Annotated in this window: 186 protein-coding genes, 1 tRNA gene, 2 pseudogenes and 1 riboswitch (1 of these 190 cut by a window edge); of the genes and pseudogenes, 82 read left to right on the forward strand and 107 right to left on the reverse strand. The window is 73.6% G+C overall.

From position 1 onward, the window contains the following. Window positions 1-168, forward strand: the 3' portion of a protein-coding gene (locus D7318_RS09650; RefSeq protein WP_120696483.1) for a DUF397 domain-containing protein. Its footprint begins 42 nt before the window's first position; only the last 168 of its 210 coding nucleotides appear in the window; its start codon lies beyond the left edge, outside the window; the stop codon is at window positions 166-168. A 57-nt stretch (window positions 169-225) separates the two neighbouring features. Here the strand turns inward: D7318_RS09650 and D7318_RS09655 are convergent, their stop codons facing one another. Next, complete coding sequence (locus D7318_RS09655; protein ID WP_120696484.1) at window positions 226-1,809, reverse strand: MDR family MFS transporter; 1,584 nt, start codon at window positions 1,807-1,809, stop codon at window positions 226-228. 114 nt (window positions 1,810-1,923) lie between these two features. Continuing rightward, window positions 1,924-2,577, reverse strand: a complete 654-nt coding sequence (locus D7318_RS09660; RefSeq protein WP_230423582.1) for a TetR/AcrR family transcriptional regulator — start codon at window positions 2,575-2,577, stop codon at window positions 1,924-1,926. Between the two features lie 133 nt (window positions 2,578-2,710). Here D7318_RS09660 and D7318_RS09665 point away from each other — a divergent pair, with 133 nt between their 5' ends. Both D7318_RS09665 and D7318_RS09670 read left to right on the forward strand, forming a co-directional pair. Next, window positions 2,711-4,069 (forward strand): Gfo/Idh/MocA family protein, encoded by a 1,359-nt coding sequence (locus D7318_RS09665; RefSeq protein ID WP_220729587.1) that lies wholly within the window; start codon window positions 2,711-2,713, stop codon window positions 4,067-4,069. A 2-nt stretch (window positions 4,070-4,071) separates the two neighbouring features. Next, window positions 4,072-5,088, forward strand: a complete 1,017-nt coding sequence (locus tag D7318_RS09670; protein ID WP_120696486.1) for a peptidyl-alpha-hydroxyglycine alpha-amidating lyase family protein — start codon at window positions 4,072-4,074, stop codon at window positions 5,086-5,088. Window positions 5,089-5,113: 25 nt separating this feature from the next. On the opposite strand, the gene D7318_RS09675 is transcribed toward D7318_RS09670, so the two are convergent. After that, on the reverse strand, window positions 5,114-5,575 hold the full coding sequence (locus tag D7318_RS09675; RefSeq protein WP_120696487.1) for a VOC family protein: 462 nt from the start codon (window positions 5,573-5,575) through the stop codon (window positions 5,114-5,116). Window positions 5,576-5,722: 147 nt separating this feature from the next. Between D7318_RS09675 and D7318_RS09680 the strand changes: the two genes are divergently transcribed. Further along, entirely contained in the window at window positions 5,723-6,697 is a 975-nt protein-coding gene (locus D7318_RS09680) for a helix-turn-helix transcriptional regulator (protein ID WP_120696488.1), read from the forward strand. On the opposite strand, the gene D7318_RS09685 is transcribed toward D7318_RS09680, so the two are convergent. Together D7318_RS09685 and D7318_RS09690 are read right to left on the reverse strand one after the other, a co-directional pair. Beyond that, window positions 6,588-7,292 (reverse strand): TetR/AcrR family transcriptional regulator, encoded by a 705-nt coding sequence (locus D7318_RS09685; protein WP_120696489.1) that lies wholly within the window; start codon window positions 7,290-7,292, stop codon window positions 6,588-6,590. The two genes, D7318_RS09680 and D7318_RS09685, sit on opposite strands and share 110 nt — an antisense overlap. Window positions 7,293-7,775: 483 nt before the next feature. Then, entirely contained in the window at window positions 7,776-8,462 is a 687-nt protein-coding gene (locus D7318_RS09690) for a sensor domain-containing protein (protein ID WP_183091339.1), read from the reverse strand. A 316-nt stretch (window positions 8,463-8,778) separates the two neighbouring features. On the opposite strand from D7318_RS09690, the gene D7318_RS32755 reads away from it, so the two are divergent. From D7318_RS32755 to rhaS, 8 genes are all read left to right on the forward strand, one after another. Beyond that, a complete protein-coding gene (locus D7318_RS32755) occupies window positions 8,779-8,925 on the forward strand; it encodes a lasso RiPP family leader peptide-containing protein (protein WP_183091340.1) in 147 nt (48 codons plus the stop codon). A 26-nt stretch (window positions 8,926-8,951) separates the two neighbouring features. Continuing rightward, entirely contained in the window at window positions 8,952-10,859 is a 1,908-nt protein-coding gene (locus D7318_RS09700; RefSeq protein ID WP_120696492.1) for an asparagine synthase-related protein, read from the forward strand. Continuing rightward, window positions 10,819-11,097 (forward strand): lasso peptide biosynthesis PqqD family chaperone, encoded by a 279-nt coding sequence (locus tag D7318_RS09705; protein WP_230423584.1) that lies wholly within the window; start codon window positions 10,819-10,821, stop codon window positions 11,095-11,097. The genes D7318_RS09700 and D7318_RS09705 overlap by 41 nt, the downstream gene beginning before the upstream one ends. Beyond that, window positions 11,094-11,507 carry a lasso peptide biosynthesis B2 protein gene (locus D7318_RS09710; protein WP_120696493.1) on the forward strand — a complete coding sequence of 138 codons (414 nt, stop codon included), beginning with the start codon at window positions 11,094-11,096 and terminating at the stop codon, window positions 11,505-11,507. The genes D7318_RS09705 and D7318_RS09710 overlap by 4 nt, the downstream gene beginning before the upstream one ends. Before the next feature lie 225 nt (window positions 11,508-11,732). After that, on the forward strand, window positions 11,733-13,235 hold the full coding sequence (locus tag D7318_RS09715) for a sugar ABC transporter ATP-binding protein (protein WP_408055465.1): 1,503 nt from the start codon (window positions 11,733-11,735) through the stop codon (window positions 13,233-13,235). Beyond that, window positions 13,232-14,266: an ABC transporter permease gene (locus tag D7318_RS09720; RefSeq protein ID WP_120696495.1), complete on the forward strand. Its 1,035-nt coding sequence runs from the start codon at window positions 13,232-13,234 to the stop codon at window positions 14,264-14,266. The genes D7318_RS09715 and D7318_RS09720 overlap by 4 nt, the downstream gene beginning before the upstream one ends. Then, window positions 14,256-15,314, forward strand: a complete 1,059-nt coding sequence (locus tag D7318_RS09725; RefSeq protein ID WP_120696496.1) for an ABC transporter permease — start codon at window positions 14,256-14,258, stop codon at window positions 15,312-15,314. Before D7318_RS09720 ends, D7318_RS09725 begins: the two co-directional genes overlap by 11 nt. Further along, on the forward strand, window positions 15,311-16,414 hold the full coding sequence (gene rhaS / locus D7318_RS09730) for a rhamnose ABC transporter substrate-binding protein (protein WP_220729589.1): 1,104 nt from the start codon (window positions 15,311-15,313) through the stop codon (window positions 16,412-16,414). Before D7318_RS09725 ends, rhaS begins: the two co-directional genes overlap by 4 nt. A gap of 46 nt (window positions 16,415-16,460) precedes the next feature. Here the strand turns inward: rhaS and D7318_RS09735 are convergent, their stop codons facing one another. Next, window positions 16,461-17,525, reverse strand: coding sequence for a glucose 1-dehydrogenase (locus D7318_RS09735; protein WP_120696497.1), 1,065 nt, complete (start codon window positions 17,523-17,525; stop codon window positions 16,461-16,463). A gap of 127 nt (window positions 17,526-17,652) precedes the next feature. Between D7318_RS09735 and D7318_RS09740 the strand changes: the two genes are divergently transcribed. Beyond that, entirely contained in the window at window positions 17,653-19,047 is a 1,395-nt protein-coding gene (locus tag D7318_RS09740; protein ID WP_120696498.1) for a GntP family permease, read from the forward strand. Here the strand turns inward: D7318_RS09740 and D7318_RS09745 are convergent. The 3 genes from D7318_RS09745 to D7318_RS09755 are packed head-to-tail and all read right to left on the reverse strand — an operon-like array spanning window position 19,032 to window position 22,822. After that, the gene (locus D7318_RS09745) at window positions 19,032-19,832 is read right to left on the reverse strand and encodes an AAA family ATPase (RefSeq protein ID WP_408055466.1); all 801 of its coding nucleotides are present in this window, start codon (window positions 19,830-19,832) and stop codon (window positions 19,032-19,034) included. The genes D7318_RS09740 and D7318_RS09745 overlap by 16 nt on opposite strands. A gap of 5 nt (window positions 19,833-19,837) precedes the next feature. Beyond that, window positions 19,838-21,820, reverse strand: coding sequence for a GMC family oxidoreductase (locus tag D7318_RS09750; RefSeq protein ID WP_120696500.1), 1,983 nt, complete (start codon window positions 21,818-21,820; stop codon window positions 19,838-19,840). Window positions 21,821-21,868: 48 nt separating this feature from the next. Further along, window positions 21,869-22,822 carry a Rieske 2Fe-2S domain-containing protein gene (locus D7318_RS09755; RefSeq protein ID WP_120696501.1) on the reverse strand — a complete coding sequence of 318 codons (954 nt, stop codon included), beginning with the start codon at window positions 22,820-22,822 and terminating at the stop codon, window positions 21,869-21,871. Window positions 22,823-22,893: 71 nt separating this feature from the next. Between D7318_RS09755 and D7318_RS09760 the strand changes: the two genes are divergently transcribed. Beyond that, window positions 22,894-23,877 (forward strand): aldo/keto reductase, encoded by a 984-nt coding sequence (locus D7318_RS09760; RefSeq protein WP_183091341.1) that lies wholly within the window; start codon window positions 22,894-22,896, stop codon window positions 23,875-23,877. Between the two features lie 30 nt (window positions 23,878-23,907). On the opposite strand, the gene D7318_RS09765 is transcribed toward D7318_RS09760, so the two are convergent. The 5 genes from D7318_RS09765 to D7318_RS09785 form a co-directional block, all read right to left on the reverse strand. Next, the gene (locus D7318_RS09765) at window positions 23,908-24,702 is read right to left on the reverse strand and encodes an Fpg/Nei family DNA glycosylase (RefSeq protein WP_120696503.1); all 795 of its coding nucleotides are present in this window, start codon (window positions 24,700-24,702) and stop codon (window positions 23,908-23,910) included. A 4-nt stretch (window positions 24,703-24,706) separates the two neighbouring features. After that, window positions 24,707-25,939, reverse strand: coding sequence for a DUF4032 domain-containing protein (locus tag D7318_RS09770; RefSeq protein ID WP_120696504.1), 1,233 nt, complete (start codon window positions 25,937-25,939; stop codon window positions 24,707-24,709). Between the two features lie 124 nt (window positions 25,940-26,063). Continuing rightward, window positions 26,064-26,519, reverse strand: coding sequence for a DUF3618 domain-containing protein (locus D7318_RS09775; protein WP_120696505.1), 456 nt, complete (start codon window positions 26,517-26,519; stop codon window positions 26,064-26,066). Beyond that, the gene (locus D7318_RS09780) at window positions 26,510-26,953 is read right to left on the reverse strand and encodes a phage holin family protein (protein WP_120696506.1); all 444 of its coding nucleotides are present in this window, start codon (window positions 26,951-26,953) and stop codon (window positions 26,510-26,512) included. Before D7318_RS09780 ends, D7318_RS09775 begins: the two co-directional genes overlap by 10 nt. A gap of 1 nt (window position 26,954) precedes the next feature. After that, window positions 26,955-27,422: a hypothetical protein gene (locus tag D7318_RS09785; RefSeq protein ID WP_120696507.1), complete on the reverse strand. Its 468-nt coding sequence runs from the start codon at window positions 27,420-27,422 to the stop codon at window positions 26,955-26,957. Between the two features lie 183 nt (window positions 27,423-27,605). On the opposite strand from D7318_RS09785, the gene gndA reads away from it, so the two are divergent. Continuing rightward, complete coding sequence (gndA, locus tag D7318_RS09790; protein ID WP_120696508.1) at window positions 27,606-29,042, forward strand: NADP-dependent phosphogluconate dehydrogenase; 1,437 nt, start codon at window positions 27,606-27,608, stop codon at window positions 29,040-29,042. A 44-nt stretch (window positions 29,043-29,086) separates the two neighbouring features. Here gndA and D7318_RS09795 read toward each other — a convergent pair whose 3' ends face one another. After that, window positions 29,087-29,698 (reverse strand): Rv1733c family protein, encoded by a 612-nt coding sequence (locus D7318_RS09795; protein WP_120696509.1) that lies wholly within the window; start codon window positions 29,696-29,698, stop codon window positions 29,087-29,089. A gap of 175 nt (window positions 29,699-29,873) precedes the next feature. Continuing rightward, window positions 29,874-30,230 (reverse strand): TraR/DksA family transcriptional regulator, encoded by a 357-nt coding sequence (locus tag D7318_RS09800; protein WP_120696510.1) that lies wholly within the window; start codon window positions 30,228-30,230, stop codon window positions 29,874-29,876. A 305-nt stretch (window positions 30,231-30,535) separates the two neighbouring features. Between D7318_RS09800 and D7318_RS09805 the strand changes: the two genes are divergently transcribed. Both D7318_RS09805 and D7318_RS09810 read left to right on the forward strand, forming a co-directional pair. After that, window positions 30,536-31,519, forward strand: a complete 984-nt coding sequence (locus tag D7318_RS09805) for a HAMP domain-containing sensor histidine kinase (RefSeq protein WP_120696511.1) — start codon at window positions 30,536-30,538, stop codon at window positions 31,517-31,519. Window positions 31,520-31,522: 3 nt separating this feature from the next. After that, on the forward strand, window positions 31,523-32,188 hold the full coding sequence (locus tag D7318_RS09810; RefSeq protein WP_120696512.1) for a response regulator: 666 nt from the start codon (window positions 31,523-31,525) through the stop codon (window positions 32,186-32,188). A 66-nt stretch (window positions 32,189-32,254) separates the two neighbouring features. Here the strand turns inward: D7318_RS09810 and D7318_RS09815 are convergent, their stop codons facing one another. The 8 genes from D7318_RS09815 to ligD (D7318_RS09850) form a co-directional block, all read right to left on the reverse strand. Then, on the reverse strand, window positions 32,255-33,661 hold the full coding sequence (locus D7318_RS09815; protein WP_120696513.1) for a GH1 family beta-glucosidase: 1,407 nt from the start codon (window positions 33,659-33,661) through the stop codon (window positions 32,255-32,257). A 17-nt stretch (window positions 33,662-33,678) separates the two neighbouring features. After that, entirely contained in the window at window positions 33,679-34,683 is a 1,005-nt protein-coding gene (locus D7318_RS09820) for an ABC transporter ATP-binding protein (protein WP_408055467.1), read from the reverse strand. Then, the gene (locus D7318_RS09825; protein ID WP_120696515.1) at window positions 34,680-35,717 is read right to left on the reverse strand and encodes an ABC transporter permease; all 1,038 of its coding nucleotides are present in this window, start codon (window positions 35,715-35,717) and stop codon (window positions 34,680-34,682) included. The genes D7318_RS09820 and D7318_RS09825 overlap by 4 nt, the downstream gene beginning before the upstream one ends. A gap of 4 nt (window positions 35,718-35,721) precedes the next feature. Further along, window positions 35,722-36,702, reverse strand: coding sequence for an ABC transporter permease (locus D7318_RS09830; RefSeq protein WP_120696516.1), 981 nt, complete (start codon window positions 36,700-36,702; stop codon window positions 35,722-35,724). After that, window positions 36,699-37,859 carry an ABC transporter ATP-binding protein gene (locus D7318_RS09835; RefSeq protein ID WP_120696517.1) on the reverse strand — a complete coding sequence of 387 codons (1,161 nt, stop codon included), beginning with the start codon at window positions 37,857-37,859 and terminating at the stop codon, window positions 36,699-36,701. Before D7318_RS09835 ends, D7318_RS09830 begins: the two co-directional genes overlap by 4 nt. Before the next feature lie 119 nt (window positions 37,860-37,978). Beyond that, a complete protein-coding gene (locus D7318_RS09840; RefSeq protein WP_120696518.1) occupies window positions 37,979-39,667 on the reverse strand; it encodes an ABC transporter substrate-binding protein in 1,689 nt (562 codons plus the stop codon). A gap of 64 nt (window positions 39,668-39,731) precedes the next feature. Further along, window positions 39,732-40,733 carry a LacI family DNA-binding transcriptional regulator gene (locus tag D7318_RS09845; protein WP_120696519.1) on the reverse strand — a complete coding sequence of 334 codons (1,002 nt, stop codon included), beginning with the start codon at window positions 40,731-40,733 and terminating at the stop codon, window positions 39,732-39,734. Window positions 40,734-41,523: 790 nt separating this feature from the next. Continuing rightward, window positions 41,524-42,441 carry a non-homologous end-joining DNA ligase gene (gene ligD / locus D7318_RS09850; RefSeq protein WP_120696520.1) on the reverse strand — a complete coding sequence of 306 codons (918 nt, stop codon included), beginning with the start codon at window positions 42,439-42,441 and terminating at the stop codon, window positions 41,524-41,526. A gap of 138 nt (window positions 42,442-42,579) precedes the next feature. Here ligD (D7318_RS09850) and D7318_RS09855 point away from each other — a divergent pair, with 138 nt between their 5' ends. From D7318_RS09855 to D7318_RS09865, 3 genes are all read left to right on the forward strand, one after another. Next, window positions 42,580-43,122: a type 1 glutamine amidotransferase domain-containing protein gene (locus D7318_RS09855; protein WP_120696521.1), complete on the forward strand. Its 543-nt coding sequence runs from the start codon at window positions 42,580-42,582 to the stop codon at window positions 43,120-43,122. 2 nt (window positions 43,123-43,124) lie between these two features. Beyond that, on the forward strand, window positions 43,125-44,294 hold the full coding sequence (locus tag D7318_RS09860; protein WP_120696522.1) for a baeRF2 domain-containing protein: 1,170 nt from the start codon (window positions 43,125-43,127) through the stop codon (window positions 44,292-44,294). Between the two features lie 136 nt (window positions 44,295-44,430). Next, window positions 44,431-46,284 carry a transketolase gene (locus D7318_RS09865; RefSeq protein ID WP_120696523.1) on the forward strand — a complete coding sequence of 618 codons (1,854 nt, stop codon included), beginning with the start codon at window positions 44,431-44,433 and terminating at the stop codon, window positions 46,282-46,284. A 58-nt stretch (window positions 46,285-46,342) separates the two neighbouring features. Here D7318_RS09865 and D7318_RS09870 read toward each other — a convergent pair whose 3' ends face one another. Then, window positions 46,343-46,705, reverse strand: coding sequence for a tetratricopeptide repeat protein (locus D7318_RS09870; RefSeq protein ID WP_120696524.1), 363 nt, complete (start codon window positions 46,703-46,705; stop codon window positions 46,343-46,345). A 180-nt stretch (window positions 46,706-46,885) separates the two neighbouring features. Here D7318_RS09870 and D7318_RS09875 point away from each other — a divergent pair, with 180 nt between their 5' ends. Then, a complete protein-coding gene (locus D7318_RS09875) occupies window positions 46,886-48,310 on the forward strand; it encodes an MFS transporter (protein ID WP_120696525.1) in 1,425 nt (474 codons plus the stop codon). On the opposite strand, the gene D7318_RS09880 is transcribed toward D7318_RS09875, so the two are convergent. The 6 genes from D7318_RS09880 to D7318_RS09905 form a co-directional block, all read right to left on the reverse strand. Further along, a complete protein-coding gene (locus D7318_RS09880; RefSeq protein WP_120696526.1) occupies window positions 48,299-49,159 on the reverse strand; it encodes a LacI family DNA-binding transcriptional regulator in 861 nt (286 codons plus the stop codon). The genes D7318_RS09875 and D7318_RS09880 overlap by 12 nt on opposite strands. A gap of 11 nt (window positions 49,160-49,170) precedes the next feature. Further along, a complete protein-coding gene (locus tag D7318_RS09885) occupies window positions 49,171-51,660 on the reverse strand; it encodes a glycoside hydrolase family 2 protein (RefSeq protein WP_120696527.1) in 2,490 nt (829 codons plus the stop codon). A gap of 151 nt (window positions 51,661-51,811) precedes the next feature. Next, window positions 51,812-52,741, reverse strand: a complete 930-nt coding sequence (locus D7318_RS09890) for an ABC transporter ATP-binding protein (RefSeq protein ID WP_120696528.1) — start codon at window positions 52,739-52,741, stop codon at window positions 51,812-51,814. Then, window positions 52,738-54,633, reverse strand: coding sequence for a dipeptide/oligopeptide/nickel ABC transporter permease/ATP-binding protein (locus D7318_RS09895; RefSeq protein WP_120696529.1), 1,896 nt, complete (start codon window positions 54,631-54,633; stop codon window positions 52,738-52,740). Before D7318_RS09895 ends, D7318_RS09890 begins: the two co-directional genes overlap by 4 nt. 19 nt (window positions 54,634-54,652) lie before the next feature. Further along, window positions 54,653-55,642 (reverse strand): ABC transporter permease, encoded by a 990-nt coding sequence (locus D7318_RS09900; protein ID WP_120696530.1) that lies wholly within the window; start codon window positions 55,640-55,642, stop codon window positions 54,653-54,655. Window positions 55,643-55,651: 9 nt separating this feature from the next. Beyond that, entirely contained in the window at window positions 55,652-57,289 is a 1,638-nt protein-coding gene (locus tag D7318_RS09905; RefSeq protein ID WP_230423586.1) for an ABC transporter substrate-binding protein, read from the reverse strand. Window positions 57,290-57,651: 362 nt separating this feature from the next. On the opposite strand from D7318_RS09905, the gene D7318_RS09910 reads away from it, so the two are divergent. From D7318_RS09910 to D7318_RS09920, 3 genes are all read left to right on the forward strand, one after another. Continuing rightward, entirely contained in the window at window positions 57,652-58,926 is a 1,275-nt protein-coding gene (locus D7318_RS09910; RefSeq protein ID WP_230423588.1) for an ROK family transcriptional regulator, read from the forward strand. 247 nt (window positions 58,927-59,173) lie between these two features. Beyond that, window positions 59,174-60,379, forward strand: coding sequence for a cytochrome P450 (locus tag D7318_RS09915; protein ID WP_230423590.1), 1,206 nt, complete (start codon window positions 59,174-59,176; stop codon window positions 60,377-60,379). 77 nt (window positions 60,380-60,456) lie between these two features. Continuing rightward, a complete protein-coding gene (locus tag D7318_RS09920; RefSeq protein ID WP_120696534.1) occupies window positions 60,457-61,551 on the forward strand; it encodes a type III polyketide synthase in 1,095 nt (364 codons plus the stop codon). Here the strand turns inward: D7318_RS09920 and D7318_RS09925 are convergent. Together D7318_RS09925 and D7318_RS09930 are read right to left on the reverse strand one after the other, a co-directional pair. After that, window positions 61,548-62,060: an NUDIX domain-containing protein gene (locus D7318_RS09925; protein ID WP_120696535.1), complete on the reverse strand. Its 513-nt coding sequence runs from the start codon at window positions 62,058-62,060 to the stop codon at window positions 61,548-61,550. The two genes, D7318_RS09920 and D7318_RS09925, sit on opposite strands and share 4 nt — an antisense overlap. 33 nt (window positions 62,061-62,093) lie before the next feature. After that, the gene (locus tag D7318_RS09930; protein ID WP_120696536.1) at window positions 62,094-63,197 is read right to left on the reverse strand and encodes an FAD-dependent oxidoreductase; all 1,104 of its coding nucleotides are present in this window, start codon (window positions 63,195-63,197) and stop codon (window positions 62,094-62,096) included. Window positions 63,198-63,284: 87 nt separating this feature from the next. Between D7318_RS09930 and D7318_RS09935 the strand changes: the two genes are divergently transcribed. Then, on the forward strand, window positions 63,285-63,713 hold the full coding sequence (locus D7318_RS09935) for an HIT family protein (protein ID WP_220729590.1): 429 nt from the start codon (window positions 63,285-63,287) through the stop codon (window positions 63,711-63,713). Here D7318_RS09935 and D7318_RS09940 read toward each other — a convergent pair. Beyond that, on the reverse strand, window positions 63,688-64,764 hold the full coding sequence (locus tag D7318_RS09940) for an ATP-dependent DNA ligase (RefSeq protein ID WP_120696538.1): 1,077 nt from the start codon (window positions 64,762-64,764) through the stop codon (window positions 63,688-63,690). The genes D7318_RS09935 and D7318_RS09940 overlap by 26 nt on opposite strands. Before the next feature lie 77 nt (window positions 64,765-64,841). Between D7318_RS09940 and ligD (D7318_RS09945) the strand changes: the two genes are divergently transcribed. Next, window positions 64,842-65,879 carry a non-homologous end-joining DNA ligase gene (gene ligD, locus D7318_RS09945; RefSeq protein ID WP_120696539.1) on the forward strand — a complete coding sequence of 346 codons (1,038 nt, stop codon included), beginning with the start codon at window positions 64,842-64,844 and terminating at the stop codon, window positions 65,877-65,879. On the opposite strand, the gene rho is transcribed toward ligD (D7318_RS09945), so the two are convergent. The 3 genes from rho to D7318_RS09960 form a co-directional block, all read right to left on the reverse strand. Further along, window positions 65,854-67,053, reverse strand: a complete 1,200-nt coding sequence (gene rho / locus D7318_RS09950; RefSeq protein ID WP_120696540.1) for a transcription termination factor Rho — start codon at window positions 67,051-67,053, stop codon at window positions 65,854-65,856. The two genes, ligD (D7318_RS09945) and rho, sit on opposite strands and share 26 nt — an antisense overlap. A 270-nt stretch (window positions 67,054-67,323) precedes the next feature. Further along, on the reverse strand, window positions 67,324-68,139 hold the full coding sequence (locus D7318_RS09955) for an SAM-dependent methyltransferase (protein ID WP_120696541.1): 816 nt from the start codon (window positions 68,137-68,139) through the stop codon (window positions 67,324-67,326). Window positions 68,140-68,245: 106 nt separating this feature from the next. Further along, window positions 68,246-69,385, reverse strand: a complete 1,140-nt coding sequence (locus D7318_RS09960) for an 8-amino-7-oxononanoate synthase (RefSeq protein WP_230423592.1) — start codon at window positions 69,383-69,385, stop codon at window positions 68,246-68,248. A gap of 170 nt (window positions 69,386-69,555) precedes the next feature. On the opposite strand from D7318_RS09960, the gene bioB reads away from it, so the two are divergent. From bioB to yicI, 9 genes are all read left to right on the forward strand, one after another. Further along, window positions 69,556-70,620 (forward strand): biotin synthase BioB, encoded by a 1,065-nt coding sequence (gene bioB / locus D7318_RS09965; RefSeq protein ID WP_120696543.1) that lies wholly within the window; start codon window positions 69,556-69,558, stop codon window positions 70,618-70,620. Next, window positions 70,613-71,941, forward strand: a complete 1,329-nt coding sequence (locus D7318_RS09970; protein ID WP_120696544.1) for an adenosylmethionine--8-amino-7-oxononanoate transaminase — start codon at window positions 70,613-70,615, stop codon at window positions 71,939-71,941. The genes bioB and D7318_RS09970 overlap by 8 nt, the downstream gene beginning before the upstream one ends. An 11-nt stretch (window positions 71,942-71,952) precedes the next feature. After that, on the forward strand, window positions 71,953-72,711 hold the full coding sequence (gene bioD / locus D7318_RS09975) for a dethiobiotin synthase (RefSeq protein ID WP_120696678.1): 759 nt from the start codon (window positions 71,953-71,955) through the stop codon (window positions 72,709-72,711). 292 nt (window positions 72,712-73,003) lie between these two features. Beyond that, window positions 73,004-74,011 (forward strand): LacI family DNA-binding transcriptional regulator, encoded by a 1,008-nt coding sequence (locus D7318_RS09980; RefSeq protein WP_120696545.1) that lies wholly within the window; start codon window positions 73,004-73,006, stop codon window positions 74,009-74,011. A 20-nt stretch (window positions 74,012-74,031) separates the two neighbouring features. After that, the gene (locus D7318_RS09985; RefSeq protein ID WP_120696546.1) at window positions 74,032-75,270 is read left to right on the forward strand and encodes a sugar ABC transporter substrate-binding protein; all 1,239 of its coding nucleotides are present in this window, start codon (window positions 74,032-74,034) and stop codon (window positions 75,268-75,270) included. Window positions 75,271-75,278: 8 nt separating this feature from the next. Next, entirely contained in the window at window positions 75,279-76,166 is an 888-nt protein-coding gene (locus tag D7318_RS09990) for a carbohydrate ABC transporter permease (RefSeq protein WP_120696547.1), read from the forward strand. Between the two features lie 119 nt (window positions 76,167-76,285). Further along, window positions 76,286-77,038, forward strand: coding sequence for a carbohydrate ABC transporter permease (locus D7318_RS09995; RefSeq protein ID WP_230423623.1), 753 nt, complete (start codon window positions 76,286-76,288; stop codon window positions 77,036-77,038). Window positions 77,039-77,052: 14 nt separating this feature from the next. After that, entirely contained in the window at window positions 77,053-78,492 is a 1,440-nt protein-coding gene (locus D7318_RS10000) for a GH1 family beta-glucosidase (protein WP_120696548.1), read from the forward strand. Further along, a complete protein-coding gene (yicI, locus tag D7318_RS10005) occupies window positions 78,489-80,795 on the forward strand; it encodes an alpha-xylosidase (protein WP_120696549.1) in 2,307 nt (768 codons plus the stop codon). The genes D7318_RS10000 and yicI overlap by 4 nt, the downstream gene beginning before the upstream one ends. Here yicI and D7318_RS10010 read toward each other — a convergent pair. After that, a complete protein-coding gene (locus D7318_RS10010) occupies window positions 80,714-81,304 on the reverse strand; it encodes an SET domain-containing protein (RefSeq protein ID WP_120696550.1) in 591 nt (196 codons plus the stop codon). The genes yicI and D7318_RS10010 overlap by 82 nt on opposite strands. Before the next feature lie 65 nt (window positions 81,305-81,369). Here D7318_RS10010 and D7318_RS10015 point away from each other — a divergent pair, with 65 nt between their 5' ends. Both D7318_RS10015 and D7318_RS10020 read left to right on the forward strand, forming a co-directional pair. Next, window positions 81,370-81,597, forward strand: coding sequence for a hypothetical protein (locus tag D7318_RS10015; protein ID WP_120696551.1), 228 nt, complete (start codon window positions 81,370-81,372; stop codon window positions 81,595-81,597). Between the two features lie 37 nt (window positions 81,598-81,634). Beyond that, the gene (locus D7318_RS10020) at window positions 81,635-82,294 is read left to right on the forward strand and encodes an HhH-GDP family DNA glycosylase (RefSeq protein WP_120696680.1); all 660 of its coding nucleotides are present in this window, start codon (window positions 81,635-81,637) and stop codon (window positions 82,292-82,294) included. Here the strand turns inward: D7318_RS10020 and D7318_RS10025 are convergent. The 3 genes from D7318_RS10025 to D7318_RS10035 form a co-directional block, all read right to left on the reverse strand. After that, window positions 82,270-83,148, reverse strand: a complete 879-nt coding sequence (locus D7318_RS10025; RefSeq protein ID WP_408055468.1) for an amidohydrolase family protein — start codon at window positions 83,146-83,148, stop codon at window positions 82,270-82,272. The genes D7318_RS10020 and D7318_RS10025 overlap by 25 nt on opposite strands. 109 nt (window positions 83,149-83,257) lie before the next feature. After that, complete coding sequence (locus D7318_RS10030) at window positions 83,258-84,598, reverse strand: enolase C-terminal domain-like protein (RefSeq protein ID WP_120696553.1); 1,341 nt, start codon at window positions 84,596-84,598, stop codon at window positions 83,258-83,260. A 128-nt stretch (window positions 84,599-84,726) separates the two neighbouring features. Beyond that, window positions 84,727-85,914, reverse strand: a complete 1,188-nt coding sequence (locus D7318_RS10035) for an MBL fold metallo-hydrolase (protein ID WP_408055469.1) — start codon at window positions 85,912-85,914, stop codon at window positions 84,727-84,729. Window positions 85,915-86,103: 189 nt separating this feature from the next. Here D7318_RS10035 and D7318_RS10040 point away from each other — a divergent pair, with 189 nt between their 5' ends. The 5 genes from D7318_RS10040 to D7318_RS10060 all read left to right on the forward strand — a co-directional run bounded on the left by D7318_RS10040 (window position 86,104) and on the right by D7318_RS10060 (window position 89,428). Then, complete coding sequence (locus D7318_RS10040) at window positions 86,104-86,862, forward strand: DUF7134 domain-containing protein (RefSeq protein ID WP_120696554.1); 759 nt, start codon at window positions 86,104-86,106, stop codon at window positions 86,860-86,862. A gap of 55 nt (window positions 86,863-86,917) precedes the next feature. Then, window positions 86,918-87,424 carry a gluconokinase gene (locus D7318_RS10045; RefSeq protein WP_120696555.1) on the forward strand — a complete coding sequence of 169 codons (507 nt, stop codon included), beginning with the start codon at window positions 86,918-86,920 and terminating at the stop codon, window positions 87,422-87,424. A 97-nt stretch (window positions 87,425-87,521) separates the two neighbouring features. Beyond that, complete coding sequence (locus D7318_RS10050; protein WP_120696556.1) at window positions 87,522-87,755, forward strand: hypothetical protein; 234 nt, start codon at window positions 87,522-87,524, stop codon at window positions 87,753-87,755. Continuing rightward, window positions 87,752-88,156: a hypothetical protein gene (locus tag D7318_RS10055; protein ID WP_120696557.1), complete on the forward strand. Its 405-nt coding sequence runs from the start codon at window positions 87,752-87,754 to the stop codon at window positions 88,154-88,156. The genes D7318_RS10050 and D7318_RS10055 overlap by 4 nt, the downstream gene beginning before the upstream one ends. A 294-nt stretch (window positions 88,157-88,450) precedes the next feature. Then, window positions 88,451-89,428, forward strand: a complete 978-nt coding sequence (locus D7318_RS10060) for a phosphotransferase enzyme family protein (protein ID WP_147437653.1) — start codon at window positions 88,451-88,453, stop codon at window positions 89,426-89,428. Here D7318_RS10060 and D7318_RS10065 read toward each other — a convergent pair. From D7318_RS10065 to D7318_RS10090, 6 genes are all read right to left on the reverse strand, one after another. Beyond that, window positions 89,377-90,381 carry a sugar phosphate isomerase/epimerase family protein gene (locus D7318_RS10065; protein ID WP_120696559.1) on the reverse strand — a complete coding sequence of 335 codons (1,005 nt, stop codon included), beginning with the start codon at window positions 90,379-90,381 and terminating at the stop codon, window positions 89,377-89,379. The two genes, D7318_RS10060 and D7318_RS10065, sit on opposite strands and share 52 nt — an antisense overlap. A gap of 22 nt (window positions 90,382-90,403) precedes the next feature. Further along, window positions 90,404-91,579 carry a Gfo/Idh/MocA family protein gene (locus D7318_RS10070; RefSeq protein WP_120696560.1) on the reverse strand — a complete coding sequence of 392 codons (1,176 nt, stop codon included), beginning with the start codon at window positions 91,577-91,579 and terminating at the stop codon, window positions 90,404-90,406. Between the two features lie 40 nt (window positions 91,580-91,619). Beyond that, a complete protein-coding gene (locus D7318_RS10075) occupies window positions 91,620-92,684 on the reverse strand; it encodes a substrate-binding domain-containing protein (protein WP_120696561.1) in 1,065 nt (354 codons plus the stop codon). A 30-nt stretch (window positions 92,685-92,714) separates the two neighbouring features. Continuing rightward, window positions 92,715-93,767, reverse strand: a complete 1,053-nt coding sequence (locus tag D7318_RS10080) for an ABC transporter permease (protein ID WP_120696562.1) — start codon at window positions 93,765-93,767, stop codon at window positions 92,715-92,717. Further along, entirely contained in the window at window positions 93,764-95,287 is a 1,524-nt protein-coding gene (locus tag D7318_RS10085; RefSeq protein ID WP_120696563.1) for a sugar ABC transporter ATP-binding protein, read from the reverse strand. The genes D7318_RS10080 and D7318_RS10085 overlap by 4 nt, the downstream gene beginning before the upstream one ends. A gap of 190 nt (window positions 95,288-95,477) precedes the next feature. Further along, on the reverse strand, window positions 95,478-96,665 hold the full coding sequence (locus tag D7318_RS10090; protein ID WP_120696564.1) for an ROK family transcriptional regulator: 1,188 nt from the start codon (window positions 96,663-96,665) through the stop codon (window positions 95,478-95,480). A 455-nt stretch (window positions 96,666-97,120) separates the two neighbouring features. Between D7318_RS10090 and D7318_RS33835 the strand changes: the two genes are divergently transcribed. Then, entirely contained in the window at window positions 97,121-98,008 is an 888-nt protein-coding gene (locus tag D7318_RS33835; RefSeq protein WP_408055470.1) for a phosphatase PAP2 family protein, read from the forward strand. 55 nt (window positions 98,009-98,063) lie between these two features. Here D7318_RS33835 and D7318_RS10100 read toward each other — a convergent pair. From D7318_RS10100 to D7318_RS10110, 3 genes and pseudogenes are all read right to left on the reverse strand, one after another. Further along, window positions 98,064-100,499 (reverse strand): annotated as a pseudogene (locus D7318_RS10100) (class III lanthionine synthetase LanKC N-terminal domain-containing protein); the annotation flags it as partial. A gap of 55 nt (window positions 100,500-100,554) precedes the next feature. Continuing rightward, complete coding sequence (locus tag D7318_RS10105; protein WP_120696567.1) at window positions 100,555-100,734, reverse strand: hypothetical protein; 180 nt, start codon at window positions 100,732-100,734, stop codon at window positions 100,555-100,557. 121 nt (window positions 100,735-100,855) lie between these two features. Then, window positions 100,856-102,049: an RtcB family protein gene (locus tag D7318_RS10110; RefSeq protein ID WP_120696568.1), complete on the reverse strand. Its 1,194-nt coding sequence runs from the start codon at window positions 102,047-102,049 to the stop codon at window positions 100,856-100,858. A 260-nt stretch (window positions 102,050-102,309) separates the two neighbouring features. Between D7318_RS10110 and D7318_RS10115 the strand changes: the two genes are divergently transcribed. The 3 genes from D7318_RS10115 (at window position 102,310) to D7318_RS10125 (ending at window position 106,761) form a co-directional block, all read left to right on the forward strand. Beyond that, complete coding sequence (locus tag D7318_RS10115) at window positions 102,310-103,575, forward strand: transglycosylase family protein (protein WP_120696569.1); 1,266 nt, start codon at window positions 102,310-102,312, stop codon at window positions 103,573-103,575. Between the two features lie 211 nt (window positions 103,576-103,786). Next, window positions 103,787-104,599: an SAM-dependent methyltransferase gene (locus D7318_RS10120; RefSeq protein ID WP_120696570.1), complete on the forward strand. Its 813-nt coding sequence runs from the start codon at window positions 103,787-103,789 to the stop codon at window positions 104,597-104,599. Then, window positions 104,596-106,761 carry a putative bifunctional diguanylate cyclase/phosphodiesterase gene (locus tag D7318_RS10125; RefSeq protein ID WP_120696571.1) on the forward strand — a complete coding sequence of 722 codons (2,166 nt, stop codon included), beginning with the start codon at window positions 104,596-104,598 and terminating at the stop codon, window positions 106,759-106,761. Before D7318_RS10120 ends, D7318_RS10125 begins: the two co-directional genes overlap by 4 nt. Here D7318_RS10125 and D7318_RS10130 read toward each other — a convergent pair. Further along, window positions 106,716-107,978 carry an anhydro-N-acetylmuramic acid kinase gene (locus D7318_RS10130; protein ID WP_220729609.1) on the reverse strand — a complete coding sequence of 421 codons (1,263 nt, stop codon included), beginning with the start codon at window positions 107,976-107,978 and terminating at the stop codon, window positions 106,716-106,718. The genes D7318_RS10125 and D7318_RS10130 overlap by 46 nt on opposite strands. 352 nt (window positions 107,979-108,330) lie before the next feature. Here D7318_RS10130 and D7318_RS10135 point away from each other — a divergent pair, with 352 nt between their 5' ends. Then, window positions 108,331-109,290: an extracellular catalytic domain type 1 short-chain-length polyhydroxyalkanoate depolymerase gene (locus tag D7318_RS10135; RefSeq protein WP_120696572.1), complete on the forward strand. Its 960-nt coding sequence runs from the start codon at window positions 108,331-108,333 to the stop codon at window positions 109,288-109,290. A 22-nt stretch (window positions 109,291-109,312) separates the two neighbouring features. Here D7318_RS10135 and D7318_RS10140 read toward each other — a convergent pair whose 3' ends face one another. The 3 genes from D7318_RS10140 to D7318_RS10150 all read right to left on the reverse strand — a co-directional run bounded on the left by D7318_RS10140 (window position 109,313) and on the right by D7318_RS10150 (window position 113,254). Then, window positions 109,313-110,494: a sensor histidine kinase gene (locus D7318_RS10140; protein WP_120696573.1), complete on the reverse strand. Its 1,182-nt coding sequence runs from the start codon at window positions 110,492-110,494 to the stop codon at window positions 109,313-109,315. Between the two features lie 108 nt (window positions 110,495-110,602). Next, window positions 110,603-111,307, reverse strand: coding sequence for an alpha-ketoglutarate-dependent dioxygenase AlkB family protein (locus D7318_RS10145; RefSeq protein WP_120696574.1), 705 nt, complete (start codon window positions 111,305-111,307; stop codon window positions 110,603-110,605). Window positions 111,308-111,415: 108 nt separating this feature from the next. Further along, window positions 111,416-113,254, reverse strand: coding sequence for a sigma-54-dependent Fis family transcriptional regulator (locus D7318_RS10150; protein WP_230423596.1), 1,839 nt, complete (start codon window positions 113,252-113,254; stop codon window positions 111,416-111,418). Window positions 113,255-113,488: 234 nt separating this feature from the next. Here D7318_RS10150 and D7318_RS10155 point away from each other — a divergent pair, with 234 nt between their 5' ends. The 5 genes from D7318_RS10155 (at window position 113,489) to D7318_RS10175 (ending at window position 120,842) form a co-directional block, all read left to right on the forward strand. Then, the gene (locus tag D7318_RS10155) at window positions 113,489-114,283 is read left to right on the forward strand and encodes an acetoin reductase (RefSeq protein WP_120696576.1); all 795 of its coding nucleotides are present in this window, start codon (window positions 113,489-113,491) and stop codon (window positions 114,281-114,283) included. 48 nt (window positions 114,284-114,331) lie between these two features. Continuing rightward, window positions 114,332-115,333 (forward strand): amidohydrolase family protein, encoded by a 1,002-nt coding sequence (locus D7318_RS10160; protein ID WP_120696577.1) that lies wholly within the window; start codon window positions 114,332-114,334, stop codon window positions 115,331-115,333. Between the two features lies 1 nt (window position 115,334). Next, window positions 115,335-116,162 (forward strand): iron-sulfur cluster assembly protein, encoded by an 828-nt coding sequence (locus D7318_RS10165; protein ID WP_120696578.1) that lies wholly within the window; start codon window positions 115,335-115,337, stop codon window positions 116,160-116,162. Further along, complete coding sequence (locus tag D7318_RS10170; RefSeq protein WP_120696579.1) at window positions 116,159-117,184, forward strand: NAD(P)-dependent alcohol dehydrogenase; 1,026 nt, start codon at window positions 116,159-116,161, stop codon at window positions 117,182-117,184. The genes D7318_RS10165 and D7318_RS10170 overlap by 4 nt, the downstream gene beginning before the upstream one ends. Window positions 117,185-117,353: 169 nt before the next feature. After that, a complete protein-coding gene (locus D7318_RS10175) occupies window positions 117,354-120,842 on the forward strand; it encodes an ABC transporter substrate-binding protein (protein WP_120696580.1) in 3,489 nt (1,162 codons plus the stop codon). A gap of 20 nt (window positions 120,843-120,862) precedes the next feature. On the opposite strand, the gene D7318_RS10180 is transcribed toward D7318_RS10175, so the two are convergent. The 5 genes from D7318_RS10180 to D7318_RS10200 all read right to left on the reverse strand — a co-directional run bounded on the left by D7318_RS10180 (window position 120,863) and on the right by D7318_RS10200 (window position 123,672). Then, the gene (locus D7318_RS10180; RefSeq protein WP_120696581.1) at window positions 120,863-121,276 is read right to left on the reverse strand and encodes an arsenate reductase ArsC; all 414 of its coding nucleotides are present in this window, start codon (window positions 121,274-121,276) and stop codon (window positions 120,863-120,865) included. Between the two features lie 27 nt (window positions 121,277-121,303). After that, complete coding sequence (locus tag D7318_RS10185) at window positions 121,304-122,059, reverse strand: aquaporin (RefSeq protein ID WP_120696582.1); 756 nt, start codon at window positions 122,057-122,059, stop codon at window positions 121,304-121,306. After that, window positions 122,056-122,430, reverse strand: coding sequence for an ArsR/SmtB family transcription factor (locus tag D7318_RS10190; protein WP_120696583.1), 375 nt, complete (start codon window positions 122,428-122,430; stop codon window positions 122,056-122,058). Before D7318_RS10190 ends, D7318_RS10185 begins: the two co-directional genes overlap by 4 nt. An 84-nt stretch (window positions 122,431-122,514) precedes the next feature. After that, window positions 122,515-123,285, reverse strand: coding sequence for an APH(3'') family aminoglycoside O-phosphotransferase (locus D7318_RS10195; RefSeq protein ID WP_120696584.1), 771 nt, complete (start codon window positions 123,283-123,285; stop codon window positions 122,515-122,517). Between the two features lie 12 nt (window positions 123,286-123,297). Continuing rightward, window positions 123,298-123,672, reverse strand: a complete 375-nt coding sequence (locus D7318_RS10200; RefSeq protein ID WP_120696585.1) for a VOC family protein — start codon at window positions 123,670-123,672, stop codon at window positions 123,298-123,300. A gap of 276 nt (window positions 123,673-123,948) precedes the next feature. Between D7318_RS10200 and D7318_RS10205 the strand changes: the two genes are divergently transcribed. Continuing rightward, complete coding sequence (locus D7318_RS10205; RefSeq protein ID WP_120696586.1) at window positions 123,949-125,430, forward strand: MFS transporter; 1,482 nt, start codon at window positions 123,949-123,951, stop codon at window positions 125,428-125,430. Between the two features lie 61 nt (window positions 125,431-125,491). On the opposite strand, the gene D7318_RS10210 is transcribed toward D7318_RS10205, so the two are convergent. Together D7318_RS10210 and D7318_RS10215 are read right to left on the reverse strand one after the other, a co-directional pair. Continuing rightward, a complete protein-coding gene (locus tag D7318_RS10210; RefSeq protein WP_120696587.1) occupies window positions 125,492-126,145 on the reverse strand; it encodes a hypothetical protein in 654 nt (217 codons plus the stop codon). Window positions 126,146-126,177: 32 nt separating this feature from the next. Further along, a complete protein-coding gene (locus tag D7318_RS10215) occupies window positions 126,178-127,263 on the reverse strand; it encodes a DNA polymerase III subunit beta family protein (RefSeq protein ID WP_120696588.1) in 1,086 nt (361 codons plus the stop codon). Between the two features lie 168 nt (window positions 127,264-127,431). Here D7318_RS10215 and D7318_RS10220 point away from each other — a divergent pair, with 168 nt between their 5' ends. From D7318_RS10220 to D7318_RS10230, 4 genes are read left to right on the forward strand one after another with little or no spacing between them, the layout of a single operon-like run. Then, the gene (locus D7318_RS10220; protein WP_120696589.1) at window positions 127,432-129,069 is read left to right on the forward strand and encodes a TIGR02677 family protein; all 1,638 of its coding nucleotides are present in this window, start codon (window positions 127,432-127,434) and stop codon (window positions 129,067-129,069) included. Next, window positions 129,066-130,094 (forward strand): SbcC/MukB-like Walker B domain-containing protein, encoded by a 1,029-nt coding sequence (locus tag D7318_RS33840; protein WP_230423598.1) that lies wholly within the window; start codon window positions 129,066-129,068, stop codon window positions 130,092-130,094. The genes D7318_RS10220 and D7318_RS33840 overlap by 4 nt, the downstream gene beginning before the upstream one ends. After that, the gene (locus D7318_RS33845) at window positions 130,091-131,377 is read left to right on the forward strand and encodes a TIGR02679 family protein (protein WP_230423601.1); all 1,287 of its coding nucleotides are present in this window, start codon (window positions 130,091-130,093) and stop codon (window positions 131,375-131,377) included. Before D7318_RS33840 ends, D7318_RS33845 begins: the two co-directional genes overlap by 4 nt. Further along, window positions 131,370-131,576 (forward strand): hypothetical protein, encoded by a 207-nt coding sequence (locus D7318_RS10230; protein WP_147437654.1) that lies wholly within the window; start codon window positions 131,370-131,372, stop codon window positions 131,574-131,576. Before D7318_RS33845 ends, D7318_RS10230 begins: the two co-directional genes overlap by 8 nt. Before the next feature lie 3 nt (window positions 131,577-131,579). Here the strand turns inward: D7318_RS10230 and D7318_RS10235 are convergent, their stop codons facing one another. Continuing rightward, window positions 131,580-132,110 carry a flavoprotein gene (locus D7318_RS10235; RefSeq protein WP_120696591.1) on the reverse strand — a complete coding sequence of 177 codons (531 nt, stop codon included), beginning with the start codon at window positions 132,108-132,110 and terminating at the stop codon, window positions 131,580-131,582. 110 nt (window positions 132,111-132,220) lie between these two features. Continuing rightward, window positions 132,221-132,874, reverse strand: a complete 654-nt coding sequence (locus tag D7318_RS10240) for a transglycosylase SLT domain-containing protein (protein WP_183091343.1) — start codon at window positions 132,872-132,874, stop codon at window positions 132,221-132,223. A 359-nt stretch (window positions 132,875-133,233) separates the two neighbouring features. Here D7318_RS10240 and D7318_RS10245 point away from each other — a divergent pair, with 359 nt between their 5' ends. Further along, window positions 133,234-134,043, forward strand: coding sequence for a tyrosine-protein phosphatase (locus D7318_RS10245; protein ID WP_120696593.1), 810 nt, complete (start codon window positions 133,234-133,236; stop codon window positions 134,041-134,043). Window positions 134,044-134,098: 55 nt separating this feature from the next. Here the strand turns inward: D7318_RS10245 and D7318_RS10250 are convergent, their stop codons facing one another. From D7318_RS10250 to D7318_RS10300, 11 genes are all read right to left on the reverse strand, one after another. Next, window positions 134,099-135,163, reverse strand: a complete 1,065-nt coding sequence (locus D7318_RS10250) for a polyprenyl synthetase family protein (RefSeq protein ID WP_230423603.1) — start codon at window positions 135,161-135,163, stop codon at window positions 134,099-134,101. Further along, entirely contained in the window at window positions 135,160-136,617 is a 1,458-nt protein-coding gene (gene hpnE / locus D7318_RS10255; RefSeq protein WP_183091344.1) for a hydroxysqualene dehydroxylase HpnE, read from the reverse strand. The genes D7318_RS10250 and hpnE overlap by 4 nt, the downstream gene beginning before the upstream one ends. Next, the gene (gene hpnD / locus D7318_RS10260; RefSeq protein ID WP_230423606.1) at window positions 136,614-137,546 is read right to left on the reverse strand and encodes a presqualene diphosphate synthase HpnD; all 933 of its coding nucleotides are present in this window, start codon (window positions 137,544-137,546) and stop codon (window positions 136,614-136,616) included. Before hpnD ends, hpnE begins: the two co-directional genes overlap by 4 nt. A gap of 11 nt (window positions 137,547-137,557) precedes the next feature. Next, window positions 137,558-138,472, reverse strand: a complete 915-nt coding sequence (gene hpnC, locus D7318_RS10265; protein WP_120696595.1) for a squalene synthase HpnC — start codon at window positions 138,470-138,472, stop codon at window positions 137,558-137,560. Window positions 138,473-138,594: 122 nt separating this feature from the next. Further along, window positions 138,595-139,389: an ABC transporter ATP-binding protein gene (locus D7318_RS10270; protein WP_183091345.1), complete on the reverse strand. Its 795-nt coding sequence runs from the start codon at window positions 139,387-139,389 to the stop codon at window positions 138,595-138,597. Beyond that, complete coding sequence (locus tag D7318_RS10275) at window positions 139,382-140,296, reverse strand: ABC transporter permease (protein ID WP_120696596.1); 915 nt, start codon at window positions 140,294-140,296, stop codon at window positions 139,382-139,384. Before D7318_RS10275 ends, D7318_RS10270 begins: the two co-directional genes overlap by 8 nt. A gap of 81 nt (window positions 140,297-140,377) precedes the next feature. After that, entirely contained in the window at window positions 140,378-141,223 is an 846-nt protein-coding gene (locus tag D7318_RS10280) for a glycosyltransferase family 2 protein (RefSeq protein WP_120696687.1), read from the reverse strand. A 47-nt stretch (window positions 141,224-141,270) separates the two neighbouring features. Further along, window positions 141,271-142,056: a CDP-alcohol phosphatidyltransferase family protein gene (locus tag D7318_RS10285; protein WP_120696597.1), complete on the reverse strand. Its 786-nt coding sequence runs from the start codon at window positions 142,054-142,056 to the stop codon at window positions 141,271-141,273. Then, window positions 142,034-143,095 (reverse strand): iron-containing alcohol dehydrogenase family protein, encoded by a 1,062-nt coding sequence (locus D7318_RS10290; RefSeq protein WP_120696598.1) that lies wholly within the window; start codon window positions 143,093-143,095, stop codon window positions 142,034-142,036. The genes D7318_RS10285 and D7318_RS10290 overlap by 23 nt, the downstream gene beginning before the upstream one ends. Next, entirely contained in the window at window positions 143,083-143,847 is a 765-nt protein-coding gene (locus D7318_RS10295) for a phosphocholine cytidylyltransferase family protein (protein ID WP_120696599.1), read from the reverse strand. The genes D7318_RS10290 and D7318_RS10295 overlap by 13 nt, the downstream gene beginning before the upstream one ends. Further along, window positions 143,844-145,715, reverse strand: a complete 1,872-nt coding sequence (locus D7318_RS10300; RefSeq protein ID WP_230423627.1) for a DUF5941 domain-containing protein — start codon at window positions 145,713-145,715, stop codon at window positions 143,844-143,846. Before D7318_RS10300 ends, D7318_RS10295 begins: the two co-directional genes overlap by 4 nt. A gap of 206 nt (window positions 145,716-145,921) precedes the next feature. On the opposite strand from D7318_RS10300, the gene galE reads away from it, so the two are divergent. Beyond that, entirely contained in the window at window positions 145,922-146,917 is a 996-nt protein-coding gene (gene galE / locus D7318_RS10305) for a UDP-glucose 4-epimerase GalE (RefSeq protein WP_120696601.1), read from the forward strand. An 89-nt stretch (window positions 146,918-147,006) separates the two neighbouring features. Further along, window positions 147,007-147,576 carry an isopentenyl-diphosphate Delta-isomerase gene (gene idi / locus D7318_RS10310; protein ID WP_230423608.1) on the forward strand — a complete coding sequence of 190 codons (570 nt, stop codon included), beginning with the start codon at window positions 147,007-147,009 and terminating at the stop codon, window positions 147,574-147,576. 36 nt (window positions 147,577-147,612) lie between these two features. Here the strand turns inward: idi and D7318_RS10315 are convergent, their stop codons facing one another. Beyond that, window positions 147,613-148,089 (reverse strand): ATP-binding protein, encoded by a 477-nt coding sequence (locus tag D7318_RS10315; protein ID WP_120696602.1) that lies wholly within the window; start codon window positions 148,087-148,089, stop codon window positions 147,613-147,615. Window positions 148,090-148,632: 543 nt separating this feature from the next. On the opposite strand from D7318_RS10315, the gene D7318_RS10320 reads away from it, so the two are divergent. Further along, complete coding sequence (locus D7318_RS10320; protein WP_120696603.1) at window positions 148,633-150,402, forward strand: ABC transporter ATP-binding protein; 1,770 nt, start codon at window positions 148,633-148,635, stop codon at window positions 150,400-150,402. A gap of 99 nt (window positions 150,403-150,501) precedes the next feature. On the opposite strand, the gene D7318_RS10325 is transcribed toward D7318_RS10320, so the two are convergent. The 4 genes from D7318_RS10325 to D7318_RS10340 all read right to left on the reverse strand — a co-directional run bounded on the left by D7318_RS10325 (window position 150,502) and on the right by D7318_RS10340 (window position 159,822). After that, on the reverse strand, window positions 150,502-152,109 hold the full coding sequence (locus tag D7318_RS10325; RefSeq protein ID WP_120696604.1) for an ABC-F family ATP-binding cassette domain-containing protein: 1,608 nt from the start codon (window positions 152,107-152,109) through the stop codon (window positions 150,502-150,504). A gap of 365 nt (window positions 152,110-152,474) precedes the next feature. After that, on the reverse strand, window positions 152,475-153,455 hold the full coding sequence (locus tag D7318_RS10330) for an acyl-ACP desaturase (RefSeq protein ID WP_120696605.1): 981 nt from the start codon (window positions 153,453-153,455) through the stop codon (window positions 152,475-152,477). A 384-nt stretch (window positions 153,456-153,839) separates the two neighbouring features. After that, entirely contained in the window at window positions 153,840-156,263 is a 2,424-nt protein-coding gene (locus tag D7318_RS10335; RefSeq protein WP_230423611.1) for a Tex family protein, read from the reverse strand. A 154-nt stretch (window positions 156,264-156,417) separates the two neighbouring features. Next, complete coding sequence (locus D7318_RS10340) at window positions 156,418-159,822, reverse strand: hypothetical protein (protein WP_120696607.1); 3,405 nt, start codon at window positions 159,820-159,822, stop codon at window positions 156,418-156,420. Between the two features lie 82 nt (window positions 159,823-159,904). Between D7318_RS10340 and D7318_RS10345 the strand changes: the two genes are divergently transcribed. Together D7318_RS10345 and D7318_RS10350 are read left to right on the forward strand one after the other, a co-directional pair. Next, on the forward strand, window positions 159,905-160,525 hold the full coding sequence (locus D7318_RS10345) for a TetR/AcrR family transcriptional regulator (protein WP_183091346.1): 621 nt from the start codon (window positions 159,905-159,907) through the stop codon (window positions 160,523-160,525). 176 nt (window positions 160,526-160,701) lie between these two features. Beyond that, on the forward strand, window positions 160,702-161,124 hold the full coding sequence (locus D7318_RS10350; protein WP_120696609.1) for an ATP-binding protein: 423 nt from the start codon (window positions 160,702-160,704) through the stop codon (window positions 161,122-161,124). A gap of 51 nt (window positions 161,125-161,175) precedes the next feature. On the opposite strand, the gene D7318_RS10355 is transcribed toward D7318_RS10350, so the two are convergent. The 8 genes from D7318_RS10355 to D7318_RS10390 form a co-directional block, all read right to left on the reverse strand. Beyond that, window positions 161,176-163,356, reverse strand: coding sequence for a 3-hydroxyacyl-CoA dehydrogenase NAD-binding domain-containing protein (locus D7318_RS10355; RefSeq protein ID WP_120696610.1), 2,181 nt, complete (start codon window positions 163,354-163,356; stop codon window positions 161,176-161,178). Window positions 163,357-163,448: 92 nt separating this feature from the next. Continuing rightward, entirely contained in the window at window positions 163,449-164,663 is a 1,215-nt protein-coding gene (locus D7318_RS10360; protein ID WP_120696611.1) for an acetyl-CoA C-acetyltransferase, read from the reverse strand. Then, entirely contained in the window at window positions 164,660-165,832 is a 1,173-nt protein-coding gene (locus tag D7318_RS10365; protein ID WP_120696612.1) for an acyl-CoA dehydrogenase family protein, read from the reverse strand. The genes D7318_RS10360 and D7318_RS10365 overlap by 4 nt, the downstream gene beginning before the upstream one ends. After that, window positions 165,829-167,013 carry a CaiB/BaiF CoA transferase family protein gene (locus tag D7318_RS10370; RefSeq protein WP_120696689.1) on the reverse strand — a complete coding sequence of 395 codons (1,185 nt, stop codon included), beginning with the start codon at window positions 167,011-167,013 and terminating at the stop codon, window positions 165,829-165,831. Before D7318_RS10370 ends, D7318_RS10365 begins: the two co-directional genes overlap by 4 nt. Before the next feature lie 158 nt (window positions 167,014-167,171). Continuing rightward, the gene (locus tag D7318_RS10375) at window positions 167,172-168,449 is read right to left on the reverse strand and encodes an ROK family transcriptional regulator (RefSeq protein WP_120696613.1); all 1,278 of its coding nucleotides are present in this window, start codon (window positions 168,447-168,449) and stop codon (window positions 167,172-167,174) included. Window positions 168,450-168,512: 63 nt separating this feature from the next. Continuing rightward, on the reverse strand, window positions 168,513-168,758 hold the full coding sequence (locus tag D7318_RS10380; RefSeq protein ID WP_120696614.1) for a hypothetical protein: 246 nt from the start codon (window positions 168,756-168,758) through the stop codon (window positions 168,513-168,515). After that, complete coding sequence (locus tag D7318_RS10385) at window positions 168,759-169,118, reverse strand: hypothetical protein (protein ID WP_120696615.1); 360 nt, start codon at window positions 169,116-169,118, stop codon at window positions 168,759-168,761. Between the two features lie 73 nt (window positions 169,119-169,191). Next, window positions 169,192-171,303, reverse strand: coding sequence for a bifunctional serine/threonine-protein kinase/ABC transporter substrate-binding protein (locus D7318_RS10390; protein ID WP_120696616.1), 2,112 nt, complete (start codon window positions 171,301-171,303; stop codon window positions 169,192-169,194). Window positions 171,304-171,529: 226 nt separating this feature from the next. Here D7318_RS10390 and D7318_RS10395 point away from each other — a divergent pair, with 226 nt between their 5' ends. Beyond that, window positions 171,530-172,606: an aminotransferase class V-fold PLP-dependent enzyme gene (locus D7318_RS10395; RefSeq protein WP_230423616.1), complete on the forward strand. Its 1,077-nt coding sequence runs from the start codon at window positions 171,530-171,532 to the stop codon at window positions 172,604-172,606. Here the strand turns inward: D7318_RS10395 and D7318_RS10400 are convergent. Further along, on the reverse strand, window positions 172,555-172,740 hold the full coding sequence (locus D7318_RS10400) for a hypothetical protein (protein ID WP_120696617.1): 186 nt from the start codon (window positions 172,738-172,740) through the stop codon (window positions 172,555-172,557). The two genes, D7318_RS10395 and D7318_RS10400, sit on opposite strands and share 52 nt — an antisense overlap. Before the next feature lie 65 nt (window positions 172,741-172,805). Beyond that, window positions 172,806-174,254, reverse strand: a complete 1,449-nt coding sequence (locus D7318_RS10405; protein ID WP_120696618.1) for a glycine hydroxymethyltransferase — start codon at window positions 174,252-174,254, stop codon at window positions 172,806-172,808. A 24-nt stretch (window positions 174,255-174,278) separates the two neighbouring features. After that, window positions 174,279-174,371: riboswitch (ZMP/ZTP riboswitch) on the reverse strand. Between the two features lie 88 nt (window positions 174,372-174,459). On the opposite strand from D7318_RS10405, the gene D7318_RS10410 reads away from it, so the two are divergent. After that, entirely contained in the window at window positions 174,460-174,696 is a 237-nt protein-coding gene (locus D7318_RS10410) for a dodecin (protein ID WP_120696619.1), read from the forward strand. A 15-nt stretch (window positions 174,697-174,711) separates the two neighbouring features. Here D7318_RS10410 and D7318_RS10415 read toward each other — a convergent pair whose 3' ends face one another. The 9 genes from D7318_RS10415 to D7318_RS32760 form a co-directional block, all read right to left on the reverse strand. Beyond that, window positions 174,712-182,079 carry a type I polyketide synthase gene (locus D7318_RS10415; RefSeq protein WP_120696620.1) on the reverse strand — a complete coding sequence of 2,456 codons (7,368 nt, stop codon included), beginning with the start codon at window positions 182,077-182,079 and terminating at the stop codon, window positions 174,712-174,714. Then, complete coding sequence (locus D7318_RS10420; RefSeq protein WP_329604565.1) at window positions 182,079-194,747, reverse strand: type I polyketide synthase; 12,669 nt, start codon at window positions 194,745-194,747, stop codon at window positions 182,079-182,081. The genes D7318_RS10415 and D7318_RS10420 overlap by 1 nt, the downstream gene beginning before the upstream one ends. Before the next feature lie 657 nt (window positions 194,748-195,404). After that, window positions 195,405-196,787 carry a cytochrome P450 gene (locus D7318_RS10425; protein WP_120696621.1) on the reverse strand — a complete coding sequence of 461 codons (1,383 nt, stop codon included), beginning with the start codon at window positions 196,785-196,787 and terminating at the stop codon, window positions 195,405-195,407. 2 nt (window positions 196,788-196,789) lie between these two features. Beyond that, the gene (locus D7318_RS10430; protein WP_120696622.1) at window positions 196,790-197,386 is read right to left on the reverse strand and encodes a GTP-binding protein; all 597 of its coding nucleotides are present in this window, start codon (window positions 197,384-197,386) and stop codon (window positions 196,790-196,792) included. Beyond that, window positions 197,361-197,762 carry a DUF742 domain-containing protein gene (locus tag D7318_RS10435; protein WP_120696623.1) on the reverse strand — a complete coding sequence of 134 codons (402 nt, stop codon included), beginning with the start codon at window positions 197,760-197,762 and terminating at the stop codon, window positions 197,361-197,363. The genes D7318_RS10430 and D7318_RS10435 overlap by 26 nt, the downstream gene beginning before the upstream one ends. After that, window positions 197,759-198,160, reverse strand: a complete 402-nt coding sequence (locus D7318_RS10440) for a roadblock/LC7 domain-containing protein (protein WP_120696624.1) — start codon at window positions 198,158-198,160, stop codon at window positions 197,759-197,761. Before D7318_RS10440 ends, D7318_RS10435 begins: the two co-directional genes overlap by 4 nt. Beyond that, window positions 198,157-199,284 carry an ATP-binding protein gene (locus D7318_RS10445; protein WP_120696625.1) on the reverse strand — a complete coding sequence of 376 codons (1,128 nt, stop codon included), beginning with the start codon at window positions 199,282-199,284 and terminating at the stop codon, window positions 198,157-198,159. Before D7318_RS10445 ends, D7318_RS10440 begins: the two co-directional genes overlap by 4 nt. Before the next feature lie 418 nt (window positions 199,285-199,702). Beyond that, window positions 199,703-200,599: a carbohydrate kinase family protein gene (locus D7318_RS10450; RefSeq protein WP_230423617.1), complete on the reverse strand. Its 897-nt coding sequence runs from the start codon at window positions 200,597-200,599 to the stop codon at window positions 199,703-199,705. A 223-nt stretch (window positions 200,600-200,822) separates the two neighbouring features. Beyond that, the gene (locus tag D7318_RS32760) at window positions 200,823-200,999 is read right to left on the reverse strand and encodes a hypothetical protein (protein ID WP_183091348.1); all 177 of its coding nucleotides are present in this window, start codon (window positions 200,997-200,999) and stop codon (window positions 200,823-200,825) included. A 5-nt stretch (window positions 201,000-201,004) separates the two neighbouring features. Here D7318_RS32760 and D7318_RS32765 point away from each other — a divergent pair, with 5 nt between their 5' ends. After that, window positions 201,005-201,148, forward strand: a complete 144-nt coding sequence (locus D7318_RS32765; RefSeq protein ID WP_183091349.1) for a hypothetical protein — start codon at window positions 201,005-201,007, stop codon at window positions 201,146-201,148. 56 nt (window positions 201,149-201,204) lie between these two features. Then, entirely contained in the window at window positions 201,205-203,064 is a 1,860-nt protein-coding gene (locus tag D7318_RS10460; protein ID WP_147437655.1) for a hypothetical protein, read from the forward strand. On the opposite strand, the gene D7318_RS10465 is transcribed toward D7318_RS10460, so the two are convergent. Next, entirely contained in the window at window positions 203,027-205,273 is a 2,247-nt protein-coding gene (locus tag D7318_RS10465; RefSeq protein WP_120696629.1) for an AAA family ATPase, read from the reverse strand. The two genes, D7318_RS10460 and D7318_RS10465, sit on opposite strands and share 38 nt — an antisense overlap. A gap of 128 nt (window positions 205,274-205,401) precedes the next feature. On the opposite strand from D7318_RS10465, the gene D7318_RS10470 reads away from it, so the two are divergent. From D7318_RS10470 to D7318_RS10480, 3 genes are all read left to right on the forward strand, one after another. Beyond that, window positions 205,402-206,178 carry a hypothetical protein gene (locus tag D7318_RS10470; RefSeq protein WP_120696630.1) on the forward strand — a complete coding sequence of 259 codons (777 nt, stop codon included), beginning with the start codon at window positions 205,402-205,404 and terminating at the stop codon, window positions 206,176-206,178. Window positions 206,179-206,245: 67 nt separating this feature from the next. Beyond that, on the forward strand, window positions 206,246-207,190 hold the full coding sequence (locus D7318_RS10475; RefSeq protein WP_120696631.1) for an alpha/beta fold hydrolase: 945 nt from the start codon (window positions 206,246-206,248) through the stop codon (window positions 207,188-207,190). A 103-nt stretch (window positions 207,191-207,293) separates the two neighbouring features. Continuing rightward, complete coding sequence (locus tag D7318_RS10480; RefSeq protein ID WP_120696632.1) at window positions 207,294-208,109, forward strand: SAM-dependent methyltransferase; 816 nt, start codon at window positions 207,294-207,296, stop codon at window positions 208,107-208,109. Between the two features lie 157 nt (window positions 208,110-208,266). Here the strand turns inward: D7318_RS10480 and D7318_RS10485 are convergent, their stop codons facing one another. Together D7318_RS10485 and D7318_RS10490 are read right to left on the reverse strand one after the other, a co-directional pair. Beyond that, complete coding sequence (locus D7318_RS10485) at window positions 208,267-209,187, reverse strand: helix-turn-helix domain-containing protein (RefSeq protein ID WP_120696633.1); 921 nt, start codon at window positions 209,185-209,187, stop codon at window positions 208,267-208,269. Between the two features lie 90 nt (window positions 209,188-209,277). Next, window positions 209,278-209,520 carry a DUF397 domain-containing protein gene (locus tag D7318_RS10490; protein ID WP_120696634.1) on the reverse strand — a complete coding sequence of 81 codons (243 nt, stop codon included), beginning with the start codon at window positions 209,518-209,520 and terminating at the stop codon, window positions 209,278-209,280. Between the two features lie 222 nt (window positions 209,521-209,742). Here D7318_RS10490 and D7318_RS10495 point away from each other — a divergent pair, with 222 nt between their 5' ends. Beyond that, window positions 209,743-210,360 (forward strand): ATP-binding protein, encoded by a 618-nt coding sequence (locus D7318_RS10495; RefSeq protein ID WP_147437656.1) that lies wholly within the window; start codon window positions 209,743-209,745, stop codon window positions 210,358-210,360. A 21-nt stretch (window positions 210,361-210,381) separates the two neighbouring features. Here D7318_RS10495 and D7318_RS10500 read toward each other — a convergent pair whose 3' ends face one another. Beyond that, window positions 210,382-211,137: a thioesterase II family protein gene (locus D7318_RS10500; RefSeq protein WP_120696636.1), complete on the reverse strand. Its 756-nt coding sequence runs from the start codon at window positions 211,135-211,137 to the stop codon at window positions 210,382-210,384. 148 nt (window positions 211,138-211,285) lie between these two features. On the opposite strand from D7318_RS10500, the gene D7318_RS10505 reads away from it, so the two are divergent. Then, window positions 211,286-211,370: transfer RNA gene (locus D7318_RS10505), tRNA-Leu, on the forward strand. Window positions 211,371-211,426: 56 nt separating this feature from the next. Here D7318_RS10505 and D7318_RS10515 read toward each other — a convergent pair. Next, the gene (locus D7318_RS10515; RefSeq protein WP_220729595.1) at window positions 211,427-212,548 is read right to left on the reverse strand and encodes a glycosyltransferase family 2 protein; all 1,122 of its coding nucleotides are present in this window, start codon (window positions 212,546-212,548) and stop codon (window positions 211,427-211,429) included. A gap of 61 nt (window positions 212,549-212,609) precedes the next feature. Between D7318_RS10515 and D7318_RS10520 the strand changes: the two genes are divergently transcribed. Next, window positions 212,610-213,860 carry a hypothetical protein gene (locus tag D7318_RS10520; protein WP_183091350.1) on the forward strand — a complete coding sequence of 417 codons (1,251 nt, stop codon included), beginning with the start codon at window positions 212,610-212,612 and terminating at the stop codon, window positions 213,858-213,860. A 48-nt stretch (window positions 213,861-213,908) separates the two neighbouring features. On the opposite strand, the gene D7318_RS10525 is transcribed toward D7318_RS10520, so the two are convergent. Next, window positions 213,909-215,687 carry a discoidin domain-containing protein gene (locus tag D7318_RS10525; protein WP_183091351.1) on the reverse strand — a complete coding sequence of 593 codons (1,779 nt, stop codon included), beginning with the start codon at window positions 215,685-215,687 and terminating at the stop codon, window positions 213,909-213,911. A 334-nt stretch (window positions 215,688-216,021) separates the two neighbouring features. Here D7318_RS10525 and D7318_RS32770 point away from each other — a divergent pair, with 334 nt between their 5' ends. Then, window positions 216,022-216,195, forward strand: a complete 174-nt coding sequence (locus D7318_RS32770) for a hypothetical protein (protein ID WP_183091352.1) — start codon at window positions 216,022-216,024, stop codon at window positions 216,193-216,195. Window positions 216,196-216,234: 39 nt separating this feature from the next. Here D7318_RS32770 and D7318_RS10530 read toward each other — a convergent pair whose 3' ends face one another. The 3 genes and pseudogenes from D7318_RS10530 to D7318_RS10540 form a co-directional block, all read right to left on the reverse strand. Continuing rightward, entirely contained in the window at window positions 216,235-216,804 is a 570-nt protein-coding gene (locus D7318_RS10530; protein WP_120696639.1) for a TetR/AcrR family transcriptional regulator, read from the reverse strand. A gap of 56 nt (window positions 216,805-216,860) precedes the next feature. Beyond that, window positions 216,861-217,172, reverse strand: a pseudogene (locus D7318_RS10535) (metallophosphoesterase); the annotation flags it as partial. A 373-nt stretch (window positions 217,173-217,545) separates the two neighbouring features. Next, window positions 217,546-218,724, reverse strand: coding sequence for an AraC family transcriptional regulator (locus D7318_RS10540; protein WP_120696641.1), 1,179 nt, complete (start codon window positions 218,722-218,724; stop codon window positions 217,546-217,548). Between the two features lie 105 nt (window positions 218,725-218,829). Between D7318_RS10540 and D7318_RS10545 the strand changes: the two genes are divergently transcribed. The 8 genes from D7318_RS10545 (at window position 218,830) to D7318_RS10580 (ending at window position 230,597) form a co-directional block, all read left to right on the forward strand. After that, window positions 218,830-219,924 carry a Gfo/Idh/MocA family protein gene (locus D7318_RS10545; protein ID WP_220729597.1) on the forward strand — a complete coding sequence of 365 codons (1,095 nt, stop codon included), beginning with the start codon at window positions 218,830-218,832 and terminating at the stop codon, window positions 219,922-219,924. 219 nt (window positions 219,925-220,143) lie between these two features. Beyond that, the gene (locus D7318_RS10550; RefSeq protein WP_183091353.1) at window positions 220,144-221,217 is read left to right on the forward strand and encodes a branched-chain amino acid ABC transporter permease; all 1,074 of its coding nucleotides are present in this window, start codon (window positions 220,144-220,146) and stop codon (window positions 221,215-221,217) included. Then, a complete protein-coding gene (locus D7318_RS10555) occupies window positions 221,214-222,296 on the forward strand; it encodes a branched-chain amino acid ABC transporter permease (protein ID WP_120696644.1) in 1,083 nt (360 codons plus the stop codon). Before D7318_RS10550 ends, D7318_RS10555 begins: the two co-directional genes overlap by 4 nt. Further along, the gene (locus D7318_RS10560) at window positions 222,293-223,756 is read left to right on the forward strand and encodes an ABC transporter substrate-binding protein (protein WP_120696645.1); all 1,464 of its coding nucleotides are present in this window, start codon (window positions 222,293-222,295) and stop codon (window positions 223,754-223,756) included. The genes D7318_RS10555 and D7318_RS10560 overlap by 4 nt, the downstream gene beginning before the upstream one ends. A 29-nt stretch (window positions 223,757-223,785) precedes the next feature. After that, a complete protein-coding gene (locus D7318_RS10565) occupies window positions 223,786-224,574 on the forward strand; it encodes an ABC transporter ATP-binding protein (protein WP_120696646.1) in 789 nt (262 codons plus the stop codon). After that, entirely contained in the window at window positions 224,571-225,302 is a 732-nt protein-coding gene (locus tag D7318_RS10570) for an ABC transporter ATP-binding protein (protein WP_120696647.1), read from the forward strand. Before D7318_RS10565 ends, D7318_RS10570 begins: the two co-directional genes overlap by 4 nt. Before the next feature lie 41 nt (window positions 225,303-225,343). Continuing rightward, complete coding sequence (locus D7318_RS10575) at window positions 225,344-226,237, forward strand: sugar phosphate isomerase/epimerase family protein (protein ID WP_120696648.1); 894 nt, start codon at window positions 225,344-225,346, stop codon at window positions 226,235-226,237. Between the two features lie 271 nt (window positions 226,238-226,508). Further along, the gene (locus tag D7318_RS10580; RefSeq protein ID WP_120696649.1) at window positions 226,509-230,597 is read left to right on the forward strand and encodes a ThuA domain-containing protein; all 4,089 of its coding nucleotides are present in this window, start codon (window positions 226,509-226,511) and stop codon (window positions 230,595-230,597) included. Window positions 230,598-230,686 lie beyond the last annotated feature (89 nt).

Below are 230,686 nucleotides of genomic sequence, written 5' to 3' on the forward strand. Positions count from 1 at the left end.
TACAGCGGCTCCGAGAACGCCAACTGCGTCGAGGTGGCAGACGGCATTCCGCACGTCGTCCCCGTCCGCGACTCAAAAGCCAAAAACGCGGCGGAGCTTTCGTTCCCCACCGCGTCCTGGAACCACTTCATCACCGCCGTGACGACGGATACCCTGCCCACCGCATAGGCGTCAACCCGCCTGTCAACTGCCCGGCCCACCGCGACGGTGGGCCGGGCTGTCGCGTCACGGCGCCTTGGTGATCGCCGGGGCGGCGTCCTTCGGCTCCTCGTCGGCCGCGGCGGCTGCCGCCGCCTCCTCCGCGAGGCGCTGGTCGCCGCTCGTCGTCTTGAGCGGCTTCTCCTTGATGAACAGGACCACCAGGAACGCCACCGCCGCGCAGGGCGTGGCGATGAGGAACAGCTCGGCGGTCGCGGTGGCGTAGGCGTTCTCGACGACCTCGCGGATCGGCTCGGGCAGGATCGAGATGTCGGGGACCGCGCCATGGCCCGCGGGGGCGTCGCCGCCCTCGCCCCCGGCGCCCGGGAGGTTGGCCTCCATCTCGCTGGCCACCCGGTTGGCGAGGACCGCGCCGAGCACGCTGGTGCCGATCGTTCCGCCCATGCTGCGGAAGAACGACAGCACCGAGGTGGCCGCGCCCAGGTCGGCGGCGGGCACGTCGTTCTGCGCGGCCAGGACGAGGTTCTGCATCAACAGGCCGACGCCGACGCCGAGGACGGCCATGTAGAGGCTGAGCAGGAAGAAGCTGGTGTCGGCGTCGATCGTGGCCAGCGCGGCCAGGCCGATCGTCATCGTGGCGCCGCCGATGACCAGATACCGCTTCCAGTAGCCGGTCCTGGTGATGATCTGGCCCGCGACGGTGGAGGACACCAGGAGGCCCAGGATCATCGGGAGGCTCATCAGGCCCGCCACGGTGGGCGACTTACCCAGCGAGATCTGGAAGAACTGCGACAGGAAGATCGTGCCGCCGAACATCGCGACGCCGACGAGGAGGCTGGCGACGGTGGTCAGCGAGACGGTGGCGTTGCGGAAGATGCCGAGCGGGATGACGGGCTCGGGGACGCGGGCCTCCACGATCACGGCCAGGACCAGCAGCAGCGCGCCGCCGCCCGCGAGGGCGGCCGTCTGCCACGAGAGCCAGTCGAACTCGTTCCCGGCGAAGGAGATCCAGATCAGGACCGTCGAGACGCCCGCGACGATGAGGAACGCGCCCAGGTAGTCGATCTTCACGTCGCGGCGCATCGTCGGCAGCGACAGGGTGCGTTGGAGCAGCACGATCGCGGCGAGCGCGAACGGCACGCCGATGAAGAAGCACCAGCGCCAGCCGAGCCACGAGGTGTCGACCATGACGCCGCCGACAAGCGGGCCCGCGACCGTTCCGACGGCGAAGACGGCGCCGAAGATGCCCGCGTACTTGCCGAGTTGGCGGGGCGGGATGACGGCGGCCATGACGACCTGGACGAGGGCGGTCAGGCCGCCCGCGCCGATGCCCTGGACGACGCGGCTGAAGATCAGCAGCTCGACGCCCTGCGAGAAGCCCGCGAGCAGCGAGCCCACGACGAACATGCCGAGGGAGAGCTGGAGGAGCAGCTTCTTGTTGTAGAGGTCGGCCAGCTTGCCCCAGAGCGGGACGGTGGCGGTCATGGCCAGCAGCTCGGAGGTGACGACCCAGGTGTAGGAGGACTGGCTCGCGCCGAGGTCGGTGATGATGCGGGGCAGCGCGTTGGCCACCACGGTGCCCGCGAGGATGGCGACGAACATGCCCGCCATCAGGCCGGACATCGCCTGGAGTATCTGACGTTCGGTCATGGCGGGAGGCGCGGCGTCGCGTACGTCCGCAGCCTCGGATGCCTCGGGTGTGGTCACAGCGTCCTTCTCGTGTGTTCCGTGGTGGGAGCGGTGGTGAACGGGCGGCCTGGTGGATCAGGCGCCGGTCGGTGGGTCGGGCAGGCCCGCCGCGAGATGGGCGCAGGCTCCGCGGAAGACGGCCGGGAGCGGCTCCTCACCGGCGTGGCGGCTCCAGTGCTCGACGGAGACGCGGACGGCCGTCCCGGCCGCGGCGGCGAGCAGGTGGGGGTAGAGGTCGGGGCTCGCGCCATCCCGGGCCGCGCCATCCCGGGCCGCGCCGTCCCGCCGCGCGCCGACGCGGCGGGCGATCGCGGCGGCCAGCTCGAGCTCGTCGGCCATGTGCGCGCCCATCGTGCGGGCCAGCAGGTCGGGGGAACGCCTGAGGACTTCGGCGTGCAGGGCCCACACGTCCTGCCGCGCGCCCAGCTGGGCCAGCTCGTCGGCGAGCGCGCCGGTGACGGCGTCGAGCGCGGAGACGGCGGGGGGCGCGGCCATGACGGCGTCCCGCACGCGTTGGGCGCTCTCGGCGTCGATCATCGTGAAGGCGTCGTCGCGGCTGTCGAAGTAGTTGAAGAAGGTCCGGGGCGAGACGCCGACCGCGTCGCTGATCGCCTCGACCGTGACGTGCTCGGCCCCGTGCTCGGCGGCGAGCCTGAGGGCCGCCTCGGAGAGGGCGGCTCGGGTGGCCCGCTTCTTGCGCTCGCGCAGGCTCAGGGGGGCGTCGGTCACGCGTTGCAGTGTATGAAAATCTGGAGAGAACTCAAATTCCTTTTCGAACAGAACTGCGCAATAAGCTTCACCACCGCACGATTCGCTCCGTAGAGTGGTCACAGACTGTGCGCACAAGGAGAGGAAACCTCCGTTGACCACACCGGAGAAGAACGGGGACGGCCGCACGCGCTACGCGGTCGTCGGCACCGGGAGCAGGGCGCAGAGCTATGTCAGGGCGCTGTGCGGCGAACACCGCGACGTGGCCGACCTGGTCGCGCTGCTCGACCCGAACCCAGGGCGCCTCGCCTACCACCGGGAGCTGATCAGGGGGCTCGGCACCGGAGCCCGCACCCCGGCCGCGTACGACGGCGGCGAGCTGGAGCGGATGATCGAGGAGCGGGGCGTCCAGCGGGTCGTGGTGACCTCCCCCGACCACACCCACGCCGACGTCATCGCGCGCTCGCTGCGGGCGGGCGCCGACGTGATCACGGAGAAGCCGCTGACCACGGACGCGGAGGGGGTGGCCCAGATCACCAAGGCCCTCGACGAGACGGGCCGCGACCTGGTCGTCACGTTCAACTACCGCTACTCCCCCAGGAACAGCGCGCTGCGCGAGCTGATCACCTCGGGCGCCGTCGGGCGGGTGACCGGCGTCCAGTTCGAGTGGGTCCTCGACACCCAGCACGGCGCCGACTACTTCCGCCGTTGGCACCGCGACAAGCCGAACTCGGGCGGGCTGCTGGTGCACAAGGCGTCCCACCACTTCGACCTCGTCAACTGGTGGATCGATGACGCTCCGCGACGGGTGTACGCCTCCGGCGGGCTGAAGTTCTACGGGGCGCGCAACGCCGCCGAGCGCGGGTTGACCGAGCGCCCGGCGCGCGGAACGACCGATCGCGCCGGGAAGGACCCGTTCCTGCTCGACCTGCGCCTCCACGAGGAGCTGCGCGGGCTCTACCTGGACAACGAGCACCACGACGGGTACCTGCGCGACCTGGACGTCTTCGGCGAGGGCATCACGATCGAGGACAACCTCGCCCTCGTGGTGGACTACGCGGGCGGCCCGACGTTGAGCTACGGCCTCAACGCCCACAGCCCGTGGGAGGGTTACCGGGTCGCGGTCAACGGCACGGAAGGGCGCGCGGAGCTCGACGTCGTGGAGCGCGCCGCGGTGATCACGGACGGGGGCCGCGCGGCGGCCGTCGACCCGTCGATGGCCAGGGACGCGGCGGCGGAAGGGGCTCGCCACGACGGCGAGCGGCTCGTGCTCCAGCGGCACTGGGAGCCCGCGCGGGAGATACCGATCCCGGAGGCCGAGGGCGGCCACGGGGGCGGGGACGCGGTGTTGTTCCGCGCGCTGTTCCGGGGCGGCGAGGCGGACCCGCTGGGCCGCGCGGCCGGGGTGGTGGACGGTATCAGGGCCGTGTCGGTCGGCATCGCGGGCAACGAGTCCCTGGCAACGGGCCGCGCGGTGGACATCGTGGACATCGTGGACGCCGGGGAGGAGTGAGGATGGCCGTCGGGCCCGCGACCGCCGAGACCAGGTACGAGCCGGTGCCCTACTGGGCGAAGATCCCGCACGGGATCTGGCTCAAGGAGGCCACGTCCGTCGCCGTCGACTCCCAGGACCGCGTCTATGTCTTCAACCGGGGCAACATGCCCGTGCTGGTCTTCGACCGGGACGGGAACGTCGTGGACATGTGGGGCAACGAGACGCCGTTCGCCGGGACCGAGCTGTTCGAGGACCCGTACGGCAACCTGATGCCGCGCTGGAAGGGCTGCCGCTTCGCGCGCGCCCACGCGATCACCGTGGACCACGAGGACCGGCTGTGGCTGGTCGACGACCTGGGCAACCGGATCACCAAGACCGACCGGCACGGCACCGCGCTGCTGACCCTTGGCAGCGGGGAGCCGAGCGGCTTCCAGAGCGGCGAGCCGTTCAACAGGCCGACGGATGTGGCGATTTCGCCGGTGACCGGGGATGTCTTCGTCACCGACGGCTACCGCAACTCGCGCGTCCACCGCTTCGACGCGGAGGGCCGCCATGTGGCGTCGTGGGGCGAACCCGGCACGGATCCCGGGCAGTTCAGCCTGCCGCACAACGTCGCCATGTTCGGCGACGACGCGGTGATCGTGTGCGACAGGGAGAACCACCGCGTGCAGGTCTTCTCCCTCGACGGGGAGTTCGTCGCCGCCTGGCACGCCCACAAGGCGGTCGCCGTCTGCGCGGGCCGGGGCGAGGACACCAACGTCTATGTCGCCGAGCAGGGCCCGCCGCCCGTGCAGCACGGCGTCCCCAACCTGGGCCACCGGATCCGGGTCATGGACCGCGAGGGCCGCAGGGTCGCCTCCCTCGGCGCGGACCTGCCAGGCGAGGAGCCTGACCGCTTCAACTGGCCGCACAGCGTGGCCGTCGACTCCGAGGGCAGCGTCTACGCCGCCGAGGTCTCCTATGTGGAGGTCGGCAGCAAGGAGACGCCGCCGCGCGAGATGGTCAGCCTGCGGAAGTGGCGCCGCGCGCGGGGATGACCCCCGGTGGGGGCCGCGCGCGGCGTCAGTCCAGGCAGAACTCATTGCCCTCGGGGTCGGTCATCACGATGAAGCCGTGCTCCATGGGGGGTTCGGGGTCCGTGCGGTGCACTCGCGTGGCGCCCAGCGCGACGAGGCGTTCGCACTCGACCTCAAGCGCGGCCATCCGCTCGTCGCCCTCGAGCCCGGGGGCGGCGCGGACGTCGAGGTGGACGCGGTTCTTGGCGACCTTGCCCTCCGGCACCCGCTGGAAGAACAGCCGGGGGCCCTGCCCGTCCGGGTCCTCGATCGCCGACCTCGCGTCGCGCTCCTCCTCGGGAACCCCGACCCGTTCGAGGAATTCGTCCCACGCGGCGAGCGGATCGGCGCCCTCGGGCAGCTCGACGCCCGGCGGGGCGGGATGGACATAGCCGAGCGCGTCGCGCCAGAAGGAGGAAAGCGCCCCCGGGTCGTGGGCGTCGAAGGTGACCTGGATGTGGCGGCTCATCGGAGTGCTCCGTTCGTCGTGGGGTGGGTGTGGGTGTAGAGGTCGCGCAGCAGGCACACCTCGGAGCGATCGTTCATGCGGCCACCCTGGCAGGCAAGGCGGACAGGAGCGGTCCGCTTTCCACGCTTCTCTGGCAGGGTGAACGGCATGGACGGGGCGGCGCGTGGTGACGATCTCGGGACGACGGAGCGGGTGCTCACCCTGCTCGGGCTGCTGCAACGGCGCCGGGTCTGGACCGGGCCCGAGCTGGCCGAACGCCTCGGGGTCACGCCGCGCACCGTGCGGCGCGACGTCGAGCGGCTGCGCGCGCTCGGCTACCCGGTGCACGCCGCCCTGGGCGTCGGCGGCGGCTACCAGCTCGGCCCGGGGCGTGACCTGCCGCCGCTGCTCCTCGACGACGAGGAGGCGATCGCCACCGCGGTCTCGCTGCTGGCCGGGGCGGGGGGCGCGGTCGCGGGGGCGGGCGAGGCGGCGCTGCGCGCGTTGACCAAGCTCGACCAGGTGCTGCCCACCCGGCTGCGGCACCAGGTGCGCGCGCTCTCCCACGCGGTGGACTTCTTCGAGGGGGGCCGCGCGCCGGTCGACCCCGAGGTGGTCATGGCGCTGGCCAGGGCCTGCCGCGACGAGGTGGAGGTGGGGTTCGCCTACGCGTCCCCGGGGAGCGAGCCGCGACAGCGGCGGGTCGAGCCCTACCGCGTGGTCGCGTCGGCCCGGCGCTGGTACCTCTTCGCGCACGACCTCGACCGCGACGACTGGCGCAGCTTCCGGGTGGACCGGATGAGCGAGGTGGCCGCCCGCACCTGGCACTTCCACCCGCGCCCCGCGCCCGACGCGGCGGCGTATGTGCAGGAGGGGGTGGCGAGCCGGGTCTACGCGCACCAGGCGCGTTTCCTGGTGCGCGCGTCGGCCGAGACGGTGCGGCGGCAGATCCCGGCGACCGCGGCGGTCGTGCGGGCGCGCGGGGACGGCCTGTGCGAGCTGGTCAGCGGCTCCGACAGCCTGGACTTCGTCCTCATGCATGTGGTCCTGCTGGGGCACGACTTCGAGGTGCTCGACCCTCCTGAGCTGCGGGAGCGCTGTCGCGCGCTGGCGGAACGGCTGCTGGCGGCCGGGGGCTCGTGAGGCCCGCCATGACCAGGGCGACCAGGCGGTCGGCCCGCGCCCGCGCGTCCGTCGTGTGGTCGGTGTGGTCCGTGTGGTCCGTGTGGTCGGTAGGGCCCGTGTGCTCGGTGAGCCAGGCGATCGCGCTGGTGAGGGCCAGGATGTCGGGTGGCGGCACGTCGGTGCGGATCGCGGCGGCGTGGCGGGCGCGTTCGATCAGGGCCAGACCGGTTTCGGTCACCGCGTGGCAGGGCGCGTGCAGCGGCGATCGTTCGTCCCGGGTCGCGGCCAGCAGCGTCGCGGGCAGGCCAGGGTAGACCGTCGTCCTGCGGGTGAGCGACCGCAGCCAGGCGGCCAGGGCCTCGTGGGGCGACTCCGAGCGGAGCAGGCTCTCGCCGCGCGCGACGAGCGCGTCGATCCGGTCGCGCAGCAGGGCCGCCAACAGGGCGTCGCGCGTGGGGAAATGGCGGTACAGCGTCCCGGCGCTCACGCCCGCGCGGCGGGCGATCTCCCCCAACGAGGCCCCGGTGCCGCGTTCGCCGAAGACGGCGTGGGCGTTGGTCAGCAGCAGGTCGCGATTGCGGCGCGCATCGGAGCGCTGGGGTGGGCTCGACACGCCTCAGGGTATCCCTGGCGGGGGTTTGGCGGGGGCCCTGCGGGCGGCTGTGGGGGCGGCTACGGGCTGGACGTCCTCCCGTTCGCCGTCCGCCGAGTGTCGGGTGTGGGGCGGTGCGGGTTACGGAGGGCACCTACGGGGGAGGGGGCGTCGGGTGACCGGCCGTCCCGGTAAACGGTCGGCCTCGTCGCTGGATTGGACCGTTCGCCGAACGGGCGCGGCCGCGTCCCTCGTTGGCGGCCGTTTTCCCGGTGGTCGGCTGAGGTGGCGCGCACCCTTCGGGCCTGCCCTGGCCGCCGCTCTCGTCGTTCACCGCGCGCACGTTGAGCTTATGGAGCGGGCCGGTCCGGGGCGGGGGCGCGCGTCGTTCAGCAGGCTCGCTGGGGCTTATGCCCCGCTTACGCGGGGACGGGGTCTCTCCTGAAACGGGGCACACTTTGTTCAACACAGAGTGTGTCGCGTGTCAGGAGCCCGTGGCCGTCCTCACTCCTCCGCCGCGAGCCGCGAGGCCGCGTGGGGGTTCGTCAGCAGGCCGCGCGCCATCGACGCGTTCAGCAGGAAGAGACCGCGCGTGACCAGCGGAGCGGTCAGCAGCGCGACCAGTCCGAGGCCCGTCGTGAAGGCGATGTTCGCGCTCTCCGACGAGATGTCGTACGTCAGGTCGAGCAGCCCGGTCTCCTCGTCCTCGGGGAGCGCCCACGACCACGTCACATAGAGCAGCATCCCGAGGCCGCCGAGGACCCAGGTCACCGTGAGGCAGAAGTTCACGATCCGCACCGGGAACGAGACGATCGCGTGCGCCAGATCCCGCCACGCCTGCGGCTCGGCCAGCGCGGCGATCATCCCCTTGACGCTCCTGTCGCCCCGCTCCCGGTAGACGTGCGGCGGAAGCGGGCGCCCGGTGACGGACTCCACGCGGCGGCGCTCGCCGCGCGCCAGGCCGCGCGCCGCCAGGAGCGTGCCGAGCAGGATCGGCACCCCGAGGTAGACGATCACGGTCGCGACGCCCGCCGCGAGGCCGAGGAAGCCGACCGTGAAGGACACGACGCCGATCGGCAGCGAGCTCACGAGATAGCCCAGCTCGCGGCCGAACCGGACGGCGGCGGACGGGGGTCGGGCCGCCGCCGGAGCGGGGGCGGCGGCGCGGGGGAAGGTGTCGGGGGAAGTCATCGGCGTCATGGTTCCACCCTGTCGCGCCCGCCCACGCTCCCCCAGCCGCCTAGACCGCCGAGGGCGGGTGGAGTTAGCACCACCAGACGCCGGGAGATCGCCCGTTGATGAGACATTCGCCCGAAGAGAGCGCCCAGGGCGCGCCGTTGACCGCGCGCCGCGGCGCACGCGCCGCGCACCCCCCGGGCCCCACCCACCACTGCCCTCTTCCCGCGCAACAGTTGGCGCATTGGCGCGCTTGTGTGGCCTCCGCCCCCCGCTTAACGTGACGGTGCGCGATCGATCATCTCCGTGTCGCAATCAGGAGGTTGTTGCCGTGAACGAGTCACAGGACGTCGAACAGGCGGAGCCCACCGAGGTGTACGAGACCCCGCTGATGGTGGAGGTCGGGGAGTTCAGCGCCGACACCCAGGCCCTCTACCAGTACACACGTCCCGAGGGCAACGGGCTGCGGTGGTACTGAGCGAGCCCTGCGGCGGGTGCTGGTTCGTGGTCCTCCCTGACCACGGGGCGGCGCCCGCCGCGCTCCGGGCGTTGCGCGGGCGCCACTGCCGGACCGTCCCCCACGCGTCGGGGCGGCCGTGGCTGGTCGGCTGCTGGAGCGACGAGCAGCTCGTCCTCGCCACCGCGGGCGAGACGCGCCTGGCCGTCACGGGCCCGTGCTCGCTCGGCCCTGAGGCGTTGAACGCCAGGGCCGCGGCGGTCCGTTCGGCATCCGACGCGGAGGGCGCGGTCCGGGGCGCGGTGGGCCGTTTCCATGTGCTCGCCTCGCACGCGGGCGAGGTCTACGCGCGGGGCAGCGCCTCGGGCGCGCGGCGCCTGTACCGGGCGACCCTGGACGGGATGACCGTCGCGGCCGACCGGGCGCGCACGCTGGCCTGGCTCATCGGCGCCGAGCCCGACCCCGCCCACCTGGCCGCGCGGCTCGCGGGCCCCAGCCTGCCCCACCCGCTCGACAGCGCGACCCCCTGGCGCGGCGTGCGCGAGGTGCCCGCGGGGGACGCCCTGACGATCGACCGGCGGGGCGGGGCGGCCACCACCGCGTGGTGGAGCCCGCCACCGGGCGAACTCCCCCTCGCCGAGGGCGCGTCGGCCGTCCACGACGCGCTGCGCGCCGCGGTGGCGCTGCGCGTCGATCCGGGCCGGACCCTGGCCGCCGACCTCTCCGGCGGCCTCGACTCCACCTCGCTGTGCTTCCTCGCCGCCGCCGAGGGCGCCGAGCTTGCCACGGCCACGCTGCACTGGTCCGACCCGGCCAACGAGGACCCCCGCTACGCCGAACGCGCCGCCGCCGCGCTGGCCAGGCGCACCCGGATCGCGCGGCTGGTGTTCGAGCCGCGCGACCTGCCGCCGCTGTTCGCCGGGGCCGACGAGCCCGACGACCCGGACGACGAGCCGTCGACGGCGCTGCGGGACCGCGTTCAACAGCGGCTCATCGGCGAGGCGTTGCGCGCCAAGGGCGCCACGCTGCGGCTCACGGGCCTCGGCGGCGACCATGCCGCGACGCCGCCCGCCTCGTACCTGCACGCGCTGCTGCGCCGCCGCCCCGTCGCCGCGCTGCGCCGGACCGCGGCCCACCGGGCGCGCCAGCGCTGGTCGTTGGCGGACAGCGCGCGCATGCTGCTCGCCCGAGGCTCCTACGCCCGGTGGCTCGCGGGCGCGTCGCGCGTGCTGCGCGCGGGCGAGCCCGCCCCCGCGCCCCTGACCGAGCCCCCGGGCTGGGGCATGCGCCCCCGGCTCCCGGCCTGGGCGAACGACCGCGCCACCACGTTGTTCTGCGACCTGATGGACGCCGCGGCCGAGAACGCCGAGCCGCTGGCCGCCGAACGCCACCTGCACGGCTGGATCCGCCAGCTGCGGCAGGGCGGCCGCACCGCCGCGCGGCTCGCCCACCGAACCGCCGCATGGGGCCTGCCCCTCGACGCCCCGTTCTGCGACGACGCCGTGCTCGACGCCTGCCTCGCCCTGCGCCCCGACGAGGTCTGCACCCCCTGGTCCTACAAGCCGCTGCTGACCGAGGCGATGCGCGGCGTGCTGCCCGACGCGATCCGGGCGCGGACGACGAAGGACCACTGCGAGCCGGAGTGGTTCGCGGGACTGCGGGCCGGGCGGGCGGTGTTCGCCGGGTGGGCCGAGGACTCGCGCCTGGCCGCCGCCGGGCTCGTGGACCAACGGGCCCTGCACCGCGCGGTGTCGAGCCCCGATCTGCTCTCGGCGGGGGCGGCGGAGCTGGAGGAGACCCTCGGGGTCGAGTCCTGGCTGCGCGACATCGAGGCGCACCCCGTACCCGCCCACCTTCGACACCACGTTCGACACCACGTTCGACGAGGCGTTCGACACGACGAGGAGAAGGACGTTGCCGGACAAGCCCCCCAGACCCCTGAAGCTGCGCGCTGACGTCACCGCCGCCGACACCGAGGGGGCGACGGTCCTGCTCGACGGGCGCAGCGGGCGCTACTACCAGCTCAACGCCACCGGCGCGCTCGTCCTGCGCGACCTCCTCGCGGGCGCCGCGCCCGGGGAGATCGCGGGGCGCCTGGCCGCCACCCGCCCGGTCACGACCGAACGCGCCCGCGCCGACGTGGCCGCGCTCCTCGACCACCTCACCCGCGCCGGGCTCGTGGTGCCCGCGTGAGCCAGGTGCTGCCCTCGTCCGCCGCAAGGCCGCCGCTGCGCCGCCGCGTCGCCGCGCACGCGGCGGTGGCCGTCGCGCGGCTGCTCGCGCATCTCTCCCCCGCGCGCCTGACGTCGCTGCTGCGCGTGGCGCGCCGGGGCGCCGCGCCCGCGAGCCATGAGCAGGCGCTGGCCGCGCGCCGGGACGTCACCGGCACCAGTACGTTCTGCTCGGGCCGTTACTGCCTGCAACGCTCCCTCGCGACCGCCCTGCTCTGCCGCTTGCGCGGCACGTGGCCGACGTGGTGCACGGGTGTGCGCACGCCGCCGTTCGCGGCGCACGCGTGGGTCGAGGCGGAGGGCCGCCCGGTGGGCGAACCCCCGGAGATCACGGCGTTCACGCGCTTGCTGACCGTGCCTCCGGCGCGATGAGCGGAACCCTCCGGGGAGCCGGGGTGCCGTGGTGCGGTCCGGCCTCCGGCCGGGAGGCCGTTTCCCCACCCACCCACCCTTTTCCGCCTCCGGCGGGGGAACCAACACCCGTGGGTGCGAGGGATCTTGACACCTGTCGGGGTCGCCCCTATGTTCCTCCGCACACCCTTTGAATCGTTTCACGAAACGTTTCACGTCAGGTCACGGAACACCAAGGAGAGCCCCTTGTCCCTCCTCCGACTCCGCGACGTCAGCAAGTCCTTCGGTGCCGTCGCCGCCGTGCGCGGCGTCTCGTTCGGGCTCGATCCCGGGGTCGTGCACGGCCTCGTCGGGGAGAACGGCGCCGGGAAGTCCACCGTCGTCAAGATGCTGGCCGGGGTGCACAGGCCCGACGCGGGTGGCGTCGAGATCGAAGGGCGCCCCGTCGAGCTGCACCGCCCCGCCGATGCCAAGGCCGCCGGGATCGCCGTCATCCACCAGGAGCCGACCCTCTTCCCCGATCTCTCCGTCGCCGAGAACATCTTCATGGGCCGTCAGCCCACCGCCCGCCTCGGCCGCATCGATCGCGCGGCGATGCGGCGGGCCGCGGAGGAGCTGTTCGCGCGGCTCGGGGTCGCGGTCGACCCCGAGCGGCAGGCGCGTGGCCTGTCGATCGCCGACCAGCAGGTCGTCGAGATCGCCAAGGCGCTCTCCCTCGACGCCCGGGTCTTCGTCATGGACGAGCCCACCGCCGCGCTCACCGGCGTGGAGGTGCGGCGGCTCTTCGCCGTGGTGCGCGGGCTGTGCGAGCGGGGCGCTGCCGTGCTGTTCATCTCGCACCGCTTCGACGAGGTGTTCACGCTGTGCCGGGACCTCACCGTGATGCGCGACGGGGCGTGGGTGTCCACCGACCCGGTCGCGGACCTGACCGTGGAGACGGTGGTGCGGCGGATGGTCGGCCGCGAGGTGTCCGCGCTCTACCCCAGGGAGCCCGGGGCGAACGAGCCGGGCGAGGTCGTGCTCGACGTCAAGGGCCTGTCGCGCGCGGGCGCGTTCTCCGACATCGGGTTCGAGGTCAGGGCGGGCGAGATCGTCGCGTTGGCCGGGCTCGTGGGCGCGGGGCGCAGCGAGGTGGTGCGGGCGGTGTTCGGCGTGGACCGCTATGACCGGGGCGAGGTGCGGGTGGGCGGGCGGCGGCTGCCGCCCGGCTCGCCCGCCGCCGCGATGGCGGCGGGGGTCGCGCTGGTGCCGGAGGACCGCAGACAGCAGGGGCTCGTCATGGAGCTCTCGGTGGAGCGCAACGCCACGCTCACGCGGCTGCGTCCGCTCGCGAGGTTCGGGCTGCTGTCGGGGCGCGGCGAACGGCGGGCCGCGGCCGAGTGGGCCGAGCGGCTGCGGGTCAAGCACGGGCGGCCGACCGACGCGGTGGGCACGCTCTCGGGCGGGAACCAGCAGAAGCTCGTGCTCGCCAAGTGGCTCGCCACCTCGCCGAAGGTGCTGATCGTGGACGAGCCGACCCGCGGCATCGACGTGGGCACCAAGGCGGAGGTGCACCGGCTCATGTCGGGGCTCGCCGACGAGGGAATGGCGGTGGTGATGGTGTCGTCCGAGCTTCCCGAGGTGCTCGGGATGGCCGACCGGGTGCTGGTGATGCGCGAGGGGCAGCTGACGGCGGAGCTGCCGGGGCGGCGGGCCACCGAGGAGTCGGTGATGTTCGCGGCCACCGGGCAGCGGGAGGGTGGCGCATGACGGCGCTGCGGGCCCGCCGTGAGCTGGGCGTGCTGCTCGCGCTCGCGCTGCTCGTGGCGTTCACGGCCGCCGACAACTCCCGTTTCCTGTCGTCCCAGTCGATCCGCGACGTGCTGCTGAGCGCCTCGATCCTGGTGGTGCTCGCGGTCGGCCAGACGGTCGTGGTCGTCACCCGGAACATCGACCTTTCGGTGGGCTCCGTGCTCGGCCTGACGGCGTTCGCGACGGGCAAGCTGTTCGTCGCCGCGCCAGGGACGCCGCTGGTCGTGGCGGTGCTCGCGGGCGTGGGCCTGGGCGCGCTGTGCGGGGCGCTCAACGGCGCGCTCATCGCCGCGGCGCGCGTTCCGGCGCTGGTGATCACGCTGGGGACGCTGTACGTGCTGCGCGGCGTGGACCACTCGTGGGCGTCGGGCGAGCAGATCAACGCGGCCGATCTGCCGCGTTCCTTCCTGGACTTCGGGACCGCGACGGTCCTCGGGGTGCCGGTGCTCGCGCTCGTGGCCGCCGCGGTGCTGCTCGTGGTGGCGACGTGGCTCGGCTCGTACCGGGTGGGGCGCGAGCTGTACGCGATCGGCTCCGAGCCCGCGGCGGCGCGGCTCTCGGGGATCCCGGTGGGCGCGCGGGTGTTCCTGGCGTTCGTGGTGAGCGGGGCGCTCGCGGGCCTGGCGGGGGTACTGCACGCGGCCCGTTACGGAACGGTCGACGCGACGGTGGGCAGCGGCATGGAGCTCCAGGTGGTGGCCGCCGTGGTGGTGGGTGGCGTGGCGATCTTCGGGGGCAGCGGAACGGCCTACGGGGCGGCGATCGGCGCGCTGCTGCTCACCACGATCGGCAGCTCGCTCGCGGTGCTGCGCGTGGATCCGTTCTGGCAGCAGGCCGCGGTGGGCGGGCTGATCCTGGCCGCGATCGGTCTTGACCGGGCGCTGGCGGCGCGGACGGCGAGACGCGCGGCGGCCCGTTCGGCGGCCGACGCGGCGGCAGGTCAGGACGCCGGTCGGCGCGGGGAGAGGGAGGCGACCCATGGCTCATGACTCGCTCTACGCGAGCCCGCAGCGGCGGCCGGGCGCGGGGCGCGGGAGGCGGCGCACGGCGTGGGTGCCGCGCCGCTGGGACGCGGCCCTGGTGAGCGCGCTGCTGCTGGTGGTGCTCGGCTCGGCGCTGCTGGTGGACGGCTTCGCGACGGGCCGCAACGCGCAGTTCCTGCTGCTCGACGCGGTGGCGATCGGCCTGGTGGCGCTGCCGATGACGCTCGTGGTGATCACGGGCGAGATCGATCTCTCGGTGGCGAGCACGCTCGGCCTGTGCAGCGCGGTGATGGGGCAGCTGTGGCTGTCGGGGTGGCCGCTCGAGCTGGTCGTGGTGGCGGCGGTGGCGCTCGGCGCGGTCCTGGGCGCGGTGAACGGGGTGTTCGTGACCGCGTTCGGGCTGCCGTCGCTCGCGGTGACGATCGGCACGCTCGCGGCGTACCGGGGGCTGGCGTTCGTGGTGCTCGGCGACCAGGCGGTGGCGGACTTCCCCGGCGACTGGACGTCGGCGGCGGTGGAGACGGCGCCGGGCGGGGCGCTGCCGTGGGCGATGGTGGGCACGGCGCTGCTCGCGGTGGCGTTCGGGGTGGTGCTGCACGCGACGCCGTTCGGGCGTGAGCTGTACGCGATCGGGAGCAACGCGGAGGCCGCGCGCTTCTCGGGGATCCCGGTGGCGCGGCGGAAGTTCTGGCTCTTCGTGGTGTGCGGGGCGGTGTCGGGCCTGGCGGGCGTGTACTGGACGCTGCGCTACGCGAGCGCGCGGGCCGACAACGGCGAGGGCCTCGAACTGGCCGTGGTGGCCGCGGTGTTGCTGGGCGGGGTGTCGATCTTCGGGGGCCGGGGGACGCTGGCCGGGGTGTGCGCCGGGGTGCTGCTGCTCGGCGTGCTGCGGAACGCGTTGCAGCTGGCCGACGTGGCCGCGGACACGCTCGACATCGTGACGGGCTCGCTGCTGATCGTCTCGGTGGTGGTGCCGAACGCCGTGGCGATGGCCAGGGCGCGGCTCGCGCGGAAGGACCGGCACGAGGGAACTCACGAGAGGAAGTTCGGATGATGCTGCGCAGTGATCGCCGCGGTCGCCGCCGGGGCGGCGCGTCCCGGGTGGGCGTGGCCGCGGTCGCGTGGACGGCCCTGCTCGCCACGGCGGCGTGCGGGGGGACGACCAGGGACGAGAACGCCGAGCCCGAGGACCGTGGCGGCCCGACGGGCGAGGCGGACCCGGACGCGCCGCTGCGGGACGACCTGGTGGTGGCGTTCCTGCCCAAGCAGGTCAACAACCCCTACTTCACGGTCGCCGACGGCGGCGGCGAGACGGCGGTGGGCGAGTTCGGCGGCGAGTACAAGGAGTCGGGCCCGACGGAGGCGAGCGCCTCGTCCCAGGTGAGCCACGTCAACACGCTGTCGCAGCAGGGCACGGATGTGATCGCCCTGGCGGCCAACGACCCCAACGCGGTGTGCGGGGCCCTGGACAGCGCGCGGGACGCGGGGGCGCGGGTGGTGACGTTCGACTCGGACACGAACCCCGGGTGCCGTGACCTGTTTGTCAACCAGGCGACGGCCGAGGACATCGCGCGCACCCAGGTCGAGCTGATCGCCGAACAGATCGGCGGCGAGGGCGAGGTGGCCATCCTGTCGGCGACGCCGAACGCCACCAACCAGAACGCCTGGATCGCGCTCATGGAGGAGGAGCTGGCCGCGCCCGAGTACGCGGACATCGAGCTGGTCACGGTCGCCTACGGCAACGACGAGGACGAGAAGTCGTTCCAGGAGACCCAGGGTCTGCTGCGCTCGTACCCGGATCTGGCGGGGATCATCTCGCCGACCACGGTGGGCCTGGCCGCGGCGGCCCGTTATCTGTCGGGCTCGGAGTTCCAGGGGGAGGTGGCGCTCACGGGCCTGGGGACGCCCAACCAGATGCGGGAGTACGTGCACGACGGGACGGTGGAGTCGTTCGCGCTGTGGGACCCGGCCGAGCTCGGCTATCTGGCGGCCTACGCGGGCGCTGCGCTGGCGTCGGGTCAGATCACGGGCGCGGAAGGGGAGACGTTCACCGCGGGCGAGTTGGGCGACTACACGATCGGCGCCGACGGGGTGGTGGTGCTCGGGCCGCCGACGGTGTTCGAGGAGGGGAACGTCGACGACTACGACTTCTGACGCTTCGGCTTCTGACGCTTCGACTTCTGAACGGGGGCTCGTGGCCTCAGCTCTGGCCCGCGCCGTCGAGGGTGACGACCACCTTGATGTCGCCGGGGCGCGACTCGTACGCCTCCTGGCAGCGCTCCAGCGGGACGCGGCGCGTGATGAGGCGGTCGAGCCAGTCGAGGTCGGCGTGGGCGAGGGCCTGGGCGGCCTGCTGGTAGTGGCGTGGGTTGGCGTTGACCGAGCCGACGACGGCGTCGTTCTCCAGGACCAGCTCCCGGTTGAGCGAGGCCGCGTCAACGGCGAGCGGGCGGCCGGCGGATGAGACGCCGGTGAGGCAGACGACGCCGTAGCCGCCGGTGCCGGTCAGCACGTCGAGCACGACGGGCCCCGCGCCCGTGGCCTCGATGACGATGTCGGGGCGCACCTTGTCGGCGACCTCGGCGGCGTCCTCGGTGTGGTAGGTGGCGCCCAGGTCGGCGACGAGTCCCGGCTTGGGCCCCTCGGAGACGCGGTCGAGGACGTGCACGTCGAGGCCGCGTTTCACGCCGAGCAGGGCGGCGAGCAGGCCGACCGGGCCCGCGCCCGTGACCAGCACGCGCCGGGGGTCGAACCACGCGCGGGCGCCGACCCGTTCGACCTGCTCCCACGCCTTGGCGACCACGGAGGTGGGCTCCATGAGCACGCCGACGCGTTCGAGGCGGGCGTCGAGCGGGATCGCGTAGTCCGGCTCGATCGTCCAGCTCTCGCTGGCGTAGCCGTCGCGCTCCTTGATGCCGCGCTCGGTGAAGCGGCCGTTGCGGCACATGTCGAACTCGCCGCGTCGGCACGCCCCGCACGGCTCGGGGTCGGGGCGGCGGACCACGCCCATCACCAGGTCGCCCGGGGTGAAGCCGCTGCCGGGTGGCGCGGCGCGGACGCGGCCGAGGGACTCGTGGCCGATGACCAGGCGGTCGTGCCCCAGGGGCGCGGCGCCGTAGTCGCCCGCGACGATCTCGTGGTCCGTGCCGCACACGCCGATGGCGAGCGCGTCGACGAGCAGCTCGCCGTCGGCGGGGGCGGGCTCGGGGACCTCGTCCACCCGCAGCGAGCCGGATTGTCTGGGTTGCACCGTAATCGCACGCATCATCCCCCACGGTCGCACGGCGGCGCCGGGTCGGCCACCCGAGGCGCCAGGCGACCCCTTTCGCCACCCAGGGCGCGGCTGATAGTTTCCGCCGGCGAATCGATCAGCCGAACGAGGGAGTTCCGGCATGTCGGACGAGGATGCCTGGGTACAGACGATGTCCACGGGGCCGCTGCTGGCCATCGCGGGCGCGGCGATCGCGGTCCTGCTGTTCTCGATCATCAAGCTCCATCTGCACGCGTTCCTCGCCCTGGTCGGGGTCAGCCTGCTCACGGCGTTCGCGACCGGGATCCCTTCGGAGCAGGTGGTGCCGACGCTCACCGGCGGCTTCGGTGACACGCTGGGCAACGTCGCGCTGCTGGTCGGGCTCGGCGCGATCCTCGGGCGGCTGATCGAGGTCAGCGGCGGCGCGCGGTCGCTCACGGACGCGCTGATACGCCGGTTCGGCGAGGAACGGGCCCCGCTGGCGCTCGGCGTCGCCTCGTTGATCTTCGGCTTTCCGATCTTCTTCGATGCTGGCCTGGTCGTGATGCTGCCGATCGTCTTCGCGGTCGCGCGGCGGCTCGGCGGCGGCATCCTGCGGTACGGGCTGCCGGTCGCCGGGGCGTTCTCCGTGATGCATGTCTTCCTGCCGCCGCACCCTGGCCCGGTCGCGGCGACCGAGCTGCTGGGCGCGGACATCGGCCTGGTCGTCGTGTTCGGCCTGGTCATCGCCCTGCCCACGTGGTACCTGACCAGCTACCTGTACGGCCTGTGGGTGGGCAAGCGCCTGGTGCTGCCCGTGCCCGACATCCTGGCCGGGGGCCCGCGCGCGGACGGCGAGATGGACGAGAACCCGCCCCGGCCCACCACGGTCGTCCTGCTGCTGCTCCTGCCGCTGGTGCTGATCTTCGTCAACACCGGGCTCGACGCGGCCCGCGCCGCGGGCTGGCTCAGCGGTGAGCAGGGCTGGTTCAACCTGGCTCGCGCGGTGGGCTCGGCGCCCGTGGCGCTGCTGATCGCCGTGCTGGTGGCGGGCTATGTGCTGGGCCCTCGCCGCGGCTACGGCGCCGACCTGGTCGAGAAGCTGACGGAGTCCGCGCTCGGCCCGGTCTGCTCGATCATCCTGATCACGGGCGCGGGCGGGATGTTCGGGGCGGTGCTGCGGGCCAGCGGCATCGGGGAGGCGCTCTCGGAGAGCCTGTCGGACATCGGACTGCCGGTCGTGGTCGCGGCGTTCATCATCGCCGGTGCCCTGCGGGTGGCCCAGGGCTCGGCCACGGTGGCGCTCACGACGGCCGCGGGGCTCGTCCAACCGCTGGTCGACGGCGGCGAGTTCAGCTCGGTGGCGCTGGCCGCGCTGGTGCTCGCCCTGGCGGCGGGCTCGGTGATCGCCAGCCATGTGAACGACTCGGGGTTCTGGCTCGTCGGCCGGTTCATGGACATGGACGTCAAGACGACGCTCAAGACGTGGACGGTGATGCAGAGCACGATCGCCCTGATGGGCTTCGCCCTCGCCGCCCTGCTCTACGCGGTGGCGTGATCGCCGGGGGGCGGTGGCGAGATCGGGGTCGTGGCGGTCTCCCGGTCGAGCAGCGTCGCCGAGGCGCAGCCGCGCGGCAGGCGCCCGGCCTCCAGCTGCGCCACCAGGCGCGCCACCGCGCGCCGATGGCGGGCGAACGCGCGCCGTGACACGCTCCGGCCGCGTTCGCGCTGCCCGGCCAGGGCCGTCTCGGGCGCGACGTCGAGCACCACCAGGTGGAAGCCCGTGCCGCGGCGCCCGGCGTCGCGGCCGAGCCAGTGGCGGACCCAGGCCGTGCGCCCGCAGTCGTGCACCAGGACGCCACGGCCCGAGCGCAGCGCGCGATAAAGCCTGACGTAGTGCGCGAGGCGCGCGGCGGGGCGGTAGACGGCGTAGGGCAGCCAGCGCGGCAGGCGGCCCTCCCAACGCTCCCTGACCTCCTGAGCGTCGATCAGCAGCACCGAGCGGTGCGCCTCGGCGGTGCGGCGCATCAGCGTGGACTTGCCGCTGCCCGGCAGCCCCGAGATGACGACCCGTTGGCCCTCGGGCCAGCGCGGCGGATCGTCCGTCAGCGGAAGGGCGGCCGAACCACCGGGCCTTGACGTGGGACTTCGAAGGTCTCGCACGCGGTGCGCCATGGCCGACGTCCCCTTCCGGACCGGTGCAGCGCGCCCTCGCGCGGGCGCCGGGGCGGCGCGCGACGGCGAGACCTGACCGCGGACTTGGTGAAACCGTAACCTTTGCGTCCGCCGCCGCGCAACGCCACCTCCACCCCGCCCACCTCGCCGAACTCCCGTCCGAGCCAAGGGAGTCAGGCGCGGGCGACCGCCTCGGCGACGCGGTGGGCGAGCGCCAGGATCGTGAGAACGGGGTTGACGCCGCCGTTGGTGACATGGAGGGAGGCGTCGGCGACCCACACGTTGCGCATGCTCCAGACCCTCCCCCAAGGGTCGGTGACGGATGTGGCCGGGTCCTCGCCCATCCGGCAGGTGCCCGCCTGGTGCTGGCCGCCGCTCGGCACCCCGATCGGCGGCGCGCCATGGGGGAAGACGGCCCGCGCGCCGCTCGCGGCGAGCCACTCGGCGGCCCTGTCCGCGAGGAACGCCGCCGTGCGCGCGTCCTCGGGGTGCGTCGTGCCGCCGAGCCTGGCCACCGGGATGCCGAAGCGGTCGCGGGTGGCCCGGTCGACGGTGACGCGGGCGGCGGGGTTCGGTATCTCCTGGATCGGCCCGGTGACCAGCGCGAGGCGCCGGTAGAGGTCGCGCATCCCGTCCCGCGCGCCCGCCCCCGTCGCGGGGATGACGCCGAGCCGCGCCAGGGTGGCATAGGTCTGGAGGGGCGTCGGCACGAAGTCGTTGGCCAGGAGGCCGCCCCCGACGATGCCGTCGTTGTGGTGGCGGTGGTCGTTGGTGGCGATGCTGGGGCCAGGGCCGACGCAGTCCTGCACGTCCTCGTCGAACAGGCCGAACGCGCCCGCGTAGACGTGGCCTTGGAGGTGGCGCCCGAGCTGGTCGTGCCCGTTGCCGATCCCGGCGCCCTCGCCCTCGGCCCGGCTGTTGAACAACAGCCGCGGCGTCTCGACCGCCCCGGCGGCCAGGACGAAGCGGGAGGCGGACACCGAGCGCGTGACGACCTCGCCGCCGCGCTCGGCGAACAGGGTCACGCCGGTGATCCGCGGGAAGCGGGGGTCGGCGTTCAGATACCCGGCCTGGACGCCGGTCATCAGGTCGCAGCGGCCCGTGGCCAGGGCGCGCCGGATGACGGTGTTGCGGGTGTCGTTCTTGAAGTCGCCCCGGCAGCCGAAGCCCACACAGGTCGCGCAGCCCACGCAGGCGCCACGGCCGTCGCGCGGCACGGAGTTGATCAGCAGCGGCACGGGCGAGGTGCGCAGGCCGAGCCTGCGGGCGCCCTCGGCGAGCGGGCGCGCGGTGCCGTTGGGGGCGAGCGGCGGCATGGGGTAGCCGCGGGTGCGCGGGCCCGCGTGGACGTTGCCATCGGGGTCCCCCGAGACGCCGATCTCCCACTCGGCGCGGTCGTAGTGGGGCGCGAGGTCGTCGTAGGTGAGCGGCCAGTCGGCCAGGGAGCTGCCGTCGGGAACGCCGTAGGTGCGGGCCATGGCGAAGTCCTCGGGGCAGAAACGCCACGCCTGCGCGCCGTAGACGCGGGTGCCGCCGCCGACGGTCATGGCGTTGTTGGACCAGCGTGAGTCGCCAGGGGTGACGGTCACATCGCCGCCGGGGCCCGCGGAGACGCGGGGGTTGCCCTCGGCAGGGGGACCCGCGGGGGGGTCGTAGCGGTCGGTGTAGCCGGGGATGACGCGCTGGTTGCGCAGATGGTCGGGGGCCAGGTCGTGCGCGGTGAGCCAGGGGCCGCGTTCCACCAGGAGCACGCGCTGCCCCGCCTCGGCGAGCACGCAGGCCACGACGCCGCCGCCGGCGCCGGCGCCGATGACCACGGCGTCGTAGGGGCCCGTGGCGTCCTCGACGGCGAGGGTGGGCGGGGTGTCGTCGGGGGCGAACGGCGCGTCGCCCTCGGGCGCGGCGCGGTAGCCGATGGCCTCCCAGGCCTGGCCAGGGCGGCCCCAGTAGCCCTGGGCGCACAGCCGCACCAGGTCCGCGAGGCCCGGGTCATCGGCCAGCAGCCGGTCCTCCTCCTCGGCGGTGTGGCGCCCGTCGAGCAGGGTCAGCGGGGCGAGGTCGGCGCCCGAGGCGGCGATGAAGTCGCCCACCCCCGCGGCCCAACCGCCCGGCACCACCCGTTCCACGAACGCCCTGAGCGTGTCCTCCCGCGCCATGGCCCCTCCTCGCGCACCGGCTTCCGGCCGGGGCCCACGGTACGGCGGTCAGAGCTCCTTCGTCTCCCCGGGGAGGCGGGCCATGACCCGGCCCGTGGTGACGCGCGTCTCGAAGACGGGCTGCGGGGCGGTCGCCGGGCCCCTGATGTTCCAGCCGTCGCTCAGCCGGAAGACGCTGCCGTGCCACGGGCAGGTCACACAGCCGTCGGCGATCTCGCCCTCGGAGAGCGGCCCCGCCATGTGGCTGCACCGGTCGGCGATCACCCTGACCACGTCGTCGGGCTCGCGCAGCACCATGACGGGAACGCCGCTGACGACCCGCACCACGGGCGTTCCCACCGGGAACTCGCTCAGCGAGCCCAGCAGGTGCCAGCCTGGCTCGACCACGGCGGCGACCTGCTCGGCGTGGTTCGCGCCCGCGGCCTGCCGGTAGGCGAGGTGGCCGCCGAGCGCGCCTCCGACGGTCGCGGAGGTGAGCCCGGCGAAGCCCAGGGCGCGGCCGCGCAGGCGGCGGCCCCTGAGGCGGGCGACGAGCGAGGCGGCGTAGCACGCGATGGCCGCCGAGTTGGCCGCGGCGTGCACCAGGCCGACCCTGGCCTGCGGCTTGCGCAGGTCCGCCCAGTCGGCCAGGCCCGCGACGGCGGCGGGGGCGGCCGAGACCAGGCCCACGGCGATGAGCGCGCCCGCGCCCCTGCCCTTGCCGGGGATGAGGTCGAGCAGGGCGGCCGATGTCCAGGTGCCCAACGGCACCTGCACGAGCGCGGGGTGCACGGGGTGGCCGAGCCATCTGCCGTGGAGGACGTCGCGGGTGGGCGGGGGCAGCCTGCGGACCACGCCGCGCAGCGGCTTGATCAACGGGTCGGCCCACCGGGCGCCCTCGATCCGGTCCACGGCGGCCAGCACCCGGCCCGGGCCCTCGGGGTCGGGCAGGAGTGACGTGGCCGCGGTGGTGGCGGCGTCGGCGGCGTCGGTCGCGCGGGGAACTCTCTCGAAGAAGGCCATGCCGTCCAGTTCCCCTCCCGCCCCTGGGCAAACAGCGCATACGGCGCGTCGCCGCTGGCAGAATGCCCCCCATGGAGCAACGGACATTCCACAGGACGGGCCGCTCGGCCTCCGTCGTCGGCCTCGGCACGTGGCAGCTCGGCGCCGACTGGGGCGAGGTCGGCGAGCCCGAGGCGCTGGCCGTCCTGACGAGGGCCGTCGAGGCGGGGGTGACGTTCCTCGACACCGCGGACGTCTACGGGGACGGCCGCAGCGAGCGGCTGATCGGCGCGTTCCTGCGCGAGCGCCCCGACGCGGGGCTGACGGTGGCCACCAAGATGGGCCGCCGCGTCGAGCAGGCCCCGGAGAACTACACGCTGGACAACTTCAGGGCGTGGACCGACCGTTCCCGCGAGAACCTGGGCGTGGACCGGCTCGACCTGGTCCAGCTGCACTGCCCGCCGACCCCGGTGTTCGCGTCCGACGAGGTGTTCGACGGCCTCGACACGCTGGTCGCCGAGGGCCGGATCGCGGCCTACGGCGTCAGCGTGGAGACGTGCGAGCAGGCGCTGACGGCCATCGCCCGCCCCGGCACGGCCAGCGTGCAGATCATCCTGAACCCCTTCCGCGTCAAGCCGCTCGAGCGCGTGCTGCCCGCGGCCCTCGAGGCGGGCGTGGCGATCATCGCCCGGGTGCCGCTCGCGTCCGGGCTGCTGTCGGGCCGTTACACCGAGGACACGGTCTTCGGCGCGGACGACCACCGCACGTACAACCGCAAGGGTGAGGCGTTCGACCAGGGCGAGACGTTCTCCGGCGTGGACTTCGCGACCGGCGTCGAGGCCGCGGCGGCCTTCGGCGAGCTGGCCCCCGAGGGCGCGACGCCCTCGGCGACGGCGCTGCGCTGGATCATCCAGCAGCCGGGCGTGACGACGGTCATCCCGGGGGCGCGCACCCCGGAGCAGGCGCTGGCGAACGCGCGGGCCGCGGAGCTTCCTCCGCTGTCGGAGGCGACGCTCTCGGCGATCGCGGCGCTGTACGACGAGCGGATCAGGCCGCAGGTGCACGACCGCTGGTGAACGGCCGCGGGTGAACGCCGCGGGCTCCGGTCAACGAGCGGGGTCGCGCTGGCAGTCGGGGCACCACGCGGTGGTGCGGCCCGAGACGCGGTCGCGCCGCATGGGCCCGCAGCCCTTGGGGCAGGCGGCGTCGGGGTCGTCGCGGTGCCCGGTCAGCCAGGAGGGGCGGGCCGGGACGCGCCCCTCCTTGACCGAGGCGCGCAGGACGGAGCGCATGGCCGTGGCGAGCGCCCGCCGCTCGCCGCGGTCGAGGTCGTTCGCGGGGCGCGCGGGGCGGATCCCGGCGCGCCACAGGATCTCGTCGGCCAGCAGGTTGCCGAGGCCCGCGATGACGGTCTGGTCGGTGAGCACGCTCTTGATCCGGCCGCGCCGCCCGTCGAGCAGCTCGTCGAGCCGGGCGGGGGTGACGTCGAGGGCGTCGGGGCCCTGGTCGCCGATGAGGCGTTCGACGTCGGACTCGCTCTCGGCCAGCCAGATGCCCTTGAGCTTGCGCTGGTCGCGGTAGCGCAGCTGGTGGGCGCCGCCGTCGAGCACGAACGTGACGCGGTCGTGGCGCGCGGGCGGGTCGGTGGCCTCCTGGCAGACCAGGCGGCCCGTCATGCCGAAGTGCAGCAGCGCGGTGGGCCCGTCGGTGCGGGCGACCAGCCACTTGCCGTGGCGTTCGGGGGCGGCGACGCGGCGGCCCTCGAGCGCGTCGCGCAGTCGGGGCGCGGTCGTTTCGCGCAGCACCCCGGCGTCGGCGACGTCGACGCGGGTGATGCGGCGGCCGCGGCCGCAGGAGTCCAGAATGCGGCGATAGTCCTCTACATCCGGCAATTCGGGCATGACCTCACGGTACGTCGTGGGGGGCCGCCTCCGCGCGCGGGCGGAGGATCGTGAGGATGTAGTCCTCGGCCGTGGCCGCCATGCCGACGTCGCGCTGGGCGCGCTCGGACAGGTACCAGCGGTGTTCGAGCAGCTCGTGGTAGATCTGCGCGGTGTCGATGCCGTCGCGCAGCTCGCGCGGGACGGCGCGGACGGCGGGGCGGAAGACGTCGCGGACCCAGCGGTGGGCCAGCACCTCGGGGCGGGCGCCGAGCGGGTCGCCCGGGGCGTAGTCCTCCTGGGTGGCCATCCAGGTCTCCAGGTCGTTGAGCAGGCTGCGCGCCTGGTTCTCCTCGGCGTCGAGCCCGGTGAGGCGCAGCAGCTGCCGCTGGTGGTGGCCCGCGTCCACGACCTTGGGCAGGAACGTCACGGCGTCGCCGTCGGGCGAGCGCTGGATCTGCATCTCGGCGACGTCGAAGCCCAGCTCGTTGAGGCGCCTGATGCGGTGGTCGATGTAGTGGCGCTTGTCGCGGGGGTAGATGGACGTCCTGGTCAGCTCGTGCCACAGGTCGCCGTAGCGTTCGACGATCTCCTGGCCGAACGGGACCGGGTCGACCGAGGGGTGCAGCGAGCCGCCCGCCTCCAGGTCCATGAGCTCGCCCACGATGTTGACCTGGGCGACCTCCAGGTCGTAGTCGCGCTGGCCCCTGGAGAGCGTGGGCTGTATCTGGCCGGTCTCGGCGTCCACCAGGTAGGCGGCGTAGGCGCCCGCGTCGCGGCGGAAGAGGGTGTTGGAGAGCGAGCAGTCGCCCCACGCGAAGCCGCTGAGGTGCAGGCGCACCAGCAGCACGGCCAACGCGTCGAGGAGCCGCTTGATCGTGGTGGGGCGCATCGTCGTCTCGAACATGGAGCGGTAGGGCAGCGAGCCCTTGAGCTGCCGGGTGATGAGCACCGGCTCGAGCGGCTCGCCCTCGGGGTCGACGCGCCCCGTGACCACGGCGACGGGGTCGACCGCGGGCACGGCGAGCCGGTCGAGGTCGCGCAGCAGGGCGTACTCGCGGACGGCCGCCCACTCGCCGACCTCCTTGACCGCGAAGACCTCGCTGCCCGCCCGCGCGAAGCGCACGACGTGCCGGGAGATGCCGCGGGGCAGGGCGACCAGGTGCTTCTCCGGCCACTCGGCCAGCGGGACGTCCCACGGCAGGTCGAGCAGCGTCGCGGGGTGTGCGGGGTCGGTGGCGGTGATCTGAAGCTCCATGGGACCAGTCTGCGCCAGGATTCCCGCCGGGGGACCCGGGTCACCCGGCGGGGCGCTCGACCGGTGTCGATTGCGGAGGCCGCCGTGGCGGCCCTTGGCTCGGTCTCGTCGCGCGCGGGCGCGGTCAGCCGTCGGGGCCCCGGGGCCCTTCCCCGGCGTCGCGGACGTGGCGGGCGGCCCGCCGCGCCGTGTCGCCGGTGTCCCTGCCCAGGCGCTGGGCCGCGTCCATGGCGGCCTCGCGCACCGGCTCGGCAGCGGCGCGTTCCTCCGGTCGGGTGCCGGGGACGAGCGCGGCGGCCAGCAGGCCCGCGCCGAACGCGATGGCGCCCGCCGCCAGTTGGTTGCCCGGGCCGCGGTCCCGCGAGCCGCGGTCCCCTGGCCCGGGGGCGCGCGGGGCGCGGCCCTCGCGGGCGTGGCTCATCCGCTCCCTGAGGTGGGACGCGGACTCGCGCAGCTGCTCGCCGCCGCGGCGGGCCACCTCGCGCGGTGACGCGTGCGCCGCCAGCTCGTCGAGGTCGGCGGCCAGCTCGGCGCGGGTGGTCTCGATGTCGGCCCTGATGCGGTCGGGGGTCAGGCCCATGGCGCTTCCTCCTCGCCGGTCTTCCCGCTCGTCTTCCCGCTCGTCTTCCCGGTCTGTGTGCGTTCGGGCCGCGCGGAGAGCGCGCGGGCCCTGGCCCGGCCCATGCCGAACAACGCGGCGCCGACGACCAGCCACGCGCCCGCGACGACGAGCGCCGCGAAGGCGCCGTCCATCACCCGGGCAAGCCCTGACGCGCCCGCGAGCGAGCCGAAGACGGCCACCATGCACGCGGCGAACCCGGCGCCGCCGAACAGGCCAGCGGCCAGGGCCGACGACGCGGCCTCCTGGCGCGCCTCGGCCTTGGCCAGCTCGATCTCCTGCCGGAAGAGGCGTTGGGTGTCGGCCGTGACCCCGGCGAGCGCGCCCCTGAGGGAGCCGTCGCGCGGCGTCGGCCGCTCGATGTCCCTCGGCGTGTCCTTCGGCGTGGTCGCCATGTCACACCTCCGGGCGCTCGACGCCCTCGGGCTCCGCGCCGTCGTCCCGCCCCGCGGCGCCAGGCGCGTCGGCCGACGCGGCCCGGCCCGCCCTGACCAGGCGGCCCACGGCGAAGCCCGCGAGGGCCGCGCCGCCGATGAACGCGGCGGGGCGGCGGCGGGCGAAGTCCCGCAGCTCGTCCATCAGCCCGTCGACGCCGCGCTGGTCGAGCTGGTCGGCGGCGCGGTGCCCGGTGTCGGCGGCCTGCGCGGCCAGGCCGCGGGCCGGCGAGTCGCCCGGCGCGTTCTCCGCGAGCCCCGCGATGTCGTCGGCCCACCGGCGCACGGCGCCCGCCACGCCCCTGGCCTGGGCGTCCGCCTCGGCGGCGAAGCGCCCCCGCAGCTCGGTGGCCGCGGCGCGCGCCTGGCCCCTGGCCTCGTCCGCGGTCCTGCGGGCACGCTCGGTGCCCGACCGCGCAGCCTGCGTCATGGTCTCTCCCTCTCGGAAGCGGTGCCGTGCGGTCCCGGGTTACCCCGGCGAATTGGCCCAAACCACTACGAAAGCGCCGTTCGAGGAGTCGCGGCGGCGGCTCGGCGGGTACCCGGACGTGCACGAGGAGTTCTGAGGGGCACCCGGGGGGTCGAACGAGCGGACAGGAAAGGGGCCGACGACATGGCGGAAGAGGCGCACATCGGGGTGACCGGGCTCGGGGTGATGGGCCGCAACCTCGCCCGGAACTTCGCCCGCCACGGGCACACCGTCGCCGTGCACAACCGGACGGTGTCGCGCATGCAGCGGATGATCGAGGATTTCGGCGGCGAGGGCGCCTTCGTGCCCGCCGAGTCGCCCCGCGACCTGGTCGCCGCGCTGCGACGCCCGAGGCGCCTGGTCACCATGGTCAACGCGGGCCACGCCACCGACGCGGTGATCGACGAGTTCGCGCCGCTCCTCGAGCCCGGCGACATGATCATGGACGGCGGGAACGCCCACTTCCAGGACACCCGGCGCAGGGAGGCCGCGCTCAAGGAGCGCGGCCTGCACTTCGTCGGCTGCGGCATCTCGGGCGGCGAGGAGGGCGCGCTGCACGGGCCGAGCATCATGCCGGGCGGCTCCCCCGAGTCCTACGAGGCGCTCGGCCCGCTGCTCGAGAGCATCGCCGCCCGGGTGAACGGCGAGCCGTGCTGCACCCACATCGGCCCCGACGGCGCGGGCCACTTCGTCAAGATGGTGCACAACGGCATCGAGTACGCCGACATGCAGCTCATCGCCGAGTCCTACGACCTGCTCCGCGAGGTCGCCGGGTACGCCCCCGCCCGGATCGCGGACGTCTTCCGCGGCTGGAACGAAGGGCGGCTCGACTCGTATCTCATCCAGATCACCGCCGAGGTGCTGGCCCACACCGACGCCGCCACGGGAGGGCCGTTCATCGACGTGGTGGCCGACCGGGCCGAGCAGAAGGGCACCGGGCGCTGGACCGTGGGGACCGCGCTCGACCTGGGGGTGCCCGTCTCTGGCATCGCCGAGGCCGTCTTCGCCCGCTCGCTCTCGGGCCACGCCGAGCCGCGCGAGGCGGCGGCCGGGCTGCCGGGCCCGGCGCGGCCCGAGCTGCACCCCGACGACGCGCGGCGGTTCACGGACAACGTGGAACAGGCGCTGTACGCCTCGAAGATCGTCGCCTACGCCCAGGGCTGGCACCTGATCCAGACCGGCAGCCAGCAGTACGGCTGGGACATCGACCGGGGCGCGGTCGCCGCGATCTGGCGCGGCGGCTGCATCATCAGGGCGCGCTTCCTCGACGAGATCCGCGCCGCCTACGGCGGGGGCCGGGCCCCCGTGACGCTGCTGACGGACCCGACGTTCCGGCGGGCGCTGGACGAGGCGCAGAACGCGTGGCGCCATGTGGTCGCGCAGGCAACGGAGTTGGGCGTGCCCGCGCCCGGCGTCTCCGCGGCGCTCGCGTACTACGACGCGCTGCGCGCGGGGCGGCTGCCCGCCGCGCTGGTGCAGGGCCTGCGGGACTACTTCGGCGCGCACACCTATGAACGGACCGACCGGGAGGGCTCGTTCCACACCCTCTGGGGCGGCGACCGCTCGGAGGAGAGCGCCTGACCGGCGGATCACCGGAGGCGGCGGATCACCGGAAGAGCCCGGCCTCAGGACGGCAGGGTCCAGCGGGTGGCCGTGCGGCGCCACGCCTCGTCCCAGGCGGCGATGCGGCGGCGTTCGATGGCGCGGACGACGACGGCGTGGACGACCTTCCCTGCGACGAGGACGACGCTGCCCGCCAGGGCGCCCCAGCCGATCGACCGGTAGCGGATCTCCTCGGGGTCCATCGGTGGCTCGGCGATCGCCCCGTCGCGGCCGGTCCACACCGTCACCCGGTCCCCCGCCGTGAGCCCGGGGGCCACCTCGGCGGTGCCGGTGCGCGCGGTGCCCTCGCCCACGGCGTACCGCACCTCGGCCGGATACGTCGTCGTCCCGGCCTCGAAGGCTCCGGGCTCGGGGACGTCCTCGAGCAGCTCGGCCGTGGCGTGCCGCCCGGCGTCGGCCTCCCGTTCGGCGCGCGTGGTCAGGATGTCATGGGCGGCCGCGCCCGCCGCGAGCCCGGCCAGCGGGGTGGCGGTGCCGACCGCGACGGCGAACAGCACCCCGAGCCACGCCTGGAGCACGTCGCCGCGGCGACGCAGCGGGTTGCGCCGCCACCGCCACCACGGGTCGGTGCGGACGGGAGGCGGCGGCGCGGCGCGGGGTATCGGGTCCGACACGGTCCTCTCCTTCCTGTGGGGCGACGGGGCTTCAGGGGACGGGGCTTCAGGCGACGGGGCTTCAGGCGACGCGATCGGGCCAGGGCTCTGGCGGCGTGAGCGCGGGGTGGCGCCTGGCCGAGCGCAGGGCCTCGACGGCGCCGCGCAAGGGCGCGGCGCGGAACGTCGCCCGTGGTCATCGGCCGACCTCCCGCGTCCGGTGGCAGGGCGCGCAGTAACGGGCCTGTGGAACGATCACGAGCCGGGGCAGCGCGATGGCGTGCCCGCAGCGTCGGCAGACGCCGTAGGAGCCGTTGTCCATGCGTTCGATGGCGGCCTCGACGTCGGCGAGGACCATGCGGGCGGAGGCGCGCAGGGCGACCTGGACCTCGCGCCGTGAGGCGGCGCCCGAGGGGGCCGCCTCCCCGGGTCCGGCGAGCTGCGCGAGCTGGGCCAGCCTGAAGTCCCGCTGCTCGACGAGGCTTTCGCGCAGCGCGGCCAGCTCGGCCCCGGGCAGGCCCGCGTTGTCCGCGCCGATGAGCCGGTGGTCCATGGCTGCACCCCTTCGTCGATGGCGCCCGCGGAGGGGCGGATACACAGGAGCCCCGGCGGTTCGCCGGAGCGGGGAGGGTCCGGGCGGGTGACCCGGCGCACGGCGCACGTGTCCCACGTCTGCCACTGTGGCCGGGCGCGGCGGCGTGGGCCATCGGTCGCCGACCCCATTTCGGGTGGGTCGCGCGATGCAGACGCGCGCGGCGCCGCGCCCGTGCGGCCGCCGCGGATGGGCCGGGCCCCCCATCGACCCGCGCGCCCGCGACCAGGCAGTCTTGGGGGTGTGGGCGACGAGGTGGGAAGAGAATGACAACGGTGAAGGAGGCGTGGCGTCCGGTGTCCCTGTTCTGGCGGATCTTCGGATTGAACGCCGTGGTGCTCGGCACGGCCACCGCGCTGCTGCTGTGGGCGCCCGTGACCGTGTCGGTGCCGGTGCTCGCGGCCGAGGCGCTCATCCTGCTGACCGGCCTCGCCGTGCTGCTGGTCGCCAACGCCGCCCTGCTGCGGATCGGCCTCGCGCCACTCGACCGGCTCACCCGGCTGATGTCCACCGTGGACCTCCTGCGGCCCGGGCAGCGCCTGCCGGTGGAGGACCATGGCGTGATGGCCGAGTTGATCCGCGGGTTCAACGCCATGCTGGAGCGGCTCGAGGCCGAGCGGGCCACCGCGAGCGCCCGGGTGCTCTCCGCGCAGGAGGCCGAGCGGCGCCGCATCGCCGCCGAGCTGCACGACGAGGTGGGCCAGAGCCTGACCGCGGTCCTGCTCGGCCTCAAGCGCGCCGCCGACCAGGCGCCCGAGCCGCTGCGCGGCGAGCTGCTGCTCGCGCAGGAGACCACGCGCGACAGCCTGGACGAGGTGCGCCGCGTCGCCCGCCGCCTGCGCCCCGGGGTGCTCGAGGACCTGGGGCTCACGGCGGCGTTGGCGTCCCTGGCCGCGGACTTCACGACCCACGCGGGGGCCAAGGTCTCACGGAGCGTCGAGGCGGGGCTGCCGCCGCTGGACCGCGAGGTGGAGCTGGTGATCTACCGCGTCGCGCAGGAGGGGCTGACCAACGTCGCCCGCCACGCGGGGGCCGACCACGTCGCGCTCGCCCTGCACCGCGTCGGCCCCGCCGTCGTCCTGCGGATCGACGACAACGGCCGCGGCGTCGGCCCGGCCCCCGAGGGCGCCGGGATCCGGGGCATGCGCGAACGCGCCCTGCTCGTGGGCGCCACCCTCGACATCGCGCCAGGGCCCGAAGGCGGCACCCGGGTGCTGCTGACCGTTCCCGACCCGGGAAGGAGTGTGTGACCCATGACCGACGCGACCGCGGCCCCGACGCGGGTCCTCCTGGCCGACGACCACGCGCTGGTGCGCAGGGGCGTGCGGCTCATCCTCGAGGGAGAGCCCGACTTCACCGTCGTGGCCGAGGCGGGCGACGGCGCCGAGGCCGTCGAGGCCGCCCGCGCCCACCACCCCGACCTGGCCGTCCTCGACGTCGCCATGCCGCGCATGACCGGGCTCCAGGCCGCCCGCGAGCTCGCCCAGTCGCGACCGGATCTGCGCATCCTGATGCTGAGCATGTACGACAACGAGCAGTACTTCTTCCAGGCCCTCAAGGTCGGCGCCTGCGGCTATGTCCTCAAGTCGGTCGCCGACCGCGACCTGGTCGCCGCCTGCCGCGCGGTGATGCGGGGCGAGCCGTTCCTCTACCCCGGTGCGGTCACGGCCCTGATCCGCAACTACCTCGACCGCGCCCGCGCGGGCGAGGAGGTCCCCGACAGCGTCCTGACGCCCCGCGAGGAGGAGGTGCTCAAGCTCGTCGCCGAGGGGCACTCGTCGCAGGACATCGCCGACACCCTCGTCATCAGCGTCAAGACCGTGCAGCGGCACCGCGCGAACCTCCTGCACAAGCTGGGCATGCGCGACCGCCTCGAGCTGACGCGTTACGCGATCCGCGCCGGGCTGATCGAGCCCTGAGACTCCCGGGGGAAGGGGGGCGCGGGCACAAGGCCCGCGCCCCCCTTCCCTTCAGGGGAGAAGCGGTCAGCGGCCGCGCGTCAGGCGGACCGTGTCGCGGTACCAGGCGCCGCTGTCCTTCACGGTGCGGCGCTGGGTGTCGTAGTCGACGCGGACGATGCCGAACCGCTTGTCGTAGCCGTAGGCCCACTCGAAGTTGTCGAACAGCGACCAGGCGAAGTAGCCGCGCACATCGGCGCCCGCCTCGCGGGCCGCGCCGACCGCCCGCAGGTGCTCGGCGAAGTACGCGGTGCGGTCGGCGTCGTGCACGGTGCCGTCCGCCTCGGCGACGTCGTCGAACGCGGCACCGTTCTCCGTGACGACGAGCGGCAGCCCGTACTCCTCGTGCAGCCTGACCAGCAGCGCGGTCAGGCCCTCGGGCACGATCTCCCAGTCCATCGCGGTGACGGGCCTGCCGAACGGCACGGCGCGCACGACCGGTTGGCCGTCCGCGTCGGTGGTGGAGCCGTCCTCGGCCGTGCCCGCGAACCGGTGGCTCGAGTAGTAGTTGACGCCCAGCACGTCCAACGGCGTGGAGATGGCCGCCAGGTCGCCGTCCTGGACCGGCAGGGTGACGCCGCGCGACGCCAGGTGCTCGACGACGTCCTCGGGGTAGTGGCCGCGCACCAGCGGGTCGAGGTAGACGCGGGCGGCCAGGCCGTCGGCGCGGCGGGTGGCCGCCAGGTCGGCCTCGGAGTCGCTCGCGGGGACGGCGTGGCCCATGTTGAGGGTGATGCCGAGGTCCAGGTCGACGCCGCCCTTGGCGCGCAGCCGCCGGGCCGCGAGGCCATGGCCGAGCAGCAGGTGGTGCACGGCGTGCATCGCGGCGCCGAAGTCCTTGCGCCCCGGGGCGTGCAGGCCCTGGTCGTAGCCCAGCATCGCCGAGCACCAGGGCTCGTTCAACGTCGTCCAGTGCACGACCCGGTCGCCCAGGGCGTCATGGGCGAGATCGGCGTAGTCGGCGAAGCGCAGCGCGGTGTCCCGCGCGGGCCAGCCGCCCGCGTCCTCCAACTCCTGGGGCAGATCCCAGTGGTACAGCGTCACCCAGGGGGTGATGCCGCGGTCGAGCAGGGTGTCGACGAGGCGGTCGTAGAACGCGATGCCACGCGCGTTGACCGGGCCGCTGCCGCCCGGCTGGATGCGGGGCCAGGCCAGCGAGAAGCGGTAGGCGTCCACGCCGAGCCCGGCGATGAGGTCGACGTCCTCGGTGTACCGGTGGTAGTGGTCGCACGCGACGTCGCCGTTCTCGCCGTTGACGACGGCGCCCGGGACGCGGCAGAAGGTGTCCCAGATGGAGGGGCTGCGGCCGTCCTCGGCGACCGCGCCCTCTATCTGGTACGAGGACGTGGCGACGCCCCAGCGGAAGTCGCGGGGCAGCCCGGGGATGGCCTGGGGCTCGGCCGCGACGGCGGACGGCCTGGTGGTGGCGGTCATGACGATGACGCTCCTGGTCAGTGATCGGCGTGCAGCCAGCACGCGACGGTGCGGCCGCTGCCGGGCTCGACGGGTTGCAGCACGGGAACGCGCTGGTCACAGGGCTCGAACGCCTTGGGGCAGCGCGGGTGGAACGCGCACCCCGCGGGCATCGCCGTGAGGTCGGGGGGCGATCCGGGGATGCCGGACAGCTCGCGGCGCGGGCCGTGCAGCGCGGGGAAGGAGTGCAGCAGACCGTCGCTGTAGGGGTGGTGGGCGGTCTCGTAGATCTCCTTGGACCTCGCCTGCTCGACGATCCGGCCGCCGTACATGATGGCGATCCGGTCGGAGAACTCGATGAGCAGCGAGATGTCGTGGGTGATGAAGACGACCGCGAAGTCCAGCTCCTCGCGGAGCCTGGCGAGCTGCCGCAGGATCTGGCGCTGCATCACCACGTCGAGCGCGGTGGTGGGCTCGTCGAGGATGACGATCTCGGGGTCGAGCGCGAGCGCCATGGCGATCATCACGCGCTGGCGCATGCCGCCGGAGAGCTGGTGGGGGTAGCTGGAGAGCCGGTCGGCGGAGATCCCGACCAGGGCCAGCAACTCCTCGGCGCGCGCGATGCGTTCGGCCCTGCTCATCCCCGGGCGGTGCGCCTTGAGGACGTCGGTGAGCTGCGAGAGCACGGTGTGGACGGGGTTCAGGGAGTTCATCGCGCCCTGGAAGACCAGGGAGATCTCCTGCCAGCGGAACGCGCGCAGCTGATCGGGCGAGAGCGACAGGATGTCGGTGGAGCCGCCGTCGCGCGGGTGGTAGCGCACCTCGCCGCCGGTGACGACGCCGGGCGGGGAGAGCAGCCGGGTCACGCCGTAGGCGAGGGTGGACTTGCCGCTGCCCGACTCCCCCGCCAGGCCGAGGACCTCGCCGCGGTGCAGGGTCAGGCTGACGTCGCGCACCGCGCGCACGGCGGAGTCCCCGAGGCCGTAGTCGACGCACAGGCCGTTGATGTCAAGAACGGCTGGGTTGGTCACCGAGGCTGTCACGGCCGGTCGTCCTTCCGGATGGTGGTCCCTGGCGCGGTGGCGGCGGGCGGGCGCGGGGCCGCCTCGGCCTCGGCGTCGCCGTGGCCCGGGCGGACGACGGGCGTGAAGCCGACGCGCATCCTGACCCTGCGGTCGGCGCGCCCGTCGGAACGCAGCCGGGGGTTGATGAACTCGTCGATGCCGAAGTTGATGAGGGCGAGGGCGGTGCCGAGCAGCGCGATGCACAGGCCCGCGGGCACGAACCACCACCAGGCGTCCTGGGCGAGCGCCTGGTTGGACTGGGCCCAGAACAGCACGGTGCCCCAGTTCCAGTGGGAGATGTCGGCGACGCCTATGAACGCCAGGGTGATCTCCGAGAGCACGGCGAAGATCACGGTGCCGATGAAGCCCGACGCGATGACCGGGGTCAGGTTGGGCAGCAGCTCGAAGACGATGATGCGCCACGTGGACTCGCCGGTGGCGCGCGCCGCTTGGACGTAGTCGCGGCCGCGCAGCGACAGCGTCTGCGCGCGCAGCACGCGCGCGCCCCAGGCCCATGACGTGAGGCCGATGACCAGCGCGATGGTGAAGTCGTTGGTCTCGGGGAGCTGGCTGGTGACGATGATGATCAGCGGCAGCCCTGGGATGACGAGGAACACATTGCTGAGCGACGAGAGCACCTCGTCGCCCACGCCGCCGAGATACCCGGCGGTGACCCCGATCAGGACGCCGAGGACGGTGGCGATCACGGCGGCGAGCAGGCCGACGACCAGCACGCCCCTGGTGCCCACGAGGATCTGGGAGAAGATGTCCTGGCCGGTCTGCGTGGTGCCGAACGGGTGGTCCCAGGACGGCGGTTGGAGCAGCTCCTCGCTGCGCGCCGACGGGTCGTAGGGCGCCAGCCATGAGCCGGCGATCGCGAGCAGGACGAAGACGCCGAGGATGGCCACGCCGACGAGCGTCTTGCCGTTGCGCAGGAAGCGCAGCCGGTCGCGGCGCGGTCCCCCGGCGCTCTCGCCCGCGGCGACGGCGGTGTCTGTGGCTTGGAGTGCCATGGCGCTACGCCTCCCGTCGGGTGCGTGGGTCGAGGAGCAGGTACACGAGGTCGGCCACCAGGTTGGCGGCGAGCACCGCGAGGGTGACGAAGAGGAAGACGCCCTGCATCAGCGGGTAGTCCTTGGCGCTGACGCCCTGGAAGAGGACATAGCCGATGCCCGGGTAGGAGAAGACCATCTCGACCAGCAGCGTTCCGCCGACGATGAAGCCGAGGGAGAGCGCGAAGTTGGAGATGTTGGGGAGGATGGCGTTGCGGGCGGCGTAGGAGAACATCACGCGGCGCTCGGGCAGGCCCTTGGCGTGCGCCACCAGGACGTAGTCCTCGGCGGAGACGGACACCATCATGTTGCGCATGCCGAGGATCCAGCCGGCGATGGCGCTGATGACGATGGTGACGCCGGGCAGCGTTCCGTGGTAGATCGCGCTGGAGATGAACTCCCAGTCCCAGCCGGGCAGCAGGCCGTTGTCATAGGCGCCCGACGCCGGGAAGATCGGCCACTGCACGGCGAAGAGGGCGATGGCGATCAGGCCGAGCCAGAAGTACGGGATGGCCGAGATGAACGTCGTGACCGGCAGCATGCTGTCGAGCCACGAGCCGCGCCGCCAGCCCGCGTAGACGCCGATGCCGGTGCCGAGCAGGAAGCTGAGGACGGTGGTGATGCCCATGAGGGTCAGCGTCCACGGCATGGACTGGCTGATGATGTCGGAGACGCCGGTGGGGAAGTAGGTGAACGAGGTCCCCAGGTCGCCGCTGAACAGGTTGCCCCAGTAGTCGAGGTACTGGCTCCACAGCGACGCCTCCTGGTCGAGGCCGAAGAGGGTGCGCAGCGAGTCGATGGCCTGGGTGCTGAGCTGGCCCTGGTAGCGGGTGATCAGCGCCTGCACCGGGTCGCCCGGCATCATGCGGGGGATGAAGAAGTTGATGGTGATGGCCGCCCAGGCGCTGAAGAGGTAGAAGCCGAGGCGTTGCAGCAGATACCTCACGCCGTCGCCTCCTGGGGGGCGGGCGCGCTCCGCTCCGTGCCGTCGTAGAGCCAGCAGGCGGCCCACTGGCCCTCGGGCAGGTCGAAGCGCGGGGGCACGTCGGTGCGGCAGCGCTCCATCGCCATCGGGCAGCGCGGGTGGAAGCGGCAGCCCGGGGGCGGGGAGATCAGGCTGGGCGGCTCGCCCGCGGTCTCCTGGCCCTCGCTGGCGTCGGCGCCCTCCGCCGCGCCGCTGCCGCCGCCCGTGCCGTCGCCGTTGCCGGTGGCCGAGATCCGGTCGGGGTCGGGCGCGGAGCCGATCAGCAGCTGGGTATAGGGGTGGGCGGGGCGCTGGGTGACGGTCTCGCTGTCCCCGCCCTCGACCATGCGGCCCGCGTACATCACCAGCGTCTCGTCGGCGAAGTAGCGGGCCGACGCGATGTCGTGGGTGATGTAGAGGATCGCCAGGTTGAGGCGCTCCTTGAGGTCCCTCAGCAGGTTGAGGATGCCGAGGCGGATGGAGACGTCGAGCATCGACACCGGCTCGTCGGCCAGCAGCACCTTGGGGTCGGCGGCCATGGCGCGGGCGATGGCGACGCGCTGGCGCTGGCCGCCCGACAGCTCGTGGGGGAAGGAGTTCAGGTAGCGCTCGGGCGGCGTCAGGTGCACGCGGGAGAGCAGCTCGGCGAGCGCCTGCTCGAGATCGGCTGACGTGCGCCCCGCCCTGCCGTGGATGCGTAGCGCCCGTGTGAGGTGGTAGCGCACGGTGTGCGTGGGGTTCAGGGAGCCGAACGGGTCCTGGAAGATCAGCTGCACCTGGCGGCAGTAGGCGCGGAAGGCGCGGCCCTTGGGGGCGCGCACGGGCTCGCCGAGCAGGCGCAGCTCCCCCGAGGTGGCGGGGTAGAGCTGGGCGAGCAGCCGGGCGATCGTGGACTTGCCCGATCCCGACTCACCCACCACGGCCGTGACGGTGCCGCGGCGCAGCCGGAGCGACACGTCGTCGACGGCGTGCACCACGGGCCGGTCGCGATCGGCGAAGGTGCGCAGGGTGCGTCGGACGCGGAAGTGTTTGGTGAGGTCCCGGGCTTCCAGCACGACGTCGTTGCCGGGTGGAGCGGCGGGTGGGGTGTCGGGTGGGGTGGAGTCGTCGCGCGGTGGCGCGTCGGGTCCTTCGGGCATGACGGGAGTCCTGTCGTACATCGGCCGTTGATCGGCGAAGGGGCGCCCGCCCCCGCCGCGGCAGGCGCGGGGATGAGGTGCGGCGGGGGCGGGCGGGCGGGGAACCGGCTGCGCCGGCGTCAGTCGGCCGCGTTGGCCGGCTCGAGGTTCAGCACGACGTCGAGCGCGCCGCGCTGGGTGGGCTGCGGAGCCGCGTACGGGTCCTCCTCGGTCGGCCAGCCGACCCAGTTCTTCTCGCTGTACTCGGCGCCGATCGGACCCGCGACGGTCGGGATCATCGGCACCTCGTCGACGAGGATGCGCTGGAGGGTGTACAGGGCCTCGGTGCGGGTCTCCTCGTCCGTGGCCTCGGCGTAGTCGCGAAGGGCCTGGTCGGCCTCCTCGCTCTGGAAGCGGCCGAAGTTGCCCGCGGGGGACGCCTCGCCGATCGGCTTGTAGTTCGCCCCGTCCATGATGTGCTGGTACATGTCGTACGGGGTGGCGCCGGTGTTGGTCCAGTGCAGCGTGGCGTCGAAGCCACCGGCGTTGACGGCGTTGGTCCAGGCGTCGACGGTCTGCGTCTCGACGGTCGCCTCGATGCCGATCTCGGCCAGGTTGTCGGAGATGATCGACAGGGCGGTCAGGTAGTCGGACCAGCCGGCGGGGTCGATCAGGGTCAGGGAAACGGCCTCGCCCTCGGGGGTGTTGAGGGTGTTCCCGTCGAACTGGTACCCGGCCTCCTCGAGCAGCGCGCGGGCCCCGTCCACGTCGCGCTCCTGGGTCGCGTCCTGGAACTCGGGCGCCAGGAACGACTCACCGGCGGGCAGCGGCAGGCCCGTGGGGTTCTCCAGGGCGGGGTAGAGGCCCGCGTGCGCCTGCTCGTGGATGGCCTGGCGGTCGATCACCATGCCCATGGCGCGCCGCAGCTCGGGGTCGTCGAACGGCTCGCGCTCGTTGTTGATCCAGAGGCCGTGGATGCCGAGGCCCGTGGGGAACCACAGCTTGTGGTTGTCCGGGTCCCGGTTGATGAAGACGTTCTCATAGTCCGGCATGAAGACGAACGACCACTCGCTGTCGCCGTTGGCCAGGGCGGTGGTCTGCGCGTTGTTGTCGTTGTACGACGTGTAGCGCAGCTCCTCGACGGCCGGGAGGTCCTGCCAGTAGGCGTCGCGGCGGGTCAGCGTCACCGTCTGCGGGGTGAAGCTCTCCAGCACGTACGGGCCCGTGCCGACCGGCTCCTGGTTCTCGAACGTCTCCGGCACGCCGACCTCGGACCATATGTGCTGGGGCACGATGTACGTGTCCAGGATCCGGTTCTGGTTGACGAACTGCGACGCGCCGAACGAGATGGTGACGGTGTCGCCCTCGAGGACGACCTCCTCGTAGGGGATCCCGGCCGTGTTGAGCGCGTCATTGTTCATCAGGAGATCGAACGTGAACTCCACGTCCTCGGCGCTGAACTCCTCGTCGTCCGACCAGGTCGGGCCGTCCTGGATGGTGAACGAGACCTGCCGGTAGTCCTCCGACCACTCCCACGCCGAGGCCAGCCACGGCTTGGGCTCCGAGTCGGGCACGACGACGTTCGTCATGGCCAGCGGCTCGTAGATCATGGCCCGGTAGCCGAGCGAGGCCCCGGCCGAGGTGTCGAGGAAGGGGTTGCTGTTGTTGGCCTGGGGGCCGTTGGGCATGCCGACGTTCAGCACACCGGTGCCGCCGCTCCCCGGCCCCTCGGGCCCTGACGAGCCGGAGCAGCCGGCCAGGACCGCGAGGCTGAGCAGGGCACTCCCTGCGGTCAACAACGTGCGGCGCGATCGCGCGCGGACTCTCATGGGGTAACTCCAGAAGGTCTGTTCTCGTGGACAACGGTGTGGTCGAACTCGGCGGGGGGACCCGTCATCCGGGGGCGGAGAGGCGGATGACGAACTCGGTGGGCAGAACGGTCGGACCCGCCTCGAGCGGAACGACTCCGCCGAGGTGGTCGAGCATCCTTCGGGCGGCCGCGACCCCCATGGCCCGCATCGGCTGACGGACCGTGGTGAGAGGCGGCTCGGTGTAGGCGGCGATCGGTATGTCGTCGAACCCGATCACGGCGACGTCGTCGGGCACCCTGCGCCCGGCCGAGCGCAGGGCGTGGAGCGCGCCGGTGGCGCTCAGGTCGTTGTGCGCGAAGACCGAGTCGAACGCGACGCCCTCGGAGAGCGCGCGCTCGATGACGGTCTGGCCGCAGCGGACGGTGAAGTCGCCCTCCGCCACGCGCGACACGGGCTGGGTGACCCCGTGTTCGCGCAGCACCCCGACGAAGCCGGTGAGCCGGTCCTGGACACAGCCGAAGTGCCGGGGCCCGGTGATGACGAGCGGGGCCCGGCGCCCGGTGGTGAGCAGGTGGGACGCCGCGGCGGCGGCACCCTCGGCGTTGGTGGTGGAGACCGAGGGGAAGTCGGGGCGCTGGCCGCGGTCGTCGACCAGGACCATGGGCAGGCCCTGGCGGTGCAGGGCCGCGATGGAACGCAGCGTGTTCTCCGGCTCGATGACCAGCACGCCGTCGAAGGCGCGCGCGGACACCTGACTGGTGAACTGGGCCATCGACACCTCACCGCGGTTGCAGGTGAAGAGGAGCAGCCCGTACCCGGCCGCCTCGACGGTGTCGGCGACGCCCTGGAGCACCTCGCCGACCCAGGGCCAGGTCAGCGAGGGGACGAGCATGGCGAGGGTGCGGCTGTGGCCGCGGGCCAGGCCGACGGCGCGTGAGCTCGGCACATAGCCGAGCTCGGCTATGACGGCGCGGACCCGGTCCGCGGTCTCGGAGTCCACCTCACCCTTGCCGTTGAGCACGCGCGAGACGGTGGTCTTGCTGACCGCCGCGTTACGGGCGACATCGGCGATGGTGACTCGCATGGCGGCCTCCCCGGCACGCTGACCTGGCTGCCTCGCGACATACGGCGGCAGCGCCGACACCGGTTCCGGAACCGGTTCCGGCGGTGGTGCGTGGGAGTTAACCGCTCAGCACCTGAGGCGTCAATAGATCACACCAGATTCTTTTGAGAGCGCTCTACTCGGGGATTTGGCTTCAAGTAGTGAAGTGATAAATCCTTTTACTTGGTCTGACCAGGGGGAAACGTGCCCTGCGGGCGGCTTGGCGACGGCGGCCACCGGCTGGACGCCCTCCCGCTCGCCGTCGGCCGGTTGGCCTGTTTCGTGGTGGGTGCGGGTCAGTGATGGCACCTACGTCGTTCACCGCGCGCACGGTGAGCTTATGGAGCGGGCCCGCCGAGCTTTATGCCCCGCTTACGCGAGGCCGGGGTCTCTCTTGAAACGGCGCACACTTCGTGTTGAACAGAACGTGCCCCGTTTGAAAAGAGCATCCGCCCCGGTATAAGCCGCGGATAAGCACCGGCCCGCTACCTGAGCTCAACGTGCGCCAGGCTTGAAAACGCTTCGGGCGGCCAGGGCAGGCCCGAAGGGTGCGCGCTACCTCAGCCGACCACCGGCCAGGCGGCCGCCAACTACGGACGCGGCCGCGCCCGTTCGGCGAACGGTCCCAGCCCACAACGAAATCGACCGGTGACCGGGACGGCCGGTCACCCGACGCCCCCTCCCCCGTAGGTGCCAAGCTCTGACCCGCACCCACCGCGAAAGCAGAGGTCGGCCGACGGCGAACGGGAGGACGTCCAGCCCGTAGCCGCCGTCAAACCCTCTTCCTCAACTCCCGCTCCGCCCGCCGAGCGGAACGCCGCATCCGATGGAGCGACGGCCACGGATCCCCGCGCGACTCCAGGCGGGAAGGCAGCGTCGTGAGCGTGAAGTCGCGAGGCCCTACGCCGTCGTCGAGCTCGTCCCACGCCAGCGGCGTGGCCACCGGCGCGTGGGGGCGGGCCCTGACCGCGTAGGGGGCGACGGACGTCTGGGCGAACGCGTTGCGCTGGACATCCAGGTAGAGGCGGTCGCCGCGGCGGTTCTTGCGGACCTCCGTCGTCAGGCGGTCCGGGTGGCGCCCCGCCATCACCTCCGCGACCTCGCGCGCGAACGCGCGCACCGTGTCGAAGTCCGCCGAGCCGTCCAACGGCACCAGCACGTGCACGCCGCGCGAGCCGGTCGTCATCACCAGTGGTTTGAGGCCGATTTCGGCCAGCAGCTCGCGCAACTCCCCCGCCGTCTCGCGCACCAGCGCGAAGTCCTCGTCCGGCGGGTCGAGATCGAAGATCATCCGGTCGGGGCGGTCCAGGTGGTCCGCGCGGCTGAGCCACAGGTGCGGGGTCAGGCACGCCTGGTTGGCGAGATAGGCCAGCGTGGCCGTGTCGTCGCACACCGTCATGTCGAGGCTGCCGCCCTCCTTGGGCACCCGCTCGCGGTGGATCCAGTCGGGGAAGTACGGCGGCACCTTCTTGTGGAAGAACGACTTGCCGCGGTACCCGTCGGGGTAGCGCTCCATCGCCAGCGGCCGCCCCCTGAGGTGCTTGAGCATCGGGCCCGCCACCGACCGGTAGTAGTCGACCAGGTCGCCCTTGGTGATGCCGTCCTCGGGGAACAGCTCCTTGCCGGGGCGGGTCACGTCGACGCGCCTGCCGTCGACCGTGATCTCTCGGTGTCCACCTCGTGCGCTCATGACCGCCCACGGGTTCCCGCCGGGGTCCGACGGGAAACGCCGCGCCGTCGGGTTTCCGCCCGCGCCCCGCCGGTTACCCGGGGCCTGAGCCGAGAGTTTCCCGGCACACGAAGTTTCCTGACACACGAGGTGAAGCGCATGCGTATCGCATTCCTGATGGCACCCGAGGGCGTGGAGCAGATCGAGCTCACCGAGCCCTGGGAGGCGGTCTCGGAGACCGGCGAGACCCCGCAGCTCATCTCCACCGAGCCGGGCGAGATCCAGGCGTTCGACCACCTGACGCCCGCCAAGACGTTCCCGGTGGACGCCACCGTGGACCAGGTGTCGGTGGACGACTTCGAGGCCCTCGTGCTGCCGGGCGGCGTCGCCAACCCCGACGCGCTGCGCATCGACCCGCGGGCCGTCGCGTTCGTGCGCGGCTTCTTCGACGCGGGCAAGCCGGTCGCGGCGATCTGTCACGCGCCCTGGACGCTGATCGAGGCCGACGTCGTGGACGGCAGGACGCTGACCTCGTGGCCCAGCCTGGAGACGGACCTCGCCAACGCGGGCGCCCACTGGGTCGACGAGCAGGTGCACATCGACAAGGACGGCCTCAACACCCTGGTCACCAGCCGGAAGCCGGCCGACCTGCGGTACTTCAACGAGGCGATGCTGAGCGAGTTCGGGAAGGTCAACGCCTGATCATGGAACTGGGATTCCTCAACCCGCTGCTGCACCGGCCAGGGCCATGGGCCTCGGCCTACATGGACACATCGGCCGTCGCGGAGGACGCCGTGGCGGTGCGGGAGCTCCAGGCGCGCGACGCATGCGAGCGACTGGCGGAGACGGGGGCCGACGAGGCGACCTGCCGGGCGGTGTTCGACACGCTCAGCGGTGTCACGCGCGAGGACGCGGGGCAGGCCGTGTTCGCCACGGACGGCGAGACGGTGCTCCGGGTGCCGCTCTCGGTGCCGCCGCCCTCACCGGCGCTGACCAGCTGGGGCGCGCTGCCGCGCATCGCCCCGCTGCTCGACTACGGCGAGCGGGAGCCGACGTGCCTCGTCGCGTTCGTCGACCGCAGGGGCGCCGACCTCCAGCTGCGCGGCACCCACGGCAGGCCGCGGCCCGCCGGGCACGTGGAAGGCGACCGGCAGTGGCCCATCCACCGCACCGGCAGGGCGGACTGGTCCGAGCGCCACTTCCAGTTCGCCGTGGAGAACACCTGGGAGCAGAACGCCGCCCGCATCGCCGAGACCCTGGCCGCGGACGCCGAGGCGTCCCACGCCGAGCTGCTCGTGCTCGCCGGTGACCCGCGCGAGCGGCGTTCGGTGCACGAGCGACTGCCCGAGCCGCTGCGGGAGATCACCGTCGAGTCCGAGCACGGCGGGCGCGCGGCCGGGACCAAGGACAACCGGCTCGACGCGGACGTGGAACGCGCCCGCAGCGAGCAGGCCAGGTCCCGCGCCGAGGAGACGCTCGACCGCTTCCGCGCCGGGCGTTCGATCGCGGGCGACGGCATCGACGCGGCCGAGGGGCTGCCCGCGCTGGTGGACGCCGCGCGCGAGCACCGGATCTCCTCGCTCCTGATGCGGCCCGACGGGCCCGACCTGCACCGCGACGTGTGGGTCGGCGACGAGCCCGACCAGGTGTCGGTGCGGAAGTCCGACGCGCAGTACCTGGGCGCCACCATGCCCGCCGCGGCCCGCGCCGACGACGCCCTGCTGCGCTCGGCCGCCGCCAACGGCGCCGACGTCGTCGCCCTGCCCCCGGCGGACGGCGACCCGCGCGAGGTGCCGGTGGGCGGGCTCGGCGCCCTGCTGCGCTGGCCGTTCGGCGAGGGCAACCCGGGCGGTGGCATCCGCCCAGGGCGTTAGGCCGCCCCGGGCGAACGCCGCCCGCCTGGCCTCCCCCGCGCCACCGCGGGGGGAGGCCCTTCCGGCCGTTAGGCGGCGGGCGGCCTGGGTACCCGCGCACCGAGATCCGCCCCGGAGGCCGACGCAGGAGGCAGGAATGACCACAGACCAGTACCTGGCCGAACTCGGGCAGCAGCTCCGCGTGGACGCCGTCCGGATGACGGGGCACGCCGGGTCGGGGCACGCGACGTCGTCGATGTCGGCCGCCGATCTCATGGCCGTGCTGATGGCCCGTCACCTGCGGTACGACTTCGACTGGCCCAACCACCCGGGCAACGACCACCTGATCCTCTCCAAGGGGCACGCCTCGCCGCTGCTCTACGCCGCGTACAAGGCGGCAGGGGTGCTCAGCGACGAGGAGTTGATGACCTACCGCACCCTGGGCAGCAGGCTCGAGGGCCACCCCACGCCCAGGCTGCCGTGGGTCGACGTGGCGACCGGCTCGCTCGGGCAGGGCCTGCCGATCGGCGTCGGCATCGCGCTCGCGGGCAAGCGCCTCGACGAGATGCCCTACCGGGTGTGGGTCATGTGCGGCGACAGCGAGCTGGCCGAGGGCTCGATGTGGGAGGCGTTCGAGCACGCGGGCTACGAGCGCCTCGACAACCTGACCCTCATCGCCGACATCAACCGCCTCGGCCAGCGCGGGCCCACCCGGCACGGGTGGGACCTGGACGCCTACGCCCGCCGCGCGGACGCGTTCGGCTGGCACGTCGTCCAGGTCGACGGGCACGACCCCGCGGCCGTCGACGCCGCCTACCGGGAGGCCCTCGGCGTCACCGACCGGCCCACGGTCGTCCTGGCCCGCACCGTCAAGGGCAGGGGCGTGGCCGCGGTGGCCGACAAGGAGGGCAAGCACGGGAAGCCCGTGCCCGACCCCGAAGCGGCGGTCGAGGAGCTCGGCGGGGCGCGCTCGCTGCGCGTCGAGGTCGAGCGCCCGGCCGCGACGACCGCGCCCCGGCAGGCGCACGGCGTCCACACGGACCTGCCGCGTTACGAGGTCGGCGACACGGTGGCCACCAGGAACGCCTATGGCGAGGCGCTGGCCGCGGTGGGCCGCGACCGGGACGACGTGGTGGCGCTCGACGGCGAGGTGAGCGACTCGACGCGGTCGCAGTTCTTCGCCGATGAGCACCCGGGGCGCTTCTTCGAGTGCTACATCGCCGAGCAGGAGATGGTCGCGTCGGCCGTCGGGATGCAGGTGCGCGGGTGGACGCCGTTCGTCTCGACGTTCGCCGCGTTCCTCAGCAGGGCACACGACTTCCTGCGCATGGCCGCGATCGGCCGGGCCTCGCTGAGCCTCGCGGGCTCGCACGCGGGCGTGGCCATCGGCGAGGACGGCCCGTCGCAGATGGGACTCGAGGACCTGGCGATGTTCAGGGCGCTGCACGGCAGCACGGTGCTCGCGCCGTGCGACGCCAACCAGACGGCCAGGCTGACGGCCGCGATGGCGGACGGCGGCGGGATCCGCTACCTGCGCACCGGGCGCGGCGGGAGCCGGGTGATCTACGGGCCCGACGAGGAGTTCACGGTGGGCGGCAGCAAGGTGCTGCGGCGCTCCTCGCGGGACCGGCTGACGATCGTGGCGGCCGGGGTGACGGTGCACGAGGCGCTGCGCGCGGCGGACGAGCTGGCCGAGGGCGGCACGGCGGTGCGGGTCATCGACCTGTACTCGGTCAAGCCGGTGGACGCGCACACGCTGCTCGAGGCCGCGGAGGAGACCGGCTGCCTGCTGACCGTGGAGGACCACAGGCCGGAGGGCGGCCTGGGCGACGCGGTGCTCGACGCGTTCACCGACGGCAGGCCCGCGCCGCGGCTGATACGGCTCGCGGTGGACGCGATGCCGGGCTCGGCGACCGAGGCCGAGCAGCTGGAGGAGGCGGGGATCAACGCCTCCGCCATCGTGACGGCCGTGCGCCGTCAGGTGTCGGACGTGTCGGCGACGGCAGCCTGAACGATCCCGCCCGCGGCGCGCCCGGCGGCGGCGCGGGCCGTGGCGAGGCGGACGCCGGTCAGGGCTCGAAGCGGGCGGCGGCCCGGTACTCGGGGCGGGGGTCGAGCGCGGCGGCAAGCCGGAAGTGGCGCATGGCCTCGCCCTCGCGGCCCGCCCGCTCCAGGGTGCGGGCCAGCGCGAAGTGGGCGAACGAGTTGTCCGGCTCGCGCTCGAGGACCAGCTGGAACTCGAGCTCGGCCGAGCGCAGCTGGGCGGCGAGGAAGAACGCACGGGCGCGCAGCAGCCGGGCCGAGGTGTTCTCGGGGTGGGCGGTGATCAGCGGGTCGAGCAGCTTGAGGGCACCCCGCGGGTCGCGGGCGTTGAGCAGCTGCTCGGCCGCGCGATAGGCGATGACATGGGTCTCGGGTGTGGAGTCGGGCACGGAACCTCCTCGTGGCACAGGGGTGGCGGTCGGCACGTCTCCCAGGGTGGCCCCAACGCTCGCGGCGCGGGCCCCTATTCCCCCGGGTATTTTCCTCCGGTGTTCCCTGTGGGATGCCCGTGGTCCGCCCGGGCTACCCGCGGAGCGCCCCCCTGACCTCGCCGCTAGGCTTCGGCGGAGATGCCGGACATCGATGCCCTCAGCCGCCCGCGCCGCCTTCTGGTGCTGTCGATCTGCTGCATGAGCCTGCTGATCGTCAGCCTGGACGTGACCGCGCTCAATGTGGCGCTGCCCTCGCTCCAAAGGGAGTTGGGCGCGGATGTCTCGGGACTCCAGTGGACCGTGGACATCTACACGGTGGTGCTGGCGTCGTTCCTGCTGCTGTCGGGCTCGACCGCGGACCGGGTGGGGCGGCGGCGGGTGTTCAAGACCGGGCTCGTCCTCTTCGTCGCCGGGTCGCTGCTGTGCGCGCTCGCGCCGAGCCTCGGCTGGCTGATCGCCTTCCGCGCGTTCCAGGCGATCGGCGGCTCGATGCTCAACCCCGTGGCGATGTCGATCATCACCAACACGTTCAGGGACCCCAAGGAGCTGGCCCGCGCGATCGGCGTGTGGGGCGGGGTGGTCGGCATCTCGATGGCGCTCGGCCCGATCCTGGGCGGCGCGCTCGTGGCGTCGTTCGGCTGGCGGGCGATCTTCTGGCTCAACCTCCCGATCGGCCTCGCCGCCCTCCTCCTCACCGCCCGCTATGTCCCCGAGTCGTGCGCGGCCCACCCGCGGCGCCTCGACGTCGTGGGGCAGCTGCTGGTGATCGTGCTGCTCGGCTCGCTGACGTTCGGCATCATCGAGGGCGGCCACGACGGGTGGGGTTCGCCGCTGCTGCTGATCTGCTTCGGCATCGCGATCGCGGCGCTCGCCTGCCTGCTGTGGTACGAGCCGAGGCGCCGGGAGCCGCTGCTCGAGCTGCGCTTCTTCCGCAGCGCGCCGTTCAGCGGGGCGTTCGCCATAGCGCTCGCGGCGTTCGCCGGCCTGGGGGGCTTCCTCTTCCTCAACACGCTCTACCTCCAGAACGAGCGCGGGCTCGGCGCGTTCGACGCGGGGCTGCACCTGCTGCCGATGGCGGCGATGACGCTGGTCTTCGCGCCGCTGTCCGGCTATCTGGTGAGCCATGTCGGGCCGCGCCTGCCGGTGCTGCTCTCCGGGGTGGCGATCACGGCGGGTGGCGTGCTGCTGACGGGCCTGACCGAGGACACGTCGCTGGCGTATCTGTTCACCGCCTATGTGACCTTCGGCATCGGGTTCGGCCTGGTGAACGCGCCCATCACCAACACGGCCGTGACCGGGATGCCGCGCAGCCGGTCCGGGGTGGCCGCGGGCATCGCGTCGACCGGGCGGCAGGTCGGCTCCGCGCTGGGCGTGGCGGTGGTGGGCACCGTGCTCGCCACGGGCTCGCGGGACACGGGGTGGTGGGTGCTCGCGGGCTGCGGTGTACTCGTGCTGGTCTTCGGCGCGCTCACCACGGGGCGCTGGGCGCGGCGCACGGCCGAGTCGGCCATGGCGCGGATCGCCGAGGAGGACGCGGCCGAGCCCGCGCGCTCAGCCGGGTGACGGCGGCCCTTCGGGGGCCCGCGCGGTGGTGCCGCGCGGGGTGAACCTGGCGGGCGGGGAGCGGCGGGCCGTGACCGGGCCGCCGTCGATCAGCTCGAGCACGGTCTCGGCGACCATGACGCCGAACCGGTGGACGTCCACGCTCATGGTGGAGAGCGGGGGCGAGGCCAGGCGGCACATCGTGGAGTCGTCCCAGGCCAGCAGGGACAGCTGGTCCGGCACGGCGATGCCCAGGTCCTTGGCGACGCCGAGCCCGGCGACGGCCATCACGTCGTTGTCGTAGAGGATCGCCGTCGGGCGCCCGGGGCGGCGCAGCAGCTGGGCGGTGAGTCTGGTGCCCGCCTCGGCGGAGTAGTCGCCCTCGACGAGCACGGGCTCGATGCCGACCGCCGCGCAGCCCGCGGCCAGCGCCTCGGTCCTGGCCATGGTGTGCACGAGGTCGGCGGGCCCTGTGACGCGGGCGATGCGGCGGTGGCCGAGGGCGAGCAGCTCGCCGAGCGCCTCGCGGACCGGGGCGGCGTTGTCGGTGGCGACCACGGGCAGGTCGGGGCCGCCGTCCCAGGCGCCCACGAACACGGCGGGCAGGCCGAGCCCGGCGAGCACGCCGGGGCGGCGGTCGTCGAGGGTCAGGTTGACCACGACGACCGCGTCCACCAGGCCGCGCTCGGCCCACCGCCGGTGGGTGGCGATCTCCTCGTCGTGCGTGGCGACGACGTGGAGCAGCACGGAGAGGCGGCGCTCGGCGAGCCGTTCCTCGATCCCGGCGATGAACTCCATGAAGAACGGCTCGACCCCGAGCAGCCTGGCGGGCCGGGCGAGGACGAGCCCGATGGCCTCCGTTCCGCTCACCGAGGCTCCGCTCACCGAGTCGCTCTCCGGGGCGCGTGGAGGGCGTTGGCGCTGCGCAGCACGAGCGGCGCGGTGAACGACGCGGGGTCGACGCGCGCGTCGGTGTGGACGGTGAACGTGTGGGTCTCGCCCGGCAGCAGCGGCACCAGCATGTCGTCCACCCGCGCGTCGGGCGCCACCCGGTCGGCCAGGATCGCGACGTCGTGGGCGAACGACGTGGCGGTGACGTCGATCCGGTATCCGCCGGGCACGGCGACCGCCTCGGCGGTCAGCGCGTCCGGGTCGTACGCCAGGTCGCGGTCCTCGGCGAACAGCTGGACCGCCCTGGCCCCGTCCGTGGTGGCCACCAGCACCTCCCGTGCCGCGTCCGCGGGCTTGACCAGCGAATCGGACAGATCGAGCTCGGCGACGGAGCGCGCCGAGACGTCGAGGGAGATCGTAGCGCTGTCCAGCACCTCTCCGCCGAACGACCGGCGGCGCAGCAGGAGTTGGCCGTGCCAGGGGTCGTCGGTGTCGTTGACCGCGAGCAGCGCGGTGCGGCCCTCCCTCGGCTGGAACGTCAGCAGGCGGGGGGCGAAGGCGTGGCGCAGCCCGTACCACAGGGGCTTGGGCCGCTCGTCGCCGTCCACCGCGGCCCACGAGGTGACGGGCCAGCAGTCGTTCAGCTGCCAGACCAGGGCGCCCGCGGTGCGGGGCCACCAGGAGCGGAAGTGCTCGATGCCGAAGGCGACGGCGCGGGCCTGGTTGAGCTGGGTGGCCCAGTGCCACTCCTCGAAGTCGCGGGGCTCCGGCAGGTGGGGGGCGAGCCCTCGGTCGAGCTTGCCGTTGCCGTCCTCGGCCTTCTGGTGGAGCAGGAACGCGGGCGATGTGGGGCTCAGCGGCTCGTCGTGGATCCACGCGGACAGGGTGGCGCGGGTGGGCGGGCCCTGGAAGCCGAACTCCGAGCAGAACCGCGGGATGTGGTCGCGGTAGGTGGTGAAGTCGAGGCGGTTCCAGACGCCCCACTCGTGGCGGGTGCCGTGGTCCTGGTCGTTGGGGTGCTTGTCCTCGGGGGCGAAGCGCGGGCTGTAGGGGCTGCCGTCGGCGTAGGCGCGGGTGGGGTCGAGCTCGGCGACGACGCGCGGGAACAGCTCGGTGTAGTAGCCGAGTCCCCAGGTGCGCCCGTCGAGCCGCTCCTGCCAGCCCCAGTCCATCCAGCCCCAGAGGTTCTCGTTGCCGCCGTTCCACAGGGCGAGGGAGGGGTGGGGGGTCAGCCGGGCGACGTTCTCCCTGGCCTCGGCCTCGAACTCGTCCCAGAACGGGGCCTCTTCGGGGTAGGCGGCGCAGGCGAGGAGGAAGTCCTGCCAGACGAGGACGCCGCGCTCGTCGCAGATGTCGTAGAAGTCGTCGGACTCGTAGATGCCGCCGCCCCAGACGCGCAGCATGTTCATGTGGGCGCCGAGCGCCTGGTCGACGCGGCGCTCGAGGCGCTCGCGCGTGACGCGGGTGAGGAAGTGGTCGTCGGGGATCCAGTTGGCGCCCTTGGCGAAGATCGGCTTGCCGTTGACGACGAAGGTGAACGGGGTGCCGATGGCGTCGGGGGTGGTGTCCACGGTGACGGTGCGGAAGCCGATGCGGCGGGCGTAGGTGTCGAGCGGCTCGGGGTCCTTTGCGCCCAGGGTCACCGCGAGGTCGTAGAGCGGCTGGTCGCCGTGGCCCACGGGCCACCACAGGCGGGCGTCGGGGACCTCGACGGTGACGGTGGCGGTGGTGGCGCCCGCCGGGACGGTGACCTCGGCCCGGCGGCCCGCGACCTCGGCGGTCAGGGTCAGCTCGGTGTCATCGCCGAGCCCGGAGCGTTCGAGCACGGCGTGCACCTCGGCGCGCCCCGTGCCGTCGTCGGCCACGGTGACCAGGGGCCGCACCTCGGCGAGCCGCGCGCTGCGCCAGCGTTCGAGGCGCACGGGCTTCCAGATGCCTGCGGTCTGGAGGTCGGGGCCCCAGTCCCAGCCGAAGCTGCACGCCATCTTGCGGACCATGTTCATGGGGTGGTCGTACGCGCGGGGGCGGGCGCCGAGGCGCTCCTGCATCTCCTCGGCGTACTCGATGGCGGGGCGGAAGGCGACGGCCAGGTCGGCGGGGGCGCCGTCGAGCAGGGCGCGGACGTCGAAGCGGTGGGAGCGGTGCATGTTGGCCGTGGTGCCGAGCGCGTGGCCGCCCCACTCGACGGTGGCGACGGTGTCGAGCCCTTCGAAGACGAGGTCGACGCGCTCGTCGTCGGCGGGCGCGGCGGCGAGGTCGGCGGGCACGGTGGTGGCGTAGCGCCAGTGGGTGCGGTGCGCCCAGACCAGCTCCTCCTCGACCCGGTCGAGGTAGGGGTCGGGGATGAGGCCCGCGGCCAGCAGGTCGAGGTGGGCGCTGCCGGGGACCTGGGCGGGGACCGTGCGGCCCGCGATGTCCTCGGGGACCGGCCCGGCAGTCGCCGTCAGGTGCCAACCGTCGTGCACGGCGTGACGGATCATGGTGGAACACTCCCTGGGATCGTCTGCTCGGACCGGGGTGGATTGTTATGCAACCGAATAAAGTAAGTAAGGACGCCTCTCGACCGGGACTCGGGCGCACACGCACGCGGCGTGTGCGCCCGTTTCTCACGATCCGCGGGAGGGCCCTCGGTCAGCCGCGGCGGGTCCCCGCGGGGTCGGCCAGGGCCTTGGCGATGGGCGCCGCCTTGCCGAACGGGCGCCACTCGCCCGCGTAGTGGTCATACGTCCTGGTCAGGTCCTCCTGGCTGATCGCGCCCGGCGACTCGGCCAGCGAGCGGCCCCGCTCGTCGGGGTTGGGCGCGGCGGCGGCCAGCAGCTTCGTGTAGGAGTGCCGGGGGTGGAGGATCACGTCGTCGGCCGGTCCGCGTTCCACGACATGCCCCCGGTACATCACCAGGATGTCGTCGGAGAAGTGCCGCGCGGTGGCGAGGTCGTGGGTGATGTAGAGGACGGCGAGGTCGTCCTCGCGCTGGAGCCTGGCCAGCAGGTTGAGCACGCCGAGCCTGATGGAGACGTCGAGCATCGAGACGGGCTCGTCGGCCACGACCACCTGCGCGCCCGGCGCGAGCGCCCGCGCGATCGCCACGCGCTGGCGCTGCCCGCCCGACAGCTCGTGCGGGCGGCGCGGCGCCATGGTGTCGGCGGGCGTGAGGTTGACGCGTTCGAGGAGCTGCTCGACCTGCCGCCTGGTGTCGTCCGCGCCCTTCGCCCTGCCGTGCAGGCGCAGCGGGCGGGCCAGGTGGTGCTCGATGGTGTGGAAGGGGTTGAGCGAGGCGAACGGGTCCTGGAAGACCATCTGCACATGATCGCGGTACTCGCGGTCGGAGACCGGCGTCCCGTCGTCCTTGAGCGCCACGATCTCGCCGCCGGTGGGGCGTTCGAGCCGGGCGATCATCTTGGCCACGGTGGACTTGCCCGAGCCCGACTCCCCCACGAGCGCCACGGTGCGGCCAGGGGTGAGGGTGAACGACACATGGTCGACGGCGCGCAGCGTGGAGCGCCGCAGGCCCGAGCGGATCGGGTAGTCCTTGACGAGGTCGCGGACCTCGAGTGCGGTCATCGCGGGGTCCTCTCGCCGGTGCGGATGAACGCGCCCCGCTCGCCGGTCAGGCTCGGGAACGATTCGAGGAGCTGCCGGGTGTAGGGGTGCGTGGGGTTGTCGTAGATCTGGTCCGCCTCGGCGTACTCGACGATCTCGCCCGCGCGCATCACCGCGATGCGGTCGCTCAGCTCGAGCAGCATCGGCAGGTCGTGGGTGATGAAGACGACGGCGAAGCCCAGCTCGTCGCGGAGCCTGATGATCTCGCGGAGGATGCCGCGCTGCACCACCACGTCGAGCGCGGTGGTGGGTTCGTCCATGATCATGACCTGGGGGTCGAGCAGCATCGCCATGGCGATCATGACGCGCTGCCGCATGCCGCCCGACAGCTCGTGCGGGAAGGAGCCGAGGCGCGCGGGGTCGACGCCGACGAGGTGGAGCACCTCCTCGCAGCGGGCGCGGCGTTCGGCCCTCGGCATGTCGGGGCGGTGGGTGGTGAGGACGTCGTCGAGCTGCTCGTTGATGGTGATCACGGGGTTGAGCGAGTTCATCGCGCCCTGGAAGACCATCGAGAGCTTGGCCCAGCGGAAGCGCCGCAGCTCCTCGTCGCCCAGCGTCAGCAGGTCGAGGTCGCCGCCGTCCCTGTCGTGGAACGTCACGCTGCCTGAGGCCACTTCGGCGGGCGGCCGGTGCAGGCGGTTGATCGCGTAGGCCAGCGTCGTCTTGCCGGAGCCCGACTCCCCCGCGAGGCCCAGGATCTCGCCGCGGCCCAGGGTGATCGAGACGTCCTTGACCGCGTGCACCGGCTGGGCGGTGCGGTAGACCACGTTGAGGTCCTTGACGGTCAGGACGGCGTCGCGGCGCTTCTCGACGCGCACGACGCCCGGCGCCGCGGGAGCCTCGGCGGCCGCGCCCTCGATGGGCACGGGCGCGACGGCGACCTCGATGGCCTCGGCGGCGTCGCCCTTGGGCGGCTTCGGGACGCGGAGCTTGGGGTTGATGATCTCGTCGATGCTGAAGTTGATCAGCGCGAGGCCGCAGCCGAAGAGGGCGATCACGGCGCCCGGCGGCACGAACCACCACCACGCCTCGTTCTGGAGGGCGAAGCCGTTCTGGGCGAAGTAGAGCATCGTGCCCAGGGTCTGGGAGCCCGAGGCGCCGAGGCCGAGGAACGACAGGCCCGCCTCGGCGAGGATGCCCGCGATGATCGCGAAGACGAACTGCGAGGCCAGCAGCGGCAGAAGGTTCGGCAGGATCTCCACCGAGACGACGCGCCAGCGCTTCTCGCCCGCGACGCGCGCCGCGGCGACATAGTCGCGGTTGCGCAGCGAGAGGGTCTGGGCGCGCAGCACGCGGGCGGAGGCGGCCCAGCTGGTGATCGCGAGCACCAGGCCGATGGTCCACCAGCCGCGGTCCTGCACGGGCACGAACCCCGCGATGACGATCACCAGCGGCAGGCCAGGGATGACCAGCATGACGTTGGAGAAGAGGGAGAAGCCCTCGTCGATCGCGCCGCCCACATAGCCGCCGATGATGCCGAAGACGGCCGAGAGCAGGGTGGCGAGGACGCCGACCAGCAGGCCGATCTGGAGCGATCCCCGGGTGGCGTGGGCGAGTTGGGCGAAGACGTCCTGGCCGGTCTGGGTGGTGCCGAGCCAGAAGTCGCCGCTCGGCGAGGTCATGCCCATGCTGTCGATGGCGTTGGGGTCGCCCACGAGCATCGGCCCGAAGAGGCCGAACAGGCCGATGCCGAGGACCAGGACAAGCCCTGTGGCGAGCTTGGGCGACCACGTGGGCACCAGGGCGCGCATGCCGCTGGCGCGTGGGCGCCGCCCTGGCGACGGGTCGGGGTCGGGCCCCGCGAGCGGAGCGCCCTCGTCGGCGCTGCCGGTGAGCGGGCTGAGATTGGTCACGGTGCCTGCTCCTTCCTGGTCAGTTCTCGACCCGGGTGCGGGGATCGATGAGGCCGTACAGCAGGTCGACGATCAGGTTGGCGCCGAGCACCGCGATCGTGATCACCAGGAAGATCCCCTGCATCAGGGCGTAGTCGCTGTTCTCCACGGCCTGGAGGAGCTTGGAGCCGATGCCGGGGTAGGAGAAGACCTGTTCGGTGACGATGGATCCGGAGACCACGAAGCCCAGGGAGATGGCGAACCCCGCGACCGAGGGCAGCACGGCGTTGCGCGCGGCGTAACGGGTCATGATCCGCCGGTTGCGCAGGCCCTTCGCCTGGGCGGTGAGGATGTAGTCCTCGGACATGGTCGAGACCATCATGTTGCGCATGCCGAGCAGCCAGCCGCCGACGGAGGAGACCACGATGGTCAGCGCCGGCAGGAAGCCGTGGTACACGGCGGAGTTGATGAACTCGTAGTTCCAGCCGGTCGCCAGGGCGACGTCGTACCCGCCGCTGCGCGGGAACCAGCCGAGCGACGACGAGAACACGAGCGCGAAGATCAGCGCGAGCCAGAAGTACGGCACGGCCGAGAGCACGGTGGTGGCCGGGACCAGGGAGTCGAGCCAGGAGCCCCGCTTCCAGCCCACCACCGTGCCGAGCACTACGCCCACCAGGAACGACAGCAGGGTGGCGATGCCGACCAGCACGATCGTCCAGGACAGGGACTGCGAGATGACCTCGGTGACCGGGGCGGGGAAGGCGCTGACGGACACGCCGAGCTCGCCCCTGAACATGTTGCCGAGGTACTCGGCGTACTGCTGGAACAGCGGATCACCGGTGTCGGCGCCGAGCAGCAGCTCGTAGGACCTGCGGACGTCGGGCCCGACCGAGCCGCCACGCTGCTGGAGCTTGATCAGCAGCGTGTCGACCGGGTTGCCCGGCATCATTCGTGGAATGAGGAAGTTCAGGGTCAGCGCCGCCCAGAGGGCGACGAGATAGAACCCGAGCTTCCGGGCGTAGTACCTCATCGGACTGTGTCACTCACCGGCCGGCTTGAGGTTGAGGTAGATCTGCGACTGGTCGGGCCTCTGCCAGACGGCCGGGTACGCGTACAGGTTCACATCCGTGGGCCAGCCGGTGAACTTCTCGGCGTTGAACTGGCTGGTGGTACCGCCGGTCAGCACCGGGATGTAGGGCATGTCCCGCTCGAGCGCGGCCTGGATGGTGTCGTAGTACGGCTGCCGCGCGTCGGCGTCGTCGGGGTCGATCTGCGCGAGCTGGGAGATGGCCTCGTCCACGTCGGCGTTCTCGTACCGCGCGAAGTTGGGGTTGGCGGTCTCGCCGACCGGGGCGGTGTTGGCGCTGTTGAAGAAGTTGTTGTACACGAAGTACGGGTCGGGCAGCGGGCCCGGGTAGAGCGAGTCGATCATCAGCTGGAAGTCGCCGCGGCCTCGGGAGTCCGACATCTCGTTGAACGAGACCTGGTTGACGGTCAGCTCGATCCCGGCCTCGCGCACCTGCTCGGCCAGGGTGTTGACGGCCGTGATGTGGTCGGTCCAGCCGGCGACCGCCGTGATGGTCAGGGAGACCTTCTGGCCGTCCCTGGCGTAGATGCCGTCGTCGCCCTGGCGGTAGCCCGCGTTCTCCAGGACCTCCTGGGCGCGGTCCACGTCGGCCGTCATCAGCGCGGTCTGGTTCTCCAGGTCGGCCGAGACGTAGCCGGCGTCGCGCTCGGGGAGGGCGAATCCGGGCGAGATCTCGCTCGCGGTGTTCTGGAACGCCAGCGAGTTGAGCTGCTCACGGTCCATCGCCCAGTAGATCGCCTGCCGCACGGCCGGGTCGGTCTGCGGGCCCTCGCAGCCGAGGTCGGCGCTCGAGCACGTGTTGAGCGCGATCTGGAAGGCGTAGGCCGTGATGCTCTTGTACCCGGGGTAGTCGGACTCGGTGTTCGCGATGTCCGGCACGGGCCCGGTGTTCCAGTCGATGTCGCCGCCCGACAGGGCGTCGGCGGCGGCCTGGTTGCCCGAGAGCGCCGTGTAGCGGACGTTCTTGAGCGTCGGCTCGCCGCCCCAGTAGTCGGCGTTGGCGGTCAGCGTGAACGCCTGCGGCCTGAAGTCGGAGAGTGTGAACGGGCCGGTGCCGACGGGCTCGGCGTTCGTGTTCGTCGCCGGGTCGTCCATCTCCCCCCAGATGTGCTCGGGCACGATCCAGGTCTTGCCCAACAGGTCGGCCACCCTCATGTAGGCGGGCTCGGGGAAGGTGACAAGCACCTCGGCGGGGCTGACGACCTCGACATCGCCGTTGAAGCCCTGGGTGTTGAGGGCGTCGTGCTCCTTGAGCATGTTGAAGGTGAACGCGACGTCGTCGGCGCTGAACTCCTCGCCGTCCGACCAGGTGACCCCCTCGCGGACGGTGATCGACAGCTCGGTGCCGTCGTCGTTCCACGCGTACTCGGTGCCGAGGCGCGGCTGCGGGTCGTCCTGCCGGGCGATGTTGAAGAAGAACAGCGGCTCGAAGATGGTGCCGTCGCCCTCGTTCCTCCCCGGCAGATACGGGTTGAAGTTCCGCTGATAGTCCGTGGCCTGCCCGGTGTAGACGATCAGGGTGTCGCTGTCCGTGCTCGAACCGCCTCCGCCCGAACCTCCGCAGCCGGCGGCGACCAGCCCTATGGACACCGCTCCTATCGCCGCATTTCTTACGCGCCGCCACCTTGCGTGCAAGGACATGTACGTTCCTCTCTTGGCCTGCCCCACCGTTGGGGCATGGGCGGAGTCACCCAGGGGTATGTGATTGTTAAGCCGCCGAATTAACAAAGTCAACCCCCTAAAGACACGAACGGACAACGACGGGCATGAATCGTGACCGACACGGTGCGCCTTCACAGGAGCACCGTGCGCCACGAGAAACCCTTCGCCGCCCTCCCCGGGGAAAGACCTGGCAGACTCGTTCGTCAGGCAAATAAACTAAGCATCGCTCAGCGTGACACCGACGCTGCGCAGTGATGTCGCGGACTCCCGTGAACGATGCGGAGGACTCAGTGAGCGGACCAGCGGGCGCCACCCCCCATGCCAGCAGCAGGGCGGCCGTCCTCGATGTGATCCGTGCCGCCGGCACCATCAGCCGGGTCGGGATCGTCAAGGCGACCGGCTTCACCGGCGCCACCATCTCGACCGTGGTCAGGCGTCTCATCGACGACGGCCTCGTGGTGGAGACGGGGCGGGCGGAATCCACCGGCGGCAAGCGCCGGGTGCTGCTCCAGCTCAACCAGTCCTCCCGTTTCGCGGTCGGCGTGCATCTGGACCACGCGGGGCTCACCTACGTCCTCACCAACCTGGGAGGGTCGGTGGTCGCCCGGATGTCCCGCGCGGGTGTCGGCACCGACGATCCACCGGCCGTCGTGGACAGGATCACCACGGAGGTCGACGCGCTGATCGACGGAGCCGGTATCGACCGAAGCAGGATACTGGGCCTCGGACTTGTGGCTCCGGGGCCCTTGAACCAGACCGGCGGCATGCCGCTCTACCCGCCCGCGATGCGGCATTGGAAACACTTTCCCCTCCACAGCGAGCTGGCCGCGACCACGGGACTGCCCGTCGTCCTGGAGAACGACGCGACCGCCGCCGCGCTCGGCGAGCACTGGTCGGGCGACGTCGGCGGCACCGCCACGTTCGCCGCCGTCTACATGGGCACCGGCATCGGCGCGGGCCTGATGGTCAACGGGGTCACCTATCGCGGCTTCGGCGGGAACGCCGGGGAGATCGGCCACATCTGCCTCGACCTCGAGGGCCCCGACTGCTGGTGCGGGGCGCGCGGTTGCACCGAGCAGCTCGCGGGGCCTGGCGCGGTGGTGGCCGCGGCGCTCGCCGACCCCGAGCTGACGCGCTCGGCCGGGCTCTCCAGCGGGGGCGAGGCGCCGCGCAGGGTCGCGGACTTCGCGGCCGTCACGCGCGCCGCGCTGCGCGGCGACGCGGCGGCGCGCGCGCTGCTCGAGCGCTCCGCGCGCTGTCTCGCGGTGGCCGCGCGGACGCTGGCCAATGTGATGGACCTGGAGCAGCTGGTGCTCACGGGGCCCAGCCTCGCCATCGCGGGCTCGATCTATCTGCCGGTGGTGCAGGACGAGTTGGACCGGGCGTTCTTCTCGCGGGCCACCCACTCCGTCACCGTCAGGCTCTCCCGCTCGGCCGCCACCGCCCCGGCGATCGGCGCCGCGGCGCTCGTCCTCCAGTCGGAGCTCGTTCCGCTGCGCGAGGGGCTCCGCCTCCCCGGGAACCTGGCGGACGCCGAGCCGTTGGGCCACCCCGCGGCGGGCTGACCCGGGGCCGACGGCGGGGCGGCGCGCGGCGGGGCGGGCGAGCCAGGCGCCGCCCCTTCCACGCTGGCCAGGGCTGGGCCCGCGCTCCTACGCGGCGTCATAATCACCACCCCAACCTTCCCCGAAAGGGTTAATTCGCCCGGCCCCGCACATGATCGGCCGGGCCCGGGGGGACACACCGGTCGTCCAGGCGAATGGACCGTTGCACCGTTGCGGTGCGGCGGCCCACGACGATGGGAGCCTCGGGGTGGAACCCTCAGAGACCGTGTTCACCTGCCCGTTCGACTTCGCCGACGGGCTCGAGTTCGACCCGTTGCTCAGGCAACTGATGACGGAAGCGCCCATCGCCAGGATCCGGATGTCCTACGGCCAGGGCGAGGCGTGGCTGGTGACCCGCTTCGAGGACGTCAGGGTCGTGACCAGCGACCGCAGATTCAGCCGGGCCGCGGTGGCGGGGCGCGACTTCCCGCGGATGACCCCGGCGCCGATCGTGCAGGACGAATCGATCAACCTGCTCGACCCGCCCGAGAGTTCGCGGCTTCGCCGACTGGTGTCCCAGGCGTTCACCGCGCCGAAGGTCGACGCCATGCGCCCCGCGACCCAGCGCATCGTGGACGAGCTGATCGACGGGATGGCCGAGCAGGGCCCGCCCGCCGACCTCGTCAAGCACCTGTCGAGCCAGCTGCCGCTGACCACCATCTGCGAGGTGCTCGAGATCCCCGACGCGGACCGCCCCGAGCTGCGCGCGCGTGCCGTGGCGATGATGAACGTCGGCGCCACCACGCGCGAGGCGGCCGTGCGGGCCAAGGCCGAGCTGCGGGCGTACTTCGCCGACCTGACCGCGCGCCGCCGCGCGGAGCCCGGCGACGACCTGATCAGCTCCCTGGCGACCGCGCGGGACGGCGACGAGGTGCTCGGCACCGACGAGTTGACCGTGATGGCCATGGTGCTCCTGATGACGGGGCACGACACCAGCACGTACCAGCTGAGCAACATCACCTACACCCTGCTCACGCACCCCGAGCAGCGCGAGAAGCTGCGCGCCACGCCCGAGTTGCTGCCCAGGGCGCTCGAGGAGCTGCTGCGGTACATCCCGTTCCGCAAGGGAGTGGGCATCCCGCGCATCGCGACCGAGGACGTGGAGCTCGGCGGGGTCACGATCAGGAAGAACGACACGGTCCACGTGTCCTACCTGGCCGCCAACCGCGACCCGGCCCGCTTCGAGCACCCCGACGAGCTGGACCTCGACCGGCCCACGGCGCCGCACATGACGTTCGGCTGGGGGGCCCACCACTGCATCGGCGCGCCGCTCGCGCTGATGGAGCTGGAGCTGGCGATCGGCACGCTGCTGCGCCGCTTTCCCGGGCTCGCCCTCGCGGTCCCGGCCTCCGAGGTGCGCTGGAACGACGAGTCGATCTGGCGTTACCCGTATGAGCTCCCGGTCACGTGGTGACCGGGCCGTCCGACGACACAGCCATCGGTGCCACGGCGTCGTCGCCCTGACGACGCACGTGGCAAGGGGAGGGGATCATGGCCATTCTCTGTAGACCGTCGATCGCGGTTCCCGAGTACGTGCTCACCATGGAGCACACTCTGGAGCTCGCACGCACGCTGCACGCCGACCATCCGCAGCTCGGCCTCGCGCTGCGGCTGATCGAGAACACGGGGGTGAAGACCCGGCACATCGTCCAGCCCATCGAGGAGACGCTGCGCCACCCGGGCTTCGAGGCCCGCAACACCGTGTACGAGGAGGAGGCCAAGCGGCGCGTCCCGCCCGTGGTCTTCAGGGCGCTCGACAACGCCGGGCTCGGCGTGAACGACATCGACCTGATCGTCTATGTGTCGTGCACGGGCTTCATGATGCCGTCGATGACGGCCTGGCTCATCAACACCCTGGGCTTTCGGACCGACACCAGGCAGCTGCCCATCGCCCAGCTCGGCTGCGCGGCCGGTGGCGCGGCGATCAACCGGGCCCACGACTTCTGCCTGGCCTACCCCGACTCCAACGCCCTCATCGTCGCGTGCGAGTTCTGCTCGCTGTGCTACCAGCCCACCGACATCGGCGTGGGCTCGCTGCTGTCCAACGGCCTCTTCGGGGACGGCGTGGCGGCGGCCGTGGTGCGGGGCCGGGGCGGCAGCGGCGTGCTGCTCGAGCGCAACGGCTCGCACCTGGTGCCCGACACCGAGGACTGGATCAGCTACGCGGTGCGCGGCACCGGATTCCACTTCCTGCTCGACAAGCGGGTGCCGACGACGATGAAGATGCTGGCGCCCGCGCTGTGGACGCTTGCCACCGCGCACGAGTGGGAGATCTCCGATCTTGACTTCCACATCGTGCACGCGGGCGGCCCCCGCATCCTGGACGACCTGTGCCACTTCCTCGAGGTGGACCCCGAGATGTTCCGCTTCAGCAGGGCCACCCTCACCGAGCGCGGGAACATCGCGAGTTGCGTCGTCTTCGACGCCCTGGACCGCCTCTTCGAGGAGGGGGGTGTCGAGAACGCCGCCCGGGGGCAGATCGCGGGCTTCGGGCCCGGCATCACCGCGGAGATCGCGCTGGGCCGATGGGTCGCCGCTGAGCGGGGCACCATCCCACCCCAGGCGCTGCGCGCGGCGGTCGTCTAGGACGCGGCGGCGAACCAGGCGGTCACGGCCGCGGTGTGCGTGGGGAACGCCAGCTCGTCCGGCTCGGTGAGGACAAGCCACTCGGTGGCCTCGTCGGTGGCGGCGGACGGCGGCAGGTCGGCGGGGTGCCGGGGCGGCAGCACGGCGAACACGTTGAGCGTCCGGTCGCCGTTCCGCACGTCGAACAGCGTGGCCCCTGCCGGGTCGGCGATCAGCCCCGTCTCCTCGCGCAGCTCCCGCACCACGGCCTGCTCCCAGGTCTCGCCCAGCTCCATGTAGCCGCCGGGCAGCGCCAGCTCGCCGCGGCAGGGCTCGATGTCGCGGCGCACCACGACCAGGCCCCTGACCCCGTCGCCCTCGACCGGGAGCAACGCGACGGCGACGGGCAGGGGGTTGGCCCAGTGGGTCTCCCCGCACCCCGGGCAGTCCCTCGGCCAGCCGACGCCGACGGCGTAGCCGGTCCCGCAGTAGGGGCAGTGGGTGACGGCACGGCCGTATGTGTAGACCATTCGTGCATCCTAGGGCTCTCACCTGTGCTGTCGTTACATCGACAAAGGAACGCGGGTGGGGGCGGTGGCCTCGGCGTCGAGCAGGGCGATGATCTCGTTGACGGCGGCGCGGCCCGCCCGGTTGGCGCCGACGGTGCTCGCCGAAGGTCCGTAACCGACCAGGTGGACGCGGGGGTCCCGCACCGCACGCGTTCCCTCGACGCGGATGCCGCCACCCGGCTCGCGGAGCCTCAGCGGGGCCAGGTGGTCGATCGCGGCGCGGAAGCCCGTGGCCCACAGGACGGTGTCCAGGGCGACGGTGGTGCCGTCCGGCCACGCGGCGCCGCCGGGGGTGAGGCGCTCGATCATGGGCCGCCGGCGCAGCACGCCGCTCGCCAGGCCCGCGCGGACGGCCTCGGACATCGGCAGCCCGGTCACCGAGACGACGCTCCGCGGCGGCAGCCCCTGGGTGACCCTGGCCTCGACCAGGGCGACGGCCTCGCGGCCCGCGTTCTCCCCGAAGGTCTCCCTGAAGACGGGCGGGCGGCGGGTCACCCAGGTCGTCTCCGCGGCGACGCCGTCGAGCTCGAGCACGTGCGAGACGGCCGATGTGCCGCCGCCGACGACCAGCACGCGCTCCCCGGCGAACGCGTCGGGGCCCGGGTAGCCCGCGGTGTGCAGCTGCCGCCCGCCGAAGGTGGCCCGGCCCTGGACATGCGGCCAGAACGGGCGGTCCCAGGTGCCGGTGGCGTTGATCAGCGCCCGCGCGGTCCACTCCCCCACCGACGAGACGACGGTGAGCCGCCCGTCGCCCGCCTCGCGCACCGCGGTGACGTCCACGGGGCGGAGCACGGACAGCTCGAACGCGCGCTCGTAGTCGGCGAAGTACGCGCCGATCACCTCGGACGAGGGGCGCGCGGGGTCGGCCCCTGTCAGCTCCATGCCGGGCAGGGCGTGCATGCCGTGGACGCGGCCGTAGGTCAGGGTCGGCCAGCGGAACTGCCAGGCGCCGCCGGGGTCTGGGGCGTGGTCAAGGACCACGAAGTCGCGCCCCGGGGCCAGCCCACGGCGGCGCAGATGGTAGGCGGCCGACAGGCCCGCCTGCCCGCCGCCGACGACCACGACCTCGACCTCGGTCCCGACCTCCGCTGCGTTCATACAAGCGTCAACCATCGAGCGGCCGCCGCGCTTCCCGGCGCCGCTTCCCCGCTCCGCTTTTCGGCCGCCGGGTGTTCACTGGAGCGCGTGGACTGCCTCTTCTGTTCGATCATCGACGGCGAGACGCCCGCGCACCGGGTCTTCGACGACGGCGCGGTGGTGGCGTTCCTCGACATACGGCCGCTCTTCCCCGGCCATCTGCTCGCGGTGCCACGGCGGCACGTGGAGACGCTGACCGACCTGCCCGAGCCCGACGTCGGCCCGTACTACACGCGGGTGCGGCTGCTGACCGCGGCGGTGGAGCGCGCGATGGGCGCGGACGGCTCGTTCGTCGCCGCGAACAACCGGGTGAGCCAGTCCGTCCCGCACTTCCACACGCACATCGTGCCGCGCCGCAGGAAGGACGGGCTGCGCGGCTTCTTCTGGCCGCGCACGAAGTACGCCGACGACGCGGAGGCCGCGGCGGTGGCCGAGCGCGTGCGGGCGGCGGTCAGCGCGGAGGGCGGCGGGCGCTGAGCACCTCGGCCAGGTCGAACGAGACGGGCTCGTCGAGCTGCGCATAGGTGCAGCTGCCCGGCTCGCGGTCCGGGCGCCAGCGGCGGAAGCGCGCGGTGTGCCTGAAGCGGTCGCCCTGCATGTGGTCATAGGCGACCTCGCACACCCGCTCGGGCCGCAGCGGCACCCAGGAGAGGTTCTTGCCGCCGCTCCACCGGCTGGGCGCGCCCGGCATGCGGCTCTCCTCGTGGGCCCGCTCGTCGCCCCACGCGGCCCACGGGTGGCCCTCGGCGGACTCCATGCGCAGCGGCGCGAGCTCGGCCATCAGCTCCTCGCGGCGGCGCATGGTGAACGACGCGGAGACGCCGACGTGTTGAAGGCGCCCGCCGTCGTCGTAGAGGCCGAGCAGCAGCGAGCCGACGACGGGCCCCGAGGTGTGCTCGCGCAGCCCCGCGACGACGCAGTCGGCCGTGCGCTCGTGCTTGACCTTGACCATGGCCCGCTCGCCCGGGCGGTAGGTGAGGTCGGGCGGCTTGCCGATCACGCCGTCGAGCCCGGCGCCCTCGTACTGCTCGTACCAGCGCCTCGCCAGGTCGGGGTCGCGCGTGGCGGGGGTGACGAAGACGGGCGCGCGGGTGTCGCGCAGGGCGGCGGCCAGGGCGGTGCGGCGCTCGTGGAGCGGGGCGTCGAGCAGCGCGTCGTCGCCGAGGGCGAGCACGTCGAACGCGACGAACGTGGCGGGTGAGCGCTCGGCCAGCATCCGCACCCGGGACTCGGCGGGGTGGACGCGTTCGAGCAGGGCGTCGAAGTCGAGCCGGTCGCCGGTGACGATCACGATCTCGCCGTCCATGACGCAGCGCGGCGGCAGCAGCGCGCGGAAGGCGTCGACCAGCTCGGGGAAGTACCGGGTGAGGGGCTTGGTGGTGCGGCTGTGGACCTCGATCTCGTCGCCGTCGCGGAAGACGATCGCGCGGAAGCCGTCCCACTTGGCCTCGTAGTGCAGCCCGTCGGGGATGCGGGCGACGGGCTTGGCCAGCATGGGCTTGACGGGCGGCATCACCGGGAGGTCCATGACGGGGATTCTGCTGGCCGCCCCCGGGTGCCGCCCGCCGACGGGCGCGTTCGAGTGCCCCGGCCTACGGTGGCGACATGGCGAACGCCCTCGAGCTGACCGTCGGTGAGCACACGGTCAGGCTGAGCAATCCCGACCGGGTGTACTTCCCCGAGCGCGGCTTCACCAAGCTCGACCTCGCGCGGTACTACATCGCGGTCGGGGACGGCATCGTGCGGGCCCTGAAGGACCGGCCGACCACGTTGGAGCGCTACCCGGAGGGCGTCGGGGGCGAGTCGTTCTTCCAGAAGCGCGCGCCCAAGCACCTGCCCGACTGGATCCCGACCGGGCGGATCTCGTTCCCGAGCGGTCGCCACGCGGACGAGATCTGTCCGAACGAGACGGCCGCGGTCGTCTGGGCGGCCAACCTCGGCTGTCTGACGTTCCACCCCTGGCCGGTGCGGCGCGCGGACACCGAGCACCCCGACGAGCTGCGGATCGACCTCGACCCGCAGCCTGGCACCGGGTACGCGGACGCGGTGCGGGCGGCGGGCGAGCTGCGGCCGCTGCTCGATGAGCTGGGCCTTGTGGGCTGGCCGAAGACCTCGGGCGGGCGCGGGCTGCACGTCTTCGTGCCGATCGTGCCGGAGTGGACGTTCCCGCAGGTGCGGCGCGCGGCCATCGCCATCGCGCGGGAGCTCGAGCGGCGCGCGCCCGAGCGGATCACCACCGCGTGGTGGAAGGAGGAGCGCGGCGAGCGGATCTTCGTCGACTACAACCAGACCGCCCGCGACCGGACGATCGCGAGCGCCTACTCCGTGCGCCCCCGCCCGCTGGCCCCGGTGTCGGCGCCGCTGCGGTGGGACGAGGTGCCCGAGGCGGTGCCCGAGGACTTCGACCTGGCGTCGATGCCCGCGCGGTTCACGGCGGTGGGCGACGTGCACGCCGCGATGGCCGAGCGCCCTTGCCGCCTCGACGCCGCGCTCGAGCTGGCCGACCGCGACGAGCGGGAGCACGGCCTGGGCGATCTGCCCTACCCGCCCGACCACCCGAAGGTCGAGGGCGAGCCCCCGCGCGTGCAGCCGAGCCGCGCCAAGGGCGCGGGCCGGGTCAGACGGGGAGGGTCGTCAGGCTGACGCGGCGCAGGAACTCCGCGTTGCTGCCCGTCTCCCGCAGCCGGTCGAGCAGGATCTCGACGGCCTGGCGCGGGTCGCGGTCCCCCAGCGCCCTGCGCAGCCCGTGCACGGCGGCCAGCTCGGCGGGCGGGGTGAGGATCTCCTCGCGGCGGGTGCCCGAGGGGTCGAGGTCCACGGCGGGGAAGACGCGGCGCCCCGCCAGCACGCGGTCGAGGCGCAGCTCCATGTTGCCGGTGCTCTTGAGCTCCTCGAAGAAGAAGTCGTCGGCGCGGGAGCCGGTGTCCACCAGGGCGGTGGCCAGGATGGTCAACGAGCCGCCGCCCTCGATCGCGCGGGCCGCGCCGAACAGGCGCTTGGGCGGGTGCAGCGCGGAGGCGTCGACGCCGCCGCTGAGCACGCGCCCGGTGGAGCGCGCGGCCATGTTGTGGGCGCGGCACAGGCGGGTGAGGGAGTCGAGCAGGATCACCACGTCCTCGCCGCGCTCGACGCGGCGCTTGGCGCGTTCGACCGCGAGCGCGGCGACGGCCGTGTGGTCGCGCGGGGGCCGGTCGAACGGCGACGCGATGACCTCGGCGGGCACCGAGCGGCGCATGTCGGTGACCTCCTCGGGGCGCTCGTCGAGCAGGACGGCCATGACGTGGCACTCGGGGTGGTTGTGGGCCAGGGCTCCGGCGACGGCCTTGAGGATCATGGTCTTGCCGGTCTTGGGCGGCGCCACGATCAGCCCGCGCTGGCCCTTGCCGATGGGCGTCAGCAGGTCGATGACGCGGGTGGCGAGCTGGCCCCTGGTGGTCTCGAGGGTGAGGCGGCGATTCGGGTGGACGGGGGTGAGGGAGGCGAACTCCGGGCGGTCGGCGAGGCGTTCGGGCCGCTGCCCTTCGACCAGGTCGAGGCGCGCGAGGCGGCGCGAGGCGTTCCGCCCCGCGCCCCGCCGGGTCACGGTGCCCTCGACGTGGTCGCCGGGGCGCAGCCCGTGGCGGCGGGCCTGGTCGGGGTGGAGCGGGATGTCGCCAGGGCCCGGCAGATAGCCGTCGGCGCGGATGACGAGGTGGCCCTCGCGGCCTTCGCGGCCTTCGGCCGGGGCGAGGAGCCCGGCGACCCGCTCGTCGGTGGCGGCGGTCGGCGCGCGGTCGGGCGCGCGGTCGAGTGCGGGTGCGGGTGCGGTGATGGTCATACGGGGGATCTCCAGGGGTGGTGCGGACAGGGCCGGGTGAGGGGTGGACGCCGTGAGCACGGCGGGGCGAACGGCCTCGGGCGGCGCCGGTGAGCGGCGCGCGGGACCCTGGGGCCGGTGCCGGGAAACGCGCCCCACGGAGTGCGGGAGCCGCGCGAGAAGCGGCGACAAGGCCGCGGAGTGAAGGGCACGGACGCCGGAAAGGGGCGTACGGACGTGCCACGTTCAGGGTACACCCGGCCACGCGGGGCCGGTAGGGGAGGCGACGGATCAGGGCTTGCGGCCGACGCCGCCCGCCTGGCCGAGGTCCTGCGGCTCGCCGATCGCGGCCAGCTCGGGCCGCCAGCGGGTGACGGGGACGACACCGGGCTCGACCAGCTCGAGGCCGTCGAAGTACCCGGCGATCTCGTCCATCGTGCGCAGCCGGTAGGGGATGGCGCCCGACTCGTTGTACTCCCGCTGGGCGCTGACGTAGACGTCGTCGGTGTCGGTGCCCTCGTTGAGCGAGAGATGGCTGCCGGGGGGCAGCCCGCCCATGAGCCCGCGGACGATGTCGCGCGCGCCCTCGTAGGTGGGCACATGGCCGAGGATGCCGCTGAGGATCAGCCCGACGGGGCGCGACAGGTCCAACGTCCCCGCCGCGCGGCGCAGGATCTCCTCGGGGTCGCGCAGGTCAGCCTCGATGTACTCGGTCGCGCCCTCGGGCGTCGACGTCAGCAGGGCGTGCGCGTGCATCAGCACCAGCGGGTCGTTGTCCACGTAGACGACGCGGGAGTCGGGGGCGACGCGCTGGGCGATCTGGTGGGTGTTGTCGGCGGTGGGCAGGCCCGTTCCGACGTCGAGGAACTGGCGGAGGCCCGCATCGCGCGCCAGGAAGCGCACCGAGCGGGCCAGGAACTGCCGCGAGGCGCGGGCGATGTCCACGATGCCGGGGAACGCCCTGCGGTAGGCGTCGCCCGCCGCGCGGTCCACCTCGTAGTTGTCCTTGCCGCCGAGCCAGTAGTTCCAGATCCTGGCCGAGTGCGGCACGGACGTGTCGATCTTCGAGACCGGGTCGGAGCGGGGGGTGGACGCGTCGTCTGTCACCGGAGGTCTCCTGCCGTGGGGCTGCTGGTCCCTGCCGCCCTCAACGTAACCGCGCCACCGCGGGCACGCGCACCCGTGACACGCCCGGGCGGCTTCAGGGGCGGCGTCATGGGCGCGGGGCCGTGGTGAGGATGGTCGCCAACGCGCGGTTGAGCGCGCCCCTGGTCAGGTCGGCGCGGGCGGTCAGGCGCAGCCGCGAGACGCCGTCGGGGACGGACGGCGGGCGGAAGCAGCCCACCGCGACGCCCGCGGCGCGGCACTCCGCCGCCCAGCCGACCGCGGCCTCGGGCGAGGGCGCGCGGACCGACACCACCGCGGCGTCGGGGCGCGCGGCGCTCAGCCCGCCCGCGGTCAGCCGCCGGTGCAGGGTGGCCGCGTGGGACCTGGCGCGCTCGGCGCGTCCGGGCTCGCGGCGCAGCAGCCGCAGGGCGCCGAGCGCGGCGCCCGCGGCGGCCGGGGCGAGGCCGGTGTCGAAGATGAACGTGCGGGCGGCGTTGACCAGGTGGTCGATCACGCGGCGCGGGCCGAGGACCGCGCCGCCCTGGCTGCCGAGCGACTTGGAGAGGGTGACCGTCGCGACCACGTCGGGGGCGCCCGCGAGCCCGGCGGCGGCGACCGCGCCCCGGCCGCCCTCGCCCAGCACGCCGAGGCCGTGGGCGTCGTCGACGATCAACGCGGCGCCGCGCTCCCTGCACACCGCGGCGAGCGCGGGCAGCGGGGCGGCGTCGCCGTCGACCGAGAACACCGAGTCGGTGACGGCCAGCGCGCGCCCCTGGTGGCGGTCGAGGGCCTTGTCGAACGCGGCGGGGTCGGCGTGCGGCACCACCGCGACCTCGGCGTGGGCCAGGCGGCAGCCGTCGATGAGCGAGGCGTGGTTGCCCGCGTCGGAGGCGATCAGCGTTCCGCGGCCGCCCAGTGCGGTGAGGGCGGCGAGATTGGCGGCATAGCCGGAGGCCAGCACGAGCGCGGCCTCGAAGCCGCAGAAGTCCGCGAGCTCCGCCTCGAGTTCGGCGTGCAGCGCGGTGCTCCCCGTGACCAGGCGCGAGCCGGTGGCGCCCGCGCCCCAGCGCTCGGCCGCCTCGACGGCGGCGGCGATCACCTCGGGGTGGCGGGCCAGGCCGAGGTAGTCGTTGCCCGCCAGGTCGAGCGGTGCCGCGTCGGCGGCGCGGGGGCGCAACTCGCGGTGCAGCCCGGCTCGGTGGCGGCGCGCGGCCTCGTCGTCGAGCCAGCCGAGGGCGTCGTGCACCGGCCGCGGCCCTCCCGTTGTCCCGTGGTCCCACCGTCCCCTTGTGGGCTGCCCATAAAGGTAACGGGCGGCCATGCCGGGCGTCAGTGGCGATGTGCACATTCGGCGCCCTGGCCTGTTGTACGTTCCCTCCTTGGCCGGGCCGCCGCGCGTGGGCGAGGATCGAGCGCATGGACCTGCTGAACACCCTGGTGGACAAGGGACTTCGCCGCGAGGCGCCCACCCGCGACGAGGCGCTGGCCGTGCTGGCGACCACCGACGACCAGCTGCTCGACGTGGTCGCCGCGGCCGGGAAGGTGCGCCGCCAGTGGTTCGGGCGGCGGGTGAAGCTCAACTACCTGGTCAACCTCAAGTCGGGCCTGTGCCCCGAGGACTGCTCCTACTGCTCCCAGCGCCTCGGCTCCAAGGCCGGGATCCTGAAATACACCTGGCTCAAGCCCGGCGAGGCCGCGGACGCCGCGAGCGCCGGGGTCGCGGGCGGCGCCAAGCGCGTGTGCCTGGTGGCCAGCGGCCGCGGCCCTACCGACCGCGACGTGGACCGGGTCTCCGAGACGATCGCGGCGATCCGCGAGCGGCACGCGGACGTCGAGGTGTGCGCGTGCCTTGGGCTGCTGGGCGAGGGCCAGGCCGAGCGGCTGCGCGAGGCGGGCACCGACGCGTACAACCACAACCTCAACACCTCCGAGGCCACCTACCGCGACATCTGCACGACCCACGAGTTCGGCGACCGCGTCTCGACGGTCGAACGGGCGAAGGCGGCCGGGATGTCGGCGTGCTCGGGGATCATCGCGGGGATGGGCGAGAGCGACGAGGACCTGGTGGACGTGGTGTTCGCGCTGCGCGCCCTCGACCCCGACTCGGTGCCGGTCAACTTCCTGATCCCGTTCGAAGGAACGCCCCTGGCGGGAACGTGGGAGCTGACGCCGCGACGGGCGCTGCGGATCCTGGCGATGGTGCGGTTCGTCTGCCCCGACGCCGAGGTGCGGCTCTCGGGCGGCCGCGAGCTGCACCTGCGGTCGTTGCAGCCGCTCGCGCTGCACATCGTCAACTCGATCTTCCTGGGCGACTATCTGACCAGCGAGGGCCAGGCGGGGCAGGCCGACCTCGACATGATCGCCGACGCGGGCTTCGAGGTCGAGGGCGCGGAGACCACGACGCTGCCCGAGCACCGGGCGCGCGACCTGGTGGCGGTGCGCCGCAGGGGCGCGGGCACGGAGCTGCCGCCCAATGCGTGAGCCTGTGCCCGCGCCGTCGCCCGCGCTGGAGCCCGACGAGCTGCTCGCCCTCGACCGCGAGCACGTGTGGCACCCCTATGGCCCGATGCCGGGACGGCATGAGCCGCTGGTCGTCGAGTCGGCCTCGGGGGTGCGGCTGCGGCTGGCCCGACCGGCGTGGGGGCAGCGGGAGTTGGTGGACGGCATGGCGTCGTGGTGGTCGGCGTTGCACGGCTACGACCACCCGGTGCTCAACGCCGCGGCGACCGAGCAGCTGGGCCGCATGAGCCATGTGATGTTCGGCGGGCTCACCCATGAGCCCGGGGTGCGGCTCGCCAAGCGCCTCGTGGACATCACGCCCGCCCCGCTGCGCCATGTCTTCCTGTCCGACTCGGGCTCGGTCTCGGTCGAGGTGGCCATCAAGATGTGCCTCCAGTACTGGCGTTCGCTGGGGCGCGGCGGCAAGCGGCGGCTGCTGACGTGGCGCGGCGGGTACCACGGCGACACGTGGCACCCGATGTCGGTGTGCGACCCCGAGGGCGGAATGCACGACATCTGGTCGGGGGCGCTGCCCCGGCAGATCTTCGCCGACGTGCCGCCCGCCGGATACGACGCCGAGCCCGACCCGGCGTACGCCCGCGCGCTGCGCGAGCTGATCGCGCGGCACGCGGCCGAGGTGGCGGCGGTGATCGTGGAGCCGGTGGTGCAGAACGCCGGCGGCATGCGGTTCCACTCCCCCGGCTATCTGCGGGTGCTGCGGGAGGCGTGCTCGGAGCACGACGTGCTGCTGGTGTTCGACGAGATCGCCACGGGGTTCGGCCGGACGGGCACGCTGTTCGCCGCGGACCACGCGGGGGTGGCGCCCGATGTGATGTGCGTGGGCAAGGCGTTGACCGGCGGCTATCTGTCGATGGCGGCGACGCTGTGCACGTCGCGCGTGGCGGAGGGGATCTCGCGCGGCGAGGTGCCGGTGCTCGCGCACGGGCCGACGTTCATGGGCAACCCGCTGGCCTCGGCCGTCGCGGACGCCTCGATCGGGCTGCTGCTCTCGGGGGACTGGGCGGCCGAGGTGGCCAGGGTCGAGGCGGGCCTGCGGGCCGGGCTCGCCGCGGCCGAGGCGCTGCCTGGGGTGCGCGAGGTGCGGACGCTCGGCGCGATCGGCGTGATCGAGCTCGACCGCGAGGTGGACGTCGCCGCGGCGACGCGCGCGGCGGTGGGCCTCGGCGTGTGGCTGCGCCCCTTCCGCAACCTGGTCTACACGATGCCGCCCTATGTGACCGACGACGCGGATCTGGCGCTGATCTGCGACGCGGCGTGCGCGGCGGCACGGGCGGCGGCGTGAACGGGCGTGGCATGAACGGGCGTGGCGTGAACGGCGGTCCGCCGGGGCGTGTGCTCGTCGTGACCGGGACGGGCACCGGGGTCGGCAAGACGGTGGTGACGGCGGCGCTCGCGGTGGCCGCGCGGGCGGCGGGGCGTTCGGTCGCGGTGCTCAAGCCCGCGCAGACCGGGGTCGGGGGCGGCGAGGACGGCGACCTGGCCGAAGTGGCGCGGCTCGCCGGTCCGTCGACCGGCCCGTCGACCGCCCCCTTGACCACCAGGGAGCTGGCGCGTTACCCCGAGCCGCTGGCGCCCGCGACGGCCGCGCGGCGGGCGGGGCTGCCGCCGGTGGCGCCCGCGGACGCGGCCAAGGCGGCCGATGAGCTGGCCGAGGCGCACGACCTGGTGCTGGTCGAGGGCGCCGGTGGGCTGCTGGTGCGGTTCGACGACGCGGGCGGGACCCTCGCGGACGCGGCCGTGCTGCTCGGCGCCCCCGTGCTGATCGTCGCCGAGGCGGGCCTCGGCACGCTCAACGCCACCGCGCTCACGGCGGAGGCGCTGCGGGCCCGGGGGCTGGCCCCGGCGGGCGTGGTGGTGGGCAGCTGGCCCACCGCGCCCGACCTGGCCGCGCGCTGCAACCTGACCGACCTGCCCGAGGTGGCGGGCGCCCCGCTCCTGGGCGCGCTCCCCGCGGGCGCGGGCGCACTCCCCACGGCCGACTTCCGCACCCGGGCCCCGAGTTGGCTCGCCCCACCCCTCGGCGGCACATGGCGCCTCGCACGGCGCCCCTGAAGGACACCGCCCGGTGGCCGGGCCCGCGGTACCCACTCCGGCCGCACCAGGACCGTGGCGCGGGTGCGGCTGGCTTCTCTGCCGCGCCTGGCGGCCGGTGCCGCAAGCCCCAGCCACACCTTCCGGCCACGCCCGGACATCCACCGGAACCACCGACGGCGGCCGGGCCCCGGTGCCTCCCCGGAGGGGAACCCCTTGTCGAAACCGCACGAACGTGCGTAGCATCCCGTTGCCGTCGATCGAATCGATTCGATGAACGAGTGGGCGAACACCTCACCCCAAAGGGACCGGGATGGCAACGATCAAGGACGTCGCCGAGCGCGCGGGGGTCGCGCCCAGCACGGTGTCGTACGTCCTCAGCGGCTCGCGGAAGATCTCCGATGAGACCGCGACGGCGGTGCGCGCCGCCATCGCCGAGCTGGGCTACCACCCGCGCGCCAGCGCGCGGACGCTGCGCCGCGCGCGGAGCGAGGTGCTGGTGCTCGCCGTGCCGAGGGAGCGCGGGAAGTACCGGGCCATGGACGGGCGGTTCGCCGTGGAGATCAGCGACGCGGCGCGCGACCACGGCTACGACCTGCTGATGATGACGGACCCCGACGGCGTGGGCGGGCTGCGCCGCGTCGCGCGCAGCGGCCTCGCCGACGCCGCGATCCTCATGGCGGTCGCCGAGGCCGACCCCAGGATCGCGGCCCTGCGCGACCTCGGCTTCCCGACCGCCCTGTTGGGCCACGGGAACGAGCGCGACGAGGCCGAGCTGTCCTGGGTGGACCTCGACTGGGCCGCGGCCGTCGCCCTTGCCGTGCGGGAGACGGTGGCCGCGGGGCACCGGCGGATCGTGTTCTGGGCCTCGGCCGACCACGAGATCGCCGCCCGCAGGGGCTACGCGATGCACGGCCTGTCGGGCGCCGAGGCCGCCGCCCTCGAGACCGGCGCCGATGTGCGGGTCTGCCCGTCGAGCGCCGACCCCGACGAGCTGCGGGCCAGGCTGCGGCGCGCGCTTCGCGTGAGCCCCGCGCCGACCGCGTTGATCGTGCAGCACCTCATCCCGCTCGACACGCTGCTCGACGAGCTGGCCGCGCTCGGGCGCGGGTCACCCGACGAGCTCGCCGTCGTGCTGGTCGGCAGCCTGCCCGACGAGGCGGGCCCCGGGCGGCTGCCGCGCATCGACCTGCCCGTGGGGCGGATGTCGGCCGCCGTCGCCGGGCTCGCCGTCGCGGCGATCGACGCGGGGCCGCCCCGCCACGAGCTGATCCCGCCCCGCCTCGCCGGGGGTCCCCCCATACCTCCGCCGCACCCCTGACCGAAGGAGCCGTCGAACCGATGCGATCGAGATCCGGGCGCAGAGCCGCGCCCGCCGTGGCCCTGGCCCTGGCCGGTGCCGTGACCGCCGCCGGGCTCTCCGGCTGCGCCGCCGAGCCCGACCCCGGCACCGTCACGGTGCTCAACTCGGCGACCGACACCGCCGAGCACGAGGCCAACCAGGACTTCTTCGACCGCTGCGCCGAGCCGCTCGGCCTGCGGGTCGAGCAGGTGAGCGTGCCCGCCGACCAGGTCGCGTCGAAGGCGCTGCGCATGGCCTCGTCCGACTCGCTGACCGACATCCTCGAGCTCGACGGCTCCGAGCTGCCGCAGTTCGCGGAGACGGACGGGCTGCGGCCGATCGACGAGGTCGGCGTGGACACCTCGGGGCTCTCCGACAGCGCGAACGCGCTCGGCTCCCACGACGGGGTCCAGTACGGCGTGGCCCGCTCCGTCAACTCGCTCGCGCTGGTCTACAACACGGCGCTGCTGGCCGAGGCGGGCCTCGAACCTCCGGCCACCTGGGAGGAGTTGGAGACCACCGCGGCCGCGCTGACCCAGGGCGACACCTATGGCATGGCGTTCAGCGCCAGCCCGAACGCGGACGGCGTCTACCAGTTCCTGCCGTTCTTCTGGTCGGCGGGCGGCGACGAGGCGCGGCTGGACGACGGCGCGGGCGCGCCCGCGCTCCAGCTGTGGAAGGACCTGGTGGACGACGGGTCCGCCTCGCGCTCCGTCGTCAACTGGAACCAGCAGGACGTCAACGACCAGTTCATATCGGGGCGGGCCGCGATGATGATCAACGGCCCGTGGCAGGTGCCCGTGCTGAGCGCGCAGGACGACGTGGACTGGGCGGTGGCCAGCATCCCGGTGCCCGAGGCGGGCGGCGACCCGGTCCCGCCGATCGGCGGCACGGTGATGGCGGTGCCGAGGAACGACGGGGACCGCGAGCGCGAGGAGAACGCGGGCCGCGTCCTGACGTGCCTCAACTCCGAGGAGAACCAGCTGGCCTGGGGCGAGCGCGTGAACAACGTGCCCACCCGCGCCTCGGCCGCGGCGGCCTACCGCGAGCAGAACCCCGAGCTCGCGCCGTTCGCCGACCTGGTGCTGACCGCGCGGTCGCGCACCGGCGAGGTGGGCACCCGCTGGCCGGTCGTGGAGACGGCGCTCGCGGGCGCGTTCCAGTCCGTGCTGACCGGCAGGCAGTCGCCCGACGACGCGCTCGGCACCGCCCAGCGCCAGGCCACGGCCGGGGAGTGAGGACGACGATGCGCTCCCGACGGCTCACGCGGTGGCTCTTCGTGGCCCCCGCCCTGGCCTATCTGCTGGCCTTCTTCGGCTATCCCCTGGTCCGCAACGTGGTGATGAGCTTCCAGGAGTTCACGCCGCGCACGTACTTCACCGGCGAGGCACCGTTCAACGGGCTCGACAACTGGCGGCGGGTCTTCGACAACGACCTGTTCGGCGACGCGCTGTGGCAGACGATCCTGTTCACCGTGGGGTCGCTCGCGGGCCAGTTCACCCTCGGCCTCGCCCTCGCGGTCTTCTTCTCGCGGCGCTTCCGCCTCTCGGGCTTCGTCCGGGCGATCCTGCTGCTGCCCTGGCTGGTGCCCATGGTGGTCTCCGCGGTGGTCTGGCGGCGGATCATGGACGAGGACCATGGCGTGCTCAACAGCTTCCTCGGCACCGTCGGCCTCTCGTCCGACGGCGTGCCCTGGCTGAGCAGCCCCAGCGTGGCGCTGCTCTCGGCGATCCTGGTGAACATCTGGATCGGCATCCCGTTCAACATGGTGATCCTCTACGGCGGGCTCCAGGAGATCCCGCGCGAGCTGTACGAGGCGGCCGCGCTCGACGGGGCGAGCCCGTGGCGGACGTTCCGCAGCGTGACGCTTCCGCTGCTGCGGCCCGTGGTGACCGTGGTGCTTGTCCTCGGGTTCATGTCCACGATCAAGATCCTCGACCTGATCCTGGCGCTGACCGGCGGCGGGCCCGCCGACTCCACCCAGACCTTGGGCACGCTCACCTACCAACTGTCGTTCCTCCAGCTCGACTTCGGCCAGGGCGCGGTGGTCGGAAATGTCCTCATCCTCATCAGCGCCGTCTTCGCGGTGCTGTACCTGCGCGTCAACCGCGCCGATCTCAGGGCAGGGAAGTGAGTGCCATGTCAGGGACCGTGACCTCGGGGCACCGTGAACGCGGCCGTGAACGCGGCCGTGAACGCGGCCGGGCCCGGCGCGCCTGGAACACCGCGGCCGCGCTGCTGATCCTCGCGGTGATGCTCTTCCCCGTGTACTGGATGATCAGCACCGCGCTCCAGCCGCACACCAGCATCGCGTCGGCCGATCTGATCCCGACCTCGGCGAGCTTCGAGAACTTCTCCCACGCCCTGGACACCCAGGGCGGCTCGCTGGTGACCAGCCTGGTGGTGTCGCTGGGCGCGGTCGCGGTGTGCCTCGCGCTCGCCGCGCCCGCCGCGTACGGGCTCGCGCACTTCGGGCTCAGGGGCGGGGGCGCCATCGTCTTCTCCACGCTGATCACGCAGATGGTGCCGGGCATCGTGGTGGCCAACGCCCTCTACAGCGCGTATGCCGAGCTGGGGCTGGTCAACTCCTATCTGGGCCTGATCCTGGCCGACGCGTCGCTCGGGCTGCCGTTCGCGATCGTGCTGCTGCGGGCGTTCATGGTGTCCATCCCCACCGAGGTGGTGGAGGCGGCGATGGTGGACGGGGCCAACCGGTTCACCGCGTTCGTCAGGATCGTCCTGCCGATGAGCAGGAACGCGCTGATCACCTCGGGGCTTTTCGCGTTCCTCTTCGCGTGGGCCGACTTCATCTTCGCGCTCACGCTCAACACGACCGACGACGTCAGGCCCGTGACGCTCGGCATCTACCAGTTCATCGGCGCGCATGTGAGCGACTGGGGAGCGGTGATGGCCACGGCCGTTTTGTCGGCGATACCGGCGGCGATACTCCTCGTCGTTGCCCAGAAGTACATCGCCGCCGGGATCGCCGGCGGTTCACTCAAGTGAGGCCGGCCACCGCCATGACTGTCACCGACCGAACCACCGACCGAACCACCGATCCGACCACCGTGCGCGAGGGCGCCGGGTTCCCCCGGTTCCCGCGCGGATTCTTCTTCGGCGCCGCGACCGCCAGCTACCAGATCGAGGGCGCCCACGACGTGGGCGGGCGCGGCCCTTCCATCTGGGACACCTACTGCCGCGAGCCCGGCCGCGTGGCCGAAGGGGCCACCGGCGACATCGCGTGCGACCACTACCACCGCTACCGCGAGGACGTCGCGCTGCTGCGTGAACTCGGCGTGGACAGCTACCGGTTCTCCGTCGCCTGGCCGCGCGTCCAGCCGACGGGCGCCGGGCCCGCCAACGCGGAGGGGCTCGACTTCTACGACCGGCTCGTCGACGAGCTGCTCGCCGCCGGGATCGCCCCGGCCGCCACGCTCTACCACTGGGACCTGCCGCAGGCCCTGGAGGACCGGGGCGGCTGGCGCGTGCGGGAGACTGCGGAGCGTTTCGCCGAGTACACGCGGCTGGTCGTCGACCGGCTCGGCGACCGCGTGGACCGCTGGATCACGCTCAACGAGCCGTTCTGCTCGGCGTTCGTCGGCTACGCCATCGGGCGGCACGCGCCGGGGGCGCGCGAGGGCCGGGGCGCGCTGGCCGCGGCGCACCACCTGCTGGTGGGGCACGGGCTCGCGGTGCGGGCGCTGCGCGAGGCGGGCGCGCGGGAGGTCGGCATCACGCTCAACCCCGACCGGCTGCTGCCCGCGACCGAGTCGCCCGCCGACCTGGCCGCGGTGCGCCGCGCCGAGACGCTGCACAACGCGGTGTGGCTCGACCCGCTGTTCGCCGGGCGCTACCCCGAGCACGAGCGGGAGACCTGGGGCGATCTCGCCGACGGCTCCTACCGGCGGGAGGGCGACCTGATCACGATCGCCGCCCCGTTGGACTTCGTCGGCGTCAACTACTACCGGCCGATCACCATCGCCGACGCGCCGCACCGCGCGGCCGACCCCGCGGCCCGCACGGCCGTGGACATCGGCGTCGAGGAGTCCTGGCGGCAGGACGTGCGGCGCACGACGATGGGCTGGCCCGTCGTCCCGCACACGTTCACCGATCTGCTGGTCGACCTCGGCCGGCGCTACCCGGAGCTGCCGCCGGTGATCATCACCGAGAACGGTTCGGCCGAGGACGACTCCGTCGCCGACGACGGGCAGGTCCACGATGCCGACCGGGTCGCCTACCTCCGCGACCATCTGCACGCCCTGGCCGCGGCCGTGGACGCGGGCGTCGATGTGCGCGGGTACTACGTCTGGTCGCTCATGGACAACTTCGAGTGGGCCTTCGGCTACGCGAAGCGCTTCGGCATCGTCCGCGTCGACTACGACACCCTCGAACGACTCCCGAAGGACAGCTATCGCTGGTACCGGGAGCTGATAGCCCACCACAAGCAGGAGTGGCAGTGAAGTTCACCGACGGCTACTGGCTCATCCGCGACGGCGTCTCGGCGGCGTTCGCCAAGCAGGTCGCCGACACGACGGTCCTGGACGACCGCCTCGTCCTCCACGCGGCCGTGCGCCCCGTCGAGGTGCGCGGGCACACCCTCAACTCCCCGCTGCTCACGGTCGAGTGCCACGCCCCGGCCGATGGCGTCATCGCGGTCAGGTCGACGCACCACGCGGGAACGGCGGAGCGCGGGCCGCGCTTCCCGCTCGCCGGGGATCCGGGGCACCGGGCGAAGACGGCCGTGGACGGCTCGGTCGTCGAGCTGTCGAGCGGCTCGCTCACGCTGCGCGTGGACACCGCGGCGCCCTGGCGCCTCGACTTCGTCGCCGAGGGGCGCGTGCTCACCTCGGCCGGGAAGCGCGGCACGGGCTTCGTCACGACGGAGGATGGGCGGCAGCACGCGCTCGGCCAGCTCTCGCTCGGCGTGGGCGAGCTGGTGTACGGGCTCGGCGAGCGGTTCACGCCGTTCACGCGCAACGGCCAGTCCGTCGACATCTGGCAGGCGGACGGCGGCACGGCCAGCGAACAGGCCTACAAGAACGTGCCGTTCTACCTCACCAACCGCGGCTACGGCGTCTTCGTCAACCACCCGGGCCAGGTCTCCTACGAGATCGGCTCCGAGGCGGTCGGGCAGGCGCAGTTCAGCGTCGAGGGCCAGTCGATCGAGTACCTGGTCATCCACGGGCCGACGCCCAAGGAGATCCTGGACCGCTACACGGCGCTGACCGGCCGCCCCGCGCTCCCGCCCGCGTGGTCGTTCGGGCTCTGGCTTTCCACGTCGTTCACGACCGACTACGACGAGGCGACCGTCAGCCGCTTCGTCCAGGGCATGGCCGAGCGCGACATCCCGCTGAGCGTCTTCCACTTCGACTGCTTCTGGATGCGCGAGTACCAGTGGTGCGACTTCACCTGGGACCCCGCGGTCTTCCCCGACCCCGAGGGCATGCTCGCCCGGCTCAAGGAGCGCGGGCTGCGCGTCTCGGTCTGGATCAACCCCTACATCGGGCAGAAGTCCCCGCTGTTCGCCGAGGCGGCGCGGCACGGCTTCCTGCTGCGCAGGCCCAACGGCGACGTGTGGCAGTGGGACATGTGGCAGGCCGGGATGGCGCTGGTGGACTTCACCAACCCCGAGGCCAGGCGCTGGTACGCGGACAAGCTGCGGGCCCTGGCCCGGCAGGGCGTGGACTGCTTCAAGACGGACTTCGGCGAGCGGGTCCCCACGGACGTCGTCTGGTACGACGGCTCGGACCCCGAGCGGATGCACAACTACTACACGCAGCTCTACAACGAGACGGTGTTCGGCGTGCTCACCGAGCGGCGCGGGGAGGGCGAGGCGGTCCTGTTCGCGCGCTCGGCGACGGCGGGCGGGCAGAAGTTCCCGGTGCACTGGGGCGGCGACTGCGAGTCCACGTTCGAGGCGATGGCCGAGTCGCTGCGGGGCGGCCTGTCGCTGGGCCTGTCCGGGTTCGGCTTCTGGAGCCATGACATCGGCGGCTTCGAGGGCACCCCGACGCCCGCGCTGTTCAAGCGGTGGGTGCAGTTCGGGCTGCTGTCGTCGCACAGCAGGCTGCACGGCAGCAACTCCTACCGGGTCCCGTGGGACTACGACGAGGAGGCGGTGGCCGTCACCCGGGACTTCACTCGCCTCAAGCACCGGCTGATGCCCTATCTGGCGGGCGCGGCGCGCGAGGCGGCCGAGCGGGGCGCGCCGGTGATGCGCGCGATGCTGCTCGAGTTCCCCGACGACCCCGGCTGCCACACGCTGGACCGCCAGTACATGCTGGGGTCCGACCTGCTGGTGGCGCCGGTGTTCAGCGAGGACGGCGCCGTCGACTACTACGTGCCCGAGGGGACGTGGACGCACGTGCTCACCGGCGAGCCGGTGCGCGGCGGCGGCTGGCGGCGCGGGCGGTTCGGCTTCGACAGCCTGCCGCTGCTGGCCCGCCCCGGGTCGGTGATCCCGTTCGGCGCGGCCGACGACGCGCCCGTGTACGCGTGGGCGGACGGCGTGACGCTGCGGGTGCACGCGCCCGACGAGGGCGGCGAGACCGTCACCACGGTGCCATCGCCCGACGGCGGCGAGCCGACGACGTTCACCACCCGGCGCGAGGGCGACGCGGTGACCGTGCGCGCGGCGAACGCCCCCGGGCCGTGGCGCGTCATGCTCGCGGGTCCCGAGGGCTACGGCGAGCCGGTGGCCGTGTCGGAAGGCGGCACGTCGCTCACGGTCCCGCTGGCCGGGTCCGCGGGGTCCGCGGGGTAACGCCCCTGGCCGTCGCTGTCGATCTTGGCCAGGAGGGCGGGGGTCCAGCGGCGGCCGTAGGCGGCCCTGAGGGACGCCAGGCGCCAGTCGGCGCCCGTGACCCTGCCCCGGCACAGGGCGCTCCCGCAGCGGCACTCCATCGACCACGCCTCCACGCCGGTCATGGTGGCGTAGTCCGAGGTCAGCTCCTCGCCCTCGGCGATGGCGCGGCGGGCCTCGAGGGTCACGGCGTCCCGGTGCCACAGGTTGGGGTCGCACGCGTGGTTGCCCAGGCTCGCGGGGTGCTCGGGGTCGGTGACCATGTGCAGCCCCGGGGCCACGGTGAAGCTGCTCGGCGGGGAGGTCGCGGCCAGCTCGGCGTCGTCGATCAGCGGCCCGCCCAGCCGCGCCACGACCTCGCCCTCCGCGATGGGGGCGGTGGCGAACAGGCCACGGCCCTGGATCGGTGAGCCGCGCACCTCGGCGCGCGGGGTCAGCCAGCACTCGGTCGGCGGATCGACGGCGTCCACGCGGTGACGCTACCCGCGTTTCACCGGCCGACGCCCGGGCACTCGGCGCCGCGAGGTGGTGCAGCATGCCTGAACCGGGCAGCAAGAAGTACGACATTCACCGCGCCCATGGGCGCAAGGCCGCCGAGGACCAGGGCGTTCCCGACCGGCACGCCAACGCGGAGGCCAAGAAGTCCCTGGAAGAGGACCCCAAGTGGCGCCCGAGCGGGCCCCGCACCGAGCGCGGGCGCGGGCCGCTGTCCGAGCGCGCCGAGCGGGAGGCGTTCAGGGACCTCAGGCCGGAGACGGACTGAGCCGCCGGGCCTGACGGACTCCCTGGAGGTGATCGGCATGAGCGAGCGGACGGAGAGGACGGCGCGGGCCCTGCTCGAACGCTGTGGGGAGACCTACGCCGAGCAGGCGGGCATCCGCCTGCGGAACACACCCGCGCCGCTGTACCAGGCGCTCGTCCTGGCGCATCTGCTCTCGGCGCGCATCCGCGCCGATGTGGCGGTGGCCGCGGCGCGCGCGCTGTTCGACGCGGGGATGACGACCCCGCGGCACATGGCGGACGCCACGTGGCAGCAGCGGGTGGACGCGCTGGGCGTGGGCGGCTACCGCCGCTACGACGAGCGCACCGCGCGCCAGCTGGGGGACGGCGCCGAGCTGGCGCTGCGCGAGTACGGGGGCGACGTGCGCGGGCTGCGGGGCGACGACGTGGCCGAGCGGCTGCGGGCGTTCCCCGGGATCGGCCCGATGGGCGTGGACATCTTCCTGCGGGAGGCCCAGGCCGTGTGGCCCGAGCACGTCCCCTACATCGACGGCAAGGCGCAGGACGGCGCCGAGCGCGTGGGCCTGCCGCGCTCCCCAGGGGCGCTGGGCGGGCTGGTCGAGGATCGCGAGGTGCCGAGGCTGACCGCGGGCCTGGTGCGCGTCGCGCTCGACAAGGACCTCGCCCATGAGGTCAGGGAGCGGGCCGCGGGACGTCAGCCGGGGAAGCCGAGGCCGTAGACGCGCGAGGCCGTCCGGCCGAAGACGGCGGCGCGCTCGTTGGCGTTCAGCTGGGACGTGAGCGCGCGGGCCAGCGTCAGCACCTCGTCGTAGCGCGCGGCGAGGGTGCACACCGGCCAGTCCGAGCCGAACATCAGCCGGTCGGGGCCGAACGCGCCGATCACCGTGTCCGCGTAGGGGCGCAGCCCCTCGGTGGTCCAGGACGCCCAGTCGGCCTCGGTGACCATGCCGGAGAGCTTGCAGAACGTGTTGGGCAGCGCGGCGAGGCGGGCGATGTCCCCGGCCCATGACCCGATCTCGCCCGAGGCGATCGGCGGCTTGGCCAGGTGGTCGAGGACAAAGGTCACCTCGGGCAGCAGGGCGGCGACCTCGACGGCCGCGGGCAGCTGGTGGGGCAGGACAAGCAGGTCGTAGACGAGCCCGGCGGCGCCCACGGCGAGCAGCCCGCGCCGCACGTCGTCGCGCAGCAGCCAGCGGGGGTCGGGCTCGCCCTGGACCTGGTGGCGGATGCCGGTCAGCAGCCCGCCGCCGGGCGCGTCGACGAGGGCAGCCAGCGCGTCGGCCACGCCGGGGTCGGTCAGGTCGGTCCAGCCCACGACCCCGGCGATCAGGTCGGACGAGGCGGCGACGGCGAGCAGCTCGGGCGTCTCGTCCGGCACCGTCACCGTCTGCACGACGACGGTGGCCGTCACGCCCGCGGCGCGCGCCTCGGCGTCGAGGTCGGCCACGGTGAAGTCCCGGCGGATGGGCGCCATGGCCTCCCCGGTGATCCAGTCCTGGTCGCGGACGGCGAGGTCCCACAGGTGGTGGTGGGCGTCGATGACGGGGGCGGTCATAGCTCCTCCGGAACTCATTTCTCCTCCGGGACTCATATCGCCTCAGGAACGGGGACGTCGGCGGGCACCGGACGTGCGGCGCGGGGCTCGTCCCCGGGGCCGCCGCCGCGGGCGTGACCCGGGTCGTTCACGTGCCCGGCACCTCCCGCGGCGCCAGCTCGGCGGCCCAGAACTCGCCGTCGGGATAGGCATATTCGGCGAGGGTCGTGGGGCGCATCGCGGCGGAGAAGCCGGGGGTGCTCGGCGCCTGGTACCGGCCGCTGACGACCCGGGCGGGGTCGAGGAAGTGCTCGTGCAGGTGGTCGACATACTCGAGGACGCGGCCCTCGGTGGTGCCGCTGAGGGCGACCTGGTCGAACATCGCCAGGTGCTGCACCAGCTCGCACAGACCGACGCCCCCGGCGTGCGGGCAGACGGGCACGCCGTGCTTGGCGGCGAGCAGGAGGATGGCGAGGTTGTCGTTGACCCCGGCGACGCGTGCGGCGTCGAGCTGCACGATGTCGATCGCGCGGGCCTGGAGGAGCTGCTTGACGATCACTCGGTTCGGCGCGTGCTCGCCCGTGGCCACCTTGACGGGGGCGACGGCCTCGCGGATCGCGGCGTGCCCGAGGACGTCGTCGGGGCTCGTGGGCTCCTCGATCCAGTAGGGGTCGAACTCGCGCAGGGCGTTGACCCAGGCGATGGCGTCGTCGACGTCCCAGCGCTGATTGGCGTCGATGGCGATGCGCACGTCGGGGCCCACGGCGGCGCGGGCCACGCGCAGCCTGCGGATGTCGTCGTCGATGTCGGCGCCGACCTTGAGCTTGATCTGCGGAAACCCCTCGGCGACGGCCCGCTCGGCCAGCCGGGTGAGCTTGGCGTCGGAGTATCCGAGCCAGCCGGGCGACGCGGAGTACGCGGGGTAGCCGTGGGCGCGCAGCTCGGCGGCGCGCTCGGCGGAGCCCTCCTTGCCGCGGCGCAGCAGGTCGAGCGCCTCGGCGGGGGTGAGGGCGTCGGTCAGGTAGCGGAAGTCGACCTGGGAGAGCAGCCACTCGGGGTCGGCGTCGGCGAGCAGCCGCCACAGCGGCTTGCCGGCGCGCCGGGCGGCCAGGTCCCACGCGGCGTTCACCACGGCGCCGATGGCCATGTGCATCACGCCCTTCTCGGGGCCGAGCCAGCGCAGCTGGCTGTCCCCGGTCAGGTCGCGGTAGAGCGTGCCGGGGTCGGCGGCGAGCTCGTCGGCGTCCCGGCCGACCACATAGGGGGCGAGCGCGCGGATGGCGGCCACCTGCACGTCGTTCCCGCGCCCGATGGTGAACGCGAGGCCATGGCCGTCCGGCTCGCCGTCCGCCGAGGTGTGGAGGGTGACATAGGCCGCGGAGTGGTCGGGGTCGGGGCTCATCGCGTCGGAGCCGTCCAGCTCCCGCGAGGTGGGGAACCGGATGTCATGCGTCTCGATGGCGGTGATCCGCGCGGAGCGTGGCGGCATGAACGGACCTTCCAGGGGGGACGGCGCTCTGCGGGCACCCTAAAGCCGCACGTGACCCCCCACAAGTAAACAGACGGCCCCGGTGGGGCATGGCCCCCGCCGCCAGACCGACCCGCCGGGGCGACCGCTCAGCCGTCCGCCGGGCGGGCGTTGAGCGAGGGGTCGGGGGTGCGGGCGCCGGGCGCGGGGCGGACGGCGACCGACTCCCACCACGAGCTGACCGGCAGCCCGGCCGCGGGCTCGAACGACTCCCCTGGCCTGGGCACCGCCACCGTGACATCGACCGCCTTGGCCTCGGCCACCGTGCGCTCGGCGGGCTCGTCCCACGGGTGCATCGCGAGGTTGAACGTGCCCCAGTGGATCGGCAGCAGCACGCCGTGCGGGGCGCCGCCCGAGACATCGAGGTGCGCGCGCACGCCCTCCTCAGGCGTCATGTGGATGTCCGGCCAGTACGCGCTGCTGTAGGCGCCTATCTGGACCATGGTGGCGTCGAACGGGCCATGCTCGGCGCCTATCTCGGCGAAGCCGGGGAAGTACCCGGTGTCGCCCGAGTGGTAGACACGGTGCTCGGGCCCGGCCACCACCCAGGACGCCCACAGCGTCTGCCAGCGGTCCCGCAGGCCGCGGCCGCAGAAGTGCTGCCCGGGGGTGGCGGTCAGGGTGAGCCCGCCGACGGTCGCCGACTCGTGCCAGTCCAGCTCGACGACGCGCGCCTCGGGGACGCCCCAGCGCTCCAGGTGCGCCCCGACGCCGAGCGGCACGGCGAACACGGCGTCGCCCGCGATCAGCTCCCTGATGGTGGACATGTCGAGGTGGTCGTAGTGGTCGTGGGAGATGACCACCACGTCGAGGCGCCCGAGCTCGGCGAGCGCGACCGGCACGGGGTGCAGCCGCTTGGGCCCGGCGAAGGAGAACGGGGAGCAGCGCTTGCCGAAGACCGGGTCGAACAGCACCCGGTGGCCGTCGATCTCGGCGAGCACGCTGGCGTGCCCGAGCCAGGTCAGCCGCAGGCCCGAGGCCGGGACGTCGGTCGGGGCGGCGGGGCGGGCCAGGGGCACGGGACGGGCCGGGGTCCTGCGCAGCCGCTCGCCGCGCCGGGCGAAGTCCCGCACCATGGACAGCGCGTCCCCGAACCCGGCCATGCGCACCGGCCTTTCGTTGCGGAAGGCGCCGTCGCGGTACTGCGGGGAGCGGCGGACGCGCTCGAGGCGCTCGCCCGTGGGCCTGGCCCCGAACGACGCGGGCCCCAGCCTGGCGAGCACGGAGGGGCGGGACGACTTCTCGGAGACGGGCACTCGGGACGGCGAATCGGACACGGGGACCTCCAAGAACGCGGCTGCCGCAACTCTAATCGACCGGGGTGACAACCGGTCACCCTGCGCGAGGAGGAGAGGCGAACGGGGGTTTCCCCGGGGGTTTCTCCACCCGTGAGTGGAGGAGCACCCGCCGCGGAATCGCCCGCAGGGCCGACCCGTTCACGCCGTCGCGGCCTTACCCTGGCCGCCATGGAGCGTCCATTCGATGGTGTGCGACGGCACTCGGCGACGGTGGACCTCTTCCTCGCCGCACTCGTGCTCGCCCTGTGCGCGGTGAACATCGTCGTCGACCCCTCGCTGCGCGGCCACGACGGCGCGCTCGCGGTCCTGTTGACGCTCTCCCTCACGCTGGGCGTCGTCCTGCGGCAGCGGGTCCCCGAGGGCACCCTGCTCCTCGCGCTGTTCGCGTGCCTGGCCCAGATCGTGTGGGAGAACGAGTCGTTGTGGGCGCCGAGCCTGGCCGTCTACGTCATCATCTGCGCGGTGGCCGACCGGGGCGCCACGTGGGCGGCGCGGCTCGCGCTGTTCGGCGGGATCGGCGCCGCGGTGCTCGCGGCGGTGCGGGAGTCGCGCGGCGCGGAGGGCACGGCCGAGCTGGTGATCGGCTGGTCGGTGCCGTTGACGCTGGCCTGGGCGATCGGCTACCGGGCGCGCTGCCGCCGCTGCCTGGGCAGGCAGCTGGCCGAACGCGCCGAGACCGCCGCGCTGATGCGCTCCGCGCGGCGCGAGGCGGCGCTCGCGACCCAGCGGATCGAGATCGTGCGCGAGATGTACGACATCACGGGGCAGCGGGTGGCGGGCATGGTGGTGCAGGCCGAGGCGGCCGACCGCGTGCTCGACGCGGCGCCCGGGCAGGCGCGGCAGGCGCTCGGCGCGATCGTGAGCAACGGCCGCGAGTCGGAGACGGATCTGCGCCGGACGTGGGGGCTGCTGTCGCCACGGGACTGACGCCGGGGGGCGCGGGCGTTTGGTCAACGCGCGTGCGGCGCCGGATAGTGGGCGCATGGCATCTTCCACGATCATCGTGATGGGCGTCTCGGGCTCGGGAAAGACGACCGTCGCCGAGGGGTTGGCGCGGCGGCTCGACGTCCCGTTGGCCGAGGCCGACGACTTCCACCCGCCGGCCAACGTGGCCAAGATGTCGGCGGGCACCCCGCTGACCGACGAGGACAGGGCGCCCTGGCTCGACGCGCTCGGCGCGTGGCTTGCCGAGCGGGACCTGGCGGGCGGCGGTGGCGTGATGACGTGCTCGGCGCTCAAGCGGCGCTACCGCGACCGGCTGCGCGCGGCGTCGCCCGACGTCTTCTTCGTCCATCTCACCGGCGACTTCGACCTCATCGAACGCCGGATGCGGGAGCGGAAGGGCCACTTCATGAAGGCGGGCCTGCTGCGGTCGCAGTTCGCCGACCTGGAGCCGCTCCAGCCGGACGAGCACGGCGTGGCCATCGACATCGGCCCGGCGCCCGACGAGCTGGTGGAGCGGGCGGCGGAGGCCGTTCAACGCGCGTGAGCCCGCGGGGCGTTGGGCGGGCGGCACGTCTGGAAGGATGGCCGTGGGACCGCCGCGCCACTGGGGAGGCACCGTGACGATCCACAGATTGCCGACCATGAGGAACGACGAGCCGGAGCCGTTCCGTGAGATGTGGGTCACCTCGCTCGACGAGGCCGTGAGCGCGCTGAGGGCCGCCCAGGAGCTCGGCCTCGGCGTCGAGGTGCGGAACGTGATGCACCCCGACCCCGAGGACGAGGACGCCTCGTCGGAGTGGTGGGAGATCCGCCTGTTCGGCGAGGTCCCCGAGGAGGACCCCGACGAGGACGAGGGAGAGGCGGACGACGAGTGAGGGCCGCGACGCCCGCGCCCCTCGACCAGCCCTTCGAGATCCGCATCGGCGTCTACGCGACCGCCGAGGACGCGGCCCGGGTCGCCACGGGGTGCCGTCGGCTGCTCGACGCGGGCCCGTCGCGGTTCTCGCTTGCGCTCGCTGAACGGCCGCGGGGGGACGACCTCTACGAGGAGCTGCCCGAGCAGTGGCGGGCCGAGTACCCGGGCGCGGATCCCGGCGCACGGGCGGTCCATGAGGTCACGGTCGACGTGGTGACGACGCGGGAGCGCGCGAACGCCCTGTGCACGGCCCTGACCCACACGATCTGCCCCGACCCCGACCACGCCTCCCCCTGCCCGATCCCCTGGTCCTCGGCCTGCCTGCGGGGCCGCCCGAGCGACGGTATGAGCGGCAGATGAGCAGCGGCCCGGCCCGCCGAAGACGGTTGTCCACCGGGGCGACCCGGTGGTGCGGGTGACCGACACCGTCGGCGGGCGCCCACGCCGCGGGCACGGCGCTCGTGGAGTACGGCCTCCCGGGTCGGCGTCGCCGAGGGCGACGGCCATCACGACATCCGAGACCGCCTCGCCGCCGCAGAGACGCCGTAGCATGGTCCGCGTGAGGTGAGTCCTGGCGGGTGTTCGAGCCCGCGCCCGAGGTCAGTGCCCTTGCCGCGGTCGGCGGGGGCTTCTCGTCGATCCCGGAGACTCACCGTGTCACCCACTTCCCCGCACCCGCGGGCCATCTCCCTTGCCCTGGCGGCCCATTGGGGCCTCGCCGACGCCGAAGTCACCGTTCTGGACGGTGGCGGGATGAACTCGCGCACGTTCACCGTCAGGGAGGGCGGCGCCCGTTGGGTCGCCAAGGCCGTGCCCCTGGACGCGCCCCACCTGGCCGCCTTCCGTGTGGGGCTGCCGCTCGCCGTCCGCGTCGCGGCGGCCGGGATCCCGACCGGGGCGCCCGTCGCGGCGTTCGGCGGTGACCTCTCGGTCGACGTCGACGGCCACGCCGTCGCGCTGCTGCGCTGGCTTGGCGGCGAGGAGTTGACCGGGGAGGGCGAGCGCGACCTGGTGGACATGGGCGCCACCCTCGGGCGGGTCCACGCCGTGCTGCGCGGCGCCGCCGTGGCCCCGGCGCCGCTGGGCCACCCGGCCGACTCGGAGGACGTGCTCGCGCTGCGGCCCTGGATCCGCCCGGCGCTCGACGGCGTCATGAAGCGGCTCGCGGCGCTCGACCCCGCGACGCTCACATGGGGCCCGGTGCACGGCGATCCCGCGCCCGAGGCCTTCCGCCGCGACCAGGCCACGGGCGTGTGCGGGCTCATCGACTGGGGCGCGGCGGGGTGCTGGCCGTTGATGTACGACGTGGCGTCGGCCGTGCTCTACGGCGGCGGGCCCGAGCGGGCCGAGCCGCTGCTGCGCGCGTATCTGCGGGAGGGGGTGCTCGCCGCGGAAGAGGTGGAGCGGGCGCTGATGCCCCTGCTCGACTTCCGGTATGCCATCCACGCCGCCTACTACGCGGGGCGGATCCTGCGGGGTGACCGGACGGGGAGCGTTGATCCTGGGAAGAACGAGGCCGAGCTCGAGGAAGCCCGCCGGTGGTTGGAGGGGCCCGCGCCGGGGAGGCGCGGGCCCGCGGCTCAGGAGTCGCCGCCGAAGGCCGAGTCGAACGAGGCCGTGGGCGGAGGGTAGTCGAACGCCTTCAGGCGGGCCAGGGCCTCGGGGGCGCCCGCGAGGCGGTCCATGCCCGCGTCCTCCCACTCGACCGAGATGGGCCCGTCGTAGCCGATGGCCGTCAGCATCCGGAAGACGTCCTCCCACGCCACGTCGCCGTGGCCCGCGGAGACGAAGTCCCAGCCGCGCCTGGGGTCGCCCCACGGGAGGTGGGAGCCGAGGCGGCCGTTGCGGCCGTCGAGGCGGCGGCGGGCCTCCTTGCAGTCCACGTGGTAGATGCGGTCCTGGAAGTCGTACAGGAAGTTGACCGGGTCGAGGTCCTGCCAGACGAAGTGACTCGGGTCGAAGTTCAGCCCGAACGCCGGGCGGTGGTCGACCGCTTCGAGGGCGCGCTTGGTCGTCCAGTAGTCATAGGCGATCTCGCTCGGGTGTACTTCATGCGCGAAACGGACGCCCTCGGCGTCGAAGACGTCGAGGATCGGGTTGAACCGCTCCGCGAAGTCCTCGTAGCCCCGGTCGATCATGCCGGGCGGCACCGGCGGGAACATGGCGACCAGGTGCCAGATCGACGAGCCGGTGAAGCCGATGACGGTCTCGACGCCGAACGCCGCGGCGGCCCTGGCCGTGTCGGCCAGCTCCTTCGCGGCCCGCCGGCGCACGCCCTCGGGCTCGCCGTCGCCCCAGATGCGGGGCGCCAGGATGCCCTTGTGGCGCTCGTCGATGGGGTTGTCGCAGACCGCCTGGCCCAGCAGGTGGTTGGAGATGGCCCAGCACTTCAGGCCGTACTTCTCGAGCAGCGCGTGGCGGCCCGCGAGGTAGTCGGGCTCGGCGAGCGCGCGGTCCACCTCGAAGTGGTCGCCCCAGCAGGCGAGTTCGAGGCCGTCGTAGCCGAAGTCCTTGGCCAGGCGACAGACCTCCTCCAGGGGCAGGTCGGCCCACTGGCCGGTGAACAGGGTGAAGTTCCGTGGCATGGTGCGTCTTCCCTTCAGGTCCTCACTCGGGGGCCGGGACGGGGATGGGCGTGTGGACGGCGTTCTTCTCGGCGCTCTCCTCGACCGCCGCGAGCACCCGCTGCACCTGGAGACCGTCCGCGAAGGTCGGCTCGGGTTGGGCGTTCTCCGCGATGGCGTGCACGAGGTCGCGCGCCTGGTGCGTGAACGTGTGCTCGTAGCCGAGACCGTGCCCCGGGGGCCACCAGCCCTCGAGGTAGGGGTGGTCGGCCTCGGTCACCAGGATGCGACGGAAGCCGCCCTCGGCGTCCGGCAGTGTGTTGTCGTGGAACTCCAGCTCGTTGAGGCGCTCCAGGTCGAACGCCAGCGAGCCGTCGGAGCCGTTGACCTCGACGCGCAGCTGGTTCTTGCGGCCCGCGGCGAACCTGCTGACCTCGAACGAGGCCAGCGCGCCCGAGGCGAGCCGCCCGCTGAAGACGGCGGCGTCGTCCACGGTGACCGCGCCGACCTGCCCGGCCTCTCCCTCGGGCAGGGGGCGCTCCTTGACGAACGTCTCGGTCTGCGCGGAGACGCCGACCAGCAGCTCCCCCGAGAGGTGCTGGGCGATGTCGACGATGTGCGCGCCCAGGTCGCCGAGCGCGCCCGAGCCCGCCTTCTCCTTGCGCAGCCGCCAGGCCAGCGGCATCGCCGGGTCGGCGGCCCAGTCCTGGAGGTAGCTGGCCCTGACGTGGCGCAGGGTGCCGAGTCGGCCCTCGGCGATGAGCTGGCGCGCGAGCGCGAGGGCCGGAACGCGGCGGTAGTTGAAGCCGACCATGGCGAGCTGGCCGCGCCTGCGGGCCGCTATGGCCGCCGCGGTCATCGCCTCGGCCTCCTCGACCGTGTTGGCCAGCGGCTTCTCGCACAGCACGTGCTTGCCCGCCTCCAGGGCGGCGATGGCGATCTCGGCGTGGCTGTCCCCTGGGGTGCAGATGTCCACGAGCGACACGTCGTCGCGGGCGATGAGGGCACGCCAGTCGGTCTCGGCCGCCGCCCAGCCGAGACGGTCGGCGGCGGCCTCGACCCTGGACCGGTCGCGGCCGCACACGGCGGCCATCACGGGCGTGAGCGGCAGGTCGTAGGCGCGCCCAACGGTGCGCCAGCCCTGGGAGTGCGCGGCGCCCATGAAGGCGTAGCCGACCATGCCGACGCCGAGGGGAGGTGCGGGGGTGGAGTACGGCATCTGGTTCCCTGTCGGTTGGGGGTCGGTGGGGGTCTGCTGATCAGTTGAAGCCGGTCGGCAGGTACTGCTCGACGTTGTCGCGGCTGACGACGGCCGAGAAGAGCGTCAGCGAGGACGGGATCTCGAACTCGGCGAGGCCGTTGAGCCCTCTGGCCTGGCCAAGGGCCCTGGCCAGGTCGATGGCGGAGGCCGCCATCGTCGGCGGGTAGAGCACGGTGGCCTTCAGGACCGAGTCGTCGGCCTGGATGTGGTCCATCGCGGCCCGCGATCCCGCGCCGCCGACCATGAGGAACTCGTCGCGGCCCGCCTGGGCGATGGCCTGGAGCGCGCCGGCGCCCTGGTCGTCGTCGTGGTTCCACAGGGCCTCGAACTCGGACTCCGCCTGGAGCAGGTTCGCCATGACCTCCTGGCCCGACTCCGTGGTGAACTCGGCGGCCTGGCGGGCCACCTTGGTGATGTTCGGGTAGTTGGCCAGGGCGTCGTCGAAGCCCTGTGTGCGCTGCTGGGTCAGCTCGAGGTTGTCGGGGCCCGACAGCTCGACCACGCGGGCGTTCTCGACGTCGCGCAGCTGCTCACCGATGAAGTGACCCGCGTTGAGTCCCATGCCGTAATTGTCGCCGCCGATCCAGCAGCGGTATGCCTGGGGGTTGTCGAAGATGCGGTCCAGGTTGATCACGGGCGTCCCGGCGCGCATGATCTCGAGGGCCGTGTCGGTCATGGCCACGCCGTCGGCGGGCAGGATGACCAGCACGTCGACGCCGCCGTTGACCAGGGCCTCCACCTGCCCGATCTGGGTGGCGGTGTCGTTGGAGCCCTCGGCGATCTCGAGGGTGACCTCTTCGTAGATCTCGGCGCGGGCGCGGGCCTGCTCGTTGATCGCGTTGAGCCAGCCGTGGTCGGCCTGCGGGCCCGCGAAGCCGATGGTGACGGGCGCGCCCGCCTCCTCGCTCGCGGCCGGGGCCTGCTGCTCGGTGCCGCCCTCGTCATCGTCGGACTCGTTGCTCGTACATCCGGCGATGAAGAGTCCTGAGGCGGCGGCCGCCCCGCCGAACAGGACGTTTCTGCGGCTGGCGAGCTGGCTCTTGCGTGAGCGTGAGGAGTTCATCGTGATCGACCCTTCGTGGAATACGGGGAGTTATGTGGTGGTGGCGGAGCGGCGCTGGAGCAGGACGGCGGCGACGATGATCGCGCCCTGGGCGATCTGCTGGGCCGCGCTGTCGAGCCCGTTGAGGATGAACAGGTTGGTGATCGTCTGGAAGACCAGGACGCCGAGCACCGAGCCGAGGATGGTGCCGCGGCCGCCGCTGAGCAGGGTCCCGCCGATGATGGCGGCGGCGATGGCGTTCAGCTCGTAGAGGTTGCCGTTGGTGTTCTGGCCCGAGCCGGTGAGGATGACCAGCATGAAGGCGGCGATGCCGCAGCACAGGCCCGACAGGGCGTAGAGCATCAGCCGCTGGCGGCGGACGGCGATGCCCGCGAGGCGGGCGGCCTCGGGGTTGCCGCCGATGGCCACGGTGCGGCGGCCGAAGGTGGTGCGGGTCAGCAGCAGCCAGCCGAGGACGGCCACCACGCCGAAGATGATCACCAGGGGCGGGACGCCGAGGATGAACGAGTCGCGGCGGCTCAGCTCGAGCACGGAGTCCACCGTGACGTTCTGGGTGGTGCCGCCGGTGATCTGGAGCGCCAGGCCGCGGGCCGAGGCCAGCATGGCGAGCGTCGCGACGAACGGCACCATCGGGCCGAACGCGATGAGCGTGCCGTTGACCAGGCCGCAGCCGAGGCCGACGACGACCGCCGTGAACGCCATGCCCCAGAAGCCGAACTCCTGGGTGGCCACCGTGGTGCACCACACGGATGCCAGCGCGACGATCGCGCCGACGGACAGGTCGATGCCGCCGCCGATGATGACGAACGTCACGCCGACGGTGACCACGCCGATGATCGACGCCTGGGTCAGGACCAGTTGGAGGTTGGTCGTGGAGAGGAACGAGTCCGGCTCCGTGATGCCGCCGATCAGGATGAGGATCGCCAGCACGCCGAGGAGCGAGATGGTGTGGATGTCCGTCAGCTTCCCGAGGACGAGGCGGGGGCCCGACCGCCCCCCGGCCTCGGGCGGGGAGGCGCCCGGCGGCTCGCTCTTGGCGAGGGTGGACGACGATGCGGGTTCGGAGGTGGCGCCGTGGGTCACGCCGGGCTCCCTTCCATGACGAGGTCGAGCACCCGGTGCTCGTCGAGCTCCGGGGCGGGGGCGGTGTGGACGACCTGTCCCTCGCGCACCACGAGGATCCGGTCGGCCAGGCCGAGGACCTCGGGGATCTCGCTCGAGACGAGGAGAACGCCCACCCCCTGGTCGGCGAGGCGCCGGATCAGGGCGTACAGCTCGGCCCTCGCGCCGACGTCGACGCCGCGGGTGGGCTCGTCGAGCAGCAGGACCTTGCAGTCGCGCAGCAGCCAGCGGGCCAGGACGGCCTTCTGCTGGTTGCCGCCCGAGAGCGTGCGGATGGCGACGTCGGGGTTGTCGGGGCGCAGCGACAGCTCGCGCGTGTGCTCCCTCGCCGCCTTGCGCTCCCCGCGGCGGTCGAGCCAGCCGCCGGTGGAGAAGCGGGGCAGCGAGGAGATGGAGACGTTGCTCGTGATGGACTCGAGCAGGAACAGCGCCTGCGCCTTGCGCTCCTCGGGGGCCAGGCCGACCCCGGCGCGGACGGCGTCGATCACGTTGCCTGGCCGCAGCTTGCGGCCGTCGACGTGGACGCTGCCCGCGGTGGGGCGGCGGGCGCCGTAGATGGTCTCCAGGATCTCCGAGCGGCCCGAGCCGACGAGGCCGGCGAGGCCGACGATCTCGCCGGGCGCGACGTCGAGGTCGAGGGCGGCGAACTCCCCGTCCCTGGCGAGCCCTTGGACGCTGAGCGCGGGCGTCGCCGAGGTGTCGGCGGTGGGTGGCTCGGGGCGTTCGGGGAAGGGGTGCTCGATGTCGCGGCCGGTCATCAGGGCGACGATGTCGCGCGTGGCGGTGGTGCTCGCGGGCAGGCCGCGGGCGACGGCGCGGCCGTCCTTGAGCACGGTGACCCGGTCGCCGATGCGGCGTATCTCCTCGAGGCGGTGGGAGATGTAGACGATGGCGACGCCCGCCTGGGTGAGGCTGTCGACGATGCGGAAGAGGTTGTTGACCTCGTCGGGGTCGAGCACGGCCGACGGCTCGTCCATGATGATCAGCTGGGCGTCGTGGGAGAGCGCGCGGGCCATGCTGACGATCTGCCGCCCGGCCGCGGAGAGGGTGCTGACGATGCGGTCGGGGCTGATCTCGGGGTGGCCGAGCCTGGCGAGCAGCTCGGCGGTGGCCGTCCTCGCGCTGCCGCGGCGGACGAACCCGGCCTTGGAACGCTCGTTGCCGAGGAAGACGTTCTCGGTGACGGAGACGTGCTCGATGAGGTCGAGCTCCTGGTAGATGGTGGCGATGCCGAGCCGCATCGCCGCGCTGGGCGAGCGGATGACGGTCTGTTCGTTTCGCCAGGTGATCTCGCCACTGTCGGGCTGGTGGGCCCCGGAGACGACCTTGATCAGGGTGGACTTGCCGGCGCCGTTCTGCCCGAGGAGGCAGTGGACCTCGCCTGGGACGACGTCGAGGTCGACGCCCTGAAGGGCGCGGACGCCGGGGAAGGACTTGCTGATGCCGGTCAGCGTGAGTATCGGCGGTGGCGCGCTTGCCATGGCTGGCCTCCTCGGCGATGCCGGTGCGCGGGCGTGCGTGGGCAGGGTCGGGCGTGGGAAGTGCTGCGGCTGCTTCGAGATGGGTCGAACGGTGCGGACAGGTGTGGTGCGGCTTCGTGGTGGCCCGTTGGGGGCGGTCCGTCCGGTGGTCGTGCTGTGGTGCGTCGCGGCGGGGCGGGCCCCGCCTCGGTCAGGTCGGGGTGTAGCTGAACAGGTGATCGCTGATCAGGCGGGCCGCGCCGGTGACCCCGGCGGCGGGCCCGAGTTCGCCCAGGACGATGGGCAGGTTGCCGGTGGCCAGCGGGAGGGACTGCCGGTACACCTGCGTGCGGATGGCGGCGAGCAGCGTGTGGCCGAGCCCGGTGACGCCGCCGCCGATCACCACGAGGGCGGGGTTGAAGAAGCTCACGAGGCCCGCGATGACCTGGCCGGTGCGGTTCCCGCCGTGCCTGATGAGGTCGAGGGCGGCGACGTCGCCCGCCGATGCGGCGGCGGACACGTCGGCGGCCGTGAGGGTGCCCATGGTCTCGAGCCTGCTCGCCAGCTCGGCCGACCGCCCGTCCCTGGCGGCCTCCTCGGCGTCGCGGGCGAGGGCGGCGCCGCCGAAGTACGCCTCGAGGCACCCCCGGTTGCCGCAGGGGCACTGGCGCCCTTCGGCCTCGACCTGGATGTGGCCGATGTCGCCCGCGCTGCCCGTGGCGCCGCGGTGCACCTTGCCGTCGGCCACGATGCCGCAGCCGATGCCGGTGCCGATCTTGACGCAGATGAAGTCCTGCACGGAGTGGGCGACTCCGGCGTGCTGCTCGCCCAGCGCCATGAGGTTCACGTCGTTGTCCACCATGACCGGGCAGCCGAGCTCCTGGCCGAGCGCCTCGCGCACGGGGAAGCCGTCCCAGCCCGGCATGATGGGCGGCGCCACCGGGATCCCGTCGGGGAAGCGTACGGGCCCGGGGACGCCTATCCCGGCGCCGTCGAAGTGCTCGGCGAGGCCGTCGTCCTTGAGCTTGGCCGTCATGGTCAGCACCTGCTCGAAGACGGCGACCGGCCCCTCGCGGACATCCATCGGCGCGGTCAGGTGGCCGAGGATCTCCAACTCGGGTCCGGTCACGGCCACGTCGATCGAGGTGGCGCCGATGTCCACGCCGAGGAAGCGGAGCTGTGGCGCGAGCCTGACGTTGTGCGAACGGCGCCCGCCGCGCGACGCGGCGAAGCCGTCGCCGACCACGAGGCCCGTCTCGAGCAGCCGGTCGATCTCGACGGCGAGCTTGGAACGCGACAGGTCGATCCGGTCGCCGAGCTGAGCCCGCGAGCTCGGGCCGCCGTCGCGCAGCAGGCGCAGCAGGCGCGCCTGATGCACGTTCCCGGGCCGAGCCGTCATCCGCCTCACGCTGTCCCTCCCGCCACCGTCGGCATCGGGCCCCGACGCGAGGTCCGCGCCGGGCTTCGGGTGGGGAATGTAGCAGTGGGCTGGCGGGGTGGGAAGAAGTTCTGCACAAATCGTTAAGACTTTTCCCTCACCGAGGACAAAGCCTCGTCCGGCCCGCCGTGACCTGCCCGAAGGTCCGGACCGGATCAACGGCCGCCGGGCGACCGGCCCGACGGCGCACACGGCGGCGCACGCGCGGCCCCGTGCGACCCTCGTGCGACCCCTGCGGGACGGCGCACAACCGGGGCCCGGGAAATCGTGTGGCGTGCCCGAACGGGGGCAGGAGCAACGTAAACTCACCGCGGGGAACAGAAGATCGAAGCGTGACCTCACCGTGTCCACGCGGCGACGAGTCCGCGCACCGCCAACGCTGCCATTCGGGAATATCGACTATGCCAAGCGCACCTGTGCTGAAGCGTCCTCACCTCACAGGGAAGCGGGAGCGGCCCGCGGCCTCCCCAAGACCCGCGCTGATCCGCGAGCTTCCGCTGGTCATCGCGCTGTACATGGCCTACAAGTTCGGCAGACGCGCGGCCAACGGCCAGTTCGACGACGCCTATGAGAACGCCACGCGCGTATGGGATCTCGAACGCGCCCTGCGGCTGCCGAGCGAGGCGTGGGTGCAGGATCTGGCCATGAACAGCGAGACATTGATCCGCGCGATCAATGTCTACTACGCGACCGTGCACTTTCCGGCCATGGTCGTCTTTCTCGTGTGGATGTACTGGCGCCGTCCCGGCCATTACCTGTGGGTCCGCTGGGTGCTCACCTGGCTCACCGGCGCCGCGCTCGTGCTGCACCTGCTGGTGCCGCTCGCGCCCCCGCGCCTGTTCGCGGGCGCGGGGATGGTGGACACCGGCGTGCTCTACGGGCCCGCGGTCTACGACAAGCCCGAGCCCGACTCGATGGCCAACCAGTTCGCGGCGATGCCCTCGCTGCACGTCGGCTGGGCCGTGTTCATCGCCGTGGCACTCGTCGTGTCGTGCCGCTCGCGGCTGCGCTGGCTGTGGCTGATCCACCCGGCCATCACCCTGGTCGCCGTGGTCGCCACCGCGCACCACTACTGGCTGGACGGCCTGGTGGCCTGCGCCATCCTCGCCGCCGTCCTCGCCGTGCTCAGGCCCCCGTTGAAGGCCCCGGCGCCCGATCGGGCGCCGGATCCGGAGGAGGAGCGGGCCGGGGACCCGGCCGGGGAGCGGGCAGCGGCGCCCGAGCCCACCGGTGGCTCGGCCCCCGCCACGGCCCCCGAGCCACTGACGCCGAGAGCGGCGCACCTGGCGCGCCGGAAGACATGAGCCCGCGCAGAAACGTCAGCACCCCCGCGTAGCCCATCCCGAACGACAGCGGCGCGTCCTGGCTCCCCGGGGCGATCAGCTCGGGCGCGTGGTCGGGCCCGAAGCTGCGCGCCACCAGGTGGCGCGCGGCGCGCTCGGCCGCCGCCCGGTACCGCTCGGCCCCGCCGAGGTGGGCGAGGTCGAGCAGCGCGCTGCCCACCCCGGCGACGCCGCAGCACTGCGACAGGTTCTCCATGCGGGGCACCCACGCGGCGCAGACGTCCCCGGCCAGCTCCGCGGCCCGGCCCAACTCCGGCTCGTCGAGCACCGCGTGGGCGTGCGCGAGGGCGCTGGCCGCCCCGGCCATGCCCTGGCACCACGACGCCGCCACGGGCACGGCCGAAGGGCCGGCGGCCAGCGCCGCCAGCTCCGCCGTCCGCCGGGCCAGCCGCCAGGAGCGCACCGCCGCCGCCCACCCCACCTCCGGGTCGCCGGTGCGCGCGGCGAGACCGGTCAGGAAGTCGACGATCCCGGCCAGGCCGTGGGCGTGCCCGAACGTCGGGTCGAGGCCCGCGCCCGGCGCGAAGCCCGTCTCCCGGTCCACGCCGAGCAGCGGCTCGTCCCTGGCCATCAGCGCCTCCGCGGCCTCGCGGGCGGCGGCGAGGTGCGCGGGGTCGCCCGTGGCGTCGGCGAGCAGCAGCGCGCCGAGCCCGCGCCCCGCCGCGCCCCCGAACACGTCGTCGTGCGGCGCGCCGGGCGCGCCGGGCGCCGCCTCCCGCGCCTCGAACCCGGCGGCCTCGGCGCGCGCCAGGAACAGGGCGATGCCGGTCGTGCCCGCGAACAGGCCATCGGCGAGCGGCACTCGGCGCGTGGCGGCCGAGGCGTGCGTGACCAGGGCGCGCAGCGCCTCGGGCACGCCGGGGCGCTCGGTGTGGTGGAGGAGCTCGAGGCCGAGGCCCGCGCTCCCGCTGTAGACGCTGCCGTCCACCGCGCCGACGTCGTGCGCCCCGCCGCCCTCGCCATACGTCCCGACGCCGGCGAGCAGCAGCTCGAGCACGCGCTCGGCCAGCACCGCGGCCGGGTCACGGGGCAGCGGCGGAACGGCGGGCAGCGGGCGCGGACCAGGCCCGTTCCGCCCGGTGGGCCAGCGCCCCGCGGCCAGGGTGGCGAGCGCCGCGGTGGCGCGTTCCTCGTCCGCGTCGAGCAACGCGCCCACCGCGCCGACCACATGGCCAGGCGCGGCGCCGTGCGGCGGGGCCAGCGTCTGGAGCGCGCGCTGCCGCGCCAGCTCGCGCGTGACGGGCGCGGCGACGGGCGTGAGCCCCGTGGCCGCGAAGGCCAGGGTCATGCCGAGCGCGAAGCAGTCGTCCCCCGGCGTCGGCGGCTCGCCGCGCAGCTGCGCGGGAGGCGAGAACCCCGGTGTGCCGCCCGGCAGATGGACGCCGTCGAGCGCGGCGAGGCCGAAGTCGACGAGGAACGCCCGGCGCCCGCCGAGCACCACGTTGCGCGGGGTGATGTCCCGCATGAGGACGCCCCTCCGGTGCAACGCGGCGACCGTGGCGGCCAGTTGGAAGGCGAGCCGGGTGAACGCCTCGGGCGGCGGCGTGCCTCGGGTGCGGACGTGGTCGAGCAGGTTGACGGCGCCGACGTCGGGCGTCACCAGGAACTCGTCGGGCCCGTGCGCGAAGTGGTCGAGGAAGTCGGGGACCCCGTCGAGCCCTTGGCACGCCGTGAGCGCCCGGCGCTCGTTGCGCAGCCGGGTGCGCGCGTCGCCCGCGCGCCCCTCCCCCACATGCGCGCGCGCCTGTTTGACGATGACGCGGCGGCCCGAGCGGGTGTCCCTGGCCCTGAACACGTTGCCGTGCGCGGCGCGGTAGATGCCCCTGAGCAGCCGGAACCGGCCCCCCAGCGTCTCCCCCGCCCCTTCGGCGCCGTCGGGTCCTTGGGCGTCATCGGGCTTGTCAGGCTTCGCGTCGCCCCCGAACGGGTCGGTCACCCACGGCGGTTGGCGGTACTCCAGCGTCGCCACCGCGTCGAACGTCTCCCCGTCGGGCCCCGGGATCCTGATGCCGAGGTCGCCCCTCGGGCCCGCGGACCAGCGCGTGGCGAAGGGGCCGTAGCGGTAGTACACCGGCGCGTCGTCGGCAACCCGCCGGTCGCTGAGCACGCGCGGCCCCTCGTGGCCGCGCAGCAGCCCGGCCAGCGCGAGCCCGAGATCCCGCACCCGGCGCGGCTCCGGATACACGGTGACGGCCTTGCCGACGGCCGCGGGCGACTCCCGGCCGCCGTTGATCCGGGTCAGCGCGGTGTCGGAGCGCGCCAGCTTGAAGTGGCAGCGCTCGGCGAGCAGCACGGGGAGCAGCGCCTCGGCCAGCGCGGGGAACGTCAGGGGTCGCGCCGAGACATGCAGCTTCCAGCCGTGTTCGCCCAGTGGGACGCCGTCGGGCGCGACGGTGAGCCAGGAGCCGCGGACGCGCAGGGTGTGCCCCGCCTCGCCGAGGCCCCCGGCCATGGCCCGCCGGACCAGCTCATCGGCGCTCCAGGTCAGCCCGGGGTGCACGCCGGGCTCAGCGGGCGTAACTGTTGCCGGTGGCCTGGCAGTTCCCGCCGGTGCCGGTGATGCAGACGCAGCTCACCGGGCACCGGTCGGCCGCGTGCGCGGCGCTCTCCACCAGGTCGAAGTCGACCCGCGGCTCGACGACACGGTCGCCGGCCCGGCGCGGAACGAGGTCTGACAAGGCTTGCATGGACCCTCCCGACGTCTCCCCCATATGCGGATATGGCCGTGCGGGCTTCGAAGGTAACACCGGGGAGCCGCGCTGCCCATGGCGCCTCATCAGGCCATGGGCGGCGCGGCGTTCACCCCTCTCACCCCTTGACGCACACCACCTGGGTGAGCTTGGCGACCACCTCGACCAGGTCGCGCTGGCGCTCGATGACCTGCTCGATCGGCTTGTACGCGCCGGGGATCTCGTCCACGACGCCCGCGTCCTTGCGGCACTCCACGCCCCGGGTCTGCTCGGCCAGATCCCGCACGGTGAAGCGCTTCTTGGCGGCGTTCCTGCTCATCCTGCGGCCCGCGCCGTGGGACGCCGAGCGGAACGAGGCGGCGTTGCCGAGCCCCTTCACGATGTACGAGCCGGTGCCCATCGAGCCGGGGATGATCCCCAACTCACCACTTCCCGCCCGGATCGCGCCCTTGCGGGTGACGAGGAGGTCCACACCGTCGTAACGCTCCTCCGCCACATAGTTGTGGTGGCACGAGGTCACATCGCCGAAGGCCGGCCTGGCCTTCCTGAACTCCTTGCGCACCACGTCCTGGAGCAGCGCCATCATCAGCGCCCTGTTGCGCCGCGCGTAGTCCTGCGCCCAGAACAGGTCGTGCCGGTAGGCCGCCATCTGCGGGGTGTCGGCGACGAAGACCGCCAGGTCCCGGTCCACCAGGCCGTGGTTGTGCGGGAGGCGCTGGGCCTCGCCGATGTGGTGCTCGGCCAGCTCCTTGCCGATGTTCCGCGAGCCGGAGTGCAGCATGAGCCAGACCGCGCCCTCGGTGTCGGTGCACACCTCGATGAAGTGGTTCCCGCCGCCGAGCGAGCCCAGCTGCCGACCGGCGCGCTCCCTGCGGTACTTGACGGCGTCGGCGACCCGGTCGAAGCCCGCCCAGAACGCGTCCCAGTCCGCCGTCGGCACCCCGTGCAGGCGCCGCGGGTCCACGCTCTCGCCGTGCATCGCGTGGCCGACGGGGATGGCCTCCTCGATGCGCGAGCGCAGCCGGGAGAGGTCGCCGGGCAGGTCGTCGGCGGTGAGCGACGTGCGCACCGCCGACATGCCGCAGCCGATGTCCACGCCGACGGCCGCGGGGCAGACCGCGCCCGCCATGGCGATCACGGAGCCGACGGTGGCGCCCTTCCCGTAGTGCACGTCGGGCATCACGGCCAGGCCGCGGATCCACGGCAGCGTCGCGACGTTCTCCAACTGCCGCATCGCGCCGTCCTCGACCGTCGCCGGGTCAGCCCACATGCGGATCGGCACACGCGCGCCGGGCAACTCGGTGTAACCCATGGTGAATCCCCCCGTGGAACGAATAAATGGAATCGCGGGCTCCGCCGCGTTCACCCCATTGTGTGATGGGGCCCCGGGGGCGCGGCAACCGCTTTTGTGGCGCGTGGGGTCGGAGGGGTCCCGAGCCGTTCTTGCCGTGGGGATTCCGCGCCCATATCGTTGATCCGCCGTACAACTCCCTTGATCGGGTCATAATCTGACGGAACACAGGGCTCACGGCGCGTGCCAGGCAGGCAGTCGGCTCGGGGAGGGACCCGCCCATGACCACACGTGGACGCCACCGCAAGTACCGGCCGAGCGCCGTTTCCCGCGCCTCGCTCACGGTGACCGCGAGCGGTGCGGGCCTCGCCATTCCGCTGATAGGCGCGAGCGCGTCGAGCGCCGCTTCGGTGGACACCTGGGACGAGGTCGCCGAGTGCGAGAGCAGCAATCGCTGGGACATCAACACCGGTAATGGCTTCTTCGGCGGATTGCAGTTCCTCCAGAGCACATGGGAGGCGTTCGGCGGCACGGAGTACGCGCCGCGCGCGGACCTGGCCACCAAGGAGCAGCAGATCGCGATCGCCGAGCGCGTGCTGGCCGAGCAGGGCCCCGGCGCGTGGCCGACCTGCTCGGCCGAGGCGGGGCTGACGCGGGACGGCGTGACGCCGGACATCGGCCAGGAGCGGGAGGCCGAGCCCGAGTCGGAGCCGCGGGCCGAGCCCGAGGCGCGCCAGGAGGCGCCGACGGAGACGCAGCAGGCGTCGGGGCCCGGGGCCGAGCCGCGTGAGCGCTCGGCCGACCTGTACGAGGTGATCAGCGGCGACACGCTCTCCGGCATCGCCAGGTCGCAGGAGGTGCGCGGCGGCTGGCAGTCGCTCTACGAGCTCAACCGCGAGACGGTGGGCGGCAATCCGCATCTGATCTTCCCCGGGCAGCGCCTGGCCGTCGACGGCGAGCGCCCGCGCGCACAGGAAGAGGAGGCGCCCGCCGACGAGGCGGAGCGCGAGGAATCCCAGGAGCGGCAGGAGCCCGAGGAGCGCCAGGAAGAGCCGGAGCCCGAGCGCGAGGAGCCCGCCGAGGAGCCGCAGGGCGAGCAGGAGGAGCGGGCGGAGCGCGAGGAGCCCCCCGCCGAGCAGGCCGCGACCTACACCGCGCCCGTCGGCGCGGGCACCGGCACGGCGTACCACGCGTCGGGCGGCTCCTGGTCCCTCGGATACCACACGGGCGTGGACTTCCCCGTCGCGACCGGCACGTCCGTGAAGTCCATCACGGGCGGCGAGGTCGTCTCGGCGGGCTGGGCCGGGTCGTTCGGGTACGAGGTGATCGTCCGGCATCCGGACGGGAAGTTCAGCCAGTACGCGCATCTTTCGGCCATCTCCGTCTCGGAGGGTCAGTCGGTGCGCGGCGGGCAGCAGGTGGGCCGTTCGGGCTCCACCGGGAACTCCTCGGGTCCGCACCTGCACTTCGAGGTCAGGACGGGTCAGGGGTTCGGCACGGACATCGACCCGCTCGACTACCTCAGGGACCGGGGGGTGTCGCTCTGAGCGGCGCCAGGCCGGTCCCGCGCCGTCATATCGGCCAGGTGTTTGGCCGGATGACGCCCTCGGGGCCGTCCCCCAATCCGGGACAGAAGGACAGGTAACGCCGCCGCGGGCGGATGTTGATCCTCCGTTTCCTTCCCTGATCTGGCGCCGGGTCAGTAGTCTCGACCGCCTGGACCAAATCGCGCATATGCTGGGGACATTGGAGACGTCGATGGAACGACCCGCCTGGGCGCCGCACGGCATCGATCTGTCCGTGCCGAGTGTCTCGCGGATGTACGACTACTACCTCGGTGGCTCGCACAACTTCGAAGCGGATCGCGTCGCGGCGCGCAAGGTCATCGAGGCGTTTCCCGGGCTGCCCAAGATCGTGCAGGCGAATCGTGCCTTCATGCGGCGCGCGGTGCGCCACGCGGTGGCCGAGGGCGTCACGCAGTTCCTCGACATCGGCTCGGGAATCCCCACGTTCGGCAATGTCCACGAGGTCGCCAGGGAGGCCAGCCCCGAGGCGCGTGTGGTCTACGTCGACAACGACCCGGTGGCCGTCGCCCACAGCAAGGCCGTGGTGGCGGGGGACGACCGGGTGGGCGTCGTGGCGGGGGACTTCCGCGAGCCGGCCGCCATCCTGGCCAGCAGGCAGGTCGAGGACCTCATCGACCTGAACCGCCCGGTGGCCCTGCTGCTCGTCTCACTGCTGCACTTCATGGACGAGGACGACAAGCCGTACGAGCGGGTGGCGGAGTTCCGCGACGCGCTCGCGCCGGGCAGCGTCCTGGTCCTCTCCCACGCCTCCGTCGAGCGGGGCCCCGCGACGACCGCGCAGGGCGACGACGTCAGCGACATATACCGCAGGGGCGGCTCCACGTTCGTGATGCGCACGAGCGCGGAGATCGCGCGCTTCTTCGACGGCTTCGAGCTCGCGGAGCCCGGCGTGGTCACGCTGCCCGACTGGCGCCCCGAGGGGCCCGTCGACGTCGATGACCCCATCGTGTACAGCGGTTTCGCGGGAGTAGGGCGCACAGCGTGAGAGCCAAGTCTTCGGGTGCCGCGGACCGGCCCGACGCGCGCGGTGGCGGGGAGCCCCCCGACGGGGTGCGCCGCTTCGCGACGATCTGGTGCCGCGCGGTCTACCCCGCCACGGCGACATCCATGACGAAGGACGAGTTCGAGGGCCTGCTGCTGCGGCAGGCCAGGGTGCTGACCGACGCGCTGCGCGCCCCGCGGTTCGACCCCGCGCCGGGCCGGGCGGTCGGGGAGGCGCTGGTCGCGGCGCACTGCACGGCGCCCGACGCGCTGCCCGCCGTCCTCGGCGTGGTCGACTCGTATCTGCTGCTGTACTGCCTCGACCCGGCCGAGCTGTCGGCCGACGAGGCCCGCGCCCGCTGCGCCCGGCTCCAGCACGCCATCTCGGCGGGGTTCGCGCGGGCCCTCCAGGAGCGCACGCGCAGCGAGCAGGAGGCGGTCTCGCTGGCCGCGTTGACCGCGCAGCAGGAGATGGCGGACGCGCTGCACGTGAGCGAGACGCGCTTCCGCGCGGTCTTCAAGGACGCGGCGCTCGGCATCAGCATCGCGGACATGGACGGCAGGGTCCTCGACGTCAACGACGCGCTCGCGCGCATGCTCGGCCGCTCCGAGCCGCACATCCGCAGCCGCAACATCCTGGAGTGGACACACCCCGAGGACACGCCCGAGGTGTGGCGGCTCCAGCGGGAGCTGATGCGCGGTGAGCGCGAGCACTACCACATGGAGAAGCCGTACAGCCGCACGGACGGCACGGTCCTGTGGACCAATCTCACGGTCTCGCTGCTGCGCGACGCCGAGGGCGAGCCGCGCTACATGCTGGCGATGATCGAGGACGTCTCGGAGCGCCGCCTGCTCAACCTGCGGCTGCGCTACCAGGCCACGCACGACGCGCTGACCGACCTGCCCAACCGCTCGCTGTTCTTCGAACGCCTCGAGCAGGCCCTCTCGTCCAACTCGGCGCCCACCAGGGTCGGGCTGTGCTACCTGGACCTCGACGGCTTCAAGGCGGTCAACGACAGCCTCGGCCACGCCGTCGGCGACCAGCTGCTGATCGGGGTCGCGGAGCGGCTCGGCACGATCGCCTCGGGCCCTGGGCAGATGCTGGCCCGCATCGGCGGCGACGAGTTCGTGGCGCTCATGCTCGACCCGCCGACGCCCGACGCGGTGACGGACCTGGCGGAGCGGGCCCTCGAGGCGCTGTCGACGCCGATCGAGGTGGGCGGCAGGGAGCTGCTGGTACGAGCGAGCATCGGCATCGTCGAGGGCCCGACCGCGCACCTGACGTCGGCCGAGGTGCTGCGCAGCGCGGACATCACGATGTACCGGGCGAAGGCCGAGGGCGGCAACCGTTACGCGGTCGCCGACCCCGACTCCGACGCGCGGGCCATCTCGCGGCACCATCTGACGCACCATCTGCCCGCGGCGTTGAAGGGTGCTGAGTTCTTCATCGAGTACCAGCCGCTGGTCAAGATGGAGGACGGCAGCCTGGAGGGCGCCGAGGCGCTGGTGCGCTGGAGCCACCCCAGGCACGGGGTGCTCGGGCCCGACCGTTTCATCCCGCTGGCCGAGCACACGGGCCTGATCGTGCCGCTGGGCCGCTGGGTGCTCCAGGAGGCCGTGCGGCAGGCGTGCCAGTGGCAGGTGCGCGGGATAGGGGGTCCGAGGCCCCTCAAGGTGAACGTCAACCTCTCGCCGCGTCAGCTGCACCACCCCGAGCTGGTGGAGGACACGGTCGCGGTGCTCGAGGAGGCGGGACTGCCGCCGAGCTCGCTGTGCCTCAAGGTCACCGAGACGGCGATGATCAGCGCCGACGAGAACGAGCTGCGGCCGCTGCGCGAGCTGGCCGACCTGGGCGTGGGCATCGCGCTCGACGACTTCGGCACCGGCTACTCCAACCTCGCGAACCTGCGCAGGCTGCCCGCGAGCACCCTCAAGCTGGACCGTTCCTTCACCCAGGGGCTCCAGCGCGACCCGGCCGATCCGATCGACCTCAAGATCGTGGAGGGCATCGTCTCGCTGGCCCACACGCTCCAGCTCTCGGTGACGGTCGAGGGCGTGGAGACCTCGGCCCAGGCCGAGCAGCTGCGCGACCTGGGGTGCGACTCGGCGCAGGGCTGGTTCTACGCGCGGCCAGGGCCGCCGGAGCGGCTGCCCGAGGCGGTCTGAGCCACGGGCTCGACCACCAGGCGGCGGGGAGCGGCGCCCGCTCGCGGCTCGGGCAGCCGCAGCGGGCCCGCGCCGGGGGTGAGCGAGCCGAGCACCGCGGGGCCCGAGGCGCCGGTGGCCGAAGGGACGTTGCCAGCAAGGCCGTTGACGGTGAGGAAGCCGAGCAGCGCGAACAGGTACGCCTCCTTGGCCTGCGCGGGCAGCCCGTACTCCTCGGCGCCCGTGACGCGCGTGGGCGCGGCGCGGGCGCGGATCCTGGCCATGAGCGCGGGGTTGCTCACGCCCCCGCCCGAGACGACCAGCTCGCTGAGCCCGTGTGCGCGGCAGGCGCCCGCCACGAGCTCGGCGGTGAGCTCGGTGAGGGTGGCGACCAGGTCGTCCGCGGTCGGCGCATGCCCGCGGCCCTCGACGCGTTCGCGCAGGTAGGCGGCGTGGAACAGCTCCTTGCCCGTGGACTTGGGCGGCGGAAGCCGGTAGTAGGGCTCGGCGAGCAGGTCGGCCAGCAGGGCGCGGTCCACCCGGCCGCGCGCCGCGCGCGCCCCTCCGGCGTCCATGCGCTCCGCGCCCCCGGTGGCCGCGGTGACGGCGGCGTCGATGAGGGCGTTGGCCGGGCCGAGGTCGTATGCCAGCACGTCGCCGCGGGCGCCGCGGGCGGTGATGTTGGCGATGCCGCCGAGGTTGAGCGCGCCGCGCGCGGGGCGTTCCGGGTCGGCTTCGGGGTGCGGGTCGGCGTCCGGGTGCGGGCCCAGCACGAGCAGGGCGTCGAGCAGGGCGGCCAGGGGCGCGCCGTGGCCGCCGCGCGCGATGTCGCGGGTGCGCAGGTCGGAGACCACGGGCAGCCCGGTGGCCTCGGCGATCCAGGCGGCGGCGCCGAGTTGGAGCGTTCCCCTGGCGCGGGCGCCGGTCACCCAGTGGTAGACGGTCTGGCCGTGGGAGACCACGAGGTCGGCGCGCCCCTCGGCGAGGGCGGCGTTCGCGCGGGCGGCGACCGCGCCGAAGAACCGGCCGAGCTCGGTGTCCAGACGGCACACCGCCTCCAGGGTGGTGGCCGCGGGCGGCAGGCACGCGGCCAGCGCGTCGCGCAGCGGCGCGGGGTAGGGCTCGGTGTGCAGGCCCCGCGGGCGCAGCACGACGGCGTCGCCGTCGATGGCCAGCTCGGCGACGGCGGCGTCGACCGCGTCGTACGAGGTGCCGCTGAGCATGCCGATCACCCGCAGGGGCCGCCGTCGTTCTCCGTTCAAGGGGCCGACGTTCTCGGGGCCAACGTTCATGGGGCCCATCCGAGCACGGTCCGCGGGGGGCGCGGAAGGGGCGCGCGGCGCGGCGCCGGTGTGACGCGGACCCCCCTGGCGGGGGCCGTGGCGCCCGGGTGACAATGGGGGTCGACGCCCGTGCTGATCCTTGTCAACGGGCCCGGTGCGCGCGGGCGTTCCCCGGGACGCCGCTGCCGCTCCGGCTGCTCCGCCCTCCCCTTCTCCACCGTTCTCCCGCCGAGCCGGGCGCCGTCGCCCCTCGGCCCGTTCCACGCGCCCCGGGGCCCGCCCGCCCACGGGCGGAAAGTGACGCCCCATGACCCTCAGCCCCCGACGGCGCGCGCGAACGCTGCTCGCCACGGTGTTCTGCGGCATCCTCCCGCTGCTCGCGGGCGTGTTCGTGACCGCTCCCCCGGCGTCGGCCGCGGCGCTGGTGGAGGTGAAGGCCTTCGGCGCGAACCCCAGCGGACTGCGCATGTACCTGTATGTGCCCGAGCGGCTGCCCGAGCGGCCCGCGGTGCTGGTGGCCGCGCACTACTGCGGCGGCTCGGGGCCCGCGTTCCACCTGGGCAGCGAGTTCGCCTCGCTGGCCGACCTGCACGGCTTCCTCGTGGTCTACCCCTCCGTCACGCGCGAGAGCCGCTGCTTCGACGTGTCGTCGCCGCAGGCGCTGCGGCGCGGCGGGGGCAGCGACCCGGCCGGGGTGCGGGCGATGGTGGCGTATGTCGAGCGGGTCCATGGGGCCGATCCGGGGCGGGTGTTCGTCACGGGCCTCTCGTCGGGCGCCATGCTGACCAATGTGCTGCTCGGCGTCTACCCGGATGTGTTCAGGGCGGGGGCGGCGTTCGCCGGTGTGCCGTTCGGCTGCTTCGCGACGACGGACGGCTCGGGGTGGAACGCCGACTGCGCGCAGGGCCGGGTCGAGGCGACGGCGCCCGCGTGGGGCGAGCGGGTGCGGGAGGCGTTCCCCGGGTACGAGGGCGAACGGCCGCGGATGCAGCTGTGGCACGGCACGGACGACGAGGTGCTGCGGTACCCCAACTTCGTGCAGGAGATCAGGCAGTGGACCGATGTGCTGGGCGTGAGCCGGATACCGGAGCGGACGGACCGGCCGCGGGACGACTGGGAACGCTACCGGTACGGCGGCTCGGGCGAGCGGGCGCCGGTGGAGGCGATCGCCATGAGGGGCACGGACCACGGGCTGCTCTCGCCGGGGATGGCGGGCATGGCGATCGCGTTCTTCGGCCTCGACGAGGCGCCCGTCGGCGCCGACTGATCACTCAGGGCCAACCGATCGCTCAGGCCCGGCCGATCGGGGTGGTGACGGGGCACGTGGGGGCGTGTGACTCCGCGGGCGCGCCCTCGTCGAGCACCGTGTGCGGGAGCAGCGCGACGGCCTGGACGCCGCCGTAGACGTTGCCGCCGAGGCGGACGCCGATGCCGTGGCGCGCGGCGAGCGTGGAGACGACGAACAGGCCGACGTGGCCTTCGTCGAGGAGCTCGGTGGCATCGCCCCTGTCGGCCCCGGCGAGCACGGCGTTCATCCGCTTCTGCTCGGCGGCCGTCATGCCGAGGCCCCGGTCATCGACCTCGACGGCGACGCCCGCGGGCACGCGCCTGGCGCGCAGCGCGACCTGGGTCGCGGGGGCGGAGAACTGGGTGGCGTTCTCGATGAGTTCGGCGAGCAGGTGGACGACGTCGGCGGCGGAGTCGCCGCGCACCGCGCCGTCGAAGGGCGTCGCGAGCTGGACGCGCGCGTCGTGTTCGACCTCGGCGGCGGCGCGGCGCAGCACCTCGGCGACGCTCACCTGGCGGCCGTCCCTGCGGCGGGGGACGGCGCCGCCGAGCACGGCGAGGTTCTCGGCGTGGCGGCGCAGCCGGGTCGCGAGGCGGTCGACCCGGGAGAGCCCCGTGGCCACGTCGGGGTCGTCGAGCGCGCCCCTCGCCTCGCCCCTCACCTCGCCCTTCACCTCGTCTCTCAGCTCGTCGAGGTACTCGATCTGGCGGTGGACCGACGTCTGCATGCGGCGGGCGAGGTGGACGAAGACCTCGACGCGCGCGTCGCCGCCCGCGCCGCCCGCCGCGGCGGCCCGGGAGACGGCGGACTCGGCGGCGTACCTGGTGGCGTCGATCTCGTGGCGCAGCCGGTCGAGCGGGTCGTCGGTGGGCTCCGCGGGCGGTGGGCCGTCGGGCGGCCCGACGCGTTCGCCGCGCTCCACCTTGCCGAGCAGCGCCTGGAGTTCGACGCGGCCCCTGGCGGCCCTGCGGCGCAGCAGGGCCAGCCGGGCGGCTCCCCGCCTGGCCTGGGCGCCCGCCGCGGCGACGGCCCCGGCGAGCACGGCCGCGGTCAGCAGTCCCGCCCCGACGGGCGGGGCCTCGCCGTCCCGCAGAAGGGCGGTCGCGGCGGCGATGGCGGCCACCAGCGCGGCGGGCAGCACGGCGAGGGTCACCGGTCCGATGAGGCGGGGGCGGTGCGACATGGGGGTCTCGGGGCTCCTTCGCGCGGGGGTGGGGGTGTGCCACCACGCTAGGGCCGGGCCCTCGGCCGAACGGGCCAGGTCCGGGCAATCGCCACCCTTCGCCAGCTCCTATGGAGTGAATCCGCCGGGGCCCAGACCTGACGCGCGGACGGTGACGTTGACCCGCCCGGTCAGCCCGAGCGCCGGGGGCGCGGTGCCGGGGCGGGTGCGCGGGACGCCGTGGTGGGCGAGGCGGGCGGGGCCGCCGAAGACGAACGCGTCGCCGCTGCGCAGCTCGACATCGGTCCACGGCCGCCCGCGCCCCTCGGCCGTGCCGAACCGGAAGACGCAGGTGTCGCCGAGGCTGAACGAGACGACGGGCGCGGGGGAACGCTCGTCGCTGTCGCGGTGCATGCCCATGCGGGCGGTGGCGTCGTAGAAGTTGACGAGCGCGATGTCGAACGGGTCATCGCCGCCCTCGTCCGCCGCCCCGGCCGCCGCCCCGGCCGTCGGCTCGTGCGGGAGCCCGGCGTCGGCGGCGGCCCGCCGGGCCCACTCCCCCAGCCACGCGGGGAACGGCTTGACCGGCTCCCCGCCCCCGTCCACCACGGTCCTGGCGTAGCCGTAGGGGTACCAGTGCCAGCCGAGGGAGAGCTGCCGCACGGACATGACGCCGTTGCGCGTCCGCACGGTCCGCAGCCCGGCGGGCGGCCTGGCCCACTCCCGGCACGCGTCGAGCAACTCCCGCTGCCGCGCGCCCGAGAGCCACCCCGGCAGGTGCACCGCCCCCTCCACGACCACGCCCCGCTCCCGCGGGAACAGCTCACCGTTCATGGGTTCCTGGCCGAAAACGGCCCGCTTCCGGCGACATACAGAAAATGCCTCGATCCTGAACGGGGGCTCAACGGGGCGGCTCTGCACGGTGGTTGAGCGGCGGCCGACTCAGCGGGGCGTGGGCAGCGTGATGCCGTAGGCCCGCATCTTGCGGTAGATCGTCGTCCGGGAGATGCCGAGCCGCTGCGCCGCGAGCAGCTTGTTGCCGCCCGCGTCAAGCAGGGCTTCGACCAGGGTGTCGCGCTCCGCGGTCTCCCACGCGCTCAGGGAGCGGTGTCCGACGGTGTGCAGCGAAGGAGGCAGGTCGCGGGGCTCGACGCGGTATGTGCGGCGGCCCGCGGCGGCCTTGCGCAGCACGGACTCCAACTGGCCGACGTTGCCCGGCCAGTTCTGGCGGCGCAGCAGGGGCAGCACGTCGGGGGAGCACTCCACGCCCGCTCCGGTACGCCGGAGCAGACACTCGGCCAGTGCGGGCAGGTCGGCGAGGCGGTGCCGCAGGGGCGGCACCGTGACCGCCTCGACGAAGCGGCGCAGCAGGGAGTCAGGGACCTCGGGAGCCGGGCCGAGTGTCCCCACGATCCAGGTCCCGCGCGCCGCCGCGGCGGTCAGTGCCTCGGCGACGGCCGACGCCTGCGCGGGGGCCACGGCGTCGAGGTGCCGCAGCACCAGAGCCCGCCCGGGGCCCGCGGGCGCGGCGCGCAGGGCGTCCGGCAGGGCGTCGGGCCCCGAGTCGCCGCCGGAGCCCAGGGCCTCGGCGCGGTACCGCGGGTCCGCGGCGTCGAGGACCGCGGGAGCCGATGCCGCGCCGGTGAACGCGTGGGCGGCGCGGGCCAGCGCGGACTTGCCCGTCCCCGCCTCGCCGTAGATCAGCAGCGGCACCCGCTCGCGGGCGCAGCGCACCGCGGTCCGTGAGGCGGTGTTCCACGCGGGATCGGCCCCGGCCAGGCCCGGCAGCGCGCGGGGCCCGGCGTCGGCGGCGGCACCGGGTCCGCCGGAGGAGCGCGTACCGGCCGCCCCGGTGGACGCCTCCGCCGGTGGCCCGTCGTCGAAGACCAGGTCGAGCAGGTATCCGGCCACGCCCGCCCGGCTGTCCACCCGACGGCAGCGCACCAGCGCGGACGTGCCGCCGGTCAGCCGCACCCTCCTGCGGGTGCGCGGCGCGTGGCCGAGCTCGGCGGAGGCCTCGCGCAGCAGCCGGTGGTCGTCGCCGGTGAGCCGCTCCGCGGCGGCGGCGTTGGCGAGCAGCAGGTCATCGCCGATGCAGAGCACGGGCCGGTCGCCGTAGTGCGTCGCCTGCCGGAAGGCCTCGAGCAGGGCGCGCTCGTACGACGTGCTGATCTCGTACATCACCCGCTCGATGTCGTCGGCCGACTCCTGCGCCAAGGCGGCCATCAAGGAGCTCGCCGGGCCGTTCCAGCAGGTCAGGTTCATCGTGCCGGCCACCCGCCCGCTGATCGGATCGCGGATGGGTGAGGCGGCGCACGAGACCTTCTGCAAGCGCTCGTTGAAGTGCTCGGCGCCCAGCACCACGGAGGACCTGCGCTCCTCGAGGGCGACCCCGATGCCGTTGGTGCCGACGAACTGCTCGGCGTAGCTGAAGCCCGGCGCCAGATGGACACGGTCCAGGTGGGCCATCAGCCGCGCCTCCCCCACGCGGCGATCACGCACCCAGCCTTTCCGGTCGGTCACGATCACGCAGACATCCGAACCCGCCAACGTCTGCTCAAGCCGGTCGAGAACGGGCGCCGCCGCGCGCATCAGGTGACTCTCCCGGTCGTAGTCGGGCCGGTAGGGCACGACCACTTCGTCGATGCCGATTCCCAGGAGCTTGGAGCGCTTCCATGAGTCGCGGACGCTCTCGGGCACGACCGGCGTCGGTGGCTCCGAGCCCTCGAGGAACTTCAGGCGCGCCCGCGCGATGGTGCGCCCTTGCGCTTCGCTCTCCATCGGCATGACGCCTCCCGGGGACGGTTTCCGTCATATTACGAACGTTGTGCGTGAGCGCAAGATCTCCGGCAACGGCAACGAAAATCGGCGGCCCGCCGAAGCGGTGGCCACGCGTGTCCGTGTTCCACATTGAAAAAGTCGCCGCCGCCCCACCGCCCCACACTGAGGGGCACGGCAGGCCGCCCTCGCGGGACGGCCGCTGCGACGGAGCAGAACCGAGCCGAGGAGCGCCCCATGAATTCCGCCAGCAACGCAGCCCGTACCGCCATCGTCACCGGAGCGGCCCGCGGCATCGGCCGCGGCATCGCGGAGCGGTTGGCGCGGGACGGCCTCGATGTCGCCGTCGCCGACCTGCCGGGGATGCGTCAGGAGTTGGACGAGGTGGCGGCCGCCATCGAGAAGACGGGGCGCCGGGCTCTCGCCGTGGACACCGACGTGACCAGCAAGGAACAGACCGACGCCCTCGTGCGGGAGGTGGCCGAGCACTTCGGCCATGTGGACGTCTTCGTGGCGAACGCCGGAATAGCCAGGGTCACCGCGCTGCTCGACACCGGGCTCGAGGAGTTCGAGCAGGTCATGGCCGTGAACCTGCGCGGCGTCTTCCTCTCCTACCAGGCCGCGGCGCGGCAGATGATCGCCCAGGGAACCGGCGGCAAGATCATCGGCGCCGCCTCGATCGTCGCGTACCGGCCCTTCGCGCTGCTCGGCCCGTACTCCGCGTCCAAGTGGGGCGTTCGCGGCCTGACGCAGGCCGCGGCCCTGGAGTGGGCGCGGCACGGCATCACCGTCAACGCGTACTGCCCGGGAATCGTCGGCACCGCCATGTGGGAGCTGATCGACGAGAAGCTGGCGGAGGCCGAAGGGCTCGACAAGGGCAAGGCCATCAAGAAGTACGCGGAGTCGATCGCCCTCGGCCGGGTCGAAGAGCCCGCGGACGTGGCTTCCTTCGTCTCCTATCTGGCGTCGCCCGACTCCGATTACATGACGGGCCAGTCGGTCATGATCGACGGCGGCATCCAGTTCTCCTGAGGCGGGGAATCGACGCGGCGAATCGACGCGGGGAATCGAGGAATACGCATGTATACGAAGGACGGCGAAGACTACTTCATCGTGGACGCGCACATCGCGCTCTGGGACGCCCGCCCCGAGAACCAGCTCAACATCCATGGCAGGCAGTTCATCGACTGCTTCTACGACTACCACCGCAACCTGAGCCCGGAGTCGGAGCTGTGGCCCTACGAGGACTACCTCTACTACGGCGGTGAGCGTCTGCTGAAGGACCTCTTCGTCGATGGACACGTCGATCACGCCATTTTCCAGCCCGCCAGGCTCGGGGCGTTCTACCGCCGCGGCTTCGGGCAGACCGAGGAGGCGTTCGGCCTCGCTCAGCGGCATCCCGACAAGCTGACCTACAACCACCACTGGGACCCCCGCTTCGAGCGGGAAGGGCTCGACCAACTCCGGCGTGACGCGGAGCGCTTCCAGCTCAAGGGCGTGAAGCTGTACACCGCCGAGTGGCAGGGCGCCTCCCGTGGATACAAGCTGGACGACCCGTGGGCCTACCGCTATCTCGAGGCCTGCCAGGAGCTCGGGATCACGAACATCCACGTCCACAAGGGGCCGACGATCCGGCCGCTCGACCGGGACGCGTTCGACGTCTCGGACGTCGACAAGGCGGCGACGGACTTCACCGGCCTGAACTTCGTCGTCGAGCACTGCGGCCTGCCCCGGCTCGAGGACTTCTGCTGGATCGCGACGCAGGAGCCCAACGTGCACGCGGGGCTCGCCGTCGCCATGCCGTTCATCCACACCAGGCCGCGGTACTTCGCGCAGATCATCGGCGAGCTGCTGTACTGGCTCGACGAGGACCGGATCCAATTCTCCAGTGACTACGCGCTGTGGACGCCGAAGTGGCTGATCGAGCGATTCGTCGACTTCCAGATCCCCGAGGACATGCGGGACGAGTACCCGCCGATCACCGTGGCGCAGAAGAAGAAGATCCTCGGGCTGAACGCCGCGGCCATGTACGACATCGACGTGCCGGCCGGTCTCGGCGTCCCCGAGCCCGCGGGGGCCTGACATGCCCGCCGACCCCCCGCCCGAGCAAGCGGCGCGCGCGGCGCGGGAACGCGCGGCGCTCGCGGCGCTCGACGACGTCCTCGACCCGGAGCTCGACGAGCCGATCACCGACCTCGGCTTCGTCCGCTCCGTCGCCGTGGCCACCGACGGCGTGCTGACCGTGCACCTCAGGCTCCCGACGTCGTTCTGCGCACCGAACTTCGCGTATCTGATGGCGTCCGACGCCAAGGACGCGCTGGCGGCGCTGCCAGGCGCCCGCGGCGTCGTGGTGCTGCTCGACGACCACCACGACTCCGAGCTGATCAACCGCGGCCTGGCCGCGGACGCGGGCTATCGCGGGACGTTCGGCGAGGAGGCGGACGAGGATCTCGACGCGCTGCGCCTGACCTTCCGCCGCAAGGCGCACGCCGCGGCGATGGAACGCGCGCTGACCGCCCTGCTCAGGGCGAGACCGGACCTGACCGAGGCGGGACTCCACGGCGTCACCCTGGCCGATCTCCCCGAGACACCGGCGACGCGGGCGCTTCGGCGGCGACGTGAGTCCCTCGGGCTGAGCGTCGCCCCGGCGGCCGAGGTGCTCGTGGACGACCAAGGGCATCCGTATCCAGGCCAGGAGATCCCCCTCCGCCTGCGCTTCGCCCGTTCGGTCCGGATCTCGATCGACGGCAACGCGCACTTCTGCCGCGGCCTGCTGCGCACCCGCTATCCCGGGTCCGCCGCGGACCAGTCGCCCCGCCCCCACGGCACCGACCGCACCGGATCCACCGACCCCACCGGCCCCACCGGCTCTTCGAAGCTCCGCACGACAGCAGAGGTGAAACCCGCATGAAGGCAGTCCAGGTCGTCGGCTACGGCGAGCCGCTCCGGATGACGGACGTGCCCGCCCCGAAGGTCACAGCCCCGTACGACGTGATCGTCAGGATCGGTGGGGCGGGCGTGTGCCGTACCGACATCCACATTCTCGAGGGCCAGTGGGCCGAGAAGTCGGGGGTGACGCTGCCCTACACGATCGGGCACGAGAACGCGGGCTGGGTGCACGCCGTCGGCGACGCCGTCACCCATGTCGCCGAGGGCGACAAGGTGATCGTGCATCCGCTGATCACCTGCGGCCTCTGCCGGGCCTGCCGGTTCGGCGACGATGTGCACTGCGAGCAGTCCCTCTTCCCCGGCATCGACACCGCGGGCGGTTACGCGGAGTACCTCAGGACGTCCGCCCGCAGCGTGGTCAGGATCGACGACTCCCTCGAACCCGCCGACGTGGCCGCGCTCGCCGACGCGGGCCTGACCGCGTATCACGCCGCGGCGAAGGCGGCCAGGAGCCTCAGGCCCGGCGACCGCTGCGTCGTGATCGGCGCGGGCGGGCTCGGGCACATCGGCGTGCAGGTGCTGAAGGCGATCACGGCGGCCGAGCTCGTCGTGGTCGACCGCAACCCCGACGCGGTGAAGCTCGCCGTCTCGATCGGGGCCGACCACGGTGTCGTCGCCGACGGCGGCCAGGTCGACGCGGTGCGCGAGCTGACCGGTGGTCAGGGGGCCGAGACGGTCATCGACTTCGTCGGCGAGGGCGGCGCGACCAGGGACGGTGTCGGCATGCTGCGCCGCGCGGGCGAGTACCACGTCGTCGGCTACGGGGAGAACATCGACGTCCCGACCATCGACATCATCTCGAGCGAGATCTCGTTCATCGGCAGCCTCGTCGGCTCCTACAACGACCTGTGCGAGCTGATGGTCCTGGCCGCGCGGGGACGCGTGCGCCTGCACACCACCACCTACCCGCTCGAACGCTTCCAGGACGCCCTGGACGACCTCGCCGCGGGCCGCATCCGCGGGCGCGCGATCCTCACCCCGTGAGACGGAGCCCGGCGCGCCGGGACCGACCCCCAACGGGCCCGCGCCGATGTCGAGTTGACATGTCACGATCCTGCGACAGAAGTGGTCGCGCGTCCGTGGGCGGGCAGGTGTCCCACCACAGTGAGGGGAACACCGTTCGGGGCGTGCCTTCGGGCAGCGGGGGGATCACATGGCGGGAGCGACGGAACGGGTCTTCGAACGGCTGGTGGCCATCCAGGGGATACACACGCTGGTGGGGCCGTCGTATCCGCTGCCGCCGGGACAGCGCCGCCCCCTGGCGTTCTTCGAGGGCAGGCACGGCAGCGGCAAGACGCAGCTCCTCGAGGACCTCGCCGCCCTTTGCGACCAGCATGTGCCGTATGGGCGCGTCGACTTCGCGGAGGCGCGCCACGACGACATCCCGCACACGCTCACCGCGCTGGCCGGACAGCTCGAGCAGTACAGGCCGCGATACGGGCGGCTCCGCTTCCACCGGCTGCTCATCGGGCTGCTCGTGATGGAGCAGCCTCTCGGCCCGCTCCACTTCGAGCAGGCCCGCGAGGCGGTGGAACGGCTGCTGAGGCAGCGACGCGGAGGACGTTGGCCCCAGGGGTTCCTGAGCGACCACGGGGGGCAGCCGCCGCAGCTCCAGCTGACGTTCTTCCCCGCCACGCTGCTGCTGTCGCTCAACGCGCTCAGCGTCCTGACGGGCTTCAGGTTCACCAGGCGCTCGCGACGGTGGTTCGGGCACCGCGACCGGGGGTTGACCGGCGCGGCGGTGGACACCCTGGTCGAGCTGAACACCTGGGCATGGGAGGCGCGGCAGAATCCGACGGGATCGCGCGGAGCGGAGGCGAGGGGCCGGGTGGCCGATCTGCTCTGCGAGGCGTTCCTGGCCGATCTGCGGGACTGCCCGCGGCGGGTGCGCGGGCTCAACACGCCGTTACTCCTGCTGGACAACGTCGACACCCCGGCGGGCCGGGCCTTTCTGCGCCGCCTGCTCGGGGCCCGCCCGCCGCTCGGCCCCGCCGACCGCGCCGAGCCGTTGACCGTGGTCACCACGGGGCGTGGGCCCCTCCCTGAGATGTCCGAAGGGACGGTGGCGGAGTTCGAGGAGGCGCTCGGCGGCTCCCGCCCGCGGGACGCCGCGCATCCGGCGTGGCTCCGCTACCCGCTGCCGGATCTGACGAGGGCCGACATCCAGCGGCTGATGGACGACGTGTCGAGTCGCGGTCGCGTGGACCGGCGGCTGGCGCGGCTCGTGCACGAGTTCACCGCCGGGCATCCGGAGGCGGCCGGTGTGCTGGCCAAGGTGGCGGCGCGCCCGCCCCATCCGGCCGACGGCGTGGGGCAGTTGCTCGCGCGGACCGCGCCCGCCGACGAGGGGGCCGCCCCCGCGGCAGCCCGGACCGCCGGGGAGTGGCTGCTCTCCCGGCTGCTGCCGGGCCCGGGGTCCATGACCGCCGCCTTCGCCACCTGCGCCGCCGCGCGGGACGAGACCGGCGGGCTGTGGCTCAGCCACCAGTCGGACCTGGTGGACGCGGCGTGGGGCGACGAGGTGAGGCGCGCGGCCCCCTGGGCGACCGAGGGCGAGGCCGGGGCCGCCGTGCTGCGGCGGCTGCTGCTGCACCGGCTGGCCGCGCCGGGGCCCGGCCGCCCGGCGGACTGGGCGACCGTGCACGAGCGGCTGCGCGGCTTCTGCGTCGAACGCGACGACAAGGCCGGGGAGTTGTACCACCGGCTGGCCATGGACGACCTGGCCGGGGTGGCGTCCGAGCTGGCCGCGCTGCTGCCGACGATGACGGGACAGGAGTGGCTCGACCTGGTGCACAGCACGGCACAGGCGCCCCTCGGCCCCGCGGAGCGGCAGCTCATGGACCCCTACGCCCTGTTCCACGCCTGCGTGGACGAGGCGCGGACCGCCTCGCTCGACGCCACGGCGACGCATGTGGTGGACCTCCTCGCGGCCCTGCGGATCGTCGGCGACCCGCTGTGCGGCGTCTCACGGGAGTACCTCTACTCCCGGATCACCACCACGTTGAACCTCCTGGACCTCCGGTCGTCCGACGGCCTGGTGGCCGTGCAGCGGACCGTCACCGTTTACGACGAGGAGAAGCAGTGGTGGACATCGGACATCGATGTCCGGGGACAGGGCCCTGCCTCTTCCACCGCGGCCGTGGTCCCCGGCTTCAAGAACCCGCCGCGCCACGGGACCGGACAGCGCCTGGTGGCCGCGGGAACGGTCGGCGCGCTGCTCGTCGCGGTGGTGGCGCTCTGGCTGCCGGACCGGCTCGACTGCGACCGGTCCGATCTGACCGAGCGCGGCGGCGAGTGCCTGGGGGTCACCGACGGCTCTTTTGCCTTCGTGCCCTCCGGGGAGGCGGACCTGGCGGAGGAGTTCAGGGAGGTCCAGCGGCTGATCAAGGAGGAGAACGACCGGGTCGTCGAGCAGGGGGACGCCTCGGTGAAGGTGGGCCTGCTCGCCACCCTGACCCCGGATGACACGGGGCCGCAGGCGCCGCGGCGCGTGCTGCACGCGTTGGAGGGCGCGTACACCGCCCAGATGCGCGCCAACCAGACCCGTCAACTCGGCGATCCCGCCCCGCAGATCCAGCTGCACCTGGCCAACGCGGGCAGCCGCCACGAGCAGTGGGGCCCGGCCGTGGACGGGCTGGTGTCGATGGCCGACGACAGCGCGCCCCTCGTCGCGGTGGTCGGCCTGTCGATCAGCACCGAGGACAGCAGGGCCGCCGCCCAGCGGCTGGCGGACCACGGCATCCCGGTCATCTCCTCGTCGGCCAGCGCGGACGGGCTCAACTCCGAGACCGTCCCCGGGCTGGTCCGCGTCACCGCGAGCAACACCGACTTCGTCACGGCCCTGCGCCAGTACGTGCGCGGCCGCGAGGGCCTGGACGAGGCCATCCTCGTCTACGACCGGAACGCGCCCGACCTGCATGTGGCCACCCTGACCGAGGCGTTCCGCGAGCTGATGGCCGACGAGCTCGGCGCCAACCCGGACCAGCCGTTCCAGGGCACCACGGTGGCACCGGACACCCCGGCCGCGCTGTTCGACGCGGCGGTGCTCAACGTCTGCCACACGGAGGCCGACATGGTGCTCTTCGCGGGGCGCACCGGTGACCTCCACGCGTTCACCGAGTCCCTGCACAATCGCGCGTGCCGGGACGAGCCGATCGCGGTGCTGTTCGTGGAGACCGGGCCCGTCGTCGACGCGGGGCAGGAGCAGCGCCTGGCCGAGAACAACATCACCGTCGTGCAGGCGTCCGCGATGGACCCCGAGTGGGCGCGGAACGTCGACGCCGCGGGCGCGCCCCCCGGCTTCCGCGGCTTCTTCGAGCAGTACGACACCCATGTCCCGTACGCCGACGACGTGCCCGCCGCGCTCGAGGACGGCTATGCCGTGGCCAACCACGACGCGCTGGCGACGGCCGTCCGCGCCATCAGGGTCAGCCACGCGCAGGACCCCGAGGCGCCGATGACCAGCGGGCGCGTGGGCGACGCGCTGTTCCTGCTGAACCTGGGCAACGCGGTGGAGGCCGCGAGCGGCACCCTGCACTTCACGACGGACCGCCACGGCGACCCGGGCGGCAAGCCGGTCCCGGTCCTGGAGACCCCGCCCTCCCCGTCCCCGCCCGAGCTCCATGTGACGCCCGTCCCGTAAGGCGGGGCGCGCGCGGGCGTTCACGTGGTGAGCAGCTCGTCGAGCAGGTCGCGGACGCGGCGTTCGATCGCGTCGCGGATCGGGCGCACGGCCTCGACGCCCTGCCCCGCCGGGTCGTCGAGCGGCCAGTCGAGGTAGCGCTTGCCGGGGAAGACGGGGCAGGCGTCGCCGCAGCCCATGGTGATCACCACGTCGGACGCCCGCACCGCCTCGGTGGTCAGCACCTTGGGGGTCTCGGCGGAGATGTCGACGCCGACCTCGGCCATGGCCGCCACGACGGCGGGGTTGACGGCGTCGGCGGGGGCGGATCCGGCCGAGCGGACCTCGACGCGGTCCCTGCCGAGATGGGTGAGGAAGGCGGCGGCCATCTGCGAGCGCCCGGCGTTGTGGACGCACACGAACAGCACGGACGGGGGCGAGGAGGCGGTGGTCATGGGAAGTCCCTTGCTGGCCCTGGGAGTTCAGGGGACGGAAACGGGCGAGGTGGCGGGCTCGGCCGCGCCACGAGGGGCGGCGGCGTCGGTGTGCGCGGGAGCGGGGCGGCCGAAGAGCGCCGCGACCAGGGCGAGGCCGACCGCCGCGCCGACGAGCTGGGCGGCGACGAACGGGGCGACGGAGGCCGGGGCGATCCCGGCGAACGTGTCGGTGAAGGCCCGCCCCACGGTCACCGCCGGGTTGGCGAACGACGTGGAGGAGGTGAACCAGTACGCGGCCCCGATGAACGCGGCCACCACGGCCGGTGCCAGGCTCGCGCGCCCGACCCGGGCCAGGCCGATGACCAGCGTGACGAGCCCGGCCGTCGCGACGACCTCGCCGAGCCACAGCTGCCAGGCGAACCGGTCCTGGGTCGACCACGCGACGGGCGGCAGGTCGAACATGGCGTTGGCCAGGACCGCCCCGCCGACGGCCCCGGCGATCTGAGCCGGGACATACGCGGCCACCTGCCGCCTGCCGGGCCCCCGGCCGCCGACGCGGCCCTCCGCCCACGTCGCCAGGGTGATCACGGGGTTGATGTGCGCCCCCGACACGGGGCCGAGCAGCGCGATCAGCGCGCCCAGCCCGAGGACGGTCGCGAGGGAGTTGGCCAGCAGCCGCACACCGTTGTCCCCCGACAGCTCGGCCGCCTGGACGCCGGAGCCGACGACCACGGCGACCAGGGCGGCCGTCCCGAAGGCCTCGGCCGCCACACGCCGCGGCAGCGGCGCCGGGACGCTCATGCCTCCGCCTCGGCGGCCCGGGGGCGCAGCACGGCGGCCAGCCCCTCCAACGCCTCGGGCAGCACCCGGTAGTAGACCCACGTCCCGCGCCGCTCGCCGTCGATCAGACCGGCCTGCCGCAGCAGCTTCAGATGGTGGGAGATCGTCGGCTGGGACACCTCGAACGCGGGCGTCAACTCGCACACGCAGACCTCGCCGCCCTGCCGCGAGGCGATCAACGACAGCAGCCGCAGCCGCACCGGGTCGCCCAGCGCCTTGAACACCCTCGCCAACTCCCCGGCCCTGTCCTCGCCGAGCGGCGCGGCGGACAACCCGGGGCGGCAGAAGTCGTCCGCGTCCTGCCCGAGCACCACGAGCTCCTGTTTCGACATGGCTCTATATTGACGACTTTCGATTCAACCCGCAAGCGCGTCCCGGCCGCGTCGATCGCGTCGGCGCCCCGCGGGCGGCGGGTCTCAGCCCCAGGTGAGCGGGTCGAGGTGCAGGTAGAAGCGCCGCCGCTCGGGGTCGACGGCGGTGCCGTGGCGGCGGGCGAACGTCTCGTCCGCCGCCCTCGCCCGGTCCTCGTCGGGCCATGTCTCGCGCGCGTTGGCGAGCAGGAGCGCGATGTCCGCGTGCGGGTCGGCCCGGCCGAGGCGGCCCAGGTCGACAAAGCCCGCCACCCGAAGGGTCTCGGGGTCGAGGACGATGTTCGGCAGGCACAGGTCCCCGTGGCACACGACGGCCTCGGCGGCCTCCTGGGCCAGGCGGCGTTCGAGCTGGGGGGCGAGGCGGGCGAGCAACTCGTCGGGGGGCGTGTGCCGCTGCTCCTCGGGCAGGAAGTCGGGGTCGACCGCGCCCCGCGCGACCACGTCGCGCGCCAGGGCGAACATCCCGGCGAGGTCGCGGCCGAACGGGCAGCGCCGCACGGGCAGCTCGTGCAGGTGGCGCACCGCGTCCGCGATCGGCTCCCACGCCGCCCACAGCTCGGGCGCGGTGACGCGGTCGGCGGGGACGCCATCGACCGCGCTGGTCACCAGGCGGGCGCCCGCTCCGTCGGCGTGCCAGTCGAGGACGCGCGGCGCGGGGACACCCTGGGCGCCGAGCCAGCCGACGCGGTCCCGCTCCGCCTCGAGCGCGGGCGTTCCCTCGGCGGGAACGCACTTGGCGTAGCGCGAGCCGTCGGGCGAGCGGAGGACGCGGGCCCCCGACTCCCCCGCCGTGACCGGCTCCCACCCGGAGCGCATCGCGGCCGACCCTCAGCTCAGGCGGGCCCGCAGGAGGCAGAACTCATTGCCCTCGGGGTCGGCCAGGCAGTGCCAGGACTCCTCGCCGGTCTGGCCGACGTCGGCCGGGCGCGCCCCGAGCCGGAGGAGGCGTTCGAGCTCGGCGTCCTGATCGCGGTCGGTGGCGTTGACGTCGATGTGCAGCGGCAGCTTGCCCCTCCTGGGCTCGGTCGTCGGGCTGAAGATCAGCGTCGGCTGCAATCCGCCGAACCCCTCCCTCGGCCCGATCTCCACCGCGCCGTCGTCCTCGGTGTCGAGCACGACGAAGTCCAGCACCTCGCACCAGAACGCCGCAAGCCGCTGCGGATCCCGGCACTCGATCACCAACTCGGAAATGCGGCACGCCATGATCGGCACCCTAAGGGGCGGCGACCGCGCGCGGCCAACCGTTAAACGCCAACCGCTGACGCCGGACGATCAACGGCCCGGCGATCAACGGCCGTACGAGCCCGCGTATCCGCCGGTGAACCGGCTGCTCGACGGCACGGTCCACGACCGGTGAGGCGGGGCCGCCCCCGTTTGACACGGCCACGACCTCCAAATAGCTTTGCTTCCAAAGCAAAGCCTCCTTTGCTGTGGACTCGTCAGCGCTGCTGTGCGCAGACCTACCCGAAGGGCCACCTCATGACGGCCGGACAGAGAGCCGAAGGAACAGACCTGGCGGAGTACAGCCCCCGCCGTTGGGTGACGCTCGCGGTGACGCTCTTCGCGGTGTTGATGGACATGGTCGACAACACCGTGCTCAACGTGGCCCTCCCCGCGGTGCAGGAGGACCTCGACGCCTCATCGGCCCAACTGGAGTGGTCGGTGGCCGGATACACGCTCGCGTTCGCCGCGGCCATGATCACCGGCGCGCGGCTCGGCGACCAGTTCGGCCGACGGCGGATCTACCTCATCGGCCTCGGCGGCTTCGTCGTGACCTCCGCGCTGGCCGGGGCCAGCGCCGACGCGGAGACGCTGATCGCCTCCCGCGTCCTCCAGGGCATCGCGGCGGCGCTCATGGTGCCCCAGGTGCTGGCGATGCTCCAGGTCGACTTCCCCCGCTCGGAACGCCCGAAGGCCATGTCCCTGTACGGGATGTCCCTGGCCGTCGGCGGCATCGGCGGCCCGCTGCTCGGCGGCGTGCTGCTCGAGGCCGACCTGTTCGGCCTGGGCTGGCGGCCGATCTTCTTCGTCAACATCCCGATCGGCATCGCGGCCCTGATCGCCGCCGCGATCCTGACCCGCGAGTCGCGCGCCGAGCGGCGGGAGACGTTCGATGTGACCGGGACGCTGATCGCGACCGCGGGCCTGCTGGCCCTGCTCTTCCCGCTGGTCCAGGGGCGGGAGCTCGACTGGCCGTGGTGGACGTTCGCCCTCATGGCCGCGTGCCCCGCGATCCTGTGGGCGTTCCACCGTCACGAGAGGCGCGTGGCCGCCGCGGGCCGCTCCCCCCTCATCGACCCGGCGCTGCTGCGCCACCGCGGGGCGGTCGGCGGGCTGCTCGTGGCCGTCCTCTTCTTCTGCGGCATGGCCTACCAGGTCGTCCTGACCGTGCACCTCCAGGTGGGCGAGGGCTACTCGCCGCTGCGCACGGCGCTGGCGCTCGCGACGTTCACCGTGGGCGTCGGCATCGGCTCAGGCTTCGCGCCGCGGCTCATGCCGCTCGGCCGACGGGTGGTGCTCATGGGTTCCGCCGTCATCGCGACCGGCATGGCCGTGACCACGTTCACCGTCGACCGGTACGCGGGCTCGCTCGAGTGGTGGCACCTCGTCCCCGGCATGGTGATCTCCGGCGTCGGGCTCGCGATGGTCGCGGGCACCCTGCTGAACATCGTGCTCGCCACCATGCCCAAGTCGGCGTCGGGCGCGGCCTCCTCGCTGGTCAACACCGCCATCCAGGTCGGCGTCGCCACGGGCGTCGCGGTGGTGGCCACCGTCTACTTCTCGCTGCTCGAGGGCGGCGAGACCCCGTCGGACTCCGCCGTGGGCGGCCTGCTCACCGTGGTCGGGCTCCAAGTCCTGGCCGGTGCCTGCGCGCTGGTGCTCCCGCCGGGGCGCGTGAGCCTCACGGACGACGCACCGGCCGACGCACCGGCCAGGCCCCAGGAGCCCGCCGCGCGGTAGCGGGCGCGTCGGGGCGTCGGCTGCTCGGGGAGCGCGAGGGGACGTCCGGGCGCCCGCCGGGTCAGGAGGCGCCGGTCAGCGCGGCCACGATCGCGCCGAGGGCGCGCTGTTCGCCCTCGGGCAGCCACCGTGCGGCATGGACCAGGTGGAGGGCGGCGGCCAGCCGCACGCGATCGTCCTCGGTCCCGAGGTCGGCGAGGCGCGCGGGCAGCACCAGGCCGAGGGCCTTGAGGTCGCCACGCGCGCACCACGCGGCCAGCAGCTCGTTCAACGGGCCGTCGACGGCCCGCCGTTCGACCGCCCCGGTGGAACGCAGCCCCTCCGCGATCGCCATCCGCGTCCCGTCGCGGTAAGGGCCTGGCGGCACGTCGTCGACGCGGGCGGCGGCCCGCTCGAAGTGCTCGCGCGCGGCGTCGCGTTCGCCGAGATCGCCGTGCGCGGCGGCCATGGCGAGGTGCAGGGAGGCATAGAAGCCCCTGACCCGGTCGTCGCCGACGCGGTCGGCGCGCTCGAGGCACTCCAGGTTCCAGCGCAACGTCAGCCGCGGGGTGGGCTGGTGGCGCGCGAGGTAGTGGGCGGCGACGCACGCCTCGTAGTCGTCGGCGGCCGTCTCCCACGCCCGTCGGAAGAGGTCGCGGGCGTCGTCGTCGCGGCCTTCGGCCTCGGCGCGCATGCCCTCGGAACACAGCCTGACCACGGGGTTGTCGGTGTCCATCGTCTCGCCTTCTCGGGTGGTCGGGGTGGGGGTCATGGGCGTCGCGGCGGGCCGGGGTCGTCATGGACCGGCATGACGAGGGTGGTGAAGCTGCCCTGGTCGGCGGAGCGGACGACGACGGGCCCGGTGGGCGACGAGATCTCGAGCAGGACGTCGGGGCCCACGCCCGCGTCGAGCGCCGGGAGCAGCACGCCGGGGTCGAACGCGACGCGCACGGGCGGGCCCGTGGTGATGGCGGGGAGCGCGGGCGGCGCGGCGTCGGGTCCGATGGCGAGGCGCCGCCCTTCGGCGCGCAGCAGCAGGGGCCCGTCGTGTCCGGCGTCGGCGACCGCGGCGCGCAGCGCGCTCCGGTCCACGATGATCCGGTGCCGCGCGGTCGGCAGGGCGTCAAGGACCGCCCGGTAGTCCGGGAACGCCCCGTCCACCGGCGCGAGGGCGCGTTCGGCGGAGCCACCGCGCAGCCGCGCGCCCCGTTGATCCACCTCGACGGCGACCTCGGGCATGCGCATGGCCCAGGAGGCGAGGTCCCTCAGCTCGGCCGCGTCGACCAGGACGCGCCCCGGGTCGCCCTCCGACGCGACGGGCCGCAGCGCGCGAACGGCCAGGCGGTAGCGGTCCGTTGCCACCAGGCGCACCTCCTGGCGTGCCAGCTCGACCAGGACATGGCCGAGCACGGGGAACTCCTGCGCCACCGCGGCCCGCGCCGCCGCGGGCGCGACCTGGCGCACGGCGCTCGCCAGCTCCGCGCCGCCGAGCCGCGCGACGGTCGGGCGCGGGCCCCCAGGGAGGGCGCGCAGGATCTCGTCGATCGCCGCCGCGGCGGACGCGGCGGTCTCCCGCGCCCGCGTGGCATGCGCCTCCAGCACGGCGCGCGCCTCCTCGCGCGCGCCGTCGAGCACCACAGAGGCGTCGGCGAGCGGCATCCCGGCCTCGCGCAGCCGCCGCACGAGGACGGCGCGGGGCTCCTGGTCGGGGGCGTAGCCGCGGTACCCGGTCGCCGGGTCCACGCGCGCGGGCCGCAGCACGCCGCAGTCGTCGTAGAACCGCAGGGCGCTCGGCGCGAGCCCCACCCGCCGCGCGAAGGCGCCGATGCTCATCAACGGATCGGTGTCGTCCATGCGGACGATGGTGGACGTTCAAGCAGCACGAAGGTCAACCCACGGCGCCGCGCTCCTCGTCGACGCGACCGACGCGGCACCTCGTTACCCTGGGCCCTGGGCAGGATCGAGCACGAGCCAGGGGGTGGCGATGGCGGAGTGGGGCAGGCACCGAGGGTTCCGGCCGACATGTTCCGGTTCACGACGGGCGAGCGGGCGCCGCTCTACAGCGCCGTCCTGCACGCCTTCGGGGAGGCGCACGAACGCCTGGTGACCGCGCTCTCCCTTGACGAGGTGCGGGAACGGCTGCGCGGCGTGGGGTGGTTCGACGCGCTGGAGGACGACGACCTGGTGGCGGCGTTGCGGCAGCTGCGGGAGTGGCGCCTGGTGGACGCCATGCAGAATCACGCGGGGAACTACCGCACGGCGGAGGAGTACGAGCGGCGGAATCTCCAGTACTCCCTCACCCGGCACGGCGAGGCGGCCTTCGCCGGGGTGCAGCACGCGCTGACCGTGCTCGCGTCATCGGGTGCCCTTCAGACGGCGGTGCTCGACGCGATCGCCGACCGGCTCCACGCCCTCGACGCGCTCCTCGCGGACCCGGCTTCCGCGAACCGCCGGGTGTTCGCGACCCTTCAGGAGCTGGAAGGGCACCTGGACGCGTTGCGCTCCAACACCAAGCAGTTCAACGGTGAGTTGCAACGCCTCCTGCACGCCGACGGCGCCGAGCTGCCGCCGCTGGCGGGTGGCGATCCCGGGCCCGCCTGGTCGCAGACGCGGCGGGCCCGCTGGGAGGGGCTGCGCGCGTGGTTCCTGCCCGAAGACGGCGCGCCCGCCCGGGTGGAGCAGCTGCACCATGTGGCGCGCCGGGCGATCGTGACGCTCCTCCAGTTCCTCGACCGGATCACGCAGACGCGGCGCAGGTCCTCGAGCGCGGCGGAGGACTTCCGCGAGTTGGCGCGCTGGTTCGCCGCCGCGCCGTCCGAGGCCGACGCGCACCGGCTCTGGGCCACCGCGTTCGGCCTCGGCCCGGCCCGGCACGCCCACCTCGTGCACGCCGATCCCGAGACGATGCCCGCGTCGGCGCGTTGGAGCGAGGCACCGCCCGTCGAGGTGTCGGCGCTGCCGCGCTCGAGCGGGCGAACGGAGCGGTTCACCCGGACGGGCCGGGTGCGGGACGTGGCGGCGGTGCGGGCCGACCGCGCCGAACGGGCCAGGGCGGAACGGGCCGATCTCGAGGCGGCGTGGAGCCTGCTGCGCACGCGGGGACCCGTCCGCCTCTCGCACGTCGCGGAGCTGGACGACCCGGCGTTCGAGCGGCTTCTCGACCTGCTCGGCCGGGCGTTGGCGGTGCGCCCCGACGCGGCGGGGCTCAGGCGCGCGGTCACGGGGGACGGCCGGCTCGCGGTGGACCGTGCCGAGGCGGACGTCGCCGCCCGCGAGGACTCCGTGCGCGCCGCCGCGTCGCACCTCGCCGGTCGGGAGGGCGACGTGACGCGCGCGGCGCGCGCCCTCGACTCCCTCGCCGCCGAGTACGGCCTGCCCGCCGACGAGCGGGCCCTCGACCGGCTCGCCGAGCACGCGGAGGCGCTGCGGGAGAGCTCGGGACGTTGGCTGGTGGCCTCCGGTCCGGCTCGCCGCCCTGGCGCGCGCCGCGGAGGAGGCGGGCAGCCGCGCGGCCCGCGCGCGGCGCGGCGATCACGGCGCGGGACACGGCGGTCACCCACCGCGACGCGGCCGTCGACCGGCTGCGCCGATGCCTCACCCTCGGCCTCGCCGACGACGCGGGGGCGGCCGACATCCGCCCCGCGCCCGAGGCGAAGGTGACGGCCGCCCTGGAGTCGGCGCGCGCGGTCTCGGCCCGCTGGCCCTCGGTGCCGCACTCGGCCAAGAACATCGCGGACGCCTTGGAGCGCCTTGCCGAGACCCGCTACGCCACGGCGCGGACGCTCAGCGACCGCGCCGACATCCATCTGGAGGCGGAGGAGGATCTCCACGTCCTCAGCGCCTCCATCGACGGCACATCGCTGGGCACCGCGGGCCTCCTCGCCGTGCTGACCGAGGAGCGCGACCGCGGCAGGGACGACATCACCGCCGGCGAACGCACCCTGTTCGACCGGATCCTGACCGGAGACACCCGCCGCCACCTCGCCTCGCGCATCCGGCAGGCGAACGAGCTGGTCGACACCATGAACGCCCGGCTCGAGCGGGTCCGCACCGCGTCCCGCGTCGCCGTGCAGCTGGTGTGGCAGGTCGACCCCGCCCTGCCGCCCGGCACCGTGGCCGCCCGCAACCTCCTGCTGAAGGACCCCCTGAGGCTCACCGACGCGGACCACGAGGCACTGCACCGGTTCTTCAGGGAACGCATCGAGGAGGCCAGGACCGGCCAGCGGGCGGGCAGTTGGGAGGAGCAGCTGGCGCAGGTCCTGGACTACACGGCGTGGCACCGGTTCGTGGTCAGGCTCGACCGGGCGAACGGGCAGGGCTGGCAGCTGCTGACGAAGAGGCTGCACGGCGCCCTGTCGGGCGGCGAGAAGGCCATCGCGCTGCACCTGCCGCTCTTCGCGGCGGTCGCGGGGCACTGCCACACGGTGCCGGAAGCCCCTCGGCTGATCCTGCTCGACGAGGTGTTCGTCGGCGTAGACGCGACCAACCGCGGACAGGTCTTCGCCCTGCTGTGCTCCCTCGACCTCGATCTGCTGCTCACCTCGGACCACGAGTGGTGCACCTACCGCGAGCTGGACGGCATCGCCATCCACCAGCTGATCACCGACGGGGACGACGACGCGGTGACCACGGCCCGTTTCGTCTGGACCGGCACCGGGCTGTCGTCCGACGAGGCGGCCACGTGAGCCGACGGACCCGGCACGCCCTCGACCGCCCCGAGCTGGCCCTGCTGTGGCGGGCGGTCCACGCCCGGCTGTCCTCGGGGCGGCCGGTCAGCCGGGTCACCGTCGGCCCGCTCGACGTCGATGCCCGGCAGGCGCTCGCCGACCTGCTCGGCCTCGACCGGCTGCCGCGGCCCCGTGCGACGGTGACGTTGGCGCGCCTTGACGAGGCCCTGCGCGACAGCGTCGGCGCCGACGCGCGCGCGGTCGTCGAGGCGATCCTTGGCCCGCTCGGCGACCGCGCGGCGGACCGCGAAGCCGACCGGGCCGACCGGGCCGCGCTGTGGGGCTGGCTCGATGCCCACCCCGTGGTCACCGCCCAGCCCGCGCTCGGCGCCTGGACGGCGCACATGCGCCGTTCGGGGCTGGTCCAGGGCTCGGTCGAGGCCACCCGGCGGCTCCTGGAGCGCGCGCTGACCGTCATGGCGGCCCTCCCCGCGCGGGGCGAGCCGCTGCCGGTCTTCGCCACCGCCCACCTCGGCGACGCCCATGCCCTCGACGACGGCACGCGCCTCGCGGGCGTGGTGCTGCGCGCCCTGGCCGCCCTGCACGACACCGAGCCGCCCGCGTCCGCCGGTGACCGCCGCGCCCTGTGGGGGCTGGCCGGTATCGCCGACGACGCCCTGTCCACCACCGTCCTGGTCGCGGGTCTGCGCCCCATGGGCGCCGGGCCCGTCGCCCGCGCGCTCACCGCCTACGCGGACGCGGGGCACGCCGCGCACGTGTCCCTGGCCCAGCTCCGCGACCCCGGGGAGACGGTGCTTCCTGCGACCGAGGTGCGCGTCGTGGAGAACCCCAGCGTCCTGGCCCTCGCCCTACGGCGCTTCGGCCCGCGCTGCCCGCCCCTGGTGTGCACCTCCGGCTGGCCGAACAGCGCCGCCGTGTCGCTGCTGCGCCACCTCGCCTCCGCCGGTGCCACCCTGCGCTACCACGGCGACCTCGACGGTGAGGGGCTGCGCATCGCCGCCCATGTGCTCGCGGCCACGGGCGCGCGGGCGTGGCGCATGTCGGCCGCCGACTACCGTGCGGCGCAGGCCCGTTCGCCCACGGGCCCGCCACCGGGGCGGGTGACGGAGGCCCCCTGGGACCGCGAGCTGGCCGCCGCTCTGCGGGAACGCGGCACCGCCGTGCTCGAGGAGCACATGGCCGAGACGCTCCTCGCGGATCTCGCCGATCTCGCCGCCCTCACGGATCCCGCTCACCGGGCGCGCGACGCCCGCGGTGTGGTACCTGTCGGAGATGAGTGACGCAGTGGAGGCCGAGTGCCGGGGGCCGCATCGGCAGTGTCAGGCGTGCGGGGGCCAGACGATCGAGTTCCGCGAGACGCTGTATGTCCCGAGAGCCGGGCGCCCCGTGGGCCTCGCGGCGCCGCACGCCTGCTGGCACTGCCAGGGGCGCGGCCACGTGTGCGAGGCCGCCCGCCGCTGCACGCCGCCGCGCGACTGACGCTCACACCCCGGCGGCGCGCAGCGCCAGGTGCCATGGGTAGGTCTCGGGGCGCGCCTGGCCAGGGGGCAGCGGGACGAAGCCGTCGGGTGGGCCGAGGAGCACGCGCACGCCCGCGTCGCGCAGCGTGGCGACCGAGCGGCCGAACTGCGGATGCGTCGCGTAGGCGGCGTTCACGCAGGGCATCACCAGCAGCGGCCAGCGCTTCCCGATCGCCTCGCACGCGTAGGCCGCGACCCACGAGGGGGTGAGGCCGAGCGCGATGGTGTTGACGGTGTTCAGGGTCGCGGGCACCACGGCGGCCACGGTCGCGGGCGGCCAGTCGTCGGTCGCGCCCGGCGTGCGGTGGCCGACCCTGACGGGGCGCCCGGTCAGCTCCGCGAGATCGGGCAGCCGGTCCCCGAACCACGAGGCGGCCGTGGGCGTCAGCCCGACGCACACCTCCCAGCCCCGCTCCCGGGCGGCCCGCACCGCGCGGTCGACGTCGAGCACGGGAGGGGCCGCGCTGCCGAGGAGGTAGAGCACCTGCGCCATGCCGCCATCCCACCACACGCGGCGACCCTGCTCGCCGCACAGCAACGCGCCCCGGGCGTGGGCCCGGGGCGCGAGGGTGGCATCCGGTGGGGACGGGCGGATCGGGCCGATCAGTACGCGCTGTCGACGTTGTCCATCGAGCCGTAGCGGTCGGCGGCGTAGTTGCAGGCCGCGACGATGTTGGCGACCGGGTCGTACAGGTCCTTCTCCGTGCCCTTGACGTGGTAGGCGTCGAAGGTCGGGTCGATGACCTGGAGCAGGCCCTTGGACGGGATGCCGTTCTTGGCGTTGATGTCCCACGTGTTGATCGCGTTCGGGTCACCGCTCGACTCGCGCATCACGTTCCGGTGGATGCCGTCGTAGCTGCCGGGGATGTCGTGCTTGTCCATGACGGACAGGGCCTCGCGGATCCAGCCGTCGAGGTTGTCCTCGTACGTCGTGCCCTTCGCGGGCTCGCCACCGCTGTCGGCCTTGCCGCCGTCACCCTTGGCACCGCCGTCGGCGGCGGCCGCGGGCTTGTCGGGCGCGCCCTGATCCGGTGCGCCCTGATCCGGCGCCCTGGCCGTGCCGGTCGGGCTGTCGGCGCTGAACGCGGCGGGTGCGGCCGTGGCGGAGGCCACGCGCTCGGGCGTCGCGGGCGCGGCGGAGGCGTCGCTCGGGACGAGCGAGACGGCCACGGCGGCGGCACCCACGGTGGCCATACCGGCGAGCGAGAGCCTGCGGGCGTTGATCGGACCGGGGACGCGGAAACGATTCGCTGACATGGGTGCATACCTCATTCGAAAGGGGGCTTATTACCACAATGTGCTGACATCCGCCATGGTGAGCGGTGGCGCACGGGGACACAAGGACGCGTTCTACGGCCCCGCGCCGTAGGCCACGCCCCGGGGCGCGACCACTCGGGACGGGCCCTGGGGAGGACGCGGACGCCTCTCCTATCGCGCCTCGTATGTGGCGCGCGTCACGTGCCGGGCGTCACACACGGGCGAGGGGGCGGTCGCGGGGATCGCGCCAACTGCCTCCGGAGCGTCACCGGTTGCCACCGGTGGAACGACCGGTCATGTCATAGGGTCGGCCTCGGGCCGGTGCGAGGACGTCCGGCGCCCCTACGGAAGGAGAGCCCGTGACGGAGCGGTGGACCGAGGAGCCCTCACTGACCGGAGTCCGGAACTTCCGCGACATGGGCGGGCTGCCCACCGCGGACGGGCGCAGGGTGCGGCGCGGGCTGCTGTTCCGCAGCGGCCATCTGGCGCACGCCACGGCGGAGGACCGCGCGTTCCTCGAAGGGCTCGGGCTGCGCACCGTCTTCGACTTCAGGAACGCCGCCGACCAGGCCATCGAGGGCCCCGACGTCGCCGTCGCGGGGGCGCGGAACATCAGCCTGCCGCTCACCGAGCCCGACGACGGCGCGGCGTTCTGGGCGCTGGTGCGCGAGGGCAGCGTCGTGGAGCTGCGGGCGGAGCTGACCGACGGGCGGGGCGAGGCCCGGATGGTCGCGATGTACCGGACGATGATCCTGGCCAGGACCGCCGAGCACGGGCGGGTGCTGAAGATCCTCAGCCGCGAGGGGCTGCCCGCGCTGCTGCACTGCTCGGCGGGCAAGGACAGGGCCGGGCTGACCATCGCCGTGGTGCTGCTCGCGCTCGGCGTGTCACGTGAGGTGATCCTCGCCGACTACCTGGAGTCCAACGCGCCCCACCGCCGCTACCCCGTGCGGCGCGGCCCGGGCGCCGAGGGCTGGGAGGCGGGGGTGGCCGAGGAGATCACCCGGCTGCTCGCGCCGATGTTCGACGCGCGGGCCGAGTACCTCACGGCGGCGTTCGACCACATCGACGAGGACTGGGGCGGCACGGAGGCGTATCTCTCGGACGCCCTCGGCCTGACCCCCGAGGACCGCGAGCGGCTCGACGACCGGCTCGTCGAGGACGCCTGAGCCGCCGCGCCGGTCAGGTGGCCGCCCGAAGTGGCTCCGGGCGGCCCCGCGCCGCCTACCTCTGGCGGATCACCACGAAGTCGGCGAGTGCCGTCAGGCGCTCGCGGACCTCGTTCGGCATGGGGACGCGGCCAAGGGCGGCGACCGCGACGTCGTACTGGCGCCTGGCCTCGGCCTCGGTCCACGCCCGGCCGCCCGCCTCCTCGACCAGCGCGGCCCTGACGGCGAACTCCGCCTCGTCGAAGTCCTCGAACTCCTGTTGCGACTTCTTCGTGTCGGCCGTCATCAGGGCCGTCAGCCGCTCGGCCGCGCTCCCCTCGGCGCCCAGCGCGGCCACCACGGGCAGCGACTTCTTGCGCTGCCGCAGATCGCTCCACGCCAGCTTGCCCGTCGAACGCGGGTCGCCCCAGATGCCGAGCAGGTCGTCCACCGCCTGGAACGCGAGGCCCAGGTGCTGGCCATAGGTCTCGAGGGCGTCGGCGAGCGCGTCGTCCGCGTCGCCGAGGACCGCGCCGATGGAGGCGGCGCACGCGAGCAGCGCGCCCGTCTTGTTGCCCTCCATCTCCAGGCACTCCTCGACGGTGACCCGCTCCCTGTGCTCGAACGCGATGTCCTGCGCCTGCCCGTCCACGAGCCTGCGGCTGGCCACCGCGAGCCGGCGCGCGGCGTCCCCCGCCCGCCGCGAACCGGCCTGGAGGAGCAGCTCGTTGGCCAGGGCGAACAGCGCGTCGCCGACCAGGATCGCCTGGGCGGGCCCGTGCACCTTCCACACGGTGTCGCGGTGCCTGCGCTGCTCGTCGCCGTCCATCAGGTCGTCGTGGAGCAGGGAGAAGTTGTGCACCAGCTCGACGGCGACCGCCCCCGGCACCCCCGTCTCCGCGGGAACGCCCGCCGCCTCGGCCGAGAGCAGCGCGAGCGCGGGTCTGATCGCCTTGCCGCTGCCGCTGTCCGAGGGGCGCCCCTCGGCGTCGATCCAGCCGAAGTGGTACGCCGCCACCGTGTTCATCGGCGGGGCGAGCAGCCCGACGGCGTCCCTGAGCGCCGGGGCGGTCAGCGCCCGGCAGCGATCGAGCAGCGCGGGAACGCCACCGTCGGGGGGATGATTGTCTGCCTGGTTCACACGCTCTCTCCTCCATCCGTTCCGTGGGACCTGGCCGTTGCGTGGGCCCCGGCCCCTCTGTGGGACCCGGCCGCCACGCCCGCGACCGCCCGAGCCGCGGCGAGGCCGCTGCGCACCGCGCCCTCCATCGTGGCGGGCCACCCGGTCGCGGTCCACGCGCCGGCCAGGTACACGCCGGGGAGGCGGGTGCGGGTTCCGGGGCGCAACCGCCCGACGCCGGGCACGGGCGCGAACGTCGCCGTGCGCTCCCGGGTGACGAAGAAGTCGCGCACCCGCGCGCCCGCCGCCCCGGGCAGCAGCCTGGCCAGCTCGGGCAGGTACCGCTCGCGCAGCGCGCCCGCGGGCCGGTCGATCTCGTCATCGGCCGCCGACTGGGACAGTGCCAGATACTGCCCGGGAGGGCTCCCGGGCGCGCCGACGAGCCCGGCGGGGCCCGTGCGGTCGAAGATCCACTGCACGGGGCTGCCGAGCGCCGCGAGGAACGGCGCGCGCATCACCCTGCGGTCGTAGACCACATGGACGTTGAGGATGGGCGCGGTGCCGATGCCGAGCAGCCGGTCCTGTTCGTCGAGCGCCCCGGCGGGCAGCAGCCCGTGCGCCGCGTCGTGCGGCACGGCGAACACCACCGAGTCGGCGGCCAGCGCGCGCCGTTCGCCCCGCGCCGCGACGTCGACGAGCCACCCGCCGCCCTCGGCCCGGCGCAGCGCGCGGGCCTTGGTGGCGAGCAGGGTGGTGACCCCCGAGCGGTCGAGGGCGGCGCGGGCGTGGGTGTGGTGCAGCTCGCCCAGCGGAACGCGTGGGATGCCGAGGTCGGCGGCGCCAGGGGCGGTCAGCAGGCCCGTGCGGAACACCATGGCGGCCAGCGCGAGCGAGACGCCGCCCGCCCTGGCGTTGAGCGTCGCGACGCCGATGAGGTCCCACAGCGCGGCGATGGCGCGTTCGCTCTGGCCCCTGGCGCGCAGCCAGCCCGCGAAGTCCTGGCCGTCGAGCGCGGGATCGGCGGGGTCGAGGTGGCGCAGCGCGAGCGTGGCGCGGGCCGCGGCGGCGCGCTCGCCGGGCGACAGATGGGGGTAACGGGCCAGGCTGGCGGCCAGGTGCAGCGGCGCGGGCAGCCCGTTGCGGCGGATCCTGCCGACCCGGCCGCGCCCCGCGTCGAGCACGGGAACGTCGAGGCGGCGTTGCAGCGGGGCCAGTGTCGTGGCGCCGACCCGGCGCAGAAAGCCCCGGTAGGCGGTGCAGCAGCGCAGATACACGTGCTGGCCGTTGTCCACGGTCAGCTGGCCCGCCGGGGAGTCGCGGCGGAACGAGAACGCCAGGCCGCCGAGCCTGGGCCTGGCCTCGACCAGGGTGACGCGGGCGCCCAGGTCGGCGAGCGCGAGGGCGGCGGTCGTCCCGGCGAGGCCGCCCCCCACGACCACCGTGCGGGCCCCGTCGCCCTCGGCGCTCGCGCTCAAGGGCCCGGCCGCCTGGCGGCGGCCCTGCGGGCCTCGATGCCGGTCAGGCCGCGGACGGCGACCAGCGCCTTCTGGGTGCCCGGCAGGCTCACCCGCCCGCGTAGCACGGCCACGGGGTCGGCCGCGATGCGGTCGAGCAGGCGGTGGTAGATGCCCGCCATCGCGGACACGCACGCGCCGGAGCGGCGGTCGAGCAGCGGCAGCAGCCGCAGCCCCTCGTCGAACAGCTCGCGCGCCCGCCGCTCCTCGAAGCGCACCAGGCCATCGAAGTCGGCCAGCGCGCCGGGCGTGACGATGCCGGTGTTCTCGGGGCAGCCGAACTTCCGCAGATCCTCGGCTGGCAGATAGACCCGGCCGCCCTCGGCGTCCTCGCGGATGTCGCGGAGGATGTTGGTCAACTGGAGCGCGAGACCGAGCGTGTTGGCGAACGAGGGGGCGCGGTCGGCGTCGGGCGCGCCGGGGCGGACGCCGAAGACGCCGAGCGTGAGCCGCCCGATGGCGCCCGCGACGCAGCGGCAGTAGTCCCGCAGCTCGTCCCATGTCTCGTACGTCCGGCCCGCCACGTCCATCAGGACGCCGTCGATCAGCTCGTCGAGCCCTTCGAGCGGGATGGGGTAGCGGTGGACGGCGTCGGCCAGGGCGACGGCGACCGGGTCGGTGTCGTCCTCGTCGACCGCGCCGTCGCGCACCCGTTCCACCAGCGCCCTGGCCTCGGTCAGCCTGGCCTTCTTGACCTCGGGCGGCAGCCCGCCGTCGCCGATGTCGTCCACGCGCCTGGCGAACGCGTACAGCGCGGACAGCGCCCGCCGCTTGGCCGGGGGGACCAGCCGCGCGCCGTAGCTGAAGTTCTTGGCGTGCTGATCGGCGACGACCACGCAGTAGTGGTAGGCGGCGACCACGGAAGGGGACGGGGCTGTGCTGGTGCTCACGGGCTGGAAGCTCACGATCCTCTGCGCAGTGTGGTGGCCATCGCGCGGAGCAGTCCGCTCCGTGACGCGGTGGGCGGCCCCGCCAGCACGTCGTACCGGGCGTCGGCGATGGCCTGGGCCGCCGCCCTGCCGCCGCCGATGAACCCGGCGAGCAGCAGCCGCAGCCGCCCGGACACGCCGGACATCAGGGGCGCGCCCTCGTCGAGCAGCCTACGTGCCCGATCGTTGAGGCAGGCCACCAGGGTGCGCACGGAGGCGTTGGCGGTCGGCGCGGCCAGGTCGTCCTCGGTGACGCGGAAGCGGTCCATCGCGTCGGCGGGCAGGTAGATCCGGTCCCTGCGCAGGTCCTCGGCGACGTCCTGGAGGTGCTCGATGAGCTGGAGCGCGGTGCACACGGCGTCGGAGCGGCGCACGCGCTCGGGGCTCGCGGTGCCGGTGACGGCGAGGACGAGCCGCCCCACGGGGTTGGCGGAGAGCTCGCAGTAGCCGAGCAGCTCGTCGTAGGTGGCGTAGCGGCGCTTGCGCTGGTCGAGGCGGTTGGCCTCGATGAGGTCCTGGAATGGGCCTGGCGTGAGGCCGCCCCGGCGCACCGCGGGGATGAGCTCGCGCATCAGGGGGTGGCTCGGCGGCGTGGAACCGCGGGCGGAGGCGAACACGCGGTGGAGGTCGGCCTCCAGGGCGTCGAGCAGGACCAGCCGGTCCTCGGCGCTCGGATCGCCCGGGGGGATGCCGAGCAGGGTGGCGTGGGCGCCGCCGGGGGCGAGGTCGCCGTCGCCGATGTCGTCGACGAGGCGGGCGAAGCCGTAGAGGGCCATCAGGTCGTCCCGCCAGGCGCGGGGCAGGAAGCGGGGGGCCACGGGGAAGTTCTCGTGGGCGGCCTTGGCGAGCACGGCCTCCGTGGGGGGCGGGGCCGCGTCGGTCAGCACGGGCGGCCCGCGGTGGTGTTTGCCGTCATGGTCACCCTGCCACCCTATAGTCGGACAACTCCCGCCCCGGATCGGCCGCCTCGCGGCCGACCGCGTCCCGGGGCGGGCACATCCGCCGCGGCCTACTTGCCGGTCTCCTCCTCGTAGGCCTTGAGGACCTGCTCGGTGGGCCCGTCCATGATCAACTCGCCCTTCTCGAGCCACAGCACGCGGTCGCAGGTGTCCCTGATCGACTTGTTGTTGTGGGAGACGAGGAAGACGGTGCCGGCCTCGGAGCGCAGCTCGCGGATCCTGGCCTCGGAGCGCTTCTGGAACTTCTTGTCGCCCGTGGCCAGCGCCTCGTCGATCATCAGGACGTCGTGGTCCTTGGCGACGGCGATCGAGAACCTGAGCCTGGCGCCCATGCCCGACGAGTAGGTGCGCATCGGGAGGCTTATGAAGTCGCCCTTCTCGTTGATGCCGGAGAAGTCGACGATGCTCTGGTAACGCTGCTTGATCTGCTCGCGGGTCATGCCCATGGCCAGGCCGCCGAGTATGACGTTGCGCTCGCCCGTGAGGTCGTTCATCAGGGCGGCGTTGACGCCGAGGAGCGAGGGCTGGCCGTCGGTGTAGACCCGGCCGCGCTCGGCGGGCAGCAGCCCGGCGATGGCGCGCAGCAGCGTGGACTTGCCGGAGCCGTTGGTGCCGATGAGGCCGATCGCCTCGCCGTGGTAGGCGACGAAGCTGACGCCGCGCACGGCGTGCACCTCGCGGACCCGGCCGCTGGGCTGGCGGCGGATCATGCGGCGCAGGGCCGCGGTGGCGGTGCCGCGCCCGCCGCCGCCGTGCACGCGGTAGACGATGTGGAGGTCGTCGGCGATGACCGTAGGGGTGCGTCCGTCGTCCACCACGACGGCGGGAGTGTTCGGTTCAGCCACGGCCGTATCGCTCCTCCGCCTTCCAGAAGTACAGGAACCCGCCGATCCCCACGACCAGGGCCCAGCCCAGAGCGTACAGCCCCGTGGCGGCCGGGATCGTGTCGCGGTAGTCGCCGTCGATCAACGCGTAACGCACCAGGTCCATGTAGACCGCGGCGGGGTTGGCGGAGAGCACGTCGGCGACCCAGCTCGGCCAGTTCGCCCGCGTCTCGACCATGTGACGCAGCGGGAACATCACGCCGGACGCGTACATCCACGTGCGCAGGATGAACGGCATCAGCTGCGCCAGGTCGGGCGTGCTGCTGCCCCAGCGGGCCATGACCATGGCAAGGCCCGCGTTGAAGACGAACTGGAGCGCGAGCACGGGCACCACGAGGAGCCACGCGAACGACGGCATGTGCCCGAAGGACACCACGATGACCACCAGGATGGCCATCGAGAACAGCAGCTGCTGGAGCTGCTGGAGGGAGAACGAGATCGGCAGCGACGCCCGGGGGAAGTGCAGCGCCCGCACCAGCCCGAGGTTGCCCGAGATCGACTTCACGCCCGCGAGGACGGACGCCTGGGTGAAGGTGAAGACAAAGACCCCGGTGACCAGGAACGGGATGTACTCGCTGTTGTCCATGCCGCCGCGTCCGCCGAGCAGGACGCCGAAGATCAGGAAGTAGACCAGCGCGTTCAGCAGGGGGGTGAACACCTGCCACAGCTGGCCGAGTTTGGCCTGGCTGTACTGCGCGGTCAGCTTCGCCTGGGAGAAGGCGACTATGAAGTGCCTGCGCCCCCACAACTGCCGCACGTACTGCGGCAGGGAAGGTCGGGCACCACTGACGGACAGACCGTGACGGGCCGCGAGCTCGGCCAGCGGAACATCACGGGGGGGCGCACTGTCGTGCGTGGTCTCACTCACCTTGAACTCTCGTCCTCACAGGGCACAAGCGGGAAGTTGCCGCTACGCGGCGGCATCTGGATCGTCTCAGACCCGAGCTTGTCAGATGACAGGAGGTCGCCCCAGCCGGGTCAGGCGCCATACCGTACGCCACCGCATGGGCCTGCGGGGACCGCACGGCGTCCGCCAGCCTTCCACGAAGCCCCCGAACCACGCGCGCAGCGCCGCGCGCGACGGCCTGCGCAGCACGGTCAGCAGGAGCCAGTCCAGCAGATAGACGGGGATGAGGGGCAACGGCAGGTTGCGGCGGGCCAGCCACACCCGGTTCCTCGCCACCATGCGGTGGTAGACGGCGTGCCGGGACGGCGCGGTGGCCGGGTGGTGCAGCACGAGGTCGGCGCGGTAGTCGATGCTCCAGCCCGCGTCCAGGGCGCGCCAGGCGAGATCGGTCTCCTCGTGGGCGTAGAAGAAGTTGTCCGGAAGTCCCCCCACCTGCTTGAAGACCTGGGTGCGCACGGCGTTGGCGCCGCCGAGGAACGTCGTCACGCGCGAGGAGCGCAACGGGTCAGAGGCGCGCAGCCTGGGGACGTGACGGCGCTGTGTGGAGCCGTCCTGGGGGTCGCTGATGCGGAAGCTGACGATGCCGAGCTGGGGGTCGGCGTCGAAGGCGGCGCGGACCAGCTCGGCCGTGCCGGTGTCGGGAAGCAGCCCGTCGTCGTCGAGGAACAGCAGGACGTCGACGTCGCAGCCCGAGGGCCCGAACGCCTCGATGCCGACGTTCCGGCCGCCGGGGATGCCGAGGTTGTGCGGCAGCTCGAGGCTGCGGACGCCGGGCGGGAGATCGGGCAGTGAGGCGCCGTTGCCCACGACGACGACCTCGATCGGCGCGCCTTCCTGCTCGGCCACGGAGCGCAGCAGCGCCCGTAGTTCGTCGGGGCGGTCACCCATGGTCAGGATGACCGCTCCCACTCGCAGCTGCGCCGTACCCACCACGGTCACCTCAGCCTGCTGGACGCCAGTACGGACACCAGGTGCAGAAGGGTCTGCACCAGCGCCACGGCGGCCAGGACGGCCACGCCGAGGCGGGTGAAGAACAGCTCGCCCTGGATCAGGTCGAGGACGGCCACGAAGAGGATCAGCAGGGACGCCTCGACGCCGCCGACCAGCCGGTGGAACTTGAGCGCCGCGGCCGCCCTGCGGGCCACCGCGAGCCCGGAGGAGCGCGGGGTGGCCGACTCCTCCCTGGCCGCGGGCAGGCCACCGCGCGAGCGTGCGACGTCGACCAGGTCCGTCTCGGCCTTGATCAGGATCGCGCCGAGCGCGGCGAGCGTCCCGAGGAACGCCCACAGCCAGTTGGGCGCGGGCTCGTCGACCGCGAAGACATCGGCCGCGCGCAGGCCGAAGCCGGTCAGCAGCGCGGCCTCGGCCAGGTAGTGGCCGACCCGGTCGAGGTAGACGCCGGTGATCGAGGTCTGGCCACGCCACCTGGCCACCTCGCCGTCCACGCAGTCGAGGAGCAGGTAGAGCTGGATGAGCAGCGCGCCCACGAGCGCCCCGGCGAGCCCGGGGATCAGCAGCGCCGCCCCTGCGGCGACGCCGGTGAGAACCATCAGATAGGTGAGCTGGTTGGGGGTGATCCTGGTGGTCACCAGGTGCCTGGTCCAGCGCAGCGAGATCTCCCGCATGTACAGGCGCCCGGCCCAGTGCTCACCGCTGCGCCGGTCCTTGACCCCTTCGGGGTGCACGACCGGCCTGAGTTCAGCTACCGATGGTTTTGACATAGTCGGCGTAAGAGTCCCTGATCTGGTCGGTGGTCAGGTCGAGGTGTTCGAGGATGGTGTAACGCCCCGGCCTGGTGCGCGGGGCGAAGGCGACGGCCGTCACGAACTCGTCGGCGGAGAAGCCGATGTCGTCGGGCAGCACGGGCAGGCCGTGGCGCCGCAGCACCTCGACGATCAGCCCGCAGCCCTCCGGCTCCCCGCGCAGGTGCATGGCGAACGCGGCGCCCAGGCCCACCTGTTCGCCGTGCGGGGCCGAACGCTTGGGGTAGAGCAGGTCGAGCGCGTGCGAGATCTCGTGGCAGGCGCCCGACGACGGCCTGGTGTGGCCCGCGATCGACATGGCGATGCCGGAGAGCACCAGCGCCTCCGAGAGGACGGTGAGGAACGCGTCGTCCGCGCAGCCGCCGGGGTGGCGCAGCACGGCCTCGCCCGCCTGCCTCGCCATGGCGGCGGCGAGCCCGTCGATCTGCTCGCCGGTCTCCCGGTGGGACAGCTCCCAGTCGGCGATGGCCGAGATGTTGGAGACGGCGTCGCCGATGCCGGAGCGGACGTAGCGCAGGGGGGCGTGGCGGATCACGTCGAGGTCGATGACCAGCGCGATCGGCGTGGGCACGCCGTAGGAGCCGCGCCCCGCGTCGTTGTCCAGGGTGGAGACGGGGGAGCAGATGCCGTCGTGGGAGAGATTGGTGGCGACGGCGACCATGGGCAGGCCCACGCGGGCGGCGGCGTACTTGGCGACGTCGATGATCTTCCCGCCGCCCAGGCCCACGATCGCGTCGTAGTGGCCCGAGCGCATGGCGTCGGCGAGTTGGACGGCCGCGTCGATGGTGCCCCCCGCGACCTCGTACCAGTCGGCGCCCGGCAGCGCGGGGCTGACGCGTTCGCGCAGGGTGGCGCCCGAGCCGCCGCTGATCGCGATGGCCAGGCGGCCCGACGAGGAGATGCGCTGGTCGGCGAGGACACCCGCGAGGTTGTCGAGGGCGCCCGCGGTGATGTCGACGGAGACGGGGGACGGGATGAGGCGGGTCAGTACCGGCACGCGATCTCCCGTCCCCTGGTGAGGTCGTCGTGGTTGTCGATCTCGACCCAGCTGACGTCGCCGATGGGGGCGGTGTCGATGCGGAAGCCGCGCTGGATCAGCTCCTGGTACCCGTCCTCGTAGTAGAGCTGCGGGTCGCGCTCCCACGTGGTGCGCAGGGCGTCGGCCAGGTCGTCGGCCGCCTCGGGCTCGATGAGGGTGACGCCGATGTACTCGCCGGTCGCGTTCGCGGGGTCCATCAGCTTGGTGATGAGCGAGACGCCCTTCTCGGGGTCGGCGACGACCTTCATCTCCTCGTCGGCCAGCCGCTTGACGGTGTCGACGGCCAGGATGACGCGGCCGCGCCCCGGCAGCGCGGTGCCGCGGGCGGCCAGCAGGGTCTTCTCGACCGAGGGCGGGTGGACCGTGTCGCCGTTGGCCAGGATGACGCCCTCGCGGATGATGTCGCGGGCGCACCAGAGGGAGTAGGCGTTGTTCCACTCCTCGGCCTTGTCGTTGTCGACGAGGGTGAGCTTCACCCCGTAGCGGCGCTCGAGGTCGGCCTTCCGCTCGTACACGGCCTCCTTGCGGTACCCCACGACGATGGCGGCCTCGGCGAGGCCGACCTCGGCGAAGTTGGCCAGGGTGAGGTCGAGGACCGTTCTGCTGTCCGCCGCGTCCGGCGAGATGACCGGCACCAGCGCCTTGGGCAGGGTGTCGGTGTAGGGGCGAAGTCGCCGTCCGGCGCCGGCGGCCAGCACAAGGCCGATCATGCGGGTTCTCCTGTTTCGTCGTGTACGGCCGGTGCCTGGGAGGAGATCCAGAAGCGGATGCTCTCCCCCAGGACCAGGAGCGCCGTGGCCCCGCCAAGGACCGTGAGCGCGGTGGTGAAGCCCTGGCCGCTCGCCCAGAGGGCGGCCGCGGCGGTGACCGCCAGGACGCGACCCTCGTGTCCGCCGGTGGCCAGGACCAGCCGCCTCGGGGGCGCCCCGGCGCCGCCTCGCAGGCGGTACACCGTGTCGTAGTGATGGTAGGCACAAGCCGCCACCAGAAAGAAAGCCGCGGGCAACGCCCCGTTCACCCCGCCGCGGGCGGCGAGGATCAGGACGGCGAGATACTCGCCGCAGCGGAACAGCGGCGGGACCAGCCAGTCGAACGGGCGGGAGAGCGGCGCGGCGACCGCAAGCCCGGCGCACAGCGCGTACCACGCGGCGGCGACCACGCCGGTCCAGCCGCCCTGGTCGTCGGGCCCGAAAAGCAGCCAGCCGACCAGCCCCGCGGTCCCGGCCGCCGCCCACAGCGGCGCGGTGAACGGTCCGCCGGGGGAACGGGGCGCGAAGCGGGCGACGGCCTCGGCGACCGGGCCGCTGTCGGCGAGCCCGGCCAGCGCCCGCGCGCCGTCGGACCCGCCGCCCGGCAGCCGACGGGAGCGCAGCAGGCGGCCCGCGGTGGTGTAGCAGGCGGCGCAGCCCGCGGCGATCAGCAGCACGGTGAACGTGACGCGGGGCGTGGTCAGGGCGGTGAGGACGGCGATCAGCGCCCAGCGTTCGCCGATGGGCAGCACGATCATGCGCCGCAGCCAGACGGTCCAGGCGATCCGGTCGAGGCGGCCCGACAGTGCGGTGGCGCCGCCTTGGGCCGCGCCGGGGGCGGTCGAAGCGGCGGGCTCGGGGAGGGTGAAGGTGAACGCGAAGTCCACGACGTGGCGGACGGTCTGGAGGACCATCGCGCCCAGGGCGAGGGCCCAGACGTCGTCGTCGCCGCGGGCGGCGCCGAGGGCGAGCCCCGCGTAGAAGGCGTACTCCTTGGCCCGGTCGAACGTGGCGTCGAGCCAGGCGCCCAGGGTGGAGAACTGGAGGGAGTAGCGGGCGAGTTGGCCGTCGGTGCAGTCGAGCACGAACGAGACGAGCAGCAGGGCGCCCGCCGCGATCATCCCCGGGCGGGTGCCGGTGGCGGCGCAGCCCGCGGCGATGAGGGCGGTGATCAGCGACGCGGTGGTCACCTGGTTCGGCGTCAGGCCGCGACGGGCGCACCAGCGGGCCAGGTGGCGGGAGTAGGGGCTGACGAAGTGCGTGGTGAAGAAGCCGTCGCGGGACTTCACGGCCGAACGCAGCCGCACCGCCTCGTCGTCCACGGCGGCCACCGCCGCCTCGGCCTCGGCGCGGGCGGCCTCGGTGGTGGGCACGGCGGCGACCAGGGTGCCGAGGTCGGGCCTGTGGACGGGGGTGCCCGCGGCCTCCATGTCGGCGGCCAGGCGGTCGGGGAGGCAGCCGGTGGCGGGCGGCGCCGCGACCGAACGGCCGCCGCTGCCAGGGGCGATGGCCCCGCCCTCGCGGCCCTCGGCGCTCCCCGGCGCGAGCGCGGCGGTCAACGCGCCCCGCGCGCCCGGCAGTACGGTCAGCGCGCCGGGGACGGCGGCGGCGGGGAAGCGCGGGTCGGTCAGGCCGAGCCTGAGGCTGTGCCGGTGCCCCGTGAAGCGGGCGTCGACCACGGCGACGCGCTCGGCCGTCGGCACCGCGGCGAGCGCCGCCGCCACTCCCCCGTTCCCGTCCGCCACGCGCACGGTGAAGCCCAGCGCGCGCAGGTCGCGTTCGATGGACGCCCCGGGTGGTGGGGGGGCGGTGAGAATGGCGGTCGACAGCGAACTCACTCCTTGGGGCAGAACCGTCTCTGCGGCTGCACGTCGGCAGAGATTATCTGATGACCACCGTGCGGCAAGCATGGCGTTGACACCAGGAAACCCGGAGTTCATGTCGGGGGGCCGTCCGAGCGGTCAGTGCGACCCTACGCGATCGGACGACTACGGCCAGCAATCGACGTTCGCGGCACAGAGGTTAGGCTGCCGCCATGACCTGGTTGATCACCGGTGGTGCCGGTTACATAGGGGCGCACGTCGTGGAGGCGATGCGGGGCGCGGGCCAGCCCGTCGTGGTGCTCGACGACCTCTCCACCGGGGTGGCCACGCGGCTGGGCGCCGACGTGCCGCTGGTGACCGGCTCGGTGCTCGACCGCCCGCTGCTCGACGAGACGCTGGAGCGGCACGCGGTGACCGGGGTCGTGCACCTGGCGGCCAAGAAGCAGGTCGGCGATTCGGTGGCCGAGCCGCTGCTCTACTACCGGGAGAACGTCCACGGGCTGACCGTGCTCCTCCAGGCCGTGGCCGCCGCCGGGGTGCGGCGCTTCGTCTTCTCGTCGTCCGCGGCGGTCTACGGCACGCCCGAAGGCGGCACGGGCGGCGTTCCGGACCTGGTGACCGAGCAGTCGCCGTGCCGACCCGTCAGCCCCTACGGCGAGACCAAGCTGGCGGGCGAGTGGCTGGTCAGGGCGGCGGGGCGGGCGCACGGCATCGCGACGGTGTGCCTGCGGTACTTCAACGTCGCGGGCGCGGCCAGGCCCGAGCTCGTGGACACCGGGGCGGCCAACGTCATCCCGATGTTCTTCGAGCGGATCGCGCGCGGCGAGCGCCCGGAGATCTTCGGCGACGACTACCCCACGCCCGACGGCACGTGTGTGCGCGACTACGTCCATGTCGCCGACCTGGCGCGGGCGCACCTGGTGGCCGCGCGACACCTGGCGGCGCCCGCCGCGGGGGCGCCTGGCGACCTCACCGTCAACGTCGGCACGGGCCGTGGGGTCTCGGTCCGTGAGCTGGCCGAGCGGGTGGCGGAGGTCACGGGGCACCCCGAGCTGACCCCCAGGGTCACGGCGCGGCGCCAGGGGGACCCGGCGCGCGTGGTGGCGTCGGCCGATCTGGCCAGGGAGAGACTGGGGTTCACAGCGCGGCGGGACTTGGGTGAGATGGTGTCATCGGCCTGGGAGGGCTGGCGCCTGCTCCACCCCTGACGAGGATCGCCCCCGCGACAGGACCGGTGCGGCAGACTGGTCGCGGCCGAAGGACCGACATCGAGAGAAATCCCAGGGAAGACGTGGACATGCCCCACAGCACAGCCGTTGCGGCGGACCCGGTCATGCTGGAGCTGGTCGACGAGGAGGGCGCGACGGTCGGCACGGCGGAGAAGCTCGCGGCCCACCGCGCGCCAGGGCGCCTGCACCGGGCCTTCTCCGTCTTCCTCTTCGACACGGCCGGGCGGCTGCTGCTCCAGCGGCGGGCGCTCGGCAAGTACCACTCGGCCGGGGTCTGGTCCAACACGTGCTGCGGCCACCCGTTCCCCGGCGAGCCGCCGTTCCTCGCGGCCACCCGGCGGACCGCGGAGGAGCTGGGGATCGCGCCCTCGCTGCTCGGCGAGGCCGGGACCGTGCGGTACAACCACCCCGACCCGGAGTCGGGGCTGGTCGAGCAGGAGTACAACCACCTCTTCGCCGGGCTGGTGACCGCGCCGCCGAAGCCGGATCCCGCCGAGGTGATGGAGACGGCGTTCGTCAGCCCGGAGGAGCTGGACCGGATGCGCGGCGACGGGGCGTTCTCCGCCTGGTTCCCGACGGTGCTCGACGCCGCGCGCCCGGCGATCAGGCAGCTGACGGGGGCCTCGGGCGGCTGGTGAGGGGGCGGGTCGACGCGGGCGGGTCGGCGGGGCGGGTCAACGGGCCAGGTCGAGCGGGAGCGCGGCCCAGACCACCTTGCCGCCGGTCGAGGTGGCGTCGACGCCGCAGTCGCCGCCCGCGCCGAGCGCCGTGGCCTGCACGAGCAGCAGCCCGCGCCCGCCCGTGCCCTGGCCATCGGGGTCGGCGTGCAGGGCCTTGGGCCGGTAGGGGTGGCCGTCCTCGACCGCGAGGCGCAGCCGACGGGCGTCGAGGGTGACCTCGACGCCGATCCGCGGGGTGAGCAGCGCGGCGTGCCGCACGGCGTTGGTCACCAGCTCGGAGACGATGAGCAGCGCGCCGTCGAGGGCATCGTGGGAGAGCGGCGCGCTCCGCCGCACGAGGAGGTCGCGCACCGCGTGCCGCGCCTCGGGCACCGACACGTCGACGGGCGCGACGGTGAATCTCCAGACCCCCGTGTGGGCCGGTGCCTCGGCGGCCCTCGGAAACGCCGCGGCGCCTGATCGACTGTCCATGGTCTCCCGTTCCCATTCTCTCGACGCCCGCTGGCTCCCCTCGCTTCGAGTGTTGGCATGTGCCACGGCGACATGACCCAGTGAGCGCAACTCGCCACATATGAGGCGTACCCCGATCAAGTCGATTCATTTCTGATCGATTTGCGATCGGGTCGAGCCCGGCTCGGGGATGTGGAGCCCCGTTGCGCCGGCGGGCGCGCGGCGCGTTCCCCGGGCGCCGCCCGACCCACGCGTCACCCGAGCGGACGGGCGCACCGTTGCGAACGCGCGGCGGACCGCCGCGACGGCGTGAGCGCCGGTGTGTGCTCGTCATGCGACATGAAGACAAGCAATATGAGAAATCGCACCGACAAGGAGCGAAGCATTCGTTCTTTTCGGCGCAGGCGACGGCCGCCATGACTACTATCACCATGTATATGAATTATCCTGAACCAGAATCAAAAGGGGCAGACCCTTTCCCTATCGACATTTCGGCGAGTGTTCGATGCACATCAGGGGCAAGGTCATTCCGACTGAATCCCCAGGACGTTGGAGTCCGTTGTCATGGCTCTGCCGCAAGGTCCCCTCGAGCATCGTTACCAGGGCGAACACCCGGTACGCACGCTCGCCTATCTCTTCCGCGGAGACCGCATCCGGCTGTTCGTCGCCGTCTTAGCGTTCATCGTCAAACACAGCCCGGTCTGGCTGCTCCCCCTGGTCACGGCGAACATCATCGACGTCGTCGTGGAAGAGCGGCCCATTTCCGAACTCGGCGCCAACACGATCGTCCTCGTGGTGGTCCTGATGCTCAACTACCCGACGCATCTCCTGTACGTCCGTTGTATGCACGGCAGCATCCGCCGCACCGGGACAGGGCTGCGCTCCGCGCTCTGCCGCCGCATGCAGGAGCTCTCCATCGGCTACCACTCCCGGGTCAGCGCCAGCGCGTTGCAGACCAAGGTCATCAGGGACGTGGAGAACATCGAGGTCTCGGTGCAGCAGAGCGCGGACACGGGTCTTGCCGCGGCGATCACCCTCGTCGGCGGGCTCGCGGTCATCACGGTCAGGGTCCCGGCGGCGCTGCCCGCGTTCCTCGTGGTGGTCCCCGCCACCGCGCTGCTGATCCGCAGGCTGCGCGGCAGGCTGCGCAGCCACAACGAGAAGTTCCGCAGGCAGGTGGAGCAGCTGTCGTCCCGCGTCGGCGAGATGACCAGCCTGATCCCGGTCACCCGCGCCCACGGCCTGGAGCGCGCCGCGCTCGGACGGGTGGACGGGACGCTGCGTCAAGTGCTCACCGCGGGTATACGGCTCGACCTGCTCAACGGCCACTTCGGGGCGCTCGCCTGGATCCTGCTGAACGTCATCAGCATCGGCTTCCTCTCCGGCGCCGCCCTGATCTGCTACTACGCCTGGCTGCCGATCACGGCCGGGGACGTGGTCATGCTGAGCACGTTCTTCACCACCCTGACCGGCTCGATGACGATGATGATGGGTCTCGCGCCCATCATCACCAAGGGCCTGGAGTCGGTCCGTTCGGCCGGCGAGGTCCTCCAGGCCCCCGACCTGGAGGTCAACGCGGGCAAGACGCAGGTCTCCGCGGTCAAGGGCCGCATCGACTTCGAGGGAGTCAGCTTCGCGTACGACGCCGACGGCTCGGCCGCCGCGGTCACCGACTTCACGCTCTCCGTGCCGCCGGGCGAGACCGTCGCGCTCGTGGGCGCCTCGGGCGCGGGCAAGTCGACGGTCCTCAACCTGCTCATCGGCTTCATCCGGCCCACCAAGGGGCGGATCCTGCTCGACAACGTCGACATGGGCAGCCTCGACCTGCGCACCTACCGGCGTTTCCTTTCGGTGGTTCCCCAGGAGTCGGTGCTGTTCGAGGGCACCATCGGGGAGAACGTCGGCTACGGCATGGCCGAGATCGACACCCAGGCGGTGCGCGACGCGCTGCGGGACGCCAACGCCCTGGAGTTCGTCGAGCGGCTGCCCAAGGGCCTCGACACGGTCGTCGGGGAGCGCGGCGCCCGGCTCTCCGGCGGGCAGCGACAGCGGATCGCCATCGCGAGGGCGCTGATCAGGGACCCCAGGATCCTGGTGCTCGACGAGGCCACCTCGGCCCTCGACACGCGCTCCGAGGCGCTGGTGCAGGAGGCGATGGACCGGCTGATGCGCGGCAGAACGGTGTTCGTGGTCGCGCATCGGCTCTCCACGGTGCGGGGCGCCGATCGCATCGTGGTCCTCGAGCACGGCCGGATCTCGGAGATCGGCACCCATGCCGAGCTGCTCAGGCGCGGGGGCGCGTACGCGCGGCTCCAGGCGACCCAGATGAGCTGACCCGGCCGTGCCGACCGGGACGAGCCGACCCGGCCCGGGTGCCGGGCCGCCGAACGACACGCGGCCCGGCACCCGGGCGGGCCCCGCGACGGACGGGCCCTACAGCGGCTCCTCCTCGGTGAGTTCGCCGTCGAGGCGCAGCCAGCGCGTGATGCCGAGCCCGCGCAGGAACGGAACGTCGTGGCTGGCGACCACGAGCGCGCCCCGGTAGGACTCGAGGGCGGTGGTGAGCTGGCGGACGCTGTTCAGGTCGAGGTTGTTCGTCGGCTCGTCGAGCATGAGCAGCTGCGGGGCGGGCTCGGCCAGCATGAGCGCCGCGAGCGACGCCCTGAACCGCTCGCCCCCCGACAGGGTGCCCACCCGCTGGTCGGGGCGGCCCTTGCGGAAGAGGAAGCGGGCCAGCTGCGCCCTGATCCGCTGGATGTCGGTGCCCGGCGCCAGCTCCCTGACGTTGTCCAGGATGGAGCGCGACTCGTCCAGGATGTCGAGGCGCTGGGGCAGGTGGCGCAGCGGCACATGCGCGGTGACCTCCCCCGCGACCGGGGCGAGCTCGCCCGCGACGGTGCGCAGCAGCGTCGTCTTGCCCGCGCCGTTGCTCCCGACCAGCGCGATCCGCTCGGGGCCCTGGACCTCCAGGTGGGCCCGTGCGCCGTAGCGCAGCTCCACCGCGCCCAGGGTGAGGACGCGGCGGCGCGGGGGAACGGCCGTGTGCGGCAGGTCGACGCGGATCTCGTCGTCGTCGCGCACCGCGCTCTCGGCCTCGGTCAGGCGCTCCCTCGCCTCGGCGAGCCGCTCCTCGTGCAGGACGCGGTGCTTGCCCGCGGACTCCTGGGCGGCGCGCTTGCGAGCGTTCATGACGGCCTTGGGCTCGCGCTTGTTCTCGAACGCCTTCCTCCCCATCCGGGCGCGCCCCGCCAGCTTGTCGTGCGCCTCGATCAACTCCCGCCGCTGCCGCCGCACATCGGCCTCGGCCACGCGGACCATGCGCTCGGCGGCCCCCTGCTCGACGGCAAGGGCCTCCTCGTAGGCGGAGAGTGTGCCGCCGAACCAGCGGACCGCGCCGTCGCGCAGATCGGCGATCTGGTCGACGCGTTCGAGCAGCTCGCGGTCGTGGCTGACCACGACGAGCACGCCCTGCCACGCGGCGACGGCGTCGTGGAGGCGGCGTCTGGCGTCCAGGTCGAGGTTGTTGGTCGGCTCGTCGAGCAGCAGCACGTCGGGGCGGCGCAGCAGCAGGGCGGCCAGGCGCAGCAGCACCGTCTCGCCGCCCGAGACCTCGCCGACCGTGCGGTCGAGGCCGATGTGCGACAGGCCGAGCCCGTCGAGGACCGCGCGGGTGCGCTCCTCGATGTCCCAGTCGTCGCCGACGGCCGCGAAGTGCGCCTCGTCGGGGTCCCCGGCCTCGATGGCGTGCAGGGCGGCGCGCGTGCGGGCGATGCCGAGCACCTCGTCGACGGTCCTCGCGGTGTCGAGCGCGATGGTCTGCGGGAGGTGACCGACCTCGCCGCTGACCCCGACGGTGCCGGACAGGGGCGTCAGCTCGCCCGCGATCAGCCGCAGCAGAGTTGACTTGCCCGTGCCGTTGAGGCCGATCAGCCCGGTGCGGCCAGGGCCGACGGCCAGGTCGAAGTCGGTGAGGACGGGGGTGCCGTCGGGCCAGGCGAAGGTCACCCGGTGGCACACGACATGGGTGGTCGAGGTGGACATGAGGGCTCTCCGGTGTGCGTGAAGGGGACATCAACGACACAGGGAGACACCGGGCCCGGACCGGGGCTGGCGATTCGGAGGAGAACGGGCGGGAAGGCGCCGGAAACGTCCGAGGTCGTGCGCGAGGGCGCGGCTGCGGCGGGGTCAGCGCGAGGGCTGAACGCACGCGGCCTGCGGGCTCACGGTGTCCGCGACCTCAGATCTTCAACGGGGCTCCCGGGGACGGCGACAGGGCCAGGCTCGACTGTAGACGGGATCGCCTGGCCCGGGCAACCGCCTTCCCCGGTCACCGGAAGGGGCCCCGCGGGCCCGGGACGTTCGGCCTCGCGGCGTTCAGCCCTTGACGCGTTCAGCCCTTGACGCGTTCAGCCCTTGACGCGTTCGGCCCGCGCGGCGAGGCGGGCACGGCGGGCGGCGAGCCGGTCCTCCATGTGGCGCGCCTCGGCGTCGAGGCCGTCCAGGAACGTGCCGAGCTCCTCCTGCGCCTTGAGGCCCTCGGGGCCGAGCCCGTCGAGGTCCATCACCCTGAGGAAGCGGATCACGGGCTGGAGCACGTCGTCGTGGTGGATGCGCAGGTTGTATATCCCGCCGATGGCCATGCGGGCGGCGGCACGCTCGAACCCGGGGATGCCATGGCCCGGCATGCGGAAGCCGACGACCACGTCGCGCACGGCGCGCATGGTCTGGTCGGGGGCGAGCTCGAAGGCCGCGCGCAGGAGATTGCGATAGAAAACCATGTGGAGGTTCTCGTCGGTGGCGATCCTGGCCAGCATCCGGTCACAGACCGGATCACCGGACTCACGGCCGGTGTTGCGGTGCGAGATGCGGGTGGCCAGCTCCTGGAAGGCGACATAGGCCACGGAGTGCAGCATCGAGTGCTGGTTGTCGGACTCGAAGCCCTCGGACATGTGGGCCATGCGGAAGTTCTCGAGCTGGACCGGGTCGACGGCCCTGGTGGTGAGGAGGTAGTCGCGCATCACGATGCCGTGGCGGCCCTCCTCGGCGGTCCAGCGGTGCACCCAGGTGCCCCACGCGCCGTCGCGGCCGAAGATCGAGGCTATCTCGTGGTGGTAGCTCGGGAGGTTGTCCTCGGTCAGGAGGTTCACGACCAGGGCGGTGCGGCCGATGTCGGTGACCTTCGACTGCTCGACGGCCCAGGGCTCGCCGTCGAGCGGCCCGTCGAAGTCCCGGCCCTCGCTCCATGGCACGTACTCGTGGGGCATCCAGTCGCGCGCGGCGGCCAGGTGGCGGTTCAACTCCCGCTCGACCACCTCCTCCAAGGCGTGGATCAGCCGGGTGTCGCTCCACTCGCCCGGCCTGGCTATGGGGGTGGCGTCGATGGTCACGAGGGCTCCTGCGGGTCGTTCACTGGCGAAGTACCTACGTCTCCGTAGGTTACGGCACCGTAAGTTGTTACCCGCCGGTCTGGCAACAACCCTGCCCCCGCTTCGCACACGCGAAGGCCCGGACCGCGTGGGCGCCGTGGGCGATATCGGGGGGCGCACAGGCCGTCGTCGACCGACGCGGTCCACGTCCGCACCGGCCGGTTCACGCGCGGAGCCCGCCAGGTCTCGGCAACGCCGCGGCGGCGATGCTTCAGGACGCGCGCGCCGAAGGCACCACACCGAACCGGCAAAGGCCCGCACTGTCCGTGGGGACAGCGCGGGCCTCGTGCTGGAGGTGCCCACGACGGCACCGGGCTGGCCCCCCGTGGACCTCCCGGCCAGGGACTACCGCTTGCCGCGCTCGGAGTTGAGCAGGCCCGCCCTGCGCAGGGCGTCGGCCATCGCGCTGTTGACCGGCGGGGCGTCGCGGCGCTGGCCGCCTCCCCTGCCGCCCTCGCGCCCGCCGCCGCGCCGGTCGCGCTGGCGCGGGGCGCCGCCGCCCCGGCCACCGCGCTCCTCGCGCTCGCCCCGCTCGCCTCGCTCGCTGCGGTCCCCGCGGCCTCGCCCGCCGCCCGACGAGCCGGGCTCCTCGTCGAGACGGAGCGTCAGGGAGATCCGCTTGCGCGGCACGTCGACGTCGAGCACCTTGACCTTGACGATGTCGCCCGGCTTGACGACCTCGCGCGGGTCGGACACGAACTTCTTCGACATGGCCGAGACATGCACAAGACCGTCCTGGTGGACGCCGACGTCGACGAACGCGCCGAACGCCGCCACGTTGGACACCACGCCCTCGAGCACCATGCCGGGCGTCAGGTCGCCGATCTTCTCCACGCCCTCCTTGAAGCGCGCGGTCCTGAACGCCGGGCGCGGGTCGCGGCCCGGCTTCTCCAGCTCCCTGAGGATGTCGGTGACCGTCGGCAGGCCGAACGTCTCGTCGACGAACGCCGACGGGTCGACGCCGCGCAGCACCGAGCCGTTCCCGATGAGGGCCGGGACATCGGTGCCGGACGACGACGCGATGCGGCGCACCACCGGGTATGCCTCGGGGTGCACGGCGGAGGCGTCCAGCGGGTCGGTGCCGCGGACGCGGAGGAAGCCCGCGCACTGCTCGAACGCCTTGGGCCCGAGCCTGGGCACCTGCTTGAGCGAACTCCGGTCGGGGAACGGCCCGTTGGCGTCGCGGTGCGCCACGATGTTCTCGGCCAGGGTGGAGCCGATGCCCGAGACCCTGGCAAGCAGCGGCGTCGACGCGGTGTTGGCGTCGACCCCCACGCCGTTCACGCAGTCCTCGACCACGGCGTCGAGGGAGCGGGAGAGCTTCACCTCGGACAGGTCGTGCTGGTACTGGCCGACGCCGATGGACTTGGGGTCGATCTTCACCAGCTCGGCCAGCGGGTCCTGGAGGCGGCGGGCGATGGAGACGGCGCCGCGCAGCGAGACGTCGAGGCCCGGCAGCTCCTGCCCGGCGAAGGCCGAGGCGGAGTAGACCGAGGCGCCCGCCTCGGAGACGACCATGCGCGTGAGCTTCCGCTGGGGCAGCAGGGCGACCAGCTCGCCCGCCAGCTTGTCGGTCTCGCGCGACGCCGTGCCGTTCCCGATGGCGATCAGCTCGACGCCGTGCTCGACGGCCAGGGCGGCCAGCGTCTTGAGCGCCTCGTCCCAGCGCCGGTGCGGGGCGTGGGGGTAGACGGTGTCGGTGGCCGCGACCTTGCCCGTGGCGTCGACCACGGCGACCTTGACGCCGGTCCGCAGGCCGGGGTCGAGGCCCATGGTGGGGCGGGTCCCCGCGGGGGCGGCGAGCAGCAGGTCCCTGAGGTTCGCCGCGAAGACGCCGACGGCCTCGTCCTCCGCGTCGGTCCGCAGGCGGGTGCGCAGGTCGATCCCGAGGTGGACGAGGACGCGGGTGCGCCAGGCCCAGCGGACCGTCTCGGCCAGCCACGCGTCGGCCGGGCGGCCGCGGTCGGCGATGCCGAAACGGTGCGCGATGGCGCGTTCGAACGAGGTGGGGCCCGGCTCGTCCGACGGCTCCTCGGGCTCGAGGGTGAGGTCGAGGACCTCCTCCTTCTCGCCCCGGAACATCGCGAGCACGCGGTGCGAAGGCAGCTCGGCGAACGGCTCGGAGAAGTCGAAGTAGTCGGCGAACTTGGCGCCCGCGGTCTCCTTGCCGTCCCTGACCCGGGACACCAGACGCCCCTTGGTCCACATGCGCTCGCGCAACTCGCCGAGCAGGTCGGCGTCCTCGCCGAACCGCTCGGTCAGGATGGCGCGCGCGCCCGCCAGGGCCGCGTCCGCGTCGGGCACGCCCTTGTCCGCGTCGACGAACGCGGCCGCGGCGGCCGACGGCTGGACGGCCGGGTCGCCGAGCAGCCCGTCCGCCAACGGCTCGAGCCCGGCCTCGCGGGCGATCTGCGCCTTGGTGCGCCGCTTGGGCTTGTAGGGGAGGTAGATGTCCTCGAGGCGCGCCTTGGTCTCGGCCGCGCGGATCGTCGCCTCGAGGGCGGCGTCCAGCTTCCCCTGGCCACGCACCGATTCGAGGATGGCCTCGCGCCGCTCCTCCAGCTCGCGCAGATAGCGCAGCCGCTCCTCGACGGCGCGCAGCTGCGCGTCGTCGAGCGTGCCGGTGACTTCCTTGCGGTAGCGGGCGATGAACGGGACGGTGGACCCGCCGTCGAGCAGCCCCACGGCCGCCCGCACCTGGCCCTCCCTTACGCCGAGCTCCTCGGCGATCCTTTCCTCGATGGACCGGCCTGCGACGGACTCTGTCACGATCAACGCTCCGCTTTCCCGGCGCGCTCTGCGCCGCGGTTGCATTCTGGCAGGAGGCACCGACAACCGGGCGCTCAGGCGCGCTAGGTCCTGTCCGGACGATCTTCGATGATCAGCCCACGGCGTACGAAGTCCGGGATGGGGGCACCTCCCCTTACGAAGTCCGGGATGGGGGCACCTCCCGGACGAAGTTTGGGGGAAGGTCGGCGTGGGTGGCGAGCGCGGCGTCGCGGACGTCGGGCCACGGGTGGCGGCGCAGATAGCCGAGCAGCTCGCGCCAGGGGTCGGCCCAGCCGGTGCGCGTGCCGCCCGCGTCGGTGAGCCGGACGGCGAACAGGCCGGTGGCCAGGCCGCCGTCGGCGGCGAGCCTTGCGGCGGCGGCCAGCGTCTCGCCGTCCGGGTGGGCGCCGACGAGCCTGGCAGCGAGCGCGTCGGCGGTGCGCCAGGCCAGCGCGGGGCGGTGCTCGTGGAGCGCGGCCAGCCGGGCCAGGGCCGTGGCCAGCGCGTCGCCGGGGGCCGCGAGGTCCACGGCGGCGACCAGCAGGCGCGTGGCCTCGCCCACGAACTCGGGGTGCGCGGCCAGGAGTTCGCCGGTCTCCGCGGCGAAGGGGCGGGCGTCGTCGCCCTGCTGGCCCGCGGCGCGCGCCAGCAGGGTGACCAGCGCCTCGACGCGGCGGCGGCCCGGGAGGTCCTCCCCCTCGCCATCGGCCCCCGTGGCGTCCACGGTGGCCAGGCGCGTGACGGCCGCGGCGAACGCCGCGCGCGCCCCCGCGTCCGCGCGGGCCAGCGGCGCGAGGGCGGCGAGGGCCGACTCCCACGTGGCGCGTTCCCCCAGGTCGGTCAGGGCGGCGCTGAGCACGTCGGTCGCGGTGTCGGCCCATGGGCCCCACGGGGCGAGGGCGCGCAGCGCGGAGTTGACGACGGTCGGGTCGTCGGCGGCGCACAGGGCGACGACCAGCCGGGCGTAACGCTCCCTGTGCCGCTCGGGGAGGTCGCCTGGGCCCGCGCGCAGCACCGCGCGGGCCGCGGCGACGCCGTCGGTCACGGCCGCGTCGAGGATCCGCCAGACGCGGCCCTCGTCGAGCAGCCGGACGGCGTGGGCGACACACGCGGCGCGGATGTCCCGGTGCTGGCCCGGGAGTTCGAACGCCTCGGTGAGCAGCGCGGCGGCCTCGGCGGCCGGGAGCCCGGCGGCGGCGATCCGCACGGCCTCCTTGCCCGCCCTGACCGTGAACGGCGCGCCGGGCTCGGGCAGCAGCAGGGCGCGCAGGTGCGGGGCGAGCCTGGCGGGCGGCACATGGCGGGCGGCCCTGGCGAGCGCGGGGACGGCCGCGGCCGCCAGGGGTCCCGTGGCGTGCGACAGCAGCTCGGGCAGTGCGTCGCCCGGGCGGGGACCGGTGGCCAGGGCGGCGACGGCGGCCGCGGCGAGCGCGGGCTCCTCGGCGTGGGTCCAGCCACGCACGGCGGCGGCGCCGCGCTCGTCGAGCGACGGCAGGGCCTCGAGGGCGGCGGCGCGGGCGAGCAGCGGAACGTCCTCGGCCGCGGCCTCGCGCGCGAACCTGCGGGCCGCGGCCCGGCGTTGGTGGGGCGGCCAGCGGCGGGTGTGGGGTCCGGTGGGCGGCAGCCACGTGGCGCCGTCGGCCAGGAAGCGGCCCCGGGGCGGGGCGTCCCCGACAACGGTGTCGAGCAGGTCGGTGCGGCGGGTGACCAGGACGCGCAGCACGGGCGGCAGAACGGCGGCCGAGGCGTCGAGGGCGAGCACGCGGGCGACGCGTTCGTCGCGCGTGACGGGGTCGGCGAGCCAGAGCCCCACGGCGGTGCTCGCGGTGGGAACGGTGCCGAACTGGACGGCCTGCCACAGGAGTTCCTGGAGCTCGGGCATGCCACGGGCGCGGCGGCCCACCGCGCGGGCCAGGGCGAAGGTCAGCCCGTGGTCGACCTTCTCGGCGCCCGCTTCGAGCCAGGGCCGCAACGCCTCGAACACCTGGTGCTCCTGGCCGCGGCGCAGCGTGTGGTCGAGGCGGCCGAGGTCGGCGTCGCCGGTGTGGCCCGAGATGCGGACCAGGGTGCGCAGGGACCAGCTGAGCAGGGCGCGCCGGTCGGTGGCGGCGTGTTCGCGCAGGACGGCGAGGGCGAGGCGGCTGAGGGCGGCGCGGGCCGCGGGCGAGGAGTCGCGCGCGGCGAGGGCGTCGGCGGCGACGCGGTCGAGCCCTTCGGCGGCCTCGTCGGCGAACAGCGCGGGGTGGACGGCGGCCAGGGCGTTCAACGCGGCGGAGCGGACCTGGTCCTGCTCGTCGCGCAGCTCCTTCGCGCTCTCCAGCAGGGCGGTGAGGGCGTCGGGGTCGCCCGATGAGGCGGCGTTGCGGACGAGGAGGGTCCAGCCATCGGCGCGTTCCTCGGGGGCGGGGCGGCGGGCGGCGGCCCGCAGCGCGGGCTCGGCCTCGGCGACGGGCAGGTGGGCGAGGGCGGCGAGGAGCGGCCCCTCGCCGAGTCGGCGCTCGCGGACGCGGGCCGCGAGCCGCCTGGCCTCGGAGTGCCGTGTGGCGCGGGGCAGTTCGGCGAGCACGGCGTCGGGGACGCCGCGTTCGCCGCCGTCGTGGTCCTCGGCGGTCGCGGCGGCGTGGACGGCGGCGCGGCGGCCCGGGGGCATGGCGTGCAGCAGGGCGGCGAACCGCGCGGGGCGGGTGGCCGCCCAGCGCCGCGCGAGGTCGGCCAGCTCGGGCGGGTCATGGGCGACGAGGCGGCGCAGCGCGGTCCTTGACAGGTGGCGGGTGCGGTGGTCGGCGAGGTGGTCATGGGCCAGCATCAGGCGCAGCGTGCGGCCGGGGTCCACGGCGAGCAGCCGGGGCAACGCGGCCCAGCCGGGCCAGTCGACGGCGCCGTGGTCGTGGCGTTCGAGCAGGGCGAGGGCGCGGGCGGGGCGGCGGACGGCGGCCTCGGCGACGGCCCTGTGGTGCCGCGCCCACCACGCGCCGTGCGAGGGCGGGGCGAGCGCGGCGAGCCGGGCCTCGGCGACGTCGATGACCGGGTCGGGGTGGCGCGAGGCGAGGGCGCGCCAGCCGGTCATGGCGTGGAACAGCTCGGGCAGCAGCCGGGCGACCGTGGCGGGGCCGCAGCCGGGCAGCAGGCGGGCGGCCTCGGCGTCGCCCCAGCGCTCGCGGTGGGCGTCGACGAGCTGGTCGGCCAGCCGGGTGCGGCCCTGGGCGACGACGGCGCCGAGCAGCTGGTGGCGCGGGGCCGAAGGGGCGTCCTCGAGCGCGACCTCGATGGCGTAGTCGCCCACGCCCGCGGGCCCCGCGGCGGCCAGCGCGCGGGCGCGCACGACCGGGTCGGGGTCGGTGAGGCGGCTGGCCAGGTAGCCCGTGTCGCGCCCGACGGCGGCGGCGACCACGGCCAGGCGCGCGCCGTGCTCGCCGTGCCTGGCCAGGCCCTCGACCAGGTCGCGCAGCTCGCTGCGGTCGGCCGCGGCCCTGGCGCGCGCGGCGAGCTCGCGCATGCGGCGCGGGTGGGGCAGCGGGGCGAGATCGATGAGCAGCCGGTCGGCGCCTACGTCGGTCATGGCGGAATTCTGCCGCCCGCGCCCGCGCCACGCGGCGGCAGCCCCGCGACGGGCCCCGGGGCACCCGCCGTACGATGCCCCCATGGGACACGAGGCGGCGCCCGTGGGGTCGCGCGAGCGCAAGAGGCGGCGCACGAACGGCGATCTGACCCGGGCAGGGCTCGAACTGTTCCTCACGCGCGGATACGAGAAGACCACCGTCGGGGACATCGTGCGCCGGGCCGACGTGTCGGAGCGCACGTTCTTCCGCTACTTCTCCAGCAAGGAGGAGCTGATCCTGCGTCCGCTGCGCGCGGCCTGCCGGGCGCTGCTCACCGAGGTGGCGCGGCGTCCCGAGGCGGAGGCGCCGCTGCGCGCGCTGCACGAGGGCGGCCTCGCGGCGCTGCGCCGGGTGACGGGCGAGCGGCCCGAGCGCCATCTGGCCACGCTGCGGGTGGTGTGTGCCGAGCCCGGCGCGATGGCGGCCTGTCTGCGCTTATCCACCGAGCAGCAACACGAGCTCGCCCGGGTGCTGGCCGCGCGCGAGGGGCTGCCCGAGGACGATCCTCGCCCGCTTGTCCTGGCGGGTGCGTTCATGGCGACGGTGGTGCGCGCGACGCTGAGCTGGGACGAACGGGGCGACGGCACGCTGGAGTCACTGGTGGAGGCGGCCCGCTCCCATGTGGCGCTGCTGGGCCCCGCGCTGGCGGGAAGCTGGCGTTGAGGCCCGCCCCGGGGTGGGCGATCCTCCTGACCCGGCGTCGACCAGCTCACCCGCGCGGGTGATATGAACTCCACACGTGCAGCTGAATTCCTTGCGGAATCCCGGGAGTTATGGGCAGGGTGCCACAGGTGACACAGTGCACTCACTCCATCACGCCCGCGGAGTCCGGAGGGATCATGACACTCATCGGCCAGGACGCCGGTACCCAACGCCTGTCGCACAGCTGGGCTCTGACGGCCCGTCGGGAGGACCTGGCGCACTTCCGCCGCCTGGCCTCGCTGGCGATGCGGGAGTGGGGGCAGCCCTCGTCGGTGGCCGAGGTGGTGCTGCACGGGGTGACGGAGCTGCTGTCCAACGTCGCGCGGCACGTGGAGGATCCGCGGTGCACGCTGGAGTTGACGCTGGTGGGCGGCGGGGTCCTGGTCACGGTGCACGACCGTTCGCCGGTACTGCCGGTGATCACGCTGCCCGACTGGACGGCCGAGGAGGGCCGCGGCCTCTGGCTGCTGCGGGAGATGGCCGACGACCTCGGGTACGCCGGGGCCGAGGGCGGCAAGCGGGTGTGGGTGCGGGTCGCGGGGGAGGCGCCCGACGCGTGAGGCGCGCCGGGCGCTTCGTGCGGAAGGGCGGTCGCCGGTCGCCGGTGCCGGTCAGTCGTCGGTGAACGGCTCGTTCCGCTCGGCCTTGGCGCGCAGCGGCGCGGGCGGCGCGAAGCGGGCGCCGTAGCGGGCCGCCAGCTCGTCGGCGCGGGCCGCGAAGCCCGCGGGGCCGCCGGGGTGGCCGTTGACGTACTGGAGGACGCCGCCGGTCCAGCCGGGGAAGCCGATGCCGAGCAGCGAGCCGACGTTGGCGTCGGCGACGGTGCTGATCACGCCCTCGTCGAGCAGCCTGATGGACTCCAACGCCTCGGAGAACAGCAGCCGTTCGCGGATGTCGTCGAACGGCACGCCCGCGTCCTTCCTCGCGAAGTGGGTGCGCAGCCCCGGCCACAGCCGGGTGCGGCCACCGGCCTCGTAGTCGTAGAACCCCGCGCCGCTCGCGCGGCCCTCCCGCCCGAACTCCCCGGTCATCCGGTCGAGCACGGCCTCGGCGGGGCGCGGCTCCCAGCGGCGCCCCGCGGCCTCGGCCGCGGCGCGGCCCTCCGCCCACACCCGCAGGGGCAGCCCGAGGGACATCTCGTCGAGCAGCGCAAGCGCGGGCGTGGGGTACCCGGCCATGGACGCGGCCCGTTCGAGCGAGACGGGGTCGACGCCCTCGGCCAGCATGTCGAGCGCCTCCTCGAGGAAGCGGCCGATGACGCGCGAGGTGAAGAAGCCGCGGGAGTCGTTGACCACGATCGGCGTCTTGCCGAGCCGCCGCACCAGGTCGAACGCCCGGGCGATGGCGGCGTCGCCCGTGGCCGCGCCCCTGATGATCTCGACGAGCGGGCGGCGTTCGGCGGGCCAGAAGAAGTGCAGGCCGACGAAGTCCTCGGGGCGCGTGACGGCCTCGGCGAGGTGGGTGACGGGCAGGGTCGAGGTGTTGGTACACAGCAGCGCGTCGGGGGCGACGGCGCCCTGGATCTCCTGGAACACCTTCCGCTTGAGCGCGCTGTCCTCGAAGACCGCCTCGATCACCACGTCGCAGCCCGCCAGCTCGGCGGGGTCGGCGGTCGCGGTGACGCGGGCGAGTGCGGCGTCGCGCTCGTCGGCGGTGACGCGGCCCGCGGCCAGCGCCTTGTCCAGCAGGGCCGCGCCGTGGGCGCGGCCGCGCTCGGCCGCCTCCCGTGTGACGTCCTTGAGCACGACGTCGAGGCCCACGGCGGCGCACGCGTGGGCGATGCCCGCGCCCATCATCCCGGCGCCGACGACGGCGACGCGGGCGGCGGGGCGCTCGGGGACGCCGCGGGGGCGGGCGGCGCCCGCGTTGACGGCCCTGAGGTCGAAGAAGAACGCCTGGATCATGTTCTTCGACGTCTGGCCCGTCACCAGCTCGGTGAAGTACCTGGCCTCGATGGCCGACGCGGTCTCGAAACCGACCTGGGCGCCCTCGACGGCCGCGGCCAGGATGGCGCGCGGGGCGGGGTAGGGCGCGCCATGGGTGCGCCGGGCCAGGGTCGCGGCGAACGACGGCAGGACCGCGGCCAGCCGGGGGTCGGCCGGGGTGCCGCCGGGGACGCGGTGGCCCTCGGTGTCCCACGGCTGCCGGGCGTCGGGGTTCTCGCGGATGAACGCCCGTGCGCGGTCCAGGAGTTCGGCGCGGGTGGTCACCAGCTCGTGCACCAGCCCCCGGTCGAGCGCGGCGCGCGGGCGGTGGCGGCGCCCGTCGAGCAGCACGCCGGTGAGCGCCTCGGCGATGCCGAGCAGCCGGACGGTGCGGACCACACCGCCGCCGCCGGGCAGCAGGCCGAGGGTGACCTCGGGCAGGCCCACGCGGCAGTCGGGCGCCTCGGGCCCGTGCATCAGGATCCGGTGGTGGCACGCGAGGGCGATCTCGAACCCGCCGCCGAGCGCGGTGCCGTTGAGCGCGGCGACGACGGGCCTGCCCAGGGTCTCGATGCGCCGCAGGGCCGCCTTGACGCGCATCCCGAGGTCGAAGACGCGCCGGGCGTCGGCGGGGGTGGCGGCGCGCAGGTCGCGCAGGTCGCCGCCCGCGAAGAACGTCTTCTTGGCCGAGGTGACGATGACCCCGGTGATGGTCTCGCGCTCGGCCTCCAGGCGGTCGGCCGCGGCGGTCAGCGAGGCGATGCAGGCGGCGTTCATCGTGTTGGCCGACTGGTCGGGGTCGTCGAGGGTGAGGGTGACGACGCCCTCGGCATCCCGCTCCCAGCGGATGGTGGGGGTCTCGCTCATGGTGTCGCGGCTCGCTCCTCTTGGGCTCACTTCGGCGGTCCTGGACGGCGGTCGGAGTCGGCGGATCGGGGTCGGCGGGGCGGGTCGGCGGGTCAGACGCGTTCGACGACGGTGGCGATGCCCATGCCGCCCCCGACGCACAGGGTGGCCAGGCCGCGGCGCAGGTCGCGGCGCTCCAGCTCGTCCACGAGGGTGCCGAGGATCATGGCCCCCGTGGCGCCCAGCGGGTGGCCGAGCGCGATGGCGCCGCCGTTGACGTTGACCTTGTCCAGGTCGAGGCCCATCTCCCTGACGAAGCGCAGGACGACGGCGGCGAACGCCTCGTTGACCTCGACGAGGTCGATGTCGTCGATCGTCAGCCCGGCCTTGGCCAGCGCCTTGCGGGTGGCGGGGGCGGGCCCCGTCAGCATGATGGTGGGCTCGGACCCGGTGACGGCGGCGGAGACGACGCGCGCCCTGGGGGTGAGGCCGAAACGCTCGCCGACCGCGGCGTTCCCGACCAGGACGAGGGCGGCGCCGTCGACGATGCCCGAGGAGTTCCCGGCGTGGTGGACATGGTCGATGCGCTCGACCCAGTGGTAGCGCTGGAGCGCCACGGCGTCGAACCCGCCCCGCTCGCCCAGCGCGGCGAACGACGGCTTGAGCCGGGCCAGGCTCTCCGCGGTGGTGCCGGGGCGCGGGTGCTCGTCGCGGTCGAGGACGGTGAGCCCCGAGCGGTCGGTCACGGGCACGACGGAGCGGGCGAACAGCCCTTCCTTCCAGGCGCGCGCGGCCCGCTCCTGGGAGAGCGCGGCGTACTCGTCCACGTCGCGGCGGCTGAAGCCCTCGACGGTGGCGATGAGGTCGGCGCTGATGCCCTGCGGGACGAACCCGGTGGCGAGGCTGGTCTCCGGGTCCATGCTCCACGCGCCGCCGTCGGAGCCGAGCGGCACGCGCGACATGGACTCCACTCCGCCCGCCACCACCAGGTCCTCCCAGCCCGAACGGACCTTGGCAGCCGCCAGGTTGACGGCCTCGAGGCCCGAGGCGCAGAAGCGGCTCTCCTGGAGCCCCGCGACGGTCTCTGGCAGCCCCGCGGCCAGGGCGGCGATCCTGGCGATGTCGGAGCCCTGGTCGCCGTGCGGGCTGACGACGCCGAGGACGACGTCGTCGATGGCGGCCGTGTCGAGCCCGGGGAGCCTGCGCGGCAGCTCGCGCAGCAGCCCGGTGACGAGGTCGATCGGCTTGGTGCCGTGCAGGGCGCCATCCGGCTTGCCGCGCCCGCGCGGGGTGCGGAGGGCGTCGTAGAGGAACGCTTCGTGGGTCACGGTGTCTCCTGTGCGCTTCCGGGGCGGTCGGCGAGGAGCGATCGGCCGATGATCTCCTTCATGATCTCCGTCGTGCCGCCGTAGATGGTCTGGACGCGCCCGTCGGTGAAGGCGCGGGCCACCGGGTACTCGGTCATGTAGCCGTAGCCGCCGTGGAGTTGGAGGCAGCGGTCGGCGACCCGCTTCTGGAGCTCGGTGGCCCACCACTTGGCCATGGCCGCCTGCACGGCGTCGATGCCGCCCGCCGCGTGGTCGGCCACGCAGCGGTCGACGAACGTCCGGGTGACGGCGCACTCGGTGGCCATCTCGGCGATCTCGAAGCGGACGTGCTGATGCCCCGAGAGCGGGCGCCCGAACGCCTCGCGCTCCTTCACATACCGCGTGGTCAGGTCGAGGACGTGCTCGGCCGCGGCGATCGCGCCCACGGCGATGCTCAGCCGCTCCTGCGGGAGGTGGGCCATGAGGTGGGCGAAGCCCCGGTTCTCCTCGCCGAGCAGGTTGTCCTTGGGGACGCGGACGTCGGTGAACGACAACTCCGCGGTGTCCTGCGCCTTCTGGCCGATCTTGTCGAGGTTCCTGCCGCGCTCGAAGCCGGGCATGCCGCGTTCGACCACGAGGAGGCTCAGGCCCTTCGAGCCGCCCTCGGGGGTGGTGCGGGCGACCACGACGACCAGGTCGGCGAGGATGCCGTTGGAGATGAACGTCTTGGCGCCGTTGAGCAGCCAGTGGTCGCCCTCGTCGGTCGCGGTGGTGCGGATGCCCTGGAGGTCGGAGCCCGCGCCGGGCTCGGTCATGGCGACGGCGGTGATCAGCTCGCCCGAGCAGAAGCCGGGCAGCCAGCGCGCCTTCTGCTCGTCGGTGGCCAGGGAGGTCAGATAGGGGCCGATGATGTCGTTGTGCAGCGTGACGGCGAAGCCCCTGGCGCCCGCCCGGGCGAACTCCTCGCCCAGCACGGCGCTGTACCGGTAGTCGGGCGCTCCCCCGCCGCCGTACTCCTCGGGCACGGTGAGGCCGAGCAGGCCGCGCCGCCCCGCGGCGAGCCACGCCTCGCGGGCCACGATGCCGTCGCGCTCCCACCGCTCCTGGTGGGGCGCCACCTCCTTGGCCAGGAAGGTGCGGACCACGTCGCGGAACGCCTCGTGGTCGTCGTCGAACAGGTGGCGCTTCATCTCGGTTCCTCGGCGCTTCGCGGGTGGTGGTGGTGGGCGGGTGGGGCGGCGGTGAGTCCTGGCAGGTCCCAGTCGGCGGCGACCGAGGCGGCGTCGGCGCCCGGCACGGCGGGGCCCGCGGTGACCGCCGTGGGGGTGGCGGAGAAGCGCGGCGCGGGGGCGGGCTGCACGGCGCCCGCGTGCTCGGTGAACGTGCCGCGCGCCGTCAGATGCGGGTCCCGGTGCGCCTCGCGCAGCGACAGCACGGGCTCCACACACGCGTCGGAGCCCGCGAACACCTCGGTCCACTCCGCGCGCGTCCCGGTGGCGAACCTGGCCGCGATCAGGGCGCGCAGCGCGGGCCAGCGCGCCGGGTCGTCGCGGTCCTTCGCCGCCTCATCGCCTTCGATGCCGAGCAGCCGCGTGAACTCGGCGTAGAAACGCGGCTCGAGCGCGCCCACCGCCATGTGCCCGCCGTCGGAGGTGGCGTAGCACGCGTACCAGGGGCAGCCGCCGTCCAGGAGGTTGGCCGCGGGGCGGTCCCGCCAGGCGCCCGCGGCGAGAAGGCCGTGCAGCAGGGTGCCGAGGTGGGCCACGCCGTCCACGATGGCGGCGTCCACGACCTGACCCTCGCCGGTCGCGCGGGCGTGCAGCAGGGCGGCAAGGACGCCGACGGCCAGGTAGAGGGAGCCGCCCGCGTAGTCGCCGAGCAGGTTGGCGGGCGCCACGGGCGGGCCGTCGGCAGGGCCCGTCATGCCGAGGGCGCCGGTGCGGGCCAGATAGCCGAGGTCGTGCCCCGCGCGGTCGGCGAGCGGGCCGTCCTGGCCCCAGCCGGTCATCCGGCCGTAGACCAGGCGGGGGTTGCGGGCGCGGCAGTCCTCGGGGCCCACGCCGAGGCGCTCGGCCACGCCCGGCCTGAAGCCCTCGATCAGCACATCGGCGCGCGCGGCCAGCTGACGGGCCAGCTCGGCGCCTTCGGGGGACTTGAGGTCGAGGGTGACGGAGCGCTTGTGGCGGTTGGTGAGGTCGAAGGCCGGGTCGGCGCCGAAGCCCGGCGGCCCGGGCCGGTCCACGCGGACGACATCGGCGCCCAGGTCGGCGAGCAGCATCGCGGCGAACGGCGCGGGCCCGAGGCCCGCGAGCTCCACCACCCGGGTCCCGGCCAGCGGGCCGCGCCCTGGCCGCCTCGCTGCCGTCGCCATCGGGGCCCCCTGCCGTGTCAGCGTCGAACGCGCCGACACGGGCGAGAATAAGAACACGTTCCACTTTTCCGCAAGTGCGTGCGCCGAACGCGCCTCCCGCCGAACGCCGTTGCCCGAGCGGCCCGTTCCCCCGGTGGTCCGTTCCGCGCGCCGCCGCCTCAGCGTCCCGGCGTCAGGGCCCCGGCGTCGGCCATCCGGCCGCCGCGTTCGAGGAAGTCGGCCAGCGGGAGCGTGGCCGCGCCGACGGCCACCGCGTCGGTGCCTAGCCGCGCCAGCTCGATGCGGGCGCGGGCCGCGGGGTGGCGCAGGGCGTAGGAGCGGGCCGCGGCGCGCACCCGCGGCAGCAGCGAGGGGCCGAGCAGCAGCCCGGCCCAGCCGCCGAGCACGATCCGCTCGGGGTTGAACAGGTTGACCAGGTCGGCGATCCCGGCGCCCAGGTACTCGGCGGTCTCCGCCAGGAGCTCGAGCACGCGCGGGTCCGACGCCTCGGCGGCGGCCAGGAGCCGGGCCAGCGCGGCCTCCTGGCCCTCGCCTTCGACGCCCTTGTCTCCCGCCTCGGCCCAGCGTTCGAGCAGCGCGCCCGCCCCCACATAGGCCTCGAGGCACCCCAGCGCGCCACAGCGGCAGCGCCGCCCGCCCACCCGCAGCGTGGTGTGGCCCCACTCCCCCGCCGCGCTGCCCGCGCCCCCGTAGGGCGCGCCCCCGGTGACGATGCAGGCGCCCACGCCCGAGCCGATCAGCGCGATGACGGCGTCCCGCGCGCCACGGCCCGCGCCGAACCACATCTCGGCCTGCCCGAACGTCCGCGCACCGTTGCCCACGAAGATCGGCACCCGCGGCGGCAGGTCGACGGCCGCGCGCAGCAGCGCCTCGAACGGCACCGCGTCCCAGCCCACGGTCTGCCCGTGCACCACCGCGCCCCGCCCCTCGGTCCCGGTCCCGGTGCCCTCGGGCGCGTGCCGTTCCACGATGCCCGGCACCCCGACGCCGACGCCGAGCAGCCGCTCGGGACCGAGCAGCGCCTTGTCGAGCACCGCCGCCACGCCCGCCCCGATGTGCTGGACGACCTGGCCGACATCGCGCCCCTGGTCGGTCAACGGGTGCTCGGCGCGGGCCAGTTCGGACAGGGACAGGTCGAACAGCTCGACCCGCACCCGGGTTTCGCCCACGTCTATGCCTATGAGGTGGCCGCACTCGGGAACGACGCGCAGCAGCGTCCTCGGCCGCCCCCCGTCGGAGTCGACCGAACCCGCCTCGCGCAGCAGCCCTTCGGCCAGCAGCCCGGCCGTCACGTTGCTGACCGTCCCCGAGCTCAGCCCCGCCGCCTGCCCCAACTCGTGGCGGCTCAGCGGCCCGTGGAAGTACAGGTGCCGCAGCAGGGCGGCCCGGTTGGCCCACCGCAGATCACGGACGGTCCCTCGCTTGCTCTCAGCCATGTCTCCTCCGACGGGCAACCTACCGCCGCGGGACCACCGCGAGATCGGCGACCACCGGTCCCCTCACAGGTTGATGAGCTGGACGGCGGTGACGGTGCGGACGCCCGCGCTCACGTAGTACACGACGATGGCCCCCGAGACGGTTGCCTCGCGGTAGTCGCGCTCCCCCTTGATCGGGGTCGAGCCATGGGCGTACGGGGCGTGGCCGACGGTGCCGGCCATCGCGGCGTCGAACCGGCACCTGCGCCCGGCCGCCATCTGCCGCCGGGCGGACTCGGCCTGTCCGGCGTAGGCGAGGCGGAAGACCACCTACCCGGTCCCCTCTTCCCCGGCGCCCGGCTCGTCGCGCCCACCCGGCGCCGCGCCCGACTCCCCACCCGACTCGTTGCCCAACTCCTCGTAGGGGAAGACCACTCCGGAGAAGTCGCCCGCCCTGAGCCGGGCCACGATCTCGTCGTTCGCCTCGGCCGCGTCGGGTCGGGTGGCCAACGCCCAGCGCGCCAGCACCCGGTAGAGGTCCTGGCCCGGGGTGCGGCTGACCTCCACGTCGAACGCGGCGCGCTCCGCGTCCGTCGGCAGCGCGGCACGGATGCCGTCGATGGTGGCGGGCAACTCGACGCGCTCGTCGCGGATATAGGTGACCCATGTGGCATGGGCGGTGTCGTTCACCCCGGCTCCCCCTCTCCTCGTGCTCCTCGTGCTCTCCTCGTGCTCCTCGTACCCGGACGCGAGCCTGCCAGGCTCAGCTCGGGAACGGCGCGGGGCCGCGGAAGCGCGCGCTGCCCGAACTCGCCTCGTACAGATAGGCCATGGGCCCCGCGCCCGCGTAGTCCCCGGCCTGGTCGAACGCCAACTCCCGTGCCACGCCCCGGTATCGGGAGGAACGCAGCCGGTCGAGCAGCCCTCCGCGACCGAGTGCGTCGCCGCCCTCGACGACGCCGCGCATGCCCTCGACGGTCAGCCGCGCCAGGTCGTACGCCTCGGCGGCATAGGGCTCGGCGGCGTCGCCATAGCGCTGCCGGTGCACGGACGCGAAGCCGCGGGCGCTGTCGTCGGCGACCGGGTCGGTGTAGGTGGCGATGAACCACCAGCCGTTGCCCGCGTCCCCCGCCTCGGCGAAGAAGTCGGGGCCCATCGCCTCCTGGGTCGCGATCCCGGTGCCGTCGAAGCCCTCGTCGGCCAGCGCGCGGGCCAGCCGCCCCGCGCCCCTGGCGAAGCCGCCGTACACCACCGCGTCCACCCCGGCGGCCACGAACTCGGCGGCCACCGGCCCGAAGTCCTCGGTCCCCGCGGGCAGGACGCGGGGCAGCAGGTCGATCAGCTCCCGGTCGATCGTGCCGCTGACCGCCCGCGTGGTCCGCGCGCTGTACAGGTCGGCGCCGCGGTCGTCGACCAGGCCGACGCGGCGCGCCTCGACCGTCTCGGCGAGGTGGACGGGGATGGCGAGGCTGCTGTGCCCGGTGCTCGGCCGCGCGTGCAGCAGCGTGCCGAAGCCGTCCCTCGGCTCGACGGAGCCGACGGACAGCGCGAGCAGCGGAACGCCCGCCTCGGCGTAGATCCCGGCGACCAGCGGGGCGATGGCGTCGGCGGTGGGCCCGATGACGGCCATCACCGTGGGGTCGGCGGCCAACTCGGCGGCCAGCTCGGTGGCGAGCCCCGGATCGCCCCGGTCGTCGACATGGCGCAGCGCCAGCCGGAACGGCAGGTTGCCCATGGTCCGCAGCTCGTCCACGGCCATCGAGACGCCCCGCAGCTGCCCCCGGCCGAGGCCCGCGTACGGCCCCGTCAGGTCGGCGTGGAGCGCCAGGGTGACCTGGGCGCCCTCCTCGGCGACGGCCTCGTGCGACGACGGGTGCACGATCCGCCACACGCCGAGGCCCGCGGCGGCGGCGAGCGCGCCGGTGCCCCCGAGCAGCAGCACGCCCCTGCGCCCCAACGACCGGCGGGCGGCGGGCCCTTGGGGCGCGCCTGGCCCGTTCTCCTCGGCGGGCGGCGGCATGTGGGGGTCGGGGACGGGCAGCGGCGCGGCACAGCGTTCGGCGACCTCGAGCGCGACCGGCCCTGGCAGCCACCCCGGCACGTCGTCCACGGCCAACTCGGCGCGCAGATCGGCCGCGGTGGGCCGGGGCAGCGGGTCGTGCTCGAGGCACGCGCGCACCACCTCGAGCAGGCCGCGCGGCACGTCGGCCAGGTCGGGCGGCTCGTGCAGGGCGCGCAGCAGCAGGTCGGCTTCGGCGCCCTTCCCGAACGGCGAACGCCCGGTGGCCGCGTACGCCAGCACGCAGCCGAGGGAGAAGATGTCGCTCGGCGGCCCCGTGCGGTCGGCGTCGCCGAGCGCCTGCTCGGGCGAGACGAAGCCCGGCGGGCCCGCGAGCGTCCCGCTGCCGCCGAAGCCGGTGAGCCAGGGCCCGTCCGGCGTGAGCAGCACATGCCCTGGGCGGACGTCGCGGTGGGTGAGACCGGCGCCGTGCACGGCCTGGAGCGCCTCGGCGAGCCGCGCGCCCAGCACGCGCACCGAGCGCGACGGCAGCGGGCCGTGGGCGGCGACGGTGCCGTCGAGCGGTGGCCCGGCGACGAAGGGGAACGCGGCCCAACTCGTGGCGCCCGCGGTGTCGGCCGCGGAGACCGTGATCAGCCAGCGGGCCGCCACATGGCGGGCCGCGGACACGTCGCGTTCGAAGCGCGCGCGGAAGTCGGCGTCGGCGGCGTGCTCTTCGCCGATCACCTTGAGCGCGGTGGGGACGCCGCCGAGTGAGGCGGCGTAGTAGAGCCTGCCGGTGCGGCCCTCGGCCAGCCTGCGCAGCAGCCGGTAACCGCCGATCCGGCGGGGATCGGTGGGTTCGAGATCCCTCACCGTGTCTCGCTTCCGGCCCCTGGGGCCCTGTCAGAAGAGGAACGGAATAACCCTCAGGGCACCGGGATGACCGGCGCGCGGCGCCGCGGCATGGAGAATGCGAGGAGCGGTCGGCGGTGTCCGCGGGTCCCCCACCCGCCCGCCGTCCGGCGGCACGATGTCAGACTGTAGCGAAGCCGTGGCGCTCCGCGCTACCCGAGGACTCCTGGTGAACACAGTGGACCCTTTGGACACTCTGGCCCCCGGCGAATACGCGCCGGCGACGACGTATCTGGAGACCGCCTCGCACGGGCTGCTGCCCGCGCGCACGGTGGCGGCGCTCACCGAGGCGATGGTGGGGATGAACGACGGACGCCCCGACAGCGTCGCCTGGTTCGGCGCGGTGCGCGAGGCGAGGACGGCGTTCGCGGCGCTCGTTGGCGTGGCGCCCGAGCGGGTCGCGGTGGGGGCCTCGGTGGCCGCGCACACCGCGGTGATCGCCGGGTCGCTGCCGCCGGGCTCCGAAGTGGTGTACGCGCGCGACGAGTTCAGCTCGCTCGTGACGCCCTTCGCACAGCGGCCCGAAGTGCGGCTGAGGGAAGCGGAGTTGACGGAGCTGGCCGAGGCCGTGGGCCCCGGCACCACGCTGGTGGCGGTCTCGGCGGTGCAGTCGCTCGACGGGCGCTCGGCCGACCTGCCCGCGATCCGGGCCGCGGCGCGGCGGCACGGGGCGCGCACGCTGGTCGACCTGACCCAGGCGGCGGGCTGGTCCCCCGCCTCGGCCGCGGACTTCGACTTCACGGTGTGCGCGGGCTACAAGTGGCTGCTGTGCCCGCGCGGCACGTCGTTCCTCACGGTCCCCGATGACGGCGGCGGGCTGCTGCCGCTGCACGCGGGCTGGTCGGCGGGCGAGGAGCCGTGGCGGAGCACCTACGGCCCGGTCGCCCGGCTCGCGACGAGCGCGCGGCGGTTCGACGAGAGCCCGTCCTACCTGCCGTACATCGGCGCGGCCAGGTCGCTCTCGCTGGCGACCGAGCTGGGCAGGGCGGCGATCGAGGCGCACGACCTGGCGCTGGCCCGGCGGTTCAGGGAGGGCCTCGGGGCGCTCGGCCTCGCGCCGGTGCCCGGCGACTCCCCCATCGTCTCGGTGCCAGGCCTCGGCGGGGCCGCGGCGCCCCTGGCCGAGCGGGGCATCCGGGTCTCGGCGCGCGGGGACAACCTGCGGGCGGCGTTCCACCTCTACAACACGGCCGCCGACGTGGACCGGGTGCTTCAGGCGTTGGAGCCGCTGGCCGCCTCGGGCGTCGCCTCGCGCGGCGCCTGACGGCACAGCCGGTCGGCCTGCCGGGTGGTCTCGGGCAGCCGGGGGCCGCGGCTCAGGTGGAGGGTGTGGGCGCAGGCGACGTCGACGACGGTCCCCGGTGCCACGGCCGCGGGGCCTGAGCCGTCGAGCACCACCCGTGCGCGCAGGGCGAGTTGGACGGCGACGGCCCCGGCCTCCGAACCGGGCGTGGGGTGGGCGGTCAGCTGAGATCGATCCCCGGGTAGAGCGGGTGCTTGGCCAGCAGGTCGGCCGAGCGCTCGGCGACCTGCTTGGCGACGCCGTCCTCGAGCGCGTAGGTGGCCTTGGAGGGCTTGCCGCTCCTGGTGGTGCCCACGGATGTGCGGGACAGCACGGTGTCGATCAGCTCGGCCACCTCGTCCATCTCGGCGGTGCCGAGGCCCCTGGTGGTCAGGGCGGGGGTGCCGACGCGGATGCCCGAGGTGTACCAGGCGCCGTTGGGGTCGCGGGGGATGGCGTTGCGGTTGGTGACGATGCCCGCCTCGAGCAGGGCCTCCTCGGCCTGGCGGCCCGTGAGCCCGTAGCCGGAGACGTCGATGAGCGCCAGGTGGTTGTCGGTGCCGCCGGTGACCAGCCGTGCGCCCCTGCGGGTCAGGCCGTCGGCGAGGGCGCGGGCGTTGTCCACCACGCGCTGGGCGTAGGCGCGGAACTCCGGCTGCCTGGCCTCGGCGAGCGCGACGGCCTTGGCGGCCATGACGTGGGGCAGCGGGCCGCCGAGCACCATCGGGCAGCCGCGGTCCACCTGGTCGGCGAGCGAGTCGTCGCACAGGACCATGCCGCCGCGCGGGCCGCGCAGGGACTTGTGGGTGGTGGTGGTGACGATCTGGGCGTGCGGCACCGGGTCGAAGTCGCCGGTGAGCACCTTGCCCGCGACGAGGCCCGCGAAGTGGGCCATGTCGACCATGAGCGTGGCGTCCACCTCGTCGGCGATCTCGCGCATCAGGCGGAAGTTGACCAGCCTCGGGTAGGCGGAGTACCCGGCGATGATGATCAACGGCCTGAACTCGCGGGCGCTGGCGCGCAGCGCGGCGTAGTCGATCAGGCCCGACTCCGGGTCGGTGCCGTAGCTGCGCTGGTGGAACATCTTGCCCGAGATGTTCGGCCTGAAGCCATGGGTCAGATGGCCGCCCGCGTCGAGGGACATGCCCAGCATCCGCTGGTCGCCCAGGTCGCGGCGGAGCGCCGCCCAGTCCTCCTCGGTCAGCTCGTTGACCTGCCTGACCCCGGCGCGCTCCAGGGCCGGGCTCTCGACGCGCTGGGCGAGGACGGCCCAGAACGCCACGAGGTTGGCGTCGATGCCCGAGTGCGGCTGGACGTAGGCGTGGCGGGCGCCGAACAGCTCGCGGGCGTGCTCGGCGGCGACCGCCTCGACGGTGTCGACGTTGCGGCAGCCCGCGTAGAAGCGGCGCCCCACGGTGCCCTCGGCGTACTTGTCGCTCAGCCAGTTCCCCATGGCGAGGAGCACGGCGGGGGACGCGTAGTTCTCGCTGGCGATCAGCTTCAGGGACGCGCGCTGGTCCTCGATCTCGGCGCCGATGGCGTCGGCGATCCTGGGCTCGACGCCGCGGATCGCCTCGAGGCCGCTGCGGAAGGCGGTGGACTCGGTGGTGCGGGTGGGTTCTGCGCTCACGGGGGGGCCTCCTTGACCTGACGTCGCGAGGGCCCAGGCGCACGGCACCACGTCGCAGAGCAGGACCGCTCCCCGATGGTGGACTCCATCCGAAACGCGCCAGTCACGGCCCGGTGCGAGGGTAGCACCGCGCGCAGGTCCTCCCCCGTGCCGGTCACGTTCCGTGCGGTCGCGGAACGCCTCCCCCTGGGGCACGGTGGAGGGCATGAGTGAGCACACCTACCGGGTGACCGAGATCGTCGGCTCGTCGCACGAGGGGATCGACGACGCGATCCGCAACGGCCTGGCCCGGGCCTCCCGGACGCTCCGTCAGCTGGACTGGTTCCAGGTGACGGAGATCCGGGGGAACCTCGACGAGGGCACGATCGCGCACTACCAGGTGGGGCTGAAGGTCGGCTTCCGCCTGGAGGACGACGGGCCCGGCGGGGACGCCGGGGGCTGAAGGGCCCGAGCGGCGTCAGGCACCCCTCCCCCCGCCCCCGGCCAGCGCGCCCGCCGGGGTCAGCGCCGCGACCCAGCGGCACACCACGTCGGCCACCTCCCTGCCGTGGTCCGACATCATCGTGCAGTGGTCGCCCGGCACCTCGGCGGAGTCATGGGCCAGCGGCCAGACCGCGCGCCAGTCCGCGTCCTGCGTCATCGGCTCGTCGGGCGACCCGGGGATGCACCGTTCGGGCCGCACGAACAGCGTGGGCGCGAGCAGGGGCCCGGGGCGCCGCCCCTGGAACATCCGCATATAGGTGCCGGCCGCCGTGATCGCCGTGAAGTCCAGGGTGGCGAACGACCGCCTGCGCTCGAACAGTTCGTAGTCCAACGCCCTGCGCAGCCGCCCCGTCATGGCGTCCGGCGGATAGGTGTCGAGCAGCGCGAGGCCCGCGGGGCGGACCCCGACCGACTCGAGGCGCGCCGCCACGGCGTGCGCCAGGAGGCCGCCCGACGAGTAGCCGAGCAGGGCGAAGGGCCGCGTCCCCGCGATCGCGGTGACCCGCTCGGCCATCACCTGGGCCAGCACGTCGAGCGTCGCGGCCAGCGGCTCACCGGCGCGGAAGCCGGGGACCCGGAGCACCGACAGGTCGACCAGCCCGCGGCAGTGCTCCGCCATGGTCGTGAACTGGACGACGCCGTCGACCGCGACCAGGGGCGGGAACGCGATGAGCGCGGGCGCCCCGGCCGCGGACGCGAGCCCTTCGGCCCCTGGGAGGTCGCCGTCGCCCGGGGTGAGCGCCGGAGCCGAGGGGGTGTCGAAGCGCTCCCGCAGGGCGGAGGCGCCTGCGGCCAGCATCTCGGCCTCCTTGGTGCGCCCGAGCAGCGCGATCTCGCGGAAGATCGCGCCCAGGCTCTCGACCCCCTGGCCCTCCGCCCCCTGGTCCTCCCACGGGGCGGCGATGGCCTGGCCCGCGGGCGCCCCGTCGCCCGCTGCGGCCGCCGCGGCCAGCTGGGTCTCCAGGTGGTCGGCCAGCGCCTCGGGCGTGGGGTGGCGGAAGGTGAGCGTCGCGGCGAGGCGGAGGCCGGTGGCGTTGTTGAGCCGGTTGCGCAGCTCGATCGACGTGAGCGAGTCGAAGCCGATCGCCTGGAAGCGCTGGTCGGCGTGGACGGCCCCGGGGTCGGCGTGGCCGAGCACGGCCGCGGTCTGGGCCACCACCAGGTCGAGCAGGGCCCTGCGGCGCTCGGCCTCGGGGAGCGCGGCGAGACCGGCGCCCCGGCCCGCGTTCGTGCCCTGGCCCGTGGCCCGCGCCCTGGCGGGCCGGGCGTGGCCCGCCCCGCCCGCGGCCATGCCGCGCAGCAGCGGGGAGCCGGTGCCGGTGGCGGCCATCTCCCTGATCGCGTCGGGGTCGAGGCGGCCCGCCACCAGCATCGGCTCGCCCGTGGTGAGGGCGGCGTCGAGCAGCGCGAGTCCCTCGGCCGAGGTGAACGGCGCGACGCCCGCGCGGTTGACCCGCCGCTGGTCCACGTCGTCGAGCGCCTCGGTCATCCCGCCGCGCTCCGCCCACATGCCCCAGGCCAGGGACAGGGCGGGCAGCCCCGCCGCGGCGCGGTGCCTGGCGAGCGCGTCGAGGAAGGCGTTGGCCGCGGCGTATCCGCTCTGCCCCGCGGCGCCGAGCGTGCCGGTCATGGAGGAGAACAGCACGAACGCGGACAGGTCGAGGCCCGCGGTCAGCTCGTGCAGGTGCGCCGCCCCGTTGGCCTTGGGGCGCAGCACCGTGTCGAGCCCGGTCGCCGTGGTGGCCTCCACGACCCGGTCGTGCAGCGCGCCCGCGGTGTGCACGACGGCGGTCAGCGGGTGCTCGGCGGGGACGCCGCCGAGCAGCCGGGCGACCTGCGCCCGGTCGGACACGTCGCACGCGGCGAGGGTGACGCGGGCGCCGAGCGCCTCGAGCCTGGCCCTGTCCTCGGCCGCCCCCGGCGCGTCGGGTCCCCGGCGCGAGGCGAGCAACAGGTGCCGCGCGCCATGGCGTTCGACGAGGTGGCGGGCCACGCGACGGGCCAGGGCCCCGGAGCCTCCGGTGATCAGCACCGTGCCCTCGGGGTCGAGCGGCCGGTGGAGGGTGAGGACCATCTTGCCGACGTGCCGCCCCTCGCGCATGTGGCGGAACGCCTCGGGCGCGCGCCTGATGTCCCACGCGGTGACCGGCAGGGGCCGCAGCACGCCCCGGGCGAACAGCTCCATCAGCTCGGCGAACATGCGCCTGATGCGGTCGGGCCCCACGTCGAGCAGCAGGAACGCGTGGTAGGCGGCCCCCGGGTGGGCCAGGGCGATCTCGGCGGGGTCGCGGAGGTCGGCCACGCCGAGCTCGACGAACCGCCCGCCGGGGGCGAGCAGCCGCAGGGAGGCGTCGACGAACTCGCCCGCGGTCGCGTTGAGCACGACGTCCACGCCGCGCCCCTCGGTGACCTGGCGGAAGTACGGCTCGAACTCCACCGTGCGCGACGAGGCGATCTCCTCCTCGGTCATCCCCGCGGCGCGCAGCACGCCCCACTTGCCCTCGCTCGCCGTGCCGAGCACCCGGGCGCCGATGTGGCGGGCCAGCTGCACGGCGGCCATGCCGACCCCGCCCGCGGCGGAGTGGACCATGACGGTCTCGCCCGGCCGCAGCGCGGCCACCCCCATCAGGGCGTGCATGGCGGTGAGGAACGCCACGGGCACCGAGGCGGCCTGCGCGAACGACCAGTCGTCGGGGATCGTCGCGACCATCCGCCGGTCGGCGACGGCAAGCGGCCCGAACGCGCCAGGCCACACGCCCATGACGCGGTCGCCGGGCGCGAGGTCGGTCACCCCTGGGCCCGTCTCGACGACGACGCCCGCGCCCTCGAGGCCGAGGATGCCGCCGTCGCCCGGCAGGACGCCGAGGGTGTTGAGGACGTCGCGGAAGTTCATGCCGCCCGCGCGCACGGCGATCCTGATCTGCCCCTTCGTCAGGGGCGCGGTGGCGTCGTCGCACACCACGGCGGTCAGGTGGTCGACGGTGCCGCGCTCGCCGACGTCGAGACGCCAGGCGGGCACCGCGGGGGGCGTGAGGGTGTCGGCGGCCGTCCCGGTCAGCCGGGGCACGTACAGGCGGCCGCCGCGGATGGCCGTCTGCGGCTCGCCGGACGCCAGGGCGCCGGGGAGGGCGGACCCCGAGACCTTCTCGCCGTCCCAGTCGACCAGCGCGAACCGTTCGGGGTGCTCGATCTGGGCGGAGCGCACCAGTCCCCAGACCGGCGCCTGGGCCACGTGCACCCCGCCGCCCCTGGTGCCGGGGTCGACGGCGTTGCGGGTGATCACGGCGAGCCGCGCGGCCGCCCAGCGCTCGTCGGCCAGCCAGGCCCGCACCTGGGCGAGCGCGGCGCGGGCGCCCGCGCGGGCCCCCGCCGCGGGGCCGCTGCCCGCCTTGGCCGCGGGCACGGACCACACCACGCCGCGGGGCGCGGGCTCTTCGCCCGCGTCGACGGCGGCGGCCAGCCCGGCCAGGTCGGGGAAGTGCGCGACGGCGCCGAGGAGTTCGCCGGGGGCCTGGCCCACGACGACCCATCCGTCGGCGCGGCGGCCCGAGCGGCCCATCCGCAGGGGCAGGGCCTGCCACTCCTCCCTGAAGAGGGCGGCCCCGGTGTCGGCCTGGCGCAGCACGACCGACGCGATCGACGCGACGGGCGCGCCGCCCGCGTCGGCGAGGGTGACCTGGACGCCATCGCCCGCGTCGGCCCCGGCGATCCGCACCCGCAGCGCGGCGGCGCCCGGGGCGGCCACGCGGACGCCCGAGAAGGAGAACGGCGGCCCGAACGCGCCGAGGTCCCCGAGGGCGACGCCGTGCAGGGCGGCGTCAAGGAGCGCCGGATGGAGGGCGAACGACTCGGCGTCGACGGCCGTTCCGCCCGTGAGGGCCACCTCGGCGAAGACCTCGTCGCCGCGCCGCCAGGCCCGGGTGAGCCCCCGGAACTCGGGGCCCAGCTCCGACCCCCTGCGGGCCAGGTCCTCGTAGAAGCCGTCGAGGTCCACCGCTTCCGCGCCCGCGGGCGGCCACGCCTCGGCCCCGACCCGGGCCGCGGGATCGGCGGGCGCCGCGTTCCCCGGCGCGAGCGTGCCGTCGGCGTGCCGGGTCCAGGGCGCCTCGTCGCCGCCGTCGGACGCGCGGGCGAGGACGCGGAGCGCGCGGCGCCCCGAGGCGTCGGGCGCCTCGACCACCACGCGCAGGTCCTTGCCCCCGCGCTCGGGAATGTCGAGGGGGGCCGTCAGCAGCAGCTCCTCCACAAGACCGCAGCCCGTCTCGTCGGCCGCCCGGAGCGCCAGCTCGACAAAGGCCGTGCCGGGCAGCAGCAGCCTGCCGTGCACGCGGTGCCCGGCCAGCCACGGTTGGGCGGACAGGGCGAGGCGCCCGGTGAACTCCACGCCGCCGCCCTCGGGTTGGCGGACCGCGGGGCCGAGCAGGTGGTGCCTGGCCTGCCGACCGCCGCGCGCACCGCCCCCACCGCCCGCGCCACTCCCACCGCTCCCGCCGAGACCGCCGCGCCAGTAGCGCTCGCGCTGGAAGGCGTAGGTGGGCAGCTCGACCGCGCGGGCGGCGCCCGGGCCCTCCCGGGTGAAGCAGCCGCTCCAGTCCACGGGCAGGCCATGGGTGAACGCGGCGGTCAACGCGTCGCCGAACGCCTCCACCTCGGGCCTGCCCCGGCGCTGGCTCGGCACGACCGCCGCGCCCCGGTCGCCGGCCAGGACCTCCTCGGCCATCGCGGTGAGCACCGCGTCGGGGCCGATCTCCACATACGCGGTGACGTCCTGCTCGCCCAGCACGCGCAGCCCGTCGAGGAAGCGCACGGGGTGGCGGACCTGGTCGACCCAGTACGCGGGGGTGCTCAGCAGGCCTGGCTCGGCGATCCTGCCGGTGAGGTTCGCGACGACGGGGATCTCGGGCTCGCCGAAGGTGACGCCGCGCAGCGCCTCGGCGAACGGGGCGAGCATCCCCTCCATCAGCGCGGAGTGGAACGCGTGCGACACCCGCAGCTGGTGGGTGCGGCGGCCACGGGCGGCGAACGCGGCGGCCACCGCCTCGACCGCGGGCGAGGCGCCCGACACCACGACCGACGAGGGCCCGTTGACCGCGGACAGCCCCACCGCGCCCCGCGCGCCGACGCGTTCGATCTCCGCGCGCGCCTCCTCCTCCGTCGCCTCGACGGCGGCCATCGCGCCGCCCGCGGGCAGGGCCTGCATGAGCGAGGCGCGCGTGGCGACCAGCCGCGCGGCGTCGGGCAGGGAGAGCACGCCCGAGACGTGCGCGGCCGTGATCTCGCCGAGCGAGTGGCCGATCAGCAGGTCGGGCGTGACGCCCCAGGAGCGCCAGAGCCGGTACAGGGCCGTCTCGTAGGCGAAGAGCGCGGGCTGGGCGAGCCCGGTGCCGTCGAGCGCGACGGCCGTGGCGGCGTCGGTGCCGAAGACCGTCCGGCGCAGCGGCGAGGGCAGCAGCCCGTCGAACGCCGCGCAGACCCGGTCGAACTCCTCGGCGAAGACGGGGAACGCGCGGTGGAGGTGTCTGCCCATGCCGGGCCGCTGGGCGCCCTGCCCGGTGAAGAGGAACGCGGTGCGGCCCACGCGGGGCGTCGGCGTCGCCCCGTCGCGCGCCGGGTCACCGGCCGCGAGGGCCCTGAGCCCTTCGGTCAGCTCCCCGGTGTCCCGGCCCCACAGCACGGCGCGGTGGTCGAGCGCGGCCCGGCCCGTCGCCAGGGACAGGCCGATGTCGGCGGGGCGCGCGCCCTGGTGGTCATCGAGGTGGCGCAGCAGGCGCCGCGCCTGCTCCCGCAGGGCCGCGGGGCCGCGGCCCGAGAGCACCCAGGGCACCCTGCCGCCCGGCATGGCCGCCCCGTCGGCGGGGTCGGCGGTGCCCCTGCCCTGCGCGGCGGGGGCCTGTGCCTCGTCGGGGGCGGGCGCCTCAGGGGCCTGCTCGACGATGACGTGCGCGTTGGTGCCGCCGATCCCGAAGGCGGAGACGGCGGCCCTGCGCTCCCGGTCGGACGCGGGCCACGGGCGGGCCTCGGCGACCAGCTCGACGGCGCCGGACGACCAGTCGACGAACGGGGTCGGCGCGTCCACGTGCAGCGTCGCTGGCACGAGCCCGTGCCGGATCGCCAGCACGGTCTTGATCAGCCCCGCGACGCCGGCCGCGGCCTGCACATGGCCGATGTTGGACTTGAGCGCGCCGAGCAACAGCGGGCGCTCGGCGGGGCGTTCGGCGCCATAGGCGGCCAGGATCGCCTGGGCCTCGATGGGGTCGCCGAGCCGGGTGCCGGTGCCATGGGCCTCGACGACGTCGACATCGGCGGCGGCGAGGCCCGCGTTGGCCAGCGCCTCGCGGATGACCCGCTGCTGCGAGGGGCCGTTGGGCGCGGTGAGCCCGTTGGACGCGCCGTCCTGGTTGATCGCGCTGCCGCGCAGCACGGCCAGGACGCGGTGGCCGTTCCGCCGGGCGTCGGAGAGGCGTTCGAGCAGGACGAGGCCCACGCCCTCGGCCCAGCCCGTGCCGTCGGCCGCGGCGGCGAACGGCTTGCAGCGGCCGTCGGGCGCCAGGCCGCCCTGCCGCGAGAACTCGGCGAAGGCGATCGGCTGCACCATGACGGCGACGCCGCCGGCCAGCGCCAGGTCGCACTCGCCCGCCCGCAGCGCCTGAACGGCCATGTGCACGGCGACCAGGGACGACGAGCAGGCCGTGTCGACCGTGACCGCGGGGCCCTCGAGGCCGAGCGCGTAGGCGATGCGGCCCGAGAGCACGGCCATCGAGCCGCCGGTGAGGCTGTGGCCCGCGGTCTCCGCGGTGGCCAGGGCGCCCTCGCCGTAGCCGCTGGGGCTGGCGCCCGCGTAGACGCCGGTGCGGCTGGTGCGCAGGCCGCTCGGGTCGATCCCGGCCCGCTCCAGCGTCTCCCAGGCCAGCTCGAGCAGGTGCCGCTGCTGCGGGTCCATGGCGAGCGCCTCGCGGGGCGAGATGCCGAAGAACGCCGCGTCGAAGTCGCCCGCGCCGTCGAGGAATCCCCCCTCGGTGGGCGTCGCCCTGCCCTCGCTCCCCGCCTCGGGGCCGTAGACCTCGGCCAGGTCCCAGCCGCGGTCCGCGGGGATGGGGCCGATGGCGTCACGCCCTTCGGCGACCAGGTGCCACAGCTCCTCGGGCGTGGCGATGCCGCCGGGCAGCCGGCAGGCCATGCTGACGATCGCGATCGGCTCGCCGAGCCTGGCCTCCGTCTCGGCCAGGCGCTGCTTCGTCACGCGCAGGTCGGCCATCGTCTTCTTGAGGAAGTGACGCAGCTTGTCCTCGTTGGTGGATTGCACCGTGGAGGCCTCGTTGGCCATGGGAACCGTTCCTCCCATCAGGAGATGCCGAACTCGTCACCGAGCATCTCGAACAGCTCGTCATCGGATGCCGTTTCCAGCTCCGCCGTACCTTCGTCCTGGCCCTGCCAGCGGGCCAGGATGTCTGTCAGCCGCGCCGTCACGCGGGCGCGGGCGGCGACCGTGCCGCCGGTGGCGGCCAGTGCCGTTTCGAGCCGGTCGAGCTCGTCGAAGACCGACGAGCTCCCCGGGGTGCCGCCGTCGCCGAACTCCTCGCGGAGGCGCTCGGCCAGGGCGGCCGTGGTGGGGTGGTCGAAGACGACGGTGGGGGGCAGCCGCAGCCCGGTGGCGGCGTTCAGCCGGTTCCGCAGCTCGGTCGAGGTCAACGAGTCGAAGCCCAGCTCCTTGAAGGCCCGGTCCACCGCGATGGAGCGCGGCGAGTCATGGCCGAGGACCGCGGCCACCTGGCCGCGCACCACGTCGAGGAGCGTGGCGGCGCGCTCGGCCGCCGACTGCCCGTCGAGGCGGGCGCGGAAGGCGGCCGCGGTGTCGGCGCCGCGGGCGGAGCTCTCCTCGTCGGACGCCAGGTCGGCGGCCAGCACGTCGCGGGCCTCGGGGACGCCGGTCAGCAGCGGGCTGGGGCGCCGCGCGGTGAAGGAGCGGATGAACGGCTCCCAGTCGACGTCGGCGACGGTCAGCACCGCGTCGCCCGCGGCCACGGCCCCGCGCAGCGCCGCCACGGCCAGCTCGGGCGGCATGGCGCGCAGTCCGCGGCGGCCCAGGTAACGGGCGTTGGCGTCCACCGTGGACATCCCGCCGCCGCCCCACGCGCCCCACGCCACGGACGTGGCGGCCCGGCCGAGCGCGCGGCGGCGCAGGGCGAGCGCGTCGAGGAGGGCGTTGCCCGCGGCGTAGGCGCTCTGCTCGGCGCTGCCCCAGGTCGCGGAGGCGGACGAGAACAGCACGAACGCGTCGAGCGGCGCGTCGCCGAGCAGCTCGTCCAGGTGCAGCGCGCCCGCGGCCTTGCCCGAGACGACGCGCGCGAACTCCTCCGGCGGCTGCTCGCCCGCGGCGGCGAAGCCCGTCACGCCCGCCGCGTGCACCACGGCGGACAGCGGCGCGTGCGCGGGGACGGAGGCGAGCAGGGCGGCCACCGACTCCCGGTCGGCCAGGTCGCAGGCCGCGACGGTGACGTCGGCGCCGAGCGCGCGCAGCTCGGCGGCGAGCGCGTCCGCGCCCTCGGCCGCGGGGCCGCTCCGGCTGGCGAGCAGCACGTGCGCGGCGCCCTCGCGGGCCAGCCAGCGGGCCACGTGCCCGCCGAGCGCCCCGGTGCCCCCGGTGACCAGCACGGTGCCGCGCGGCCGCCAGCCGCCCTCGGTCGGCGCGGCGCTCCCGGGGGCGCGCACCAGGCGGCGCACGAACGCGCCCGACGGGGTGATCGCGATCTGGTCCTCGCCGTCGCGGGCGGCGAGCGCGGTGGTGAGCAACGCGGCGGAGCGGTCGTCGGTGGCGTCGGGGAGGTCGACCAACCCGCCCCAGCGCTCGGGCAGTTCGAGCGCGAGGGCCCGCCCGACGCCCCAGGTCTGCGCCTGGGCTGGGCGGACGGCGGCCGCGCCGCCCGGCGCGGCGACCGCGCCGCGCGTGGCGCACCACAGCCGGGCGTCCGCGTCCGCGACGGCCGAGGCGAGCGCCAGGTTGAGCAGGAGCCCGACGGGCACCCCGGGGTCGCCGCGGTGGGGGTCTTCGGCGAGGGCCAGCAGGGAGAGGACGCCGACGGGTTCGCCGTCCCGCGCCGCCTCGGCCAGCGCGGCGCGCACCGGGCCCGCGAGCGCGGCCGGGTCGGATGCCGCGGCGGGCGCCACGGCCAGCGGGCGCGGGGCGGCGCCCGCGGCGGCCAGGGCGGCGAGCGCGGCGGTCGCCCAGGGCGTTGCCTCGTGGCCCTCCGGCACGACGACGAGCCAGCCGCCGGAGAGCGGCACCGGCCCGTCGACGGCCGGGGCGGGCTGCCAACGCTCCTGGTAGCGCAGGGAGTTGAGGCGCGACAGCTCGGTGCTTCGGCGGCGCCACGAGCCGAGCGCGGGCAGCACGGCGCCCAGCGCTTCGGCGTCGCCGAGCCCCAGCTCCTCGGTGAGGGCGTCCGCGTCGGCGCGCTCCACGGCCTCCCAGAAGCGCCGCTCCCCCGGCTCGGCCGGGGCCGCGTGGCCCGCGGGGGCGGGCGTCAGCCAGTAGGAACGGCGTTGGAACGCGTAGGTGGGCAGCTCGGCCCGGGGCGTCCCCGGCGCGTAGAACGGGCTCAGGTCCACGTCCCTGTGCGTGGCCACGGCGGCGAGCGACGTGAGCAGCCGGTGCCAGCCGCCGTCGTCGCGGCGCAGCGTGCCGGTGGTCAGCGCGCCCGCGTCGGGCGCGTGGTCCTCGATCGTGTCCTGGATGGCGTGGACGAGCATCGGGTGCGGGCTGACCTCGACGAACGTGGTGTATCCGTCGTCGAGCAGCGCGCGGGTGGCCGTCTGGAACTCGACGGCCTCGCGCATGTTCAGGTACCAGTACTCGGCGTCGAGCGGGCCGCCGCCCCAGCCCGAGACGGTGGAGCGGAAGTCGATGTCGGGATCGACGGGCCGCAGCGGCGCCAGCTCCTCGAGGATCCGCGCGCGCAGCGGCTCGACCCGTGGCGAGTGGGAGGCGAACGCGGCGGGGACGCGCCTGGCCCGCACGCCCTCCCGCTCGCAGTGCGCCATGAGCGCGTCCAGGTCGGCGTTGTCGCCCGAGACGATGGTCGCGGCGGGCCCGTTGGACGCGGCGACGACGATCGCGCCGTTCCACGGGGCCAGCAGCTCCTCGACCTCCGCGCGCGGCAGGGTGAGGGAACCGAGGCCGCCGTGGCCGATCAGCGGGTCGGCGCAGCGCACCCGGCGGGCGATCAGCCGGGCGGCGTCGTCCAGGCTCAGCGCCCCCGCGATGTACGCGGCGGCGATCTCGCCCTGGGAGTGCCCCACGACCGCGTCGGGCCGCACGCCGAGGGCCTGCCACTGGCGGGCGAGGGAGACCATCACCGAGAACAGCGCGGGCTGCACGACCGTCACGTCGTCAAGACCCGGCGCGCCATCGGCTCCCGTCAGCACGTCGATCAGGTCCCAGCCGGTGAAGGGCCGCAGCGCGCGGGCGCAGGCGGTCAGCTGCTCGGCGAACACCGGTGCGGTGGCGAGGAGTTCGGCGCCCATCCGCGCCCACTGCGCGCCCTGCCCCGGGAAGACGAAGACGGTCTTGCCCGGGCGGACGCCCGCGGTGCCCTCGACGGCGAACGGCGAGGGGCTGCCGTCCGCCACGGCCCCGAGCCCGGCGCGCAGCTCGGCGGGGTCGGCGCCCACGACGACGGCGCGGTGCCGCAGCGCGGCCCTGGTGGTGGCCAGCGCGTGGCCGACCAGGGGCGGGGTGAGCGCGGGGTCCCTGTCGAGGCGGTCGAGCAAACGCCTGGCCTGGGCGCGCAGCGCCTCGGGGGTCGCGGCGGTCAGCGGCCAGGGCAGGGCGCCGTCGGTCACCACGCGGGGGCCCGCTCCGCCCCGGGGGTCCGACTCCCGTGCGGCCGGGGCCTCTTCGATGATGAGGTGGGCGTTGGTGCCGCTGATGCCGAACGACGACACCCCGGCCCTGCGCGGGCGCCGCGAGCGCGGCCACGGGACGGGGTCGGTGAGCAGCGCGACCGCGCCGGACGACCAGTCGATGTGCGGGCTCGGCTCGTCGGCGTGCAGGGTCCTCGGCAGCGTCTCGTGGGTCAGCGCCATGATCATCTTGATGACGCCGCCGATGCCCGCGGCGGCCTGGGCGTGGCCGAGGTTGGACTTGAGCGAGCCGAGGCGCAGGGGCCGGTCCTCGGGGCGGCCCCTGCCATAGGTGGCGAGCAGCGCCTGGGCCTCGATGGGGTCGCCCAGCGCGGTGCCGGTGCCATGGGCCTCGACGGCGTCGACATCGGCCGTGGTCAGCCCGGCGCCGGCCAGGGCCTGCCGGATCACCCGCTGCTGCGAGGGGCCGTTGGGCGCGGAGAGGCCGTTGGACGCGCCGTCCTGGTTGACCGCGGAGCCGCGGATCACGGCCAGCACGCGGTGCCCTTCGGCCCGGGCGTCGGAGAGCCGTTCGAGCACCACGAGGCCCGCGCCCTCGGCCCAGCTCGTGCCGTCGGCCGCGGCGGAGAACGCCTTGGCGCGGCCGTCGCGGGCCAGCCCCCGCTGCCTGCTGAGCTCGAGGAACATCCCGGCGTTGGCCATCACCGTGGCGCCACCCGCCAGGGCGAGCGCGCTCTCGCCGCTCCGCAGCGACTGGCACGCCATGTGGAGCGCGACCAACGACGAGGAGCAGGCGGTGTCCACGGTGACGGCCGGGCCCTCGAGGCCGAGCGTGTACGCCACGCGCCCCGAGGCCACGCTGGCCGTCGTGCCCGTCAGCACCAGGCCGTCGACCGGGTCGGCGCCGCGGTGCGCGAGGGACGCGTACTCCTGCGCGACGATCCCGGCGAACACGCCGGTCGCGCTCCCCGCGAGGGTGTCGGGGCGGATGCCCGCGTGCTCCAACGCCTCCCACGCGGTCTCCAGGAGCAGCCGCTGCTGGGGGTCGAGCGCCAGGGCCTCGCGGGGGCTGATGCCGAAGAACTCGGCGTCGAACCGGTCGGCCTCGTACAGGAACCCGCCCTCGCGGACATAGGTCTTGCCGCGCGCGTCGGGGTCGGGGTCGTAGAGGTCTTCGAGGTCCCAGCCGCGATTGGTGGGGAACGCGCCGATGGCGTCCACGCCGTCGTCGACCAGGCGCCACAGCTCCTCGGGGGTGGTGACCCCGCCGGGGAAGCGGCAGCCGATGCCGACCACGGCGATCGGCTCGTCGGCGTGGGCCCTCGCCCGGCGGCCCTGGCGGGCCGCGGCGACCGGCGCGGTGTCGGTGTCGGTGTCGGTGTCGGTGTCGAGCGCGGCGTCGGTGCCCAGCAGCTCGGTGCGGAGCAGGTCGACCAGCGCGTCGGGCGTCGGGTGGTCGAAGAGCAGGGTGGAGGGGAGCCGCAGCCCGGCCGCCCGGTTGAGCGCGTTGCGCAGCTCGACGCTGCTGAGGGAGTCGAAGCCCATGTCGCGGAACGGGCTGCCCGGGTCGATCGCGTGCGGCGAGCCGTGCCCGAGCGCGGTGGCGAGCTGGCCGCGCAGGAAGTCGAGCAGGACGCGCCGCTGTTCGGCCTCGGGCTGCCCGGCGAGCCGTTCGCGCAGGCCGCCCCGGCCCCCGGCGGCGCCGGGCCCGGTGGCGCGGCGCGGCGGCACGCGGACCAGGCCGCGCAGCACGGCGGGCGGCGGCGCGGCGGTGGCGGCGGCGCGTTCGCGCGGCCCTGTCAGGTCGAGCCTGGCGGGGAGCAGCGCGGCCGCGTCCGAGCCGAGCGCGGCGTCGAACAGCTCGAGCGCGCGGGCGGCGGGCAGCGGCGCGAGACCGGCGCGGGCCATGCGCGCCAGGTCGCGCTCGCCCAGCGCCCCCGCCATGCCGCCGTCCTGCTCCCACAGGCCCCAGGCGAGCGCGTGGGCGGGCAGCCCCGCGGCGCTGCGGTGCTCGGCCAGGGCGTCGAGGAAGGCGTTGGCCGCCGCGTAGTTGGCCTGGCCAGGGGTGCCGAGGGTGCCGACCGCGGACGAGAACAGCACGAACGCGGACAGGTCCAGGTCGCGGGTCAGCTCGTGCAGGTGCCAGGCGGCGTCCGCCTTGGGGCGCAGCACGGTGTCGAGGCGGCCCTGGTCGAGCTCGGTCAGCGCGCCGTCGTCCAGCGTTCCCGCGCAGTGCACCACCGCGCCCAGGGGGTGTTCGGCGGGGACGGCGGCCAGCAGCGCGGCCAGGGCGCCGCGGTCGGCGACGTCGCACGCGACGACGTCGGCCCGCGCGCCGAGCGCCGCGAGCTCATCGACCAGGGGGCCCGCCGCCGCGGGCCCGCGGCGGCCGACGAGCAGCAGCCTGGTGACGCCGTGCCGGGTGACCAGGTGGCGGGCCACGAGGGCGCCGAGCGCCCCGGTGCCGCCGGTCAGCAGCACGGTGCGTTCGGGGTCGAACGGTGTGCCACCCGCCGCGTCCGGCTCGGGCGCGGCCAGCCGGGGCACCAGGAAACGGCCCTGGCGCAGGGCGAGTTGGGGCTCGTTCCCGGCGAGGGCGGCGGGCAGCTCGCGGGCGGATGCGGGCGCGTCGTCGAGGTCGACGAGCGCGCAGCGGTCCGGGTGCTCGGCCACCGCGGAGCGGATCAGGCCCCACACGGCGGCGGCGGCGAGGTCGGTGGGAGGGGCGTCGGCGCCGGTGGCCACGGCGCCCCGGGTGAGGATCACCAGCCGGGAGTCATCGGGGGCCTCGGCCACGAGCGCCGTGACGAGGGCGAGCGCCCGGTGCGTCGCGGCGTGCGCGGCGGCCACCGGGTCGGCGCCAGGCGCGGTGACGCACCAGGCGACGACCGTGCGCGGCCAGGCGGCGCCGTCCGCGTGGGCCTTGCGCAGCGCCGCGGCGTCGCGATGCACGGCGGCCGGGGTGCCGAGCGCGGCGACGGCGGGCCAGGCGCGTTCGTCGTCGGGGTCGGCGACCAGCGCCCAGGCGCCCACCGGCTCGGCGGCCCCCGCGGTGACGGGGCGCCACTCCACGCGGTGCAGCGCGCCGAGGTCGGTGGCGCGCGCCCGCGCGAGCCGCTCGGGGCCGCCCGCGCGCAGGGTGAGGGAGCCGACGGTGAGCACGGGCGCGCCCGTCGGGTCGGTGAGGGTGAGGGCCACGGCGTCCTGGCCCGTCGGCGTGATCCGCACGCGCAGGGCGCGCGCCCCGGTGGCGTGCAGGGTCACCGAGCGCCAGGAGAACGGCACATGGACGGCGTCGTCCGCCGGGTCGGGCGCCATGACGAGGGCGGCGGGCTGGATCGCGGAGTCGAGCAGCGCGGGGTGGACCCCGTGGGCCCCTGGCTCGGCGTCCTCGGGAAGGGACACCTCGGCCCAGGTGTCGTCGCCGTCCCGCCAGGCGGCGGTGAGCCCCTGGAACAGCGGGCCGTAGCCGAACCCCGTGGCGGCGATCCGCCGGTAGAACTCCTCGGTGTCCAGCGGCTCGGCGGCGACGGGGGGCCACGCGCCCTCGGGGTCCGCGGGCGCGGGCTCGCCATGGCCGACGGCGAGCGCGCCCGTCGCGTGGCAGGTCCACTCGGTCCCCGGCGCGGCGTTCTCGGCCCTCGAGTGCACGGAGACGGGCCGCAGCCCCGCGTCGTCGGGCGGCTCGACGAGGACCCGCAGCTGGCGGGCGCCGTGGTCGGGCAGGGCGAGGAACGCGTGGTGGGTCAGCTCGTCGACGCGGTCGCACTCCACGTAACGCGCCGCGTGCAGCAGGAGGTCGACGAACGCGACGCCGGGCACGACCGGGGTGCCGTGGATGGCGTGCTCCGCGGTCCACGCGGGCTCACCGGCCGCCAGGCGCCCGGTGAAGAGGTGGCCATCGCCGCCGGGGAGCTCGGCGAGCGCGCTCAGCAGGGGGTGCCCGGTCGCCGTGAGCCCGGCCGCCGTGGTCTCCCCCGCGCCCGCGGCGGTGGGGGCGAGCCAGTGGCGCGCGCGCTGGAACGGATAGGTGGGCAGGGGCACGTGACGCTCCCCCGCGCCCAGGTGCGCGGTCAGGTCGAAGGGCGCGCCCGCGGCGTGGACGCGGCCGAGCCCGGCGAGCAGGGTGACGGGCTCGGGCGCGCCCGACTTCAGGAGCGCGACCGCCGTGGCGTCGTCGCCGACGACCTCGCGCGTGAGGGCGGCGAGCACCGGGTCGGGGCCGAGCTCGACGAAGTGCCGCACGCCCTCGGCGCGCAGGGTGCGCACGGTGTCGAGGAAGCGGACGGTGCCGCGGGCGTGGGCGACCCAGTGGTCGGCCGAGGTCAGCTCGCCCGGCACGGCGAGCCGCCCGGTGAGGTTGGAGACCACGGGGACGCGCGGCTCCCGGTAGGTGATGTCGGCGGCCACGCGGGCGAACGCGTCGAGCATGGGCTCGATCAACGGCGAGTGGAACGCGTGGGAGACCGTCAGCCGCCTGGTCTTGACGCCCTGCCCGGCCAGCTCGGCAGCGACCTGGGCGACCGCGGCGGCGGCGCCGGAGACGACGACCGCGCCCGGGCCGTTCACCGCGGCGAGGGCGACCTCGTCCGCGCGGTCGGCGACGAGGGGGCGGACGCGTTCCTCGGAGGCCGCGACGGCGACCATGGCGCCGCCACCCGGCAGGGACTGCATCAGCGAGGCGCGCGCGGCGATGAGGCGGCAGGCGTCCTCGAGGTCGAGCACGCCCGCGACATGGGCGGCCGTCAGCTCGCCGACGGAGTGCCCGGCGACATGGTCGGGGCGCACGCCGAACGACGCGACCAGCCGGTGCAGGGCGACCTGGAGGGCGAAGAGGCCGGTCTGCGCGTATCGCGTCTCGTGCAGCGGGGACCCCTCGGCGGCGAGGACGGCGTCGGCGACCGGCGTCCCCGGGCCGAGGTGGCGGTCGAGCGCGGCGCACACCTCGTCGAACGCCCGGGCGAACACCGTTGACCGCGCGTAGAGTTCGCGTCCCATGCCGGGGCGCTGCGCGCCCTGTCCGGTGAAGAGGAACGCCGTGCCGCCGGGCGCCGCGGTCCCGGTGAGCACCGCGGCCGACGGCTCGCCGCGGCCGAGGGCGCCGAGGCCGGCGAGCAGCTCGCCGCGGCCCGTGCCGACCACGACGGCGCGGTGCGCGAAGCGGGCCCTGGTGGTGGCCAGGGCGCGGGCGACGTCGGCGGGGGCGAGGTCGGGCTCGGCGGCGAGGTGGGCGGAGAGGCGGGTGGCCTGGTCGCGCAGGGCCTGCGGGGTCCTGGCGGAGAGCACCAGGGGAACGGCGCCCGCGAGAAGCCCGGCACCGTCGCGCCCGCCGTCGGCGGCGGGGGCGGCCTCGGCCTCCTCGACGATGACATGCGCGTTGGTGCCGCTGATGCCGAACGACGAGACGCCCGCCCTGCGGGGGTGGCCGGTCGCGGGCCAGGGGCGCTCCTCGGTCAGCAGCGCGACCGCGCCCGCGGACCAGTCCACGTGCGACGTCGGCTCGCCCACGTGCAGGGTCCTCGGCAGCACGCCCTCGCGCATGGCCATGACCATCTTGATGATGCCGCCGACCCCCGCGGCGGCCTGGGCGTGCCCGATGTTCGACTTCAACGACCCCAGCCACAGGGGGTTCTCGGGGTCCCGCCCCGCGCCATAGGCGGCGATCAGGGCCTCGGCCTCGATCGGGTCGCCCAGCGCGGTGCCGGTGCCATGGGCCTCGACGGCGTCCACGGCGGCGGGCGAGACCCCGGCGCGGGCCAGGGCCTCGCGGATCACCCGCTCCTGGGAGGGGCCGTTGGGCGCGGTGAGGCCGTTGGACGCGCCGTCCTGGTTGACGGCGGAGCCGCGGACGACGGCGAGCACGGGGTGGCCGTTGCGGCGGGCGTCGGAGAGGCGTTCCAGCACGAGCAGCCCGGCGCCCTCGGCCCACACGGTGCCGTCGGCGCCCTCGGCGAACGCCTTGACCCGGCCGTCGGGCGCGAGGCCGCGCTGCCTGCTGAACTCCACGAACATGCCGGGCGTGGCCATCACGCACACGCCGCCCGCGAGCGCCAGGGTGGTCTCGCCGTCCCGCAGGGACCTGGCGGCCAGGTGCAGGGCGACGAGCGAGGACGAGCACGCGGTGTCCACGGTGACGGCAGGGCCCTCGAGGCCGAGGGTGTAGGCGATGCGCCCCGATGCCACGCTCACGGTGCCGCCGGTCAGCAGGTGTCCGTCGGCGCCTGGGGCGCCGTCGTGCAGCCGGGGGCCGTAGTCCTGCGTCATCGCGCCGACGTAGACGCCGGTGGCGCTGCCGCGCAGGGATCCGGGGTCGATCCCGGCGCGCTCGATGGCCTCCCACGCCGTTTCGAGGAGCAGGCGCTGCTGCGGGTCCATCGCCGCGGCCTCGCGCGGGCTGATGCCGAAGAACGCGGCGTCGAACTCGGCGGCGCGCGCGAGGAATCCGCCCCTGGTCACATAGGTGCGGCCCGAGCGCGCCGGGTCGGGGTCGACGAGGGTGGCCAGGTCCCAGCCGCGGTCGCCGGGGAAGTCGGATGTGGCGTCCACACCGTCGCGCACCAGGCGCCACAGCTCATCGGGCCCTTCGGCGCCGGGGAAGTGGCAGCCCATGCCGACGATGGCGATCGGCTCGTCGGGGTCGCCGCCGCCCGAAGGGCGGGCCGCGCCCGAACGCGGCTCCTCGCGCCCGCCGGTCAGCTCGGCCAGCAGGAAGCGGGTGACGGCGGCGGGCGTGGGGTGGCTGAACAGCAGCGTGGTGGGCAGCCGCAGCCCGGTCGCCTTGGCGAGGCGGTCGCGCAGCTCGATCGCGGCGGCCGAGTCGAACCCCACGTCTCTGAACGAGCGGTCGGGGTCGAGGACTTCGCGGGCGCCCGCGCCGCCGAGGGCGGACGCCTCGGCGCGCACCCGCTCGAGCAGCAGCCGCTCCCGCTCGGCGGGGGAGAGCCCGGCCAGCCGGTCGAGCAGCGGGCCCCCGGCCTGCCCTCGGCGTTGGAAGGCATAGGTGGGCAGGTCCACGCGCCGGGTGCCTTCGGGGAAGAACGCGCCCCACGCGACGGCCCGTTGGCCGTGCACGGCGGCGAGCGCGGCCAGCACGCGGCGGCGGCCCGCGGCGTCGCGGCGGAGCGTGCCGATGGCGCGGGCGCCGCCCGCCGCGGCGTGCGCCTCGATGGTCTGCTGAAGGCCATAGGTCAGCACGGGGTGCGGGCTGATCTCGATGAACAGGCGGTGCCCGGCGTCGAGCAGGCCGCGGGTGGCCGCCTCGAACTCCACGGTGTGGCGCAGGTTGTGGCACCAGTAGTCCGCGTCGAGCGGCCCTTCCCCGTGGCCCGCGGGGGTGCGGTGGAACGGGATGGCGGCGGGCCCGGGGCGCAGCGGGGCCAGCTCGGCGCGCAGCCGGTCGAGGATGGCGTCGATGTGGTACGAGTGGGCGGCGAGGTCCACGGCGATGCGGCGGGCGTGGACGCCCTCGGCGTCGAGCGCGGCCAGCAGCGCGTCGGCCGCGTCGGCGTCGCCCGAGACGATGACCGCGGCGGGGCCGTTGACGGCGGCGATGCCGAGGCGTTCGCCCCAGGGCGCGAGGCGCGCGGCGACCTCGGCGACGGGGGCGGCCACCGACACCATCGCGCCGCGCCCGGCGAGCGTGGCCTGGGCGCGGCTCCACCGCGCCACGAGCAGCGCGGCGTCGTCCAGGCTCAGCGCGCCCGCGACATGGGCGGCGGCGATCTCGCCGTTGGAGTGGCCGAGGACCGCGTCGGGCCGCACGCCGAGCGACTCCCACAGCCGGGCCAGGGCCACCATCACGGCGAACAGCGCGGGCTGGACGACCTCGGCGCGGTGCAGCCCGGGGGCGCCGTCGGCCTGGGCGAGCACCTGGAGCAGGTCGAACTCCCAGTGCGGGGCGAGCGCTCGGGCGCAGGCGTCCAGGTGCTCGGCGAACACCGGGAACTCCGCGCGGAGTTCGAGGCCCATCCCGGCCCACTGCGCGCCCTGGCCAGGGAAGACGAACACGGTCCCGCCGGGGGCGTCGGGCGCCGGGGGCGGGGTGACGACCGCGGGGGAAGGGTCGCCGGAGGCCAGCGCGGCCAGGGCGGTTCCGAACTCCTCCGCGGTCTCGCCGATGACGACGGCGCGGTGGCGCAGGGCGGTGCGGGCGCTCGCCAGGGTCCACCCGACCTCGGCGGGGGCGAGCCCGGGGTGCGCGTCGAGGTGGCGCGCCAAACGGCGGGCCTGGTCGGCGAGGGCGGCTTCGGTGGCTCCCGAGAGCGGCCAGGGCAGCGGTCCGGCCGCGGCCGCGCTCGGGGCCCCTGCCTTGGTCGCGACCTTGGTCCCTGCCTTGGTCCCGGTCCCGGTGGGCTCGGGGCCCGGCGTGAAGGTGAGGCCGCCGACGGCCTTCGCCTTCCGGCCACCGCGCGGGCGCAGGGCCGCGCGCAGCAGGTCCTGGAGCATGGTCAACGCGGCCGCGTCGTCGGGGACTTCGCCATGGCCTTCCCCGTGGGCCGCCGACCCGCCGCCGATGACGCGGTGGACGCGGTCGCCGTCGGCCAGGGCGCGGGCGAGCGGCTTGAGCACCAGCAGCCCGCCGAAGGGACCCGGCAGGACGGCCCCGGCCAGGGCCACGTCGCACGCGCCGCGGCGCAGGCTCTCGGCGGCCAGGAGGACGGAGCGGGCGGCGGACGCGCCCGCCTCGTCCGACGCGGGGCCGCGCAGCCCGAGGGTGGCGGACAGGCCTTCGGCGACGCCGCCGACGAAGATCCCGGTCGTCGACTCCCGCAGCGCGGCGGGGAGTACACCGGCGTCCTCGAGGGACTCCCACGCCAGCTCGAGGGCCAGGCGCCGCCGGGGCGACCAGGCCGCGGCCTCGCCGTGCGGCACCCCGAAGAAGTCCGCGTCGAACCCGCCGTCGAACCCCGCCTCTGAAGCGGTGAATTCTTCGGCGCCCGCATTCGGCCGCTGTTCCGGCTTCACGCCCTTGTCGGGAAAATCCCGCAGGGCGGAGAGAGAAGGGGCCGAGGGAAGTCGACACGCCATTCCGATGAGCGCGATGGGCGGGGGGTCTTCCGCTGAAAGGGACTTCGCCGAATGACGCGACATCACATCCACCGTCCACACATCGAGTTGAACCGCTCCCGTCCCGCGGCACGACGCCGCCATCTCAGGTCACACCGATCACGCGGGTCCCAGCGGAACCGCGCACCCCTCGTTGCACTCGACACATCATGAGGCATAGCAGAATCAGCCATTATCCGACCCCAGGACAAGCCCGGCCCGCCGCGCTCCATGGCAGTCCTGAAATGGCATGGCGGAACGGGGGATGATGTGCTAGGCGCAGATGAACAACCGGAAAAAGGGCATGCTCTGGCAGAGGGTTGAATGTCACACGACATACGGGCGACAGCTCCTCATGTACGGCAGTGCGCGCGTTCGGGCCAGATCGTACCCATACATATGCCAGCAGCATACCGCCCAGAGCAAACGTAACGCCGGAAATCATCCCTCAACCGCTGTGACTGAAATCTAACTGGCGAATCGAACCAAGGATGTTTATGCGTCAAGTACGAGGGGAAGAATCCCCGTTCCGCCTGCTTCACCCGTCGTCCCAACAGCCCCACGCATGACAGTTGGCCGACCCCCGGTGTCTGGGGTCGGCCAACTGTCATGCGTGGAAGCGGAAATACCGAGAATTCTCTGCCGAGGATTCGGGAGGGCGGGCCTAACGGCGTCGGGTCAGCTGACGTCATCAAGCTCGCCTCTCCTTTCCTTTCCTTTGTCTTTACCGGTCCTTGAAATACCGCTCCGTGTCACCGGACTCTATTCACGCCACCAGGAGAGGAACGAGCTCCACAGGCCGCCCCTCCCCGCCTTCTCGCGCTTCTTGGCGCGGTCCTGGTCCGCCGCCGACTGCTGCGGCTGCGGCGCCGAGGGCTGGGGGCGGGCCTTGCGCACCGGGCTGAAGCGCACCGGGAGCGTGGCGAGCGCCCGGTGGAACGGCCCCGGCCGCCACGTCAGGCTGTCGACGGCCACGGCCAGCTCGACGTCGGGAAGCTCGTTGAGCAGCTTCTCGATCGCCGCGATGGCGATGAGCTGGGCGGGGTCCTTGGCCGGGCAGGCGTGGGGACCGGCGCTCCAGGCCAGGTGGGCCCGCTTGCTGAGCGTCTGGCGCGACGAGGACAGCGCGGGGTCGGTGTTCGCCGCGGCGAAGCTGACCACCACGGGGTCGCCCGCGGCCAGCTTGACGCCGAAGAGGTCCACGTCCTGGGTCGGGTAGTGGATCCCGTAGTTGGCGAACGGCGGGCTGTTCCACAGCACCTCGTCGATGGCGTCCTCCACCAGGAGCGCGCCACCGTACTGGCCGCCGAAGAACCGCGCGTCCGACAGGATCAGGAGCATGCACGTCGCCATCAGATTGCGCATCGGCTCGGAGCCGCCCGCGATCAGGGTGACGAGCTGGTGCACCATCTCCTCGTCGGTGAGGTTCGACGGGTGCTCCATCAGCCACGTCGTCACGTCGCTGCCCGGCTTGGCGCGCTTGTGGGCGACCAGCTCGCTCAGCGCGCCGACGACCTCCTGGTTGGCGTTCTCGGTGTCGATGCCGTCGAAGAGGTTGGAGAACCCCTCGACGAGCCGGTCACCGATCTCCTCGGGGCACCCGAAGATGTCGTTGAACACCAGCAGGGACAGCAGCTTGGCGTAGTCGTTGATCAGGTCGGCCGAGCCGCGCGCCGAGAACTGGTCCACGAGGTACGTCGAGACCCGCTCGACCTGGCGGCTGAGCCGGTGGGTGTCGATCCGGCTCATGCTGTCGGTGATCGCCTGGCGCAGCCGCAGGTGCGGGGCCCCGTCCGAGAACAGGGCGTTGGGCCGGTAGGCCATCATCGGGACGACGGGGCTGTCCGCGGGGACGCGGCCCTCGGTGAAGTCCCGCCAGCGCCTCGAGTCCTTGGAGAACAGCTCGGAGTTCTGGAGGACGTGCAGCGCCGCGGAGTAGTCGGTCACCAGGGTGGCGGGCACCCCGGGGGCCAGCTCCACGGGCGCGGCCACGCCGTAGTGGCGCAGATAGGCGTAGAAGGCCCCCGGGTCGGCGGCGAACTCGGCCCCGTAGAGCGGGGTGCGGAAATCGTCCTTCTGCCCCGGCCCCCCGGCCTGATGGGCCGGGCAGCCAGGCGGGGGTGAGACTGAGTCGGAAGAGTGCATTCTTACTCCTTACGGGTGCGGCTCTGCAAGTAGCGGACCAGCACCATCAGCGCATTCGCCGATGATTTCGTGTCCCGCGCGTCGCAGGTGACGACCGGGGTCTCGGGAAGGAGGTCGAGGGCTTCCCGCAATTCCTCGTCGGACCGGACCGGCGTGCCATCGAAGTGGTTGACAGCGATGGCATACGGGATGCCGTACTTCTCGACCAGGTCCATGACGGCGAAGGATTCCTTCAGCCGCTGTGGATCGACGAGCACCAGTGCTCCGAGCGCACCGCGCGACATGTCTTCCCACACCTGAACGAAACGCTGCTGACCCGGCGTTCCGAACAGGTAGAGGACGAGTCGGTCGGTCAGTGTGAGCCGACCGAAGTCCATGGCGACAGTGGTGGTCGTCTTGCCCTTGATCCCCTTGAGGTCGTCAACGCTTTCCCCGGCCTGCGTCATGGTTTCTTCCGTGCGCAGTGGAGGAATCTCGGACATCGTGCCGATAAAGGTCGTCTTTCCCACCGCAAAGTGCCCGACCACCAGGATCTTCGCCGCGATCTGGACTTTCTCGTTCAGATGCACGGTGTCATCCGAAACGGGCCTGGAGACCATCCAGCACCTCCTGGAGAACCTGAATGTCGGCAAGCTGTGCCGGTGGAATCGGACGACGCGTCAGAATGAGACCGTTCTCCACGAGATCGACCAGGAGAACCTTGACGATGCCGACCGGCAGCTTCAGGTGTCCCGCGATCTCGGCGACGGAGAGATAACCCCCTTCGCACAGCGTCACCAATTCCCGCTTCTCCGGGTCGAGGTGTGCTTTGCGCTGGGTGTCATCGGCCGCGGTGACCAGGGTGATCAGCTCGAACCTACTGGTGTCCGAGACGTCGCGACCGTTGGTGATGACATACGGTCGCACTAATTCGACGTACTCGGGCTCCAGGGGATCGACAGGTGGTTCGAGATCATCATCGGAAGGCGTCGTCATGCCTGAATACCCGTATTCTGGCGGGGCGGCGTCATCATGGCCTTTCCGAGCTGCGCCACGAGCTGCTGCATCCGGAAGGTGATGTCGGCCATGTCGACGTTGGGTGCGGCCGAGACGGCGAGGTAGGCGCCCTCTCCCGCCGAGATCAGGAAGACCCAGCCGCCGTCGAACTCGACGACCGTCTGCCGCCACTTCATCGCGGCGCCGCCGCTGAAGCCGGCGACCGTGCGGCTGAGCGACTGCATGCCGCTCATGGCCGCCGCGACGGTGTCCGCCTGGTCCCGGTCGACCTTGGTGGAGTGCGCCATGAGCAGACCGTCGGCCGAGACGAGGATCGCGTGCCGGGCGCCCGGGACCTCGAGCGCGCCCTCAAGCATCCAAGACAGTTCGCTATTCACTGGACGTCATGCCCTTCCCTGCTCGGCTCTGTGCTGCGACCGGACTGGGTGCGACCGGACTGGGTGCCCCGCTGGAACGCGCCCATGATGGAGGCGGTCTCCTCGCTCGACCTGCCGGCCGCCGAGTTGGCGGAGTCCCCCGTCGGCACGATGGCGATGGCCCCGCGCCGCCGACGCTTGGGCAGCCCGCCCGCCGTGGTCCCGGTGGCCTCGACCTCCTCGTCTGCCAGGTACTCGGACTCGGTCGGTTCCTGCGGTTCGGGCATGCTGGTGAGCAGCTCCTGGGGGAGGAGGACCACGGCCCGCACCCCGCCGTACGGGGAGGACGAGTCCACGGAGACGCTGAATCCGTACCGAGCGGCGAGCACGCCGATGACCGCGAAACCGAACTGCGGCGGGTTCCCGAGCTCGGTGACGCCCACGGGGTTCTCACCGGAGAGGAGACGCTGAGCCCTCGTCTTCTCCTCTTCGTTCATGCCCACACCGGCGTCGTCGATGATGACGCAGACGCCCTTGGGCACGGTCCTGATGTTGATTTCGATGGCCGCCTCGGGCGACGAGTAGCTGGTCGCGTTGTCCAGCAGCTCCGCGAGCACCAGCGCGACCGGCTCGACGGCCTGGCTGATGATGGCGAAGTTCGTCTGCGAGCGGATTTCCACGCGCGTGTAATGGCGGATGCGCCCCTTGGCACTGCGTGCCACGTCATACACCGATGCGACACTGCGCGCACGGCCGAGCCATCCGTCACAGAGCACGGCGACGGACTGGGCACGACGACCGAACTGGGAGTTCATGTGGTCGATTCCCAGGAGGTCCTGGAGAATACCCTGGTCGCCGTACTTGTCCTGAATCTTGGAGATCGCCAACTGCTGTTCGTTGGCAAGACCCTGGAGCGTTCGCATCGCGGACTTCAGGGCCGTCTTCGTGGCTTCTTCGGCGCGGAGTCGGGCATCGTCCACAGCCTCGCTGAAGTTGGACTCCAGCTCGTGATGGCGCGTCTCGAGCTCGGCCCGCTCTTTGCGGAGCTTGACGTTGGACTTCCGCGCCCGGTAGATGGTCGCCGCGGCAAGGGGGGTGCCGACGACAAGACCCCAAAGCGCTGGATCCTGTAGGTAATCGGTCATTGATTTCTCTTCAAACTAGACCACCAGGTGCAAGAAATGAGGGTGCCTTGGGTTCTCGAATCCGCTTTCCCCCGAAGCAGGTTCGTCCCCTCAGCCGAACGGGCACGACGACGGAGCCCGCCCGTGCGCGAGGGATGACCTCGGCCGCACGAACAGCAGCCAGAGCACACCCGGCCGCCACTTCGGCTCCCTATGCCCCTCTGACGGCATAACGCTCCTTGGGATGAACCCTCTTGGCTGATTTACCAGTTGGCCCTATGGCTTACGCGCCCTCAGCCCGTTTGGCAAGCCCGGCGATCGTATCATCGTCACGCGAGCCGACCACCGCCCCCGCGACCCTCGTCGCGCGATCTGTCGGCCGCTCAGGCGCCTTACGTTTCCGCCCTGTTAAGGCGTACTCAAGTCCCACACAAGGGAGTCACACCGCCAACAGTTCCGCCTTCGACGGGGGGTCGGCACCTTCCCGCGTACACGTGATCGAGGCGGAGAGCGCACATGTCGTCAGCACCTCGCGCAGGGCCTGTGCGCCCTCGGGCGGACCGCCCCGCTCGGCGATGGCGTCGAGCAGCGCGCTCTGGAACGCGTCCCCCGCCCCGACGGTGTCCACCACCTCGACACGCGGGGCGCCTACGCGCGCCTCATCGGCGCGCGCCACCGCGAGTGCGCCCTCGGCGCCCAGGGTCACCACGGTCAACGCGGGCCCGGCGGCGAGGAGTTGGCGCGCGGCCTCGGCCGGGGCGAGCCCCGGGTAGAGCCAGGACAGGTCCTCGTCGCTGGCCTTCACCACGTCGGCGACCCCGGCCAGCCGCGCGCACACCGCGCGATAGGCGTCGCGGTCGGGCTGCACGGCGGGGCGGACGTTGAGGTCGACCACGACCGTCCTGCCCAGGCCGCGCTGCTCGCCGCAGAGGGCGAGCATGCGCGAGGCGCCCGGCTCGACGACCGTGGCGAGCGACCCGGTGTGCAGCACGGCCGTGTCCTCGGGCACCGGCACGTGGCTCGGCGCCCACTCGGCGAGGAAGTCATAGGTGGCCGCGCCGCCCTCGTCCAGATACGCGAGCGCCACGATGGTGCGGCCCGCGTCGGACGGCAGCCTGCGCACCTCGACGCCGATGCGCGCCAGGTGGTCGCGGACCAGCGCGCCCGGCGGGTCGTCGCCCCACGCGGTGAGCAGCGTCACGGGGCGCTCGAGGCGGTGGAGTCCCACCGCGACATTGGCAGGGCTGCCCCCCGGCACGGCCCGCACCTCGCGCGCGCCGACCGGCCACAGCAGGTCGACCAGGGTCTCGCCGACCACCGTCACTCGCGTATCCACCAGGCTTCTCCCTCTCCGGCGCGCGCTCGCGCCCCGCGCCGTGATGCACATCCTCGGATGCCCCGCTCGGCGGCGACACGGCGGGGCCCCCTTCCACCCGTCAACCCGGGTCGACAGGGCCATCCTCGTCAACCGAGGTTGACCCCATGGGCGATGTCGACCTCTCCCCGCTCACCGAGGAGTCCGATCCGTTGGAGGCACTGCGTGCCACCAGTGAGCTGCGTCAGCGCCTGGAGCGCGACGAGGCGGTCCTGGTGCGCCGGGCGCGCAACGCCGGGGCGACCTGGACGCGGACCGCGACAGCGCTCGACGAGCTGGTGGAACGCGCCGCGGAGCGGCTCGGCCACGGCCGCCCCGGCGCCCTGGTGGCCGCCCCGTTGGCCGCGGCGATGGCGCTCACCCGCGATGCACAACGGCGGCACCGGCGGCCACCAGGCCCTCATCGCCCTCGCCCCCGAGCACCGGACGGCCGTGGTGATCCTGAGCGCCAACGCCCGCTCGACCACCCGCACGGGCATGGGCCTGCTCGCCCAGCTCTCCCGGCACTGAGCCTTCGCTCGCGGAGCGACGCGTGTCCGCGGTCCGCGGTGGCTTATGTTGGGCGGATGCTCCAGGGAGTCCAGGGGGACGAGATAAGGGTGCCGGTCGGGGCGGGGGCCGAGGAGTGGGTCACGCGAGGGCGGTGCCGCCGGGTGCTGCTCGTGGTGCACAACGTCACCGCGGCGACCCGCCTGCTCGACATCCTGCCGCTCTTCCGCGACGACCTGCGGATCCAACTGCTGGTGACCTGCACCGGCTCGTCGCCGTTCCAGGCCGGGGTGCCCGAGCTGTTCGCCCGGCTCGGGCTGCCCGTGCTGCCTTGGGAGCAGGCCGTGCGCACCCCGGTGGACCTGGCCATCAGCGCCAGCTACGGCGGTCAATTGCATGAAATCCAGGGCACATTGGTCGTTCTCTCCCATGGCGCGGGATATAATAAGACGCTGGCAACGCCGAACGCCGAACGCCGAACGCCGAACGCCGAACGCCGAACGCCGAACGCCGAACGCCGAACGCCGAACGCCGAACGCCGAACGCCGAACGCCGGGGCCGAGGGCCCGCCTGTGTTCGGGATGGCGCCCGAGTGGCTGCTGCACCGGGGGCGGCCCATCGCGCACACCATCGTGCTCTCCCACCCCGAGCAGCGTGAACGGTTGCGCGCCGCCTGCCCCGAGGCCGCTCCGACGGCCGTGCTCGCCGGTGACCCCTGCTACGACCGGCTGCTCGCGGCCCGCGCCGACCGCGCACGCTTCCGCCGGGCGCTGGGCGTCGGCGAGGGCCAGCGGCTCGTCCTCCTCAACTCCACGTGGAACCCCGACTCCCTCTTCGGCGACAGCGGCGACGACATCCTGCCCGCCCTGCTCCCCCGGCTGGTCGCCGAGCTGCCCGCCGACGAGTACCGGGTGGCGGCCGTGCTCCACCCCAACATCTGGTACGCGCACGGCCCGGGACAGATCAGGGCCTGGTGCCGGGCGGCGGAGGCGGCGGGGCTGACGCTCGCCGACCCGCTCGACGGCTGGCAGCAGGCGCTCGTCGCCGCCGACTGCGTCCTGGGCGACTTCGGCTCCGTCACCTTCTACGCCGCCGCCCTCGGCACCCCGGTGCTGCTCGGCGCGTTCCCCGCCGACCGGCTCGACCCCGCCTCGCCCGTCGCCCGACTCGGCCGCGCCGCACCGGCGTTGCGCCCGGCCGCCGCGCTGCTCCCCCAGCTGACCGAGGCGATCGAGGGCCACGACCCCGGCCGCTATGCCGCCATCACGGGCCAACTCACCTCCGCGCCAGGCGAGTCGGCCACCCTGCTGCGGGAGCTGAGCTACCGGCTGATCGGCCTCCCCGAGCCGCGGGAACGGCCCGCGCTGCTCGACCCGTTGCCGCTGCCCGCGTTCCAACCCCCCACGCGCACCGCGCCGTTGACCGTGCTGACCCGCCTGCTCGGCGCGGGCCCGGGCGAGCCGCCCGAGATCGAGGTGGCCCGCTTCGCGGGGCCCGCCCCCGAGCGCGGCTGGACCGTGCACGACGTCCACGTGTCCGTCGACGAGGAGTGCGCCGACCCCGGCCGCCTCGCCCTGGCCGCGGTGATCGTGCGCCGGGGCCGCGACGACGACCCCCGCCTCGGCCCCGGCAGCGCCTGGACCGCCGACGCGGCCGCGCGCCACCCCGGGGCGGCACTCACCGTCTTCGTCTCGGGTCCCGACCGCTGCACCGTGCGCACGAGGGACGGGCGGCTGCTGCGGATCATGGCCGTCCCGGCCCCCGACGGCGGCCCTGACCTGTGCGACCCCGCGGTCTACGCGTCCGCGCTCCACGCCTGGCTGAGCCGGGGCAAGTCCCTCGACGAGCTGGCCGGTGGCATCACGGTGCGCACCGGCGTGGCGCGCCACCGCGTCGCGGTCACCGACCTGCCCCTCCCCCGGGCCCCTCTGCCCTGAGCAGGGCCTGAACGCGCTCCTCCCCCGCGATGTCCCCTGTCGTCTTGTGCACCTGGCGGGCGCGTTGCCACAGCTCGCGGCGGCGCTCGGCGTCGTCCTCGCAGCGGGCGCGCAGCTCGGTGATCGCGGCCTCCTGGATCAACGCGCCCTCCTCGTCGGCCATGATCGCGAGCGCGGCGTCCAAGGGCCCACGCGCGCCCGCGCGATCGCCCGCCGCGAGCCTGGCCTCGCCCAGACTCGTCAGCACCCGGGCCTCGTTGTACCGGTCGGGGGTCGGCAGGGCCCGCATCTCGGCGAGCGCGGCGTCCAGTTGGCGCAGGGCCTCGGGGTAGGTGCCCGCGCCGTACCGCGCGCGCCCGACGTGGTGCGCCAGCAGGGCCAACGCCCTTGGGTCACCGGCCCGTTCGGCGAAGGTGAGGGCCTCGTGGAAGAGGTCGAGCGCGTCGGCGAACCGCCGCTGCCGCAGCCGCAGCAGGCCGAGCGACTCGAGGGCCGTGGCGCGGCCACGCGGATGGTCGTCGCGCTCGGCGGCGAACGCGGCGCGGAAGTCCGCCTCGGCGGCGTTGAGTTGGCCGAGCGCCATGAGCGAGAAGCCGCGCTGCACGCGCGTGCGCGCCAGCGCTCGGGAGTCGCCGACGGCCAACGCGGCGCCGATGCCGAGGGCGTGGGTGCGCAGGCAGTCCTCGTGGAAGCCGCGCCGCAGGTGCAGGCCCCACATGGCCTCGCACAGCTGCCACACGAGCGCGAACCGCTCGCGCTCCGCCGCGGTGCGCACGGCCGCGACCAGCACCGCGCGCTCGGTGAGCAGCAGGTCGAGCGCCCTCTTGCGGGAGTGCACGGGCTCGCTGCGGGCCTGCGCCCTGGCCACCGCCCCGACGTACCAGCGCCCGCGCATGACGCTGACCTCGGCCTCCACCGCGGTGGCCAGGCACCGGGCGAGCCAACGTTCCACCGCCGCCTCGGCGTCGGGGTCCGCGAGCGTCACGGCGTGCCGGTGGGCGTCCGCGGTCTGCTGATACCTGCGGGGCCCCTCGGGGCGGCTGACCTCGACAAGGCGCCGCTCCGCCAGCTCCGTCAGCAGGGCCTCCGCCTCGGCCTCGTCGGCCAGCCCGGCCAGGGCCGCGACGGGGCCCGCGCCCTGCACGACCGGCGGCAGCTGCCCGAGCAGCCGGTGCAGCCGGGCGGCGGCGGGGCCGAGGGCCAGGTAGCGGCGTTCCACCGGATCGGGCCAGGGGTCGCCACCCGCTCCGGCGCGGGCGATCTCCTCCAGCCGTTCGCCATGGGCGAGTTGGGCCACGACGTCCCACACCCTGGCCGGGTGGCCCCCGCAGCGGCGGACCAGCTCCCGTGCCTCGGGAGCGGCCAGGGCGCCGGGGTCCACGCGGCCGTCCTCGATCAGCAGCCGCTCGACATGGGTGTCGGCGAGCGGCCCGAGCAGCAGCACGCGGGCGCCGTACGTGCCGACCAGGCTCGGCATCCGGTGCCGGGTGGTGACCACGAAGAGCGACCCTGGACCGCCCACCACGAGCTGGTCCACCTGCTCGGGCGACTCGGCGTTGTCGAGGATCACCAGGGCTCGGTTCCCGCGCAACCGCCGCTGGAGCAGGGCGCGTTGCTCGGCGAACCCGGGCCCGACCGTGCCGGGGTAGGAGCCGAGCTTGTACAGCAGGTCGGTCGCCGCCGCGCTGGGCGTCAGCGCCTCGTCAGGCGCGTGTCCCCTGAGGTCGACGTGGAGTTGGTCGCCTGGCAACAGGTCGTCGAGCTCCTGGGCCAGCCGAACGGCCAGGGCACTCTTGCCGATCCCGGCCTCGCCGACGATGAGCAGCAGCCGGGGCCGCTCGGGCGCCTCGGCCACCAGCTCGCGCACCTGGGCGATGGCCTCGTCGCGGTTGACGAACGACGCGTAGGGCGGCTCGATGACGGCCAGTCGCTCGGGGGTCTCCTCGCGCGCGAACCGCCGCAGGAGGGCGGCGATCTCCTCGTCGTCACGGGCGCGTTCGACGATGGCCTCGGCCAGCCGCCGCATCTCCGCCGGGTCGTCGGTCGGCTCGGGCGGCGGCCCGTCGTCGCCGTCGGCGCGGCGCCCGCGGCGCATCCGGCCGAGCAGCGCGGCCAGCGGCGCGACGGAGACGCGTCCGGCCTCCTGCCCCGCGCCTGTCACCATCGCGTTGGCCAGGGCGGCGATGATCGCTGGGCCGAAAACCTCCATGTCCCCCTCCGTGGTCCGGCAACGACGCCACGTTACCCGCTCGATGACACCGGGTCATCCGCGTCCCGGCGGGGATCACCGGGCAGTGTCACGGCAGAGGGCGTTCGAAGGGATGCGAAGGGAGCGGCATGGCGGCGGTCGGGTCGGTGGGCTTCACGGTGGAGGTCGAGGGGGCGACCGGGATGCGCACGGGCGCCTGGGCGGTGGGCGAGACGCTGACGATCGCCGGGCACCCGGGGCGCGCGCCCCTGGCCACGGTCCGGCTGCGGCCCGCGGCGGGCCGGGAGGCCCGGGGCGCGCGGCGGGGCCTGAGCGCCTCGGGCGAGGTGGCCGCGGCCGAGGTGGTCCTCGCGGAGGTGACCGTGGCCGAGGTGGAGGAACGCGCCAGGCTCGGCGGGGCGGCCCCGCACCCCGCGCTCGACCTGTTCGCGCCTGACGGCGCGCCGCTCGCGACCGTGGAGCCGCGCGAACCGGTGGCCTGGCCGCGCCTGTTCGACGTCATGGACGCGGAGGGCCGCCCGCTCGGCACGGTCGCCCGGTCCCGCACGCCGCTGCTGCGCCGCGCGACGTGGGCGATCCACCCCGCCGACGGCGGGCCACCGGTCACCGGACGCCAGGGCACCGCGGCGGGCTGGCTCGCGTTCACCGCGCTGCTGCCGCTGTGGCTGCTCGTGCTGCTGATCTCGCTGCTCGTGGCGCTCGGCACCTTCGGCCTTGTCACCCAGCTGCTGACCTGGGGGCGGCCCAAGAGCGTCGCGTGGCGGCGCGGCCCGCTGGGGCGGCGCCCGCTGACCTTCGGCCACGCCAGGGGCCGTTACCGCGCGGCGGCGAAAGGGCCGCTCGACGAGCGGCTGGTCCACGCCCAGGCGGCGCTGCACCGCTTCACGGCGCTCCACGCGACCTGAGGCCCGGCCACCGGGCGACGTTCCATACTGGCCCTGACCCGGCATCGTCCTGGACGAGGAGGGATTCGTGGACACCCAGCGCACGGCGGCGCCCCGCGCCGACCACACGACCGCGACCGACGGCGTTCCCATCGCCACCTGGACCTGGCTGCCCGAGGGCGTCCCGCCGCGCGGCTGGGTGCAGTTGGCCCATGGCGCCGCCGAACACGCCCTGCGCTACGACGCGTTCGCCCGCCACCTGACCGCGCACGGCTACGCGGTGATCGCCTCCGACCACCGCGGCCACGGCGCGACCGCCCGGCACACCGGCGGCCTCGGCGTGGTGGGCGCGTCGGGCTGGCGCGCGGTGGTCGATGACCTGCACGCCGTCGGCGAACGCGCCCGCGCGGAGCTGCCGGGGCTGCCGTTCGCGCTGTTCGGGCACTCGATGGGCTCCCAACTGGCCCGCGACTACGCGCAGGAGCACGGCGCCGCGCTCAACGGGCTGATCCTGTGCGGGACTTTCCGCTCCCTGCCCGGGTGCGAGCCGGAGACGGCGATCCGGCGGCTCGGCGCGGAGATCGAACGCGGCGGGCGCGGCGCCCGGTCGTCGTTCGTGCCGGACCTGTTCGCGTCGTTCAACGACCCGTACCCGTTCCGCACCGGCTTCGAGTGGCTCTCGCGGGACGAGGCGGAGGTGGACGCGTATGTCGCCGACGAGCGCTGCGGGTTCCCGTTCAGCGCGGGGCTCTCGCTCGACTGGGTGACGGGCGTGCGGAAGATCAACGACCCGGCGCGGCAGGCCGACATCCCGCGCGACCTGCCCGTCCATGTCGTGGTCGGCGACCAGGACCCGTGCCACTCGGGGATGACGCTGGTGTACGAGCTGCTCGAGGATCTCCGCCACGCGGGCACCCGCGAGTTGAGCTGGCGGGCCTGGGAGGGCGCGCGCCACGAGATCCTCAACGAGACCAACCGGCATGAGGTGTTCGCCGCACTCGTCGCGTGGCTGGACGAGCGGGTGGCCGCCTGAGCCGGGCGAGGGCCTTCGGATCCGGAGCCGACGGTCCGTCAACTCTCGCTGACATGCGAGGATTTGAATTCGGGAAGAACCATATCGAGGGAGAGTGGACAGCATGGCCGAAGCCCGCGAGGAAGCCCCACCGGAGATCAACGTCAACGTCCCCAGCGTCGCGCGCATCTACGACTACGCCCTGGGTGGCAAGGACAACTACGCCGTGGACCGGGCGGCTTACGCGGAGTTGGAGAAGGCGGCGCCCAGTTCGCGGCCGCTGGCGATCAACAACCGCCGCTTCCTCCAGCGCGTGGTCAGGATCCTGGCCGAGGACTACGGCATCCGGCAGTTCATCGACCACGGCTCAGGGCTGCCCACCCAGGACAACGTGCACCAGGTGTCGCAGCGGATCGACCCGTCGTCGCGCGTGGTCTACATCGACAACGACCCGATCGTGCTGGCCCACGGGCGCGCGCTGCTCCAGGAGAACGACAAGACGGCCGTGATCCAGGCCGACTTCAGGGACACCGACGCCATCTTCGCCCACCCCGATGTCCAGCGGCTGATCGACTTCGACGAGCCGGTGGGCGCGTTGTTCGTCTCGGTGCTGCACTGCATCCCCGACTCCAGCGACCCCTGGGACGTCATCCGCCGGGTGGTCGACCAGCTGCCCTCGGGGAGCTTCCTGGTGATCAACCAGCTCGTGAGCGACGACGCGGAGACCCGCAAGCGGCTCACCGACTTCCTCGTGGAGAGCACGGGCGGCAACTGGGGCCGACTGCGTGAACCGCACGAGGTCGAGCGGTACTTCGAAGGTCTTGAGATCCTGGACCCCGGCCTGGTGGAGATCAGCACCTGGCGCCCCGACTCGGAGCTGGGCCCCAAGCAGAAGACCGACGAGTGGATCGAGTTCGGCGGCGTGGCCCGCAAGCCGTAGCCCTTGCCGGGCGTTCCGGGCCCGCCCCCCGGATGTCGGCCGGGGGGGGCGGGCCCGGACGATCTTCCTCGGGTCCACGCCTCCCCGGCCTGGGGCAGCGCCGTGCCCGACGGACGGACGGACGCGGACCGGTCCTCGGAAACCGCCCGGTCAGGGCCTAGTTGCGCTTCAGCTCGTCCCTGAGCCTGATGTGGTCGAGCAGCTCGGCCGTCTTGCCATGGGGCTCGGCCGTGGCGCACAGGCTGTCCATGACCGCGAGGTAGTCCTCGACGTCGTCCCGCTTGTCCAGGTAGAGCGCGCTGTTGAGCTGCTCCAGGTAGACGATGTCGGGCAGATCGGGCTCGAGGAAGCGCAGGATCGTGATCGGTCCGCCCGCGGCGGCCAGCCCACCGAGCCGGAATGGCGCTATCTGAACGGTGATGTTCGGCCGCTCGGACAGCTCGCGCAGGTGCTTGATCTGCTGGCGCATCGCCTCGTCGCCGCCGAGCGGGCGGCGCAGCGCGGCCTCGTCCACCACGGCCCACAGCTTGGGCGCCCCCGCCGCCATCAGGAAGCGCTGGCGCTCCATCCGCAGCTCGACACGGCGGTTGACCTCGCGGTCGGAGGCCCTGGGGTTGCCGAGGCGGATGCAGGCACGCGCGTAGTCCGCGGTCTGGAGCAGCCCAGGGATGAACTGCACCTCATAGGTGCGGATGACCGAGGCGGCCTCCTCGAGGCCGATCATCGTCTCGAACCACGGCGGCAGGACGTCGCTGTACCGCTGCCACCAGCCCGGCACGTTGGCCTGCCGGGCGAGCGTCAGGAACTGCTCGCGCTGGGACTCGTCCTCCACGCCGTACAGCGTGAGGAGGTCGGCGATGTCCCGCTCCTTGGCGCCCACCCGGCCCAACTCAAGCCTGCTGATCTTCGCGTGCGAACCGCGGATCGCGTCCCCTGCGGCCTCGCGCGTGATGCCGCACGCCTCGCGCAACCGCCGCAGGTGGGTGCCGAGCACGATCCGCAGAACGGTGGGCCCGCCCCGCGGGTGCGCGAGGATGTCGCGCACCGCCGAGGCGCGGCCTGCCTGAGCTGACGCCATGTGTGTCCCCTGAGTGTTGAATTCGCGCCCAAGTGTTGCACTGTTCGGGCGAGGCGTACAGTCGCTCAGGCGCCACTCAGGGTGAGCCGGTCAGCCGACGTCGACCAGGTCGTCGAAGTCGCCGTCCTTCGCACCCTGGATGAACGCCGTCATCTCGGCGTGGGTGTAGATCAGCGCGGGGCCCTCGGGGTCACGGGAGTTGCGTACGGCCACGTCGCCACCGGGCAGGCCGGCCATCTCCACACAGTTCCCGTTGGGGTTGCTCCGCGCGCTCTTCCGCCAGGCCGCTCCCTCGATCAGGCCGGCCGGGACACCGTTGGCGATCTTCGGCATGTGCACTCCTATGTGGGGTCGCGCCGCCCGGGGGTGAGGTGTGGGTGTGGACGGCTACTGGACAAATCCTGCCCACGAACCGAGCGTTCTTGCACCTGTTCTTGCATCTGTTCTTACATTAGTTCTTTCAGGTGTACTTGCAGCGATACGCTCGGTCCACAAGGATGGACCCAACGGATCCGTCGCCGTCGAGGGTCACGTCACTACGTCGCGGAGGTCTTGATGCCAGCTCTCCCGTTCGCCGCCATGGCACCGCTCCATGCCGGGCAGCTACCGGGAGGAAGGGCCGTCGACACGGCGGGGTTCGCGACGTTCCCGCTCCCCGACGCCCCCGAGACGCCGTCATCCGCCCGGCGCATGACGCGAACGACCCTGGCTGGCTGGGGACTTGACGCGCTGACCGACGACGCGACCGTGATCGTCTCGGAGTTAGTGACCAACGCCATGCGCTACGGCCTGCCCCGGCAGGGCGAGCGCGCGCCGCTGCCGCCCGCCACGCCGCGGCAGCCGATCCTGCTGACGTTCGTGCACTGCGGCGGCTCGGTCCTGTGCGCGGTGTTCGACCCGGGCACCGAGGTCCCGCGCCTGAAGGAGCCCGACCACTTCGAGGAGTCGGGCCGCGGCCTGCACGTGCTCGAGTCGCTCGCGGAGCGCTGGGGCTGGACGACGCCGGACCGGCACGGCAAGGCCGTCTGGGCGCTGCTCGTGCCCCCGGACGCGTCGGCGGAGTGGGAGCCGCTGACCAGGCTCCTGCTCCTGCTCGAACTCCTCAGCGGCCCCTCGTGGTTGAAGTCGCTCGGCGCCTCGGCCGCCGGCGAGGAGGCACCCGAGACGCGCTAGGCGGCGTCCGGGCGCGCCGGGTCAGCGACCGGCGGCGCGCTTGAGGCAGTCGGTGATGCGCTGCACCACTTCCACCTGCCGATCGACCAGATAGAAGTGACCGCCCTCGAAGACGTGCAGGTCGAAGCCCGCCTCCGTGTGACCGGCCCAGCGCTCGGCCTCCGCCACGGTGGACTTGGGGTCGCGGTCGCCGATGAACGCCGAGATCGGGGCGTTGATCCTGGCCTCGGGATCGCCGCGGTAGGTCTCGATGGCGCGGTAGTCGTTGCGCACCGCGGGCAGGACCATCCGCAGCAGCTCCTCGTTGTCGAGCACGCCGCTCTCGGTGCCGTTCAGCCGCCGGATCTCGGCGATCAGCCCGTCGTCGTCCTCCCGGTGGAACGCCTCGTCGCGCCGCGTCGCGGGCGCGCGCCGCCCCGAGACGACGAGCGCGGACAACGGCGGCGCCCCCGGCGTGCGCTCCAGCACGCGCGCCGTCTCGAACGCCAGTACGGCCCCCATGCTGTGCCCGAAGAACGCCCAGGGCTCGCGCTGCCAGGGCCCGAGCGCCTCGGCGACGCGCTCGGCGAGCGGCAGGATCTCCGTCGCGAACGGCTCGCCCCTGCGGTCCTGGCGCCCCGGGTACTGCACGGTCAGCACCTCGACATCGGGGTGCAGGGCGGCCGAGAGCGGGTGGTAGAAGCTGGCCGACCCTCCCGCGTGGGGAAAGCACACCAGGCGCGTGCGCCCCGCGTGCGCCGGGTGGAACCGCCTGATCCAGGCGTCGCCTCCGGACATGGCCCAAGCCTCCTCAAGCTCGCCGACTCCGAGTCCCCACACGGCCCTTGGCCCGGCCCACCGCGCCGAAACGCGGGTGAGAGCACCCCCCTGAGCTTGATATGGTTTCCCCGTCGCCGCAACGGTCAACCCGTAGCGCACACACCCCGTCCGGGTGGCGGAATGGCAGACGCGCTAGCTTGAGGTGCTAGTGCCCGATTAAGGGCGTGGGGGTTCAAGTCCCCCCTCGGACACAACCAGTATGCCCACGCGTGGTGTTGGCCGGGATTCGGCCAACACCTCTTGTTTTTCACGCACCCCGGCCTTGTCCGGCGAAGGGCGTCGACGAGGTCGCGGCGGGCTCGTCGAGGGCCACCGGGCGGATGCCGCCGGGGTCGTGGACCGGGACCCGCAGCAGGGATCCGGTCTCGTGGCGGGCCACCAGCAGGAAGCCGGACGGATGCCACGCGATGCCGTTGGGACCGACTCCGTCGCGGCCCAACTGCTCGGGCGCGCGCAGCGGGAGAGACGCCCGCCCGGCGGTGTCCCCCCGGTTGACATCCGGGGGGAGCCGCTCTGTTGCGGAAAGCCCGCCCCGCAGGGGTGCGATGACCCGATAATCGGGGGGTAGCCGCCTCAGCTCGGGTTCTGCTGGTCCGAACAGGATGGTGGTGACGAAGGTGCCCAAGCCGGCGCGGTGAGCAGGTGCAGCGCCCTTTGGCGAATGAGTGAAATCTGTGCCCCCCCCCCCGGCGAAATTCGACTTCTGTCCGGAGATCTGCCCCGGGTGCTTGCGGTAGCGCAGCGTCGGAGCCGCTATGAGGACACCCGCGGCCCGCGCGGAGGCGGCCATCAGCGTGCCGGTGTCCTCCATGCCGCGCATCGCCGACCAGCCGCCCAGGGAGACCAACAGGTCGCGCCGCCACATCACCCCCGCCGGATGGATGGGCAGCCGATAGCCCCCCGGCGCGGTGGACCAGTGCTCCAGCAGCACACCACGGGCCAACCGCCCGCTCGACAGCGGCAGTTGAGCGCTCCGCAGCTCCCCAGACGGCAGCAGGTCACGCGCCTGCCCCGCGGCGAACCCCGCAAGCCGGTACCCGTCGAGAGCCAGGGAGAGATCGGCCAGGGCCGAGGGTTCGAGCTCGTCGTCGGCGTCGAGGTTCTGGATGAGAGGCGCGGTGGAACGTCCCAGGGCGACGTTCCTTGAGACGGCGGGGCCCTCGGTGGTGCTGTGGACCCCGACACTCACCCGGGGGTCGCCCGCCGCGCCGCACGCGCGCAGCGCGGCCTGGAGCGGGCGGGCGTCGGCACCGTCGATCTGGATCAGCCACCGCCAGTCGCGGTGCGTCTGGGCGCGCAGGGATGACCAGGCCGCCGTGAGGTACCTGGCGTTCGGGGCATGAGCGGCGGTGACGACATCCACGCGCATGACGGCGGATTTTACGCGGGTCCGGCCTCGCAGCGCAGCGATACGTGGTAAGTACGGTGCCATGGAGGGTAATTCGATCACCGCGCGCCTCAGCCAGGTCGCCACCGAGGACTCCCGCGAGCTGGACCGCGTGTGCGAGGAGGTGGCACGTTCGCTGGTCGAGGCCGGGACCGAGCCACCGTTCCGCATCGGCTCGGCGAACTTCACCGGAGACCCCTTCCTCATCTGCGCCGACCGCTACTGGCGGCTGCGCTTCCTTGCCAGGCCCTCGGTGCGCACCGCCGCGGAGTGCGCCGGCTGGCTCCATCAGCACCTCCAGGACGCCGCGGACGGCACAGGGCAGGCCCATCGCGCCGAGGTCGAGCAGAAGTGGGCGCTGGGTTACGCCTTCATCACCCGGGACAGCGAGGAATCCGCGACCGAGATCACCGACGCCTGCGCGGAGATCGTCGGCTCGGCCGACATCGCGTTCTTCGCCGCCCTCTACCACGCGGGGAAGCTCCGCGCGAACTTCCGCTTCGACGAGCTGCACTCCTTCATCGAGTCCTCGATGCTCGCCCTGGCCGCAGGTCCCCACCGCGGCGGACCGGTCTTCACCGCGCTGCGCGCGTTCGCGGCCTTCGGCAGCCGCCGCCTCACCACCGAGCACGCCGCCGACCTCCTCGACCACACCTGGTACTCCCCCCGACGCACCGTGCACACGGTCGACCTGTGCCTCAACGCCCTCTCCGCCGCCGTACCGTTCGACGGCCAGGGCGAGCTGCTGCGCGACCGCGCCCGCGAGGCGGCCGCGCAGTGGCCCGAGAACCACCTCTTCGTCTTCCGGCTCGCCACCGGCCTCCACCTCAACAAGGAGCACGACGACGCGCTCGAGGCCATCGACCTCGCCCTCGCGCTGCTCCCGGCCATCGGCAGCCGCGGCAGCCACGCCCAACTCCAGGAGCAGTACCTCGCCAAGCGCGAGCTCATCCTCGAGGGTCGGCAACGCGGCGCCGAGACAGCCGCCCACCGGCGGCAGTGGGACCGGCAGAACGACGCCTACCGCCAGGTCGAAACCCGGCTCAACTCCGCCACCAACCACCTCATCACCATGATCACGGTCTTTGTCACCGCGATCGCCTTCATCATCAGCAGCATCCAGCTCACCTACGGCGGCGACCTGCCCCTCGGCGACCGCATGCGCCTCATCCTCGCCCAGGGCACCGTCATGCTCGGCTTCTCCGGCCTCCTCGTCCTCGGCACCCACCTCCTCCTCCGCTATCGCCAACACCCACACGCCCACCCCAACCCCCCTGATGACTCCGGGAGCTGACAGAACGCCCTCGGCCCGTCGGTCGTGCCGGACCGGCGTGCGGGAACGTCAGGCGAGCTCGAACGGGCCGATGTCGATGGCCGCGCCCCTGACGCGTGACGCGCCGTCGACGTCCTGGACGAAGCCGGGGCTGTGGGGGGCGCTGCCCTCGTCGACGACGTCGGCCCCTTGGGCCACGGCGCGGAACCGGGTGAAGTCGTCGGGGTTGATCGCCCGCACCGGCGCGTCGGGATTGCCCTCGAACTCGCGCCAGTCGTCGGCCACCGAGGGATCGAGCAGCTCGATGTTGTCCGTGTCGTCGGTCAGCGCGTCCCTGCTGCCGTCGGCGTAGGTGGAACCCCCGGCGCTCACCAGGATGTTGTTGCGCAGCCTGACGTCCGTCGTGTCCAGGTCGTCCACCGTGCCGTGGAACGTCAGGACATGGCCGTCGACCCCGCCGAGCAGGATGTTGTTCTCGATGACGGCGCCGGGGACGCTGCCCAGCTCGATGTTCTGGCTGCCGAACGACTCACACACGTTGCCGCGGTAGGTGAAGTCGCGGATGTCGGCGGTCGGGCGGTGCCCGTTCTGCATGATCAGGCACTGGCCCGAGACGCGTACGCAGTAGTTGTTCTCCACGGTGACATTGTGTGATTCAACGGTTCTCCCGCTGTTCTGGTACGTCTGGACGCAGTCGGCGTGCGGCTCGCCCTCGCCCTTGTTGGCGTTGAGGTCGTGCACGTAGTTGTTGCGGATGGTGTGGCCGCTGCCCCAGACGCGCATGCCGTCGACGTCGTCGTTCCCGTCGTCGGACCACAGGTCGTAGATGTTGTTCCACTCGACCGTGATGTCGGAGCCGCCCCAGAGGTAGACGCCGAAATTGTTGGTCCCGGTCACGGTGTTGCGGGAGATCAGCACGTCGCTCGCGCAGTCGTCGTAGTCGCACGCGATGGCGTAGTGGATCCGCTTGCCCGTCACCAGGTTGCCGGTGATCGTGTGCCCGCTGCCGGAGAACTTGATCCCCGTCGACGGGTCGTCCAGCGCGTCACCGACCACCGTGAAGCCGTCGACGGTCGCGTCGCTGCCGCTGACGACGATGTTCCGCACCGTGACGGGGCCGTTGGCCCGAACGGTGATCGGCTTGTCGACGACCAGCGTCGTGTCGGAGTGGTCGCCCGGCCTGACGCAGACGATGTCGCCGTCCGAGGCGTCGTCGACGGCCGCCTGCGGGTCGGAGTCGGCGCGGACCGTGCAGTCGTCGGTCCTCGGGTTGCCATTGCCGTCGGTGCCGTACGGGAGTTCGTCGTCACCACCACCGCCGCCACCGTCGTCACCACCGCCGTCGTCACCGTCGTCGTCGCCCCAGATCTCGATCTCGGTGAGGCTGTTCCAGTCGCCTTCGCCGTCTCCTTCGTAGCCGTGGCCGAGGTAGCGGATCCTCGACGTTTCCACCGGCTCGTCGAAGGTGAAGGTCTCGAGGGCTGTGGTGGTACCGCTGGTGCGGCCCTCGTGGATGGTGACCCAGCGCGAGCCGTCCCAGTGTTGGAGTTCGAAGAGGTTGCGGCGGGTGGTGCCTCGGTGGACGGCGAGTTTGACATGGGTGACGGTGTGGGTGGTGCCGAGGTCCAACCGGAGCCAGGCGTTGTCGCCTTCGCCGGACCAGCGGGTGGTGAGGTCGCCGTCGACGGCGTCGGCGGGAACGTTGTCGTCGCTGGTGCTGGCGGTGACGGCTTCGGGGCCCGGGGTGAGTTCCGCTTCGGCGGCCCATGCGGTCGTCGGCGCGATGAGTGTCGCGGTGAGGGCGGCGAGGGCGGTGAGGGCCAGGGGCAGTGAACGGGCGGGTCTCACAGGATGTCCTCCTGGGTCGGGTTCTCTCCGCCTCGGTCCCGGGGGCCGTGGAGGGTCACCGGGGCCATGAGGCGTCGGCGGCACGGTAGACGGCACACCACGAGACGGGTCCCGACGACCCGGCGCCGCAGCGCCGTTCCGCCCCCGTCGGCGTCGGCCCGTAGGTCGACGGCGCCCGCGCGAGCGGTGGACCGTCCACCGGCCCACGACCCATGAATCGAGACACCGTGCACCGCATCCATTAGCCTTTCGATGCACGACGCCTTGGAAATGGCCCGCGCCGACACCGGCGGGGCCCGCGGACCGTTCGCGACAGCCCGGGAGACGCAGAGACATGTCCGAGAACGACGAAGCCCCGGTCCTCGCGCACAGCCGCCGCGGCGTGCTCAAGGCCGGAGGCATATCCGCAGCGCTGGTCGCCCGCGGCGACGGCGCCGCGGGCGGCGGCCTGACCGGGACTTCGGGGCCGATCCACCGGGCGGCCCCTTCGCCGACCCGGCGGGGCTGACGCCATGGCCGGGCGGCCGGTGAACGGGGCCTCTCCGGGTCAGGACCAGGCCGCGGCGAGGCGGCGCGCGTGCGCCCGCAGGGCCAGGCGCGAGGGCGGCGTGGCACCGGTCATCACGATCAGCACGACGGGCCCGCACAGCTCGGCGACGGCGAACGGGTCGGCGGGTACGCCGCGGAGCCTGCCCCTGACCTGGCCCAACACCGCGCGGGCGGGCGGGGCGAGTAGGTCGGCGGCGGCCACCAGCCGACCGACCTCGGCGTCGTGCTGGGCCTCGCCGAGCAGGGCGCGGTAGGCCGCCCCCGCGGGCGAGGCCGTGAGGAACTCCGTCAGGGCGACCAGGAAATCGGTGATCGCGCCGACCGGGTCGTCCCGCACCACGAAGGCCAGCTCGCCGCGCGCGTCGTCGGCGCACGCCTCGACCAGGATGTGCGCCTTGGTCGGCCACCAGCGGTAGACGGTCTGCCGCCCCACGCCCGCCCGCTCGGCGATGCCCTTCATCGTCATCGCGGAGTACCCGATCTCGACGAGCAGGTCGTCGACCGCGCGCAGCACGGCGACGCGCGCGGTCTCGCTGCGTGGACGCCCCAGGGCGGCGAACTCGGCCATGACCTCAGCCTATCGGGGCAACGTGCACCGTTACCGCGTCGATCTCAAGGCCCGGGTCACGCGGCCCGCCCCGAGGCCTGGGTGACGGAGGACAGGGTGACAACGGTGACATCGGGGAGCGCGTCGACCCGCACGGGAGGTCCCCAGGCACCGGCGCCGCGGGTCACGTGGAGCAGGGCGTCGCCATGGCGTTCGAGACCCGCCACCGTGGGGTTGGCCAGCTCCGCGATGAGGTTGCCCGGCCACAGCTGCCCGCCGTGGGTGTGGCCCGAGAGCCGGGGATCGACGCCGTGGTCGGCCGCCTCGTGGACCACGGCGGGCTGGTGGGCGAGCAACACGCAGGCGCGGGACCGGTCGCGGCCGCCGCCCGGGTGCCCATCGCGGACTTCGACCTCGCGGGCCTCGACGACCTCGCGGGGGACGAGGTGGTTGAGCAACGGGTGGGGACCGAGGTCGCGCACGTGGTCGATCCACTCGCGGGCTCCGTAATTTCCGAGTCAGAGCGCCTCGTAAATCACTCACCTTACGAGCGACAGTGTCTCGTTATCCCTCCGAGGGGCCGTCGCGGCATGACCCGAAGTCCAGGGAATCCGGACGCGACTCTTGACCCGTGGCGGCGACGCGGGTGTAACTTCTGGCCAGCCCACGGCATTTAACGATAAATCGCCGGCGGTGGCAGGAGGCGACGACATGGCGTGTGAACGGGTGGCCCGGGTCTCCTGGACGACCGTGCCGACGCGGTCACTCCCGCCAGAAGGCCTGACGCGCGACGGAGCCGCTCACCGCCCGACGGTACTGGCCGGGCGACTTGCCGGTGTGCTTCTTGAACACCACACTCATGTACTCGGGGTGACTGAAGCTCAGCCGCTCCGCGATCTGCTGGAGCGTCCAGTCCGTCGAGGACAGCAGCTCGGCGATGTGGCCCACCCTGACGCGCACGATCTCGCCGTGGACCGTGCGGCCGAGCAGCCGCACGAATCGGTGGTCGAGCGCCCGCCGCGAGAGCCCGACGTGCCGGAGCACGGCGTCGACCGCGAGATTCAGGTCCGAGTGGTCGCGGATGAACCGCAGGGCCTCGGCGACGAGCGGATCGTCCACGGCGAGGATGTCGGAGGACTGCCGGGCGACAAGCCGCGTCGGTTCGATCAGCCGCAGCCCCGGCTCGAGGGACCGCCCCCGCATCATGAGGTCGAGGAGCTCGGCGGCGAGGTACCCCGTCCTCGTCGTGTCGGGCTCGATGCTCGACAGCGGGGGCGACGTGAGGCTGCCTATGAGGTCGTCGTTGTCCACGCCGATGACGGCGACCGAGTCGGGTACCGCGAGCTCGGCGATCTTGCAGGCCTCGAGCACCTCTTGGCCCGCGATGTCGTAACAGGCCAGCACGCCCACCGGTCGGGGAAGACTCGTGAGCCACTCCGCGAGCAGCTCGCGGTCGGCGGCGCGCATCCCCGACGGCTTCATGCGGAACTCCCACGAGGTCAGACCGCGTCGGCGTACATGCTCCGCGAACCAGGCGCCGCGCTTGAGCGACCAGCCGAAACGTTCGTCCCCGCAGTAGGCGAAGTGCCGCAGACCCCGTTCCTCGAAGTGCTGGACCGCCCACCGGGCGATCGTGCCGTCGTCGGTCTCGACGCCGGGCAGCTCGGGCACCAGCCGCGCCGCGCTCAGATCGACCGCGGGGAGGCCGAGCCGCCGGATGAACCGGGCCGTCTCCTCGCTCTCGATGCGGGCCAGCAGGCCATGGCCCTGCCAGCCCTCGAGCCACGAGAAGTCGGTCTCGTGGCGGCTGTGCTCGGCGAGGTACATCGACCAACCCGGGTGTTCCTCGACGTACTTCTTCACGCCCACGAGCAACCCGCGGGCATAGGCGTTCGACGTTTCGACAAGCAACGCTACGTGACGAGTGCTCAGTTGAGGCATGTAAAAAGTCTAAGGCAGACTGCTGTATTACGCATGGCTTGATCTCAACGGCGTCCGTAACCTGGCATTGCCTTGGGAGGTCAAACGATGACACAGAGAGTGCGGATGGCGATTGCCGGACTCGGTTTCGGTGCCGAGTTCATCCCCATCTATCAAGCCCATCCGGATGCCGAGTTGGTGGCTGTCTGCCAACGCGCCGAGGCCCCCTTGAACGAGATCGCCGACCGCTTCGGTGTCCCCAGCCGGTTCACCGACTACGACGCGATGCTGCGGGACCCCGAAATCGACGCGGTGCACATCAACACCCCGATTCCGAACCACGCCGAGCACACGGTGTCGGCGCTCAGGGCCGGGAAGCACGTCGCGTGCACGGTGCCGATGGCCACGACACTTGACGAGTGCCGGGCCATCGTGGCCGCGGTCAGGGAATCCGGCAAGAAGTACATGATGATGGAGACGGTCGTGTACTCCCGGGAGTTCCTGCATGTCCTTGATCTCCTGGAGAACGGCACCCTGGGCCGTATCCAGTTCCTTCGCGGCGCCCATTACCAGGAAATGGCGGGCTGGCCCGGATACTGGGAAGGCCTGCCGCCCATGCATTACGCGACACACGCGGTGAGCCCCGTGCTTTCGCTCGCCGGGGCGTTGGCCGAGAGCGTCGTCTGTATCGGCTCGGGGCGCATCTCGCCCGACCTCGCGGGGAAATACGGATCGCCGTTCGCCGTGGAGAGCGCGCTGCTCACCCTCCGTGACTCGCCGGTGGGCGCGGAGATCGCGCGCTTCCTGTTCGAGACGGCGCGTGAATACGTCGAGAGCTTCACGGTGTTCGGCGACCGCGCCAGCTTCGAGTGGGAGCAGACACAGGGGTCGGGACACGTGCTGCACACCGGTGAGATCCCGAAGACGGTCGAGATCCCCGACTTCGCGCACCGACTGCCGCCCGAGGTCGCACCGTTCACGACGCGCGGCGTCTACGACGACGACCATGAGCATCTCTCGTTCATCCAGGGGAGCGGCCACGGTGGATCGCATCCGCACCTGGCGCACGAGTTCCTCAGGAGCATCCTCGAGGACCGCCCGTCCTCGATCGACGAGGTCACCGCGGCGAACTGGACGTCGGTGGGCATCTGCGCGCACGCGTCGGCCATGCACGGGGGCGCCCGGGTCGAGATCCCCGACTACGCACGAGAGGCGGGCTGACGGCCGACGCGCCCATGACGGCGTGACAGGACGGGCCGAGGGCCCTCCGTGAGGTGAACAGCGCGTCCGCCGACCGGCGTCGCGAGGACGGAGAACACGCGCCGAGTCATGGCGCCCAACAGCGGAGGAACGGATGAGCCCTGCCCGGATCGATCTCCCGAGGCGGTACACGACGACACCCGAGCGGGGAGCACGGGGACACCTGCCGGTGGGGTCTCCATGACCGCACCCCCGCGGCAACTCCCCGCGGCCGCCACCAAGGAGTGGCGCGCGCGGCTTCGAAGACTTCCCGTCCTGGCCGTCGCCATCCCGGTCGCCGCCGCCGCGCTCTGGGTGGCGTTCCTCGCCGAAGGGACGCCGGCGGGACCGGCCACCGACAACCCAGGCAAGTTCCTCGTCACGGCGCTCGACGCGGTCACGTTCGCCGGGCTCCTGTTCGTCGCGGCGTCCGGCTTCACCCTGATCTTCGGACTCATGCGCACGGTCAACATGGCGCATGGCTCGCTGTTCCTGCTGGCCGCCTACATCGCCATCAGGACGCAGGAGGCCATGGTCGGCCGCTCCCGCAACATCGAGCCCGCGCACGTCGGGATGCTGGACTGGCTGGTGCCGATGCTGGTCGGCGCGGGCGTCGCCGCCGTGCTCGGGCTGCTGATCCAGCAGCTGTTCCTCCAGTGGACCGAGGGCCAGGAGCTGCGCCAGGCGCTGATGACGCTCGCCCTCACGGTCGTCCTGGCCGACCAGATGCTGCGGGAGTTCGGCGGTCTGGCCCAGACGATGGTCTGGCCGGGCGCCGTCAGCCACTTCTTCTCCGTCGCGGGCGAACGGTACGCCCTGACCCGCGTGTTCATCCTCGGCGTCGCCGTGCTGGTCGGCGTCCTGCTGTGGCTCTGGCTGACCAGGACGAGCATGGGGATGGTGATCAGGGCCGGCGTGGACGACCGCGGGATGGTGCGCGCGCTGGGCATCAACATCCGCCTGGTCTTCGCCCTCACGTTCCTCGTCGGCTCCTTCCTCACCGGCGTGGGCGGCGTGCTCGGGGCCTCGTTCGCGGGAGCGGCGCCAGGGACCGACGGGAGCTGGCTGCTGAACGCCCTCATCGTCGTCATCGTCGGCGGCCTGGGATCGCTCAAGGGCGCCGCCGCTGGCTCGCTGCTCTACGGCGTCGTCGTCGCGTTCTCCCCCGTCTACCTGCCGAGCGACTACTCCTACTACGCGATCATCATGACCTTCGCCCTGCTGGCGCTGGTCCTGGCCGTCCGCCCCAACGGACTCTTCGGGAGGCCGGCATGAACCCCCGGATGAACCCCCGACACCTGCTGACCCGGGGCAACGTGCTCGGCGCCGCGCTGATCGCCGTCCTGCTGGTCCTTCCGCAGCTGGCGACGGCGTTCTTCGTCAACTTCGTCATGACGCAGACGCTCATCCTCGGGCTGGCCGCCGCGACGATCGTGTTCCTGGCCACATACGGGGGCATGACCTCGCTCGCGCAGTTCCTGCTGTTCGGGGTCGCGGGTTTCATGTTCGGCAACGCGGCCCAGGAGGCCGGGTCGCGCGGCCTGAACCTCGGGTGGTCCCCCTGGGTGGCGGTGGCGTTCGCCCTCCTGGTGACCCTCGCCGCGGCGTTCGTCCTCGGCGCGATCGCCAGCCGCACCACCGGGCTCTACTTCCTCATGCTCACGATGGTCTACGCCGTCATCGGCTACTTCGTGTTCGCGCAGATCGTCGAGATCTCAGGGCCCGGCGGCATCACCAGCATCCAGCGGCCCGACCTGCTTGGACCGCCCGTCCGGCTCTACTACGCGGGCGTGCTGCTCTCGGTGCTGGCCTACCTCGGCTTCCGGGCGGTCGGGCGGACCGCGTTCGGCCTGGCGTTGCAGGGCGTCCGCGACGACCCGGTGCGGATGGCCTCGCTGGGGTTCAACGTGCGGCTGCACCGGACGCTGGCGTTCACCCTTGCCGGGTTCGTGGCCGGGCTGAGCGGCCTGCTCAACGTGTGGTGGAACGGCCAGATCGACCCGGCGTCGATCGCGACGGGCCCCACCCTGATCCTGCTGATCATCGCGGTGATCGGCGGCATCACGTCCTTCGCGGGCGCCTGGCTCGGCGCCTTCGTCTATGTGTGGGTCTTCACCTACCTGCGGGACCTGCCGCTGATCGACAACATCGGCATCACCGAGGCCAGGTTCAACACCGTGATCGGCGTGATCGTCCTGGTGATCATGGTGCTCTCCCCCGAAGGGCTCACCGGAATCGTCAAGCGGCTGCGCCACCGCGTCGGAGCCCGCACCCCCGCGATGCCAGGACCGGCCAGCGGCGGATCCCCGTCCGTCGGCAAGCGAACGAAGGAACTCGGAGGAACACGGACATGAGCGGACTGAGACGGCGCACGGCGCCGGCGCTCTCGATGGCGGCGGCCCTGGCGCTGGTGACCGCGGGATGCAGTGGCGGTGACGACTCGTCGGGGCTGCCCGCCGACCAGCAGGGCTCCGGGGCGACGGCCGCGGAAGGCGACGGCGTCAGGCTGGGGATCCTCGGCCAGTGCGAGGGCCCGTTCGGCGGCTTCCACGAGGATGTCGTCGCCGGCACGACGCTCGCCCTGACCCGGTTCGCCGGCGCCACCCCGAACTCGTCCACCAGCGCGCTCGACGGCTTCAGCGACGCGGAGGCCGCCGGGACCCCGATCGAGCTCGTCGGCGTGGGCTGCGGCGACGACACCGCGGACCGCGTCCTCCAGGAAGTGCGCCTTCTGGTGGAGCAGATGGGGGCCAACGTCATCATCGGCCCGCTCTCCGGCGACGAGGGCATGGCCGTGGCCGAGTACGCGAAGGCCAATCCGGACATCACGGTGTTCGCCGGCATCTCGGGCTCACAGGAGCAGACCCTCCAGGTCAGGGCGCCCAACTACTTCCGCTTCTACGGTGACGGCGCGATCTGGAACGCCGGACTCGGCGACCTGCTGTACAACGAGCAGGGCTGGCGGAGGGTCGCGGTCATCGCCGACGACTACAGCTTCGGCCACACGTCGGCGGCCGGTTTCATCGCCGACTTCTGCGCCGTCGGCGGCGACGTCACCCACCGCGTCTTCCCGCCGCTCGGCACCACGGACTACTCCTCCTACATCGCCCAGCTCCCGAACCCGGACGAGGTGGACGGCTACTTCTGGGCCGTGGGCGGCACCGGGACGCAGTCCGCACTCGAGGCGTTCATCAACTCCAAGGGCGACGTGACCGGCGACCAGCACGCGGGCAACTTCTTCTTCAACCCCGACCTGGCCCAGGCGCTCGGGAGCGACATCGCCGGTGCGCACATCGGTGGCTTCGCCACGCTGCCGGGCGACGTGCGGACCCCGGAGATCGAGGAGTACCTGGCCGCCGCCGACGCGACGTGGGAGAGCATCCCCGGATCGCTGAGCGGCAACGAGCCCGCCCCGCCGTCGACCGCCGCGGCCTTCGGGTTCTTCTACGGCTACTACACGGCCGGTGTGGCGCTGGTCGAGGCCCTGGAGGCGGTGGACGGCGACATCTCCGACGTCGAGGCGTTCCAGTCGGCGATCTCAGGGCTGACGCTCGATCTGCCCTACGGCGACATCAGCCTGGACGAGAACCGCAGCGGCGTCGTGGACGTCGGGCTCTCGCGGCTCGCGGTGGACGACTCCGGTGAGATCGTCCAGGAGACCGTGGCCGTCGTGCCCGGCGTCGACCAGTCCTTCGGCGGCACGTTCAGCCCTGAAACCCCCTCGCCCGGGCGGGACTTCCCCGCGTGCGACGAGCGGGACCTGCCCTGGGAGGGCCAAGCCGTCCCCGTCGTCGACGGCGTTCCCCAGAGCTGAGACCCGAGCTGAGACAGGAGGTTGCGGTCATGGCCCACCCCAGCGCCGCGCCGTCCGAGCGGGACGGCCCGACCCCGGTCGTGCGGGTCCGCGCGGTCACGGTCGCGTTCGGTGGCCTGCTCGCCCTGCGCGGTATCGATCTGGATATCGCGCGGGGCGAGCGGCTGGCGATCATCGGGCCGAACGGAGCGGGCAAGAGCACGCTGTTCAACGTGATCGCCGGTGATGTGACGCCGGGTGAGGGCTCCGTCGTCATCAAGGGCGTCGAGTGCGTTCACCGGCCCTCGCGGTACCGGCCCAGGCTCGGCGTCGCGCGGACGTACCAGAAGGCACGGGCCCTGGCCGGTCTCACGGTGCGCGAGAACATCTACCTCGCGCTCACCGGCCACCGCGGCCGCCACTTGGCGCTCTGGCGGTCCTCCACGGACCGGCGGACGGACGAGGAGGCCGCCGAGGTGGCGGACCGGGTCTGGCTTTCGGGGCAGCTCGACGCCGTGGCGGGGGAGCTCGCCCACGGGCAGCAGCGCCAGCTCGAGCTCGGCATGGCGATCGCCACGCGCCCCGACGTGATGCTGCTCGACGAGCCGGCGTCCGGCCTGTCGCGTGGCGAGCGCGAGCGGCTGGTCGAGCTGCTCGAGTCGTTCGACGAGGACCTGACCCTGCTGCTCATCGAGCACGACATGGACGTGGCCTTCCGCGTCGCCCACCGGGTGGTGGTGATGGCCGACGGCGAGCGCGTCACGGCGGGCACCCCCGCGCAGGTCCGCAGCGATCCGCGCGTCCACCGGATCTATCTGGGCACGGAGGCGCCGTCATGAGCACCGCACCCCTTCTCGACGTCCGACGCCTGCGGGCCGGCCACGGGGCGTCCGTGGTCCTGGAGGACCTGAGCTTCGGCATGGGAGTCGAGGCGGTCGGGATCGTCGGCCGCAACGGCATGGGGAAGACCACGCTCTGCGACACCCTGGTCGGGTTCCTCCCCGTGACGGACGGGGAGATCCTGCTGGGCGGCGAGGACGTGTCGGGCCGGGCCCCCGAGAAGATCGCAGGCGCCGGTATCGCCTATGTCCCGCAGGGCCGCCGCCTGTTCCCCTCGCTGACCGTCGACGAGCACCTCGCCATGCTGGCCGGGAGGACGCGCGGCAAGCGGTGGACCCCCGAGGCGGTCTACGACCTCTTCCCGCGGCTCGCCCAGCGGAAGAGGCACGGCGGCGCCGCTCTCTCGGGCGGCGAGCAGCAGATGCTCGCCGTCGGGCGCGCGCTCCTGCTGAACGGGCGCCTGATCGTGATGGACGAGCCGTCCGAAGGGCTGGCCCCGACCATCGTCGACGTCCTGGTCGACGCCGTCCACCGCCTGGTCGACGAGGGCGTCGCCGTGCTCGTCGTCGAGCAGAACCTGCGCGCGGCGGTGCGGATGGCACCGCGCCAGCTCGTCATGGTGTCGGGCCGCATCGAGGCCGAGTTCACGGGCGACGAGCTGCTGACCCGCCCCGACCTGCAACGCAGGTACCTCGGCGTGGGCGCGGACGACGGGGCGCACCGGTGACATCGGACGAGGAAGCGGAACGGCGAGGACCGGGAGGACCGATGAGGGCGACGAGGGCGACGAGGGCGACGAGGACGTTCGGGGTCAGCACATGGGTGTGGACCTCACCCCTGACCGACCAGCGGCTGGCCGAACTGGCGCCGCGCGTCAGGGAGTGGGGCTTCGACGTGATCGAGCTCCCGGTCGAGAACGTGGGCGACTGGGACCCCCACCGCGCGGCGAAGCTGCTCGACGCGCTCGGCCTGTCGGCCACGGTCGTCCTGGCGATGGCGCCAGGACGCGAGCTGGTGGCGGCCGACCGCGAGACGATCACGGCCACGCGGGACTATGTGCGGCGCGTGGTGGACGTGGCGTCCGCCGTGTCGTCGCCGGTGGTCGCGGGCCCGGCCTACACGTCGGTGGGGCGCACCTGGCGCATCACCGAGGCGGAGCGGCGCGCCTGCTACGAGCAGCTCAGGGACAGCCTCGCGCCGGTGTTCTCGCATGCGGCGGACGCCGGGATCAGGGTGGCGGTCGAGCCCCTCAACCGGTTCGAGACCAGCCTGATCAACACCGTCGACCAGGTGCTCGACGCGCTGGCGGGGCTGCCGACCGAGGGCTGGGGCGTGGGCCTTGACCTCTTCCACATGAACATCGAGGAGCGGAACATCCCGGCGGCCATCCGCAGGGCGACGGGCCGGATCGCGCACGTCCAGGTCGCCGCCAACGACCGCGGCGCGCCCGGCGCCGGCCACCTCGACTGGCCCGGCATCGTGGCGGCCCTGGACGCGGCCGGGTACGAGGGCCCGCTCGTCATCGAGACCTTCACCGGGGAGAACGAGACGATGGCGACGGCCGCCTCGATCTGGCGACCGCTCGCGCCGAGCCAGGACGCCATCGCCGTCGACGGACTCTCCTTCCTCACCGATGTCACACGGGAGGGAGGCGGGCGGTAGCGGCCGACGACGGCCAGCGTTTCCCACCATCGGGTCCGGCCCGCCGAGGGCGTCGGCGGAAGGCCGGTCACGACGGCGCGGTCAGCCATGGATTTCTCGACCTTCTCCGCACTCCGCCGAATCCCCGCGCCCTCCACGTGAGCCGACATCGACTTCCCGGAGACATCGACCTCCGCCGTGGAAGTGCCCCGGGGTGCGCCGTGCGGACCAATGAGCTCGGCCATCAACACATCATCGATCCGCTTTCGCATCGAAGCCATGGAGAAAAGCCATGCGAAGATTCCGACGGTGCGCGCTGTTCACGGTGGTGGCGACATTCCTGATCTCGTTCCTCCCAGGAGTCTCCCCCAGCGTCGCGCAGGACACCGAACAGGACTACAGCGTACTGTTCTTCCACAAAACGACCGGATTCCGCCATCAGTCGATCGAATCGGCCATCACCGCCGTCGAGGAACTGGGCCAGGAGAACGGCTTCTCGGTGACCGAGACCCAGGATGCCTCGGTCTTCACCGACGAGGAGCTGGCGCAGTACGCGGCCATCGTCTTCTACACCGACGGCGAGAACACCCTCGACACCGGGCAACGGCACGCCTTCGAGCGCTACATCCAGCGCGGCGGCGGATTCGCCGGGCTGCATTCGGCGTCGAACATGGACAAGACCGACTGGCCCTGGTGGTCCGACCTGATGGGCGGCGCCTTCTTCCGTAACCACCCCTCCGGCGCCGACCAGTTCCAGGAGGCGACGGTACGGATCGAGGACCCGACGCATCCCTCCACCGCCGATCTGCCCGCCGAGTGGGTGCGTTCGGACGAGTGGTACAACTTCACGGCCAACCCGCGCGAGAAGGTGCATGTCCTCGCGACGCTCGACGAGTCGACGTACAACCCGGGCTCCGGCGCGATGGGGGATGACCACCCGATCGCCTGGTGCTCCGACTTCGACGGCGGCCGCACCTGGTACTCGGCGCTCGGCCATCAGCCGGAGCACTACGACGAGCCGCTGCTGCGCCAGCACATCCTCGGGGGCATCCAGTGGGCGGCGGGCGCGGCCGAGGGCGACTGCGGCGAGCCGCGCGAGGGGATTCCGACGGAGTCCTCGTTCGAGAAGGTCGCGCTCGACGACAACACCGCCAACCCGATGGAGCTGGCCGTCGCCCCCGACGGGCGGGTCTTCTACGTCGAGTTGGGCGGTGCGGTGAAGATCTGGGACCCGGAGACGGGTGGCGTGGAGGTCGCCGGGCAGATCCCGGTCCACCGCGGCAACGAGAACGGGCTGCTCGGCATCGCCCTCGACCCGGACTTCGAGACGAACCAGTGGCTCTACCTCTTCTACAGCGCGCCATCGCCCGAGGTGCAGCACGTCTCCCGGTTCACGCTCGACGGCCACACCCTGGACCTCGAGTCCGAATCGGTCCTGCTGGAGATACCGCACCAGCGTGAGGTGTGCTGTCACTCCGCGGGCTCGATGACGTTCGGCCCCGGGGGCGAACTCCTCATCTCCACCGGCGACGACACCGCGCACTTCGCGTCGAACGGCTTCTCGCCGATCGACGGCCGCGTGCACGAGCAGCACACCAGCGAGGACGCGCAGCACTCCTACGACGCGCGGCGCACCTCGGGCAACACCAACGACCTGCGGGGCAAGATCCTGCGGATCACGCCCGAGGACGACGGCACGTACTCGATCCCCGAGGGCAACCTGTTCCCGCCGGGCACCGAGGACACCAGACCCGAGATCTACACGATGGGTCACCGCAACCCGTTCCGGATCGCCGTGGACGACGAGACCGGCTGGGTCTACGCGGGCGAGGTGGGCCCCGACGCGGGCAGCGACAACCCCGACCGCGGCCCGCGCGGCTACGACGAGTGGAACCAGATCCGCGAGGCGGGCAACTACGGCTGGCCGTACTGCATCGCCGACAACCAGCCGTACCGGGAGTGGGACTTCGCCACCAACACCCCGGGCGAGTTCTTCGACTGCGAGAACGGCCCCGCCAACGACTCGCCGTTCAACACCGGCCTCGACGTCGTGCCGCCGGCGAAGGACGCGTTCGTCTGGTACCCGTACGGTGCGTCGCCCGAGTTCCCCGAGATCCCGCAGGGCGGCGGGCGCACCGCGTACGCCGGTGACGTCTACCACTACGAGGAAGGGCTGCTGGGCGACGGCCAGTTCCCCGCGTACTACGACGACGCGGTGTTCGTCATGGAGTGGTCGCGGAAGTGGATCGGCGCGCTCAGGCTCGACGAGAACGGCGACTACGAGAGCTTCGAGCGGTTCATGCCGAGCACCCTCTTCCGCAGCCCGCACGACATGGAGTTCGGCCCTGACGGAGCCATGTACCTGATCGAGTGGGGCATGGACTTCAACTACGGAGGGGCGAACGTCAACCCGGACTCCGGCCTTTACAAGATCAACTACACCAAGGGGGCACGCACCCCCGTCGCCGAGGCCAGCTCCGACCGGGACTCCGGGCCCGCGCCGCTCGAGGTCGCCTTCTCCAGCGAGGGCAGCCACGACCCGGACGGCGACGAGCTGACCTACGCCTGGGACCTCGGCGACGGCACGACGTCGGACGAGCCCAACCCGACCCACACCTACACCGAACCCGGCGAGTACAGCGCGCGGTTGACCGTCACCGACCCGTCGGGGCGGTCGAGCAGCTCCAATCTCACCATCACGGCGGGCAACACCCGCCCCGAGGTGACCGTGGAGCTTCCACACAACGGCCAGGTCTTCGAGTGGGGTGACGAGATCCCCTTCAGGGTCTCGGTGACGGACGCCGAGGACGGCTCGGGCGACGCGATCGACTGCGAGCGCGTCAGCGTCCAGCAGGGCCTCTACCACGACGAGGGCGGCAACGCCCATGTGCACCCGGGCCAGGCGGAGACCGGCTGCGAGGGCGTGCTCGTCACCCAGACCGACGCGGAGCACGGCGATGCCGCCGACATCGCGCTGACGGTGACGGCCAGCTACACCGACCTCGGTGGCGAGGCGGGTGCGCCGGAGCTGATCGGTGGCGTGACCCACTTCCTCCAGCAGAAGCGCAAGGAGGTCGAGCACTTCGGCGAATCGTCGGACATCGGCGTCGGCGACGCGAACGACGAGGAGACCGGCGGCGGCGAGGCGATCACCGGGCAGGGCGGCGCCTGGGCGTCGTACGAGCCCTACAACCTCGACGGCATCGGCGAGATGACGCTGCGCGCGGCGGCGGCCGACGACGCCACGGTCGAGGTGCGGCGCGACGCGCCCGACGGCGAGCTGCTTGGCACCGCCCAGATCGAGGGCGATGTCGGAGCGCCACGGGCCGAGGGCCCCGAGGGCTTCGGCGGCGCCGTCCGGCTCAACGGGCCGAGTCAGCTGGAGAACGTGGAGCTGCCGGAAGGAGTCGTCAGCGGCCTGGAGGACTTCACCATCTCGACATGGGTGAACTGGTCGGGCGGCCAGTCGTGGGCGAGGATCTTCGACTTCGGCTCGGGGACGGGCAACTTCATGTTCCTGACGCCGAGTGCCGGGGGTACGGGGAACCTCAGGTTCGCGATCACGACCGGCTCGGGCGAGCAGCAGATCAACGGCTCGCAGCCGTTGCCCACCGACGGCTGGCAGCACGTTGCCGTCAGCCTGTCGGGCACGACCGGGACGCTGTATCTGAATGGCGAGCCGGTGGGGACCAACAACAATCTGACGCTGACCCCGTCGGATCTGGGCGCGACCGACCAGAACTGGATCGGTGACTCGCAGTGGTCCGCCGACCCGCTGCTCAACGGCGCGGTCGACGACTTCAACATCTTCGGCCGTGCCCTGTCGGGGGACGAGATCCAGTCCCTGACCGCGGCTCCCGGCGGCGGTGACCTCGGCGGCGGCGACGTCGCCTGGTACCGGTTCGACGAGGACGGCGGCACCACCGCCGTGGACTCATCGGGACAGGGCAACGACGCGCGCGTCGTCATCGCCGAAGACGCCGCGACCTGGCAGAACGTGACGTTCGACGTGAGTCGGAGCGAGGAGACGTTCGCGCTGTACCTGGTCTTCCCCGACGGCCAGGCGCGGGTGAACTGGATGGAGTTCGCCGAGGGCGAGATCGTCGACCCTGGCGCGTGTTCCGATCCGGACCAGCGGGCGACCGTGATCACCGGCGATGTCGACAGCGGGGTGCCCAACCGGGACACGGGCGACGGATGCACGATCAACGACCTCATCCTCGACGAGCAGACGTGGCCCGATCACGGCGCGTTCGTCAGACACGTGCGGGAGGTGACCGACCAGCTCGTGGCGGATGACGTGATCACGCGCCGGGAGGCGAACGCGATCAACCGCGCCGCGGCGCGCAGCGACGTCGGAAGGGGGCTCATGGCGCTCTGACGCGGCTCCCTCACACACTCGGGTGGCCCGGGGCGACAACAGCCCCCGGGCCACCCGCCCACGTTCCGCCACTCCCTGCCCACCCGGCG

Origin of the sequence: Streptomyces radicis, from assembly GCF_003626575.1 — a bacterium.
Classification (GTDB): domain Bacteria; phylum Actinomycetota; class Actinomycetes; order Streptomycetales; family Streptomycetaceae; genus Streptomyces; species Streptomyces radicis.

What these genes read in the sequence shown, in the direction of transcription:
- D7318_RS10560 (WP_120696645.1), top strand. Translation starts at nt 222,293, where the DNA reads ATGAGCGGACTGAGACGGCGCACGGCGCCGGCGCTCTCGATGGCGGCG.
- D7318_RS10350 (WP_120696609.1), top strand. Translation starts at nt 160,702, where the DNA reads ATGACACTCATCGGCCAGGACGCCGGTACCCAACGCCTGTCGCACAGC.
- D7318_RS09920 (WP_120696534.1), top strand. Translation starts at nt 60,457, where the DNA reads ATGGCCATTCTCTGTAGACCGTCGATCGCGGTTCCCGAGTACGTGCTC.
- D7318_RS10040 (WP_120696554.1), top strand. Translation starts at nt 86,104, where the DNA reads ATGGAGCGTCCATTCGATGGTGTGCGACGGCACTCGGCGACGGTGGAC.
- D7318_RS10065 (WP_120696559.1), bottom strand. Translation starts at nt 90,381, where the DNA reads ATGCCACGGAACTTCACCCTGTTCACCGGCCAGTGGGCCGACCTGCCC.
- D7318_RS10435 (WP_120696623.1), bottom strand. Translation starts at nt 197,762, where the DNA reads ATGACGACGCCTTCCGATGATGATCTCGAACCACCTGTCGATCCCCTG.
- bioB (WP_120696543.1), top strand. Translation starts at nt 69,556, where the DNA reads ATGGACCTGCTGAACACCCTGGTGGACAAGGGACTTCGCCGCGAGGCG.
- D7318_RS10025 (WP_408055468.1), bottom strand. Translation starts at nt 83,148, where the DNA reads ATGAGTTCCGGAGGAGCTATGACCGCCCCCGTCATCGACGCCCACCAC.
- D7318_RS09675 (WP_120696487.1), bottom strand. Translation starts at nt 5,575, where the DNA reads ATGAGCCGCCACATCCAGGTCACCTTCGACGCCCACGACCCGGGGGCG.
- D7318_RS10185 (WP_120696582.1), bottom strand. Translation starts at nt 122,059, where the DNA reads ATGAGCGTCCCGGCGCCGCTGCCGCGGCGTGTGGCGGCCGAGGCCTTC.
- D7318_RS10200 (WP_120696585.1), bottom strand. Translation starts at nt 123,672, where the DNA reads ATGGCGTGCCGCATTTCCGAGTTGGTGATCGAGTGCCGGGATCCGCAG.
- D7318_RS10000 (WP_120696548.1), top strand. Translation starts at nt 77,053, where the DNA reads ATGACTGTCACCGACCGAACCACCGACCGAACCACCGATCCGACCACC.
- D7318_RS10115 (WP_120696569.1), top strand. Translation starts at nt 102,310, where the DNA reads ATGACCACACGTGGACGCCACCGCAAGTACCGGCCGAGCGCCGTTTCC.
- D7318_RS09775 (WP_120696505.1), bottom strand. Translation starts at nt 26,519, where the DNA reads ATGGGCCTGACCCCCGACCGCATCAGGGCCGACATCGAGACCACCCGC.
- D7318_RS09875 (WP_120696525.1), top strand. Translation starts at nt 46,886, where the DNA reads ATGCCGGACATCGATGCCCTCAGCCGCCCGCGCCGCCTTCTGGTGCTG.
- D7318_RS09990 (WP_120696547.1), top strand. Translation starts at nt 75,279, where the DNA reads ATGCGCTCCCGACGGCTCACGCGGTGGCTCTTCGTGGCCCCCGCCCTG.
- D7318_RS10190 (WP_120696583.1), bottom strand. Translation starts at nt 122,430, where the DNA reads ATGTCGAAACAGGAGCTCGTGGTGCTCGGGCAGGACGCGGACGACTTC.
- D7318_RS10515 (WP_220729595.1), bottom strand. Translation starts at nt 212,548, where the DNA reads ATGCGCGTGGATGTCGTCACCGCCGCTCATGCCCCGAACGCCAGGTAC.
- D7318_RS10070 (WP_120696560.1), bottom strand. Translation starts at nt 91,579, where the DNA reads ATGCCGTACTCCACCCCCGCACCTCCCCTCGGCGTCGGCATGGTCGGC.
- D7318_RS09855 (WP_120696521.1), top strand. Translation starts at nt 42,580, where the DNA reads ATGCGTATCGCATTCCTGATGGCACCCGAGGGCGTGGAGCAGATCGAG.
- D7318_RS09680 (WP_120696488.1), top strand. Translation starts at nt 5,723, where the DNA reads ATGGACGGGGCGGCGCGTGGTGACGATCTCGGGACGACGGAGCGGGTG.
- D7318_RS10420 (WP_329604565.1), bottom strand. Translation starts at nt 194,747, where the DNA reads ATGGCGGCGTCGTGCCGCGGGACGGGAGCGGTTCAACTCGATGTGTGG.
- D7318_RS10320 (WP_120696603.1), top strand. Translation starts at nt 148,633, where the DNA reads ATGGCTCTGCCGCAAGGTCCCCTCGAGCATCGTTACCAGGGCGAACAC.
- bioD (WP_120696678.1), top strand. Translation starts at nt 71,953, where the DNA reads ATGAACGGGCGTGGCGTGAACGGCGGTCCGCCGGGGCGTGTGCTCGTC.
- rhaS (WP_220729589.1), top strand. Translation starts at nt 15,311, where the DNA reads ATGATGCTGCGCAGTGATCGCCGCGGTCGCCGCCGGGGCGGCGCGTCC.
- D7318_RS10180 (WP_120696581.1), bottom strand. Translation starts at nt 121,276, where the DNA reads ATGACCACCGCCTCCTCGCCCCCGTCCGTGCTGTTCGTGTGCGTCCAC.
- D7318_RS10230 (WP_147437654.1), top strand. Translation starts at nt 131,370, where the DNA reads ATGAGTGACGCAGTGGAGGCCGAGTGCCGGGGGCCGCATCGGCAGTGT.
- D7318_RS09670 (WP_120696486.1), top strand. Translation starts at nt 4,072, where the DNA reads ATGGCCGTCGGGCCCGCGACCGCCGAGACCAGGTACGAGCCGGTGCCC.
- D7318_RS10570 (WP_120696647.1), top strand. Translation starts at nt 224,571, where the DNA reads ATGAGCACCGCACCCCTTCTCGACGTCCGACGCCTGCGGGCCGGCCAC.
- D7318_RS10045 (WP_120696555.1), top strand. Translation starts at nt 86,918, where the DNA reads ATGGCATCTTCCACGATCATCGTGATGGGCGTCTCGGGCTCGGGAAAG.
- rho (WP_120696540.1), bottom strand. Translation starts at nt 67,053, where the DNA reads ATGACCATCACCGCACCCGCACCCGCACTCGACCGCGCGCCCGACCGC.
- D7318_RS09655 (WP_120696484.1), bottom strand. Translation starts at nt 1,809, where the DNA reads ATGACCGAACGTCAGATACTCCAGGCGATGTCCGGCCTGATGGCGGGC.
- D7318_RS10540 (WP_120696641.1), bottom strand. Translation starts at nt 218,724, where the DNA reads ATGCCTCAACTGAGCACTCGTCACGTAGCGTTGCTTGTCGAAACGTCG.
- D7318_RS09725 (WP_120696496.1), top strand. Translation starts at nt 14,256, where the DNA reads ATGGCTCATGACTCGCTCTACGCGAGCCCGCAGCGGCGGCCGGGCGCG.
- D7318_RS09815 (WP_120696513.1), bottom strand. Translation starts at nt 33,661, where the DNA reads ATGACCGCCACCACCAGGCCGTCCGCCGTCGCGGCCGAGCCCCAGGCC.
- D7318_RS10485 (WP_120696633.1), bottom strand. Translation starts at nt 209,187, where the DNA reads ATGGCGTCAGCTCAGGCAGGCCGCGCCTCGGCGGTGCGCGACATCCTC.
- D7318_RS10415 (WP_120696620.1), bottom strand. Translation starts at nt 182,079, where the DNA reads ATGGGAGGAACGGTTCCCATGGCCAACGAGGCCTCCACGGTGCAATCC.
- D7318_RS10410 (WP_120696619.1), top strand. Translation starts at nt 174,460, where the DNA reads ATGAGTGAGCACACCTACCGGGTGACCGAGATCGTCGGCTCGTCGCAC.
- D7318_RS10490 (WP_120696634.1), bottom strand. Translation starts at nt 209,520, where the DNA reads ATGCCGAAGATCGCCAACGGTGTCCCGGCCGGCCTGATCGAGGGAGCG.
- D7318_RS09800 (WP_120696510.1), bottom strand. Translation starts at nt 30,230, where the DNA reads ATGGACCACCGGCTCATCGGCGCGGACAACGCGGGCCTGCCCGGGGCC.
- D7318_RS10105 (WP_120696567.1), bottom strand. Translation starts at nt 100,734, where the DNA reads ATGCAAGCCTTGTCAGACCTCGTTCCGCGCCGGGCCGGCGACCGTGTC.
- D7318_RS09885 (WP_120696527.1), bottom strand. Translation starts at nt 51,660, where the DNA reads ATGATCCGTCACGCCGTGCACGACGGTTGGCACCTGACGGCGACTGCC.
- D7318_RS09780 (WP_120696506.1), bottom strand. Translation starts at nt 26,953, where the DNA reads ATGGCGACCACGCCGAAGGACACGCCGAGGGACATCGAGCGGCCGACG.
- D7318_RS10285 (WP_120696597.1), bottom strand. Translation starts at nt 142,056, where the DNA reads ATGTCAAAACCATCGGTAGCTGAACTCAGGCCGGTCGTGCACCCCGAA.
- D7318_RS10325 (WP_120696604.1), bottom strand. Translation starts at nt 152,109, where the DNA reads ATGTCCACCTCGACCACCCATGTCGTGTGCCACCGGGTGACCTTCGCC.
- D7318_RS09770 (WP_120696504.1), bottom strand. Translation starts at nt 25,939, where the DNA reads ATGGAGCTTCAGATCACCGCCACCGACCCCGCACACCCCGCGACGCTG.
- D7318_RS10150 (WP_230423596.1), bottom strand. Translation starts at nt 113,254, where the DNA reads ATGGAGAGCGAAGCGCAAGGGCGCACCATCGCGCGGGCGCGCCTGAAG.
- D7318_RS32765 (WP_183091349.1), top strand. Translation starts at nt 201,005, where the DNA reads ATGCACAACGGCGGCACCGGCGGCCACCAGGCCCTCATCGCCCTCGCC.
- D7318_RS10550 (WP_183091353.1), top strand. Translation starts at nt 220,144, where the DNA reads ATGACCGCACCCCCGCGGCAACTCCCCGCGGCCGCCACCAAGGAGTGG.
- D7318_RS09735 (WP_120696497.1), bottom strand. Translation starts at nt 17,525, where the DNA reads ATGCGTGCGATTACGGTGCAACCCAGACAATCCGGCTCGCTGCGGGTG.
- D7318_RS09995 (WP_230423623.1), top strand. Translation starts at nt 76,286, where the DNA reads ATGCTCTTCCCCGTGTACTGGATGATCAGCACCGCGCTCCAGCCGCAC.
- D7318_RS09690 (WP_183091339.1), bottom strand. Translation starts at nt 8,462, where the DNA reads ATGACTTCCCCCGACACCTTCCCCCGCGCCGCCGCCCCCGCTCCGGCG.
- D7318_RS09890 (WP_120696528.1), bottom strand. Translation starts at nt 52,741, where the DNA reads ATGACCGCACTCGAGGTCCGCGACCTCGTCAAGGACTACCCGATCCGC.
- D7318_RS09810 (WP_120696512.1), top strand. Translation starts at nt 31,523, where the DNA reads ATGACCGACGCGACCGCGGCCCCGACGCGGGTCCTCCTGGCCGACGAC.
- D7318_RS09740 (WP_120696498.1), top strand. Translation starts at nt 17,653, where the DNA reads ATGTCGGACGAGGATGCCTGGGTACAGACGATGTCCACGGGGCCGCTG.
- D7318_RS10375 (WP_120696613.1), bottom strand. Translation starts at nt 168,449, where the DNA reads ATGGCTGAGAGCAAGCGAGGGACCGTCCGTGATCTGCGGTGGGCCAAC.
- ligD (WP_120696539.1), top strand. Translation starts at nt 64,842, where the DNA reads ATGGCGAACGCCCTCGAGCTGACCGTCGGTGAGCACACGGTCAGGCTG.
- D7318_RS10340 (WP_120696607.1), bottom strand. Translation starts at nt 159,822, where the DNA reads ATGACCGACGTAGGCGCCGACCGGCTGCTCATCGATCTCGCCCCGCTG.
- D7318_RS10495 (WP_147437656.1), top strand. Translation starts at nt 209,743, where the DNA reads ATGCCAGCTCTCCCGTTCGCCGCCATGGCACCGCTCCATGCCGGGCAG.
- D7318_RS09970 (WP_120696544.1), top strand. Translation starts at nt 70,613, where the DNA reads ATGCGTGAGCCTGTGCCCGCGCCGTCGCCCGCGCTGGAGCCCGACGAG.
- D7318_RS09925 (WP_120696535.1), bottom strand. Translation starts at nt 62,060, where the DNA reads ATGGTCTACACATACGGCCGTGCCGTCACCCACTGCCCCTACTGCGGG.
- D7318_RS10090 (WP_120696564.1), bottom strand. Translation starts at nt 96,665, where the DNA reads ATGACGGCTCGGCCCGGGAACGTGCATCAGGCGCGCCTGCTGCGCCTG.
- D7318_RS09845 (WP_120696519.1), bottom strand. Translation starts at nt 40,733, where the DNA reads ATGCGAGTCACCATCGCCGATGTCGCCCGTAACGCGGCGGTCAGCAAG.
- D7318_RS10195 (WP_120696584.1), bottom strand. Translation starts at nt 123,285, where the DNA reads ATGCGCTCCGGGTGGGAGCCGGTCACGGCGGGGGAGTCGGGGGCCCGC.
- D7318_RS09840 (WP_120696518.1), bottom strand. Translation starts at nt 39,667, where the DNA reads ATGAGAGTCCGCGCGCGATCGCGCCGCACGTTGTTGACCGCAGGGAGT.
- idi (WP_230423608.1), top strand. Translation starts at nt 147,007, where the DNA reads ATGCCCCACAGCACAGCCGTTGCGGCGGACCCGGTCATGCTGGAGCTG.
- D7318_RS10235 (WP_120696591.1), bottom strand. Translation starts at nt 132,110, where the DNA reads ATGGCGCAGGTGCTCTACCTCCTCGGCAGCGCGGCCCCTCCCGTGCTC.
- D7318_RS09865 (WP_120696523.1), top strand. Translation starts at nt 44,431, where the DNA reads ATGACCACAGACCAGTACCTGGCCGAACTCGGGCAGCAGCTCCGCGTG.
- D7318_RS10480 (WP_120696632.1), top strand. Translation starts at nt 207,294, where the DNA reads ATGGCCGAAGCCCGCGAGGAAGCCCCACCGGAGATCAACGTCAACGTC.
- D7318_RS10085 (WP_120696563.1), bottom strand. Translation starts at nt 95,287, where the DNA reads ATGGCAAGCGCGCCACCGCCGATACTCACGCTGACCGGCATCAGCAAG.
- D7318_RS10555 (WP_120696644.1), top strand. Translation starts at nt 221,214, where the DNA reads ATGAACCCCCGGATGAACCCCCGACACCTGCTGACCCGGGGCAACGTG.
- D7318_RS10020 (WP_120696680.1), top strand. Translation starts at nt 81,635, where the DNA reads ATGAGCGAGCGGACGGAGAGGACGGCGCGGGCCCTGCTCGAACGCTGT.
- D7318_RS09805 (WP_120696511.1), top strand. Translation starts at nt 30,536, where the DNA reads ATGACAACGGTGAAGGAGGCGTGGCGTCCGGTGTCCCTGTTCTGGCGG.
- D7318_RS09785 (WP_120696507.1), bottom strand. Translation starts at nt 27,422, where the DNA reads ATGACGCAGGCTGCGCGGTCGGGCACCGAGCGTGCCCGCAGGACCGCG.
- D7318_RS09835 (WP_120696517.1), bottom strand. Translation starts at nt 37,859, where the DNA reads ATGCCCGAAGGACCCGACGCGCCACCGCGCGACGACTCCACCCCACCC.
- D7318_RS10120 (WP_120696570.1), top strand. Translation starts at nt 103,787, where the DNA reads ATGGAACGACCCGCCTGGGCGCCGCACGGCATCGATCTGTCCGTGCCG.
- D7318_RS09720 (WP_120696495.1), top strand. Translation starts at nt 13,232, where the DNA reads ATGACGGCGCTGCGGGCCCGCCGTGAGCTGGGCGTGCTGCTCGCGCTC.
- D7318_RS10295 (WP_120696599.1), bottom strand. Translation starts at nt 143,847, where the DNA reads ATGATCGGCCTTGTGCTGGCCGCCGGCGCCGGACGGCGACTTCGCCCC.
- D7318_RS32770 (WP_183091352.1), top strand. Translation starts at nt 216,022, where the DNA reads ATGTCCGAGAACGACGAAGCCCCGGTCCTCGCGCACAGCCGCCGCGGC.
- D7318_RS10015 (WP_120696551.1), top strand. Translation starts at nt 81,370, where the DNA reads ATGCCTGAACCGGGCAGCAAGAAGTACGACATTCACCGCGCCCATGGG.
- D7318_RS10445 (WP_120696625.1), bottom strand. Translation starts at nt 199,284, where the DNA reads ATGACCGATTACCTACAGGATCCAGCGCTTTGGGGTCTTGTCGTCGGC.
- D7318_RS09930 (WP_120696536.1), bottom strand. Translation starts at nt 63,197, where the DNA reads ATGAACGCAGCGGAGGTCGGGACCGAGGTCGAGGTCGTGGTCGTCGGC.
- D7318_RS10170 (WP_120696579.1), top strand. Translation starts at nt 116,159, where the DNA reads ATGAAGGCAGTCCAGGTCGTCGGCTACGGCGAGCCGCTCCGGATGACG.
- D7318_RS10365 (WP_120696612.1), bottom strand. Translation starts at nt 165,832, where the DNA reads ATGAAGCGCCACCTGTTCGACGACGACCACGAGGCGTTCCGCGACGTG.
- D7318_RS09825 (WP_120696515.1), bottom strand. Translation starts at nt 35,717, where the DNA reads ATGGCACTCCAAGCCACAGACACCGCCGTCGCCGCGGGCGAGAGCGCC.
- D7318_RS10545 (WP_220729597.1), top strand. Translation starts at nt 218,830, where the DNA reads ATGGCGATTGCCGGACTCGGTTTCGGTGCCGAGTTCATCCCCATCTAT.
- D7318_RS10175 (WP_120696580.1), top strand. Translation starts at nt 117,354, where the DNA reads ATGGCGGGAGCGACGGAACGGGTCTTCGAACGGCTGGTGGCCATCCAG.
- D7318_RS10075 (WP_120696561.1), bottom strand. Translation starts at nt 92,684, where the DNA reads ATGAACTCCTCACGCTCACGCAAGAGCCAGCTCGCCAGCCGCAGAAAC.
- D7318_RS10425 (WP_120696621.1), bottom strand. Translation starts at nt 196,787, where the DNA reads ATGCACTCTTCCGACTCAGTCTCACCCCCGCCTGGCTGCCCGGCCCAT.
- D7318_RS10220 (WP_120696589.1), top strand. Translation starts at nt 127,432, where the DNA reads ATGTTCCGGTTCACGACGGGCGAGCGGGCGCCGCTCTACAGCGCCGTC.
- D7318_RS10465 (WP_120696629.1), bottom strand. Translation starts at nt 205,273, where the DNA reads ATGGAGGTTTTCGGCCCAGCGATCATCGCCGCCCTGGCCAACGCGATG.
- D7318_RS10355 (WP_120696610.1), bottom strand. Translation starts at nt 163,356, where the DNA reads ATGAGCGAGACCCCCACCATCCGCTGGGAGCGGGATGCCGAGGGCGTC.
- D7318_RS09760 (WP_183091341.1), top strand. Translation starts at nt 22,894, where the DNA reads ATGGAGCAACGGACATTCCACAGGACGGGCCGCTCGGCCTCCGTCGTC.
- D7318_RS10155 (WP_120696576.1), top strand. Translation starts at nt 113,489, where the DNA reads ATGAATTCCGCCAGCAACGCAGCCCGTACCGCCATCGTCACCGGAGCG.
- D7318_RS10135 (WP_120696572.1), top strand. Translation starts at nt 108,331, where the DNA reads ATGACCCTCAGCCCCCGACGGCGCGCGCGAACGCTGCTCGCCACGGTG.
- D7318_RS10140 (WP_120696573.1), bottom strand. Translation starts at nt 110,494, where the DNA reads ATGTCGCACCGCCCCCGCCTCATCGGACCGGTGACCCTCGCCGTGCTG.
- D7318_RS10110 (WP_120696568.1), bottom strand. Translation starts at nt 102,049, where the DNA reads ATGGGTTACACCGAGTTGCCCGGCGCGCGTGTGCCGATCCGCATGTGG.
- D7318_RS10430 (WP_120696622.1), bottom strand. Translation starts at nt 197,386, where the DNA reads ATGGTCTCCAGGCCCGTTTCGGATGACACCGTGCATCTGAACGAGAAA.
- D7318_RS10160 (WP_120696577.1), top strand. Translation starts at nt 114,332, where the DNA reads ATGTATACGAAGGACGGCGAAGACTACTTCATCGTGGACGCGCACATC.
- D7318_RS10530 (WP_120696639.1), bottom strand. Translation starts at nt 216,804, where the DNA reads ATGGCCGAGTTCGCCGCCCTGGGGCGTCCACGCAGCGAGACCGCGCGC.
- galE (WP_120696601.1), top strand. Translation starts at nt 145,922, where the DNA reads ATGACCTGGTTGATCACCGGTGGTGCCGGTTACATAGGGGCGCACGTC.
- ligD (WP_120696520.1), bottom strand. Translation starts at nt 42,441, where the DNA reads ATGAGCGCACGAGGTGGACACCGAGAGATCACGGTCGACGGCAGGCGC.
- D7318_RS09900 (WP_120696530.1), bottom strand. Translation starts at nt 55,642, where the DNA reads ATGAGGTACTACGCCCGGAAGCTCGGGTTCTATCTCGTCGCCCTCTGG.
- D7318_RS10460 (WP_147437655.1), top strand. Translation starts at nt 201,205, where the DNA reads ATGCTCCAGGGAGTCCAGGGGGACGAGATAAGGGTGCCGGTCGGGGCG.
- D7318_RS10240 (WP_183091343.1), bottom strand. Translation starts at nt 132,874, where the DNA reads ATGTCAGCGAATCGTTTCCGCGTCCCCGGTCCGATCAACGCCCGCAGG.
- D7318_RS10500 (WP_120696636.1), bottom strand. Translation starts at nt 211,137, where the DNA reads ATGTCCGGAGGCGACGCCTGGATCAGGCGGTTCCACCCGGCGCACGCG.
- D7318_RS10580 (WP_120696649.1), top strand. Translation starts at nt 226,509, where the DNA reads ATGCGAAGATTCCGACGGTGCGCGCTGTTCACGGTGGTGGCGACATTC.
- D7318_RS09755 (WP_120696501.1), bottom strand. Translation starts at nt 22,822, where the DNA reads ATGGCCTTCTTCGAGAGAGTTCCCCGCGCGACCGACGCCGCCGACGCC.
- D7318_RS10205 (WP_120696586.1), top strand. Translation starts at nt 123,949, where the DNA reads ATGACGGCCGGACAGAGAGCCGAAGGAACAGACCTGGCGGAGTACAGC.
- D7318_RS10215 (WP_120696588.1), bottom strand. Translation starts at nt 127,263, where the DNA reads ATGGACGACACCGATCCGTTGATGAGCATCGGCGCCTTCGCGCGGCGG.
- D7318_RS10470 (WP_120696630.1), top strand. Translation starts at nt 205,402, where the DNA reads ATGGCGGCGGTCGGGTCGGTGGGCTTCACGGTGGAGGTCGAGGGGGCG.
- D7318_RS10575 (WP_120696648.1), top strand. Translation starts at nt 225,344, where the DNA reads ATGAGGGCGACGAGGGCGACGAGGGCGACGAGGACGTTCGGGGTCAGC.
- D7318_RS10520 (WP_183091350.1), top strand. Translation starts at nt 212,610, where the DNA reads ATGGAGGGTAATTCGATCACCGCGCGCCTCAGCCAGGTCGCCACCGAG.
- D7318_RS09980 (WP_120696545.1), top strand. Translation starts at nt 73,004, where the DNA reads ATGGCAACGATCAAGGACGTCGCCGAGCGCGCGGGGGTCGCGCCCAGC.
- D7318_RS10315 (WP_120696602.1), bottom strand. Translation starts at nt 148,089, where the DNA reads ATGGACAGTCGATCAGGCGCCGCGGCGTTTCCGAGGGCCGCCGAGGCA.
- D7318_RS10280 (WP_120696687.1), bottom strand. Translation starts at nt 141,223, where the DNA reads ATGGGTGACCGCCCCGACGAACTACGGGCGCTGCTGCGCTCCGTGGCC.
- D7318_RS10370 (WP_120696689.1), bottom strand. Translation starts at nt 167,013, where the DNA reads ATGGCGACGGCAGCGAGGCGGCCAGGGCGCGGCCCGCTGGCCGGGACC.
- D7318_RS09860 (WP_120696522.1), top strand. Translation starts at nt 43,125, where the DNA reads ATGGAACTGGGATTCCTCAACCCGCTGCTGCACCGGCCAGGGCCATGG.
- D7318_RS10145 (WP_120696574.1), bottom strand. Translation starts at nt 111,307, where the DNA reads ATGAACGGTGAGCTGTTCCCGCGGGAGCGGGGCGTGGTCGTGGAGGGG.
- D7318_RS10345 (WP_183091346.1), top strand. Translation starts at nt 159,905, where the DNA reads ATGGGACACGAGGCGGCGCCCGTGGGGTCGCGCGAGCGCAAGAGGCGG.
- D7318_RS10210 (WP_120696587.1), bottom strand. Translation starts at nt 126,145, where the DNA reads ATGGACACCGACAACCCCGTGGTCAGGCTGTGTTCCGAGGGCATGCGC.
- D7318_RS10165 (WP_120696578.1), top strand. Translation starts at nt 115,335, where the DNA reads ATGCCCGCCGACCCCCCGCCCGAGCAAGCGGCGCGCGCGGCGCGGGAA.
- gndA (WP_120696508.1), top strand. Translation starts at nt 27,606, where the DNA reads ATGGCGGAAGAGGCGCACATCGGGGTGACCGGGCTCGGGGTGATGGGC.
- D7318_RS10030 (WP_120696553.1), bottom strand. Translation starts at nt 84,598, where the DNA reads ATGCCGCCACGCTCCGCGCGGATCACCGCCATCGAGACGCATGACATC.
- D7318_RS10050 (WP_120696556.1), top strand. Translation starts at nt 87,522, where the DNA reads ATGAGGAACGACGAGCCGGAGCCGTTCCGTGAGATGTGGGTCACCTCG.
- D7318_RS09940 (WP_120696538.1), bottom strand. Translation starts at nt 64,764, where the DNA reads ATGGACCTCCCGGTGATGCCGCCCGTCAAGCCCATGCTGGCCAAGCCC.
- D7318_RS09985 (WP_120696546.1), top strand. Translation starts at nt 74,032, where the DNA reads ATGCGATCGAGATCCGGGCGCAGAGCCGCGCCCGCCGTGGCCCTGGCC.
- D7318_RS09765 (WP_120696503.1), bottom strand. Translation starts at nt 24,702, where the DNA reads ATGCCCGAATTGCCGGATGTAGAGGACTATCGCCGCATTCTGGACTCC.
- D7318_RS09750 (WP_120696500.1), bottom strand. Translation starts at nt 21,820, where the DNA reads ATGGCGCGGGAGGACACGCTCAGGGCGTTCGTGGAACGGGTGGTGCCG.
- D7318_RS10565 (WP_120696646.1), top strand. Translation starts at nt 223,786, where the DNA reads ATGGCCCACCCCAGCGCCGCGCCGTCCGAGCGGGACGGCCCGACCCCG.